At 68.3% G+C, this 168,876-nt stretch carries 144 protein-coding genes, 1 tRNA gene and 5 pseudogenes (1 of these 150 only partly in view); 70 read left to right on the top strand and 80 right to left on the bottom strand.

Going from position 1 to position 168,876, the window contains the following annotated elements; all coding sequences use genetic code 11:
• Nucleotides 1-679, bottom strand: partial view of a tyrosine--tRNA ligase gene (gene tyrS, locus FKV23_RS01010; RefSeq protein ID WP_141622189.1) — the 5' portion only. It extends 545 nt beyond the left edge of the window; only the first 679 of its 1,224 coding nucleotides appear in the window; its start codon is at nt 677-679; the stop codon falls past the left edge of the window.
• Nucleotides 680-867: 188 nt separating this feature from the next.
• Between tyrS and FKV23_RS01005 the strand changes: the two genes are divergently transcribed.
• A complete protein-coding gene (locus tag FKV23_RS01005; RefSeq protein WP_141622188.1) occupies nt 868-2,313 on the top strand; it encodes a M23 family metallopeptidase in 1,446 nt (481 codons plus the stop codon).
• Nucleotides 2,314-2,371: 58 nt separating this feature from the next.
• Nucleotides 2,372-3,523: an anhydro-N-acetylmuramic acid kinase gene (locus FKV23_RS01000; protein ID WP_141622187.1), complete on the top strand. Its 1,152-nt coding sequence runs from the start codon at nt 2,372-2,374 to the stop codon at nt 3,521-3,523.
• A gap of 11 nt (nt 3,524-3,534) precedes the next feature.
• Here the strand turns inward: FKV23_RS01000 and FKV23_RS00995 are convergent, their stop codons facing one another.
• The 3 genes from FKV23_RS00995 to FKV23_RS00985 form a co-directional block, all read right to left on the bottom strand.
• Nucleotides 3,535-3,852 (bottom strand): hypothetical protein, encoded by a 318-nt coding sequence (locus tag FKV23_RS00995; protein WP_208543212.1) that lies wholly within the window; start codon nt 3,850-3,852, stop codon nt 3,535-3,537.
• Between the two features lie 63 nt (nt 3,853-3,915).
• Nucleotides 3,916-5,355, bottom strand: a complete 1,440-nt coding sequence (locus tag FKV23_RS00990; RefSeq protein WP_141622186.1) for an AmpG family muropeptide MFS transporter — start codon at nt 5,353-5,355, stop codon at nt 3,916-3,918.
• Entirely contained in the window at nt 5,352-6,167 is an 816-nt protein-coding gene (locus tag FKV23_RS00985; RefSeq protein ID WP_141622185.1) for an exodeoxyribonuclease III, read from the bottom strand. Before FKV23_RS00985 ends, FKV23_RS00990 begins: the two co-directional genes overlap by 4 nt.
• Nucleotides 6,168-6,290: 123 nt before the next feature.
• Between FKV23_RS00985 and pyrE the strand changes: the two genes are divergently transcribed.
• On the top strand, nt 6,291-6,965 hold the full coding sequence (gene pyrE, locus FKV23_RS00980) for an orotate phosphoribosyltransferase (RefSeq protein ID WP_141622184.1): 675 nt from the start codon (nt 6,291-6,293) through the stop codon (nt 6,963-6,965).
• Between the two features lie 39 nt (nt 6,966-7,004).
• On the top strand, nt 7,005-7,736 hold the full coding sequence (locus tag FKV23_RS00975; protein ID WP_141622183.1) for a hypothetical protein: 732 nt from the start codon (nt 7,005-7,007) through the stop codon (nt 7,734-7,736).
• A gap of 114 nt (nt 7,737-7,850) precedes the next feature.
• Here FKV23_RS00975 and FKV23_RS00970 read toward each other — a convergent pair whose 3' ends face one another.
• The 3 genes and pseudogenes from FKV23_RS00970 to coaBC form a co-directional block, all read right to left on the bottom strand.
• Entirely contained in the window at nt 7,851-10,205 is a 2,355-nt protein-coding gene (locus FKV23_RS00970) for a phosphomannomutase/phosphoglucomutase (protein WP_141622182.1), read from the bottom strand.
• A gap of 16 nt (nt 10,206-10,221) precedes the next feature.
• On the bottom strand, nt 10,222-10,680 hold the full coding sequence (dut, locus tag FKV23_RS00965) for a dUTP diphosphatase (protein ID WP_141622181.1): 459 nt from the start codon (nt 10,678-10,680) through the stop codon (nt 10,222-10,224).
• A gap of 68 nt (nt 10,681-10,748) precedes the next feature.
• Nucleotides 10,749-12,036 (bottom strand): annotated as a pseudogene (coaBC, locus tag FKV23_RS00960) (bifunctional phosphopantothenoylcysteine decarboxylase/phosphopantothenate--cysteine ligase CoaBC).
• 237 nt (nt 12,037-12,273) lie between these two features.
• On the opposite strand from coaBC, the gene radC reads away from it, so the two are divergent.
• The 4 genes from radC (at nt 12,274) to FKV23_RS00940 (ending at nt 16,421) form a co-directional block, all read left to right on the top strand.
• Complete coding sequence (gene radC, locus FKV23_RS00955) at nt 12,274-12,969, top strand: RadC family protein (RefSeq protein ID WP_141622180.1); 696 nt, start codon at nt 12,274-12,276, stop codon at nt 12,967-12,969.
• 207 nt (nt 12,970-13,176) lie between these two features.
• Nucleotides 13,177-14,865 (top strand): arginine--tRNA ligase, encoded by a 1,689-nt coding sequence (gene argS, locus FKV23_RS00950; protein WP_141622179.1) that lies wholly within the window; start codon nt 13,177-13,179, stop codon nt 14,863-14,865.
• 112 nt (nt 14,866-14,977) lie between these two features.
• Nucleotides 14,978-15,790, top strand: coding sequence for an SPOR domain-containing protein (locus FKV23_RS00945; RefSeq protein ID WP_141622178.1), 813 nt, complete (start codon nt 14,978-14,980; stop codon nt 15,788-15,790).
• A gap of 220 nt (nt 15,791-16,010) precedes the next feature.
• Nucleotides 16,011-16,421, top strand: a complete 411-nt coding sequence (locus FKV23_RS00940; RefSeq protein WP_141622177.1) for a hypothetical protein — start codon at nt 16,011-16,013, stop codon at nt 16,419-16,421.
• Nucleotides 16,422-16,519: 98 nt separating this feature from the next.
• Here FKV23_RS00940 and FKV23_RS00935 read toward each other — a convergent pair whose 3' ends face one another.
• Genes FKV23_RS00935 through speA form a run of 3 tightly spaced genes read right to left on the bottom strand, consistent with a single transcriptional unit; the run spans nt 16,520 to nt 19,595 of the window.
• Complete coding sequence (locus FKV23_RS00935; protein ID WP_244244055.1) at nt 16,520-17,407, bottom strand: NAD(P)-dependent oxidoreductase; 888 nt, start codon at nt 17,405-17,407, stop codon at nt 16,520-16,522.
• Complete coding sequence (locus FKV23_RS00930; protein ID WP_141622176.1) at nt 17,408-17,662, bottom strand: YciI family protein; 255 nt, start codon at nt 17,660-17,662, stop codon at nt 17,408-17,410.
• Nucleotides 17,663-17,669: 7 nt separating this feature from the next.
• The gene (gene speA / locus FKV23_RS00925; RefSeq protein ID WP_141622175.1) at nt 17,670-19,595 is read right to left on the bottom strand and encodes an arginine decarboxylase; all 1,926 of its coding nucleotides are present in this window, start codon (nt 19,593-19,595) and stop codon (nt 17,670-17,672) included.
• A 192-nt stretch (nt 19,596-19,787) separates the two neighbouring features.
• Between speA and speE the strand changes: the two genes are divergently transcribed.
• The gene (gene speE, locus FKV23_RS00920; protein WP_141622174.1) at nt 19,788-20,639 is read left to right on the top strand and encodes a polyamine aminopropyltransferase; all 852 of its coding nucleotides are present in this window, start codon (nt 19,788-19,790) and stop codon (nt 20,637-20,639) included.
• 48 nt (nt 20,640-20,687) lie between these two features.
• On the opposite strand, the gene FKV23_RS17625 is transcribed toward speE, so the two are convergent.
• Nucleotides 20,688-21,851, bottom strand: a complete 1,164-nt coding sequence (locus FKV23_RS17625; RefSeq protein ID WP_141622173.1) for an SGNH/GDSL hydrolase family protein — start codon at nt 21,849-21,851, stop codon at nt 20,688-20,690.
• 52 nt (nt 21,852-21,903) lie between these two features.
• Nucleotides 21,904-22,242: a P-II family nitrogen regulator gene (locus FKV23_RS00910; RefSeq protein ID WP_141622172.1), complete on the bottom strand. Its 339-nt coding sequence runs from the start codon at nt 22,240-22,242 to the stop codon at nt 21,904-21,906.
• 217 nt (nt 22,243-22,459) lie between these two features.
• Here FKV23_RS00910 and ubiK point away from each other — a divergent pair, with 217 nt between their 5' ends.
• Nucleotides 22,460-22,750, top strand: a complete 291-nt coding sequence (gene ubiK / locus FKV23_RS00905) for a ubiquinone biosynthesis accessory factor UbiK (RefSeq protein ID WP_141622171.1) — start codon at nt 22,460-22,462, stop codon at nt 22,748-22,750.
• Nucleotides 22,751-22,763: 13 nt separating this feature from the next.
• Complete coding sequence (locus FKV23_RS00900; RefSeq protein ID WP_141622170.1) at nt 22,764-24,275, top strand: YifB family Mg chelatase-like AAA ATPase; 1,512 nt, start codon at nt 22,764-22,766, stop codon at nt 24,273-24,275.
• A gap of 31 nt (nt 24,276-24,306) precedes the next feature.
• Here the strand turns inward: FKV23_RS00900 and yiaA are convergent, their stop codons facing one another.
• The 9 genes from yiaA to oleC form a co-directional block, all read right to left on the bottom strand.
• Complete coding sequence (gene yiaA / locus FKV23_RS00895; RefSeq protein ID WP_141622169.1) at nt 24,307-24,765, bottom strand: inner membrane protein YiaA; 459 nt, start codon at nt 24,763-24,765, stop codon at nt 24,307-24,309.
• 139 nt (nt 24,766-24,904) lie between these two features.
• Complete coding sequence (locus FKV23_RS00890; protein WP_141624967.1) at nt 24,905-25,465, bottom strand: lysophospholipid acyltransferase family protein; 561 nt, start codon at nt 25,463-25,465, stop codon at nt 24,905-24,907.
• Between the two features lie 212 nt (nt 25,466-25,677).
• Nucleotides 25,678-26,097: an alternative ribosome rescue aminoacyl-tRNA hydrolase ArfB gene (gene arfB / locus FKV23_RS00885; RefSeq protein WP_141622168.1), complete on the bottom strand. Its 420-nt coding sequence runs from the start codon at nt 26,095-26,097 to the stop codon at nt 25,678-25,680.
• Between the two features lie 321 nt (nt 26,098-26,418).
• Nucleotides 26,419-27,129 (bottom strand): pseudouridine synthase, encoded by a 711-nt coding sequence (locus FKV23_RS00880; RefSeq protein ID WP_141622167.1) that lies wholly within the window; start codon nt 27,127-27,129, stop codon nt 26,419-26,421.
• The gene (gene ubiB / locus FKV23_RS00875; protein ID WP_141622166.1) at nt 27,114-28,802 is read right to left on the bottom strand and encodes a ubiquinone biosynthesis regulatory protein kinase UbiB; all 1,689 of its coding nucleotides are present in this window, start codon (nt 28,800-28,802) and stop codon (nt 27,114-27,116) included. Before ubiB ends, FKV23_RS00880 begins: the two co-directional genes overlap by 16 nt.
• A complete protein-coding gene (locus FKV23_RS00870) occupies nt 28,799-29,470 on the bottom strand; it encodes a ubiquinone biosynthesis accessory factor UbiJ (RefSeq protein ID WP_141624966.1) in 672 nt (223 codons plus the stop codon). Before FKV23_RS00870 ends, ubiB begins: the two co-directional genes overlap by 4 nt.
• A gap of 78 nt (nt 29,471-29,548) precedes the next feature.
• On the bottom strand, nt 29,549-29,704 hold the full coding sequence (locus tag FKV23_RS00865; protein ID WP_141622165.1) for a DUF1328 domain-containing protein: 156 nt from the start codon (nt 29,702-29,704) through the stop codon (nt 29,549-29,551).
• Between the two features lie 70 nt (nt 29,705-29,774).
• Nucleotides 29,775-30,788 carry a 2-alkyl-3-oxoalkanoate reductase gene (oleD, locus tag FKV23_RS00860; protein ID WP_141622164.1) on the bottom strand — a complete coding sequence of 338 codons (1,014 nt, stop codon included), beginning with the start codon at nt 30,786-30,788 and terminating at the stop codon, nt 29,775-29,777.
• Nucleotides 30,785-32,494 carry an olefin beta-lactone synthetase gene (gene oleC, locus FKV23_RS00855; RefSeq protein ID WP_141622163.1) on the bottom strand — a complete coding sequence of 570 codons (1,710 nt, stop codon included), beginning with the start codon at nt 32,492-32,494 and terminating at the stop codon, nt 30,785-30,787. Before oleC ends, oleD begins: the two co-directional genes overlap by 4 nt.
• 150 nt (nt 32,495-32,644) lie before the next feature.
• On the opposite strand from oleC, the gene FKV23_RS00850 reads away from it, so the two are divergent.
• Entirely contained in the window at nt 32,645-33,052 is a 408-nt protein-coding gene (locus FKV23_RS00850) for a YkgJ family cysteine cluster protein (RefSeq protein WP_141622162.1), read from the top strand.
• 35 nt (nt 33,053-33,087) lie between these two features.
• On the opposite strand, the gene FKV23_RS00845 is transcribed toward FKV23_RS00850, so the two are convergent.
• From FKV23_RS00845 to FKV23_RS00775, 15 genes are all read right to left on the bottom strand, one after another.
• Nucleotides 33,088-33,984 carry an alpha/beta fold hydrolase gene (locus FKV23_RS00845; protein ID WP_141622161.1) on the bottom strand — a complete coding sequence of 299 codons (897 nt, stop codon included), beginning with the start codon at nt 33,982-33,984 and terminating at the stop codon, nt 33,088-33,090.
• 98 nt (nt 33,985-34,082) lie between these two features.
• Nucleotides 34,083-34,802 carry a phospholipase D-like domain-containing protein gene (locus tag FKV23_RS00840; protein ID WP_141622160.1) on the bottom strand — a complete coding sequence of 240 codons (720 nt, stop codon included), beginning with the start codon at nt 34,800-34,802 and terminating at the stop codon, nt 34,083-34,085.
• A 10-nt stretch (nt 34,803-34,812) separates the two neighbouring features.
• On the bottom strand, nt 34,813-40,107 hold the full coding sequence (locus FKV23_RS00835; protein ID WP_208543210.1) for a DNA repair ATPase: 5,295 nt from the start codon (nt 40,105-40,107) through the stop codon (nt 34,813-34,815).
• A gap of 210 nt (nt 40,108-40,317) precedes the next feature.
• Nucleotides 40,318-42,309 carry a flotillin family protein gene (locus FKV23_RS00830; protein ID WP_141622159.1) on the bottom strand — a complete coding sequence of 664 codons (1,992 nt, stop codon included), beginning with the start codon at nt 42,307-42,309 and terminating at the stop codon, nt 40,318-40,320.
• A gap of 63 nt (nt 42,310-42,372) precedes the next feature.
• Nucleotides 42,373-43,017, bottom strand: coding sequence for a hypothetical protein (locus tag FKV23_RS00825; RefSeq protein WP_141622158.1), 645 nt, complete (start codon nt 43,015-43,017; stop codon nt 42,373-42,375).
• 125 nt (nt 43,018-43,142) lie between these two features.
• Complete coding sequence (locus FKV23_RS00820) at nt 43,143-43,835, bottom strand: PspA/IM30 family protein (RefSeq protein WP_141622157.1); 693 nt, start codon at nt 43,833-43,835, stop codon at nt 43,143-43,145.
• A gap of 51 nt (nt 43,836-43,886) precedes the next feature.
• Nucleotides 43,887-44,501 (bottom strand): biofilm formation regulator BacA, encoded by a 615-nt coding sequence (gene bacA / locus FKV23_RS00815; RefSeq protein WP_141622156.1) that lies wholly within the window; start codon nt 44,499-44,501, stop codon nt 43,887-43,889.
• Between the two features lie 173 nt (nt 44,502-44,674).
• Nucleotides 44,675-44,920, bottom strand: coding sequence for a hypothetical protein (locus tag FKV23_RS00810; protein WP_141622155.1), 246 nt, complete (start codon nt 44,918-44,920; stop codon nt 44,675-44,677).
• Nucleotides 44,921-45,014: 94 nt separating this feature from the next.
• On the bottom strand, nt 45,015-45,488 hold the full coding sequence (locus tag FKV23_RS00805) for a phosphotransferase (RefSeq protein WP_141622154.1): 474 nt from the start codon (nt 45,486-45,488) through the stop codon (nt 45,015-45,017).
• Entirely contained in the window at nt 45,485-47,839 is a 2,355-nt protein-coding gene (locus tag FKV23_RS00800) for an MMPL family transporter (RefSeq protein WP_141622153.1), read from the bottom strand. Before FKV23_RS00800 ends, FKV23_RS00805 begins: the two co-directional genes overlap by 4 nt.
• Nucleotides 47,836-48,543 carry a LolA-related protein gene (locus FKV23_RS00795; protein WP_244244053.1) on the bottom strand — a complete coding sequence of 236 codons (708 nt, stop codon included), beginning with the start codon at nt 48,541-48,543 and terminating at the stop codon, nt 47,836-47,838. The genes FKV23_RS00800 and FKV23_RS00795 overlap by 4 nt, the downstream gene beginning before the upstream one ends.
• Nucleotides 48,467-49,465 (bottom strand): LpxL/LpxP family acyltransferase, encoded by a 999-nt coding sequence (locus tag FKV23_RS00790; RefSeq protein ID WP_141622152.1) that lies wholly within the window; start codon nt 49,463-49,465, stop codon nt 48,467-48,469. Before FKV23_RS00790 ends, FKV23_RS00795 begins: the two co-directional genes overlap by 77 nt.
• Nucleotides 49,462-49,749 carry a hypothetical protein gene (locus FKV23_RS00785; protein WP_141622151.1) on the bottom strand — a complete coding sequence of 96 codons (288 nt, stop codon included), beginning with the start codon at nt 49,747-49,749 and terminating at the stop codon, nt 49,462-49,464. Before FKV23_RS00785 ends, FKV23_RS00790 begins: the two co-directional genes overlap by 4 nt.
• Before the next feature lie 72 nt (nt 49,750-49,821).
• On the bottom strand, nt 49,822-50,514 hold the full coding sequence (locus tag FKV23_RS00780; RefSeq protein ID WP_167284869.1) for a COG4648 family protein: 693 nt from the start codon (nt 50,512-50,514) through the stop codon (nt 49,822-49,824).
• A 32-nt stretch (nt 50,515-50,546) separates the two neighbouring features.
• Nucleotides 50,547-50,816 carry a phosphopantetheine-binding protein gene (locus tag FKV23_RS00775; RefSeq protein WP_141622150.1) on the bottom strand — a complete coding sequence of 90 codons (270 nt, stop codon included), beginning with the start codon at nt 50,814-50,816 and terminating at the stop codon, nt 50,547-50,549.
• Nucleotides 50,817-50,923: 107 nt separating this feature from the next.
• Between FKV23_RS00775 and FKV23_RS00770 the strand changes: the two are divergent.
• From FKV23_RS00770 to hemB, 4 genes and pseudogenes are all read left to right on the top strand, one after another.
• Nucleotides 50,924-52,288 (top strand): annotated as a pseudogene (locus FKV23_RS00770) (NAD(P)/FAD-dependent oxidoreductase); the annotation flags it as partial.
• 80 nt (nt 52,289-52,368) lie between these two features.
• Nucleotides 52,369-53,394, top strand: a complete 1,026-nt coding sequence (locus tag FKV23_RS00765; protein ID WP_141622148.1) for a chorismate transformation enzyme, FkbO/Hyg5 family — start codon at nt 52,369-52,371, stop codon at nt 53,392-53,394.
• A 158-nt stretch (nt 53,395-53,552) separates the two neighbouring features.
• Complete coding sequence (locus FKV23_RS00760; RefSeq protein ID WP_141622147.1) at nt 53,553-53,801, top strand: hypothetical protein; 249 nt, start codon at nt 53,553-53,555, stop codon at nt 53,799-53,801.
• Between the two features lie 49 nt (nt 53,802-53,850).
• Complete coding sequence (gene hemB / locus FKV23_RS00755) at nt 53,851-54,840, top strand: porphobilinogen synthase (RefSeq protein ID WP_141622146.1); 990 nt, start codon at nt 53,851-53,853, stop codon at nt 54,838-54,840.
• 3 nt (nt 54,841-54,843) lie between these two features.
• Here hemB and FKV23_RS00750 read toward each other — a convergent pair whose 3' ends face one another.
• Nucleotides 54,844-55,710 carry a TolB family protein gene (locus FKV23_RS00750; RefSeq protein ID WP_141624962.1) on the bottom strand — a complete coding sequence of 289 codons (867 nt, stop codon included), beginning with the start codon at nt 55,708-55,710 and terminating at the stop codon, nt 54,844-54,846.
• A 120-nt stretch (nt 55,711-55,830) separates the two neighbouring features.
• Between FKV23_RS00750 and aroE the strand changes: the two genes are divergently transcribed.
• Both aroE and FKV23_RS17075 read left to right on the top strand, forming a co-directional pair.
• Nucleotides 55,831-56,679, top strand: a complete 849-nt coding sequence (aroE, locus tag FKV23_RS00745) for a shikimate dehydrogenase (protein ID WP_167284866.1) — start codon at nt 55,831-55,833, stop codon at nt 56,677-56,679.
• Between the two features lie 3 nt (nt 56,680-56,682).
• The gene (locus FKV23_RS17075) at nt 56,683-56,937 is read left to right on the top strand and encodes a YkgJ family cysteine cluster protein (protein WP_167284864.1); all 255 of its coding nucleotides are present in this window, start codon (nt 56,683-56,685) and stop codon (nt 56,935-56,937) included.
• Nucleotides 56,938-56,940: 3 nt separating this feature from the next.
• On the opposite strand, the gene FKV23_RS00740 is transcribed toward FKV23_RS17075, so the two are convergent.
• The 5 genes from FKV23_RS00740 to FKV23_RS00720 form a co-directional block, all read right to left on the bottom strand.
• The gene (locus FKV23_RS00740; RefSeq protein WP_141622145.1) at nt 56,941-57,675 is read right to left on the bottom strand and encodes a UPF0149 family protein; all 735 of its coding nucleotides are present in this window, start codon (nt 57,673-57,675) and stop codon (nt 56,941-56,943) included.
• A gap of 606 nt (nt 57,676-58,281) precedes the next feature.
• Nucleotides 58,282-58,776: a hypothetical protein gene (locus FKV23_RS00735; RefSeq protein WP_141622144.1), complete on the bottom strand. Its 495-nt coding sequence runs from the start codon at nt 58,774-58,776 to the stop codon at nt 58,282-58,284.
• Nucleotides 58,777-58,861: 85 nt separating this feature from the next.
• On the bottom strand, nt 58,862-59,182 hold the full coding sequence (locus FKV23_RS00730) for a LysM peptidoglycan-binding domain-containing protein (RefSeq protein WP_141622143.1): 321 nt from the start codon (nt 59,180-59,182) through the stop codon (nt 58,862-58,864).
• Nucleotides 59,183-59,291: 109 nt separating this feature from the next.
• Nucleotides 59,292-60,116: an NADPH-dependent 7-cyano-7-deazaguanine reductase QueF gene (gene queF, locus FKV23_RS00725; protein WP_141622142.1), complete on the bottom strand. Its 825-nt coding sequence runs from the start codon at nt 60,114-60,116 to the stop codon at nt 59,292-59,294.
• 38 nt (nt 60,117-60,154) lie between these two features.
• Nucleotides 60,155-61,489 carry a M20 family metallopeptidase gene (locus FKV23_RS00720; protein WP_141622141.1) on the bottom strand — a complete coding sequence of 445 codons (1,335 nt, stop codon included), beginning with the start codon at nt 61,487-61,489 and terminating at the stop codon, nt 60,155-60,157.
• A gap of 225 nt (nt 61,490-61,714) precedes the next feature.
• Between FKV23_RS00720 and FKV23_RS00715 the strand changes: the two genes are divergently transcribed.
• On the top strand, nt 61,715-63,211 hold the full coding sequence (locus FKV23_RS00715; protein WP_141622140.1) for a S8 family serine peptidase: 1,497 nt from the start codon (nt 61,715-61,717) through the stop codon (nt 63,209-63,211).
• Nucleotides 63,212-63,460: 249 nt separating this feature from the next.
• Here the strand turns inward: FKV23_RS00715 and FKV23_RS00710 are convergent, their stop codons facing one another.
• The 5 genes from FKV23_RS00710 to FKV23_RS00690 form a co-directional block, all read right to left on the bottom strand.
• On the bottom strand, nt 63,461-65,593 hold the full coding sequence (locus tag FKV23_RS00710) for a hypothetical protein (protein ID WP_141622139.1): 2,133 nt from the start codon (nt 65,591-65,593) through the stop codon (nt 63,461-63,463).
• Nucleotides 65,594-65,978: 385 nt separating this feature from the next.
• Nucleotides 65,979-67,175 carry a cell division protein ZapE gene (gene zapE, locus FKV23_RS00705; RefSeq protein ID WP_141622138.1) on the bottom strand — a complete coding sequence of 399 codons (1,197 nt, stop codon included), beginning with the start codon at nt 67,173-67,175 and terminating at the stop codon, nt 65,979-65,981.
• On the bottom strand, nt 67,168-67,869 hold the full coding sequence (locus tag FKV23_RS00700) for an alpha/beta hydrolase (protein WP_141622137.1): 702 nt from the start codon (nt 67,867-67,869) through the stop codon (nt 67,168-67,170). The genes zapE and FKV23_RS00700 overlap by 8 nt, the downstream gene beginning before the upstream one ends.
• Before the next feature lie 22 nt (nt 67,870-67,891).
• Nucleotides 67,892-68,350 (bottom strand): hypothetical protein, encoded by a 459-nt coding sequence (locus FKV23_RS00695; RefSeq protein WP_141622136.1) that lies wholly within the window; start codon nt 68,348-68,350, stop codon nt 67,892-67,894.
• On the bottom strand, nt 68,347-68,919 hold the full coding sequence (locus FKV23_RS00690) for an RNA polymerase sigma factor (protein ID WP_141622135.1): 573 nt from the start codon (nt 68,917-68,919) through the stop codon (nt 68,347-68,349). The genes FKV23_RS00695 and FKV23_RS00690 overlap by 4 nt, the downstream gene beginning before the upstream one ends.
• 176 nt (nt 68,920-69,095) lie before the next feature.
• On the opposite strand from FKV23_RS00690, the gene FKV23_RS00685 reads away from it, so the two are divergent.
• On the top strand, nt 69,096-69,428 hold the full coding sequence (locus FKV23_RS00685) for a DUF6249 domain-containing protein (RefSeq protein ID WP_141622134.1): 333 nt from the start codon (nt 69,096-69,098) through the stop codon (nt 69,426-69,428).
• A 230-nt stretch (nt 69,429-69,658) separates the two neighbouring features.
• Here FKV23_RS00685 and FKV23_RS00680 read toward each other — a convergent pair whose 3' ends face one another.
• From FKV23_RS00680 to FKV23_RS00670, 3 genes are all read right to left on the bottom strand, one after another.
• Nucleotides 69,659-71,515 (bottom strand): ExeM/NucH family extracellular endonuclease, encoded by a 1,857-nt coding sequence (locus FKV23_RS00680; protein WP_244244052.1) that lies wholly within the window; start codon nt 71,513-71,515, stop codon nt 69,659-69,661.
• Nucleotides 71,516-71,621: 106 nt separating this feature from the next.
• Nucleotides 71,622-72,137 carry a c-type cytochrome gene (locus FKV23_RS00675; protein WP_141622133.1) on the bottom strand — a complete coding sequence of 172 codons (516 nt, stop codon included), beginning with the start codon at nt 72,135-72,137 and terminating at the stop codon, nt 71,622-71,624.
• 114 nt (nt 72,138-72,251) lie between these two features.
• Nucleotides 72,252-72,328 (bottom strand) — tRNA-Arg (locus tag FKV23_RS00670).
• Between the two features lie 162 nt (nt 72,329-72,490).
• Here FKV23_RS00670 and ubiA point away from each other — a divergent pair.
• Nucleotides 72,491-73,399 carry a 4-hydroxybenzoate octaprenyltransferase gene (ubiA, locus tag FKV23_RS00665; RefSeq protein WP_141622132.1) on the top strand — a complete coding sequence of 303 codons (909 nt, stop codon included), beginning with the start codon at nt 72,491-72,493 and terminating at the stop codon, nt 73,397-73,399.
• Nucleotides 73,400-73,499: 100 nt separating this feature from the next.
• Here the strand turns inward: ubiA and FKV23_RS00660 are convergent, their stop codons facing one another.
• A complete protein-coding gene (locus tag FKV23_RS00660; RefSeq protein ID WP_407067636.1) occupies nt 73,500-74,144 on the bottom strand; it encodes a DUF938 domain-containing protein in 645 nt (214 codons plus the stop codon).
• 132 nt (nt 74,145-74,276) lie between these two features.
• Here FKV23_RS00660 and FKV23_RS00655 point away from each other — a divergent pair, with 132 nt between their 5' ends.
• From FKV23_RS00655 to FKV23_RS00615, 9 genes and pseudogenes are all read left to right on the top strand, one after another.
• Nucleotides 74,277-74,843 (top strand): RNA polymerase sigma factor, encoded by a 567-nt coding sequence (locus tag FKV23_RS00655; RefSeq protein ID WP_208543209.1) that lies wholly within the window; start codon nt 74,277-74,279, stop codon nt 74,841-74,843.
• On the top strand, nt 74,830-75,204 hold the full coding sequence (locus FKV23_RS00650; protein WP_141622129.1) for a DUF6768 family protein: 375 nt from the start codon (nt 74,830-74,832) through the stop codon (nt 75,202-75,204). The genes FKV23_RS00655 and FKV23_RS00650 overlap by 14 nt, the downstream gene beginning before the upstream one ends.
• A gap of 45 nt (nt 75,205-75,249) precedes the next feature.
• The gene (locus FKV23_RS00645; protein WP_141622128.1) at nt 75,250-75,942 is read left to right on the top strand and encodes an alpha/beta fold hydrolase; all 693 of its coding nucleotides are present in this window, start codon (nt 75,250-75,252) and stop codon (nt 75,940-75,942) included.
• Nucleotides 75,943-76,053: 111 nt separating this feature from the next.
• Nucleotides 76,054-78,543 carry a DEAD/DEAH box helicase gene (locus tag FKV23_RS00640; protein ID WP_141622127.1) on the top strand — a complete coding sequence of 830 codons (2,490 nt, stop codon included), beginning with the start codon at nt 76,054-76,056 and terminating at the stop codon, nt 78,541-78,543.
• Between the two features lie 192 nt (nt 78,544-78,735).
• A pseudogene (locus tag FKV23_RS00635) lies at nt 78,736-79,596 on the top strand (ribonuclease H-like domain-containing protein); the annotation flags it as partial.
• Nucleotides 79,597-79,631: 35 nt separating this feature from the next.
• The gene (locus FKV23_RS00630) at nt 79,632-79,922 is read left to right on the top strand and encodes an I78 family peptidase inhibitor (protein ID WP_141622125.1); all 291 of its coding nucleotides are present in this window, start codon (nt 79,632-79,634) and stop codon (nt 79,920-79,922) included.
• Between the two features lie 65 nt (nt 79,923-79,987).
• Nucleotides 79,988-80,431, top strand: a complete 444-nt coding sequence (locus tag FKV23_RS00625; protein WP_141622124.1) for a ribonuclease domain-containing protein — start codon at nt 79,988-79,990, stop codon at nt 80,429-80,431.
• Nucleotides 80,428-80,868: a barstar family protein gene (locus FKV23_RS00620; RefSeq protein ID WP_141622123.1), complete on the top strand. Its 441-nt coding sequence runs from the start codon at nt 80,428-80,430 to the stop codon at nt 80,866-80,868. Before FKV23_RS00625 ends, FKV23_RS00620 begins: the two co-directional genes overlap by 4 nt.
• 204 nt (nt 80,869-81,072) lie before the next feature.
• Nucleotides 81,073-83,031, top strand: coding sequence for an N-acetylmuramoyl-L-alanine amidase (locus FKV23_RS00615; RefSeq protein ID WP_208543208.1), 1,959 nt, complete (start codon nt 81,073-81,075; stop codon nt 83,029-83,031).
• Nucleotides 83,032-83,214: 183 nt separating this feature from the next.
• Here FKV23_RS00615 and FKV23_RS00610 read toward each other — a convergent pair whose 3' ends face one another.
• Nucleotides 83,215-84,513 carry a TCR/Tet family MFS transporter gene (locus FKV23_RS00610; protein WP_141622122.1) on the bottom strand — a complete coding sequence of 433 codons (1,299 nt, stop codon included), beginning with the start codon at nt 84,511-84,513 and terminating at the stop codon, nt 83,215-83,217.
• Between the two features lie 343 nt (nt 84,514-84,856).
• On the opposite strand from FKV23_RS00610, the gene gltB reads away from it, so the two are divergent.
• Both gltB and FKV23_RS00600 read left to right on the top strand, forming a co-directional pair.
• A complete protein-coding gene (gene gltB / locus FKV23_RS00605) occupies nt 84,857-89,407 on the top strand; it encodes a glutamate synthase large subunit (protein WP_141624959.1) in 4,551 nt (1,516 codons plus the stop codon).
• Complete coding sequence (locus tag FKV23_RS00600; RefSeq protein WP_141622121.1) at nt 89,407-90,903, top strand: FAD-dependent oxidoreductase; 1,497 nt, start codon at nt 89,407-89,409, stop codon at nt 90,901-90,903. Before gltB ends, FKV23_RS00600 begins: the two co-directional genes overlap by 1 nt.
• Before the next feature lie 69 nt (nt 90,904-90,972).
• Here FKV23_RS00600 and FKV23_RS00595 read toward each other — a convergent pair whose 3' ends face one another.
• Genes FKV23_RS00595 through egtB form a run of 3 tightly spaced genes read right to left on the bottom strand, consistent with a single transcriptional unit; the run spans nt 90,973 to nt 93,967 of the window.
• The gene (locus FKV23_RS00595) at nt 90,973-91,695 is read right to left on the bottom strand and encodes a flavodoxin family protein (RefSeq protein ID WP_141622120.1); all 723 of its coding nucleotides are present in this window, start codon (nt 91,693-91,695) and stop codon (nt 90,973-90,975) included.
• A 21-nt stretch (nt 91,696-91,716) separates the two neighbouring features.
• Nucleotides 91,717-92,697, bottom strand: a complete 981-nt coding sequence (egtD, locus tag FKV23_RS00590; RefSeq protein ID WP_141622119.1) for an L-histidine N(alpha)-methyltransferase — start codon at nt 92,695-92,697, stop codon at nt 91,717-91,719.
• A 13-nt stretch (nt 92,698-92,710) separates the two neighbouring features.
• Nucleotides 92,711-93,967, bottom strand: a complete 1,257-nt coding sequence (egtB, locus tag FKV23_RS00585; protein ID WP_244244051.1) for an ergothioneine biosynthesis protein EgtB — start codon at nt 93,965-93,967, stop codon at nt 92,711-92,713.
• Nucleotides 93,968-93,992: 25 nt separating this feature from the next.
• On the opposite strand from egtB, the gene FKV23_RS17620 reads away from it, so the two are divergent.
• Both FKV23_RS17620 and FKV23_RS00580 read left to right on the top strand, forming a co-directional pair.
• Entirely contained in the window at nt 93,993-94,124 is a 132-nt protein-coding gene (locus FKV23_RS17620) for a hypothetical protein (RefSeq protein WP_279633020.1), read from the top strand.
• A gap of 95 nt (nt 94,125-94,219) precedes the next feature.
• Nucleotides 94,220-95,398 carry an aminotransferase class V-fold PLP-dependent enzyme gene (locus FKV23_RS00580; RefSeq protein ID WP_141622117.1) on the top strand — a complete coding sequence of 393 codons (1,179 nt, stop codon included), beginning with the start codon at nt 94,220-94,222 and terminating at the stop codon, nt 95,396-95,398.
• A gap of 384 nt (nt 95,399-95,782) precedes the next feature.
• Here FKV23_RS00580 and folE read toward each other — a convergent pair whose 3' ends face one another.
• The 9 genes from folE to FKV23_RS17070 all read right to left on the bottom strand — a co-directional run bounded on the left by folE (nt 95,783) and on the right by FKV23_RS17070 (nt 107,979).
• Nucleotides 95,783-96,373, bottom strand: a complete 591-nt coding sequence (gene folE / locus FKV23_RS00575; protein WP_141622116.1) for a GTP cyclohydrolase I FolE — start codon at nt 96,371-96,373, stop codon at nt 95,783-95,785.
• Between the two features lie 282 nt (nt 96,374-96,655).
• Nucleotides 96,656-98,368, bottom strand: a complete 1,713-nt coding sequence (locus FKV23_RS00570) for a sensor domain-containing diguanylate cyclase (RefSeq protein ID WP_141622115.1) — start codon at nt 98,366-98,368, stop codon at nt 96,656-96,658.
• Nucleotides 98,369-98,463: 95 nt separating this feature from the next.
• Nucleotides 98,464-99,528, bottom strand: a complete 1,065-nt coding sequence (locus FKV23_RS00565; protein ID WP_141622114.1) for a CPBP family intramembrane glutamic endopeptidase — start codon at nt 99,526-99,528, stop codon at nt 98,464-98,466.
• A gap of 96 nt (nt 99,529-99,624) precedes the next feature.
• On the bottom strand, nt 99,625-100,416 hold the full coding sequence (locus tag FKV23_RS00560) for an AraC family transcriptional regulator (RefSeq protein WP_208543207.1): 792 nt from the start codon (nt 100,414-100,416) through the stop codon (nt 99,625-99,627).
• Nucleotides 100,417-100,652: 236 nt separating this feature from the next.
• Nucleotides 100,653-102,158, bottom strand: coding sequence for an efflux transporter outer membrane subunit (locus tag FKV23_RS00555; RefSeq protein ID WP_141622112.1), 1,506 nt, complete (start codon nt 102,156-102,158; stop codon nt 100,653-100,655).
• The gene (locus FKV23_RS00550) at nt 102,151-105,330 is read right to left on the bottom strand and encodes an efflux RND transporter permease subunit (RefSeq protein WP_141622111.1); all 3,180 of its coding nucleotides are present in this window, start codon (nt 105,328-105,330) and stop codon (nt 102,151-102,153) included. Before FKV23_RS00550 ends, FKV23_RS00555 begins: the two co-directional genes overlap by 8 nt.
• 245 nt (nt 105,331-105,575) lie before the next feature.
• Nucleotides 105,576-106,823 (bottom strand): efflux RND transporter periplasmic adaptor subunit, encoded by a 1,248-nt coding sequence (locus tag FKV23_RS00545; protein WP_208543206.1) that lies wholly within the window; start codon nt 106,821-106,823, stop codon nt 105,576-105,578.
• Nucleotides 106,820-107,725, bottom strand: coding sequence for an SDR family NAD(P)-dependent oxidoreductase (locus FKV23_RS00540; RefSeq protein ID WP_167284861.1), 906 nt, complete (start codon nt 107,723-107,725; stop codon nt 106,820-106,822). Before FKV23_RS00540 ends, FKV23_RS00545 begins: the two co-directional genes overlap by 4 nt.
• Nucleotides 107,722-107,979 (bottom strand): hypothetical protein, encoded by a 258-nt coding sequence (locus FKV23_RS17070; RefSeq protein ID WP_167284858.1) that lies wholly within the window; start codon nt 107,977-107,979, stop codon nt 107,722-107,724. Before FKV23_RS17070 ends, FKV23_RS00540 begins: the two co-directional genes overlap by 4 nt.
• Nucleotides 107,980-108,129: 150 nt before the next feature.
• On the opposite strand from FKV23_RS17070, the gene FKV23_RS00535 reads away from it, so the two are divergent.
• On the top strand, nt 108,130-109,182 hold the full coding sequence (locus FKV23_RS00535) for a LysR family transcriptional regulator (RefSeq protein ID WP_141622109.1): 1,053 nt from the start codon (nt 108,130-108,132) through the stop codon (nt 109,180-109,182).
• Between the two features lie 83 nt (nt 109,183-109,265).
• Here the strand turns inward: FKV23_RS00535 and FKV23_RS00530 are convergent, their stop codons facing one another.
• Nucleotides 109,266-110,153, bottom strand: a complete 888-nt coding sequence (locus FKV23_RS00530; RefSeq protein ID WP_167284856.1) for an oxygen-binding di-iron domain-containing protein — start codon at nt 110,151-110,153, stop codon at nt 109,266-109,268.
• Nucleotides 110,154-110,294: 141 nt separating this feature from the next.
• Between FKV23_RS00530 and FKV23_RS00525 the strand changes: the two genes are divergently transcribed.
• Complete coding sequence (locus FKV23_RS00525; protein ID WP_141622107.1) at nt 110,295-110,894, top strand: TetR/AcrR family transcriptional regulator; 600 nt, start codon at nt 110,295-110,297, stop codon at nt 110,892-110,894.
• 80 nt (nt 110,895-110,974) lie between these two features.
• Here the strand turns inward: FKV23_RS00525 and FKV23_RS00520 are convergent, their stop codons facing one another.
• Genes FKV23_RS00520 through FKV23_RS00510 form a run of 3 tightly spaced genes read right to left on the bottom strand, consistent with a single transcriptional unit; the run spans nt 110,975 to nt 115,931 of the window.
• Nucleotides 110,975-113,329 carry an FdhF/YdeP family oxidoreductase gene (locus tag FKV23_RS00520; RefSeq protein ID WP_141622106.1) on the bottom strand — a complete coding sequence of 785 codons (2,355 nt, stop codon included), beginning with the start codon at nt 113,327-113,329 and terminating at the stop codon, nt 110,975-110,977.
• Nucleotides 113,326-114,204, bottom strand: coding sequence for a formate dehydrogenase accessory sulfurtransferase FdhD (gene fdhD / locus FKV23_RS00515; RefSeq protein ID WP_141622105.1), 879 nt, complete (start codon nt 114,202-114,204; stop codon nt 113,326-113,328). Before fdhD ends, FKV23_RS00520 begins: the two co-directional genes overlap by 4 nt.
• A 38-nt stretch (nt 114,205-114,242) precedes the next feature.
• Nucleotides 114,243-115,931, bottom strand: coding sequence for an OFA family MFS transporter (locus tag FKV23_RS00510; protein ID WP_141622104.1), 1,689 nt, complete (start codon nt 115,929-115,931; stop codon nt 114,243-114,245).
• A gap of 218 nt (nt 115,932-116,149) precedes the next feature.
• Here FKV23_RS00510 and FKV23_RS00505 point away from each other — a divergent pair, with 218 nt between their 5' ends.
• The 6 genes from FKV23_RS00505 (at nt 116,150) to FKV23_RS00480 (ending at nt 127,296) form a co-directional block, all read left to right on the top strand.
• A complete protein-coding gene (locus FKV23_RS00505) occupies nt 116,150-117,250 on the top strand; it encodes a substrate-binding domain-containing protein (RefSeq protein ID WP_141622103.1) in 1,101 nt (366 codons plus the stop codon).
• Nucleotides 117,251-117,297: 47 nt separating this feature from the next.
• On the top strand, nt 117,298-120,687 hold the full coding sequence (recC, locus tag FKV23_RS00500; protein ID WP_141622102.1) for an exodeoxyribonuclease V subunit gamma: 3,390 nt from the start codon (nt 117,298-117,300) through the stop codon (nt 120,685-120,687).
• The gene (gene recB / locus FKV23_RS00495; RefSeq protein ID WP_141622101.1) at nt 120,684-124,412 is read left to right on the top strand and encodes an exodeoxyribonuclease V subunit beta; all 3,729 of its coding nucleotides are present in this window, start codon (nt 120,684-120,686) and stop codon (nt 124,410-124,412) included. The genes recC and recB overlap by 4 nt, the downstream gene beginning before the upstream one ends.
• Nucleotides 124,409-126,412, top strand: a complete 2,004-nt coding sequence (gene recD, locus FKV23_RS00490; protein WP_141622100.1) for an exodeoxyribonuclease V subunit alpha — start codon at nt 124,409-124,411, stop codon at nt 126,410-126,412. Before recB ends, recD begins: the two co-directional genes overlap by 4 nt.
• 131 nt (nt 126,413-126,543) lie before the next feature.
• On the top strand, nt 126,544-126,816 hold the full coding sequence (locus FKV23_RS00485) for a type II toxin-antitoxin system TacA family antitoxin (protein WP_167284853.1): 273 nt from the start codon (nt 126,544-126,546) through the stop codon (nt 126,814-126,816).
• Between the two features lie 3 nt (nt 126,817-126,819).
• Nucleotides 126,820-127,296 (top strand): GNAT family N-acetyltransferase, encoded by a 477-nt coding sequence (locus FKV23_RS00480; protein WP_141622098.1) that lies wholly within the window; start codon nt 126,820-126,822, stop codon nt 127,294-127,296.
• A gap of 167 nt (nt 127,297-127,463) precedes the next feature.
• On the opposite strand, the gene FKV23_RS00475 is transcribed toward FKV23_RS00480, so the two are convergent.
• The 3 genes from FKV23_RS00475 to FKV23_RS00465 form a co-directional block, all read right to left on the bottom strand.
• Nucleotides 127,464-129,179, bottom strand: coding sequence for a cellulase family glycosylhydrolase (locus FKV23_RS00475; protein ID WP_141622097.1), 1,716 nt, complete (start codon nt 129,177-129,179; stop codon nt 127,464-127,466).
• Between the two features lie 342 nt (nt 129,180-129,521).
• Nucleotides 129,522-130,388, bottom strand: a complete 867-nt coding sequence (locus FKV23_RS00470) for an MBL fold metallo-hydrolase (RefSeq protein WP_141622096.1) — start codon at nt 130,386-130,388, stop codon at nt 129,522-129,524.
• A complete protein-coding gene (locus tag FKV23_RS00465; protein WP_167284851.1) occupies nt 130,385-131,209 on the bottom strand; it encodes an MBL fold metallo-hydrolase in 825 nt (274 codons plus the stop codon). The genes FKV23_RS00470 and FKV23_RS00465 overlap by 4 nt, the downstream gene beginning before the upstream one ends.
• A 133-nt stretch (nt 131,210-131,342) precedes the next feature.
• Here FKV23_RS00465 and gcvA point away from each other — a divergent pair, with 133 nt between their 5' ends.
• The 13 genes and pseudogenes from gcvA to FKV23_RS00400 all read left to right on the top strand — a co-directional run bounded on the left by gcvA (nt 131,343) and on the right by FKV23_RS00400 (nt 145,496).
• Complete coding sequence (gcvA, locus tag FKV23_RS00460; RefSeq protein ID WP_141622094.1) at nt 131,343-132,263, top strand: transcriptional regulator GcvA; 921 nt, start codon at nt 131,343-131,345, stop codon at nt 132,261-132,263.
• Nucleotides 132,264-132,272: 9 nt separating this feature from the next.
• A pseudogene (locus FKV23_RS17405) lies at nt 132,273-132,636 on the top strand (exodeoxyribonuclease V subunit alpha); the annotation flags it as partial.
• A gap of 103 nt (nt 132,637-132,739) precedes the next feature.
• Nucleotides 132,740-133,309 (top strand): restriction endonuclease subunit S, encoded by a 570-nt coding sequence (locus FKV23_RS00450; protein ID WP_141624957.1) that lies wholly within the window; start codon nt 132,740-132,742, stop codon nt 133,307-133,309.
• Complete coding sequence (locus FKV23_RS00445) at nt 133,306-134,865, top strand: type I restriction-modification system subunit M (protein WP_141622093.1); 1,560 nt, start codon at nt 133,306-133,308, stop codon at nt 134,863-134,865. Before FKV23_RS00450 ends, FKV23_RS00445 begins: the two co-directional genes overlap by 4 nt.
• Complete coding sequence (locus FKV23_RS00440) at nt 134,862-135,935, top strand: virulence RhuM family protein (RefSeq protein ID WP_141622092.1); 1,074 nt, start codon at nt 134,862-134,864, stop codon at nt 135,933-135,935. The genes FKV23_RS00445 and FKV23_RS00440 overlap by 4 nt, the downstream gene beginning before the upstream one ends.
• Nucleotides 135,932-137,170: a restriction endonuclease subunit S gene (locus tag FKV23_RS00435; RefSeq protein ID WP_141622091.1), complete on the top strand. Its 1,239-nt coding sequence runs from the start codon at nt 135,932-135,934 to the stop codon at nt 137,168-137,170. Before FKV23_RS00440 ends, FKV23_RS00435 begins: the two co-directional genes overlap by 4 nt.
• Nucleotides 137,167-138,012: a haloacid dehalogenase-like hydrolase gene (locus FKV23_RS00430; RefSeq protein WP_141624956.1), complete on the top strand. Its 846-nt coding sequence runs from the start codon at nt 137,167-137,169 to the stop codon at nt 138,010-138,012. The genes FKV23_RS00435 and FKV23_RS00430 overlap by 4 nt, the downstream gene beginning before the upstream one ends.
• A 25-nt stretch (nt 138,013-138,037) precedes the next feature.
• Complete coding sequence (locus FKV23_RS00425) at nt 138,038-141,283, top strand: type I restriction endonuclease subunit R (protein WP_141622090.1); 3,246 nt, start codon at nt 138,038-138,040, stop codon at nt 141,281-141,283.
• Entirely contained in the window at nt 141,280-141,990 is a 711-nt protein-coding gene (locus FKV23_RS00420) for a M48 family metallopeptidase (protein WP_244244050.1), read from the top strand. Before FKV23_RS00425 ends, FKV23_RS00420 begins: the two co-directional genes overlap by 4 nt.
• A 123-nt stretch (nt 141,991-142,113) precedes the next feature.
• Entirely contained in the window at nt 142,114-143,703 is a 1,590-nt protein-coding gene (locus FKV23_RS00415; RefSeq protein ID WP_244244049.1) for an alpha/beta hydrolase, read from the top strand.
• A gap of 269 nt (nt 143,704-143,972) precedes the next feature.
• Entirely contained in the window at nt 143,973-144,344 is a 372-nt protein-coding gene (locus FKV23_RS00410; protein WP_141622089.1) for a YciI family protein, read from the top strand.
• Between the two features lie 177 nt (nt 144,345-144,521).
• On the top strand, nt 144,522-144,749 hold the full coding sequence (locus FKV23_RS00405; RefSeq protein WP_141622088.1) for a hypothetical protein: 228 nt from the start codon (nt 144,522-144,524) through the stop codon (nt 144,747-144,749).
• A 174-nt stretch (nt 144,750-144,923) separates the two neighbouring features.
• A complete protein-coding gene (locus FKV23_RS00400; RefSeq protein ID WP_167284848.1) occupies nt 144,924-145,496 on the top strand; it encodes a TlpA family protein disulfide reductase in 573 nt (190 codons plus the stop codon).
• Nucleotides 145,497-145,591: 95 nt separating this feature from the next.
• On the opposite strand, the gene FKV23_RS00395 is transcribed toward FKV23_RS00400, so the two are convergent.
• Nucleotides 145,592-146,791, bottom strand: a complete 1,200-nt coding sequence (locus tag FKV23_RS00395) for a M23 family metallopeptidase (protein WP_167284846.1) — start codon at nt 146,789-146,791, stop codon at nt 145,592-145,594.
• Nucleotides 146,788-148,683, bottom strand: a complete 1,896-nt coding sequence (locus FKV23_RS00390; protein WP_244244048.1) for a DUF885 domain-containing protein — start codon at nt 148,681-148,683, stop codon at nt 146,788-146,790. The genes FKV23_RS00395 and FKV23_RS00390 overlap by 4 nt, the downstream gene beginning before the upstream one ends.
• 202 nt (nt 148,684-148,885) lie before the next feature.
• Between FKV23_RS00390 and FKV23_RS00385 the strand changes: the two genes are divergently transcribed.
• The 7 genes from FKV23_RS00385 to FKV23_RS00355 all read left to right on the top strand — a co-directional run bounded on the left by FKV23_RS00385 (nt 148,886) and on the right by FKV23_RS00355 (nt 153,913).
• Entirely contained in the window at nt 148,886-149,677 is a 792-nt protein-coding gene (locus FKV23_RS00385) for an ABC transporter ATP-binding protein (protein WP_141622084.1), read from the top strand.
• Nucleotides 149,677-150,426, top strand: coding sequence for an MlaE family lipid ABC transporter permease subunit (locus FKV23_RS00380; protein WP_141622083.1), 750 nt, complete (start codon nt 149,677-149,679; stop codon nt 150,424-150,426). The genes FKV23_RS00385 and FKV23_RS00380 overlap by 1 nt, the downstream gene beginning before the upstream one ends.
• Before the next feature lie 69 nt (nt 150,427-150,495).
• Nucleotides 150,496-151,026, top strand: a complete 531-nt coding sequence (mlaD, locus tag FKV23_RS00375; protein ID WP_141622082.1) for an outer membrane lipid asymmetry maintenance protein MlaD — start codon at nt 150,496-150,498, stop codon at nt 151,024-151,026.
• Between the two features lie 63 nt (nt 151,027-151,089).
• On the top strand, nt 151,090-151,737 hold the full coding sequence (locus FKV23_RS00370; RefSeq protein WP_407067635.1) for an MlaC/ttg2D family ABC transporter substrate-binding protein: 648 nt from the start codon (nt 151,090-151,092) through the stop codon (nt 151,735-151,737).
• Between the two features lie 43 nt (nt 151,738-151,780).
• A complete protein-coding gene (locus tag FKV23_RS00365; RefSeq protein ID WP_244244047.1) occupies nt 151,781-152,089 on the top strand; it encodes an STAS domain-containing protein in 309 nt (102 codons plus the stop codon).
• 239 nt (nt 152,090-152,328) lie between these two features.
• On the top strand, nt 152,329-153,351 hold the full coding sequence (locus tag FKV23_RS00360) for an MlaA family lipoprotein (protein WP_141624952.1): 1,023 nt from the start codon (nt 152,329-152,331) through the stop codon (nt 153,349-153,351).
• A gap of 169 nt (nt 153,352-153,520) precedes the next feature.
• The gene (locus FKV23_RS00355; protein WP_141622080.1) at nt 153,521-153,913 is read left to right on the top strand and encodes a hypothetical protein; all 393 of its coding nucleotides are present in this window, start codon (nt 153,521-153,523) and stop codon (nt 153,911-153,913) included.
• A gap of 62 nt (nt 153,914-153,975) precedes the next feature.
• On the opposite strand, the gene rmuC is transcribed toward FKV23_RS00355, so the two are convergent.
• Complete coding sequence (gene rmuC / locus FKV23_RS00350; protein ID WP_141622079.1) at nt 153,976-155,352, bottom strand: DNA recombination protein RmuC; 1,377 nt, start codon at nt 155,350-155,352, stop codon at nt 153,976-153,978.
• A gap of 117 nt (nt 155,353-155,469) precedes the next feature.
• Between rmuC and FKV23_RS00345 the strand changes: the two genes are divergently transcribed.
• Both FKV23_RS00345 and FKV23_RS00340 read left to right on the top strand, forming a co-directional pair.
• Nucleotides 155,470-155,820 carry a GFA family protein gene (locus FKV23_RS00345; protein ID WP_141622078.1) on the top strand — a complete coding sequence of 117 codons (351 nt, stop codon included), beginning with the start codon at nt 155,470-155,472 and terminating at the stop codon, nt 155,818-155,820.
• 10 nt (nt 155,821-155,830) lie between these two features.
• On the top strand, nt 155,831-156,316 hold the full coding sequence (locus FKV23_RS00340) for a GFA family protein (RefSeq protein WP_141622077.1): 486 nt from the start codon (nt 155,831-155,833) through the stop codon (nt 156,314-156,316).
• Here FKV23_RS00340 and FKV23_RS00335 read toward each other — a convergent pair.
• Nucleotides 156,313-157,254 carry a LysR family transcriptional regulator gene (locus FKV23_RS00335; RefSeq protein ID WP_141622076.1) on the bottom strand — a complete coding sequence of 314 codons (942 nt, stop codon included), beginning with the start codon at nt 157,252-157,254 and terminating at the stop codon, nt 156,313-156,315. The two genes, FKV23_RS00340 and FKV23_RS00335, sit on opposite strands and share 4 nt — an antisense overlap.
• 89 nt (nt 157,255-157,343) lie before the next feature.
• Here FKV23_RS00335 and FKV23_RS00330 point away from each other — a divergent pair, with 89 nt between their 5' ends.
• On the top strand, nt 157,344-158,261 hold the full coding sequence (locus FKV23_RS00330; protein ID WP_167284843.1) for a DMT family transporter: 918 nt from the start codon (nt 157,344-157,346) through the stop codon (nt 158,259-158,261).
• 195 nt (nt 158,262-158,456) lie between these two features.
• A complete protein-coding gene (locus tag FKV23_RS00325) occupies nt 158,457-159,047 on the top strand; it encodes a DUF6506 family protein (RefSeq protein WP_141622074.1) in 591 nt (196 codons plus the stop codon).
• Between the two features lie 239 nt (nt 159,048-159,286).
• Here FKV23_RS00325 and FKV23_RS00320 read toward each other — a convergent pair whose 3' ends face one another.
• The 3 genes from FKV23_RS00320 to FKV23_RS00310 are packed head-to-tail and all read right to left on the bottom strand — an operon-like array spanning nt 159,287 to nt 162,016.
• On the bottom strand, nt 159,287-159,880 hold the full coding sequence (locus FKV23_RS00320; RefSeq protein WP_141622073.1) for an NAD(P)H-dependent oxidoreductase: 594 nt from the start codon (nt 159,878-159,880) through the stop codon (nt 159,287-159,289).
• Between the two features lie 19 nt (nt 159,881-159,899).
• The gene (locus tag FKV23_RS00315) at nt 159,900-160,850 is read right to left on the bottom strand and encodes a WG repeat-containing protein (protein WP_141622072.1); all 951 of its coding nucleotides are present in this window, start codon (nt 160,848-160,850) and stop codon (nt 159,900-159,902) included.
• On the bottom strand, nt 160,847-162,016 hold the full coding sequence (locus tag FKV23_RS00310) for a class I SAM-dependent rRNA methyltransferase (protein WP_141622071.1): 1,170 nt from the start codon (nt 162,014-162,016) through the stop codon (nt 160,847-160,849). The genes FKV23_RS00315 and FKV23_RS00310 overlap by 4 nt, the downstream gene beginning before the upstream one ends.
• Nucleotides 162,017-162,230: 214 nt before the next feature.
• Between FKV23_RS00310 and FKV23_RS00305 the strand changes: the two genes are divergently transcribed.
• From FKV23_RS00305 to FKV23_RS00290, 4 genes and pseudogenes are all read left to right on the top strand, one after another.
• On the top strand, nt 162,231-164,498 hold the full coding sequence (locus FKV23_RS00305) for a glycogen debranching protein (protein WP_208543204.1): 2,268 nt from the start codon (nt 162,231-162,233) through the stop codon (nt 164,496-164,498).
• Between the two features lie 76 nt (nt 164,499-164,574).
• Nucleotides 164,575-165,341, top strand: a pseudogene (locus tag FKV23_RS00300) (rhomboid family intramembrane serine protease).
• A gap of 119 nt (nt 165,342-165,460) precedes the next feature.
• Nucleotides 165,461-166,000: a porin family protein gene (locus tag FKV23_RS00295; RefSeq protein ID WP_167284841.1), complete on the top strand. Its 540-nt coding sequence runs from the start codon at nt 165,461-165,463 to the stop codon at nt 165,998-166,000.
• 146 nt (nt 166,001-166,146) lie between these two features.
• Entirely contained in the window at nt 166,147-166,614 is a 468-nt protein-coding gene (locus FKV23_RS00290; RefSeq protein WP_141622068.1) for a cytochrome c oxidase assembly factor Coa1 family protein, read from the top strand.
• Between the two features lie 5 nt (nt 166,615-166,619).
• Here the strand turns inward: FKV23_RS00290 and FKV23_RS00285 are convergent, their stop codons facing one another.
• The gene (locus FKV23_RS00285) at nt 166,620-168,110 is read right to left on the bottom strand and encodes an ABC transporter permease/substrate-binding protein (protein WP_407067634.1); all 1,491 of its coding nucleotides are present in this window, start codon (nt 168,108-168,110) and stop codon (nt 166,620-166,622) included.
• Nucleotides 168,101-168,838, bottom strand: a complete 738-nt coding sequence (locus FKV23_RS00280; protein ID WP_141622067.1) for an ATP-binding cassette domain-containing protein — start codon at nt 168,836-168,838, stop codon at nt 168,101-168,103. Before FKV23_RS00280 ends, FKV23_RS00285 begins: the two co-directional genes overlap by 10 nt.
• Nucleotides 168,839-168,876: the final 38 nt, after the last annotated feature.

Here is a 168,876-nt window from a genome sequence, read left to right as displayed (position 1 = left end):
CGTCGAGGCCTTCGAGCAGCGGCATGGTCAGCACGATCTGTGGCGGCTGGCCGTGCGCTTCCTGCAGACCCCGACCCATCAGCAGATTGAACTTCTGGTCGGTGCCGCCGAGCTCGACATCGGCCTTGAGCGCGACCGAGTCGTAGCCCTGCACCAGCGGATACAGGAATTCGTGGATCGCGATCGGCTGCTGCGCGGCGTAGCGCTTGGCGAAATCGTCGCGCTCGAGCATGCGGGCCACGGTGTGCTGCGCGGCGAGCCGGATCATGTCGGCGGCGCCCATCTCGCCGAACCACTCGGAATTGAAGCGCACCTCGGTCTTCTCGCGATCGAGCACCTTGAACACCTGGTCGGCATAGGTCCTGGCGTTGGCCAGCACGTCCTCGCGGGTCAGCGGCTTGCGGGTGACGTTCTTGCCGGTCGGATCGCCGATCATTCCGGTGAAGTCGCCGATCAGGAAGATCACCGTATGACCGAGGTCCTGGAACTGCCGCATCTTGTTGAGCAGCACGGTGTGGCCGATGTGCAGGTCGGGTGCGGTCGGGTCGAAACCGGCCTTGATCCGCAGCGGCCGGCCGCCCGCTTTCATCGACGCGCCGAGACGGGCTTCGAGCTCTTCTTGCTTGAGGATTTCGTCGGCGCCGCGGCCGATCAGTTCAAGGGCTTCTTGGATGGACAAGGCAGGGACTCGGACAGGGTGGCGCGCCAGACTGAATGCGACAGCGGCCACATATTGGTGTTAACAGATGGTAAAGCGTCGGCAGAAACGAAAAAACCACGTGGCTCAATGGTTTGACGCGGGTTGCTCACGTGACTATGGTACCTCCGACACAGTAACTTCACATTGCCTACGGGGGGCGATCCAACATGACTGTACCGGGTTCCGGCCAAGGCCGGCGCGAGCGCCTGAAGGCCCTGCGCGAAGCCGCCCTGCACCGCCCGGTGCTGGCCCGCCACCTCTCCGATGGCTTCAATGGCCGCTGGTCGCGCCGCCAGTGGGTGACCGCCAGCCTGTTCGCGTCAATGGGCCTGCTGGTCGCCGCGATCGTCCCCGGTTTCGACACCGACGTCACCGCACCCACTCACGTGCCGCGCCAGTCGATGGCGTTGGCGTTGCCGCCGCTGCCGGTCAGGAGCGAAGAGGAAGCACGCGGCGACAGCTGGCATGTGGTGACCGTGCAGCCGGGCCAGACCCTGGGCCAACTGTTCGAAGAGCAGGGTGTTCCCGCCTCGCTGCTGCAACGCATCCTGGAACAGCCCAGCGCCAAACAGGCCCTCGGCCGGCTGCGCCCGGGCACCGAGCTGGCTTTCGACCTGCCGGTCGATGGCAATGGCCTGCGCACCTTCCGTTTCGACCGCGACGACACCGCCCGCATCGAGCTGGCGATCAACGGCGATGCGATCGTCGAGAACGTGATCGAACGTCCGGTCGAGACCCGTACCGTGGTCGCCACCGGCGAGATCAGCAGTTCGCTGTATGCCGCCGCGCGCAAGGCCGGGCTGTCGCCGGCGGCGATCGCGGTGATGACCGACCAGATCTTCCAGTACGACATCGACTTCAACACCGACATCAAACGCGGCGACCGCTTCAGCGTGGTGATGGAGGAAAACTGGCGCGAGGGTGAGCGTATCGGCCGCGGTCAGATCCTCGCCGCCACCTTCACCACTGGCAACAAGACCCATTCCGGCTTCCGCTTCGAACGCGAGGGCAAGGCCGAGTACTACACCGCTGACGGCCGGCCGCTGAAGAAGAGCTTCATCCGCATGCCGATCCCGTATGCACGGTTGACCTCGGGCTTCGGCGCCCGCCGCCACCCGGTGCTGGGCAAGGTCCGCCAGCACAAGGGCGTGGACTACGCCGCCAAGACCGGCACCCCGATCATGGCCGCCGGCGATGCTCGCGTGCAGTTCGTCGGCTGGCAGGGCGGCTATGGCCGCACCGTAGTGCTCGACCACGGTCGCGGCTACACCACCCTGTACGCGCACATGTCGCGCTTCGGCAACTACAAGGTCGGCCAGCGCGTGCCGCAGGGCTCGGTGATCGGCTATGTCGGCACTTCCGGACTGTCCACCGGGCCACACCTGCATTACGAATTCCGCGTCAACGGCGTGCACCGCAATCCGCTGTCGGTGACGATGCCGCCGCCGGAGCCGCTGCGCGGCCAGGCGCTGGCCGCATTCCGCGCCCAGACCGCGCCGGCGCTGGCACGGATCCAGCAGGTCGAGCGGCTGGTCTACGCCGACGCCGGCGGCGACACCGACGCCGGCAACGTCGCCGCGGCCAAGCCGGCAGGCGACGGCAAGAAGGGCTGAGTTACGCCGCGGCGGGCGCTGGACGTAACCTTCAGGCCCGCCAGCCATCTTCATCCAGATGCCCGACCTTCCTCCCGGCCTGTTCATCGGCCTGATTTCCGGCACCAGCGCCGACGGCATCGACGCCGCCCTGGTGCGTTTCGGGCCCGATGCCCGCTGCGAACTGCTCGCCGGCTCCACCCATGCCTGGCCGGATGCGCTGCGCGCCCGTCTGGTCGAGATCGGCCAGGGGGCGAAGGTCGATTCGCTGGACGAGATCGCCACTCTCGACGTGCAGGTCGGCGAAGCGTTTGCCGGGGCCGCGCTGCGGCTGCTTGCCGAGGCCGGCGTAGCCGCTGGCGATATCACCGCGATCGGCTCGCATGGCCAGACCGTGCGTCACCGCCCCGCTGGCGCAGCCTACGATGGCCAGCATCCGTTTACCTGGCAGATCGGCGACGGCCACGTGATCGCCGAGCGCACCGGTATCGCCACGGTCAGCGATTTTCGCCGCCGCGACGTGGCCGCCGGCGGCCACGGGGCGCCGCTGCTGCCGGCGCTGCACAACGCCCTGCTGCGTTCGCCGGACGAGGACCGTGCGGTGCTCAACCTCGGCGGCATCGCCAACCTGACCCTGCTGCCGGCCGCCAGCGACGGCGACGTGCGCGGCTTCGACACCGGTCCGGCCAACTGCCTGCTCGATGCCTGGTGCCTGCGCCACACCGGGCGCGCGTTCGATGCCGGCGGTGTGTTCGCCGCAAGCGGCCAAATCGACGAAACCCTGCTCGCGCGCCTGCTCGACGAGCCATGGTTCGACGCGCCAGCGCCGAAAAGCACGGGGCGCGAACAGTTTCACCTCGACTGGGTCCAGCCCCGGCTCGGTGGCGACGAGCGCGTCGCGGACGTGCAGGCGACCCTGCTCGAACTCAGTGCGTGCACCATCGCCGATGCATTGCTTGCATCCCAGCCGACGACACAGCGGGTACTGGCCTGCGGCGGCGGCGTGCACAATCCACGCCTGCTCGAACGCATCGGCGCCCGCCTGCCGGGCGTGCAGGTCGAATCGACTGCGGCGCATGGCATTGACCCGGACCGGATGGAGGCGATGGGCTTCGCCTGGCTGGCACGGCAGACCCTGGCCGGCTTGCCGGGCAACCTGCCCAGCGTCAGCGGTGCATGCGGCCCGCGCGTGCTCGGGGTGGTGCATCCGGCGTCCGCCAGACCGGGCTGACGCCACGGGCCTCAGCGGCCGTTGTCCGCCGCACCCTCGCTGGACAACAGGCCTGACGACGGCGCTGCTGCCTCTTCGGACTCACCGACCCGGCCGATCTGGGCGAAGCCCGGATCACTGGGCACCGACTCCAGCGCCGCGATCGCGTCCTGCAGGGCCTTGGCGTCGGCGTCATTGAGCGAGCGCGCCAGCTCGCCTTCGCAGACGTACAGGCCCTGCTCCAGCAGCCGCATCAACGCGGTCTGCAGGTCCCAGCCGTGGGCCTGGGCGACGCGCTGGATGCGTTCCATCAGAACGGAGTCGATCTGTCGAAGGATGATGTCGCTCATGTCGATGACGGATTGATCGGGGGGATCCTGCGAAATGCCCAAGAACGCTTCTCCTTGCGCGCTTCATGCCGCTGCCCCGCCCCCCCCGGCGGCACGCGGCCTGCGCATGGCCAACAGTATGCACAACAACACGCCGGGCACGCCGACCAGTGCGGTACCGGCAAAGAATAGCGAATAGGCTTCCATCAGGCTGCGGCCGACCTCGAGCTGCTCGACCGCGACCCCGGAAAAGCCCTTGAGCACCTTGCCGAGCAGCGCATAGAACGAACTCAGCAAGGCGTACTGCGTCGCGGTGTAGCCGATGTTGGTCAGGCTGGACATGTAGCCGATCAGGGCCACGCCGGCATAGCCGCTGCAGAAGTTGTCGATGACCATGGCGATGGTGAACGCACTGACACTCGGCCCCTGCATGGCCAGCCAGGAAAAGGCCAGGTTCGAGCCGGGGCCAAGCACCGCGCCGGCGATCAGGGTCGGCATGAAGCCGAAACGCACCGCACTCAGGCCGGCGGCTGCGATGCCGACGATGGTGGCGACCAGGCCGATCGTGCCACGCACGCTGCCAACGGCTTCCTTGTCCATGCCCAGATCGGCATAGAACGGGTTGGCCATCGGTCCCATCAGGAAGTCCGGCAGTCGGTACAGGCTGATCACCAGCAGCATCAGCAGCGCCCAGCTGCCGTGCTGGCGGAAGAACGCCACGAACGGGCCGACCAGGGCGTCGAACAGGCCCTGCGGGGTGAACAGCGCCGGATGCGACTGCAGGGTTGCCTGCACGCTGGCGGGCGGCTCGCGGGCCATCAGGGTGGCGAACACGCCGACCGCCATCAGCACTGCCATCAGCTGGTACGACACCACCCAGCCGATGTGCGCGGCCATGATCAGGATCAGCGCATCGGTGACCAGCAGCGCGCCGCGGTAGCCGAGGGTCGCACTGGAGGTCAGCAAGCCCTGCTGCTCGTTGCTGTCGGCGCTCTCGATGCGCCAGGCGTCGATGACGATGTCCTGGGTGGCCGAGGCGAACGCGACCACCAGTGCCAGCGCGCCGAACACCAGCAGCTGGTCGAGGGCGATGCCGGCCAGCACCAGCTCACCCTCGCGCGGCTGTACCAGCGCCATTCCGATCAGCGCCACCGCAACCACGATCTGCGAGAGCAGCATCCAGCCCCGGCGGCGACCGAGCCAGCGCCCGAACAGCGGCGCGTCGAGCTTGTCGATCAGCGGCGCCCACAGGAACTTCAGCGAATAGGCGATGCCGACCCAGGACAGGAACCCGATCGTCGACAGCTCGATCGCGTTCTCGCGCATCCAGAAGCCCAGGGTGTTGCCTACCAGGTACAACGGGATGCCGGACGAAAAGCCCAGCAGCAACATCACCAGCACTTTCGGCTCGCTCAGACGCGCGAGCACGTCGCGCCAGCCCGGGCGCGCGGGCTTCACCGGATCGGCCTTGGCAGGCGGTACCGCGGGCGTATCGCTCGGCGGGCTGCCGGGCAAGTCGCTCATCGGGCCAGGCCCCCGTCGAACTCGACGGTGAACGGCGCATGGTCGGAGAAGCGCGGCTCGCGCGCGATCGAGCAGGCCTTCAGTCGCTTCGCTAGCGCCGGGGTGACCAGCTGGTAGTCGATCCGCCAGCCGACGTTGTTGGCGCGGGCGGCGCCACGGTTGCTCCACCAGGTGTAGTCCTGGCCCTGGGGATGCAGCGCTCGGTAGGCGTCGACCCAGCCGCCCTCACGCGAAGGAGTGCCATCGCTGCCACTGTCGTCGCCGATCTGCGCGTTCAGCCACTCGCGCTCGGGCGGCAGGCAGCCGGAGTTCTTCTGGTTCGACTTCCAGTTCCGGATGTCGAGCGCGCTGCGGACGATGTTCCAGTCGCCGCACAGCACGTAGTCGCGGCCGCTGGCCAGCCACTCGTCGAGGATGGGTTTCAACCAGTCCATGACCTCGAACTTGAAGCCCTGCCGCAGCTCGCCCGAGGATCCGGACGGGATGTAGAACGAGACCACGCTGAGGTTGCCGTAGCGCGCCTCGATGTAGCGCCCTTCGTCGTCGAACGGGGCCCAGCCCAGCGCGGTGCGGACCTCGTCCGGCTCGCGCCGGGAATGGATCGCCACCCCGCTGTAGCCCTTCTTGGTGATCGCGTCGCGGTAGAAGCAGTGGTGGCCGTCCGGGCGGAAGCACGCATCGACCAACTGCGATTCCTGGGCCTTGGTCTCCTGCACGCAAAGCACGTCGGCATCCTGGGCGTGGAACCAGTCGAAGAACCCTTTGTTGGCCGCGGAGCGGATGCCATTGGCGTTGAAGCTGATGATTTTCACGAGGTGGGGGTTGGTGTCTGGGATCGGGGACTGGGCAAAGCGTAGCCGATCCGCTTCCGGGCCGTTCCCGGCGAGGCCGCGGGTTATGCTTTTCCGTCAACCCCAGCCCCCAAGCCCTGTCCCGTGTCCTACAAATCCCGCTTCCTCCAGCTCGCGCTCGACGCCCGGGCGTTGCGCTTCGGCGAGTTCACCCTCAAATCCGGCCGGCTGAGCCCGTATTTCTTCAATGCCGGCCTGTTCAACACCGGCACGGCGCTGGCCGGGCTGGCGACCTGCTACGCGGATGCGATCGATGCGGAGGGGCTTGCCGGCTCGATCAAGGACTTCGATCTGCTGTTCGGGCCGGCCTACAAGGGCATCCCGCTGGCGACCGCGCTGGCCTGCGAGTACGCCCGCCGCGGACGTGACCTGCCGGTGGCGTTCAATCGCAAGGAAGCCAAGGCCCATGGCGAGGGCGGCAGCCTGATCGGCGCGCCGCTGGGCGGCCGCCGCGTGCTGGTCGTCGACGACGTGATCACCGCCGGCACCGCGATCCGCGAAGCGCTCAGCATCATCCGCGGTGCGGGGGGCACTCCGGCCGGCATCGTCATCGCCCTGGATCGGCAGGAAGCGGTCGACCCGACCGTGTCGCGACGCTCCGCGGCAGAAACTGTCGCGGATGAGCAGGGCATCCCGGTGGTCAGTGTGGCATCGCTGGCCGACCTGCTGGCCTTCACCAGCGCCGACGGCACCCTGGCCGACCAGCAGTCCCGACTGCTCGCCTATCGCGACACCTACGGCAGCCGCACGCGGGGCTGACCCACCGGGTGCTCCACTCACCGTGATCCCGCACCGGCCTTGGCCCGACTCTTGCGTAATGCAGTGTTGTTAATGACCATGGACGAACAGGGACCCGCCATGAATCCGCATCGTGAGTCGAAGGCCTGGGCGCTGGCAATCACCGCCGGCGCCCTGTTGCTGGCCAGCACCCCCGCGGCGCTGGCCCAGAAGCGCGGCACTGACGGCGCGGCCAAGAAGCTTTACTGCTGGGATGACAACGGTCGCAGGGTCTGCGGCGATGCCCTGCCCGCGGAGGCGGTGGACAGCGCGCGCACCGAGATCAATGCCAGAAGCGGGATGACCACCGCCGTCGTCGGCCGCGCACTGACAGCGGAAGAACGTATCGCGGCCGAGGAAGCGGAGCGCGCGAACGCCGTGACCACGGCCCGGGAAGCCGCCAGGCTTCGCCGCGAGCGCGCCATGGCCGAATCCTACGCCACCGAAACCGACCTGCGCCGCGCCTACCAGAACCGCATCGTATTGCTCGACGAATCGGTCAAGGCTTCCGAGCTCGGCATCGCCGGCCTGCGCCAGAGCCTTCTGGTACTGCTGCGCCGGGCCGGCGAGACCGAACTGGCCGGCAAGCCGGTCGGCACCGCGTTGGCCGGCAACATCCGCGGCCAGCACCTGCAACTGCTGCGCCAGCAGGCGATGCTGACCCAGCAGCAGCAGGAACGGCTGGATGTCGAGGATGAGCTCGCGGCGGCGCTGGAGCGCTATCGTGAGCTGAAAGCACCGCGGAACGGCTGAAGGCGCCCACGACGCCCAAAGGACGAGAACGCAGAAGCCCGCCGGCCAGGGCGGGCTTCCTGCATTCCGGGCCGGACGGCCCGTCGCGAATTGCGCCCGAAGGCGCTCAAGTGCTCAGAACGTCAGCTTCAGGTCCGCCTTGACCGCCAGCAGCTGCTCACGGAATGCAGCCTGGATGCGATCGAGCGCGGCCTTGTTGTCGGCATCGAATCGCAGCACCAGCACCGGGGTGGTGTTGGAGGCGCGCACCAGGCCCCAACCGTCGGGCCAGTCCACGCGCAGGCCGTCGATGGTCGACAGCCGCGCGCCCTCGAACGTGGCCTGCGCGCGGAACGCATCGACGAAGGCGTGCGGATTGCCATCCGGGGCCTCGAGCTTGATCTCCGGCGTGGACACGCCGTCAGGCAGTCCGGCCAGCACCTGCCCGGGTCCGTCCGGATGCATGGCCAGGATTTCCAGCAGCCGCGCGGCAGCGTAAATGCCGTCGTCGAAGCCGTACCAACGCTCCTTGAAGAAGAAGTGGCCGCTCATCTCGCCGGCCAGCTCGGCGTCGGTCTCGCGCATCTTGGCCTTGATCAGCGAGTGGCCGGTCTTCCACATCAGCGGGCTGCCGCCGTGGCGGAGGATGTAGCCGGGCAGGTGGCCGGTGCACTTGACGTCGAAGATGATCACCGCGCCCGGGTTGCGTTCCAGCACGTCGGCGGCGAACAGCATCAGCAGGCGGTCGGGGAAGATGTTCTGGCCATCGCGGGTGACCACGCCGAGGCGGTCGCCGTCGCCGTCGAAGGCGATGCCGAGGTCGGCGTCGAGGCGGTCGACCATGCGGATCAGGTCGGCGAGGTTGTGCGGCTCGCTCGGGTCCGGATGATGATTGGGGAAGGTGCCGTCGATCTCGCAGTACAGCGGGGTGACCTCGGCGCCGATCGCTTCCAGCACACGCGGGCCGAGTTCGCCGGCGACGCCGTTGCCGGCATCGACCACGACCTTGAGCGGGCGTTCGATCTGCACGTCGGAGGCGACGCGTTCGACGTAGTCGTCGTTGATGTCGCGCTGCTCCAGCCGGCCCGGCGATGGCGCGGTGTGCAGGCGGTCCTCGGCGATACGCGCGTACAGGTCGGTGATCGTGTCGCCTGACAAGGTCTCACCGCCGACCACGATCTTGAAGCCGTTGTAGTCGGGCGGGTTGTGGCTGCCGGTGACCGACACGCAGGAACCGGCGCGCAGGTGGTAGGCGCCGAAGTAGGTCAGCGGGGTCGGCGCCAGGCCGATGTCGATGACGTTGCGGCCGGCCTTGCGCAGGCCTTTGATCAGGCCTCCGGCCAACTCGGGGCCGGACAGGCGGCCATCGCGGCCGACCACGATGTCCTCAAGGCCCTGCTCGTGCATCAGCGAGCCGATCGCATGACCGATCAGCTCGGCGACGCCGGCGTCAAGGGTCTGGCCGACGATGCCGCGAATGTCGTAGGCGCGGAAGATGCCGCCGTCGATGGCGACCGGGGCGGTAGAGGGTGCAGCGGAACTATCGATGACGGGTACCTTCGAGGTTGCTTCAACGGGGGGTTCGGGCGACCGGGCCACGGATTCGGCGAGGGTCTGGTCGGAGCCGGCCTCGGCATCCTCGCCATCCTCGCCCTTGCGCCTGCGCGCGAAGCGGTCGGCGTAATTGGCCAGCAGCGCCAGCAACAACAGTACCCCGGCGAGCATGAAGCAACCCGGACCGTCGAGGCCAAGCGGACCGCCGGCCACGTCCGGCACCGCTGCGGCGACACGCCACTCGCTGTCCGGGATACGTGCGGCCAGCGCTTCGGCGCCGCCATTGAGGCCGGTGTCGCCGCGTTCGACCAGGCTCACCGAACCCTGGCGCAGGGCCAGGTAAGTGCCGTCGCCGATCCGGGCCTGTTCGACCGCGTTGCGGATCGGATCGAACGGCAGTTGCACCGAGGCCACCGCCACCAGGCGCCCGTCCTGGTGCACCGGCGCGGCCAGTTCCAGCTTTCGTGTCGCACCGTCGCCGACGATCCAGGCCACCGGCCTGTTCTGAGCGATTGCGGCCTCGAGCGTGGCCAGGCGGCCATAACCGCCGACACGGGCGCCCTCGGCGGTGAGCGCCGCGTAGGCACTCTGCAGGCTGGGGGCGAACACGCTGGCCGCCTCCACACCCGGCCAGCCGTCGGCCAGGTGCACGCCGGCGTTGGCATGGTCGCCAGCCGCCACCGCCGTCTGCACGTCGGTCCTGGCCAGTTGCGCGGCCATGCGCTTGTACTCGGCATCGAGCACACCCTGGACCGACTTCACCGCGCCATCGCGGGCCTGCTGCACGCTGCTGCGCCGGCTGCTGTCCTGCTGCTGTTGCCAGCCGCTCCAGGCAAACCATCCAGCCAGCAGAATGCAGGCCACGGCCAGCACCCTTCGCAACAATCGCCCCTGTTCGGCCGACAGCTGCGGCCGCTCGAACTTCTGACCCACCATATGTCTGCGTCCCCTGTCAGCGCACACCGGTATGGCCGAAGCCGCCGGTGCCCCTGGCGCTGGTTTCGAATTCGTCCACCACCTGCAGCGTCGCGCGCACGATCGGCAGCACGACCAGCTGGGCGATACGGTCGCCAGGCTCGATCGTAAAAGCCTCGCGGCCGCGATTCCATACGCTGATCATCAGCGGCCCCTGGTAATCGGCGTCGATCAGGCCGGTGCCGTTGCCGAGCACGATACCGTGTTTGTGGCCGAGCCCGGAGCGCGGCAGGATCACCGCGCACAGGGTCGGGTCGCCGATGTGGACCGCGAGCCCGGATGGCACCAGCGCGGCATCGCCGGGCGCCAGTGTCAGCGGGCCTTCAACCGCGGCGCGCAGATCCAGACCGGCGCTGGCCGCGGTGGCATAGGCCGGCAGCGGCCACTCGTCGCCGAATCGCGAGTCCAGCACTTTCAGTTCCAGGGTGTGGTGCATCGGTCCTTCCATGTCGGGTGGCGATGGCCGCTGCGGCCACCGGAATCAAGCGAACGCAATATTCGTGCCTACGGCGCCGGCAATCGCTGCAGGGCAAGCCGTTCCAGCACCAGATCGAGCAGCCGGTCGGCCAGCTCGGTCTTGGCCGCCGGCCCCAGCGCGCGGTTGCCGGGCACATCGCCGTCGCTCCAGAACACCGACAGCGCGTTGTCATCGCATTCGAAGCCACTGCCCGCGACGCCGACGCGATTGGCCGCGATCATGTCGAGTTTCTTGTTGACCAGTTTGCCGCGCGCGTAACCCTCGACGTTGTCGGTCTCGGCGGCGAAGCCGACCACCAGCCGCGGCCGCTGCGGGTGCTGCGCGACTTCGGCCAGGATGTCCGGCGTGCGCACCAGCTCCAGGGTCAGGGTATCGCTGCCAGGACGCTTCTTGATCTTGCTGGCGGACGCCTCGCGCGGGGTGAAGTCGGCGACCGCGGCGGCACCGATGTAGATGTCGGCCGGCAACGCGGACATCACTGCCGCGTGCATGTCGGCGGCCGAGCGCACGTCATGCCGGGTCACGCCCTCAGGCGTCGGCAGCGACACCGGCCCGGCCACCAGCACGGTGTCGGCACCGCGATGGGCGGCGGCGGCGGCGATCGCGAAACCCATCTTGCCGCTGCTGCGGTTGCCGATGAAGCGGACCGGGTCGATGTCCTCGTAGGTCGGGCCGGCGCTGATCAGCAGCCGCAGCCCGGCCATGTCGGCAGCTGCGTTCGGGACAGGCGTGCTCGCCATCGGCTCAGGCCCCGCCCGCCAGTGCGGCGACGATCTCGTGCGGCTCGCTCATCCGCCCCGGGCCGGACTCGCCCTCGGCCAGCGGGCCGTCGTTCGGGCCGACCACCTGCACGCCGCGCGAACGCAGGGTCTGGATGTTGGCCTGGGTCGCCGGGTGCAGCCACATGCAGTGGTTCATCGCCGGCGCCACCGTGAGCGGCGCAGTCGTGGCCAGGCACAGGGTGGTGACCAGGTCGTCGGCCATGCCGTGGGTCAGCTTGGCCAGGGTGTTGGCGGTGGCCGGCGCGACCACGATGCGTTCGGCCCAGCGCGCGAGTTCGATATGTCCCATCGCCGCCTCGGCGGCCGGATCCCACAGCGAACTGCGTACCGGCCGACCCGACAGGGCCTGGAAGGTCGCCTCGCCGACGAAGTGGCCGGCATCGGCGGTCATCGCCACCTGCACTTCGGCCCCGGCATCGCGCAGGCGCCGCACCAGTTCGGCCGCCTTGTAGGCGGCAATGCCGCCACAGACGCAGAGCAGCACGCGCTTTCCGGCGAGGTCGGCATTCACGGCAGACGGGGCGGCGGCCATGGGGTCGGAAAATTCCTACACGCAAACGGGCGTTTAGCTTACCCGATGGCGAGAGCAATCCCGGCTGTCGGGGCCAGCCGCGAAGCGTCAAATGGCCTTGTGGCGGGTGGCCGGACCGACCGGACACGTCCGCGGACTTCCCCACCGCGCCGGACTTCGGAACAGCCCTTGCGGCCATCCGCCACACCCGGATCACGGACAATCTGCCCAAGGACGGGCCCAAGGATGGGCGCTTGCATGTCGATACCGATTCCTTCCCCGCACATCCGCGACTGGCCGGCCGCCGAACGACCTCGCGAGAAACTGCTTGCGCGCGGCCCCGGCGCACTGTCGGATGCCGAACTGCTGGCGATCTTCCTCGGCTCCGGCCTGCGCGGGCAGGACGCCGTCGGCACCGCGCGCGGCCTGCTCAGTGGCCACGGCCCGCTGCGCACCCTGCTCGAACGCAGCGCTTCCGAGTTGGCGAAACTGCCCGGCCTCGGGCCGGCGCGTGCCTGCAAGCTGGTTGCCGCGCTGGAACTGGGCCATCGCCACCTGTCGGCCGAACTCGAGCGCGGCGAGGCGATGAGCGATCCCCACGCCGCCGGCCGCTATTTCGCCCAGCGCCTGCGCGGACGCCCGCACGAGGTGTTCGCGGCGCTGTTCCTCGACACCCGCCACCGTGCCCTCGCCTTCGAGGAGCTGTTCCACGGCACCCTCGACGGCGCCGAGGTGCATCCGCGCGAGGTGGTGCGACGCGCACTGGCCCACAATGCCGCGGCGGTGATCGTCGGCCACAACCACCCCAGCGGCAACCGCGAGCCGTCCGCAGCCGATCGCGCGGTCACTGCCCGGCTCAAGCAGGCGCTGGCACTGGTCGACCTGCGCCTGCTCGACCATTTCGTGATCGCCGACGGGCCGCCGGTGTCGCTGGCGGCGCGTGGCTGGGTCTGACGTCGCGTTTGCGACCGCCCGCGGGGCTGGTCACGCGGCGGCAGACGCGGAACCCGTGACGGGTGAAGCCGGAACCTCCTGGCGAGCACATGGTTGTGCGGGGTTGGTGGCCTCGACCCGCCCGCACGACCAACCAGCGGAGCCGCGACTCCCACCCCGCCTGCCTGACGTACAATGCGCGGTTCCGCAACGCTCCCGGATCCGCCCGTGAAAACCGCCCTCCGCGCCCTGGTCTTGCAGGCCCTCGACGCCCTGCGCGCCGCCGGCACCCTGCCAGCCGATCTCGCCACGCCCGACTTCGTGATCGAGCGGCCGAAGAACCGCGCCCAGGGCGATTTCTCGACCAACGTGGCGATGCTGCTCGCAAAGCCGGCCAAGTCGAACCCGCGCGCGGTCGCGCAGGCGCTGGTCGACGCGCTGCCGGCCAGCGACACCATCGCCGACGTCGAGATCGCCGGCCCGGGCTTCATCAACTTCCGCATCGCCGAGGCCGCCTGGCGTGGCGTGCTGGACGAAGTGTTCGCCCGCGGCGATGCGTTCGGCCGCAACGACTCGGGGCGCGGCCATACCGCAGGTGTGGAGTACGTCTCGGCCAACCCGACCGGCCCGCTGCACGTCGGCCACGGCCGCGCGGCGGTGATCGGCGACTGCATCGCCCGCGTGCTGGCCGCCAACGGCTGGGACGTGCAGCGCGAGTACTACTACAACGACGCCGGCGCGCAGATCGACAACCTCGCGATCTCGGTGCAGGCGCGCGCGCAGGGCCGTGGCCCGGACGATGAAGGCTGGCCGGAAGACGGCTACCGCGGCGACTACATCAAGGATGTCGCGCAGGCCTATCTCGATGGCGCCAGTGTCGAAGTCGAGGGACACACCGTCACTGGTGCGAAGGATGCGGACGATCTCGACGCAATCCGCCAGTTCTCCGTCGCCTACCTGCGCCGCGAGCAGAACCTCGACCTGGAGGCCTACGGCGTCGGCTTCGACGTCTACTTCCTCGAAAGCAGCCTGTACACCGACGGCAAGGTCGAGGAAACGGTGCGCGAGCTGGTCGCCCATGGCCACACCTACGAGGACGGCGGCGCACTGTGGCTGCGCAGCACCGACTTCGGCGACGACAAGGACCGGGTGATGCGCAAGTCCGACGGCAGCTACACCTACTTCGTGCCGGACGTCGCCTACCACCTGTCGAAGTGGCAGCGCGGCTACGAGCGCGCGATCACCGAGCTCGGCGCCGACCACCACGGCAGCCTGGCCCGGGTGAAGGCGGGCCTGCAGGCGCTCGACAAGGGCATCCCGCAGGGCTGGCCGGAATACGTGCTGCACCAGATGGTGACGGTGATGCGCGGCGGCGAGGAAGTGAAACTGTCCAAGCGCGCCGGCAGCTACCTGACCTTGCGCGACCTGGTCGACGAGGCCGGCCGCGACGCCACCCGCTGGTTCCTGATCGCGCGCAAGCCCGACTCGCAGTTGACCTTCGACATCGACCTGGCCCGCAGCCAGTCGCTCGACAACCCGGTCTACTACGTGCAGGTCAGCCATGCGCGCATGTGCGGGCTGCTGCGCCAGCTGGCCGAGCGCGGCCTGACCTTCGACCGCGAGCAGGGCCTGGCACAAGCACTGCCGCTGGACGATGCCGCCACCCACGAGCTGGTCGCCGCGATCGACCGCTACCCGGACGTGGTGGAAAGCGCCGGTCGCGACCTCGAACCGCACCAGATCGCCGCCTATCTGCTGGAGCTGGCGCAGGACTTCCAGAGTTATTACAACGACCATCAATTCCTGGTCGACGACGCCGATACCCGCAATGCGCGGCTGGTGCTGGCGCTGGCGACGAAGCAGGTGCTGGCCAACGGCCTCGAACTGCTCGGCGTGAGTGCGCCCGAAGTGATGTAACGCCGGCCAGTGATTCGCATACACTGGCCACTACCAATTTTTGCGATTCACATCACATTCCGGCCGCCATGCCCACCATGCCGGCCGGGGATGCAGCGAGGAAGACGACGCAGTGGCAGCACGACGCAACAAATCCCAGGCCCGGCGCACCCAGAGCAACGGCCTGCCCGGCTGGGCATGGCTGGTGCTTGGCATCCTGCTGACCCTGATCGTGGTGCTGGTCGCGTCGTCCTGGCTGAAGTCCGATGGCGACGACTTCTTCCGTCCGCAGGCCAACCCCGACGCCCGCCCGCTGCCTGTTTCGACCGCCGACGACGAGTTGCCGGCACCATCCGGTCGCCGCGATGCCGGTGACGATGGCAAGGAGCGCAGCGAGGACTTCGCCTTCTACGACCTGCTTACCGGCAAGGAAGTGCCGATGACCGACGCCGAGCTGGCCGCAACCCAGCGCGCGGAAAGCCAGCGCCAGGCCGAACTGGAGCGCCAGCGGGCCCTGCGTGCACTCAATGGCCAGGCCGACGCGCAGGTGGCGGCCGCCGAACCGGCCTTGCCGGAACCGGTCACCCCCGATGCCGCCACCCCGGCACGGACCGCCCCCGACACACCCGTCCCCGCCCAGGCCCCCACGACGCAGCCGGCCGCAGCCGTGGCGCCGGTCGGCAACGCGAATACCGCTGCGGGAGTTGGCGACGGCAGCCGCTACATCCTGCAGGCCGGCGCCTTCCGCGCCTCCGGCCAGGCCGAGGAACTGAAGGCACGCATCGCCCTGCTCGGACTCGGCGCGCGGGTTGAACCGGCACAGATCGATGGCACCACCGTCTACCGCGTCCGCATGGGCCCGTACGGCACCGCCAGCGACCTCGCCGACGCCAAGCGCAAGCTCGAGAGCGGTGGGCTGCAGGCGTTGGCGATCCGGGCCCGGTAAGCGGATTTCGTATAGCCCGGGACAGGCCGAAGACCGCACCCGGACAGATATCCCTTCCTGCCAGGATCCCGGGTGCGCTCCGCTTGCCCGAGTACGCGTCGCGGATTGTTGCCGAACAGCCCCCGCAACGCCCCGGCCGTCCGGAAGCGTGCCCGGATACCGTGCACACGCACGCACCTCTGCCTAGACTCCCAGCCGACACCAAGGGGAATTCCGGGACATGGACAAACGATTGTTGCTGGCCTGCCTGGCCGCGCTTGCGGTGATGCTCGGCTTCGACCTGGCGACCCTGCTCAGCGGCCGCGCGCTGGATCTGCCGGTGCGGACCGGCTGGGGCACGGTGCCGGTAATCGGCCTGCTCGTCACCGCTTTGGCGATGGCGGCCGGCGGCTGGGTCGCACGCCGCGGCTTCCGCATCGTCGCCCTGCTGCTGGCGGCGCTGGTCTGGCTGTGCGTGGTGACCGTGGTCGAGCTGGGGGCGCTGTCGAGCCGCGAGTCGCTGATCGGTCTGACCGACATCCTGCGCCACAGTGCGCTGGCGATGGTGTTGAGTCTGGTTGCCGCGTGGAGCGGCGCCGCGCTGGGCGAGCGCATCGCCCGGCGTGAAGCCTCTCCCTCAACCGCGACGTAGCAGGAACACCACTAGAGCGCCTTGGGCTCGACTAGGGGCCCGACTGGCCGTTCGCGGACTTCAATCGAAGGCGCGCTCCTGCAGATTCGACGACTCTGCTACGTCGGCTTGCGCTTGAGTACGATCAGCGCGGAGGTGTCGGACTCGCCGTGGCCGCGCTCGACCAGTTCGGCGTAGTCGGCCAGCGCCTGATCGATGGTGGCGGTGCGGATGCCGGCGTCCTGGGCAATGCCCTGGACGATACGCAGGTCCTTGAGCATGTGCGCCGACTTGAAGCCCGGCGCAAACGCGTCGCGCAGCATGGTCGCGCCGCGTTTTTCGAGGAACCAGCTGTTGGCCGCACCGGCCATCAGCGTCGGCAGCAGGGTGTCCGGATCGAGGCCGAGCTTTTCGCCCAGCGCCAGGCCCTCGCAGACCGCCTCGTTGATGCCGGCCACCAGCACCTGGTTGACCGCCTTGGTGGCCTGGCCGGCACCGGTGCCGCCCATCAGGCCGATCCGCGCGGCGTAGGCCGCGATCACCGGGCGTGCCTTCTCCAGCACTTCGGCCTCGCCGCCGGCCATCACCGACAGCTTGCCGTTGCGCGCACCCTCGACGCCGCCCGACACCGGCGCATCGATGAAACCGATGCCCTCGGCCGCCAGCAGCGCGGCGACCTTGCGCGCGGTCTGCACCGACACCGTCGAGTGGTCGACGACCACTGCGCCGGCCTTGAGCACCTTGGCCAGCGCGGCCGCATTTTCGATCACATCGGCGTCCAGCGACACGCACATCGCGACCACGTCGCAGTCGGCGAAGTTGTCGGCCGAGCGCGCGGCGCGCACGCCCAGTTCGGCGGCCAGTGCGTCGGCCTTGGCCTGGGTGCGGTTGCCGACCACGGTCAGCAGGCCGGCGTTGTGCAGGTAGCGCGCCATCGGCGCGCCCATCGCGCCGAGGCCGATGAAGCCGGTCTTCAATGCAGGTGGAGCAGTTTCTTTCGTCATCATTCAAACATTCCACTCAAAAACCGTCAGGCGCGAGGCGCCGCTGCGGTGCAGCGGATCGGCATCAGCCAGGGCCTGCGCCTCGTTCAGGTTCGCGGCCAGCAGCACGTAGGCGCCACCGCTTTTGTCCGAAAAGCCCCCTGCCATCTGCACACGGCCCTGCCGGCGCAAATCGGCCAGATAGTCGAGGTGCGGCTGGATCACCACGGGATCGAAATGCGGCTCGCGGATCGCAAGCACCAGGAAACTTTTGCCCATGTCCGTCTCAGACCGCGCGACCGACCGCGGCGCCATCGTCATCGAGGTAGGTATAGCCGGTCAGGCCGGCCTCGAGCGAGGCGAGCAGCCGTGCGGACTCGTCGGCCGGCAGATGCGCGTCGGCGACGCGGGTGCGATAGGCCGCACGCAGGTCGTCGAGCCGGTAACCGACGTAGTCGAGCATCACGTCGGTGGTGTCGCCGCGGCGTTGCTGGCTGATCCGGTAGCCGCGCGGGTCACCGGTATCGACCCGCACCTCGACCGCGTCGGTGTCGCCGAACAGGTTGTGGATGTCGCCGAGAATCTCCTGGTAGGCGCCGACCAGGAAAAAACCGAGCCGGTAGCTCTCGCCGGAGCGCAGCGCATGCAACGGCAGCGAGGTGCTGAGGGTCTCGTTCTCGACGTAGGTGTCGATGCGGCCGTCCGAGTCGCAGGTCAGGTCGGCGATCACCCCGCGCCGGTCCGGCGCCTCGTCGAGACGCTCGATCGGCACGATCGGGAACACCTGATCGATCGCCCAGATGTCCGGCATCGATTCGAACACGCTGAAATTGACGAAGTACTTGTCGACCAGGCGCTGGTCGAGCTCGTCGAGGATCGGCTGGTGGCTCTTGCGCACCGGGTCGAGCTGCGCACGCACCGCACTGGCGATGGCGTAGAACAGGTCGTCGATACGCGCGCGGTGGATCAGGTCGATCTGGCCCAGCGCATAGAGCGACAGCCCTTCGCTATGGTGGTGCTGGGCCTCATGGAACAGCTCGACCGCGGGCCGCTGACCTAGCTCGGCGTGGATCTCGCGCAGGTGGCGAACCACGGCCGGCTCGTCGTCGTGGGCGTCGGGGATGCGGCCTTCCGGCGCGGTCTCGACCTCGGTCACGTTGGCCACCAGCACCGCATGATGGGCGGTCATCGCACGGCCGCATTCGGTGATGATGCGCGGCGCGGCCAGCCCGTATTCCTCGCAGGCCTCGGCCAGCGGTTGCACGATGGTGCCGGCATACTGGCTGGCACCGTAGTTGATCGAACAGTAGCTGCGCGAACGGGTGCCCTCGTAATCGATGCCGAGGCCACCGCCGACGTCCATGTAGCGCACATTGGCGCCGAGCACGGACAGCTCGACGAAGTAGCGCACCGCCTCGCGCATGCCGCTGGCGATGTCGCGCACGTTGGAGATCTGCGAACCCATGTGGAAGTGCAGCAGGCCGAGGCAATCGGTCATGCCCGAATCGCGCAGCGACTTCCACAGATCCAGCACCTGTCGCGGCGAGAGGCCGAACTTGGCCTTGTCGCCGCCGCTGTTCTGCCACTTGCCGGCGCCGAGGCTGGCCAGGCGCATGCGCACGCCGAGGCCCGGCTGCACGCCCAGCGCTTCCGCCTCGGCCATCACAAGCGGCAGCTCGGACGGCTTCTCGATCACGATCCAGGTGTTCAGGCCGAGCTTGCGGCCGATCAGGGCCAGGCGGATGTACTCGCGGTCCTTGTAACCGTTGCAGACGATCAGCCCGCCCGGCCGGCTCAGCGCCATCACCGCCATCAGCTCGGGCTTGCTGCCGGCCTCCAGGCCGAAGCCGTCGCCATGATGGGAGGCCAGGGTGCCGGCCACGCCATGGTGCTGGTTGACCTTGATCGGATAGACCGCGGTGTAGCCGCCAGCGTAGTTCCAGTCTGCCATCGCCTGCGCGAACGCCGCCTGCAGGCGGCCGAGGCGATCGCCGAGGATGTCCGGGAAACGCAGCAGCAGCGGCAGCTTGGCGCCGTTGGCGCGGGCCTCGTCGACCAGTTGCGCCAGCGCGACCGCCGGGCCGTCGCCGCGGCGCGGGCTGACCGTTACGCAGCCGGCGTCATCGACGTCGAAATACCCCTCGGCCCAGTAGGGAATCGAGTAGGTCTGACGGGCCTGGTCGATGGACCATGGAGACGGCGACGGGGGCATCTGGGGGACACCGGGGTTCGGGGGACGCGCATTCTACCCCCGCAGGGGTGACGGCGCGTGTCCAAGGTGGCCACGCCATCGTCGCGCGGTCATGCCGTGGTCACGGCGCGATCACGGCATTTCGGCCTCGGTTCGCTACAATTCGCGACCTTGCGCGGCCACTGGGCCGCCCTTCCAGCGGGACGCACCGGCATGAACGACAGCAGCACCTGGCACTACGAGAACTTCGACTCGACCGGCTCGGCCATCGGCTACCGCATCACCCGCAAGCTGGACGAGGCGCAGTCGCCGTTCCAGAAGATCGAGATCTTCGAGAGCACCGACTGGGGCAACATCATGCTGATCGACGGGGCGATGATGCTGACCACCAAGGACAACTTCCTCTACCACGAGATGATGTCGCACCCGGCGCTGTTCACCCACGCCGATCCGAAGCGGGTGGTGATCATCGGCGGCGGCGACTGCGGCACCCTGCGCGAAGTGCTGCGCCACCCCGGCGTCGAAAGCGCGACCCAGTGCGACATCGACGAGCAGGTCACCCGCATGGCCGAGAAGTGGTTCCCGGAGCTGTGCGAGTCCAACTCCGACTCGCGCGCCGAACTGCTGTTCGACGACGGCGTCGCCTACATGGCCCACTGCCCGGCCGGCAGCGTCGACATCGTCATCGTCGACTCCACCGACCCGGTCGGCCCGGCCGAGGGGCTGTTCAACAAGGCGTTCTACGAGAGCTGCTTCAAGGCGCTGAAAGACGACGGCATCCTCGTCCAGCAGTCCGAGTCGCCGTTGATGCTGCTCGACCTGATCAAGGAGATGCGCGCCGAGATGGGCAAGGCCGGCTTCGGCACTTTCAAGACCCTGCCGTTCCCGCAGCCGTGCTACCCGACCGGCTGGTGGAGCTGCACCCTGGCGCGCAAGGGCGGGAGCTTTGATTTCCGCACCGACGACGCCCGCAACAAGCCGTTCGTAACCCGGTACTACACCGCCGACATCCACACCGGCGCGCTGGCCACGCCACCGTTTGTGGCCGAGGCATTGGGCGAGTAAACCACCGCGTCCCGGTCGAAGACGAAACCCCGCCTGGCGCGGGGTTTTTCATGGTGCCGCCCCGGCCTGGCGGCGCTTTGGCGCATCCGCCTTCACCAGCCCCGCGACCTCCTCGTCGCTGATCGGGGTCAATCCCGACTCCCAACGCAGGTTGAGCAGGATCACCAGCGACTGCGCCCAGGCCGCGCTCCAGGCCACCCCTGCGTGGCCGTCCTGCAAGACCGCGTGGCGGGGCGCATCGCCGACGCTGTTGCTCACCCGGATCCTGCCCGGCAGCACCACATCACGATAGGCCGGTTGCCCACGGGCGTCGCGCCCGCCCCAGCGGCCGGCAAACCAGCGCCGGTCATCGAAGAAAGTCAGCCTGTCATCGCCGCGGGCCATGTCGATCAGGGCCCGGTCGTAGCCATCCAGTGCGCGGGCGATGTTGGCCAGCCCCGCTGGCGTCCAGTCTTTGGCCAGATCCTGCGCCCAATGCGTGTTGTCGAAGATGCCGACCAGGACGATGCGGGTGTCCGGATGCCGGCGGTGGATCGCCTGCACCGCCACCCGGATCGCGTCCACGCAGTCGGCGATGCGCCCGGCCGCCGGCGAGCCAGCCGGATCGGCGGCCAGCTCCAGCAATGCCGTGCGGGTGCCTACATCGTTGATGCCGATGCGGATCACCACCACGCCCCGCCGCCAGCGCTCGGGCGCTTCGTCCATCAGCTCGATCAGCGCCGGCACCTGCCGGACGCCGCCCATCAGGTCCCCGCAACCGGCTCCGGACACGGCGAAATTGAAGCGGTAGTCCTGCTTGCGCGGCCGGCGCGCCTGCACCCCGACCCCGTCCAGCACCCGCGCCAATCGCCCCGGCACCCCGTACGCGCCCCACTCGCCCGGATCCAGTTCATCACCACGCAGCCGGGCCAGCACCTCGACCCAGTTGAACGTGCTCGTGCGCCAGGCGCCGCCGCGCTCCGGACCGCCTTCCGGAAAACTGATGCGGTCCTGGTAGGCATGGCTGTCGGAGTCGCCGATGACGGCCAGCGGCAACGGCTGTGCCGCTGCCTGCCGCGGCCAGCCGACACCCGCACACAACACCAGCGCAAGCATCCAGTCCCGGACGCGGAAACCCGACATCATGCTGTGCTCGCGGACCTGGCAAGGCAGATCGTCGCCATGAAGCTTCTCCGCATGCCACCTGATCTGCGGTGGCTGCAGAACTGCCAACGTGATGTCCTCAGGAGTGCGGACATCGCCTGTTGCAGCGCCGTTGGTCGAGCTACAGCGCGTCGGCGTCGAGCTCGCCGGTGCGGATGCGCACCACCCGTTCCAGTTCGTGGATGAAGATCTTGCCGTCGCCGACCTTGCCGGTGCCGGCGGCCTTGATGATCGCTTCGACCACCGCGTCGACCAGGTCGTCCGTGATCGCGATCTCGAGCTTGATCTTGGGCAGGAAGTCGACCACGTACTCGGCGCCACGGTAGAGCTCGGTGTGGCCCTTCTGACGACCGAAACCCTTGACCTCGGTGGCGGTGATTCCGGCCACGCCGGCCTCGGCCAGCGCCTCGCGCACGTCATCGAGTTTGAACGGCTTGATCACCGCGGTGACCATCTTCATCGCGTCATCTCCCTTCGCTGCTGGCCGGTCCCGGCTGGAATTCGTTCAGGATAGCAAGCCGGAGGCGATACATTGGGGTAAAGTGCGCGCCCCGCCCGCACGTCGCCGGTAGGAAATTTCCTACCCTGCCCCGCGGCACAGGACGACGGCGCGGACACGCCCGGCAGGCCATGCTGTGCCCATGCCAACGGCCTCTTGCCGGACAGGATCTGAACCGATGATCGACCTGACCCATATCGACGAACTCGCCCGCCGCCTCAGCAACCTGGTTCCGGCGGGGCTGCGCGGGCAATCCGGTGAAGTGCTGCGCGAAGAGCTGCAGGAGAACTTCAAGACCGTGTTGCAGTCCGGACTGACCCGGCTGGACCTGGTGACCCGCGAAGAGTTCGAGGTCCAGCGCGCGGTGCTGCTGCGCACCCGCGAGAAGCTCGAAGCCCTGCAGCAGACCGTCGCCGAACTCGAAGCCCGGCTCGGCAACGCGCCGGGCAACGGCACCCCACGCCACTGAGGGAACCCCCAACATGAACCTGGCCCTCGTGCACGGACGTGCGCGGTCCGGGGTGCGTGCGCCGGAAGTACGGGTGGAGGTGCACCTGGCCGGCGGCCTGCCCGCGATGTCGATCGTCGGCCTGCCGGCTGCGGCGGTACGCGAATCCAAGGACCGTGTGCGTGCCGCCATCCGCTGCGCGCAGTTCGAGTTCCCGGCGCGGCGGATCACCATCAACCTCGCCCCGGCCGACCTGCCCAAGGACGGTGGCCGCTTCGACCTGCCGATCGCGCTCGGCATCCTCGCCGCCAGCGGACAGATTCCGCTGGAACCGCTGACCGAATACGAATTCCTTGGCGAACTCGCCCTCACCGGTGAACTGCGCGCGGTCGACGGCGTGCTGCCGGCCGCATTGGCCGCCGCCGGGGCCGGCCGCAAGCTGGTGGTGCCGGCCTGCAACGGCGCCGAGGCGGCGCTGTCGAGCCGGGTCGAGGCGTATACCGCGCGCACCCTGCTGGAGGTGTGCGCGATGCTGCAGGGGCGCAAGCCGCTGCCTGCCGCGACCGCCCCACCGGCCACGCATGAATCCGGCCCCGACCTGACCGATGTACGCGGTCAGGCGCATGCCCGCCGGGCGCTGGAGATCGCCGCAGCCGGCGGCCACCATCTACTGCTGGTCGGCCCGCCGGGCTGCGGCAAGACCCTGCTCGCCTCGCGCCTGCCCGGGCTGCTGCCCGAGGCCAGCGAAGATGAAGCACTGGAAGCAGCGGCGGTGGCCTCGGTCAGTGGCCGCGGCCTCGACCCGACACGTTGGCGCCAGCGCGGATACCGCTCACCGCACCATACCGCCAGCGCCATCGCCCTGATCGGCGGCGGCAGCGAACCGCGTCCGGGCGAGGTCTCGCTCGCTCATCAGGGCGTGCTGTTCCTGGACGAACTGCCCGAGTGGAGCCGCCACGCCCTCGAAGTACTGCGCGAACCTCTGGAATCGGGCGTGGTCACCGTCTCGCGGGCCGCGCGCAGCGCCGAGTTCCCGGCCCGCTTCCAGCTGGTCGCGGCGATGAACCCCTGCCCCTGCGGCTACGCCGGCGACGCCAGCGGTCGCTGCAACTGCAGCCCGGAAATGATCAACCGCTATCGCGGCCGCGTGTCCGGCCCGCTGATGGACCGGATCGACCTGCACGTGCATGTGCCACGATTGCCGCCCGCGGAACTGCGCCTCGACGGACCGCCCGGAGAATCCACTGCCGCGGTCCGCGAGCGCGTCATCGCCGCCCGCACGACCCAGCTCGATCGCACCGGCGGGCCCAATGCCCGCCTCGGCGAAGCGGAAATGCGCGCGTTCTGCAGACTGACCGACGCCGACCAGGCCCTGCTCGAACGCGCGGTCGAATCGCTGCGCCTCAGCGCCCGCTCGATGCACCGCATCCTGCGCGTGGCCCGGACCATCGCCGATCTTGCCGGCAGCGACGCCATCGCCACCGCCCACCTCACCGAAGCGATCGGTTACCGGCGGATGGATGCGAAGGCGGATGCTGGCGCATGAATCCGGTCGCAGCCCCAGTACCGGTATCGCATCAACCCGCCTCGATATCGTCGGATCGACGCGGCAACGGGTGTACCGATGCCTCCTGCCGGTCTTCCGCAGCAAGCGTGTCGCGCGTGTTCTTCTGCACTGCGATGGCCGCGAACAGGCTCAGCGCATAGGCCATGCCGTAGAAACCCTTCTCGCTCAGGGCCAGCTCCGCGTTCCACAGGCCGATGAAGAGCAGCAGCAACGCCGAGATCACGGCGAACCAGGCCAGGCCGTAGTACAGCGCGGTCACCGGCAGCCCTTCCAGCCGGTCGCGCACGCTCTTCTGCAGCGAAATCGCCGCGAACAGCCCATACAACAGCAACGTGAAGTAGTAGCCCCGCTCGTTGAGCGCCATGTCGGCATTCCACAGGCCGGCCAGGTAGGCGCCCATGCCCAGCAGCAGTGCGGCCCAGGAGGCGCCGATGAAGGCGGCGGAGGGCTTGCGGATGTTGTCATGCATGAAGTTTCACTCCCTGTAAGTGATCTGATTCCGTTCCGGACGGCATTGCGTCAGCCCGACCCTGCCGCTACCGGGACTCGCAGGATACGCTCCTCCAGCCGGGCGTGGCCGATACGGCCGCATGCAGAAGCGATGAGGATCAAACCGTTCCGCGATTCTTGCCGATCCAGGGCCGGTACCAGTTGCGGATGCGTGCCATGTCCGCATCCAGGTCGTCACCGGTGTGGAACACCGGGCCCAGGCCGATGATGCGTTCGGGGTAATGGAAATAGGCAGGCAGCACCGGCACTTCGGCTGCGCGGGCGATCTTGAGGAAGCCGGACTTCCATTTCTCGACCCGCTTGCGGGTGCCTTCGGGCGCAATCACGAACCATATCCTTTCGGCGCTGCGGATCATGCTGGCGGCCTGTTCGACCATGCCACGTGGGGCGCTGCGGTCGATCGGGATGCCGCCGAGGCGGCGCAGGATCGGGCCGAGCGGCCAGAAGAACAACTGGTGCTTGCCGAGCACGCGCACCTCCAGCCCCAGCGCGAGCTTGGCGGCGAAGCCCCAGATGCCGTCCCAGTTGGACGAATGCGGGGCGGCGATCACCACCATCTTCGGGATATCGGGGATGGGGCCAGCCACGCGCCAGCCGCCCATGCGCAGGACACTGCGGCCGAGCCAGCGGGTGAAACGGTTGGGTTTGACCCGCGGCATCGCCGACGGGATCTCGGGCAGAAGGGGTTGTGCGTCGTCGGTCAAGGCTTAGGGTCCGTTGACTGTCACCAGTGAGTCGCGTGACCCCGCCGCTGTCAGGCAAGGCGCACGCCGCCGTGCCGTAGCCATTCTACGGCCAAGGCGCGCAATGCTGCACGGCGGCGGCGGGGCAGTATGCCCCGGCGCGGCCTGCCGGTGGCAGTCAACGGACCCTAATCCCAGTTTTGCGGCGACCGGCCGCGCTTGATGGTGCTGCGCTGTCGCTTCTCGCCCAGCCGCCGTTCGCGCGCGCCGCGGCTGGGGCGGGTGGCGATGCGCGGCTTGGGAGCGTGCAGGCCGGCTTCGATGAAGGCGGCCAGGCGTTCACGGGCGTCCTCGCGGTTGCGCTCCTGGGTGCGGAAGCGCTGGGCGTTGATGACCAGTACGCCTTCACCGGTCACGCGGCGATCGCGCCTGGCGAGCAAGCGCTCGCGCACGGGCTCGGGCAGCGAGGGCGAGCCGGCGACGTCGAAGCGCAACTCGACCGCGGTGGACACCTTGTTGACGTTCTGCCCGCCCGGCCCGGCCGCGCGCACGAAGCGCTCGACCAGCTCGGCCTCGGGGATCTCGATGTGGGCGGCGGTGACGGGCATGGCGAGTGGATTGTAGTGCTTGTGACTTTCGTGTTCGCGTTGGTGCCGTCGGGGAAGCCGGTGGCCATGGCATTGCGGGACACGCCGTGAACCCGTCCCTGGGGGCTCATCCGAAACATCCATGTTTCGGAAGGTCCCGCAATGCCATGGCCACCGACTTCTGGAAAGTCGGGCGGCGCTTGTGGGCAAGGCAGGCAGTAGCCCGCTCAAGCAGAGCGCACCCGGGGGCCTCGGCACCTTGTCGGCGCTCTTGGAAACCCCATTCCCACCCCGGCCCTCCCCTTGAAAGGACGAGAGCAAAGGTTGGGTGGGGATGGGTTCTCAATCCGCCATGGCGAAATCGAACAGCGCCAGCGCCTTCGCGAACTCCGCATCCGGCGGGGCGATGGCCTGGATCCTGATGCCGGTGAGCGGATGAGTGAAGGCGAGGCGGCGGGCATGCAGGAGCATGCGGTGGATGCCCATCATGCGGAAGTTGCGGTTGTGGCGGCCGTCGCCGTGGCTGGTGTCGCCGATCAGGTGGTGCGAGGCGTGCTTGAGGTGACGGCGGATCTGACGGAAGCGGCCGGTCTCGGGACGGGCTTCCAGCAGGGAGTAGCGCGAGGTCGGGAAGCCTGTCGACGGCACGTCCAGTTCGGCGGTGGCGAGGCGGCGGAAGCGGGTGATCGCCGGCTTCTTGACCGGCTTGCCGGGGCCGCCGTCGAGCGGGTGGTCGATCTCGAACACTTCTTCGGTCCAGCCGCGGCAGACGGCCCGGTAGGCCTTCTCGACCTCGCCCGACATCAGTGTCTTGCCGAGTGCGGAGGCGGTGTCGCGGTCGAAGGCGAGCAGCAGACAGCCGCTGGTGGCGCGATCGAGACGGTGGACGAGGAAGATCGGGCGGCCGAACTGCTCGCGCAGGCGGTCGGCGGCGAAATCGGTCTCGCCGCGCGCGAGCGCGCTGTCGTGGACCATCAGGCCGGCCGGTTTGTCGACGATGGCGAGGGTGTCGTCGAGATGGAGGACCGGGAGAGCGGTCACCGCCGCGGCCATGCGGCAAGCAGTGCCCACACGCCACCGGCGGCGGCGATCCAGCTCGATGCGGGAATCGACAGCCAGCTCGGCCCGCCGGCCTCCAGCGCGTACAGCACCGCGGCGACGATCAGCAGGCCGGTGCCGAGCAGGGCGGCAACGGTACGGCGCTGCAGGTCCTTGACCGCTCGGGTCAGCGCGGCGAGGTCGCGCGACTGCATGTTGAGGGTGTGCTCGCCCTCGACCTGCTGGCGCAACCACGCATGCAGCAGGCGCGGCATCTCCGGCGCACGGGTGACCAGCTCGGGCAGGCGCTTGCGGAACTCGCGCGCGAGCCGGCGCGGGCTGTAGCGCTCGACCAGGATCTTCGACAGCACCGGTCGTGCCACTGCCCAGATGTCGAGCTTCGGATCGAGCAGGCGGCCGACGCCCTCGATGTTGAGCAGGGTCTTCTGCAGCAGGATCAGCTGCGGCTGCAGGGTCAGCTCATGGCGCTGGGCAACGCGGAAAAGCTTGATCAGCACCTCGGCCAGCGAGATCTCGCTCAGCGGACGGGTGAAGTACGGTTCGCAGACCGAGCGCGCGGCCGCTTCCAGCTCGTCGATGCGGATATGCGGCGGCATCCAGCCGGCCTGTACGTGCAGTTCGGCGATACGGCGATAGTCGCGGTTGAAGATCGCCATGAAGTTCTCGGCGAGGTAGTACTGATCCTCGTCGGAGAGCTGGCCCATGATGCCGAAGTCGAGCGCGATGAAGCGCGGGTTGGCGCGCCGCGCGGGATCGCTGTCGACCCAGATGTTGCCGGCATGGGCGTCAGCATGGAAGAAGTTGTCGCGGAACACCTGGGTGTAGAACACCCGCACACCCTTGGCCGCGAGCGCCTTGCGGTCGATGCCGGCCGCGTCGAGCGCCTCGATGTCGTCGGACGGGATGCCGTGCACGCGCTCCAGCGTGAGCACGCGCTCGTGGGTGTGGGTCCAGATCACCTCGGGCACGTAGAGGTCGTCGCTGGCCTTGCCGTCGGCACCGGTCCAGAACCGGCGCAGCACGCTGGCGTTGGCGCCCTCGCGCTGCAGGTCGAGCTCGGCGGCAAGGGTGTTCTCGACTTCTTCCACGATCGCCTTCGGACGGATCTTGTCGGCGTTGGGATGGGTGCGGTCGACCAGGGCGGCGAGCGCACCGAGCAGGGCGATGTCGGCGGCGATCTGCTTCTCGATATCGGGCCGCAACACTTTCACCACCACTTCGCGCTCGAGTTCGCCATCACGCGCGGGCAGGGTGGCCGCGTGCACCTGGGCGATCGACGCGGAAGCCAGCGGCTCGGTGTCGAAGCTGGCAAAGGCCTCGGCGACCGGTTGCTCCAGCGCGCCCTCGACAATGGCGCGGGCGCGCTCGCCGTCGAACGGGGCGACGCGGTCCTGCAACAGCGCCAGTTCTTCGGCGACGTCGGGCGGCACCAGGTCGCGGCGGGTCGACAGGATCTGGCCGAACTTGACGAAAATCGGACCGAGATCCTGCAGCGCCAAGCGCAGTCGCGCGCCGCGCGACTGGATGGCGATCTCTTTCGACGCCCTCGGCACGAAGGGACGCGCCAGTTTGAGCCAGCGCTCGGCCGGGGTGCCGTCGAGCAGGTCGTCGAGCCGGTAGCGCAGCAGTACCCGGCCGATGCGCCAGGCGCGGAACAACGACTTCATGATGCCGAGCCCTTCGCCGAAGCCCGGTCGTCCATGACCGGGCTTTCCGGTGCGGTGCGTAGCCGGGCGACCCGGGCAATCAGTCGCTCGACATCATCCCGAAGCGTGTCGACGTCGTCATGAAAGGCGTTGAGTTCGTCGCGACCGACCACGTCGCGCGACTCCTCGGTCACATACTCGGCGGCATTGGCGGCGAGCGTGGCGCCGGCAACCCGGGCATGGCGCAAGCCGGCGGCGATCGCATTGGCGACCTGCACCCCGATGACATCACCGAGGATGGCGACGAAGGGCTGCTGCCAGTCGGGGTCAAAGCGCTCGGCGAGCTTCTGCAGACGGCGAGCCAGATCCGCATCGCCCTCGATCCTCAGCTGCCCCACCGGCGGAGCATCGTCGTTGCGCACGAAAGGCAGCTGGGATATCAGCCCGGCCAGCGAACTGCGCACCGACAGGTCGGCGCCATCATCGGCCGGACCTACCTCGAGACGTTCACCGGCCACCCGCACCTGCAGGGCCAGCGGCGGAGCGGCCAGATGCAACGCGATCCGGCGGCCGTCGAGGGCCGCCAGGCCCTGACGGGTATCGTCGTCCAGTGCCAGCGCGCGGTTGAGTGCCGCTTCGAGCACGCGGCCCGCAATTGGCTTGAGGGTGGCGAACGGGGAATGGGGGATCGAGGCCATGCCGCATTGTAGCCGCCGGCACCCACGTCCCTGAGCCCCGATTTCACTGGAGGATTTCGCCGGAGCGGATCAGACCCTCTTGCGGAAGAACGCGACCGCCGCCAGTACCAGGAAGACGACGAACAGGATCCAGGCGATGTTGGTGGCGGCGCCGGCGATGCCGGAGAACCCGAGCACCGCGGCGATGATCGCGATGACGAAAAAGACGATGGCGTAGTAGAGCATGGCGCACCTCCCGCACGGGTGCCGTCGGTCGTGCCGGATTGGCACGCTTCGAGCATCGTCCGTTGGGGTGTTAGCTGCGGGTGACTGCCATGTGTGTGGAACCGGCAGCCTTCAGTCTTGTGAACCCCTCGTCAATGGACACCCGCGGCACGTAACCGAAATCGCGCGCGGCCGGTTCCATCGAGTACCAGTGGGTGGTCGCCAGTTGCTCGGCCAGGAAGCGGGTCATCGGCGGCTCGCCCTTCAACGGCAACAGGGTCCACAAGCCCTCGCAAACCACCCCGGCCGCATAGGCGACACCGAATGGCAGCGACTTGTCCACCGTCGGTGCACCGGCCGCGGCCAACAGACCGTTGACGATCTCGCGCAGCGGACGCGGCTCGCCGTTGCTGATGAAGTAGGCGCGGCCGGCGCAGGCGCGACCCGGCGCGAGGTGGTCGAAGGCGTCGAAGTGGGCCTGGGCGGCGTTGTCGATATAGGTGGTGTCGATGAGATTGTGGCCCCCGCCGACCAGGCGCAGGCGGCCGGCGTGGGCACGCTCGACCAGTCGCGGCAGCAGTTGGTTGTCGCCGACGCCCCAGATCAGCCGCGGCCGCAGCGCCACCGTCGCCAGGCTGGCGGAGTTTGCACGCAGCACCGCCTTCTCGGCGATCTGCTTGGTCGCGGCATATGGCGCCTTCAGGCCTTCGCCATAGGGCACGGTATCGGCGGTGCCGCCCTCGACCGGATGGGTCGCGCGGTGGGTCACGCTGGGAGTGGAGGTGTAGACGAGCTTGTCGATGCCGTGCACGCGGCAGGCTGCGATGACGTTGTCGGTGCCGATGACGTTGGCATCGAAATAGCTGTCGTAGCTGCCCCAGGCGCCGGCCTTGGCGGCGTTGTGGAACACCGCGCCGCAACCGTTCGCCGCAGCGATGACCGCGTCGCGCTGGGCAAGGTCGCCCTGCACCTGTTCGACGCCGAGTTTCTCCAACGCGTCGTAGTAGCCGCGGTTGTAGCTGACCACGTGATGCCCGCGCTCGCGCAAGCCACGGCACAAGGCCTGGCCGAGGAAACCGCCGCCGCCTGTCACCAGGATCTTCATCGCGTCACCCCTGCTGCCCACACCGCCAGCTTCTCGCGGCCGATCTTGGCATTGTGACGGATGTCGACCGGGAACTTCGGGTGGTGCAGGAAGCGGTCGATGCCGGCGCAGTGCGGGTGTGCGGCGGCGATATCGCGCAGTTCGCGTTCGATTCGCGGCCAGTCGCGCGTCGTCACGCCTTCGGCCAGTTCCACGCACAGCACCGGCCGCTGCGAGCCCCGTGCGCCGATGCCGACCAGCGCGGTGCGGCGCACCTGTGGATGCACGTTGAACACCGGTTCGACCTGCTCGGTGTAAAGCGGGCCGGCGGCGGTCTCGACGCGATGCGACTTGCGGCCGCAGAACCACAGCCGGCCGTGTTCGTCGAACCAACCGACGTCGCCCATGCGGTGGACGACGCGTTCGCTTCCGTCGGGCAAGGTCTCGCGGATCTTCGCGAGCCGGGTTTGCTTGTCGCGATTGAAATAGGCATCGGTCGCGGTCGGGCCGGCGACGGTGATCTCGCCGATCTCTCCAGACGGCAGCAGCTCGGCCTGCGACCAGTCGGCGATGGCCTCGTCAGTGATACGGATGATGCGGACCTCGTTCGGCGGCACCGGGCGGCCGACGCAGGTGCCGGCGCCGCGTTCGGTCGCTTCGCGGGTGGCCTGCAACTCGCGGCCTTCGATCACCGCGACCGGCAGGCATTCGGTGGCGCCATAGGGGGTCCAGAAACTGGCATCGTCGGGCAGCAGCTCGCGCATTTTCGCCACCACTTCCGCCGGGACCGGGGCGCCGGCCGAGGTGACACGCTTCAGTGTCGGCAGCGGCTGGCCGTGGTCGGCCAGCACCTTCATCAGCGCCGGCGAGCCGAACAACTGGTCGATGCCGAAACGCGCGATCGCGTCGTGCAGCTTGCGTGGCTCGGCCTGCGCGGGCCGGGTCGGGTCCATGTCCGGGATCACCGAGGTCAGGCCGAGCGCGGGATCGAAGAGGGCGAACGGCGGGAAGGTCGGCAGGTCGACCCCGCCCGCCTCGATCCCGAACGCCGCGCGCATCAGCCCGATCTGGGCAACGAAGTGGCGGTGGCGGTAGACCACGCCCTTGGGCACCCCGGTCGAGCCGCTGGTGAAGACGATCGCGGCGACTTCGTCCGGCGCGGTGTCCGCCAGCTGCGGGCCGGCGTCCCGCCCGTCCGCCTCGACCTGCGCCAGCGTCGCATCGGCCAGCCAGGCGCGGCGGCCGGTGCTGATCCGCACCCGCGCCGACTTCGCCCAGCCCAGAAGTACGCGCGCGAACTGCGCCAGCGGGATGCCGATGAAGGCCTCGGCCTGCGCCTCGTCCAGGCATTGCTTCAGCGCGCGCTTGTCGATGCCGGGATCGACCAGCACCGGCACCGCGCCGGCCTTGAACAGCGCGAACATCAACAGAAAGAACTCGGGCGAGGGCCGCACCATCACCACGGTGCGGGTGCCGCGGCCGATGCCGTGGCGGGCGAGGCCGGCGGCGATCGCATCGCTGCGCGCATCCAGCTCGCGGTAGCTCAGGGTCTGGTCGTAGCGGGCCAGCCCGTCCGGGCCGCGACGGCCGGGGCAGCGCATGGCGATGCGGTCGGGGGCCTCGACGGCCAGCCGCGGCAGGCTGGCAGCGATGTTGCACGGGGCGCCGGGGGGGGCCGTCGTGGCGACCGGGCCGGCCGCGACCGGAGTGTCTTGGGGAAAACTCATCCGCCTATTGTCGCCGCTCATGGGCCGGCCCGCGTACCCGCCGGCTCATCGGGGGTAATCGGCCTCGGGGGCACTTGCGCGCGGCCGCGGAATTCCCAAAATTCCGCCACCCCCATTCCACCTGCATCAACTACAACCCGGACGGCGGCCATGAGCCACCCCTGCCTGACCTGCGGCGCCTGCTGCGCCACGTTCCGCGTCTCGTTCCACTGGGCCGAGACCACCCCCACCCTCGGCGGGACCGTGCCGGAAGAACTCACCGAACGCTTCGACCACCATCGCGTGGTGATGCGCGGCACGTCCTCCAAAACACCACGCTGCATCGCCCTCGATGCCGAGATCGGCGTGCATTCGCGCTGCTCGATCCACGCGATCAAGCCCAGTGTATGCCGCGAGGTGCCGGCGTCTTGGGAGCATGGGGAGCCGAGCCCGCAATGCGACAAGGCCCGCCTCGGCCACGGCATGCCGGTGCTGACCCCGGCCGACTGGGACTTCCCGACCGAACCGACGGAGCCGCCCACCGAGCCGCCGGCCCCCGTCACGCCGATGGCGGCCTGAGGTTCTTCTCCGCCGTTCCGGGCGCGGTGGCGGCCTTACGTCGAGCGGCGATCCAGGAAGTCACGGATCGCCGGCACCAGCACTTCGGCCTCGTCTTCCAGCACGTAGTGGTTGGCGTCCTCGAACGCGTGTACTTCGGCCTGCGGCAATGCAGCGATGAAGCCGTCGAGAAAATGCTTGTCGAACACGAAATCGCGCAGGCCCCAGCCGATGAACACCGGCCGGTCGGCGTACTCGTGCAGCGCCCGCGCCGACTCGGCCAGTAACGGCCAGGCACGGTCGCCCTCGCCCAGCGGGATGTCCTGCATGAAGCGCAGGGTGCTGATCGCGTTGGTCCAACCGTCGTAGGGCGCGGTGTAGGCGCGGCGCACCGCGCGCGGCATGCGCTTTTCCACGCCAACCCACGCCGCACCCCGCGCGAACAGGTTGAAGGCGCGGATCATGAAGCCGCCAAGCTTCGAATCGCGACCAAGCGACAGCTGCCACGGCATCGGCTTGGCCGCCGGCAGCGGGAACGCGGCGGTGTTGAGGATCACCAGCCGCCGCACCCGTTCACGTCGTGCCAGCGCCCAGCCGAAACCGATCATCCCGCCCCAGTCGTGCACCGCCAGGGTCAGCGGACCGGTCACGCCGAGATGCTGCAGCAGTGCCTCCAGATCGTCGACGCGCGATTGCAGGGTGTAGTCGTAGGCCTCATCACCGGGCCGGTCGGACAGGCCCATGCCGACGTGGTCCGGCACGATGCAGCGGTAGCGACCGGACAACCCCGACACCAGCTTGCGCCAGTAATAGCTCCACGACGGATTGCCGTGGACCATGACGACGACCTCGCCATCGCGCGGGCCCTCGTCGAGAAAGCTCATGCCGATACCCGGCCGCACCTCGAAGCGCCTGGGGGTGAAGGGATAGTCGGGGTAGGTGGCGGCGGACATCAGGGGGCTCGACGGGGCCGGGACAGGTCGGGGGCGGCATTATCCGCTGTTGCAGCTGCAAGGCCCAACTGCCGGCAGCCCGAAGCTTTCAGGCCTGCTCAGGCCACCGCCAGTGCGTCCAGGATTGGGGCGGTATGTCGGAATCGCTCCCACAGAATCTCGAATCGGCCACCGAAGCAGCGCACCAGATGCGCATTATCGGTCACCGCGAGGTTCTCCTCGTTGTACTCGCTCGCGCTGCGGGTCCAGTTGAAGCTGCCGTTGGCCAGCCAGCGGCCGTCGAACAGGGCGAACTTGTGGTGCATGTGGTGCGGGCTGTCGTCGATGCGCACCGGCACGCCACGACGATGCAGCCAGGCGACGTCGCTGCCGGCATCGTGCAGCTTGTCGTTGTCGCTGACCACCCGCACCGCGATGCCGCGCCGGTGCGCTGCGTCGATTTCCTCGCGCAGGCGGTCGTCGGAGATCGTGTACACGCAGATGTCGATCGCGTGGCGCGCGCCCCGGCACAGCTCGCGCAGCTTTCGCAGGCAGGCATCGCCCGGGGTGAAGCAGGCGGTGGACTCCACGGACGCGACCGCGGTCGCCATGTCCAGGGTCCTGACCACCTGCTCCAGCCACTTCAGCACCTCGGGCACAGCGCCAGGATCGGCCTGCATCAACTCGCGGCCCATCGCGAACGCACGATTGCGCAGGTAGCGCACCCGCTCGCGATCGAGCTGTTCGCCCAATGCCCGCAACTCGTGCTTCTCGCCCGGGTCCAGGCGCCGGTCGTCGATGCTGTCGCGGAGCACCCGGTCCAGTTGGCTGAAATCCATGCCGCGCTCCTCAGCGCCGGGTGCGGCCGTGCAGGCGGTCGGCGAACTCGGCCAAGGCCTGCTCCAGCTGCTGCTGGCGCTCGGTCTTGATGGCCGGGGTCGTCTCGTCGCGCTCACGCAGGTGGTTGGCGATCTCGCCGAGCAGCAACGACTGCTGTTCGGCACGGGCCTGCATGCCCTCGGCCAAAGGCGACAGCGCTTCGACCAGGGCGGAGGGGAACCGGTCGACGGACATGGCCCCGGCAGCCACCGACGCCGGCCGTTCGGCCAGGCGCTCGAGCAGGGTGACGATCTCGGCCCACGGTGCCGCGTCGCCGGACGAAGGCGAGGCACCGGCCCGTGACTCCAGCGCCTTCACCCCCTCCACCAGGTCGGCCAGCTGGGCGACCACGCGCGCGCCGACATCGGCGTCCTCACCACCCATCGCCTTGTTGCGCATGAAGTCGCGCTTGATCTGCGCCCAGCGCAGTTGCTGTGCTTCATCCATCGTGCCGCGCAGTTCGGCCAGCTTGAGCAGGTTCTCCTCGGCGCCGGTGGTCAGCAGTTGGGCCTCGCCGAGGTAGTGGTCGGCGATCAGCTGCTGCAGCTCGGCATCGTTCATCACCGGCGAGATCTTCTCGGCCAGCTTGTTCATGTTGCGGTAGCTGCCCTGCAGCCGGAACGGCGGCTCGGTGCGGTACTTGTCGGCCTGCGCGGCACTGGCGATGTATTGCTGGTTGACCCGGTAGACCACGTCGCGGACCTTGAGCAATCGTTCGAGCGTGGCACCGATCTCGTTGATCTCGGCGCCGCTGTAGGTGTGGCTGAGCGCGTTGGCGGAAAACTCCTTGCCCTGCACCTTGTCGACGAAGCGGTACAGGTCGGCCAGGTCGCGGGTCGCCAGCGGCGCCAGCACCGGGTTGGAGGTCAGGCAGTTCTCGATGTAGCTGAGGGTGAACGCGTCCTCCATGCCGCCGAGCACGTCGCCGAGGTTGTAGATGTCGGCGCGGTTGGCGAGCATGTCCGGGATCTTGAACACCTCGCCGGACTCGGTGTACGGGTTGCCGGCCATGACCACGCAGAACTTCTTGCCGCGCATGTCGTAGGTGCGGGTACGGCCCTTCCACACGCCCTCGATGCGGCGGGTGCCGTCGCACAGCGAGATGAACTTCTGCAGGAACTCGGGATGGGTGTGCTGGATGTCGTCGACGTACAGCATCACGTTGTTGCCCATCTCCAGCGCCAGGTTGAGCTTCTCCAGCTCCTGCCGCGAGGTGGCGTCGGGCGCCTGCGCCGGATCCAGCGAACGGACCTCGTGGCCGAGCGCGGGCGCATTGATCTTCATGAAGATCAGGCCGAGCCGGTGCGCCACGTACTCCATCAGCGTGGTCTTGCCGTAGCCCGGGGGCGAGATCATCATCAGCAGGCCCATCAGGTCGCTGCGCTTGGATTCGCCGACCGTGCCCATCTGCTTGGCCAGGTTGTCGCCGATCACCGACAGGTATACGTCGTTGATCAGCTTGTTGCGCACGAACGAGCTCAGCGGACGCGGCTTGAACTCGTCCAGCCGCATCGCCTCGCGCTCGCGCGCGACGATCGCCTGCCGCTGTGCCTGGTAGCGCTGGAAACCGGGCACGAACACCTCGCGATGGGTGCGCAGGCGGGCGGCGAAGTCGTCCACCGCGATGCGCATCTTTCCGTCGACGATGCGTGGATGCTCGCCGAGCAGACCTTCGACATCGGCATGCAGGTCGACCTCGGTGATCTTCAGCCCGAGCGTATCGCCGAGCAGCAGCAGGGCGACCGCCTCGTCGACATGGCGTGACAGCGCGGCATGCACGGGGTCGGCGCACAGTGCCTGCAGCCAGTCGCGAGCCAGCGACCAACGCGCCACCGGACGGGCTTCGAGCCGGGTCAGTGCCTGCTCGAAACCATCCCGGGCCCGGGCCTCGTCGAGCCGGTCGTGCAGGGCATCGATCAGCTGTCGCGCATGGCGGCTGGCGAGGAACGATGGCTTCGGCACCGCAAGCTCGCCGACCAGGTAATCGGCCGCGCGCGGGCACACGTCGGCCTCGAATGGCAATGCGCCGCTTTCCACGCAATCCGCGATCGCGGCCGCGACCTCGCGTTGCAACGCCTCGATGCCATCCCGACGCCCCAGCAGTCGGGCGATGTCGTGGACGGTACGTGCTCGATCCGGCCACTGCCCTGCATCGTCGCCGGACTGCAGCAACGACCAGGCCAGCCACGCCAGCGCACGCGCGTCCGGCGCATGCACCAGGCTGCCGGCGCTGTCCTGCAGCGGCAGCAGGGCTTGCAGGATCAAGGTGGCGTCGTGGTCGTGGATGCCCTTCTCGTATCCCTCGCGATAGCGCGGGGCGGCGAAGTCGCGCACCCGTTTCGACAGGGTTTCCGGTTGCGCCAGCGCCTGCCGGAGCCGGTCGCGGTCGAGCCCGTCGCGGCCCTCGTGCGCGGCGTCGAGCATCAGCCCGGCCAGGTACTCGCCACGGTAGAGTTGCGGTGATTCCGAATCCAGCGACACCTGCCAGAACCCGCGCAGTTCCTCCAGCGTGGGGTCCTGCAGCGGTTCGAAGTAGTCGGTGCCAGTCAGGTGCAGCGACAGACCGTCGCCGCGCGGCATCACGGTCAGGTCGAGTTCCTGGGTGTTGACGCTGAAACGATGGCGCGGGCCGAGCTTGATGACGTCGCCGCCGGCCTCGAACAGTTCGCTGCGGTCGCGCAGGCCGCGCACGGCCTGGTCGCGCGCGCCCTTGAGGCGCGCCTCGACATCGTCCGCGCGCACGTTGTCGCGCAGCGTGCGCAGTCGTTCGACCAGCTCGCGCAGCTTGAGGATCAGCGGGTCGCCGGCGAAGAACGCGTTGAGTTCATCGGCCGAAGCCAGCCGCGCGGTCCGCCGTGACAGGCCGTCGAGGATGCGCGTGGCCGCGTCGGCCACCGATTGCGCCTTGCGCTGGCGATCGTCGAGCAGCGCCTGCTTGTGGCTTTCGAAGGTCTCCAGCAGTTCCTCGCGCTTGGCGAGGATGTCGGCGAGGAACTGGTCGTGCTCGCCGAACTGGCTCTCCAGCTCCTCCAGCTGCACCATCAGCCGCGACAATTGCTCGTCGCAGCGCTCCGGGTCCTGGGCGAGCGCCAGCGCGCTGGCGATGCTCTGGGAGAACAGGCTGAACTGGGCGCCGAACTGCGCCACCGACTCGGCCGAGCCCAGCGACTTGCGACGCTGCTCGGCGCGCGCCTTGGCCTGGTTCAGCCGCGCATAGATTTCCGAGATCGACTCGACGATATGGGTCCGGCGGGTCGCGTCGTCGACCTTCAACGTCGCCATCAGTTCCGACAGCATGTCGAGGTCGGCCGACATTGCCTGCATCGACGCCAATGGCTCGGCCAGCGCGCTGACGCTTTCCGCCGCCTGGGCCTGTTCGTCGAGTCGCTTGAGTTGTTCGGTGAACGGCGCCAGTGCGCGTTCACCGGCCAGGAACTCGCCGGTCGCGACGCCGATGCGGTCCTGCGCCTCCAGCAGCGCCGCCTCCATCGCGTCGATCGCAGCGACATCCATGTAGCGGTAGTCGCGCAGCGTCAGCAGGTGGCCGCGCTGCCGCGACAGGGCGCCCAGCGCTTCCACGTATGGCTGCACAGTGTCCCAGTCGTCCGTCATCAGGCTGCCGAGCAGGGCCTTCTGCGCGACAACGGCTTCGGCCATGGCCTGTGCCGACTGCCGGCGGATGCTCTCGACCTTCTCGTACTCGTCGAGCACCGATTCGCTGGTGGCGACGATGCCGTGCAGCAGCGGCGCCACCTCGCCGGCCTGCGGATCGGCCAGCCAGTGGTGCAGGTCGAACAGGCGGCGCGCGTCCTGGGCCAGCTGGCCGTAGCGCTGCAGCGACACTTCGTCGGCCTCGATCTCGCGCACCAGGTTGTAGAGATCGGAAATGCCGCGCACCAGCTCGGCGTTGCCGATCCGGCCCATGAAGGTGTTGCCGGCCGGCTGGCGGGCGGCGAACTCGTCGCTGGTGAACGGGGTCCGCCAGACCTGCATCGGATGGACGCGGGTCGGATCGTCGCTTTCCGAGCTGAAGATCACCATGCGGCCATCGGCGAGGCGTGCATGGCCATGCCCGAACATCGGCGTCTGCAACCGTCGCTCGATCATGTTGTAGGTGAACAGCGCGATGCGGCCGGCGACCGGCTCGTAGAACACGTACAACACGTCCTCGCCGTTGGGCGAGCGCAGCGCGCGCTTGAAGCGCATGCCCTGCATCGACTGTTCGAACGCCCGGTACTCGCCGTTCTGCAGGTAGTAGCCACCCGGGAACACGATGCCGTGGTCTTCCGGCAACTGGATGCAGGCCTGGCCGATCTCGTCGATACGACGGACCTGGCGGGTCAGCGTGTTGTAAACGAAGTGCCGCCACTGCGTCTCGCGGTACGGCAGCACCTTCAACAGCATCAGGCTGCCGAGCCGTGCGAATGCGACCTTCGCGTCGTCCAGCGACTGGGTCTTGTCCTCGACCGGTTCGCGATGGATGCCCTCGCCGTCGTCGGTGTTGTTCTCGATCTTGATGGTCAGATCGCCGCCGATGGTCTCGACGAATACGGTGTCGAGGATGTTCAGATGCGGGTGGCGGCCGTTGACCGCCATCTCGCGGGTGGCCTCGGTCCACTCGAAGTCGTATGGCGCCGGCAGCGCGATGTCGCGCTCGCCGCGGTTATCGATGTAGCGGACCTCGCGGCCCTCGTCGCTGATCGCCCAGCGGAACACGCGCAGGTCGTCGAGCCTCTCGCCGATCTGGAATGCCGCCAGCAGCTTGCCGTTGCGCACCGCCAGCTGCAGCAGCCGGGTGTCCTTGTAGTAGGCGTAGAGCTCGGCGAAGTCCCGAACGAACCCGGCGTCGCCGAGGAAGCTGTCGGCGAGCCTGATCGGGGTGACGTCGTGACCGTCGCCGGACTCGACCAGCTGGTACATCGAGAACACGTCCTCGACCCGGGTTTCCTTCTTCAGCCCGATGAAGACGTTGTAGCCGAACAGCAGGCGGTCGCCGACCTGGACCAGGTCGCGGGCGACGCAGTTGTTCTCGGTGCGCACGCGCAGGCGCCCGACCAGTTCCATCCGGCTGCTGCCGAATTCCTGCAGGCGCTGCGTGTTGAGCGCCTCGGCCAGGCCACGCAGATTCTGGCCCTGTTCGGCCAGTCGCCGCTGCAGGACTTCATAGGCGCCGCCTTCGGCGACGGCCTTGTCCACTGCGCTATCCGCCCCGGCCATCTTGCCGGGTGCGTCATGATCGGTCGATTGCGCGGTCTGTTCCGCCATGGGTCTCCATCCTGTCCCTGCACGGGGCGATCAGTGCGGCGCGGCGGCCGTTGCATCCAAGAGATGTCTGTTCACGATCTTCGATTTTCTGCTCGTCACTCCCGCGAAAGCGGGAATGACGGCTGTTCCGAGGCATCCCGGGACCACGAACAGGCTCCAACGGGTTGTTGAAGAACGCCGGCCGGACTCAGCGCCCGGCCGGCGATGCCATCAGGAATCCAGCGGCCGCCCTTCCGACTTGGCCACGCCGTCGCCCTTGCCCAGCGCCATCAGCCGCTGCAGCACGTCCTGCACGATCGGGCTCTTGCCGGCGACGCCCTCGATCGCCTTGCCCACCGACAGCGCCTTGGCGAAGGAATTGAAGAACTCGCCCTCGCCACCGACGATGTCGATGTTGGCCTTGCTGAGCGCGGCGGCCAGCACGTCGGCCTGTTCCTTGGCGACGTCCTTGTTGGCCTCGATCGAGGCGATCGCCTGCTCGAAGTTCTTCTCCAGCTGCATGCGGAACTCCTCGTGGGCGCGGGCGTCGTCGGTCAGCGCTTCCAGCGCGCCGAACTTCTCGCCCAGGCCCTCGGCCTCGGCCTTGAGCTTCTGCAGCAGCACGTCGGCTTCGGACAGGCCCACGTCGCGGGTCGCCTTGGCCTTGGCCTCGCCGAGCGACTGCTCGCCGCGCGCCTGTGCCGTCAGCTTCTCCTCCAGCACCTTGGCTTCGGCCAGGCCCTTTTCCTGCCCGCCGCGCGCCTCGGCGATGAGTTTCTCGGCGGCGACGCGCGCCTGCGCCAGGCCCTCTTTCTCCTGTGCCGCAGCCGTGACCTCGAGCACCCGCGCATCGGCCAGGCCAGGTGCCGCGCGCTCGGCTTCGATGCCTTCGGCCAGCTTCTTCTTGGCCTCGGCCTGCTTGGCTGCGGCCTCCAGGTCGGCCTGCGCCATCACCGTGACCTCGACCGCCTTGTGGCGGGACGCGGTCTCGTCGGCCTCGGCCTGCTTGACCTGGCGCACCAGCTCCTGCTCGGCCTTGGCCTGCGCCTCGAGGATGATGACCTGCTTGTGGCGGTCGGCCTCGGACACCTCGCGCACTTCCTTGATACGCTCCTCCTCCTGGGCGACGGTCTTCTCGACCGCGACCCGCTCGCGGATGACGTTGGCGATTTCCTTGCGCTCGACCTCCAGCGCCTTTTCCTTCTCGATCTTCTGCAGCTCGACCTCACGCTCGCGCGAGACGATCTCCAGGTCCTTGGCGCGGGTGACCTTCTCGACCTCGATCACCACCGCGCGCTGGCGGTTCTGCTGGGCGACCTCGACCTCGCGCAGGCGGTTCTCCTCGCGGATGTCGAGCTGCTCCTGCACCGTGATGCGCGCCTGTTCGGCCTTCAGACGCTCCTCTTCCTGCACCTTCAGGGTCTCGGCTTCCTCGCGCGCCTTGATGGTTTCGATCTCGCGCTTCTGCCGCGCCTCGGCGTCGGCCTGCTGCCGCTCCAGCGCCAGCATCGCCTCTTTCGTCTCTACGTTCTTCTTCTTGATCGCCAGCTCTTCGTTGCGCGAGAGCTCGTTGGTGATGACGTTCTGCGCCGCGGTCAGCTCGGTGATCTTGCGGATGCCCTCGGCGTCGAGGATGTTGCTCGGGTCCAGCGACGACTTCGGAGTCTGCTCGAGGTAGTCGATCGCGACGTCCTCGAGGATGTAGCCGTTGAGGTCGTTGCCGATCACATCGACGATGCTGTCGCGGAATTCCTGCCGGTTCTCGAACAGCTTCACGAAGTCGATCTTCTTGCCGACCGTCTTCAGCGCCTCGGAGAACTTGGCGTTGAACAGTTCGTTGACCGCACCCTTCTCCGAAGCGCGATCGACACCGATCGACTTGGCCACCTTGAGCACGTCCTGCTGGGTCTCGTTGACACGCAGGTAGAACGCCACGGTGATGTCGGCGCGCATGTTGTCGCGGCAGATCAGCCCATCCTTGCCGCGTCGGTCGACCTCCAGGGTGATCAAGGAGATCTTCATGAACTCCTTCTTGTAGACCACCGGGTAGACCAGCGCACCGGTGAAATGCACCTTCGGCGTCGACGACAGATCATTGACGATCAACGCGGTGCCCTGTGGCACCTTGATGTAGAAGGCCTTGAACAGGCCGAACAGGCCCAGTATCAACACGAACAGCACGCCCGCGCCGATCAGGAACGGCAGTATTTGCTCAATCATCATTACCCCATCTCCGTATGACTCGTTCTGTAGAAGCCGGTCCCGATATCGCGCAACCAATGCACGTCACAGGCCCTTGAATTCGTCCTCGCCGATCACGCGGTAGGCGTTCTCGGTTTCCAGGTACTCGATCAGCACGATCCGGTCACCTCGCCCGAACGTTCTGCCGCCGTCGCTGTCGTTTCGGACCTGCAGTATCAGACCCGCACCGCCGTCCTCGACATTGGCGGTGCCCTGCCGGGCATCCACCACCGAGCTGCGCACCACCCCGGCCATGCCCAACAAGGAGCGTATCGGCGCCGGACGCAGTTTTTCGAACATCTTTCGCACTGGTCGCAACACCACGCTGGTCACCGGTACTGCCGCGACGAACGCGCCCAGCATGACGCCACTGCCTGTCAGCAGCCGCAGCCAGCCGCCCGGCAGATGGCGCAGCACCAGATAGTCGGCGAAGTAACTGAGCAGCCAGGCAAAGAACACCAGCACGGTGAATACCAGCATCAGTGGCAGGCCACCGAGTCCGAACTTCATCAATGCTCCTGCGAAACCATCGACTTCGACTGTGTCGAAATCCGGCGCAATCCAGCCATCCAGCGCTTCCATCTCGACCAGGCCAAGTGCCGCCAGCAGCCAGTAGCCAACCGCCACGGCCAGCAGGATGCTGAACAGCACGGTCGGATAGGAAAAAACGATCTGCAGGAAAATCTCCATCGCCCACTCCCGATGCCGTCAACTCTCGACGTCGCGCCCTGCCATGGCGGCAGGCTGCCGGGCTTCCCTGCCCGGACCGGTCGATGGGTTCCGTCCCGTCACCTGCACGCTCAGCCGGCCTGGGTTCAAACGGCTTGTTTCTTCTTCAACCGCTCCAGCACCGAATCGGCACTGACCGCGTCGGCGATGATGCCGGCTTCCTTCAATTTCGCGTCGACCGCGTCCTGGCCCTCGTCCTTGGCCAGTTCGGCCGCGGCCTCCATGCGCGCGCCGCGCTCGGCCTGCTTCTGCTTGATCCGTTCCAGTGAGTCCACTGCCGTCTGCAGCTTGCTCTGCGAGCCGCTGTAGCGGTGGGCAACGGTGGACTGTGCGCGCTGCACGCTCTCGGTGGCCTTGACCGTGTCGACCTGCTGCTTGAGCCGGCGGATGTTGGTCTCGGCCTGGGTGATCGACTTGCGCAGGTCGGCCACGCTGGCGAAGAACTGCTCGACCTGCTGCTGCTCGCCGTCGCGCACCGTTTCCAGCGTCGCGATCTTGCCGGCGACTTCGCGGGCCAGGTTCTCGTCGCCGGAATCCAGCGCCTTGATCGTGTAGGCCTCGTACTCGGCGATTTTCTCGTTCGACTTCGCCAACCGGCCTTCGGCCAGCTTGAGCTTGGCCATGATTTCGGCCAGCGCCTCCTTCGACCGGCGCAGTTCGACGTCCGAGTCGCGGATCTCCTGGTCGAGGATGCGCAGCGCGTGGCCGTCGATGATCGACTCGCCCACTTCGGTCGCGCCGCCACGCAGCGCGGTCAACAGCTTGCTCCAGATGTTCATCGTGTTTCTCCGTTCCTGTCTGTCATGTGCTGTGCGTTGATGCAGGCGGGATCAAGCGGCGTCACGCAGGCGCGATTCGAACGCCTCGGTGACCTTGATGACGTTGTCGGCCAGGGTGTCGATCTCGAACACCACGTTGGACAGCGACGAGTGCGCGTCCAGCGCGCCGAACATGATGTAGACCGGATCGCCGTCGATGGTCTCGATGCCGATGGTCGACAGCGGGAACAGTTTGTGGGTGCGCAGCACCTCTTCGTTGAAGGCGGCCGGGTCCTTGACCTGCGACACCGGCCACAGCAGTGCCTCGACGATGATCTGCTCGCCGACCACGGCCACGAACACCGGCAGGTCGCCGTAATCGTGCATGACCAGGTGCAGGCTGGGCTCGGCGCCGTCGAGCAGCTCGACCGACACCGCGCCGCTGCGGAAGGACTCCGTCGCCGCCAGCGCCTCGTTGAGGGCCTGCGCTGTCCAGACCTTGGGCTCGTTCATACCAATCTCCTTCTGGGTGGGCACCGAGCCGCGGGGCTGGCGCATGCGTCGTTCCACTGCCGCGAGCTCGTCACCGAACTCGGGCAGGATCCAAAGCTCCTTCTTCACCAACCCCATCTCCCGCAACTTTTCACGGTGACGGCGCTGGTAGTAGGCGGAGGTCTTGCGTTCCATGGGAATCGACATTAACCCTCACATGTCACATGTGTCAATACCCACATGTAAACCTCTCTGTCATTACATGTAAACATGCGGGCGCGGTGGCGCCCGCTCGGCCCATTGCGCGGACCAGGCCGCATTGCCTGAGGAAGCCAGGGAACGCAGGGGCGGCAAACCGGCGAGGCCGGTCAAGCCGGAATGTCGTGCCTGCGCCGGACCTCGCCGATACGCCGCGCCACTTCGGGCGCCACCGGTCCCTTTTCGGCCTGGACCAGGATGTTGCCCAGCACCCGTCGCTCGTCCGGGTCGATGACATGGTCGCGCAGGGCCAGGTCCAGCAGGCCGTTCAACTCGGCGACATCCAGCTGGCCGTCGTCGGCAAACACACGAATCGACGCCAGTGCGATTTCGAGGTGGCTATGGGGTTGGGTCATGGGTCATGTCCTTATGAGGAAAAATGGGAAAGCACGAGGCTTGCGGAGGTCGCAGCTTACACGCGCGCCTCAGCACTCGCATGGACCTCGCGACTCACAGCCGGGGGCCCTCCTGATCATCTTGCCGCGGCTCGCCCAGGGCGACCGTCGCCCGGCCCTGCGCGATCACGCGGTCGGCGTGCAGGATGCGAAAGGTGTAGAGCTGGCTGGCCGGACTGTCGGCGAGGCGTTCGGCTTCGCCGATGAGCGGGCCATCGAGGTCGTCGATGCGCGCGACCGCCAGTTCGACACCACGCAATGCGACCAGCATGCCGGCGCGCGCCGGCAGGGCGTCGCGGCGGGCGAGCAGGCCTCCATGCACGGCCATTGCCTGGGCGCCGTATTCGCACAGGTGCACCGCGGACAAACTGTCGTGATGACGCAGCGGATGGCCGGGGTCGCGATGATTGCCGGCCAGCAACCGGATCGTGCCGTCGTCCCAGCCCAGCACCTCATCCCACAGGCACATCGCACCCTGGTGCGGAACCAGCGCAAGGATGTCATCGCGTACGGGTATGGGCGCCTTCATACGCGCAACGCCGACCGACGCGTGACCAGCAACGCCAGCACCAGGTTGAACAACACCCCCAGCGCGACGGTGGTGCCGATCGCACGCAGCACCGGGATCGACGACAGTGCAAGCAGGCTGAACACCAGCAGGGTCGATGCCGCGCAGACCATGACCGCGTGCAGGGTGCGGCACTGCTCGGCATGGTCGCCGCCTGCATGGTCGAAGAACAGCGCGTAATCCAGCCCAAGCCCGGCCGCCAGCATCAGCGCAACCAGGTGGAACAGGTTCAACTCGACTCCCAAGCCGCGCAACAGCGCCAGCACCAGCACGGTCGACAGCAGCATCGGCGCGAGCACGCGCAGGGTGCGGCGCAGGTCGCGCAACATCACGTACACGCCACCGGCCATCAGCAGCACCGCCAGCGCCAGCGCCCACAGCACCCGGGTGCGGTATTCGGCGACCAGCGACTCGGACGCCTGCTTGAGGTCGAGCAATTGCACATCGTGGGCCCGGGCAACCTGGGCCACACTGTCCGGATCTGCCAGGCCGGCCAGCGAGACCAGCGCGGTGGCGCGGCCATCGTCGGACAACCGTTCGCCGGTAAGCAGCAGGCCGGCCAGGGTGGCCTCCAGCGGAGTGCCGACGAGGTCGCCGGCCCGCAGCGGTGTGGCCGTACGCGCATGCTCGACGTCTTCGATGAAGCCTTCGAAAGCATCCGCACGGAACGGGCCGCCGGCCAATGCCGCGGCCAGTTCGCGGCGCAGGGTCGCCGGATCCGGCAGGCGCGCCTGGCGCTGGCGCTGGGTGGCCGCACTGGGCAGATAGCGCGCGGCCATGTCGTAGCCGACGATCACGTGGGTGGCGCGCAGGGTTTCCAGCGCCGGACGCAACTGCTCGGAACGGATCAGCACCGACTCGACATCCTCGCCCTGGATCGCAATCAGATAACGCACGTCCGGCGCTCCGAGCGCCTCGCGCAGTTGCAGGTCGCGTGCCAGCGCATCTTCCGGCACCGGGGTCAGCCGGGCCAGGTCGTTCTGCCAGAAGGTGCCGGGCACGAACACGATCACCGCGACCGCCAGCGCCGCCACGCCCAGCACGACCGGCATCGCCGGCCGGGGCAGCCGTTCGATGGTTTCGAGCAGGCGCGCCATGCGTGGACCTTCGGCAATGTCGCTCGACGCCGGCACAAGCAGGGCGGGCAGCAGGAAACGGGTGCCCAGCGCGGCGGTGGCAAGGCCGGTGACGGTGAACACCGCCAGCTGGCGCAGGCCATCGACACCGGAGACGAAGAAGGTCAGGTAGGCCAGGCAGGTCGAGGCGACACCGGTGGCGAGGGTGCGCCAGATCAGGCGGGCGCTGTCGCGTGGCGGCTGCTGCGGACGCAGGTGACTGAAGAGATGGATCGGGTAGTCGGCGGCGACGCCGATCAGGGTGAAGCCGAACGCGAGAGTGATTCCGTGCACCCCGTCGGCGAACAGCAGCGCCACCGCAGCCAGCCCGACCAGACCGGCGCTGGCAACCGGCAGTGCGGCCAACAGCGGCACCTGCCAGCGACGGAAGGCGAGCAGCAGGATCAGCGCGAAGCCACAACCACCGAGGCTGCCGAACAGGGTCGCCTCGCGCCGGGTATTGGCGGCGATCTGCTCGGAGAAGGCACCAGTGCCGCTGACGATGAGCTCGGATGGGCTGTCGCCGCGGACCGTGTCGAAGGCCTCACGCAAGGTAGCCAGCGCCGCCTGCTGGCCTGCGGGATCGAAGCCGGCGGCGCGGGTTTCCAGCAGCAACAGGGCCTGGTTGCCGTTGCGGTCGAACCAGACCCCGTGGCGCTTCTCCGGTGCGACCGGCGGCTGCCAGGCTTCGGCCAGTTTCAGGGCTTCCAGGGTCGGATCGCGGGCCAACAGCGGTTCGATCAGATCCGCCGCCGGCGAGCCGAGATCCTGCACGCGCTGGGCCAGCTCGTCGGCCAGCCAGGCGCGGTCGAGGGATTGCCGGTCGGCCGTAGCCGACAGCAGGTAGCGATACGGACGCAGGCGTTCGGGCACGGCGTCGAGGCCGCCATCGTCACCGTTGGCGACGACGTCGAAATGCGCTTCATCGGGTTCGCTGTCCGCAAGCGCCCCGCGCAAGGCCTGCGACTGCCGCGCCAGTTCGGCCGGCGCATCGCCCGACAGCGCCACCAGCAGCAGGCGCGCGCCCGGGCCTTCGCCCAATTCCTCGATCAACAACTTCTGCGCCGGGGTGCGCGCGCCCGGCATGAACCGGCGCAGGTCGCCGCTGAGCTGCAACTGCTGGCCGATCCAGAACCCGGCCGCGAGCAGCAGGCCCAGCCACAACAGGACCAGCAACAGACGCCTTGGCGCCGTCATCCACCGCCCTCCGTCGCGGCATCGCCGTGGCACAGCGCCTGCAATGCGGCCGGGTCATCGACGCCCTCGGCATCGATGACCGCGCCGGCCAGCAGACTGCGCTGGACCCCACCATCGACCGGCGTGCTCTCGATGCAGCGCAGTTCGGCGCCACGGCCGTACAAGGTCATGCCGGAAACGCGGGCGGCGAGGTCGGGATCGTGCGGCGACAGGTGCAGCGACCAGGCGCGACGGCTGCCCTCGACCTCGAGATCGTAGTGCTGCTCCAGCCGCTCGCGGTCGCCGGCCAGCAACGCGCCGAAACTGGCCTGCAACGCGGCCAGTTCGGGTGCGCGCGACATCGAAAAGCGTCGCGCGGCACGACCGTCGCGTTCGATCCTGACCATGCCGTCGGCGATCGTGGTGGTTTCGGTGTAGGGCGACAGCACCTGCCGGATCAGGGCGTCGTCGGCTTCACGCCGATACTCGCCGACCACCCGCAGCGGCGCCTTGAGCAAGGCCGAGCCGCGCAGTTCGAGAAATGGCGTGCGCGCCGGCGCCGGCCGCGCGATCTTCGCCAGCACCCAATCGGCCCCGGCCGGGCTGTCGACGCTGCCGGGCACGTCGACAGCCGGCTCGATCGCCTGCTCAATCGGCCCCGCGTGCAACGGAAGCGTCGTCGTGAGCAGTAGCGCCAGCAACAGCGGTCGGCGGGATTCGCGCATCGTCGTTCTGCCAGAAATCGTAGAAGTTGAACCAGTTGAAGGGGGCGCTGCGGGCATGCGACTCCAACCGCGCAGCGTAGCGATGGACCCATTGCGACAGCGTTCGTTCCCGCTCGCGTCGCGCGATCGTGCCGCCCGCATTGAACGGTTCGAACACCAACCGGTAGCGGCGCCCGCCCTGATACAGGCCGAACACCAGCACCACCGGCGCACCGAGCACTGCGGCGATTAGCCACGGAGCCAGCGGGAATGGCGCCGGCGCGCCCAGGAACGGCACCGGCTCGACCGTCTCGCCCGGACGCACACGGTCGGCCAGCACCGCGACCATGGCACCGTCATCGATGGCCTGGCGGATCGCGAGGACGATCGAAGGACCGTCCTGGCCGGCATCGATGATATTGCGCGCCAGCTCCGGATTGAGCGCGTCGAGCATCCCGGTCAAGGCAGGGTTGTGCTGCTTGTCGAGCACGATCCGCAACTGGACTTCGGAGTGTTTCGCGGCCAGCGCACGCAGGGCCTCGAAACTGCCCAGGTGGGAGCCGAACAGCAGCATCCCCTCGCCGCGCTGGGCCCGGCCCACGAGCGCCTCCAGCCCCTCGATCGCGATCTCGAAGTCATCGAACCGTCCGCACAGCAGGAACACCCGGTCGAGGATGGTGGCGGCAAAGGTGTGGATGTGGCGGGCGACATCGCGCAGTCGCGCACGACGGCCGAGGATGCGCTCCAGGTAGGCCCGTGAGGCACGCCGCTCCGGCCCGCGCATGGCCAGGTAGTACAGGGTGATCGGATACAGCAGCAGCCGTGCCGGGGTACGCCCGAAACGGCGGGCGAAGGTGCCGATCAGCCAGAACGCGACGCGACCGCCACCCTCCGGGCGCCGGGTCCAGTCGCCATTGCCCGATGCAGGCGTGGTCGTGCTCATGTGCCGCCGGCCTTCAGCTCGCCGCTGGCAAGCGGCGTTCCGTCATGCAGCACACGGAAACGCCAGCGCCTGCCGTCGCGATCAAGCTCGATACGTGCCGTCTGGCCCGGCAGCAATGGTTGCAGGAACTTCACCTGCGGCCACTGCCAGCAGGTGCCGGGCGCCGCACCGGCGGCTTCCGCGGCCTCGACCACGCGCTCGAGGATCACCACCCCGGGCACCAGCGGCCGGCCCGGGAAATGGCCGGGCAGGCATGGATGGTCGTGGGCGATGGTGAATTCCATGCACGCAGGATACCGGGCCGGGACGGAGAAACCTCCAGCCGCGTCCACAAGTGTTCGTGGATGCGGGGGCGCTCAGGGACGGGTGAACAGCCCGCGCCAGAACTCGGGGCCGAGCCGGCCCATCATCCGCATGAACTCGAGGAAGTTGCGGTATGGCCGGGCCGGGAACCAGCGCCGGCGCAACGCGTACTCGCCGACGAAAAACAGCCCGACCAGGCCGTAGTTGAGCAGGTTGGCGAACAGCGACCACTGTTCGCGGCTCACCGTCAGCGGCGCGCGGGTCCCCAGCAGGGCCAGGGCGCCGTCCGGCACCGCGATCAGGGCGAGCAGGCCGTTGACCACGCACAGCAGCGTCATCACCCCGGCCCAGGCGGCGGTCAGGCGCCGGGTATAGCGATGCAGCCGCGGCGGCAGCGCGGCCGGCTCGCAACGGTCCAGCGCAGCGACGATGCGGGTGATCAGGGCGCCGCGCGGGTCCGCCAGGCTGCGGGCGAAGAACCACGCCACCAGCCCGGTGAACAGCATCGGCGGCGCCAGCAGCAGCACTCGCGGCCACACCGTGCCATGCAGGGCGGCCAGCATCGCCAGCGCCGCGGCCAGGGCCAGCCAGGCCCGCAGCCGCCGGCATAACAGCCCTTCGACAAGCACGATCAGGACCAGGTCGGCCAGTGCCAGGGAGGCGGCGAGATCGCTGCCGCCAGCGGCCCAGTGCGCCAGCCATGGATAGGCCAGCGCCAGCAGCAGGCGCGGCAGGAGGCTGTGCATGGTGACTGAGCCCGGGCCGCCGCGAGGCCGGCTCAGGCCGCCTTCTGCTGGTCGATGTGCGCCGCCAGCGCGCGTAGCGAGGCGAAGATGCGGCGGTTCTCGTCGCTGTCCGAGCGCAGCTGGATGCCGTGCTTCTTCGAGATCGCCAGCGCCAGCTCCAGCGCATCGATCGAATCCAGCCCCAGGCCCTCGCCGAACAGCGGGGCCTCGGGGTCGATCCCTTCGGGAGCCACCTCTTCCAGGTTCAGGCTCTCGACCAGCAGTTCGGCCAGTTCGCGTTCGGCGGCGGTTTGTACGGACATCAGGCGTCTTCATGACAGCGGAACAGGGACGCAACGATCCGGCATCGGGCGCGTCGGCGCAAGCCGGAGCCATGTTTCGCGATCGGCCGCCCGGCTATCATGTCGTGATGACCGAGCCCGCCGCCATGGATGCACCGCCCGCCGCAGCCCCCGAAACCTGCGACGTGCTGGTGATCGGCGGCGGCCCGGCGGGCAGCACCGCGGCCACCCTGCTCGCCCGCCGCGGCTGGCGCGTGGTCCAGCTGGAGAAGGACGCCCACCCGCGCTTCCACATCGGCGAATCGCTGCTGCCGATGAACCTGCCGATCCTCGAACGCCTCGGCGTGCTCGAACAGGTGCGCGCGATCGGCGTCCACAAGCCGGGGGCCGACTTTCCGATTATCGACGAGCCCGGACGCGCAGGCGACTGGAACACCTTCCGTTTCGATCGCGCGATCGACGCGAAGTTCGGCTACGCGTTCCAGGTCAGGCGCGAGGATTTCGACAAACTGCTGTTCGACCACGCCCGCAGCAGTGGCGTCGATGCGCGCGAGCGGGTGCGGGTGGAGCAGGTCGAGTTCGGCGATGACGGCCGGCCCGCACGCGTGCATGCGCGCGATACGGACGGCCGCGTACGGGTATTCGCGCCGCGCTACCTGGTCGACGCCAGCGGCCGCGACACCGTGCTCGGGCGTCGGCTCAAGCTCAAGCGCAAGAACGACAGGCACCAGTCGGCGGCGATCTTCAGCCACTTCCGCGGCGTACAGCGGCGCGCCGGCGAGGATGCCGGCAACATCACCGTTCAGCGTTTCGAGCACGGCTGGATGTGGCTGATCCCGCTCCCGGACGGGGTGATGAGCGTCGGCGCGGTGTGTTTCCCCGAGTACCTCAAGCAGCGCCGCGGCGACAGCGAGGGCTTCCTGATGCAGACCCTGCTGTCGGTGCCGCAGGTCGCCGAGCGCATGCAGGGCGCGCAGCGCGTCGGCGACGTCCACGTCACCGGCAACTACTCCTATACCTGCAAACGCATGTCCGGCCCTGGCTGGGTGATGGTGGGCGATGCCTATGCCTTCGTCGACCCGGTGTTCTCCTCCGGCGTCTACCTGGGCATGAACAGTGCCGAGCAGGCTGCGGCCGTGGTCGACGCCAGCCTGCGCGATCCGGGCCGCGAACATGCGCAGCAACAGGCGATGGAGAAGCGGCTCAAGCGCGGCCTGCGCCACTTCCAGTGGTTCATCTATCGCTTCACCACCCCGGTCATGCAGCGACTGTTCAACCAACCACGCAACTACTGGCAGATCGAACAGGCGGTGATCTCGATGCTGGCCGGCGATGTGTTCGACAACCCGGCCGTGCTGCGGCGGCTGCGCGCGTTCCGGCTGGTCTACGCATTGACCGCGCTGCGGCTCGCCCCTGCCGCGCTGCAGGGCTGGCTGCGCCGACGCCGGCAGGTAGGGATCCGCTTCGAGGGCGACACTCTGTACCAGGCCACGCCCCTGACCACGGAAGCCGACGCCGCCAATGCCGCCGCCGGCACGACGCCCGCCAGGCCGGCACTGCAGGAGACCGGCCGATGAACGCGAATGTGGCCCTCGATACCCGGGCCCCGCGGCTGTCGGTCGACTACGTCGCGGCCGACCCGGCTTCGCTGCTGACCGATGACGCTGTGCTGGCGGTACTCGGCTTCGGCCGTGATGCCCCCGTCTGCGACGACCCGCGCTACCTGCGGGTCGGCCTGGAGCCGCACGGCGCTGCATTGCTTGAAGTCTGGCGCAGCACCGGCCCGGTCCGGCATGGCCGCGACGGCGAGCTGGCATGGGCCGAGGACGGCACCCTGCTGTTCGGCGCCCTGGAAACAGACGAGGCTCCGCTGGTCGGCAACGACACCGATATCGAGGCCGCCGCCGAACACACCTACCGGCGGATGGAAGCCTTCATCCACGCCCGCGGCTACCCGCACCTGCTGCGGTCCTGGAACTACCTCGCCGACATCACCCATGGCGAGGACGACAGCGAGCGTTACCGGCGCTTCTGCATCGGCCGCGCCCGCGGGATCGCCCCGTCGGGCGGCGTGATCGCCCCCGGCACCCTGCCCGCGGCGACCGCAATCGGCCGCACCGATGGCGTGCGCCGGCTGCAGGTCTACTGGCTGGCCGCGCGCCGCCCCGGCAGCCCACTGGAGAACCCGCGCCAGGTCAGCGCCTGGCGCTACCCACGCCAGTACGGACCGCAGCCTCCAAGCTTCGCCCGCGCGATGTTGCCGCCGGCCGGCAGCACGATGCCGTTGCTGTTGTCGGGCACCGCGGCGGTGGTCGGCCACCAGACCCGCCACGCCGAATCGGTCGCCGACCAGCTCGCCGAGACCTTCGCCAACTTCGACAGCCTGTTCGCAACCGCGCGCGAGCAACGTCCGTCGCTGCCACCCCGATTCGGTGGCGGCAGCCGGCTCAAGGTCTATGTGCGCGACCGCGACGCGATCCCGACGGTCGAGCGTCTGCTGGCCGAACGGCTCGGTCCGGACGTGCCGCGGATCGTCCTGCACGCCGCAATCTGCCGCCGCGACCTGCTGATGGAGATCGACGGCGTGCATGACGGCTGACGATGTCGCCATTTCGGCCTTGGGTCGGGATGGCGGCTCGGACATGACGGCACCGCCGTAGCGGACGCCGGCGTGACCTCCGGGACAGGCATGACCGCGCCACTTCGGCCACTCTATCCGGCAATGGGCGATGTCGCCCCGGCCGGGAGGAACGCACGATGGGACTGATCAGCCTGCTCTGGGGCATTGTCGCGATGATCTGGATGGTGGTCGCGCTGATCCCGCTGCTCGGTTGGGGCAACTGGTTCCTGATCCCGTTCGCCGCCATTGGCGCGGTGATCGGCGCGATCGGGGTGCTGTTCACCCGCAGCGAGCGCAACGGCCGTGCCAAGGCCGGGCTGCTGCTCAACGGCATCGTGATCGTGGTCGGCATCGTCCGGCTCGGCATGGGCGGCGGCGTGATCTGAATTCCCCTGCCGCCACGCGCGGCACCGGCCATCGGCGTAAAATCCGCGCATGGCCTATCCCGATACCCGCATGCGGCGGATGCGCCGCGACGAGTTCTCGCGCCGGTTGATGCGCGAGCACGTCCTCACCGCCGACGACCTCATCTACCCCGTCTTCGTCCACGAGCGCGACGGCCGCGAGGCGGTCGCCTCGATGCCCGGCGTCGAACGGCTGTCGATCGACGAACTGCTGCGCGTGGCCGAGCAGGCCAGCGAGCTGCGCGTGCCGGCGCTGACCCTGTTCGGCGTGCCGGAGGTGGAGAAGAAGACCGCCGACGGCGCCATCGCCTGGGCCGACGACGGCATCGTCCAGCGCGCGGTGCAGGCGTTGAAGAAGCGTTTTCCCGAGCTCGGCGTGATCACCGACGTCGCCCTCGACCCCTACACCACCCACGGCCAGGACGGTCTGCTCGACGACGACGGCTACATCCTCAACGACGCCACCGTCGAGGCGCTGGCCAGGCAGGCGCAGTCGCATGCCGACGCCGGCGCCGACGTGGTCGCACCGAGCGACATGATGGACGGACGCATCGGTGCGATCCGTGCCGCGCTGGAGGAGGCCGGTCACGTCAACACCCGCATCCTCGCCTACAGCGCCAAGTACGCCAGCGCGTTCTACGGCCCGTTCCGCAGCGCGGTCGGCTCGGCCGCGGCGCTGGGCAAGGGCAACAAGCACACCTACCAGATGGACCCGGCCAACGCCGACGAGGCCCTGCACGAGGTCGCGCTCGACCTCGACGAAGGCGCCGACATGGTCATGGTCAAGCCTGGCCTGCCCTACCTCGACATCGTGCGGCGAGTGAAGGACGAATTCCGCATGCCGACCTACGTCTACCAGGTCAGCGGCGAATACGCGATGCTCAAGGCCGCCGCACAGAACGGCTGGCTCGACGAGCGGGCAACCGTCATGGAAGCCCTCCTCGCCTTCAAGCGCGCCGGCGCCGACGGCATCCTGACCTACTACGCCCTCGACGCCGCGCGCTGGCTGCGGGAGGGGTGAGACTCAATCCAGGCACCCCGCCCGCCCGGCGACCTTCGGCGACACCGCGCGATAGAGGTCGAGGCCGCCGGCGCGCGGGGCACGGGCGCTGCCGGCGACCAGCAGTTCGGTCGGTTTGCTCCAGTCCGGGGTCGGGGCGAAGGTGCGGGCGTCGGCGCTGTTGAAGGACAGCTTCAGCGGTTCCGCTTCGCCGTAGGTGGCGCCGTCGCAATGGGCGACCTGGATCTGCGATACGCCGGCATTGCCACGCGTGAACAGCAGGGTCGCGCCGCCGGCGAGCCAGGCGGGATCGGTTTCATCGGCGGCGGTGTTGACCGTGCCGGGCAGCGGCACCGGTTCGATGAAGGCGTCGCCATCCCAGCGCGCGAGCAGCAGGTCGAGGCCGCCGGCACCGCCATGGCCATCGCTGGCGAACAGCAGCACGCTGCCGTCGGGACCGGGCATCGGCGCGCGCTCGTTTCCTTCGCTGTTGATGGCCGGGCCGAGGTGCTCGACCGCACCGATGCGGCCGTCGTCGAGCACCGTGGCGCGATAAAGGTCGAAGCCGCCGGCGCCGCCGTCGCGGTTGGAGCTGAAATACAGCCAGTGGCCATCCGGGCTGAAGGCCGGGTCGCCCTCATCGGCATCGGTGTTGATGGCGAGCGGGGCGGCGTCCTGCCAGCGTCCATCGACCCGACGGGCCTGCCACAGGTCGCTGCCACCGGCGCCGCTTTCGCGGCCGCGCACGGCCCAGACGATGCGTTGGCCATTGGCGCTGATCGTGGCGCCTTCCTCGTCGGCCGGGGTCGAGACCATGCGGATGCCCTCGATGCCGTATTCGGACAGACCGCTGGCGGCGACCGCAACCGGCATTGACGCGGCCCATGCCATGGCCGGGAGTAAACTGAACACAGCAGTGGCGGCGATGGCGGCGGCGGCGATGGCCCTCATCGGATGTCCTCGGATTTTTGGTTCAAGGTTTCTTCTTCCACCAGTCTAAGCGAGGCCCCCATGACCGAGATCAAGCGTTTTGCCGTGATCGGCCACCCCATCGCCCATTCGTTGTCGCCGCGCATCCATGCTTTCTTCAGCAAGCAGCGCAGGATCCCGCTGGAGTACAGCGCGATCGATGCCACGCCGGAGCAGTTCGAGGCCGCGCTGGAGGCATTCACCGCCGGCGGCGGCGATGGCGTCAACATCACCCTGCCGCACAAGGTGCGCGCGGCCGAGCTGTGCAATGAGCTGACCGAACGCGCGCGCCGCTGCGGGGCCGCCAACACCCTGATCCGCCAGGACCACGGCTGGCTGGGCGACAACACCGATGGCCTCGGCCTGGTCCGCGACCTGACCGATCGCCACGGACAGGACCTGCGCGGGCGAAAGGTGCTGCTGATCGGGGCCGGCGGGGCCGCGCGCGGGGTCGCGCCGGCATTGCTCGATGCCGGCATCAAGTCGCTGTACATCGTCAACCGCACACCGTCGCGGACCGATGCGCTGGCCGATGCACTGGGCGAACCGGCCCGCGTGCATCCGCGCAATTTCGAGGACCTGCGCCGCCTTGGCGGCTTCGACCTGGTCATCAACGCGACCTCGGCCGCGCGCGAGGCGGCACTGCCGTTCCTGCCCAGCTCGCTGATCGCACCGCGCGGCGATGCGGTCGACCTGAGCTATGGCGAAGTCGCGATCCCGTTCCTGGCCTGGGCGCGCGCGGCCGGTGGCGACGTGGTGATCGACGGCCTCGGCATGCTGGTCGAGCAGGCCGCCGAGGCGTTCCTGCGCTGGCACGGCGTGCGCCCGGACACGACCGCGGTCTACGAGGAGCTGCGCGCCTCGCATGCGCTGCTGACGACCGCCGACTGAACGATGGACTGCCGCCCGGGGTGTGGCGCGTGCTGCACCGCGCCGTCGATCAACTCGCCGATTCCGGGCATGCCGCACGGAAAGCCCGCGGGCATGCCTTGCGTGCAACTGGACGATGATTCGCGTTGCCGGCTGTTCGGCCAGCCGGAACGACCGGGGTTCTGCGTCTCGCTGCGACCCTCGATGGAGATGTGCGGCGCATCGCGCAGGGAAGCGATGGTGGCACTGGCGGCGCTGGAACGGCTGACCCGGCCGTGATCCTCAATCGTCGTTGGCGGCGGCGCCGCAGCACTTCTTGTACTTGCGGCCGCTGCCGCAGGGGCAGGGTGCGTTGCGGGCCGGGGTGTCGCCGCGGCGAAGCGGCTCGTGCGGGGTCAGCGCGTCAATGCGGTAGTGGTGCAGGTCGGCGAGCATGCCGGGCAGGCTGGCGATGATTTCCAGCCGTTCGCGATAGCCGATCGGGGTGGCCGGCTGGGTCGGGTCCTCGCCCAGCACCTCGCCGCTGGCGAGCTGGTCGAACAGGCCGAAGATCTGCTCCATCCAGTCGTTCTCGTCCAGCCAGCGGTCCCAGGCCTCCTCGCGCAGCGACACGCCGGTGAAGAACCCCAGTGCCCAGTCGCGGCCGACGTCGAGATCGTGCTCGTCGACCTCTTCGGGCAGGCCTCCCTCAGGGTCCTCCGGCAGCCACAACAGCGGGGCGAGGTGGTCGGGCAGGTCGTCGTCGCCGTGGCGCACGCGGGCGGCGGCCATGTTGTGGTGGCCGAGCAGCAGCGCCTCGACATCGCTGCGCTCGGCCTCGTCGGCCCAGCGCGGCGGCTTGCCCCAGACCGGCGGCATCCACTCGGCCGCCGGCACCTCGTCAGGGCCGACCACCAGCGCGCTCAGGTAGCCGTCCAGTGCCTCCAGGTTGAAGCCGCGGAACGGTACCGCGCGCTGCTCCAGCAGACCGGCAAGGCGTTCGATCTGGTCGTCGTCGAGGTAGGCGGGAATCTTCATCGGTACGGACAGCGGTTCGGGACGCGCATGGTAGCGCGCCCGTCCATCTGTGGCCCGGGCAAGGAAAAAAGGTTCTTCGCCCAACCGAGGGGAAAGCACCGGGCCTGTTGGATGACCGGGGCGCCGGGGGCGAAGGCCCTTGGATGCGAATGTCCCCGGCACCGGCCAGGGCCGGCGCCTCCTCCTTGATTTCGCACCCAAGGACCTTCGCCCCCGGCGTTCCGACATGACCGGTGGTTCCAGAAGCGCACTCCCAGGGAGGGTCTGCTTGGCGTTCCAGCGTGGCCGCGCGATCCCGACGTGGCCTGCCGGCCTTGACGGCGAAATCAAGGAGGAGGCCGCCGCCATCGGCGGCGGCCGGGGGACATTCGCCGTCAAGGCCGGCAGGTCGCGTGGGGACAGCCAGGTAGCGGCGAGAAACGGCATCGAACGCAGAACGCAAGCGGCAGAAGGCGAGCTCTCCCTCACTTGGCAGAAGAGCCAAAAAAAGGGCGCGATTCGCATCGCGCCCGGGCTTGCCCACCCAATCGGGCGGAGAGAGAGGGAATGGAAAGAAGCGGCCGCACGACATTGCGGGAGGTGGCGCCGTGCGACCGCGTCGTCCGGTTATCTGACCTCGAATTCGCGGCTCTGGGCCACGGCGCCATTGAGCAGCACCTCGACCTTGTAGTTGCCGGTCGGCCAGCCATCGGGCTTGCTGATCTCGAAGGTGGTCACGCCCTTGCCGCTGAAGTCGATGTCCTTTGACTCCTCGTGGACCGGGGTGTCGCCTTCGTAGGTCCACCTGACGCCGAGGTTGCCGGTGACGTTCGCGGCCGGATCGCTGGTCGCGGTTGCCACTGCGGCAATGATGGTGTCACCGGTGGCGAAGGTGCTCGCCGGCGATTCGATGTTCATGTCGGCGCCGATGCTGGTGCCGAGCTCGACCCCGCTGACCGAGACGGTGGTCATGACCGGCGCTTCCGGCGCGGCGGGTTCGAATGTGGGCGCGGGTGACGGCGCGGCGGCCTCCGGTGCGGGCTCGGACTTCTTGCAGCCGGCAACGGCCAGGGTGGCTACCAGGGCCGCGGCAACGGCGTGGGTCGAGCGGTAACGCATCATGCGGTTCTCCTCGGGAAGCGATTCGAAGAAGCTGGATTCAAAGATCCGATTCGAAGATCGGGGTTCGAAGATGCAGCGCGCGGGCTCAGGCCTCGCCGCTTTCGGGTTCGATGCTCGGGATCTTCAACACCTGGCCCGGCATGATCCGGTCAGGGTTGTCGAGCTGGTCGCGGTTGGCTTCGAAGATCACCGGCCATTTGTTGGCCTTGCCATAGAACTGCCTGGCGATCGCCGACAGCGTGTCGCCCTTCTCCACCGTGTAGGCCTGTTCGACCGGATCGATGATCTCCTCGGTCGATTGCACCGACGATTGCACGTTGCCGAAGTCGGGTTTCTTGACGATCTCCTCGGTGGTTTTCACCGCGCCCTTCACGTTGGAAAAGTCGGGCTTCTTGTCTGTGCTCATCCAGGACGGTCCTCGCCGATGCGGGTCGTTGGGCGCACAGTCGCACGCGTCCTGTTAAGGAATCATTGCGGCCGGGTGAAGACCTTGCTCGACGCTTGAATGATTTCCCCTATTGACGTGTGTCGCGCGTCGCAGTTGGACGATCATGGCCCGGCGTGGCCCGCCACGGATTGATGTCGAGGCCGCCACGACGGGTGTAGCGCGCTTCCACCGACAGCGACTGCGGTGCGGCATGTGCGAGCAGGTCGGTGAAGATGCGCTCCACGCATTGCTCGTGGAACTCGGCGTGGTCGCGGAACGACACCAGGTAGCGCAACAGCGCGGCGCGGTCGAGCTTAGGCCCGCGGTACGCGATGACGACGGTGGCCCAGTCCGGCTGGCCGGTAACCGGGCAGTTGGACTTGAGCAGGTCGCTGTGCAACACCTCGTCGACAATCCTGCCGACATCGGCGGACAGCAGTTCCGCACGCGGCGGGCCGTAGTGCTCGATGTCGATGTCGAGCGCGTCGAGGCATTCGCCCTCGCCCTCGACCGTCATTGGCGGCAGTCCGAACGCAACCCCGACCGGCGCGCCGGCTGCCGCCGACAGATCGGTGGCGATGCGCGTGCGCACCGTCTCGTCATCGTCGAGGCGGGTCGCATTGAAGGAGTTCAGGTACAGCTTGAGCGACTTGGATTCGATCAGGAACGGCGAATCGGCCGGTACCTCGAAGGTCGCGGTCGCCATCCGCGGCTTGCCGCGTGCATCCAGCCAGCTCAGTTCGTAGGCATGCCAGCGGTCGATGCCGACGAACGGCAGCGCGGCTTCATCGATACCGATCTCGCGGCGGCCGAGCGAACGCGCGATCGGGAACAGCAGGCCGGCATCGTAGAGGCGTGGATAGTCGACATGGCGGCCGAGCGGGAGGCCGGCCGAGGGTGGGGTGTTGGTCATGACCGCATTTTAGGTTCTTCTCCCCGGCATCGCGGCGCTCAGCCCTGCGGCGGATCGTCGAGGTAATCCAGCGCGACCTGCAGCAACGCGCGCACGCCGACGTCGAGCGCGGACTCGTCGAGGAAGAATTCCGGCGAGTGGTTGCTCGGCGCGGTCTTGGGGTCCTTGCCCTTCGGCGTCGAGCCGACGAAGAAGAACAGGCCCGGCACCTCGCGGGCGTAGTACGAGAAGTCCTCCGCACCCATGGTCAGGCCGGGATCGACCACGTTGCCGGCGCCGACCACCTTTTGCAGGCTCGGGATCATGCGCGCGGTCAGATCGGGATCATTGACGGTGACCGGGTTGCCCTTGGTGTCGGGCACCTGGGCGTCGGCAATGGCGCCGTGGGCCTCGGCCACCTTTTCGGCCACCCGGGTCAGGTCGGTGAACACCTGCTGGCGCATGTCCTCGTCGAAGGTGCGGATGGTGCCGACCAGCTCGACCTCGTCGGGAATGATGTTGTAGCGGATGCCGCCCTTGATCGCTCCGAAAGTCACCACCACCGGCTGCTTCGAAATGTCCTGGCGGCGGCTCACGATCGTCTGCGCGCTGCCGATCACGTCGGCCGCGGCAACGATCGGGTCGACCCCGCCCCACGGTCGCGAACCGTGCGTCTGCCGGCCCTTGACCACGATATTGAAGCGGTCCGAGGCCGCCATCAGCGGCCCGCCGCGCACGCCGATCTGACCGGCGTTGAGGGTCGAGAACACGTGCAGGCCGAATACCGCGTCGGGCCTGAAATCGCGGAAGATGCCCTGCGCGAGCATTTCCTCGGCGCCGCCTTCCTCGCCGTCCGGCGGGCCTTCCTCGGCGGGCTGGAAGATGAACATCACCTCGCCCGGCAGTTCGTCCTTCATCGCCACCAGCGCCTCGGCCACGCCCATCAGCACGCTGGTGTGGGCGTCGTGGCCGCAGGCGTGCATGACCCCGGTGGTTTCGCCACGGAAGGTGGTGGTCACCTTGGACGCGAACGGCAGCCCGGTGCGCTCGGTCACCGGCAGCGCATCCATGTCGGCACGGATCGCGATGCGCGGCCCCGGCTTGCCCCCCTTGAGCACCGCGGTCACGCCGGTGGTGGCGATGCCGGTCTTCGGCTCCAACCCCAGCTCGCGCAGGTGCTCGGCGACCAGCGCAGCAGTGCGTACTTCACGATTGCCGAGTTCGGGGTGCTGGTGGATGTCACGGCGCCAGGCGACGACCTTCGCGTTCACCGCCTGCGCCGCGGCGGCGACTTTCGGGTGCTGGGCGTCCTGTGCGAAAGAGGACGGGACGATGCCGAGCGCCGCTGCCAGCGCGACAGAAATGGCAAGCAGATTGAAAGGCGATGCGTGCATGACGGACTCCGGTGAAGGCAGGGCCCGATCCTAGCCGCCAAGCGGCTGCGACCGCACCCCACCATCGGTGTGTTCGGGACGGTTGCCAGCGCAACCCTCGATGTGACTGTAATCGCATTTTTACACGTTCATCACCTGTTAGGTTTCGTCTTCGCCTCGAAGGGGATACAGGGGCGAGTCACCGCCAGGCAAGGCTCTCGCAACTTCACTGCAATGAGAGACTCCATGAAGCACAAGCAACTCGCGCTGGCCCTCGGGGCCGCATTGACCGTAGCCGTGTCCGCCAGCGCATTCGCCGGCCAACCGGACCCCAACCGCGTCATCATCAAGTTCAAGCCCGGTGCGGCCGCGCAGGCCGAAGCCGCGGTGCGCGCGGCCGGCGGCAAGGTCCACCTGAAGATCCACGGCGCCGATGCGTTCGCGGTCAGCGTACCGTCGCAGGCATTGAACGGCCTCGGCCGCAATCCGAACATCGAGTACGTCGAGCAGGACGTGCCGCGCTATGCGAACGCGCAGGTCACGCCGTACGGCATCGACAACGTGCAGGCGCCGCAGACCTGGGCGGTCGGCGCCGAAGGCGATGGCATCAAGGTCTGCGTGATCGACTCCGGCATCAACGTCAACCATGAGGACTTCGCCGGCGTCAGCATGAGCGGCTACGCCTCCCCGGGCCAGACCTGGTACACCGACAGCTGCGGCCACGGCACCCATGTCGCCGGCACGATTGCCGCAGCCAACAACAACGTCGGCGTGGTCGGCGTCAGCCCGGGCAAGGTCTCGCTGCACATCATCAAGGTGTTCGACGGCGGCGAGTGCAAGTGGAGCTACAGCTCCTCGCTGGTCGACGCGGCCAACCGCTGCCACAGCGCCGGCGCCCGCGTCATCAACATGAGCCTGGGCGGCGGAATGAAGAACAGGAGCGAGGAAACCGCCTTCAACAATCTCAACAACAGCGGCGTGCTCAGCATCGCCGCGGCTGGCAACGACGGCAACAACCGCCACAGCTACCCGGCCTCTTACAGCAGCGTGGTGTCGGTGGCCGCGGTGGACGAGAACAACGTCCGCGCGAGCTTCTCGCAGTACACCAACCAGGTCGAGCTTGCGGCCCCGGGCGTGGGCGTGCTGAGCACCTACCCGACCAGGAGCGCCTCGTTCAGCACCGGTGGCAGCGACTACATCGTGTCGGCGATGGACGGCAGCATCCAGGCCACCGCCAGCGGCGCGATGGTCGACGGCGGCCTCTGCACCTCGGCCGGCAACTGGAGCGGCAAGGTGGTGATGTGCGAGCGCGGCGACATCAGCTTCGCCGACAAGGTCGCCAACGTTACCGCTGGCGGCGGTGCGGCCGCGGTGGTCTACAACAACGTGTCCGGCGGCTTCTCAGGAACGCTGGGCGGCAGCTCGATCATCCCGGCGATCAGCATGACCCAGGAAGATGGCCAGGCGCTGGTGGCCGGCAGCATCGGCACGACCGCCAATGTCAGCAGCGTCTTCGAGTCCGACACCAGCGGCTATGCCTACCTGGACGGCACCTCGATGGCGACCCCGCACGTGGCCGGCGTGGCGGCGATCATCTGGAGTGCCAACCCGGCGGCGACCAATCAGGCCGTGCGCAATGCGATGACCAGTACCGCGCTGGACCTGGGTGCGACCGGCCGCGACAACTACTACGGCCATGGCCTGGTACGGGCCTTCGAGGCGGTGCAGGAACTGGTGAAGTAAGACGGCAGCAACCTGGCCCCCTGCGGGGCCAGGTCCTCCGGTTTTCGAGGGCCCGCACTGCGGGCCCTTCCTTTTTGTTTCTTTCCCCAATCAAAGCGCCGGGCCTGTTGAATGACCGGGGCGCCGGGGGACATTCGCCGTCAAAGCCGGCAGGCCACGTCGGGACAGCCAGGTAGCGAAGAGAACCAGAGATCGAACGCGAGCGGCAGAGCCGGCGCACCTTCGCTGGTGCGCCGGCAATGGAGGCGGCTACTTCTCCAGGCAGAAGCCGGCGCTGTGGCTGGCTTTTTGCCCGACCGACTGGCTGTTGACGATCGCCCGGTCGACCGCGACCACGCGAATCACGTAACCGCAGGGCTTCATGCCCGTGGTGTCGAGGCTCCAGTTGTCGCCTGGTGCCAGTGCGGTGTTGGACAGGCCGGACGATGGGCTCGGCACGCCCACCCCGGCCGGGTTGACCGCCGGCTCCACCCCGAGGCTGTAGCTGCGCAGATGATCGTCGCGCGCCACGAACCGGCCAAGCAGCATGTCGCCGATCTTGAACTTGCCGCAATCGCCGGTGCCGGCGGTGATCTCGATCGACGCTTCCGGCCCGGTGTTGTCGAGCTGGACCAGGTGCGTGTCCGGGCTGCCCACCGTGGGCGCAGCCGGGTTGGAGGCTGCGCCGGCATAGCTGGTCAGCCGCACCTGCCACTTGTCGTCGCCGGTGCTGTCCCACTGCGCCAGCACGCTGTTGACGTTCTGGGTGAAGTCGACGTAGTCGAAGCGTCCGGTGGCCGGGTCGGCAAGATGCTCGTGGGTGGTGCCGTTCTGGCGGGTCAGGACCAGCTTGTTGACCACCGCGGTCGGCGCGCCGCCACCGGCCGGGATCACTTCCACCTTGTAGCTGTGGCCGAGCAACGGTGCGCCCTGCGCGGTGACCCGCCTGGCGAACGGGCACGCCCGGCCGAACGGATCGGGCGGCAGGTTGTTGGTCGCGAACACCGCATCCGGCGTGGTCAGGCCGCTGCCGTTGTCGATCATCGACACGGGGATGCCACCGAGGATCGCGATCTTGCCGGCCGGCGCCTGCGCGGCGGGGGCGATGTTGATCTGGGTCTCCTCGCGGTTGCCCCAGGCCGGCACGTAGTTCGGGTTGCTGCACGGTACCGGCGCGTTCCACGACAGGATCGCGCGGACCCGTACCAGCCGCGGGCCGTCCTTGCACGGCCGCCGGTACTTGTTGAGATTCACCGGCAGCCGTACCGCGTAGTACACGTCCTGTTGCGGGCTGGCCGATACGTCGTAGACGCGTACGTCGGCGGTACCGAGGCAGGTCTCGAAGCTGCCATTACCGTCGAAGTCGGCCCAGAAGGTCACGTACTCGCGGCTGCCGTCGGTACACGGACCGCCGGAGTAACCGGAGGCCTTCTTCACCTGGATCACGCCGACCAGGGTGTCGGGCGCGTTCGGGTCCAGACCGATGCACTTGAGTTCCTCGTAGCGGGTGTCGCCGTCGGTCTTCGGGTACAGCAGATCGACGATCTTGGGATCGAACTTGAGGCCCGGCAGCAGCGCGGAGAACGACTCGGCGCCGAGCTCCAGCTTCGACTGGGTGAACGCGGCCAGCTCCTTGAACGCGAAGCGGTGCACCGGCACGTCCTGGCCGCGGTACAGCGTGGCCAGTTGCATCGCGCTGAGCGCCTTGGGCGTGGTCGCGATCGGCTGGTCCGGCGACAGCAGCTCTGCCAGCTGCGGCGGGAACTTGACCTTTGCGACCTCGAACAGGTCCTTCGGGAACCAGAAGCGCTGCGGCTCGACGAGGATGTTGGCGTCGCGGACATTGCCCCACACCGGGGACCAGTGCGGCTGGTTGGCCGGTGGCGGATTGTTCCAGGACAGGATCGCGCGCGCGCGGATCAGCGGTGCGAACACGCACAGCTTGCGCTTCGGGTCGACCTTGAGCTGCGCCGCGTACTCGAGCCGATTGCTGCCGCTGGTGCCCTCGGGGACGTTGTGGGCCTGGAAGCTGGTCAGGCCCTGGTCTTCCCAGCTCGCGCCGTTGTCGTAGGACAGGTAGAAGCGCACGTACTCCGGGCTGCCGGGACCGCAGATACCGGTACCGTAACCGGCCGGCTGATGGATGTAGACGACCGCTTCGAGATGCTTGTGCTGCGGGTGGTAGCCGAGGCAGCCGAGCGATTCATAGTGGGTGTTGCCCTTGATCGGCAGCACCGGCTTGAACGGGCTTTTTTCGAGGTTGCCGAAGTAGTTGGGGTTGGCCAGCAGCAACGACTTGAACGCAGTGCGCTCGTTGAGGAAGGCGCCCCTGGTGGCGGCGACGGTCTTGGTGCTGGTCTTGGTGCTGGTCCTGGTCGTGGACTTGCTTGCTTTGCTTTTCATTGCGGACATTCCTTTTCGGTCATGCAAACCCGACCGGCCGCCGATTCGAGGCAGCCGCCATGTGCGGGTTCTTGGGGAGATGTGCGGGAACCGCAGTCCTTTGTTTTGCTTCCATTGCCTTCGCGCTTGAACCGCTCCATTGCGGCGGTGCCGCACTCCAGTGCGCCTGATGCGATCAGGTCCGGTCGGCACGTAAGCGAACTGCCGGGCCGTACCGTCTGAAAACGGGACGACGGCGGCAGTTGCCGCTTCCGTGCCTTGTTTGCAACGCGGCGCAACGGCGGAAGCGGACACGGCGCAGGCGGCGTCGTGCAGCGGCCGCGTGCGGGCCTGCTGCAGGAACGACCCTTCACGCAACGATCACATTGCAATCGGCGGTAGGCGCTTACGGCCGGTGTTCGAGCGCCAGATATTCCGCGCTCTGCATCTCGATCAGGCGCGAAGCGGTGCGTTCGAAGGCATGGGCGAGTTTCTGTCCGCGGTACAACGACACCGGGTCGGCGGCGGCGGTGCAGACCAGGTTGACGTGGCGGTCGTAGAGTTCGTCGATGAGGTGGACGAAACGGCGCGCCGGGTCGTCGTTGCTGCCGTCGAAGACGGGAATTCCACCCACCAGCACGGTGTGGTGCTCGGTGGCGATCTCGATGTAGTCGCCGGCCGCGCGCGGGCCCTCGCACAGCGCGGCGAAGTCGAACCAGGCATGGCCTTCGGCGAGGCCACGCACCGGGATCTCGCGGCCGTCGATGATCAGGTGCGACTCGTCGTGCGGACAGGCATCGGAGAGGGTGTGCCAACGCTCGCTGAGCCAGGCCTCCGAGCCGGCGTCGAGCGGGGCGCGATAGACCGGCGACTGGGTCAATGCGCGCAGGCGGTAGTCGGTGGCGCTGTCCATGTGCATGACGTGGCAATGCGCCTGCAGTTGCGCGATCGCGGGCAGGAAGCGCTCGCGCTGCAATCCGTCCTTGAACAGCCCGGACGGCTCGATGTTGGAGGTCGTCACCAGCGCCACGCCCTCGGCGAACAGGCGTTCGAGCAGGCGCCCGAGCAGCATCGCGTCGCCGATGTCGTGAACGAAGAACTCGTCCAGCACCAGTACCCGCAGATCGCGGCGCCACTGCCGCGCGATCGTCTTCAGCGGGTCGGACTCGCCCTTGTGCGCGCGCAGTTCGGCGTGGACCTCGCGCATGAAGCGGTGGAAGTGGGTGCGGCGTTTGCCACCTTCGCCACCCTCACTCCACCGTTCGCGCCGCGAACGGTCCCCCTCTCTCCCGCCACCGCTCGGGAGAGAGGCGGCGGCGCGGCCTGCGGCCGCGACATTCCGCATGGGCAGCCCATCGAAGAACAGGTCGATCAGGAAGGTCTTGCCGCGACCGACCCCGCCCCACAGGTACAGGCCTTGCGGTGCGTCGGGCGACTTGCCGCGCAGGCGATCGAACAGCCCCTGCCTGGGCGGATCGAGCAACGCCGCGTGCAGGCGGTCGAGTTCGGCCAGCACCGCGCGCTGGGCCGGGTCGTCCTGCCAGTCGCCACGGGCGACGCCGTCGGCATAGCGGCGCGACGGCAACACTGCCTGCTCAGCCATGCGTGGGGGTGATCTCCGCGGGCAGGTACGGGCGGATACCGTTCTTGATCGCGCCGCGCAGGTCCATCAGCCGGCGATGGAAGAAGTGGCTGGTGTCGGGCATGCGCACCAGTTCGGGCGGGTTGCGGCGGCCATCGAGGCCTTCCAGCCAGGCGTAGACCGCTTCCGGGTCGACGACCTCGTCGGCGTCGCCCTGGATCACCAGCCACGGACAGTCCGGCGGGGTGATCGCGTCGAAGTCCCAGCCGCGCCCGGCCGGTGGCGCGATCGAGACCAGCATCCCCGGTTGCAGTTCGGCCGCCAGCGACAGCGAGACATAGGCACCGAAACTGAAGCCGGCCAGCCACAGCGCATGGCCGGGCCGCTGCTGGCGCACCCAGGCGGCGACCGCGCGCAGGTCGTCGCGCTCACCGCGGCCTTCGTCGAACTCGCCTTCCGACGCGCCGGTGCCGCGGAAGTTGAAGCGCACGATGGCGATGCCGGATTCGCGCAGCGCGCGCGCGGCCATCGTCACCACCTTGTTGTGCATGGTCCCGCCCTCGGTCGGCAGCGGATGGCAAACGATCGCGACGGCGCGGCGCGGGTGGCCCTCGGCCGGCTCGGCGATCAGCTCGATCGCGCCTGCCGGCCCCGGCAGGATCAGGGTGGCGGCTTCATCGGTCGGAAATACCGGGAACTCGGAGGGGGCGTTCATCCGACCATGATACGGCGCGGCGTTAATTCCCTGTTGAAGCCTGCCCACCCGGGCCCGGCCGCGAACCCTGCAGCAGGCGGTCCAGCACCCAGGCGCCGCCCAGCCCGGCAGCCGCGGCCACCAGCATCGGCCACGGGAGTGCGCGCCACTGGGCCAGGCTGGCCTGGAGCCCGTCGAGTACCGCGCCCCCGCCCCAGGCCGCAAGGGCGGCCAGGGCCAGCACGGGCAGCAGGCGCATCAGCCAGGCTTCGATGCCGGCGCGTTCATCATGGTCGCGCGTCAGCCGCTCCATCTGCAGGGCGAAGGTCGGCGGCGGCTCGGGCAGCGGTGCCGAGCGCACGGCATGGTAGACCGCGCGATAGCGGTCGATGGCCGGATCGGTGGGTTCGGTGCCGGTGCGGGCCTGTTCGGCCTCGGCCTGGCGTCGTGCTTCCCGTACCTGGGCCGGGTCCGGGTTCGGATCGGGGTGGCGGATGTTCATGACGGACAGGCCTCCAGGGTTTCCAGGTGCTGGCGCAGGCGCAGGCGGGCGCGGAACAGGTAGTTCTTGACCGTGCCCTCGGGCAGGTCGGTGATGCGCGCCACCTCGGCGATGCCCAGTTCCTCCATGTGGTACAGCGTGATCAGGGTCCGCTGCAAGGGCGGCAGCGCTTCGATCGCGGCATGCAGGTGCCGCATCAGGTCGGCATCGGCGACGCTTGCGGCCAGGTCGAAGCCGTCGTCGACCCACTCGACTGGTGAGACGCCGTCCATGTCCGGCTCGACCATCGGCAACCGCCTGCGCTGCATGTGGCGGCTGGCGACGCTGAAGGCGATCCGTCCGATCCAGGTGCCCAGCGCGCTTTCGAAGCGGAACTGGTCGAGGCGCCGATGTACCTGCAGGAACACCTCCTGGGCGAGATCGCGGGTGTCCTCCGGCTGCTGCACGACCCGGTACACCAGGTGCCAGACCAGCTTCTGGTAGCGCGTGACCAGGGCTTCAAAGGCGCCCGGGCGGCGCGCCATCACGGCGGCCACCATCGTCCTGTCGTCACCCGGGCTGCGTTCCATTGCGCAATGGATACACCCGACGGGCAGGTGGTTGCACGTGGCCGGCGTCATCCCGACGATCGGCGGTGGGCTGGCCGGCGGAGACTCCGGGATGGAAACCAGCAGAGGTGCAACCGCTCGTGCGCCGCCTGTCTCCATTGCATCGACCGGGGCATGGTGCCCCCTGGAGATGCCCCATGGTAGACATCATTGCCCTGTTCATTCCGATTGTCTTCGCGGTCTGTGTGGTGCTGGCGATCCGCGTGGTCGTCGAAGCGCGCCTGCGCCGCCGCCTGGCCGAGACCCACGCCAGCGAGGATCTGATCCGCACGCTGCTGCTGGCCGACCAGGAGAACCGCCGCCAGGCCTCGCTCAAGTGGGGCATGGTGCTGGTGCTCACCGGCATGGCGTTCGGGATCATCGACATCGCCGGCCTGACCCACGAGGACGCCGCCAGCTACGGCGTGATCTTCGCCGCGATCGGCCTGGGCATGATCGGTTATCACCTCCTGCAGCGCGACCGCGGTTGATCCATGCGGCGGCCATGGCGTCCGGAGTGACGCCTGGCCGCCGTCTTCCGCCGTCGTCGCAACGACGTGGCACGTGCCGCGTGCCACGGCCGGCAAAGAGACTTCCACCCGCAGGTGGGCACGCCTCGACAAAGTGCAAGCGAGGGCCCGGCTGGAGGCGTTGACGGTTGACGCAGACGGATTGAGCGGACCCACACGTCGGCAATCCGCGATGGCGGCGACCGTACCGCTCAGTCGGAGGTCGCGCTGGAAGCCGTCACGCCGCGCGCCGAATCCCAATCGAAGCCCAGCAGCAGCGGGTCGTGGTCGGAACTGCGCCAGGGGCCATCGCTGCGCTGGGCGCCGGCATAGCCGGCGCGGCGCGGCTCATCGGCGTTGCTGTGCCAGACGGCGGCGCCACGCAGATGGCGGGTCAGGGCCGGGCTGAGCAGGGCGTGGTCGAGGCGGCCGACTTCACCTGCGTAGACATAGTTGTAAGGGTCCTCGACCCTGGCCATGGCAAAGGCATCTCGCCAACCACGCTCGGTCAGCACGCGCAGCGGCTCTTCGGCGGCGTAGGCATTCATATCGCCGATGATCACTGCAAGATTGCTGCCATTTCGGGTTGGATCCTGCTGCAGCCAGTCTGCCAGCCGGGCCGCCGACTCGACCCGGGTAGCATTCCAGCAGCCGGCGCCATTGTCGCGGTCGCCGCGTTCGGCCTCGGCACAGCCGCCCTTGGACTTGAAGTGGTTGGCAACCACCACCAGCGCCGGACCGCCCGCCTTCGATACGAACGCCTGGGCCAGCGGCACCCGGCTGAGCGGGCCGAACGGGCCTTCTTCGAGGATCGCCGGACGGCCTTCGGTGCGGACGCGGTCGCCGCGGTAGACCAGACCGACCCGGATCGCGTCGTCGCCGGGACCGCGGCCGCTGCGCCGGCAGCGCTCGATGCAGGCATCGACGAAGCGCCAATGCCCCCCTCGGCCGCCATTGAGCGCATCGACCAGGGCGGCGATGCTCGAATCCGGCCCGTAGCCGTCGTTCTCCAGCTCCATCAGCGCAGCGATGTCGGGGTCGAGCGCGCGGATCGTCGCCACCAGTTTGGCCAGCTGGAGCCGGTACTGCTCCGGGCTTTCCGCGCCGCGCTCGGTCGGGAAGCCACCGCCCTGACCGTCGCCGTTGAACAGGTTCTCCAGGTTGAACGCCGCCAGCCGCAGGTTGCCGGGCACCTCGGGCGCCCGTGGTCGCGGCTGCTCGGCCAGGGCCGGCGGCACGTCGAGTTGCAGCCGGTACGCACCGTGGCGGTGGTCGAGAATGCCCTCGGCGCCGGTGATGGTGCTGCCGCTGCGCAGGGTCACCGCCTGCTCTGGCCATACGCTGTCGGCCAATGGGCGGTTGTCGCCGGCGCGACCGTCGTCGAGCAGCAGCCGGCGGCGGGCATTGTCGGCGGCGATCGCGCGGGCGGCGTCGGTACCGGGGGTGGCACGCTCGGCCGGCTGCCACAGCCGGCCGTCGAAACTGACCAGCATCTCGCCATGGCGCTCCAGGCCGTCGAGGCTGGCTACGGTCAAGGGCGCGACGATCTTCACCCGCATGCCCTCGTAGCGCTCCCAGTCCTGGGGCGGATTGCGCAGTTCGGTGACCCGGACCTCGCCGAGGCCGAACTGTTCGACCTTCTCCGGCACCAGGGTGGTCAGGCGCACCTGGCCGCCGGTATCGAGCTCGACCACCCGCCCCCGCACACTGACATGAGCACCACGGCGCAGCTGGTTGCGCCAGGGATCGTCGTCGCCGACCTGGACGAAGATCGCGTCGGAGGTGGCCGGATTGCCGTCGCCGGCATCCTGCAGATAGACCCCGCCCAGACCGGAGTCACCAGTGAAGTCGGCGGTCACCACGCCCTTGACCTGGACTGTCTGGCCGGTCATCGGACTGCGGGCACGGTCGCCCTGCACGGCACCGATCGGCAGGACCGCGACGTTCGTGCCATTGCCTGCCGCTCCGTCGCTCCCGGACCGCGGTCCTTCGCAGCCGGCCAGCAGCGCCAACAGCAGCGCCGGACCGGCGGCGGAGCGGAAGATGGAACGGAGCGGGACGACTGGCATGCAGGAACTCGGAAGCGGATACGGACAGTATCGACAGCCCGGACCGGAAAATGACAACGCCGCCCGCAGGCGGCGTCGGATCATTCAGGCTGGGGTCGCACGGGGCCTACTGGAGGTTGTCGACCATCCAGTCGACGGTGGCGATGACCTGCTCATCGGTCAGGGCCGGGTTGCCGCCCTTGGGCGGCATGATGCCGTCGGCACCGGTGTAGCCCTCGATGGCGTGCCTGTGCAGGGTCTCGGCACCCTGGCCGAGGCGCGCGGTCCACTGGGCGCGGGCCATGGTCGGCGCGCCACCGGCACCGGAGTTGTGGCAACCGGCGCACAGGCTGTTGTAGATCACCTCGCCATCGAGAGTGCCGCCATAGGCGACCTGCGAGGCCGCCTTGGCCACCGCTGCAGCCGCGGCCGCAGCCTGGGCGGCAGCACCGGTGCTGCCGGCATAGACCGCGCCGACCGGGGCGATGCGACGCTCGGTGCGCTGGGCGGCGGCCGGATCGGCTTCGCGCGGCAGCTGCTTGTGGATGACCACGGCGCCGATGATCAGGCCGAGGGTGACCAGCACCAGGAAGCCGATCACCATCGAGAAGTGCTTGAGGAATTCGAGGTCGTAGTTGCGCACGATCCACCTGTGTGGCGCGCCATCGGGCGGCGCGCGAAGCCATCAAAAGGGCCGCCCATGCGGCCCATGCCAGATACGGTCGCCAGTCACTGGAGCCACCCCCGGTGACGGAGATGGCGCGCCCGGAGGGATTCGAACCCCCGACCAATGGCTTCGGAAGCCACTACTCTATCCGGCTGAGCTACGGGCGCCTGGCTGGTGTCCCGGCCGCCGATGCGGACATCGGATGGCGCGGGGCGGATCATTCTAGCGGCAAATGCGTTTTTTGGCGCCTCCCCGACAGTAACGGTAGATAATCCCGTGCCGGCGCCGTGTCCGCCCGTGGCCCACGCCCTTCCCCTGCCCCGCACCACATGCCTTACGAACGCTACGCCTCTCCGTCCGTCCCGCTCTGGAAGCGCAAGCTGCAGCTGTACTGGCAGCTGGTGCGCGGCGACCGCCCGATCGGCTGGCTGCTGCTGCTGTGGCCGACCTGGTGGGGCCTGTGGCTGGCCGCCGGCGGGGTGCCGCCGCTGTGGACCTTGTTCGTGTTCAGCGCCGGGGTCTGGCTGACCCGCTCGGCCGGCTGCGTGATCAACGACTACGCCGACCGCTGGCTGGATCCGCATGTCGAGCGCACCCGCGGCCGACCGCTGGCAACCGGCGCGGTGTCCGGGCGCGAGGCACTGGCCGTGTTCGCAGTGCTGATGCTGGCCGCGTTCGCGCTGGTGCTGACGATGAACCGGCTGACCGTGTACCTGAGCTTGGTAGGTGTGGTGCTGGCGGCGAGCTATCCGTACCTCAAGCGCTACACCTACCTGCCGCAGGTGTACCTGGGCATGGCGTTCGGCTGGGGCATCCCGATGGGCTTCGCCGCGGTGCAGGGCGAGGTGCCGGCGCTGGCGTGGCTGCTGTACGCGGCCAACATCCTGTGGTCGACCGGCTACGACACCTGGTACGCGATGGTCGACCGCGAGGACGACCTGCGCATGGGCAGCAAGTCGACCGCGATCCTGTTCGGCGACATGGATCTGATCGCGCAGGGCGTGCTGTACACGCTGTTCCTGGTTGCAATGGCACTGGTTGGCCAGCGCGCCGGGCTCGGTTCCTGGTACTGGGCTGCGATGCTCGTGGCCGCGCTGCTGGTGGCATGGGAGTTCGCGCTCGCCCGCAAGCGCCAGCCTGCGGCCTGTTTCCGCGCCTTCCTGCACAACCACTGGATCGGCGCGGTGCTGTTCATCGGTATCGCGCTGGCATTGTGGTTGCAGCCTGTCGCGGCCTGATCCCCGTAGCCCGGGTAAGCGAAGCGCACCCGGGAATGCATCAGCCCGATCCCGGGTGCGCTTCGCTTACCCGGGCTACGACGTTGCAGGAGTTATGAAGTCACGGGGTTCCGCAGCGACGGCGCCAGACCAGGCAACGGTTGTTGGCCGGCATCGCCACATCCTCGACGAGTCGCAGACCGATGCCGGCAGCCAGCGCATTCACCGCCTCGAAGTCGCGGATGCCCGAACGCGGGTCGCGCGCCTTCAGCCAGCCGTCGAACTCGCGATTGCTGGCGCTGGTGTAGCCGCCGCCGTAGTTGAACGGGCCGTAGACCACGACCGTCGCGGCCGGAGCCAGCACCGTCGCCAGCCCGGCGAAGAACGCCTCGACCTCGGCCCAGCCCATGATGTGCAGGGTGTTGGCGCTGAACACGGCGTCGTACCCCGCGGCGTCGGGCAGCGGCGGTGACGGGCTGAAACCCGGCAGCGGTGCAGCCACCGCGGCCAGTTCAATGGCGGGCGGAGTGTTCGGCAGGCCGGCCTCGTCCAGCCATTGGCCGATGCCCGGCAGGTATTCGGCCCGGTCGGCGCACTGCCAGGCCAGCCACGGCATCGCCGCGGCGAAGTGCACCGCATGCTGGCCGGTGCCGCTGCCGATTTCCAGCACGTGGCGCGCGTTGGCGAAATGTCGCAGCAGTACTTCGAGGATCGGGCCGCGGTTGCGATCGCAGGCCGGTGAGAAAGGTTTTCCGGTCGTCTCCATGATTCGCGCATGATCGCGCATCCGCCAGAGCGCCGCTCCGGGCCGCGCAAAGCGACCACAACCCGAATTGAACCGTTTCCCACGACCGCGACACCTGTATATGTGCAACGTGGAACAAACGGGGGCCGGCGCGTGCGGCGGGATACGCAGAGAATCTTCGATGAATACCTGGCCACATCGGCGCGCGCGGGCGACCGCGACGCCTGGCAGCGGCTGGTGGAGCGCTGGCAGCCGCGACTGCTGCGCCATGCATGGCGCCTGTGCGGCGATCCCGAGCAGGCCCGCGACCGGACGCAGGAGGCCTGGCTGGAGATCTTCCGCGGCCTGCGCCGGCTCGACGACGTGGCCGCGTTCCCGGCCTGGGCGTTCCGCATCGTCACCCGGCTGTGCCAGCGCGCGTACCGCCGTGCCGGACGCGATCCGCTCGACGGTGCCGAGCCGCCGGACGCGATGGAGATGGCGACCGCGGCACACGAAGGCGGCGAGCACGCAGCCGAGGTCACCAACGTGCTGGCCGCGATGCGCGAGCTGCCGCCAGCACAGCGCGCGGCACTGGCGCTGTTTCATCTCGAACACCTGGGCGTGGCGGAAATTTCCATCGCGCTCGACATCCCGCCGGGCACGGTCAAGACCCGGCTCATGCATGCGCGGCGCAAGATCCGTGCACGACTTGGAGAAACCAGCGATGAGCAAGACTGACGAACTGATCGAACGCGCGTTGTCGGCCGAGGACCGCGAACTGCTGGCCCGCCACACCGAGCCGGGTTACTTCAGCCAGGCCTTCGGCCTGTTCCGCGGATCGCTGGGCTGGGTGGTGTGGCTGGCCTACCTGACCAGCATCGCCGCCTTCGCCGGCTTCATCTGGGCGCTGTGGCAGGCCTGGACCACGCCCGAAACCCTGCTCGCGGTGCGCTGGGGCGTGGTCGCGATAGTGCTGTTCCAGTACACGGCCATGGTCAAGTCGTTCCTCGGCACCCACATGGAAGCCAACCGCACCCTGCGCGAGCTCAAGCGGATCGAGCTGCAGGTGGCGATGCTGCGCGAGAAAGACAACATGTAGATCGGCACGCCCTCACTCGACCTGGACTAGTACCCTGCAACGATCATGACCGCACTTGTCGTCCTTCCCGGCCTGGATGGCACTGCCACCCTGCACTCGGCGTTCTGCGCAGCCGCAAACTTCACCTTCGACACGATCAAGGTCGTTCCATATCCGCCGGACCATCCGCTTGGCTACGCCGAACTCGAAACCCTGGCTCGTGCCGAACTTCCGTCGACACCGTTCGTCCTGCTGGGGGAGTCGTTTTCCGGCCCGATCGCGCTGTCTGTTGCAACCGATCCACCGCCTGGCCTGATCGGGATTGTCCTGTCGACCACCTTTGCGAGGCCGGCGATCCCGGCGCTGTCGCCATTCGCACCATTGGTCCGCTTCATGCCCGCCCGCGCAGCGCCCATCGCGCTGCTGTCCTGGTGGCTGCTGGGCCAGTGGACAACCCCTGCGCTGCGAAGCTCTCTCAAGAATGCTTTGGATTCCGCGGCCTCCTCAGTGCTGGCTTTCCGGGCCGCAGCCGCACTGCGCCCGCCTGCGGTCAATCTGGCCGCCATATCCGCGCCCACCCTTTACCTGCGCGCCACCGGGGATCGTCTGCTCGCTGCGTCGGCCGGCGAACACATCCGTTCGTCCATACCTCAATCGCGTCTGGTCGACATCGCAGGTCCGCATTTGCTGCTCCAGGCCGCGCCCGGGCCGTGCGCCCATGCGATCGGCGACTTCGTCCAAGACATCCACGATGGGTAAGCGTCGCAAGTATTCCGGATGACAGTCCCAGCCATCGTCCACCACCTCCCAGCCCATCGTCTCACCGGCTGAGACACGGTTCTGGCCCACTGCCGCCATTTGGAGGCAGCGATGGAACTGGCACTATTGCGAGCCGACGGCGGCGGCGAAGCCACCGACCGTGGCGCCGGCCGGCCTGTGCGCCGCGACGGCGACGGCGCCGCATTGGCCCGGCGGCTGGCCCTGCGCTACCGCGACCGCATCACCGGCCGGTTCACGATCCTGGGCCGTGAAGGCCGCTATGCCGATCTGCCGGTCGAACTGCCACCGGAGCTGGCGACGGCCATGCGCGCACGCGGCATCGACCGGCTCTACAGCCATCAGGCCGAGGCCTGGGAGGCGACGCGACGCGGCGAGCATGTCGCGGTGGTCACCCCGACCGCCTCGGGCAAGTCGCTGTGCTACACGTTGCCGGTCGCCGCGGCGGCGATGCAGGCGCGCACACGCGGCGGTCCGTCGAAGGCATTGTTCCTGTTCCCGACCAAGGCGCTGGCGCAGGACCAGGTCGCCGAGCTGCTCGAACTCAGCCGTGCCGGCGACCTCGGCCTGAAGGCCTTCACCTTCGACGGCGACACCCCCGGCGACGCGCGCCAGGCGATCCGGCTGCACGGCGACATCGTGGTCAGCAACCCGGACATGCTGCACCAGGCGATCCTGCCGCATCACACCAAGTGGGCGCAGTTCTTCGAGAACCTGCGCTACGTGGTGATCGACGAGGTCCACAGCTACCGCGGCGTGTTCGGCAGCCACGTCGCCAACGTGCTGCGCCGGCTCAAGCGGATCTGCGCGTTCTATGGCGCCTCGCCGCAGTTCATCCTGTGCTCGGCGACGATCGGCAACCCGAAGGCGCATGCGCAGGCGCTGATCGAAGCGCCGGTGACCGCAATCGAGCAGTCCGGCGCCCCGAGCGGCGACAAGCACGTGCTGTTGTGGAATCCGCCGGTGGTGAATCCCGATCTTGGCCTGCGCGCCTCGGCGCGCTCGCAGAGCAACCGCATCGCCCGCATCGCGATCAAGACCGGGCTGAAGACGCTGGTGTTCGCGCAGTCGCGAACGATGGTCGAGGTGCTGACCAAGTACCTCAAGGACGTGTTCGACCACGACCCGCGCAAGCCCGCGCGCATCCGCGCCTACCGCGGCGGCTACCTGCCGACCGAGCGCCGTGCCGCCGAGCGCGACATGCGCGGCGGCCACGTCGACGGCATCGTCAGCACCTCGGCGCTGGAGCTGGGCGTGGACATCGGCGCGCTCGACGTGGTCGTGCTCAACGGCTATCCGGGCAGCGTCGCCGCGACCTGGCAGCGCTTCGGCCGTGCCGGCCGCCGGCAGAAGCCGTCGCTGGGAGTGATGGTCGCCAGCTCCCAACCGCTCGACCAGTACGTGGTCCGGCATCCGGAGTTCTTCGGCGAGGCGCCGCCCGAACACGCCCGCATCGCGCCGGACCAGCCACTGATCCTGTTCGACCACATCCGCTGCGCGGCATTCGAGCTGCCGTTCGAGGCGGGCGAGCCATACGGCCCGATCGAGCCGTCGCTGTACCTGGAAGCACTGGCCGAGTCCGAGGTCGTGCACCGCGAAGGCGACCGCTGGGAATGGATCGCCGACAGCTACCCGGCCAATGCGGTGTCGCTGCGTTCGGTGGCCGACGGCAATTTCGTCGTCGTCGACCGCACCGGCGGCCGCCAGACGATCATCGCCGAGGTCGACTACTCGGCCGCCGCGCTGACCCTGTACGAAGGCGCGATCCACATGGTGCAGAGCACGCCGTACCAGGTCGAACGGCTGGACTGGGACGGTCGCAAGGCCTACGTCACCCGCACCCATGTCGACTACTACACCGACGCGATCGACTATACGAAGCTGAAGGTACTCGAGCGCTTCGATTCCACCGCGGCGGGTCGCGGCGATGCGCAGCACGGCGAGGTCCACGTGGTCCGGCGCGTGTCAGGCTACAAGAAGATCCGCTACTACAGTCACGAGAACATCGGCTACGGCCCGGTCAACCTGCCCGACCAGGAGCTGCATACCACCGCCGCGTGGTGGCAGCTGCCGCAGGCGGTGCTGCTGGCGTGGTTCGGCTCGAAGCAGGAGGCGCTGGACGGTTTCCTCGGTGCCGCATACGCACTGCACGTGGTGGCGACGGTGGCGGTGATGGCCGACGCGCGCGACCTGCAGAAGTCGGTCGGCAACGGCGACGGCAGCTGGTTCGCGAGCGCCGATGCCCATGGCCGCGGCCAGTTGCGCGGCCTCGACGGCGCGGCGCGCGACATCGAATCCGAAGCCCGCTTCACCCCGACCGTGTACCTGTACGACAACTTCCCCGGCGGCGTCGGCCTCAGTGAGCCGTTGTGGACGCGGCAGGCGGAACTCGTGCAGCGTGCGATCGAACTGGTCGAGGGGTGCGACTGCCGGGCCGGCTGCCCGGCCTGCGTCGGGCCCATTCTGGCCGGCGATGAGCTTTCCCGTGATGAGCCGGCGACGGACGAGAACGCGGCGGCCACACCGAAGGCGTTGGCCCGGCGCGTGCTCGGCCTGCTGCGGGACAGCGCCGATGCGCCGTAGCCCGGGTAAGCGGAACGCACCCGGGACCCATTGCCATCCAACCCCGGGTGCGCGTCGCTTACCCGGGCTACGAATTCACATGCGCGCAAGGACAGCGCAAGACCCCGTCCCCGGTTCGGCTCCACCTTGCCCGCGCCGCGAACTCCACGAGTTCATATGAGCGCAGCGATTGACCGCCTGCGGATATTGCAGCGACAGGCGGGCACGTCCGCTCCGACAGCAGCGACGCCGGACACGACCCCGGCGCGTACCGCGGACCCCGCCTCGCTGCATCGCCTGCTCCGCATCCGCGAACGCAAGGCATCGTCGCAGTCCCACTCCGCGGACCGCACACTTCCCGGCAAGGAGATCGTCCCCGGCCTGCACCTGATCAGCAGCCACCTGCCGTTACCGCCACCGTCCACGCCGATACCACTTGGCTTCGCCCGCCGCGACAGCAGCATCGCGCCGCAGCATCTGCTGTTCTTCGACACCGAAACCACCGGTCTGGCCGGCGGCACCGGCACCCGTGCGTTCCAGATCGGCGCGGCCGACTGGCACGACGATCCGCTGCAGGGCCCCGGCCTGCGCGTGCGCCAGCTGTTGATGACGACGATGGCCGCCGAGCCGGCGATGTTGCGCGCGTTCGCCGGCTGGTTGGCGCCCGACACCGTGCTGTGCAGCTACAACGGCCGCTGCTACGACGCCCCGCTGCTCAAGGCACGTTACCGGCTGGCGCGGCTGCCCGACCCGATCTCGCCGCTCGACCACCTTGACCTGCTGTTCCCGACACGGCGCTTTCACAAGGGTCGCTGGGCCGACTGCCGGCTGGCCACGGTCGAACGCGAACTGCTCGGCATCGTGCGCGAGGACGACCTGCCCGGCGCACAGGCACCGGCGGCGTGGCTGTCCTGGCTGCGCGGTGGGCCGGCGACCAACCTGCGCCGCGTCTGTGCGCACAATCATCAGGACGTGGTGACGCTGGCCCGACTGCTGCTCGCGCTGGCGTCCAGCGCCGACGACACCGCGATCGCGTTGCCGGGTCTTCATGCCGCGCGAACGCGCGCGGTGTAGCCTGCCCGGCACACAATTCCAGAAGGAATGCCATCATGCGCCCGACTCTGACCCTGATCGCGGCATCGACCCTGCTGCTCGCCACCGCCTGCACCACCACACCACTGCCGCCGCAGACGATCGGACAATGCAATGCCGAGCCCGCGAGCTGGGCGATCGGCCGCGCGCCCGACCAGAACCTGATCGATGACGTGCTTCGCGATACCGGCAGCCGCGACGTGCGTGTGCTCGAACCCGGGATGGCGGCGACGATGGACTACCGCGCCGACCGGGTGAACATCGACGTCAACGATCGCGGCGCGATCACCGGCATCCGCTGCGGATGAGCCGCAGGCCCGGCTCCAACGGGCCCGGCGCCAACCGACACGGCGCGAGCAGACTCGCTACCGGCATGCGCCGGCCGCTCTGGCTGCTTGCCGCCATCGTCCTGCTCGGCCTGTGGCTGTGGGCGCAGCACGGCAATGACGGCGCGCTGCCGGTTCCGGCCAGCGACGGCGTCGGCGTCGGTGTCGACACTCCACGCACGGCAGATGCGCTTCCGGCGTTCCTGCCCCCGGAAGCGCGGCCGGTGCTTGTGCGCATCGCCAAAGGCGGTCCGCATCCCCACCGCCAGGACGGCGGCGTGTTCCAGAATCGCGAACGGCGGCTGCCACAACAACCGCGTGGCTGGTACCGCGAATACACCGTCGCCACTCCCGGCGCGCGCGATCGCGGCGCGCGCCGGATCGTCACCGGAGGCGACCCGCCGAGCGAGTACTGGTACACCCGCGATCATTACCGCAGCTTCCGGCGCTTCGACTGGGCGCCTGCGGCCGGCACGGAGGCGGCGCGATGATCCCCGACGAAGAACTCACCGGCCTGCTGGCCGACCCCGCACAGGCCGGCGTCTATTTCGTCGACGCACGCGACAGCACGGCTTTGACCCGGGCTGCGACCGCGCTCGACTACGCCCTGCTGCGCATCGACCTGGCCGACTGCCCGGACAAGGCCGGCCTGATGGAGTGCTTCGCCGCAGCCGGTCGGTTCCCGGACTGGTTCGGTGGCAACTGGGACGCGCTGGCCGACACACTCGCCGACCTGTCATGGTGGCCGGCCCCGGGCTATGTGCTGCTGATCGAGCATGGCGGTGACTGGCGCGACAGCCACGCCGACGACTTCGCGGTCCTGCTCGACATCCTCGATGACACCGCCCGGCGCTGGGCCGCGGCCGGCACCGGCTTCTGGGCCCTGCTGCCACTGTCGGCCGAGCAGCTGGCACGGCTGGAAGACTGAGCGGGCCACCGACCCGCCACGATCGATACGCGACAACGATCACGTTTCGCCTCCGGCGGACGCACCATTCGTCGGCGCATGGGCACGCGCCGACAAGGAATATTTTATTTTTCGACCTGGTCCGCGGTTACTGAAACCTGAGGACGGTAGAAGTGGCCGGGCAACATCGACAAGACCACTTTCAACAGTCAAGGACCACGGACGATGAAGACACCACACATGACTCCGGCGCGGCTGGTTTCCACCGTGCTGGCCGGCCTGATCGCGACCACCGCGGCGGCGGCTCCACCCACGGCCCGGCCCGACGTTTCCAGGCCAGCCGCCCCCGACTTCGCCGCACCCGACGCCGACCCCGCGCTGGCCCTTCGCCTGCAGCAGGAGGAAACGCGCCTGCGGCCGCAACGCGCTGCGTTCCCCGGCTATTTCCGCCAGGCCTACGCACGCTATCCGTCGATTCCGGCCGGCACCCTGGAGGCGATCGCCTACGTGCAGAGCCGCTGGATGCACCTGCAGCCCGAACCCGACCACGAGGGCGGCAGCCACCTGCACATGCCGCGCGCCTACGGCGTGATGGGCCTGTACCACGGCGAAGGCTTCGCCGACCAGGTCGGCGAGGCGGCGCGGCTGCTCGGCGTGCCGGCCTCGAAGGTGATCGCCGACCCGCGCACCAACATCCTCGCCGCCGCCGCCCTGCTCGACCGCGAGATCAGCGCCAGTCAGATCAGCGCCAGCGGCACGCGGGCGAAGTCGGAACAGGACGAGATCGCCCCGGCGCTGGCGCGTTATGCCGGGTTCGCGACCGGGGACGGCGAGGTGCAGGACTTCGCCCGCACCAGCTTCGCCTATGACGTGCTGCTGGCCCAGGATCGCGGCGTCAACGACCGCGGCATCGTGGTGCCCGAGCGCACGGTGCGTTGGGAACGCGCGTTCACGCCCGACCAGCTGATCCAGCAGAAGGCGCCGTTCGTCCGTCTCGACGTCGAGAGCGATCGCGTGATCACCGACCAGTACGCGATCGACCCGGTCAGCGAAACCCTGCAGCGCACCGCCCCGGCGGACGGCGACCGGCTGCAGGCCAGCAGCGACGTCGGCATCATGAGCACCGACTACGGCCCGGCGATCTGGAATCCGGCGCACTCGTCCAACTACACCGCCTCGCGCAGCGCCGCGATCAGTGCGGTCACCATCCACACCGCCCAGGGCAGCTACGCCGGCACCATTTCCTGGTTCAAGAACGCGTCGGCCAACGTCAGCGCCCATTACGTGATCCGCAGCTCCGATGGCCAGGTCACCCAGATGGTGCGCAACGCGCACACCGGCTGGCACGTGCGCAACCACAACAGCTATACGCTCGGCATCGAGCACGAGGGCTACGTCAACAACAGCTCCTGGTACACCACCGCGATGTACAACAGCTCGTCGGCACTGGTGCGCTCGTTCTGCTCCAAGTACTCGGGAATCAGCTGCAGCGCCGCCTACAACGGCGCCGCCAGCAGCGGCATCAACGTGTTGCCGACCAGTGTCAAGATCAAGGGCCACCAGCACTTCAGCGGCCAGACCCACACCGACCCGGGCATCAACTGGGACTGGAAGCGCTACTACACCCTGCTCAATCCGGGCAGCGGCGGCACCACCAAGGTGCTCGACAGCTTCGAGAGCAGCGTCGGCCACTTCAACACCAGCCCGGCCTACTCCGGCAGCACCACCGGCATCTCCACCGCCTCGTCGGCGACGCGCAACTGCACCATCCGCCACAACGGCAGCTGCTCGCTGCGGGTGCTGCTGAAGGACAACCCCAACAGTTCGGCCAACTGGGCGGTCCGGCTGCTGTCGGGCTCCGGCAGCCCGTCCAACAACGTCAAGCTCAGCCGCAGCAACGGCCGCATCGGCTTCTGGGTGTACGCAGCCGGCAGCGGCATGAGCGTGGCGGTCGGCATCGACGACAGCGACGGCACCGAGCGCTCGACCACGCGTTCGCTGGCGGCCAACACCTGGACCTATGTCGAGTGGAACCTGACCAACAGCGCGCACTGGAACGCCTGGGTCGGCGGCAATGGTGCAATCACCGCCAGCACCGTCACCCTTGATGCGATCTGGCTGTATCGCGCGCAGACCAGCTACGACGTCAACGTCTACATCGACAACGTGACGATCAAGAACTGAGCCTCGGCCGGGGCCACGGGACCCGGTCCCGGCCATGCGCTGCCAGGGACGGCGGCACGGTGGAACGGACGCGCAACCGCCCGTCCATCACGGAACGACGAGCCGCGCGCGGAAAGGCGCTGCCGTCCTTCACGGAGCGAAGGTGAGGCGCAGGGATGCGCCGAATCGTCCGCCTGTGCCCGGTCAACGGACCTTGGCCGCAGCCGCTTCCGCGCGCTCGGCCGCCGGCGCGGCCACCCCGCGTGGCGCCTTCCACCAGGCAATGCCGACCGCGCTGCCGAGCAGCACCGCCGCGATCAGCCACGGCACACCCGGCAGGTGCGCGGGCGCGGCATCGCTGATGAAGAAGCCGAAACTGCCGGCGAACAGCACCGGCCCGACGATGCCGGCCATCGACACCAGACTCATCAGCGCGCCCTGGATACGGCCCTGTACTTCCGGCCCGACCTCGCGCGTGATCAGTGCCTGGGTGGCCGGTGCCGCCAGCGCCCACAACGCACTGACCGGCAGGCCAAGCAGCCACACCCAGCCATTGCCGGCCAGCCCATAGACCACGAAGCCGGCCACGCCGCAGCTCAAGCCGAGCAGCAGGGTACGGCGCTCGCCGAGCCAGCGCACGACCCGGCCAACCAGCACCGCGTTGACGACGATGCTGCACACGCCGACCGCGGCCAGCACCCAGCCGACCTCGCGCGGGCCCCAGCCGAAGCGGTAGTCGGCGAACAGCACGAATACGCTCGGATAGACGTAGTGCGCGAGGTTGGCGAGGAACACCACCGCCGCCAGCCCGAACACCTGCGGGTAGCGCCGCAGCAGCCCGATCGAACCGACCGGGTTGGCGTGCGACCAGTCGAAGCGAGCACTGCGCTTTTCCTTCGGCAGCGACTCGGGCAGCACGAACCAGCCATACAGGAAGTTGAGCAGGGCCAGCCCGGCGGCGAACCAGAACGGAAGCCGCAGGTCGATGTCGCCGAGCCAGCCGCCGAGCAGCGGTCCGACCACGAAGCCGATGCCGAACGCGGCGCCGAGCATGCCGTAGCTCTTCGCGCGCTGGTCCGGCGGCACCACGTCGGCGACATAGGCATTGGCGGTGGTGAAACTGGCCGAGGTGATGCCGGAGATGATCCGCCCGACCAGCAACCACGCCAGGGTCGGCGCCAGCGCCATGAACACGAAGTCGAGCCCGAGCCCGAGGCACGACAGCAGGATCACCGGCCGCCGCCCGAAACGATCCGACAGCGTGCCCTGGATCGGCGAGCAGACGAACTGGATCGCCGCGAACACGAAACCGAAGGTCGCCACCCAGTACGCCGCATGCGCGGTTTCGCCGCCGGCGAAGTCCTCGATCAGGTGCGGCAGCACCGGGATGATCAGCCCGAACGCCAGGATGTCGATCAGGACGACGACAAAGATGAAGGCCAGCGCGGCGCGGCGGCGTACGCCGGAGATGGAGGCGCCCGAGGTGGGGTCGGTGTCGGTCATGCGGTGCCGGAGGGCGGCGGGGGAGCGCAAAGTCTAGCGGTTCGACGACCAGGAACCGGGACACGCCGTGAGCCCGTCCACGGGGATCATCCGAAGCCGCCATCCCGGCGGCAGGCGAAGAAACAAAACAGTTTCAATTTCAACTATTTACGCTGGAACAATACCATTTGCGGCAGCGCACAATCTGTGCTTTAGTCGGGAGACCCTTGGCTCCAAGGCCGGCCGGATCGCGCAAGCGAACCGCGCTGTTCCGTCCCCGTCTTTCGAGCCATCCGGCAACGCCACCACGGAGTTTCGTCCTGTGCGACAACCCGACCCTGCGCAACAATCCGTCCATTCCACCCTGGCGCCTTCGACGGGCCTGTACGATCCGCGCGACGAGCGCGATGCCTGTGGTTTCGGCCTGATCGCGCAACTCGACGACAAACCGGCACGGGCGGTGGTGGATCGCGCGCTGGAGGCGCTGGACCGGATGACCCATCGCGGTGGAGTCGCCGCCGACGGCCTGTCCGGCGACGGCTGCGGCGTGTTGCTGCGCCAGCCCGATGCGTTCCTGCGCGCGCTCGCCAGCGAGGCCGGCATCGCGCTCGGCCAGCGTTATGCCGCCGGCCTGGTGTTCCTGCCGCACGACGGGGCCGCCGCCGCCCAGGCGCGCGAGGCATTCGCCGGCGCGCTGCGCGAGGTGAAGCTCGCGATCGCCGGCTGGCGCGTGGTGCCGGTCGACGATTCGGTCTGCGGCGAACTGGCCAAGCAGTCGCTGCCGCGGATCGAGCAGCTGTTCGTGGTGCCGGCGGTCGACATCGACGGCGAGCGTCCCGACCCGTCCGCGTTCCAGCACGCGCTCTACCTCGCCCGCCGCCGCGCCGAGCAGCGCCTGCGCGCGCAGGGCGAAGCGTTCGCCGACGTCTACGCGGTGACCCTGTCGGCCACCACCATCGGTTACAAGGGCATGGTGCTGCCCAAGCACCTGTCGACGTTCTACCCGGACCTGCAGCGCGCCGACCTGACCAGCAGTGCGGTCGTGTTCCACCAGCGCTTCTCCACCAATACCAACCCGCGCTGGCCGCTGGCACAGCCGTTCCGGCTGCTCGCCCACAACGGCGAGATCAACACCATCGCCGGCAACCGCGCCTGGGCGCAGGCGCGCGCGCACGTGTGGCGCACGCCGACCCTGGACCCGCGCGAGTTCGATCCGGTGATCGAGATGCGCGGCTCCGATTCGCAGAGCCTGGACGGGATGCTCGAACTGCTGCTGGCCGGCGGCATGGACCTGGTCAAGGCGATGCGGATCCTGGTCCCGCCCGCGACTCAATCCCTTGAATACAAGGACGCCGACCTCGCCGCGTTCTACGAGTACTACGCACTCAACACCGAGCCGTGGGACGGCCCGGCCGGCATTGTGACCTGCGACGCGCGCTACGCCGCCTGCACCTTGGACCGCAACGGCCTGCGCCCGGCGCGCTGGGTGCTCAGCCGCGACCGCCATTTCATGATCGCCTCCGAGGCCGGTGTCTGGGACCTGCCCGCCGCCGACACCGAGGCCAAGGGCAAGCTCGGCCCGGGCGAGATGATCGCGGTCGACCTGCAGGCCGGCGAGCTGCTCGACAGCGATGCGATCGACCGCATCAACCGCGCGCGCGCGCCGTACAAGCGCTGGCTCAAGCAGGGCATGACCTACCTGCAGAACGAACTGATCGACCCGAGCACCACCGCCGAGCCGTTCGACGCGAACACCCTGGCCACGTTCCAGAAACTGTTCCAGCTGACCCGCGAGGAGCGCGAGCAGGTGCTGCGCCCGCTTGCCGAGACCGAGCAGGAAGCAACCGGCTCGATGGGCGACGACGTCCCGATGGCGGCGATCAGCCAGCAGGTGCGGCCGCTGTACGACTGCTTCCGCCAGGCCTTCGCCCAGGTCACCAACCCGCCGATCGATCCGCTGCGCGAAGACTGCGTGATGTCGCTGGCGACCCAGCTCGGGCGCGAGGGCAACATCTTCGTCGACGGCCCGGACAACGTCGCCCACGTGCTGCTGAACTCGCCGATCATGTCGCAGCGCAAGATCCGGCAGCTGGTGGCGATGCCGCCCTACGACACCGCGCACCGCTTCATCGACCTCGGCTTCGATGCCGACGAAGGGCTGGAGGCCGCGCTGCAGCGCATCTGCGCCGAGTCCGAAGCGGCCGCCCGTGCCGGCCGGACCATGTTGATCCTGACCGACCGCCATCCGCAGCCGGACAAGCTGATGGCGCATGCCCTGCTCGCGACCGGCGCGGTGCACCAGCACCTGGTCCGCACCGGCCTGCGCTGCGAGGTCAATCTCATCGTCGAGACCGGCACCGCGCGCGATTCGCACCACTTCGCCTGCCTGATCGGCTTCGGCGCGACCGCGGTGTATCCGTATCTCGCCTACCAGACCCTGCACGACCTGGCCGCACGCGGCATCCTCAAGACCAAGCACGGCGAGGTCGCGCAGATCGGCCGCAGCTATCGACGCGGGATCAAGAAGGGCCTGCTCAAGATCATCTCCAAGATGGGCATCGCCACCGTCGGCAGCTACCGTGGCGCGCAGCTGTTCGAGATCATCGGCCTCGACCGCGAGGTGGTCGCGCTGTGCTTCGACGGCAGCGCCGCGCGCATCGGCGGCGCCGGTTTCGCCACCCTGCAGGCCGACGCGCAATCGCTTGCCAACCACGCCTGGAACGAGAATGCGTTGCCGTCGATCGGCGGCCTGCTCAAGTTCACCCCGGGCGGCGAGTACCACCAGTACAACCCCGACGTGGTGATGGACCTGCAGCGCGCGGTGCTGACCAGCGAACCCGCCGACTGGCAGCGCTACGCCGACACCGTCAACAACCGCCCGACCGCGGCGCTGCGCGACCTGCTTTCGCTGCGCACCGGGGGCATGACGCCGGTACCGCTGGACGAGGTCGAACCGGTGTCGGCGATGGTGCACCGCTTCGACACCGCCGCGATCAGCCTGGGCGCGTTGTCGCCGGAGGCGCACGAGGCGCTGGCGATCGCGATGAACCGGCTCGGCGGCCGCAGCAACTCCGGCGAGGGCGGCGAGGATCCGGTCCGCTACGGCACCGGGAAGACCTCGAAGATCAAGCAGATCGCCTCCGGCCGCTTCGGCGTGACCCCGCACTACTTGGTCAACGCCGAGGTGCTGCAGATCAAGGTCGCCCAGGGCGCGAAACCCGGCGAGGGCGGCCAGCTGCCCGGCCACAAGGTCAACGAACTGATCGCCCGCCTGCGCTACGCGACCCCGGGCATCGGCCTGATCTCGCCACCGCCGCACCACGACATCTATTCGATCGAGGACCTCGCGCAGCTGATCTTCGACCTCAAGCAGGTCAATCCGCAGGCACTGGTGTCGGTGAAGCTGGTCTCGCACGCGGGCGTGGGCACGATCGCGGCGGGCGTGGCCAAGGCCGGCGCCGACCTGATCACCATCTCCGGCCACGACGGCGGCACCGGCGCCAGCCCGCTGTCGTCGATCCGCTACGCCGGCACGCCGTGGGAGATCGGCCTGTCGGAGGCGCGCCAGGCGCTGGTGTCCAACAACCTGCGCGAGCGCGTGATCCTGCAGACCGATGGCGGCCTGAAGACCGGCCTCGACGTGGTCAAGGCGGCGCTGCTCGGCGCGGAGAGCTTCGGCTTCGGCACCGCGCCGATGATCGCGCTGGGCTGCAAGTACCTGCGCATCTGCCACCTCAACAACTGCGCGACCGGCGTCGCCACCCAGGACGAGCGCCTGCGCAGCGCGCACTTCACCGGCCTGCCCGAGCGGGTCGAGAACTTCTTCCGCCTGCTGTCGGAGGAGGTGCGCGAATACCTGTCGAAGCTCGGCGCGCGCACGCTCGGCGAGATCGTCGGCCGCGTCGACCTGCTCGAGCAGGTCGAGCGCGAAGGCGCGCATGGCCGCCGGCTCGACCTGTCGTCCCTGCTCGTCGATGTCCGTAGCCCGGGTAAGACCGAAGGTCGCACCCGGGAACATCGGTCGCATGCCCCGGGTGCGGCTTCGCCTTACCCGGGCTACGGGTCGGGCGGGTGCGGTGCGCCTGCGCTGGTGCAGCCCGCGGATGGCCTGGCGGCGCGCCTCGATGTCGAGCTCGCCGACGTCATCGCGAACAAGCGCGGCGGCACGTTCGAATATCCGATCATCAACACCGACCGCAGCATCGGCACGCGGCTGTCGGGCACGATCGCCCGCCACCACGGCGACCGGGGGATGAGCGATGCACCGATCATCCTGCGCTTTACCGGCACCGCCGGGCAGAGCTTCGGTGCGTTCAATGCCGGCGGCCTGCACCACGAGTTGGTTGGCGAGGCCAACGACTACGTCGGCAAGGGCATGGCCGGCGGTCGCATCGTGCTGCGCCCGCCGGTGGAGGCGCGCTGGGCCGCGCACGAGACGCCGATCCTCGGCAACACCTGCCTGTACGGCGCCACCGGTGGCGAGCTGTACGCGGCCGGCCGCGCCGGCGAGCGCTTCGCGGTACGCAATTCCGGTGCCACCGCGGTGATCGAGGGCGCCGGCGACCATTGCTGCGAATACATGACCGGCGGCGTGGTCGCGGTGCTCGGCCGCACCGGCATCAACTTCGGTGCCGGCTTCACCGGCGGCATGGCCTACGTGCTCGACATCGAGCGCGACTTCGTCGACCGCTACAACCACGAACTGATCGACATCGTGCGCATCGCCGGCGACGGCTTCGAGCACTACCGCTCGCACCTGCGCGAACTGCTGGAGGCGCACGCCACCCACACCGGCAGCCTGCGCGCACGCCGCATCCTCGACGAGATGCGCGACTACGTGGGCAAGTTCTGGCTGGTCAAGCCGAAGGCTGCAAGCCTCGAATCGCTGGCCGAGAATCTCAGGAGGGCCGCGTGATGGCCGGGAAGAACTCATCCTCGAAGAACGTGTTCGAGTTCCTCGAGCTGCCGCGCGAGATGCCCAGGCGCATCCCGCTGGCGCTGCGCCAGGGCGGCGACTGGGGCGAGCTGTACGGCCAGTTCGGCGAGGACGCCGCGCGCCACCAGTCCGCGCGCTGCCTGGACTGCGGCAACCCGTACTGCAGCTGGAAGTGCCCGCTGCACAACTACATCCCGCGCTGGCTGGAACTGGCCCGCGAGGGCCGCATCCACGAGGCCGCCGCGCTCGCCCACGAGACCAACCCGCTGCCGGAAATCTGCGGCCGGGTCTGTCCCCAGGACCGGCTGTGCGAGGGCAGCTGCACCCTCAACGACGGCTTCGGCGCGGTCACCATCGGCGCGGTCGAGAAGTACATCAGCGACCGCGCGATCGCCGAGGGCTGGACGCCCGACATGTCGAAGGTCAAGCCGACCGGCGCGCGCGTGGCGGTGATCGGTGCCGGCCCGGCCGGACTGTCCTGCGCCGACCGCCTCGCCCACGCCGGCATCGAGGCCACCGTGTTCGACCGCTACGAACAGATCGGCGGCCTGCTGCAGTTCGGCATCCCGAGCTTCAAGCTCGACAAGGCGATCGTGCAGACCCGCCGCGAGATCCTCGAAGGCATGGGGGTGAAGTTCCGGCTCGGCGTCGAGGTCGGCCGCGACGTCACCCTCGACACGCTGCTGGCCGAGTACGACGCGGTCTTCCTCGGCCTCGGCAGCTACCGCTATACCGATGGCGGACTGCCCGGCCAGGACCTCAGGGGCGTGCTGCCGGCGCTGCCGTTCCTGGTGCAGAACGGCCGTATCGTCAGCGGCCTGCAACCGGACGGAAAGCCGATCGCGGGCTGGGAAGACCAGATGCAGCTGCCCGACCTCAAGGGTCGGCGCGTGGTCGTGCTCGGCGGCGGCGACACCGGCATGGACTGCGTGCGCAGCGCGGTCCGGCTCGGCGCCACGCAGGTCACCTGCGCCTATCGTCGCGACGAGGCCAACATGCCCGGCTCCGCGCGCGAGGTGTCCAACGCGCGCGAGGAAGGCGTGCAGTTCCTGTTCAACCGCCAGCCGCTGGGCCTGCTCGGCACCGACGCGGTCACCGGCGTGCGCGTGGCGGAAACCCGGCTGGGCGAACCCGACGAAAAGGGCCGCCGCCGCGCCGAGATCATCGAAGGCAGCGAATCGGTGCTCGACGCCGACGTGGTCATCATCGCCTTCGGCTTCCGTCCGGATGCGCCGGAATGGCTGGCCACGCACGGCGTGGAGCTGGAACCCGACGGCCGGATCCGCACGTCCGGCGAGCATGGCAACCATCCGTACCAGACCGCTCATCCGCGGATATTCGCAGGCGGCGATGCGGTGCGCGGCGCCGACCTGGTCGTCACCGCCGCGTTCGAGGGCCGCGAGGCCGCCGCCGGGATCGCGAAGCTGCTTCGCAACGGTGAACGCAGATCGGTGGCGGACGCCGCCGCGGCATGACCCGCTTCCCGGATGCGGCCTTTGGCCGTACCGGGGTTGGCGCACGCGGGCGGTGGCCCGCGAAGGCCCTCAGCGGTATTCCGGGTTCGGATGATCGAAACGGCAGCCGGCGTCCCACTGGTCGCGCTGGTTGCCATGCGCCGGGATACCGCCGGCGTCCTTGAGCATCCGCGCGAAATGCATCAGGTTCCAGGCCATGAACGTGGTGTTGCGCTGGGTGAAGTCGTTGTCGTAACCGACGCCATCGTCGCCGTACGAGGGCCCCGGACCGGCCTCGCCGATCCAGCCGGCGTCGGCCTGCGGCGGGATCGTGTAGCCCAGGTGCTGCAACGCGTACAGCACCGTCATCGCGCAGTGCTTGATCCCATCCTCGTTGCCGGTGACCAGGCATCCGCCGACGCGGCCGTAATAGACGTACTGCCCCTTGTCGTTGAGCTTGCCGGACTCGGCGTACAGCCGCTCGATCACCCGCCGGCACACCGAGCTCTCCTCGCCGAGCCAGATCGGCGTGCACAGCACCAGGATGTCGGCCGCCATCACCTTGCCGCACAGATCGGGCCAATCGTCACGCGCGAAGCCGTGCCCGGTCATGTCGGGCTGCACGCCCGGGGCGAGGTCCAGGTCCACGGGACGGACGATATCGACCTTCACGCGCTGCTTGCGCATGACGCCGGCCGCAACCTCGATCAGTCGCTCGGTGTGCGAATCCAGGCCCGAGGGCTTGAGCGTGCAGTTGAGGAACAATGCGCGCAGGTCGTCGTAACGCGCGGGCGGTTCGGGTTCTTTGGCCATCGTCGCGTCCTCGATACGGGTTCAGGCCGGCTGCAGCAGGCGCAGGCCGAACCAGTCGCGCGGGTCGTTCCAGCGGCGCACGACCTTCAGGCCGGCCTCGGCCACCAGAGCGGCGAATCCGGCTTCGGTGTACTTGTGGCTGTATTCGACGTTCATTGCCTCGCCTTCGGCGAAATGGAACACGCGACCATCGACGGTCACGTCCTGCGCGCGGCGGCTGACCAGGAAGGTCTCGATGCGACCGCGCTCGCGTGCGTAGACCGCGCGATGTTCGAAGCCATCGAGGTCGAAGTCGCTGCCGATCTCGCGGTTCAGTCGAACCAGCAGGTTATGGGTGAACGCGGCGGTGACGCCTGCGGCATCGTTGTAGGCGGCCTCGATGATCGCCGGATCCTTGTCCAGATCGATGCCGACCAGCGCCTGGCCCTGCGCGCCCATCGTCGCGCGCATCGAGCGCAGCAGGTGCACGGCTTCGTTACGGGTGAAGTTGCCGAGGGTCGAGCCGGGGAAGAACACCAGGGTCCGGTGCACGCCATGCCCCGCCTCGGGCTCGGGCAACGGCACCGGCTGGGTGAAGTCGGCGCAGACCGGCAGCATCTCGATCGCGGGGAAGCGTTCCGCCAGCCGCGCGGTGCTGGCCAGCAGCATCGTGCGCGAGATCTCGATCGGGGTGTAGGCGACCGGATCGTGCAGGCTTTCGAGCAGGCGTTCGGTCTTGCGCCCGCTGCCGCTGCCGTACTCGACCACGTGCAGCTCCGGCCCGACCGTATCGGCGATCGCGTCCAGTCGCGCGTCGAGCAACGCCATCTCCACGCGCGTGAGGTAGTACTCGGGCTGGCGGGTGATGTCCTCGAACAGCTTCGAGCCGGTTTCATCGTAGAAGTACTTCGATGACAGCCGCTTCGGTGCCTGCGACAACCCGGCGAGGGCATCGCCGAGGATGTCGTCCGGGCTCGGGTGGAGGTCGGTGAGCCGGGCCTTCGTGGCCGCAAGTGCATTCATCGTGTCGCGTCCATCACATGTCCCGCGCCAGCCGCAGGCCGGAGAACTGCCAACGGTCGGGCGGATAGAAGAAATTGCGGTAGCTCGCGCGGATGTGGTCGCGCGGCGTCACGCAGCTGCCGCCGCGCAACACCCACTGCCCGCACATGAACTTGCCGTTGTATTCGCCGAGCGAACCCGGCAGCGGCCGGAAGCCCGGATACGGACCGTAGGCGGTCGAGGTCCACTCCCAGACATCGCCGAACATCTGCCGCAGGCCGGGGCCGTCGCTGGCGGCGCGCGGTTGCAGCACCGCGTCGTCGGCCAGGCCGCCCTCGACCAGCAGCGCGGCGGCCGCGCTTTCCCATTCGGCCTCGGTCGGCAGCCGTGCGCCGACCCAGCGCGCGTAGGCATCGGCCTCGTAATAGCTCAGGTGGCAGACCGGCGCGTGCGGATCGATCGCACCCATGCCGGCGAGGGTGAAGTGGCGTTCAAGGTCGTCTTCCCAGTACAGCGGCGCGCACCAGCCTTCGGTCTGCACCCGCGCCCAGCCCTCGCTCATCCACAGGGCCGGGTTGCGATAACCGCCATCGTCGATGAAGGCACGGTACTCACCATTGCTGACCGGACGTGAGGCCAGCGCATGCGCCGGCACCAGCGCACGGTGGCGCGGCGACTCGTTGTCGTAGGCGAAGGTTTCGTGTGCGGGCCATGGTTCGGCGCCCAGCACATGGATGGCCTCGTCGAATTCGATCCAGCGTTGCGGCGTGGCTTCACCGGTGGTTCCGGCAAGGTCGTCACGATACGCCGGACGCAACGGATTGCACCACAGCGCATGCTTGATGTCGGTCAACAGCAGTTCCTGGTGCTGTTGTTCGTGATGGGTGCCCAGCAGGATGGCCTGCTGCAGGGGCCCATCGAAATCGCCGGCCTCGAACGCGCGCGCCATCCGCGAGTCGACCTCCTCGCGATAGGCGAGTACCTCGGCCAGCGACGGCCGCGTCAGCAACCCGCGTTGCGGTCGTGCATGCATCGGCCCGACGCTCTGGTAGTAGCTGTTGAACAGATAGTGCCAGTCGGCGTTGACCGGCCGGTAGCCGGCCCGCGCGCCGAGCACGAACTGTTCGAAGAACCAGGTGGTGTGGGCGAGATGCCATTTGGCCGGACTCGCGTCCGCCATGCTCTGCACCATCGCATCCTCGGCCGAGAGCGGTGTGGCCAGCGCGGTGCTGCGCGCGCGCACCTGCCGATAGCGTTCGGCCAGGGCGGCTTCTGTGTCCGCAGCAGGCATGCCGGAGTGCGTCTGGAACGCCTGCATGGACGTGGCAGTGGTTGCCGTCATCGGCACGAAGCTTACTCCATCGACAGTGACGGCCCATGCAACGATCATCACGCTGCTGACGCAACGGTGGCAGGATGTCGCGATCGCCGGAACATGGATTCCCTGATCATCGTGCGGTCATGCCTGCGCCGTCATGCCCTGCCGGCGGACATGACGAAGTTGCGTCTCACCTTTTCATGCCCGTGGAGTACTTCTCCCATCATGCCTTCCGATCTGGACGACATCGCACTGGCCGCGCTGTTCGCGACCCCGCCCGGCACGCTGTACCTGAATGCCGCCTCACATGGTCCGCGCCTGCGCAGCGTGCAGGCCGCGGCCGAGACGGCAGTGGCGGCCGGCATCGCGCCGTGGCGGCTTGGCGAGGAAGAATGGATCGCCTCGATCGAGCATGTACGTACACTCGTTGCAGGTTTCTTCGACGGCGATGCCGACGCGGTCGCGATGGTGCCGTCGGCCGGCTACGGATTGTCGCTGGCCGCGCGCAACCTGCCGCTCTCACGCGACGAGGCGGTGCTGGTGCTGGCCGGCCAATTCCCGTCCAACCTGCTGCCGTGGCAGCAACGCTGCGCGGAAACCGGTGCACGCATGGTCCACGTCCAGCGCGGGTACGAGCATTCCTCGCATGCGCACGACTGGACCAATGCGGTGCTCGCAGCACTCGATGACGACCCCGGCATCCGTATCCTCGCCCTGCCGCACGCGTACTGGCACGACGGCACCCTGCTCGACCTGGATCGCATCGCTGCATGCGCACATGCGCGCGGTGCCGCGCTGGTCCTCGACCTGAGCCAGAGCCTGGGCGCGCTGCCGACCGCGATCGAACGCTGGCGGCCGGCGTTCGTGATCAGCGTCGGCCACAAGTGGATGCTCGGCAGCTACGGGCTGGCCTACCTGTGGGCATCGCCGCACTGGCGCGAACACGGCGAGCCGCTGGAACAGACCTGGTTCGCCCGCGAACACGACGCGGCGATGGCCTCGCCGCTGCGGCCGCCGCGATATCGGCCCGGTGCACGTCGATTCGATGCCGGCGGAATCGCCCATGCGGAAAAGCTTGCGATGGCCGCCGCGGCACTGGAGCAACTGCACGCGTGGGGCATCGAGAACCTGCGCGATGCACTGCAGGCACGCACTGCCGCCTTCGATACGGTACTGCGCGAACACGGCCTGGACGACTGGATCACGCCCAACCACGCCCCGCACCTGCTCGGCCTGCGCCCGCCCGCGGAACGGCTGGATGCGGTAGCCAAGGCGCTGACCGAAGCCGGCGCGGTATTCACCCGCCGCCACGGCCAGCTGCGCATTGCCCCGCACCTGCAGGTGACGGTGGCGCAGATGCGGGAGGTTGGCGGGGTCGTTGTCGGATCGGTGCAGCAATCCTGAACCTTCCGGCCCCGGGTGCGCTTCGCTTACCCGGGCTACAGAACCTGACCCGTCCAGCCCCGGGTGCGCTCCGCTTACCCGGGCTACGCATTGCGCCTTTTCCATGCGCGCCAGCCAACTTTCCAGAAGCCCGTGGCCATGGCTTTGCGGGATCCTACGAAACATGGATGTTTCGGAAGAGCCCCCATGGGTGAGGCAACGCGTTTGCGAAGCACTGCTTCGCGCGCTGCCGAACGCCCGGAGGCTATGCCGGAGGGCCGGACCCGCGAAGCGGGGGTTTACGGCGTGTCCCGCAAAGCCATGGCCACGGGCTTCCCACGCAGATCTGTCCAGGGAAAACCCACCCCCACCCAACCCTCCCCCTGAGGGGGAGGACCATGAAGTTCACCGCCCCGGGCTGGCCTCGATGAAGCGCAGGAATTCGGCGCGGGTGCGGGCGTCCTCGCGGAAGCTGCCGAGCATGGTCGAGGTGATCATGCTGACCCCGCGCTTGTGCACCCCGCGGGTGGTCATGCATTCGTGCGCGCCGATCACCACCACGCCGACCCCGCGCGGCTGCAGCACGTCCTGGATCACCTGCGCGATCTGCGCGGTCATCTTCTCCTGCACCTGCAGCCGTCGCGCGTAGGTCTCGACAACGCGCGCGAGCTTGCTGATCCCGACCACCTTGCCGTCGGGCAGATAGCCGACGTGAGCCTTGCCGATGATCGGCGCCATGTGGTGCTCGCAGTGGCTCTCGAACTCGATGTCGCGCAGCACGATCATCTCGTCGTAGCCCTCGACCTCCTCGAAGGTGCGCTTGAGGTAGTCGGCCGGGTCCTCGCTGTAGCCGCTGAACCAGTCGCGATAGGCCTTGGCCACCCGCGTGGGCGTATCGAGCAGGCCCTCACGATCGGGATCGTCGCCGGCCCAGCGCAGCAGGGTGCGGACGGCGGCTTCGGCCTCCTCTCGGGACGGCTTGCTTGGATCGGCCATGGTGCGCTTCTGGATGCGGGAAACAGGAAGGGCATCCTACTCCACGCATCCCGCTTCGCGCACGGGTACCGCGAAAACAAGAACGGAGCCGCGACCGGCTCCGCCAATGTGCCACTGTTTGTTTTCACCGCACGCGTTCGACGGCGCGCTGGTTCGAACCTTGCCACACACGCAACGCATCGCAATGATCGCGCGCACATTCATGCGCCGGGGTTCAGCTGCCGTTTCGACGCCTTCCCGTGGTGGCCAACGCCATCGGCGGCACGGACACAGACCGGCTGCCTATCCGGCCGCCACACCCGGCCGCCGCCTCGATCCGCCCGATTCCGGCCCGGAGGAAACGCCGATGCTGCCGGGGCCGGCGATCCGTACTCCGGCCAGCGCCTCGCCGGCGCGGCGCAGCAGCGCATCCACGTCCTCGCCGCGGCGCGACATCGCCAGGCCGATGCTGACGCTGACCGCGATGTCCTGGCCGTCGATGGTGAACGGCCGCTGCTGGAAACCGTCGACCACGCGCTGGGCCAGCCGTTCGCCATCGCCGCGACTGCATTCGCTGACCACCGCGAACAGGTCCGACTCCATCCGTGCCACGGTATCGTCCGGTCGCACAAGCCCGTGCAGGCGCGTGTACACGTGCTGCATCACGGTATCGCCGACCACGTAGCCGTGGCGGTTGTTGACCTCCTTGAAGTTGTCGAGGTCGATCAGCAGCACCGCGTACCCACTGCTGCCGAGGTGGCCCATCTGGCTCCACGCCGCCAGCATGCGTTCGAGAGCCTGGCGATTGAGCGCACCGGTGATCGTGTCGCGTTCGTTCGACTGCCGTGCCAGCAGGGTGATGCGATGACGGTTGGCGGCGTGCTGGCCCAGTGCCAGCGCCAACACCCCGGATTGCAGCACCGCACACAACGGCAGCACGCGCTCGACCCACGGCGCGTCGACCAGGCCGAGCTGGTGTCCGGACATCAGCGCGACGACCGCCAGCAGCGGCGTCCATCCGAGCAGGAAATAGCCGGCATGGGCCGCGCCCTTGCGCCAGGCCAGGATCGCCACGACGATGCCTACCGGCATCAACACCAGTAGCAGCATCTGTACCACGCGCGGATACCAGCCGATCACGTGCTCGCGCCCGACCAACAGCACGGCCAACAGGCCGAAGAACAGCCAGACCATGGCGCTGATCGTCCGGGATGCGCGCGGCAGCAGCCGGCCGAGCTCGAGGAAACGCGCGGCGAAAACCAGTTGCAGGGTGATCGCCAGGGTCCCGAAAGCGTGCCGCGCGAGCATGCTGTCCGTCGCCATCCAGGCCAGGGCGCGTATCTCGGCGGCGTCGCCGGACAGCAGCAGCGAGTACGCCGAGGCGCAGGCCAGATAGGCGGCGAAACTGAGGTAGAGCAGGTCGCGCAACGCCAGCCACAGTCCGAACATGAAGATCGCGACCAGCACCAGCACGGTGACCGCGGCGGTGGCGAGACGGGCGTCGGCACGTTCGCGCAGGATCAGCTCATCGGCGTGGGTGAAGCCGATCCGCACAGCCTGGCCGGCATGTCCTTCCACATGCAAGTAGGCCACTGCGGCAGCGGGCCAGCCATTGGGCAGGGGCAACTGCCAGCCGCGCCGCAACAGCGCCGATTCGCCGTGGACGCCCTGCCCGACCGTCACCGGCGGCGCCGACGGCGGGTGAAAGGTCACCACACCGAGGTTCTGCGCGCCGCGCAGCACCAGAACCTGCCGCGAACCGGGCTCGAGCGATCCGGTGCTCGTGAGTCGCAGCCAGTAGCCGGCCTCGCGCCGGGGCAACAGGATCCGTGCCGGCGCATCGCCCTCCGCAAGCGCACGCTGCTGCACCGGCGCACGCGCTGGCGGCATCGCGAGCGCCTGCTCGGTCAGCAGCAGCTCGACCTTCAATACCGGCGCCGGCTGCGCCTGCGCACAAGCCGGCAATACGCTGCCGACGGCGGCGAACGCCAGCAGCAGGGCCAGCACGATCCGCATCCGCGATCTCCTCCGGTCAGAGCCGACAGTCTAGCGGCGGAACGGGCATCGGTGCCCGCGGCCGTGAGGCAGGGGCGGCACACCGACGCCGTGCTTCAGCCTGGACGGGAAGGTTCGATGTCCGAGGGTTCGGTCAGGCTGCTCCCGATCGGGCCCTGTCCGCGTCGACGCCACATCCGGTCGATGAACACCAACGCCAGCAGCAGGGCAATCATGCCGAGCCCGGCATGCTCGGTGAACGGAACCACGCGCACCGTGTTGTTCAATGCCGTGTGCAGGACCACCGCCAGCAGCAGGTTGCCGCCGCTGCGGTTGTAGAGCCAGGTGAACAGGATGCCGAGCAGCACGCACACGCCCACTTTGGCGAACACCATCTGCGGGTCTTCGGGATACTGGCCGTTGACGAACAGCGGGTAGTGCCAGAGCCCCCACACGATCCCGATCAATACGGTACTCGCCAGCGGACTCATGCGTTTCTGCAGCTCCGGCAGCATCCAGCCGCGCCAGCCCGCTTCCTCGCCGACCGCGACGACCAGCAGGGTGAACAGGATCGAGCGCAGCACGAACAGGCCCCACACCGACAGCGGCAATCCCCCGCTGGCGGACTCGATCGGCGAGCCGGTCAGCCATGCGATCAGCACGCCCAGCAACATCCAGGCGGCCGGAAGGAACAGCGCCGCCAGCCACCAGCGCAACGGAACGCGCCAGCGGAACACGGACGACAGCTGCGGCGACCGGCTGCCCGCAAGCGAGGCCACGATGAAACCGGCCACCGCGGCGGCGGCCAGCGCGCTGGCGATGCCCAGCGGCGACAGGCCCGGCGGCTGCGCGACGGCGAACGCGGCCGCGGTGGTGGCGTCGCCGGTCAGCAGGATGGAGACATCGATGGTGGCGACGATCGCGAACACCGGGAAGAAGCGCATCCACCAGGTCCTGTTGCCCAGGGTGGCGCCGGTGCCGCGCCAGCGATCCATGAGGATCACGGCCAGCGCAGGCCCGAAGGCCAGGCCGGTGACGATCTTGCCGAGGGCCCAGTCTGGTCCGGCGATCCACGGCACGCAGAACCACACCGACCAGGTGATGGCGAAGGCGAGGACGATGAACACGAGGACCGGATGCCGCCCGGCGATCGCTGCGGGCGAGAAGGGCTTGTCTGTCATCGTGGGCTCATTGCGCGTCAGCGCGGGTGGAGGACGGCATTCTCGCCCCGGCCCCGACCAGGCGATAGAACGATCGTGCGTGCTGCGCGCCCGTCCTCAGGCAGGACGCGCCCACTTCCCCGGTGTGACCCCGAAGGCGTTGCGGAAGTGGCGGGTGAGATGGCTCTGGTCCGCGAAGCAACAGGCCGCAGCGACCTCGGCCGGCCCGTGGCCGTCGGCCAGCATGTCCCGCGCGCGTTCGAGCCTGCGCATGAGCAGGTAGCGGTAGGGACTGGTGCCGAACAGCGCGCGGAAGTCCCGCGACAGCTTCCAGCGGTCGCGCCCGCTCGCCCTTTCGAGACAGGCCAGGGACACGTCGCTGCTCCAGTGCTCGAGCATGTATCCGCGTGCCCGCTCGGCGGCGCAGTGGTCGATGGGCCTGGTCCGGCGTCGCGGCATCGACAGCGCGTCGAGCGAAGTGGAGAGGTCGTACAGCGCGTCGTCGAGTTCCAGCTCGTCGAGCGGTCGCCGGTAGTCTGCCAGCAGCGCCCGTACCGGGCCGATCAGGCGCGGATCGGTCGAAGTGCCCCCGGCGATGAACGGAAGCCCGCTGCCACCGAGCATCCGCTGGATCCGGGCAGGCTCGATGTGGATGGAGCGATAACGGAAGCCGTCGCTGGTGCCGGGCCGGCCATCGTGGCGCTCGTCCGGGTGGATCACGACCACGCCACCCGGAAGCGAATGGCGCGCGGTGCCGCGGTAGTCGAAGCACTGCACGCCCTCCAGGGTCAGCGCCACGGCATAGGTGTCGTGGCGATGGGGCGCGAACTGGAATCCCGAAAGATGGGCCTCGATGCGCTGCTGCCCACCCGCCGCATGCCGCAACCACGGGGCCGCCCGGCCCGTCACGACGCCGGAGGCGGCCGGGGTTGCGGATGCGGGCGGACTTCCAGGGGTCGGCGGCAACGTTATGAGTCCGGGATGATTCCTGCGGCAATGAGGGCCGCGATGTCGCGAACCTTCCGGGCTGAAAAGCATCAGCCAGAGAGAGCATGCGGTTGGCCCGCACGCTAGCACAGGCCGTCAGTGGACCGCGCTCCGACGAGCACGAAAGCCATCCAATGCCGCTCTTGCCGGTGCGGGCATCAGTCGCGTCCGGCGATGCCCTCACGCAACGGTTGCCGGGACGGCCAGCCGCCGGCCAGCGCTCGGTACACGCCGACCGCGCCATTGACGCTGCGGGTGCGGGCGTCGGCCAGCGCGTCCTGTGCCTGCAGCTGGCTGCGCTCGGCATCGAGGACCTCGAACAGATCGGTGGCACCGGCCTCGTAGCGCACCCGCGCCAGTCCGGCGGCGCGCGCGCTGTCTTCGGCGGCCCGGGCCAGGTGGGCATCCTCTTCGCGGGCACGGGCGTAGCGGACCAGTGCGTTGCTGGTGTCCTCCAGCGCGCGCAGCACGGTCTGCTGGTAGCGCGCGAGCTCGCCTTCGGCCGTGGCATCGGCGGCGGCGATGCGGGCACGCACCCGGCCGATGTCGAGGAACGACCAGTCGATGCCGAGCGCGACCAGACGGGTCTCGCTGGCGCGTTCGAACAGGGCGCTGGTGTCGATCGCCTGGCTGCCGATCAGCCCGGCGAGGGTGAAGCGCGGGAACAGGTCGGCGGTAGCGACGCCGATCCGCGCGGTCGCCGCGTGCAGGCGCTGTTCGGCAGCGAGCACGTCGGGCCGGCGTCGCAACAGCTCGCCGGGCGTGCCCGGGTCGAAGCGCTCCGGCAATGCCGGCAACGGCTGTGCCTTCGACAGTTCCGACAGCAATGTTTCCGGAGTGCGCCCGGTCAGCACGGCCAGCCGGTGCATGCTGACCGCCTCGGCCGCCTCAAGCGCCGGGACCCGGGCCAGCGTGCCTTCCAGCTGCGCGCGGGCGCGGGCGGTGTCGAACTCGGTGCCGCGCCCGGCCTGCAGCCGCGCATCGACCAGTCGCAGGGTGTCGCGCTGGTTGTCGGCATTCTCGCGCGCCACCTGCAGACGCGCCTGCAGACCGCGCAGCTCGACATAACCGCCGACGACCTCGCCGACGATCGCGACCTGCAATGCCTGCAGGTCGGCCGCTGTAGCGGCGGCTTCGGCGCGGCTGGATTCGACGCTGCGCCGGACCCGGCCGAACACGTCCAGCTCCCAGCTGGCATTGACGCCCGCCTCGTACGACTCGACGTCGCGATCGCCGCGCGGCACGCCCGGCATCTGGTCGGCGCTGCTGCGCGATTCGGCGGCCGTGCCGCTGGCGGTGATGGTCGGCCAACGGTCGAACTTCGACCCGCGCAGCAGCGCGTTGGCCCGGTCGTAGTTGGCCAGCGCGATGCGCAGGTCGTGGTTGGCGACCAGCGCCTCGTCGACCAGGCGACTCAGGACCGGATCGTCGAAGTCGTCCCAGAACGGGGCGTTGGCGTCCGGAGTCGGCCGTACGTCGACGGCCGCGTCGGCACCGGCAGTGGCATCAACAGCCGCGCCGAAGCTGTCCGGCACTGGCAGGATCGGCCTCACGTGGTCGGGGCCGACCGCACAGGCGGCCAGGGCGCTGGCCAGCAGGCTCGCGGTGAACAGGTTCGCTACGAGCGGCCGGGCCCGCGTGATTGCTGCATTGAACTCAGGCATGGGAAGTCTCCACGTCGTCGCCATGGGGCAATGCCGCAGGCTCGCGCGTCTTGCCGCGCTCGGCCCACTTGCGCAGGGCGACATAGAACACCGGGGTCAGGAACAGGCCGAACGCGGTCACCCCGAGCATGCCGAAGAACACCGCGATGCCCAGCGCCTGCCTCACCTCGGCACCGGCGCCGCCGGCCAGCACCAGCGGCACCACCGCGGCGGTGAAGGTGATCGAGGTCATGATGATCGGGCGCAGGCGCAGGCGGCAGGCTTCCAGCGCGGCCTCCACGATGCCCATGCCCTGCTGCTCCAGCTCGCGGGCGAACTCGACGATCAGGATCGCGTTCTTGCACGCCAGCGCGATCAGCACCACCAGTCCGACCTGGACGAAGATGTTGTTGTCGCCGCCGGTTGCCCACACGCCGAGCATCGCCGACAGCATGCACATCGGCACGATCAGGATGATCGCCAGCGGCAGCGTCCAGCTCTCGTACAGCGCGGCCAGCACCAGGAACACCAGCATCACCGCGAGCGGGAAGATGATGAGCGCGGCCTTGCTCTGGTTGGCCTGCTGGAAGCTCAGGTCGGTCCATTCGAAGCTCATGCCGTTGGGCAGCACCGCGGCGCCCATCTCGGTCAGCCGGTCCATCGCCTGCGCCGACGACAGCACGCGCGGATCGGATTCGCCGGCCAGGTCGGCGGCCGGGTAGCCGTTGTAGCGCAGCACCGGGTCGGGACCGAAGGTCTCACGGACGCTGACCATCGAACCGATCGGCACCATCTCGCCGCGGTCGTTGCGGGTCCGCAGGTTGGCGATGTCCTCGACGCTGTCGCGGAACGGCGCATCGGCCTGGGCGATCACCTGCCAGGTGCGTCCGAACTGGTTGAAGTCGTTGACGTAGGCCGAACCCAGGTAGGTCTGCAGGGTGTCGAACAGTTCGGTCAGCTGCACGCCCTGGGCCTTGGCCTTGGTGCGGTCGACGATCGCATCGAGCTGCGGCACGTTGGCCTGGTAGCTGGTGATCGGGAAGCCCATCCCCGGGGTCTGCGCCACCGCGCCCTGGAACGCGTTGACCGCCTCCTGCAGCGCGCCGTAGCCGAGTCCGGCACGGTCCTGGACGAACAGCTGGTAACCCGAGCCATTGCCCAGGCCCTGGATCGGCGGCGGCATGAACGAGAACGTGAGGCCTTCCTGCAAACCGGCGATCTTCTGGTTGATATCCGCGTTGATCTGCTCGGCCGTGCGCTTGCGTTCGCCGAACGGCTTGAGGGTCAGGAACGCCACGCCCCAGTTGGGCGTGTTGGTGAACTGCAGCGGGTTCAGGCCGGGGAAGGGCACGGTGTGGATGACGTCTTCGTCTTCCATCGCGATCTCGGCGACCTTGTCCAACAGCTCATTGGTGCGCGACAACGACGCGCCCGCAGGCAGGTTGACGCCGGCCATCAGGTACATCTTGTCCTGCACCGGGATGAAGCCGGCCGGCACCCATTGGAACATCAGCCCGGTCGCCAGCAGCAGCCCGGCGTACACCGCGAACACACCGCCGCGACGGCCCAGCGAGCGCGCGACGCTCTTCTGGTACCTGTCCGAACTGCGCCCGAAGAAGCGGTTGAACGGGCGGAACACGCGGCCGAACAGGCGATCGATCAGGCGGCCGAGGCGGTCCTTGGGTGCATCGTGCGGCTTGAGCAGCATCGCCGCCAGCGCCGGCGACAGGGTCAGCGAGTTGATCGTCGAGATCACCGTCGAGATCGCGATGGTGACCGCGAACTGGCGATAGAAGTCGCCGGTCACACCGGTCAGGAACGCCATCGGTACGAACACCGCACACAGCACCAGGCCGATCGCGATGATCGGTCCGGAGACTTCCTTCATTGCCATGTGCGCGGCTTCCAGCGGGGTCGCGCCGTCCTCGATATGGCGCTCGACGTTCTCCACCACCACGATGGCGTCGTCGACCACGATGCCGATCGCCAGCACCAGGCCGAACAGCGTCAGCGTGTTGATCGAGTAGCCGAGCAGGTACAGCACGGCGAAGGTACCGACCACCGACACCGGCACCGCCAGCAGCGGGATCAGCGAGGCGCGCCAGGTCTGCAGAAACAGGATCACCACCAGCGCGACCAGCAGCACCGCCTCGAACAGGGTCTTGATCACCGACTTGATCGAGTCGCGCACGAACACCGTGGTGTCGTAGATCGACCGGTACTCGATGCCTTCCGGGAAGCGGGTGGCGAGCTCGTCCATGGTCGCGATCACCTCGTCGCGGATCTGCAGCGCATTCGCGCCCGGCGCTTCGAACACGCCGATCGCGACCGCCTCGTTGCCGTCGAGTTGCGAGCGCAGGGTGTAGTCGCTCGCGCCCAGCTCCAGGCGGGCGACGTCGCGCAGGCGCACCAGCTCGCCGTCGCCGCCGCTCTTGACCACGATGTCGCCGAACTCCTCCTCGGTGGCGAGCCGGCCCTGGGCGTTGATCAGGGTCAGGAAGCGACTGTCGGGCATCGGTTCGGCGCCGAGCTGGCCGGCCGATACCTGAACGTTCTGCTCGCGCATCGCCCGCACCACGTCGCCGGCGGTGAGCCCGCGCGAGGCGATCGCGTCGGGGTCGAGCCAGGCGCGCATCGCGTAGTCGCCGCCGCCGAAGATCTGCGCGTCGCCGACGCCGCGGATCCGCGCCAGCGAATCCTTGACGTGCAGGCGGGCGTAGTTGCGCAGGTACAGCAGGTCGTACTTGCCCTCGGGCGAGGTCAGGTGCACCACCATCAGGAAGGTCGGCGACTGCTTCTGCACGGTCACGCCCTGCCGGCGCACGTCTTCGGGCAGTCGCGCCTGCGCCTGGGCGACGCGGTTCTGCACCTTGACCGCGGCGTCGTCCGGATCGGTGCCCGGACGGAAGGTCACGGTGAGTTGCAGCACGCCATCGGAGCCGGCGACCGACTTGACGTACATCATGTCCTCGACGCCGTTGATCGCTTCCTCCAGCGGCGTCGCCACGGTCTCGGCGATCACCTTGGGGTTCGCGCCCGGGTACACGGTGCGCACCATCACCGATGGCGGCGCGACATTCGGGTACTCGCTCATCGGCAGGATCGGGATCGCGATCAGGCCGACCGCGAAGATGATGATCGACAGCACCGCGGCGAAGATCGGCCGGTCGATGAAGAACTTGGAGAAGTCCATGGGGGATTTCCTGGCAATGGGTTCCCCTCTCCCGCATGCGGAAGAAGGTGTTGCACGAATCGCGGGCCTGCCGGCCCTTCCGCACGGTCGGGGGAGGGAGTGTGCGAAAGGACCGGCGCCGCTATACCGCTGGAGGCGGGTCTGTTGAGAGCAGCCCTGTTGAGGGCAGGCCTGCTGGGAGCTGGCCTGCTAGGAGCAGGCCCATCGGCGACGCACCGGACGAGGTCGGCGTCATCGGCTCGACATCACTGACCGCCTCCGGCGGGCCCAGCCGGTCCGGAGCCGGCACTTGCGACCTGCGGTGCGCCGCCCATCTCGATCGTGGTCGGCGACACCGGCATGCCCGGGAAGAACACCTTCTGCACGCCATGCACGATCACCTTGTCGCCCGGCGCCAGGCCGGCGCTGACCTCGCGCAGGTCGCCGGACGCGCGGCCAAGGGTGATGTCGCGGCGCTCGGCGGCGTTGCCCTCGCCCAGCACATAGACGAACTTGCGGTCCTGGTCGGTGAGCACGGCCTGGTCGTCGATCAGCAGCGCCTGGTGCCTGTCGCGCCCCTGCATCCGGACACGTGCGAACAGCCCCGGGGTCAACAGCCGGTCGGGATTGGGCACCACTGCACGGACCCGGATCGTGCCGGTGCCGCTGTCGATCTGGTTGTCGACGAAGTCGACCTTGCCGGCATGCCTGAAACGGTCTTCACCGCCCTCGCCGCCCAGGCCGACCCGGACCGCGTTGTCCTGCACCGCGCGCTGCTCGCCGGCCTGGGCGGCATAGCGCTGCCAGGTCTGCTCGTCGGCCTCGAAATGGACGTGGACCGGATCGAGCGACACCAGGGTGGTCAACACCGTCGCATCGGCCTGGGCGAGGTTGCCGGCGGTGACCAGCGCGCGCCCGGCACGGCCGGAAATCGGCGCCCGCACCTCGGTGAACTGCAGATCCAGGCGCGCATTGGCGACCGCGGCCTCGGCCGCGCGCACCGCCGCTTCGGCCTGCGAACGGCCTGCGCGACGTGATTCGAACTCCTCGGTCGAGATCGCCTTGGCCTCGACCAGCGACTGCGCGCGGGCATGCTGGGTCCGCGCCAGTTCGGACTCGCTGCGCGCCTGCGCCAGTTGCGCCTGGGCGCGATCGAGATCGGCACGGTAGCGGCGCTGGTCGATCACGAACAGCAGGTCGCCCTTGGCCACCTCCTGCCCTTCCTTGAACGCGACGCGCTCGACATAGCCGCTCACGCGCGGACGCAGTTCGACCGACTCGACCGCGCTGACGCGGCCGGTGAACTCGTCCCAGGGCTGTACCTCGCGGCTGACGACCTCGGCGATGCTGACTTCAGGTGGTGGCATGTGCTCGGCGGTGGAAGCCTGGCTGCCGCAACCGGCCAGCACCAGGCTGATGCCCAGGCTCAAGGTCAGCGCGAGCAGGGGCAATCCGGTCCCGGAGCGCGCAAGGCGCCGGGACGATGAAGCGATGGGAGTGAAGTGGGGGTTCATAAGGGGCGTTCCTTGTCGTGCGGCGAACGGGAAAGCGGTGGGCGTGGCGGCAACAACCTGTCCAACAGCGTGCGGACCGGCTGCTGACAACCTTCTGGCAGCAGTTCCGATGGCGCCGTAGCGGCGCCTTCCTGCAGGTTTGACGATCCGGCCGGTGCGGTTTCGACAACCTCTGCCAATGGCATCGGCTGGTCGCCACCGTCGGCATAGCGGACGATGACCGGCGGTACCGGCGGCTGGCCGTCGCGATCGACCAGGGCCAGCGCACGCTGACCCACGGCAAGCGCGCTCGGCCAGCGCGGGCAGCAATGGCGGGCCTGTTCCCCGGTCCGCACCGGGCTGTCGACCGAGAGCAGTTGCACCCGCACGCCCTGCGCGCGGGCTTCATCGTGGAGGACGCGGGCGAGCATGCGCAGCGCGGCCGTGCCGACCGAGCGGTGGCCGTAACCGGCCCATGGCTGTTCACCCCCGGGGCCGCCGATCAGCACATAGGTGCTGTTGCGGCCGACATCGGCCAGCAATGGCAGCAGGTGGCGAGCCGCGGCCAGGTGCGGCAGCAGGTCCTCGTCGAGGCGGCGGCGCAGCAACTCGGCCGGCTGGTCGAGCAGGCGGCCGGCGCGCAATGCGCCGCAGATGCAGGCGACCACACCGCCCAGCGGCCGGTCGAGCTCGCGCAGGCGCGAAGCCAGGACGGCACCGGCCGCATCGTCGTCAACGGCCCCCTGCAACAGGGTCAGCAGCGGCGAGTTTGGCGCCAGCGCACGCAGCGACTCCAGCGCCTCGGGGTTGCGCGCGACCGCGATCACCGGCCGGCCGCGATCGAGCGCGGCCTGCACCACGCCGCGTCCGATACCGCCGGCGGCGCCGAGTACCACGACCGGCAAGGAGGCTGTCCCGCTCATGGGATTTTCACTCCCGCCGATGGGATATTGTCCCGCCCGCGGGCCAACTCGACCAATGCGGCCACGAAAGGCAGGACCAGCATCAGTGCCGGCAGAGCGAACACGAAGGCCAGCACCCAGAGCACCATCCAGGCCTCGCCGGAGCCCGCCGCGACGCCTTCCCGGAGCACGACAAAGGCCGGCCATGCCAGCAACGACATGGCCAACAGCATCAGCGGAAAGAACACGTAGCGGATGGCGCGCGGGGCCAACATGGGGGCGGACTCTTGCAGGAATGGCGGCCAGACTACGCCGACGACCGGCACTTGATTAGTCGGCAAATGAGGGAATAATTGTTCCGCGCATGGTCCAATAAGCCAGTCCAATAGGCTCCACCCCCTCTCCTGACCACGGAAACCCCTCCCATGGCCCGCGATCTCAACGACACCCTGATCTTCGTCAAGGTGGTGGAAGCCGGCAGTTTCATCGCCGCCGCCCGCGCCCTGCGCCTGCCCAAGACCACGGTCAGCCGCAAGGTGCAGGAACTGGAAAGCCGCCTCGGCGCCCAGCTGCTGCACCGGACCACCCGCAAACTCGGCCTGACCGAAGCCGGCAATGTCTACTACGAGCATTGCCAGCGCATCGCGCGCGAGCTCGACGAGGCCGAAAGCGCGGTCGGCCAGCTGCAGGCCGGTCCGCGTGGCTGGCTGCGGGTGACCGCGCCGTATTCGATGGGCATCGAGCGCGTCGCGCCGCTGCTGGGCGAGTTCCATGCCCGCCATCCGGAAGTCCGGGTCGAGATGATCCTCAGCAACGACAGCCTCGACCTGGTCGACAAGGAGATCGACGTCGCCCTGCGCGTCGGCGCCCTGCCCGACTCCAACCTGGTCGCGCGCCGGCTGGCGGTGCTGCGCACCCAGGTCTATGCCAGCCCGCACTACATCGAGCGCCACGGCGAACCGCTGCAGCCGGACGACCTGCGCCACCATCGCACCCTCGCGTTCCCGAAGTTCCGCCGCAACGGCCACTACATCTGGCCGCTCGACGACGGCAACGGGCTGCAGGAGTTCACCGTCGACCCGATCATGGTCGCCAACGATCCGGCCGCGCTGCGCGGCGCGCTGCTGTGCGGCGAGGCGATGATGCTGGCCTCCGACGTGATGGTCCGCACCCACGTCGAACAGGGCTACCTCAAGCGCGTGCTGGCCGGCTGGACCGGCCCCGAGTACGACCTCAACGCGGTGTTCCCGCGCGGCCACGTGCAATCGCCCAAGGTGCGCGCCTTCGTCGACTTCCTGGTCGAGCGGGTCAACCTCGACGTCGACTACATGGAGCACGTGTGCCCCGACGTCCGCGGTCGCTGCCAGCTCGGCGCCGACGCGCAGAGCGATGCACTCAAGGCCGAGCTGGCCCGGGTCGGGGCGACGAAGAAGGACACCGGCCAGGCCGACGAGACGCGCGAGAAGCTGCCCGCCTGAGCCCAGGGCACGAAGAAGCCTGCCCGGATCATTCGTCATGCCTGCGCTGGCAGGCGTGATCCGGCCAGGTACGTGTCCGCGCATCACCTGGCCAGCGAAGCGGGCGTGGCCGTCGCCTGCACGGAGGGTCCGGGGGCAGCGATGTCATGCAACCGGGCATCTCCCCTTGCGCGCGATGATCCGGCCGCGACTGCGGCCAGGGCGCTTTCGAGGCTGAACGGCATCAGCGCCGGGTCCGCCGCGGCCGGCCGGCACCAGGCATCGTGGACATCCTCGAGGAGTGGGCCGAGGTCGCCGGTCACCGGCGGCAGGTGGCCCGTCAGCGTCGCCAGGGGAGTGAGACAGCCCACGGCAGCCAGCGACGCGGCAAAGCGTCGTGGGTCGATCTGCGAAAGCCATGGCGCGTCCAGCGACGACCAGTTGCGCAACCCTTCGGCGAGTGCGTGCCGCGGAATGTCCGCGTAGCGCTCGGCCGCATCGGGCAGCACCGCCCCGAACGCATCGGCGGCGAACAGCACACGGTCGTGGAGATCGAAGAAACCGAGCGTTTCCGGTGCGTCGTAGTAGGGCGGCCGCAGCGGGACCAGCTCGCGGTCGCCCAGGTCGATCCGGGTACCGGGCTCGATCGTCTGGACGCGGGAGGCGTCCATCCCCGCCACCTGCATCTTGCCGGCACCGAGGAAGCTTGTGAGCACCGTTGCGTTTGGCGCCAAGGCGGTCACACGGTCGAGGTTGCCGACATGGTCGGCGTCGAGGTGGCTGATCCAGATCCAGCGCAGATCTGCGGGGTCGATCGCCTCGGTCAATGCCGCGATGTAGGCGTCACTTACGGCGAGCAGACCGGTGTCGACCAGCATCGGCTGGCGGCCGCGCAGCAGGAAGCTGTTGGCCGCAAGGACGCCCATCCCGGGCACTGGAAGCCAGGAGGGCAGTACCGACCAGTCGCCGGCGACCGGTTGGACAGGGGACATGACGGGAACGGCAAGGGGAGCGGGGGCGGAGGCAACCATCGGCTTTCTCTCAAATAAGTAAACACGTGTGTTTATCGAAATCAGAGGCTAGACGCGGCCGGGCCGGTTGTCAACACTTCAGTGAACAGATATGTTCACCAAATGAGCACGACACCCCCCGGAAAGCGTTCGTACGCCAAGCGCAAACGCCAGGAAAGCCAGGACGAGACGCGCCAGCGCATCGTCGAGGCGTCCATGCACCTGCATGAGGAAATCGGCCCCCGCGCCACCACGATCAGTGCCATCGCCCAACGCGCCGGGGTCACCCGGCTCACCGTCTACCGTCATTTCCCGGACGAAACCGCGGTGTTCCAGGCCTGCACGTCGCACTGGCTGTCGTTGAACCCGCCGCCGGCCCCTTCGGCCTGGGCGGGGGTGACCGATCCGTACCAACGGGCCGATGCGGCGATTGCCGCCTTCCATCGCTACTACGCATCGACGACGGCGATGTGGATGGCCGCGCATCGCGATGTCGCCGATGTACCGGCTCTGCAGGGCCCGATGGCCGAGTTCTCCGCTCTTGTCGACGAGATCGCGGACGACCTGTTCCGTCAGTTCAAGGTGCGCCGGCATCGCGTCCAGTTGCAGGCGACGCTACGCCACGTGCTGGCATTCACGACCTGGGCGTCACTGCAGCGACTGGGGCTCGACGACCCCGGAAAGACCAAGCTGGCACGCGCCTGGATCGCCGCGGTGACCTAGTGGGGCGCTCCCAGGACACGCTGGTTCCGTCGTGGCGGGTCGATGTCGGCGAGCGCGAGCAGGCTTCCGCCTGAAGGTTGTCAATTCACGACGGTGGCGGGAATGTCGCGCTGGGCCGGCGCATCGGCCTCCGGATCCGGCCGGTGCGGCAGCACCACGACCGGGATCGACTTGGAGGTCGGCGTGCGCGCCTCGTCGGCGAAGCTCGACAGCGGCACCAGGGCGTTGGTTTCCGGGTAGTACGCGGACAGGCAGCCGCGCGGGATGTCGTAGGCGACCAACATGAAGCGTCTGGCCATGCGCCGCACGCCGTCCTCGGCCAGGCTTTCCAGGTCGACCCGGTCGCCGGCCCGCATGCCCAGCGCGGCAATGTCGTCGGCGTGGATGAACAGCACCCGGCGCTCGCCGAACACGCCGCGATAGCGGTCGTTGAGGCCGTAGATGGTGGTGTTGTACTGGTCGTGCGAGCGCAGCGTGCTCAGGTTGAACACCGGTCGGTCCGGGTTGCGCGCGCGGGCACGGTGGATCGGATTGTCGGTCGGCACCGCATGGGCGCAGAACACGGCCCGCCCAGCCGGATTGACCCAGACCCGATCGCGCGCCGTGTTGGACAGGCGGAAGCCGCCGGGCACGCGTACGCGGGCATTGAAGTCCTGGAAGTCGTCGAACACCTGCGCGACCAGGTCGCGGATGCGGTCGTAGTCGCAGACCAGCCAGCGCCACGGTATCCGGCTGCGTCCGCCCAGCGTCGCCTCGGCCAGGCGGGCGACGATCGCCGGCTCCGACAGCAGCGCGTCCGAGGCCGGCGGATTGATGCCGGCCGACAGGTGCACCATGCTCATCGAATCCTCGACCGTGACCGCCTGCGGTCCGGCCTCCTGCACATCGATCTCGGTGCGGCCCAGGCACGGCAGGATCAGCGCGTCGCGGCCGTGCACCAGGTGACTGCGGTTGAGCTTGGTGGTCACGTGCACGGTGAGATCGCAGTTGCGCAGCGCGCGATGGGTGGCGTCGGTGTCGGGCGTGGCGGTGGCGAAGTTGCCGCCCATGGCGAAGAACGTCCTGGCGCGGCCGTCGCGCATCGCCTCGATCGCGCCGATGGTGTCGTAGCCGTCCTCGCGTGGCGGCTCGAAGCCGAACACCGCCTGCAGGCGGTCGAGGAAGTCCTGCGGCGGCTTCTCGTAGATCATCATCGTGCGGTCGCCCTGCACGTTGCTGTGCCCGCGCACCGGGCAGGCCCCGGCGCCGGGACGGCCGAGGTGACCACGCAGCAGCAGCAGGTTGACGATCATCTGGATGGTGGCGACCGAATGCTTGTGCTGGGTGATGCCCATGCCCCAGCAGCAGATCACCTTGTCCGCGCCCAGATAGATGTCGCCGGCATGGCGCAGCTGCGCCTCGGACAGACCCGACTCGGCGACGATGACGTCCCAGCTTTCGGCCGCCACGCTGGCGGCGAAGGCGTCGAAGCCGGTCGTGTGTTCGGCGATGAAGGCACGGTCGAGCAGGGAGGCGCGCCCCTCCAGCAATGCCTCGGCATCACGTTCGAGCACGTGCTTGATCATGCCCTTCACCGCCGCCAGGTCGCCGCCGATCCGGAGCTGGCAGTAGTCCGACGAGATCGGCGTCGAACCGTAATGCAGCATCTGCAGCGTGTCCTTGGGATCGGCGAAGCGCTCCAGCCCGCGTTCGCGCAGCGGGTTGAACGAGACGATCCGGGCACCGCGCCTGGAGGCCTCGCGCAGCTCCCCGAGCATGCGCGGATGGTTGGTGCCGGGATTCTGGCCGAAGATGAAGATCGCATCGGCGAGTTCGAAATCGTGCAGCGACACCGTGCCCTTGCCGACGCCGATCTGATGCTTGAGCGCCACGCCCGAGGGCTCGTGACACATGTTGGAGCAGTCGGGAAAGTTGTTGGTACCGAACTCGCGCACGAACAGCTGGTACAGGAACGCCGCCTCGTTGCTGGTGCGGCCGGAGGTGTAGAAGATCGCCTCGTCCGGCGACGCCAGCCCGTTGAGGTGGGCGGCGATCAGCGCGAAAGCCTGGTCCCAGCCCACCGGCAGGTAGCGGTCGCTGGCAGCGTCGTAGCGCATCGGCGTGGTCAGGCGGCCCTGGTCCTCCAGCCAGTAGTCGCTGTAGCCGGCCAGTTGCGACACCGTGTATTGCGCGAACAGCTCCGGTCCGGCGCGGTGCCTGGTCGACTCGGCCGCTACCGCCTTGGCGCCGTTCTCGCAGAACTCGAAGGTAGAGGTGTGGTCGCGATCGGGCCAGGCGCAGCCGGGGCAGTCGAAGCCGTCGGGCTGGTTGGCCTTGAGCAGGGTCCTGGCACCCCGTAGCGGGATGTCCTGTTCGAGCAGGTGGGTGGCGACGCTCTTGAGCGCGCCCCAACCGCCGGCGGGGCCGTCGTATTTGCGGATCGTCTTCTTGCTCATGTCGCGGAATCCCCGCGCCTGCGCGCGCCGGTCAACTCTGCCGGCGCTTCGGGCAGCAGCCGTTGCGGGTGGGTATAGACGGCATATCCGTCGTCGCGGGCGAACCCGATCAGGGTCAGGCCGGCACGGTCGGCGAGCGTGATCGCCAGCGCGGTCGGCGCCGAAACCGCCGCCATCAGCGCGATGCCGGCGCTGGCCGCCTTCATCGCCATCTCGTAGCTGGCGCGGCTGGTGACAACGAGAAAGCCGTCATCGGCCGCGAGTCCCGCACGGTGCATGGCGCCGATCAGCTTGTCGAGTGCGTTGTGCCGGCCCACGTCCTCGCGCACCAGCACGATCCGGCCGTCCTGGTCGGCCCAGCCCGCAGCGTGGGTGGCGCCGGTGAGCGCGTTGAGCGTCTGCGCATCGTGCAGCGCGCGCAATGCGCGGCGCAGCGCAGCGGCCTCGATCCGGATCCCGCTCCGGACCGGTGCGGGATGACGCAGCGCGGTTTCCAGCAATTCGCTGCCACACAAGCCGCAGCCGCTGCGGCCGCTCAGGCTGCGTCGCCGCCGTTCCAGCATGCCGGCGCGTTCGACGGGGATCGACAGCCGGATCTCGACGCCCTCGAACAGCTGTTCGATCCGCTCCACCCGCACCTGGCCGATGGCTTCCACAATGCCCTCGCTGAGCGCGAAGCCGAGCGCGAAGTCCTCCAGGTCGGACGGCGTGGCCATCATCACCGCGAACGGCGCGTCGTTGTAGACGAAGGCGACCGGCACCTCCTCGGCGATGTGGTCGCCCAGGTGCCGGTGCAGGCCGCTGCGCCAACGGTCGACCGGGCGCAGCACACTGCCCGGGGAAGGCGGCTCGGAGGCGGCGGGCTTGCGTGGCATCGTGGTTGCGCTCGTGGACGGATTCATTGGAACGGCCTTCAACGGAACAGCACCAGCGCCTTCTCCAGCGTGATCCACACGCCCCACAACAGCGGGACGCCGACCGCGGCCCAGGCGAAGGCGACCAGCAACGGATTGCCGCCGCGCCCGATCCGCTCCATCTCGGCCTGCGGGATCAGCGACTCGCCGCCCTCGCCCACCTTCTCGTGGGCGAGCTTCTTCTCGCGGGCGAGTTCTTCCGGCGTCATGAAGTGCTTCGGTGCCACCGGCCGCACCAGCAGGTTGCAGATCAGGCCCAGGACCAGCATGCCGGCAAGGATATACATGGTGGTGTTGTAGACCTGCGAAGGCGGCATGCCCAACCCCAGCTGGTACTCGCGCATGTAGCCGACCACCACCGGGCCGAGGATGCCGGCGGTGGCCCAGGCGGTGAGCAGGCGACCGTGGATGGCGCCGACCATCTGGGTGCCGAACAGATCGGCCAGATACGCCGGCACGGTGGCGAACCCGCCGCCGTACATCGACAGGATCACGCAGAACGCGGCCACGAACAGCGCGACGCTGCCGGACGCACCGAAGTGTGGCGCACTGGCGTACAACGCGATGCCGAGCAGGAAGAAGATCGTGTAGGTGTTCTTGCGCCCCAGTTTGTCGGACATCGACGCCCAGAAGAACCGCCCGCCGATGTTGAACAGGCTGATCAGGCCGGTGAAGCCGGCCGCGATCGCCGCGATCGCGCCGAGCTGGGTGGCATCCAGGCTGCCGAAACCGGCATCCACGCCGATCAGCCGGCCGCCGAACATCTCCTGCAGCATCGGCGAGGCCATGCCGATCACCCCGATGCCGGCCGACACGTTCAGGCACAGCACGCCCCACACCAGCCAGAACTGCGGGATGCCCCAGACCTTTTTCACGTGCACGTGACCCTGGGTGATCATCGCGTTGCCGTTCTGCGCCGGTGGTGGCGTCCAGCCGGCGGGACGCCAGCCGGTCGGCGGCACGCGATAGCCGAACGCGCCCGCCATCATGAACACGAAGTACAGCGCCGCCATCACCAGGAAGGTCTCCATCACGCCGACCGAGGTCGGGGTGGCGAAATGGCGCATCAGGATGTCGGCCAGCGGGCTGCCGATCATCGCGCCGCCGCCGAAGCCCATGATCGCCATGCCGGTGGCCATGCCGCGGCGATCCGGGAACCACTTGATCAGCGTCGACACCGGCGAGATGTAGCCCAGTCCCAGGCCGACGCCGCCGATCACGCCCGAGCCCAGCCACAGCATCCAGATCTGGTGCCAGTGCACGCCCAGCGCCGAGATCACCAGGCCGCCGCACCAGCACAGCGCCGCCACCACCCCGGCCTTGCGCGGGCCGGCATGCTCCAGCCAGCCGCCCCAGATCGCCGCCGAGCAGCCCAACAGCACGAAGAACAGCGTGTACATCCAACCCAGTTCCGACACTCGCCAGTCGCAGGCGGCCGAGAACATGCGGGCGAAGAAGCCCATGTCGGCCGGACAGGCGACCGGGGCGTCGACCCCGACCGCCATCGACAGCGGCAGCCAGAACACGCTGAAACCGTAGGCCATGCCGATGCACAGGTGGATCGCCAACGCCGCGGGCGGCACCAGCCAGCGATTGAAACCGGGCCGGGCGACGATGCGCTCTTTGGCCAGCAGGCCTGGGGGGCGGACGGATACAGGGTCGAGAACGGTGCTAGCCGGCTGGCTCATGGATTTCCTCCCGGGCATGACCATGGGTCTGCGTGAGGCCGCTTAATATGTTATTGACTACATAATTGATTCGCGGCTTGCCGGGCGAGACTAGTACAAGATCAACAAGTACTGCGCGATGCGATGGTCGAATAATATGTTTTGAAAAACCGATTGAATCGGCGACCGGGCAGTCCTGCAGTGCAGCACGCCCGCACCCGCGCGAACCGGAGGAGACGATGTTCAAGATCGGCATCGAGCCGTACTGGAAGCTGGAAGTGGCCGACCGCGGGCAGATGCCCGCGCGCCTGATCGGACTGTTGCTGGCGGTGCATGAGACCGGCTCGCTGGCCGCCGGCTGCCGCCGTGCCGGCCTGTCCTATCGCTACGCCTGGGGCCTGCTCAAGCAGGCGCAGGCGCTGTTCGGCCGCCCGCTGCTGCGCATGACCCGCGGCCGCGGGGCGCGGCTCACCCCGATCGGCGAGCGCCTGGTCTGGGCCGACAAGCGCATCGCCGCGCGGCTGTCGCCCATGTTCGAGAGCCTGGCCACCGAGCTGGAGGCCGAACTCGAGCGCTACCTCAGCGCGCAGGCCATGCCGCTGCGCATCCACGCCTCGCACGGGTTCGGGGTGGAAACCCTGCGCCGCTTCATGTCCGACGACAACATGCCGCTGGACCTGAAGTACCGCAGTCCCGACGACGCGCTCGCGGCGCTGCGCAGCGGCAGCTGTGACCTGGCCGGCCTGCATCTGCCGATCGGTGCGCTGGAAGAGGAGATTGCCCGGCACTATCTCGACCGCTTCGACCTGCAGGGCGACCGCGTGCTGCACCTGGCGATGCGCCGGCAGGGACTGGTGCTGGCGCCGGGCAATCCGAAAGGTGTGCACGGCCTCGACGATCTGCTGCGCGGCGACCTGCGCTTCATCCATCGTCAGCCCGGTTCCGGCACCCGCCTGCTGCTGGAATGCATGCTGGCGCGGCAGGGGCTGTCGTTCGCCGCAATCAACGCCTGCGACGTGGAGGAACTGACCCATGCCGCGGTCGCCGCCTACGTCGCCAGCGGCCTGGCCGATGCCGGCCTGGCACTGGAGCCGCCCGCGCGCCGCTACGGCCTCGACTTCGTGCCGATGGTCACCGAGCACTACTTCTTCCTGTGCCGCGAGGAGATGCTGGAAAGCGGGCAGCTGGCCGAACTGGTCGACCTGCTGCGCGGCGACGCCTTCCGCCACGCCCTCGGCCAGCTGCCCGGCTACGACCCGAGTTACTGCGGCACCGTGCAGACCCTGCCGGAGGCCTTCCCCTCCATCCGCGCAGCCCAGGCACCGCAAGCCGCGGCCTGACCCCAATGTTCTCGCCGCCTGCGACCCGGCTCCGGCATCATGGCCGGATGCCGGGTCCGTCCGACTTCCGCCTCTACCACTCCAATGCGCTCGACGTGCTCGCCGGCCTGCTGGCCGACGCGCTGCGCGAACCCGCGCCCGGGCAGGCGCTGCTGACGCCGGACACGATCCTGATCCCGCAGGTGGCGATGCGGCGCTGGCTGCAGGCGACCCTGGCCGCGCGCCATGGCGTGGCCGCCAACCTCGAGTTCCTCACCCCCGGCGAGTTCGTCGCCCGCGCGCTGGACGCCAATCTCGGCAGGAGCGATGGCGATCTCGACGCGGCCGCGCTGCAGTGGCGCGTGTACGCCGCGCTGGCCGATCCGGCGGTGCTCGAACGCCCGGCCCTGCGCGCGCTGCGCGAGCACCTGCGCGGCGATGACGCGCTCAAGCCCTGGGCGCTGGCCGGCGAGCTGGCCGCGGTGTTCGAGAAGTACCAGGCCTGGCGCCGCGACTGGCTGCTGCGCTGGGAGGCCGGTGCCGATCCGGACGACCCGCAGGCCATCCTCTGGCGCGAAGTGGCGGCCGGCCGCACGCATCGCGCTCGCCGCATCCAGGACTACCTCGCGCGGTTCGGCAGGCATGATCCCGACGGCGAGGCATTGCCGCAGGGCCTGCCGCCGCGGCTGTTCGCCTTCGCCACCCTCAACGTCTCGCCCGACGTGCTGCGGGTGATGGCCACCCAGGCCCGCGTGGGCACCCTGCACTTCTACCTGCCCACGCCGACGCGCGCGTACTGGGGCGACCTGCAGGCATTGGGCGCACGCCTGCGCAGCGGTTCGCCGGCGCCGTTCGGAGACGAGGCCGACGAGAACCCGCTGCTGCGCAGCTGGGGCATGGCCGGGCGCGACTTCATGGCCCTGCTCGGCAGCTACGAGGTGGTGCATCCCTCGGGCGAGATCGATGCCTGCGTCGACCCCGAGCATGCGGATCAGCACGACAGCCTGCTGCAGCGCCTGCAGGCCGATCTGTTCCACCGCCGCAGCGCCCCCTCCGGCACGCCGCGCGCGGCCGTGGACCGCGACGACCCCAGCCTGCAGCTGCACGCCTGCCACACCCGCCTGCGCGAACTGCAGGTGCTGCACGACCGCCTGCGCGCGCTGCTCGAGGACAAACGGTTCGACCCGCCGCTGCAGCCGCGCGAGATCGCGGTGCTGGCGCCGGACATCGACCCCTACGTGCCGTACCTGGACGCGGTGTTCGGCGGCCACGGCGACAAGGATCATGCTCCGGGCGGACCGATCCCCTACGCGATGGCCGATGCCAGCCCGCTGGCCGGGGAACCGCTGGCCGAGGTGTTCCTGCGCCTGCTGGCGCTGCCGGTGGCGCGCTTCGGCCTGCAGGAAATGCTCGACCTGCTCGCCAGCCCGCCACTGGCCGAGGCCGCCGGGCTCGACGCCGACGCGTTCGAGCGCCTGCACGGCTGGCTGCAGGCCGCCGGCGCGCGTTGGGGCATCGATGCCGCGCACCGCGCGCGCCACGGTGCGCCGGCCGACGACGCCTATACCTGGCAGTTCGCACTGGACCGCCTGCTGCTCGGCCACGCCACCGGCGGCGATGAACCGATTGCCGGCGCCGGACAGGTCGTCGCGCCCTGGCCGGAACTGGAGGGCGGCGCGCTCGAAGCGCTCGACAAGCTGCTGCGGTTGCTGCGCGTGCTCGCCCGCCACCAACGCCTGCTCGGCGAAGCGATGCCGCCCGCGCAGTGGCGCGAACGCCTGCTGGTCCTGCTCGATGACCTGCCGCCGCGCCCGCCCTCCACGCCCGGCGGGCAGCGTGCGCTGGAGCGCCTGCGCCGCCTGGTCGACAGCTTCGCACGCGATGCCGAACGCGCCGGGGCCGAGTTGCCCGTTCCGGCTGAAGTCGTGCGCTCCCATTTCGCCGCCGTGCTGTCCGCAGCCGACACCCGTGCGCCGCTGCTCACCGGCGGCGTCAGCTTCGCGCGGATGGTGCCGATGCGGCTGTTGCCGTTCCGGGTGATCTGCCTGCTGGGCATGAACGACGGCGAGTTCCCGCGCCGCGACCCGGTCGCCGGACTCAACCGCCTCACCGCCGAACTGGACACCGGCAAGCGTCGTCACGGCGACCGCTCCACCCGCGACGACGACCGCTACCTGTTCCTGCAGCTGTTCTCGTCCGCACAGGACGTGTTCTACCTCAGCTGGCTCGGCGCCGACCCGCGCGACGGCAGCGTGCGCGAGCCTTCGGCGCTGGTCGACGAACTGCGGGCCGCCGCCGGTGCCTACCACGCCGACCCGGCCGCCGCGGCGCAGGAACTGGTATTGCGGCATCCGCTGCAGCCGTTCTCGCCGGCCGCGTTCGGCGGCGGCGACGCGCCCGATCCGCGTCATTTCAGCTACCGCCGCCACTGGCACCCTGCTGCCGGCCACCTGGCCGGCGCGCGCACGGCATTGCCGCCCTGGATGGACGCCGCCGCCGCGCTGGCGCCGGCCATCGAGGTCGAAGACACGCTGTCGCTCGACGCACTGCGCCGGTTCCTGATGGCGCCGGCCGAACAGTTCCTGCGCCAGCGGCTGGGCCTGCGCCTGGCCGAGGTCGAGGCCGCCGGTGAGGATGTGGAACCGCTGCAGGCGCCCGGTCGTGGCCTCGAGCGCATGCAACTGCAACGCGCGGCGTTCGATGCGCTGCTCGCCGGCGAGGATGCCGAGGCGATGCAACCTCGGCTGCGTGCGCGCGGCCTGCTGCCGTCCGGGCCGCTGGGCCGGCGCGCACTGGCCGGGGTGCTGGACGAGGTTCAACCCTATGCCGCGCAGTTCGTCGCATGGCGCGGCGATGCGGAACCGCGGTCGTGGCCGCTGGAAGTGGAGATCGACGGCGTGCGCCTGCAAGGCCGCCTCGCCGACGCGTGGCCACAGGGGCTGGCGCGGTTGCGCTTCGGCACGCCGAACGGGCCGTCAGCGATCCGCCACGGCCTGGACTGGTTGCTGGCGGAAGCCGCCGGCCTCGGCCTGCCGCTGCTCGAGTTCCACCAGGGCGAGGACGGCGTCCGCGCCTATCCGCGCGACGCCATCGGTCGCGATCAGGCGACCGCCGCACTGCGCCACCTGCTCGCGCTGCGCGGCGAGGGCCTGCGCCGCCCGCTGGCCTTTGCGCCGTACAGCGGCTGGGAATATTTCAACGCACCCGATCCGGTGCGCGCGGTACGCAACGCCGCGGCGAAATGGCGCGGCGGGACGCGACAGTGGGCCGAAGGCGACAGCGAAGCGCTGCGACTGGCATTGCGCGGGCGCGATCCGTTCACCGACCTCGACACCCTGCGCGAGTTCGCCGCGCTCGCGCGCGCGATCTACGGTGCGGTGACCCGCGGCGTGGTCGAAGGCGATGCCGCGGACGTCCTCGCGCTCCCGCTCGAGGACGATGCGGAGGACGCGGCATGAGCGACACCCCGCGCGGTCCGTGGCCTGACCCCTGGCTCGACCTGCCACTGTCCGGCGTGCGCCTGATCGAGGCCTCGGCCGGTACCGGCAAGACCTTCACCCTCGCCACCCTGGTCGCCCGGCTGGTGGTCGAACGCGACCTGCGCCTGGCGCAGATCCTCGCCGTCACCTTCACCGAAGCCGCGACCCAGGAGCTGCGCAAGCGCATTCGCGAACGCCTGCAACTGGCACTGGAGCTGGTCGATGGCGGGCGTGCCGGTGACGAGTCGATCGATGACGGGCATGCTGATGATGGGCACGTCGATGAAGAGCCGGCCGCGGCCGCGCTCACCCGCGCCCTGCTCGACGGCCACCGTGCCCGCAGCGGCGAAACCGTCGACGCATTGCATCGGCGCCTGCAACGCGCGGTCGACGAGATCGACCTCGCCGCGATCTTCACCATCCACGGCTTCTGCGCCCGCGTGCTGCGCGAGCACGCGCTGGAAAGCGGCCAGGGTTTCGACCCGCCGGAACTGCTGGCCAACGACCGCGGCCTGCGCGAGGACGTGGCCGCCGACCTGTGGCGCGCGCATGCGACCGATGCGGCCGGCGCCGACGACCTGAACACGTTGTGGAAGGAAGGCCCGACCGCGCTGGCGGCCGACCTGCCGGCACTGGTGCGCGAGCCGGTGCTGTTGCCGCCCGCGCCGGACGCCGACAGCGACGCGCTGGATGCAGCGCAGCGCCGACTCGATGCCACCGCGACCCACCTGCAGCAGGCCTGGCAGGCGCACGGCGAGTCCTTTTTCGACGCCCTCGGCGCCGCGATCGATGGCGGCGTGATGAATGGCAACCAGTACAAACCACAGTGGGTCGCAGAGCTGCGCCAGTGGCTGCATGCCTGGGCCGCCGATCCGCACCTGTCCACCGAGCCGCATCCGAAACTTGAAAAACTGCGTACCGAAGCGCTCACCGCGGGCACGAAGAAAGCGCATGTCGGCAAGACGCCCGCCTCGCCTCCCCTCAACGCCGCGGTCGCCGACCATCTCGATGCCCTGCATGCGATGGAAGCGGCCCGTGCCCACCGCCGCGCCGCCCTGCTGCACCGCCTGCGCGACGACGCTCGCACGCGACTGGCCACGCTCAAGCGCCAGCGCCGCGTGCAGACCTACGATGACCTGATCGACGACGTCGCCGATGCGCTCGACGGATCGCAGGGCGATGCGCTCGTCCGCGCGCTGCGCACGCAGTACCGCGTCGCCCTGGTCGACGAGTTCCAGGACACCGACCCGCGCCAGTGGCGCATCTTCAAGCGCGTGTTCGGTCAGGCCGGAAGCGATCCGGCGCTGTTCCTGATCGGCGACCCCAAGCAGGCGATCTACGGTTTCCGCGGCGGCGACGTGCACACCTACCTGGCCGCCCGCGCCGACGCCGAGGCCGCGCCGGCGTTGTCGCACAACTTCCGCTCGCGGCCGTCGCTGCTGCGGGCGATCGACGCGCTGTACGCGCAGGCCGGCAACACCGCCTTCGTCGACGAACGCATCGCCTTCCACACGCTCGAGCCCGGCGGCAAGCGCGGCGATGCCGACTTCCGGCGCGCCGGCTCCGTGGCGCCGGCGCTGACCCTGTGGCGCGCCCCCGATCCGGCGGCGGACGACAAGGGCAGGGTCAAGCCATGGAGCGCGCCCGATTCGCGCGCGCTGGCCACCGCGGCCTGCGTCGCCGCGATCCATGCCGTGCTGCGCGACGAGCGCGACCATCGCGCGAAGATCGACGGTCGCGCCGCGCGACCCGGCGACATCGCGGTGCTGGTGCGCAGCCATGCCGAGGCCACCCGCGTCCAGCGCGCGCTCGCCGACGTCGGCATTCCCGCGGTCGCCGCCGGCAAGCAGAGCCTGTTCGCCACCACCGAGGCACGTGAGCTGCACATCCTGCTGCTGGCGCTGCTGCATGGCGCCGACGACGCCCGCCTGCGCGCGGCGCTGGCCACGGTGCTGGTCGGCGTCGACGCGGCCGGCATCGAACGACTGGACCGTCCCGTCGACGACAGCAGCACCAACACCCATCGCCACTGGCAGCACCAGGCGCTCACCTGGCGCGAACGCCTGCTGCGCGGCGGCCCGCTGGCGCTGGTCGGCGAGCTGTGCGCGGCGCAATCCGGACGCCTGCTCGGCCTGCTCGACGGCGAGCGCCGGGTCAGCAACTACCTGCAGCTGGCCGAACTGCTGCAGGAGGCCGCCCGGCAAGCACTCGGCCTGCAGGGCCTGGTCGACTGGCTTGGCCGTCGCATCGCCAGCGCCGACGAGAACGACGAGGCCCAGCTGCTGCGGCTGGAATCCGACGCACACCGGGTGAAGATCGTCACCCTGCACAAGAGCAAGGGCCTGGAGTATCCGCTGGTGTTCCTGCCCTTCGTCGGCATCGGCCGCGATGCCAGGGCACCGACACGCCAGTGCGTGGTCCACGACGCCACCGACGGCCGTCGCCTGCACTGGAAGCTCGACTTGCCCGAAGCGGAATGGAACAACGCCGAAAGCGAATGGAAGCAGGAACAGCGCGCCGAGGACGCACGCCTGCTGTACGTCGGCCTGACCCGCGCCGAACACGCGCTGTGGGTCGCGCATGGCCCGTTCTTCAACCACGAGCGCAGCCCGCTGTCGCCGATGCTGCGCGACCTGCAGGCGCTGGCCGGAACGCCTGGCATCGTCCTCGACCCCGGCGCACCGCCCACCGACCTGCCGCGCCTGCCGCCCGAATCCGAAGCCGCGGTGCCCCCCGCGCGCGAGGCCAGCCGCCCGCTGTCGCACGACTGGTGGGTGTACAGCTTCACCCAGCTCGCGCACGCCGATGCCGGCAGCGACGCCGGCAACGATCCGTCCAGCGCGTCGACCCTGCCGGTTCCCGGCGGCCAGGACGAACCCGCGCCGGTGGAGGACGACGACGATGGCTTCGACCCGCGTTTCGCCGGCACCCGCTTCGGCGTGGCCCTGCATGCCGCGCTGGAGCATGTCGATTTCGCCGCCTGGCGCGGCTGGCGGCCGGGCGAGACGGCACCGGACGATGAAGCCACCGTCATCGCCGAAGCGTTGCAGCAGGAAGGCTACGCCAGCGACGAACTCGAAGACGGCATCGCCCTGACCACGGCGCTGGTCGGCCACACCCTCACCGTCGCCCTGCCCGAGGGCACGCGCCTGTGCGAGGTGCCGGCAGGCGAACGCCGCCCGGAGATCGAGTTCCAGTTCTCGCTGCAATCGACCCGGGTCGACGCATTGCTGCAGTTGCTGCACGCGCACGGGGTGGTCCGCGAGCGCCACGGCTTCGGTCTGCGCCAGCGGCTGGAAGGCCTGATGACCGGCCTGATCGACCTTACCTACTGCCATGACGGCCGCTGGTACGTGCTCGACTACAAGTCCAACCGCCTGCCGCGCTACGACGCCGCCGCGCTCGACGCCGCCATGGCCCACAGCGAGTACGACCTGCAGGCGCTGATCTACACCCTGGCCCTGCACCGCTGGCTGCGCTTCCGCCTCGGCGACCGCTACGACTACGAACGCGACTTCGGTGGCATCCGTTACCTGTTCTGCCGCGGCCTCGACGCGACTCGCGATGACTCCCCCGGCATTCACGCACACCACTTCGCCCCGGAACTGGTGCACGCCCTCGACGCCCTGTTCGCCGGCAAAGAGCCCCTCTCCCGCCCGCGGGAGAGGGGTTGGGGTGAGGGCATACACGAGGGCACCCCATGAGCGCACCCTCCCTGCTCAACGCCCTGTGGCAAAGCGGCCAACTTCGCACCCTCGACCACGCCCTCGCGCAGAGCCTGCGCCGGCTCGACCCGGACACGCCCGATGAAGTACTGGCCGCCGCCGCGCTGGCCTCGCTGGCGGTATCGCAGGGCCATGCCGGCTTCGATCCCGCGCAGCCGCAGATGCTGGTCGAGGCGCCGCTGCCGTGGCCGGAGCCCGAAGCATGGACGCGCGCGCTGGGCACCTCACGCTGGGTCGCCACGCCCGAAGCCGCCGATATTGAAGCTGCCACCGACGCACCGCTGGTCCTCGAACACACTCTCGAAGGGCGCGGCCTGCTCTACCTGCGCCGTTACCGCGAGTACGAACGCCGGCTCGCGCTGCAACTGCACCGGATCGCCGCGCATCCATTGCCCGGCGACGCCCCCACCCCGCTCGCACCGCTGTTCGCGCAACTGTTCCCCACTTCTTCCCTTCTCCCGCCAGCGGGAGACAAACCGGCAGGGACTGCCGGTTTGGACGACGAAGTCGCCCGGAGGGCGAGCGCCATGGATGGCGCGAGTCAACGTGCCCGAAGGGCGGATGAGGGCGCCTTCCACGAAGACCGACAGGCCCGCGCCGCCGCCGTCGCCCTACGTCACGCCCTGCTGCTGGTCACCGGCGGGCCCGGCACCGGCAAGACCACCACCATCACTCGCCTGCTGACCCTGCTGGTCGCGCAGGCCCGGCACGCCGGCCGCGCCGCGCCGCGCATCGCTCTGGCCGCGCCGACCGGCCGCGCCGCCGAACGCATGGCCGAAAGCGTGCGCGCCGCGGCGCAGACACTCGAAGCCGCCGGCATCGATGCCGGCCTGTGCGCGCAACTGCCGACCACCGGCACCACCCTGCATCGCCTGCTCGGCACGATCCCCGACACCCCGCGCTTCCGTCACCACGCCGACCACCCGCTGCCGCTGGACGTGGTGGTGGTCGACGAAGCCTCGATGATCGACCTGCCGCTGATGACCAAACTGGTCGAAGCCGTGCCCGACGGCGCGCGCCTGGTCCTGCTCGGCGACCCCGACCAGTTGCCCTCGGTCGAAGCCGGCGACGTACTGGCCGGCATCCTGTTAGCGGCCGGCGACGGCGCGCACCTGACCGCCGCCGACGCCGAAGCGCTGCAACCCCTGCTTGGCACCGCGTCGGCCGCAGCCGTCTCCAATGTCCCGCCCGCCTTCCCAGCCCGCCATGTCCACCTCACCCGTGGCTTCCGCCAGCACGACGCTCTGCAACTGGCCCCGCTCGCCATCGCCGTCCGCACCGGCGACGCCACCAGCACGCTCGACCTGCTGCGCGGCGCCACCCTGCCCGGCGTGCACTTCCACGAAGACCTCGCCGATCCGCTGCAAGTCCACCGCGACCGCCTGCTCGCCCACTGGACCTCGCTGGCCCGGACCGACAGTCCCGCCGAAGCGCTGCGCCTTGCCACCCGCCTGCGCCTGCTCACCGCCGTGCGCGATGGCCCGCAGGGCGCACGCAGCGTCAACGCCCGCGTCGAAGCGATACTGTCCGGCAGCCGCCTAGGCGGTTCGCGCGGCCGCGGCGCCGGCCACTTCCACGGCCGCCTGCTGCTGATCACCCAGAACAGCTACCGCCACCGCCTGTTCAACGGCGACATCGGCATCTGCCTGCGCGACGACGACGGTCACCTCGTCGCCTGGTTCCCCGGTGAAGATCCATCGCAACCGCGCCCCTTCCACCCCGCCACCCTGCCCGCCCACGAAAGCGCCTTCGCCATGACCGTGCACAAGGCGCAGGGCTCCGAATTCGACGAAGTCTGGCTGCTGCTGCCCGAGCGCTCCACCCGCGTGCTCTCGCGCGAGCTGGTCTACACCGGCATCACCCGCGCCCGCCGAGAACTGCATCTGGCCGGCAGCGCCGGGATCATCGAAGCCGCGCTGGCGCGGCATGCCAGCCGCTGGTCGGGCCTGGGCTGGCGGCTCGGGTTCACGGACTACTGAATGCTGCGGAAATTGCAGTTGAGCAATTTCCGGTATGTATGTACAGTGTGCATACAAGCGCCCACATATGCGCGCCCATACAGAAGCACCCCACGCCAGCACGACCGGCAACCAGAACAGGAGCACTCGCCATGAGCGCCGCCACCAGCAAGGTCATCAATTTCCGCGCGCCTGCCGCCAAGCAGGCGCTGATCGACCATGCCGTGGAAGTCAGCGGCATGAACCGCACGGAGTTCATCCTGGACGCCGTGTGCGATAAGGCGCGAGAAGTGTTGGCCGACCAAACCCGGTTCGCCCTGAGCCGGCAGGCCCTGCAGCGCTTCAATGCCCAGCTCGATGCGCCCCTGGAGGACAATGCGGCGATCCGCCGCCTGTTGAGCACCCCGGCGCCCTGGGAGCGCTGAGCCTTGCCGCTCAGTGCCCCCAGCCCGCTCAACGATGAGCACCGGCTGGACGACTTCCGCTGCAGCGCACCGGAACTGACAAAGTGGCTGTTGGAGCGGGCGCGCCAGAATCAGGCGTCTGGCGCATCGAGGTGTTTCGTCGTCTGTGACGAGCAGCAGCACGTCGTGGGCTACTACGCGCTGGCGGCCGGCGCGGTGTCACATGGAGATGTGCCCGGCCGCATCCGACGCAACATGCCTAGTCCGATCCCGGTCATCGTGTTGGGGCGCTTGGCTGTGCACGCGGACTGGGTTGGCCAAGGGATCGGACAGGGGTTGCTCAAGGATGCCGTACAACGGACGTTGCAGACCTGCGAACAGATAGGCGCCCGTGCGCTGCTGTGCCACGCCATCGATGAAGAAGCGAAGGCGTTCTACCTCAAACACGGCTTCATCGTGTCACCCATCCACGACATGACGGTGATGCTGCCACTCGGGTAACGTCGGTTGGGGGAACGACTCGATCTCTCGCCAACGGTTGCAGACCGGACGACTGGCCTCGGCGTCGCACTGCGGCGACTGCCTCACGCCTGCAAGCGAATCAGCAAGAAGGCGGTCACGACGCTAGCCGTGACCGCCACTCACATCCCACATCCTCGCCAGGGTGGTCAGGGAGCCTGGATCGCCCACTGCTGATTGTTGCCATTCAACCAGCCCCACTGGTGAACGTTTGCACCATCGGACGAAGAGACGCCCGAGACATCCAGCGCCGAGCCGGTGCTGCTGACCGGTGACAGCCGGTAGAAGCCCCCGCTCGTCGCCGAGACAATCCAGCGCTGATTATTGGCGCCGGTATAGGTCCGAATGTCCACGTTGGTTCCATTCGCTGCCGATGTGCTCGCTACCTGCAACGCCTTTCCGCTTTGAACGCCAGTGATCCGGTAGGTGTTGTTTCCGAGGTGGGTGAACGTCCAGCGTTGGTTGTTGGCGCCGCCATACGTCCACTGAAGTACGTTTGCACCGTCGGCAGTACTGCGGCCGCTCACGTCGAGCGCCTTGCCGCTGTGTCGGGAAATCACCCGATACGTACCGTTTGCAATGATCTGGCCGGAATCGGCACCGCGCTTGATCGCGTTGAGGGCACCGGCATCGACGACCGAGCCATTGGAGCGGTTGAACAACGCAAAATTGGCCGTGCCGTTATCCCAGTAGAAGGTCTTGATGCCATTGAGCCGGGCGGCGCGGTTGATGTATTCCAGGTAGTACTCGCGCGACTGCCGGTTCATGCCCGAACGAAACTCGACGCCGTACTCGCCGATGATCACCGGGATGCCGTTGTCCACCCACCTGGCGCGAACCTGCGAGAAGAGGCTGTCGACATAGCTCTCCTGGGCCCAGGAACAATCGCTTTGTGGAGGATAGGGCGAGCCCCAATACCAACAGCTCCCCTCCGGATCCAGCGTGTACTGGAACGGATCGTAGTAGTGGACCTCGACCATGAGCCGGTTGGCGATCGAGTCCGACGGCATGTTGAAGAAGTTGAGGCCGTGTTGCACGTTCGTGTTGTAGGTCTGCACGATGAGCGTGCGCGACGCATTGTTGCCGCCGGTTGCGCGCACGGCATCGACGAATGTCTGGTTGTACGACTGTTGAACGGTGTTGTGCTCGGTGGTCGGCGTACCGTAGTTCGCGCGAACTTCATTGGTGCCGGCGAACAGCATGCGTTCGTTGTAGTTGCGGAACGTGTTGGCGATCTGGGTCCAGTAGTTCCACTGCTTCTGGTTGTTCGCAGCCTGGTGCGAGTAGAAAGGGTGCTCCTCGAGCCAGCCGCCATCCCAATGGATGTTCAGAACGACGTACATGTCCTGGCTGTACGCGTAGTCCACCACCTGTTTGACGCGCGCCATCCAGGTCGAGTCGATGGTCTGCGTCTGCTGGTTGGCGTGACAGTCCCAGGCCGCCGGAATGCGGATGGCATTGAAGCCGGCAGCTTTCACGGAGTTGACCAGTTGCTGCGTGGCGGCTGGATTGCCCCAGGCTGTCTCGCTGCAGATCGCCTCCATGGTGTTACCCAGGTTCCAGCCGATCCGGATCTGGCCCGCGACTTGCTGGGCGGTTGGAAGCTGGGCGAATGCAGGTCCTGCAAACAGGAGCGCCGTCGCACACAACATCGACAACTGCCCGATCAATCTGGCCCGGAGCAAGCGAACGGAAGCGAAAGGTTTGCGATTCGACATGAACCCCCCAAAAGTCTCGATCAACACAATCTGGCTGATCCGCCACGCCATAAGTTGACGTTGCGGGGCTTGGCGTTGCCGGTTGCTCCCGTCGCACAACGAACCGCTGTGAAGCAACTTCGAGGCGAGCATAGGCAGGCGTGTCATGCCATACCAATGAATTGTTCTTAATGAGCTATATCGTTTTCGAATGCGGCATTGCACCAACAAACCACGCCTTTCAGTCGTCGGTCGTCCAACGTCATTCGCTCATCCGCTCAATTTCGATGTCCTTAGCCACTCCCAGCACTTCGGCACCGCTGATGGTGAAACCCAGCGGCGTGGCTCTGCCGGTCATACGCACCCGCACCGTTACGAAATGAGGTTCAGATGGAGCAACGAGATCGCACAGAGCGCACGTCCGACGACCTGCGCCACCATGCCCTGCTGCATGACGAAACGCCGGTCGAAGAAGACCTGCAACGCGGCCGGACCTATCCCGGCATCACCTCAATCCGACCAGTCGAGCCATTCGCCCGGCGCCAGCACCTGCAGCTGCACTGCACTCCCGCGCACCGCGCGACGCAGTGCGGCAATCGGGTCCGCGACCTCGATGTACTCGTCCATGCCCGACACGCCGTAGTGGATCGGTACCAGGCGGCGCGCGCCGAGGATCGTCGCGGCGGCCACCGCCTGCTCGGGCGTCAGCGTGCCGGGCTCGCCACTGACCGGCTTGCGCCAGCCGAAGCGCGCGCCGTTGACCGGCAGGAATGCGGCATCGAACGGGCCGAACTGGCGGCCGATCCGCCACCAGTGCCCATGCCAGAGGGTGTCCCCGCCGTGGAAGATCCGGCGGCCGCCGGCCGAGACTACCCACGACATCTGCGGGTCGCCGTAGCCATCTGACGCCGGCACGGCGGTCGCGGTGAAGTCGCCCAGCAGTTGCGGTTCCCACGGTGCGCTCGGCCAGGCCCGCGCCTTCGGCGGCAGCGGCAGCGGGTTCGTGCCCGCCGGGTGCACCAGGGCACCACCCGCGGCCAGTGCATCCGCCACCGCCTTGGCATCGAAATGATCGCCGTGTGCGTGGGTGACTAGCACATAGGCGTTGCCCTGCGGATCGTCGACCGGCACCAGCGCGTCGCCGAGCGCGTCGCCCCAGGTCTCGCGGTCAACCAGCGGATCGATGAACAGCGTGGCGGTGGGCAGCTGCAGGCGGATGCCGGCCCAGGCCAGGCGCTGGATGCGCAGTCCGTCGGCGGGCACCGCGGCCAGGCTGCGCCCACCGGGCAGCAGCGCCGATGCCGCCAGGCCCGCCATGCCGGACAGGAAGGCCCGGCGTCCCAGACCGTGGCGATACGGGTGATCGTCGCGGTTCATGCGCGGACCTCCCGTGCGGCCACCGCGGCATCGAGCGCGAACACCGACTGCGACACGATCACCTCCAGGTTGTGTCCATGCCACTTACGCTCGAAGTCGCTCGGCTCGACCCCCGGCGCGACGCAGTCCTCGATGCGGATCGCGGCGACGCGGCCAGCGACGCCGTCCATCGGCACGCAGGCGCGAATGTCGACGACGATCTGCTGCAACCGATCGAGATAGTGCACCGCATTGTCGAGCGTGACCGCGGGAAACCGGCCCATGTGGCCGCCGATCACCGTGCCGCGGCCGAACTGGCGCATGCGTCCGATCGCCGCGCGGAGCATCACCGGATCGGCGCGGGACAGGTAGACGATGTTGCCGACGATGTTGTCGCCCGCGCAGACCAGGTCGGCGCTGGGCACATCGACGCTGACGTGGTCCGCCGTCTTGCCGGGGTTGTGCACGAAGTGCAACTCGTGCGCGCCCCAGCGCAGGCTCATGCCGACGTCGAACACCAGCTTCGGCTCGCGGTAGAACGCGTGCACGCAGCGGTTCTGCGACAGGAACGTCTGCCGATGCTGCCGATGCGCGACCGTGAGCGCCTCCGGGAACAGCGACATCGCCGCGCCGTGGTCGCTCATGTAGTGAGTCGCGGCGATGACACGCACCGTCTTGCCCAGCTCCTCGCACAGCACCCGGCGCAGCGCGAGCGCATCGTCCATGCTGCCGAGCGCATCGACCAGCAGCACGTCGTCACCGTCGAGGAAGGCGGTGGCGACCGACTGGTAATCGTCGCCGACGAACATCAACACGTTGGAACCGATCGTTTCGTATCTCATGGGGGCATGCATCGTTTCGATGCGGGCCATCATTTCCAGCGCGGCCGGCGGCGACAAACGATATGTTTTCAACGTCACCTTAGAAAAACTGTCCTGATACGATGCGGCTCCGGCAACCGCAGGCCCGCGCGACGTGAAGCCCCGCCACCCCGCTCCGCTCAACGCGCTCAGGGCCTTCGAGGCCGCGGCCCGCCACCTGAGTTTCCAGGCCGCCGCCGCCGAGCTGTTCGTCACCCCGGCGGCGATCAGCCACCAGGTGAAGCGGCTGGAAGCCCATCTCGGCGTGACCCTGTTCCACCGCGGCCACCGCGTGGTGGAACTGAGCGAACAAGGCGCGGCCTTGGCCGCATCGCTGGGCGAGGTGTTCGCGCAGCTCGACCTCGCCCTGGACCGCGCCACCGCGCCCGGCGCCGCGCACCTGCGCGTCAGCACCCTGGAATCCTTCGCCGCCAAGTGGCTGGCGCCGCGGCTGCACCGCTTCCACCGCGACTGCCCCGAGCTCAAGCTCCGCATCGAGACCGGCAACGACCCCGCCGACTTCGTCCGCGGCGGCATCGACATCGCCATCCGCTACGGCCCGGGCGGCTACACCGACGTCGTCGCCGAACGCCTGATGGACGCCCCGGTATTCCCCGTCTGCGCCCCCGCGCTGGCGCACGACGGCCCGCATCCCCTGCGCACGCCCGACGACCTGCGCCACCACACCCTGCTCCACGACGACAGCGCCACCGACCGCCCCGGCGTCCCCGACTGGCCCGCCTGGCTGCACGCCGCCGGCGCGAAACGCGTGGACGCCACCCACGGCCCCGTCTTCGACAGCATCTACCTCGCCCAGGAAGCCGCCACCGCCGGCCACGGCATCGCCCTCGGGGTTGCCCCCTTGGTCGAGGAAGACCTGCAACGCGGACGGCTGGTCAGGCCTTTCGGGCTGACACTGCCCAATGCGTATGCACTCTGGGTTGTCAGACCTGATGGCGGCCGGCCCCACCCCGGCGCCGATGCTTTCTGCGAGTGGTTGAAGGCGGAGGCTAGCGTGGGCAACTCGGAAAAATGAGCCCGATCCCTTATTTGCGAGAACAGCTATCGCCACTACCTGCTCAACGGTGACATCGGCATCTGCCTGCGCGACGGCTACAGCCATCTCGTCGCTAGTTCCCCGGCCAGGATCCACATCGCAACCGCGCCCCATCCACCCCGCCACCCTGCCCGCCCGAAAGCGCCTTCGCCATGACCCTGCACAAGGCCCAGGCTCCGAGTTCGACGAAGTCTGGCTGCTGCTGCCCGAACGGTCCAACCGTGTGCTCGCGCGCGCACTGGGCTAGACCGCCCCGCCGCGAACCCCACCTGGCCGGCAGCGCCGCGATCATCGAGACCGCGCTGGCGCGGCATGCCACCCGCATTTCGGGCTGGGCTGGCGGTTGGGGTCGGCCTCTTAGGTTAGTTTTGCAGAAACCGCATTACTACGTATTGACAAGAGTCACCCCGAGGACTAGGGTGCCAGCATTCTGTCGTAATGGCGTTTTTGCAAACATGCATCTCGGCGAGCTTGCAGACATACAGATGGGCTACCCGTTCCGGTCACGCCTCGAACACGACCCGGAGGGAGACGTCGCGGTGATCCAGATGAAGGACATCGACGACGCCAACCTGCTGCAGGCCGAGGACGCGATTCGGGTTTCATTGCCCACGGGCAAGACCCGCCACCTGTTGCGCGAAGGCGATCTGCTGTTTCGCTCGCGCGGCCGCAGCAATAACGCAGCCCAAGTGCTGAAAGGCATTGGCCCGGCCGTGCTAGCGGCGCCAATGCTGCTGATCCGACCCCACAAGGTACTGCCCGCCTACCTGTGCTGGTACATCAACGCGCCCGCCACCCAAGCGCAACTTGGCGCGCTGGCCGAGGGCACCTCGGTGCGGATGATCAGCGCTGAAGCCGTGAAAGCACTGGACGTTCCACTGCCTTCGCTGGCCGTACAGCAACACATTGCACAGACCGCCGCCCTGGTCGACCGAGAACAATCGCTGCTGGCCCGCATCGCAACCCTGCGCCAGCGCGCCACCCAACACCTCCTGATGAAATCCGCCCACGAGACCACCCCATGACCGGCCAGCTCTCCCAGCAAGACGTCAACAACACCGCCTGGGCCGCCTGCGACACCTTCCGCGGCGTCGTCGATCCGGCGCAGTACAAGGACTACATCCTGGTGATGCTATTCCTCAAGTACATCAGCGACTTGTGGACCGACCACTACGCCGAGTACAGGAAGGAATACGGCGACAACGAGGAGCGCATCCGCCGCAAGCTGGAGCGCGAGCGCTTCATCCTCCCCTACGTCGAGTTCAAGGACGAAAAGACCGGCGAGGTCACCGACCGCTTCCTGGCCGACTTCAACGCCCTGCACGAGCGCCGCAAGGCGGCCAATCTCGGCGAGCTGATCAACATCGTCCTCGATCACATCGAAGAAGCCAACAAGGCCAAGCTCGAAGGCGTGTTCCGGAACATCGACTTCAACTCCGAAGCCAATCTGGGCCGCACGCGCGACCGCAACAACCGGCTGGAGAACCTGCTTGGCGACTTCGCCAAACTCGACCTTCGGCCCTCGCGCGTGTCCGAGGACGTGATCGGCAACACCTACATCTACCTGATCGAGCGCTTCGCCTCCGATGCCGGCAAGAAGGCGGGCGAGTTCTACACGCCCAAACAGGTGTCGAAGCTGCTGGCGCAGCTGGCCGCGCCAAAACCCGGCGACCGCATCTGTGATCCGACCTGCGGGGCCGGTGGGCTGCTGATCGAAGCCGCGGCACTGGTTGAGGCGCAGAGCAGCCGCGACTTCGCCCTGTTCGGGCAGGAGTCCAATGGCAGCACCTGGGCGCTGGCGCGCATGAACATGTTCCTGCATGGCAAGGACGCCGCCCGCATCGAATGGGGTGACACCCTCAACAGCCCGGTCCTGATCGAGGCCGACCGCCTGATGCGCTTCAACGTGGTGGTCGCCAACCCACCCTTCAGCCTCGACAAATGGGGCGCTGCCGAGGCCCAGGCCGACCGCTACAACCGTTTCTGGCGTGGCGTGCCGCCCAAATCCAAGGGCGATTACGCCTTCGTCACCCACATGATCGAAACCGCGCTGCCGCAGGAGGGCCGCGTCGCCGTGGTGGTACCGCACGGCGTGCTGTTCCGCGGCGGCGCCGAAGGCCGCATCCGCCGCGCTCTGATCGAGGAGAACCTGCTCGACGCCGTCATCGGCCTGCCGGGCAACCTGTTCCCGACCACCTCCATCCCGGTCGCCATCCTGGTGTTCGACCGCGCCCGCGAAAATGGTGGCGCCCGCGAGGACTGCAAGGACGTGCTGTTCATCGATGCCAGCCGCGACTACCAGAGCGGCAAGAATCAGAACGCCCTGCTCGACCAGCACATGACGCGCATCCTGGAAACTTTCCGTGCACGGACGCCTGTGGACAAGTACGCCCACGTCGCTAGCCTGCAGGAGATTGCCGACAACGACTTCAACCTCAACATCCCGCGCTACGTCGACACCTTCGAGGAAGAAGAGGAGATCGACGTCGCCGCAGTCGAGCAGGAGATCGACCGCCTGGAAGGCGAACTGGCCGAAGTGCGCACGCGCATGAAGCAGTACCTCAAGGAGCTGGGCGTATGAAGAAGGACAAGCGCGGCGCCGGCCTGACCATCCGCAACAGCACCGCCGAGTTCCTGATCTTCACCCGCCAGGCGGGCGAGGAAAGCCTCCAGGTCCGCTTCGAGGACGAGACCATCTGGCTGACCCAGAAGCTGATGGCGGAGCTGTTCGCCGTGGACGTGCGCACGGTCAGCGAGCATCTTAAAAACATCTTCGAATCCAATGAGTTGGATGCGGATTCAGTTGTCCGGAAAATCCGGATAACTGCCGCCGACGGCAAGAGCTACCTGGCACAACACTACAACCTCGACGCCATCATCTCGGTCGGCTACCGCGTCAACTCGGTGCGCGCCACCCAGTTCCGCCAGTGGGCCACGCAGGTGCTGCGCGAGTTCGCCATCAAGGGCTACGTGCTGGACCGCAAGCGCCTGGAGAACGGCGCCTTTCTCGGCGAGGACTACTTCGAGCGGCTGCTGGAAGAAATCCGCGAAATTCGCCTGTCCGAGCGGCGCTTCTACCAGAAGATCACCGACATCTATGCCACCGCCGTGGACTACAACCCCGGCGCCCCGACCACGAAGAAGTTTTTCGCCACGGTGCAAAACAAGCTGCACTACGCCATCCACGGCCACACCGCCCCCGAGCTGATCCGCAAGCGAGCGGACGCCAGCCAGCCGCACATGGGCCTGAAGAGCTGGGAGAACGCACCCGGCGGCCGCATTCTCAAGAGCGATGTCGGCACCGCCAAGAACTACCTCGACGAGGGCGAACTGAAATCCCTGGGCCGCATCGTCAACGCCTGGCTGGACATGGCCGAGGACCGCGCCGAACGTCGCATTCCCATGACCATGGAGGACTGGGCCAACCGGCTGGACGAGTTCCTGAAGTTCAGTGACCGCGAGGTTCTGGACAACGCCGGCCGCATCAGCGCCGACGCCGCAAGAAATCATGCGGAGGGCGAATTCGAGAAATACCGACTGATCCAGGAGCATCAACTCGAATCGGACTTTGATCGCGTGGTGAAGGAGGCCGGGAGGCTGGAGCAGTCCGGGCAACAGATGGAAGGCAACTGGCGGGGGAAGAAGAGATGACACTCGAAACCACCGCCAAGCGCAAAGACAACGCCACTCGGCAAGCTACAACTCACCACTTCGACGAATATCCACTTGGCGAAATCGCAATGGTGCAACAGGGCTACACCTTCAGTCCTACCTACCAAGGTCAAGCGGCAGGAAAATGGCTGTACGTAAAGGTCGGCGACCTCAACGCTCACGGAAATACAAAGTATCTCGACAAGACCCTCAACTACGTTGATGACAGTGTCATAGAAGAGATGGGCGTGAAACCATTTCCTCCTGGAAGCATCGTATTCCCGCGAGTTGGTGCAGCACTGAGAAACAACAACAAGCGCATCCTTCGACACGCAAGCCTCACAGACGATAACGTGATCGTTGTGGCCGTGAGGGATACGCACTCTTGCTCATCCGAATACCTGTACTACTGGTTCGACTTTCAAGACCTACAGCACTTTTGTAATGACGGCACCGTTCCAGTCATTAATGGCAAGAACCTCAAGCGCCAACGTGTCTCGTTACCAAACTTTGAACTCCAACAGGAGATTGCCAGCCTTCTGTCGACTTGGGACACCGCCATCCAGAAAATCGAGCAACTGATCGCGGCGAAGGAGCGACACTACAGCCACGAACTGTCGTGCCTGATCAGCCGGGGCCAGCACCCGCACGCCCATGTCGGCACCTTTGCTGGAGAAGTCTCCACGCGTAATCGAAGCGGCAACGAAGCCCGCGTGCTGAGCATGACCAACTCCCGCGGCTTCGTGCTGCCCGAAGACCAGTTCGAGCGCCGCGTCGCCAGTGCCGACCTGTCCAATTACAAGGTCGTGCGCCGTGGGCAGTACGCCTACAACCCGTCGCGCATCAACGTCGGCTCCATCGCCCGCCTCGACGGCTGGGACGATGGTGTGCTCAGCCCGATGTATGTCGTGTTCCGGCTCGATGAGGAAAAAGTCAACTCGGACTATTTCCTCCACTGGCTGAATTCCCACGAGGCTCGCCAACGCATCAAGAACAGCGCCCAGGGCAGCGTCCGCGAAACCGTGTCCTTCTCCGAGTTCGCGGCTATCACGATTCCGCTGCCGGATACCAACACGCAAGCCGCCATCGCCCGTTACCTCAACGCACTGCGCGAGGAGATCGACCTGCTCGGCCAGTCCGTTGCGGCGCTGAAGACCCAGAAGCGAGGCCTGATGCAGAAGCTGTTGACCGGCCGGTGGCGGATCACCTCAAATCTCGATGGAAACAACCAATGAGCAAGAAGCACGCCCGCATGGCCATCGCCTATGACTTCGACGGTACGCTTGCCCCCGGGAACATGCAGGAGCACCAGTTTCTTCCCGATATCGGAATGACGCCGAAGGAATTTTGGGCAGAGGTCAAAGAACTGGCGAAACAACACCAGGCCGACGAAGTCCTGGTCTACATGAACCTCATGCTGAAGAAGGCGAGCGCCAGTGGCGTTGCAGTCCGGAAGCGCGACTTCAAGGCGCGAGGCCGATCAATCGCCTTGTTCGACGGCGTGGAAGGGTGGTTCGACCGTGTCAATGCGTATGCCAAGGGAAAGTCCGTTGAACTGCAGCATGTGCTGATCTCGTCCGGGAACGAGGAGATCTTTGCCGGCACGCCGATCAGGAAGAAGTTCGCGCAGGTCTACGCATCCAAGTACATGTTCGACCAGAACGGCGTCGCCGACTGGCCAGCATTGGCGATCAACTACACCACAAAGACGCAGTACCTGTTCCGGATCAACAAGGGCGCGCACGACCTGTCCGACAACGCTTCCGTGAACAAGGTCGTTCCCAAGCGCGAGCGCCCGGTCCCGTTCGAGAACATGGTCTTCATCGGCGACGGAGACACCGATATCCCGTGCTTCCGGCTGGTCAAGGATCAGGGCGGGCTTTCCATCGCGGTGTACACGCCGGGCAAAAAGGGCGGAAAGGCCAAGGCGCAGAAGCACATGAGCGATGGCCGCGTCCACTGCGCCGTGCCCGCCAGCTACGGCGAGGGCTCCGATCTGGACCGGATCATCAAAGCGCAGATCGATGCGGTTGCCGCCAGGCACGCATCCAACGGCCTGCTTTCGGACTGGTGGTAACCACTCCTGCGATGAGACGAGACCGATGACTGCCTCCAACGATCACACTACGGAGAAGGCCTTTCGCTTCGACGAAAAGTACCTCTCCCAGCTCCCGGCCCTGCAGGTGCTGGTCAACCTGGGTTACCGGTACCTGACACCTGCCCAGGCGCTGTTCGCGCGCGGCGGCAAGGCCGGCAACGTGTTGCTGGAGGAAGTCCTGCGCGAACAGCTCAAGAAGCTGAATCGCATCCAGCACAAGGGCGGCAGTTATCTGTTCAGCGAGGAGAACCTCCAGAGCGCCATCCAACGGCTGAAGAACGTCAAGTACGACGGCCTGCTCAAGACCAACGAGGCGGTATACGACTTGCTCACTCTGGGCGTGGCGCTGGAACAGTCCATCGAGGGCGACCAGAAGAGCTTCACGCTGAACTACGTGGACTGGCGCAATCCGGCCAACAACGTCTATCACGTGGCGGCCGAGTTCACGGTGGAGCGCACGCGCAGCGTGGAGACCTGCCGGCCGGACCTGGTGCTGTTCGTCAACGGCATCCCATTCGCGGTGATCGAGTGCAAGTCGCCCAAGGTCGAGGTGGGCCAGGCGATCTCGCAGGTGATCCGCAACCAGCGCGACGAGTACATCCCGCGCCTGTTCACCTATGCGCAGATGGTGCTGGCGCTGAACAAGAACGAGGCCCGCTATGCCACCACCGGCACGCCGGCCAAGTTCTGGTCGAAGTGGAAGGAGGACGTGGCCGACGCGGAACTGGCACCGCTGCTGGAACGCCCACTGCCGGAATCGGTGAAAGCCTCGCTGTTCGATCTGGCCTTCGACGGGCTGGGCGTGCGCGAGGAGGCCGCGCCCTACCTGGTCGGCCGGCAGGTGACCGAGCAGGACCGCGCGCTCTACGCGCTGTGCCGCCCCGAACGCCTGCTGGAGATGACCTGGGCCTTCACCGTATTTGACGGCGGCGTGCGCAAGATCGCACGCTACCAGCAGGTGTTCGCCATTCAGGAGGTGCTGCGGCGGGTCAGGCAGACGGACGACAGCGGCAAGCGCCGGGGCGGTATCGTCTGGCATACACAGGGTTCGGGCAAGTCGCTGACCATGGTGATGCTGGCGCGCGCGCTGGCTCTGGAGCCTTCCATCCGCAATCCGCGTATCGTGCTGGTGACCGACCGCGCGGACCTGGACAAGCAGCTCGGCAACACTTTCGCCGCCTGCGGCCTGTCGCCGGACCGGGCCGAGAGCGGCCGCCATCTGGTGGAACTGGTGTCCGATGGCAAGGCGCACATCGTCACCACCCTGGTACACAAGTTCGACAAGGCGCTTGCCTACAGAAAGTTCAGCGATGCCTCGCCCGACATTTTCGTGCTGGTGGACGAGACCCAGCGCACCCAGCTGGGCAGCTATTCAGCGCGGATGCGGCAGATGTTTCCGAACGCCTGCTACATCGGCTTCACCGGCACTCCGCTGCTGACCCGCGAGAAGAGCGACGTGGCCAGGTTCGGCGGGGTGATCCACACCTATGCCATCGACCAGGCGGTGGCCGACGGCGCCATCGTGCCGCTGCTCTACGAGGGGCGCATGGTCGAGCTGGAGCAGAACCAGGCCGCCATCGACATCTGGTTCGAGCGCCACACCCAGGGCCTGACCGATCAGCAGAAGGCCGACCTGAAGAAGAAATACGCCCGCGCCGAAATGCTGAACAAGGCCGAGCAGGTGATCTACATGCGCGCCTTCGACATCAGCGAGCACTACCGCCAGAACTGGCAGGGCACCGGTTTCAAGGCGCAGCTGGTGGCGCCCAGCAAGGCGGCCGCGCTGCGCTATAAGGCCTTCCTGGACGAGCTGAGTGCGGTCACCAGCGAGGTGATCATCTCGCCGCCGGACGAGCGCGAGGGCTTTGACGAGGTCGATGCGGAGGAATCCACCGATGCGGTGGTGGCCTTCTGGCAGCGCATGATGAAGCGCTACGGCTCGGAAGACGACTACAACAAGCAGATCGTCAACGCCTTCAAGTTTGGCGACGAGCCGGAAATCCTGATCGTAGTGGACAAGCTGCTGACCGGCTTCGATGCGCCGCGCAACACGGTGCTCTACCTGGCCCGGCGGCTGAAGGATCATTCGCTGCTGCAGGCCATTGCGCGGGTCAATCGCCTGTACGAGGACGAGACCGGCAGCAAGACCAAGGACTTCGGTTACGTCATCGACTATGTGGGTGTGCTGGGTGAGCTGGACGAAGCGCTGACCACATACAGTGGGTTGGATGGCTTTGATGCGGGCGATCTGGAAGGTGCGCTGGCCTCGATCCATGACGAAGTCAGTCAACTGCCGCAGCGCCATGCCGAGCTGTGGGACCTGTTCAAGACGGTAAAGAACCGCCAAGACGAGGAGGCTTTCGAACTGCTTCTTGCCGACGCGAAGCTGCGCGCCGACTTCTACGGGCGCCTCTCGGCCTATGCCAAGACGCTGGCCATCGCCCTTTCGAGCGAGCGTTTCATCGCCGACACGCCCGAGCAGAAACTGCGCGCGTACAAGAACGACCTGAAACGCTTCGTCAACCTGAAGGCGGCGGTGAAGCTGCGCTACGCCGAAGCGATCGACTACAGGACCGACTACGAGCCGCGCATCCAGAAGCTGCTGGACACGCACATCTCGGCCTCCGAAGTAGTGCAGCTGAACGCGCCGGTGAACATCTTCGACGAGGCCGCGTTCCAGCAGGTGGTCGAGGAGCAGGGCGCAGGCGGCGAAAAGAACCTGGGCGCCAAGGCCGACACGATCGCCCATGCCACCAAGCGCGCTATCCACGAGCGGCTGGAGCAGGACCCCGCGTTCTACGAAAAGTTCTCCCGGCTGATCCAGCAGGCCATCGACGACTACCGAGCCAAGCGCCTGTCCGATCTGGAGTACCTGCAGCGCGTCAGCGAAATCCGGAATGCCGTGGTCTCACGCAAGCGCGACGACCTGCCGCCCGGGCTGGCCGATGATGCCGATGCGGCCGCCGTCTATGGCCTGCTGCAGCCCTTTGTTGCGGGACACCTGGGCGACGCCGACCGGGCGCAGACGGCTGCCGTCGAGGCGGCGGTGGCGGTATGGCACATCTTCCGGCGCAACCGCAAGGTGGGCTACTGGGACGACCTCGACGCGCAGCGGCGCACGATGAACGAGATCGATGACTACCTTTACGACGAGGTCAGGGGTACGCAGGGCATCGCGCTCTCCACCGAGGAGATGGACGAGATCATCGAGAAGACCATGCAGCTGGCCCGCCACCGGATGACGGAGTGAAGACTGTGACGGGGATGCTGAGCTACGGCCGCGACACGATCCGTTACGAAGTGAGGTTTCTGTCGTCACGGCGGACATTGGCCATCGAGGTGCACCCCGACAGCCGCGTGCTCGTGCGCGCGCCGGCAGGTTGCCCCGAGCCCCTGATCGCCGAACGGGTGCAAAGACGTGCCGCCTGGATCAGCCGCCAGTTGGCCGAATTCGAGCGCTATCGTCCGCGCACGCCGACGCGGCAGTACATCAACGGCGAATCGCATCTGTACCTTGGCAAGCAGTATCGGCTGAAGCTGTTGCCCAACAACACGCCCGGGGTGAAGCTTGCCCGCGGACAGCTGCTCGTCGGCGTGGCTGGCGAGCCTGAGCCGCAGCGTGTCAAGGCCATGCTTCATCACTGGTATCTCGACCGCGCCCGCGCCGTGTTCGGCGAAGTGCTGGACGGCAGCTTGCGCCACTTCAAGGACGCACCGGCACCGCGCCTGATCGTACGCACCATGCACTCCCGGTGGGGCAGCCTGTCGCGCGCCGGCAGCATGACGCTGAACGTCAATCTGGTGCGCGCACCGCGCCCCTGCATCGAGTACGTGGTGACCCATGAGCTGTGCCACATCAAGCACCGGGACCATGACGCGCGATTCTTCAAGCTGCTCGGCCAGGTGATGCCGGACTGGGAGCAACGCAAGCAGCGACTGGAGAGGGCGCTGCTATAGGCCTTTCCCTGATAGCCGACAACGACCGCTAGATGAACGAGCGGGTGTAGGCAGCCGCGCGCCGGCTGCCAGGTGAGAAAGTCACCCGCGAATGGGTGGGGCGGCACCTTGATTGGCGCAAACATGGAACAGCCTGCGGTCGAGCTTTCGCCAAACGCAGTTGCGATCGGGGTGGTGCTCGACACGAACACCCCTTTCGGCAATCTAGCTACCCCAAGCGGACATCTGCTGTTCGCATGCCATGCATGCTGTGACTTCTGGCGTGCGCCGCAGCGAAAGCGCCACGGCATACTTGATCGGACGTTACTCCACAGGCTCCCACCGATGCTCCGATCCGCTGTTGCCGCTGCGCTGCTGATGTATGGCCTTCCCATCCAAGCTGCAGCCGTTGAGGCGGATCGCTTTGCACCTTGCGCGGATATCGCCGAGTTCCCGGAGCTCGCTGACAGCCTGTGCCTGACGACATCCGTCCCACTGCGACACGAGTCCCCGGACGGCACGTCCATCGAGCTTTCCGTACGCCGCTTCCCCGCGACCGAGCCAGCGAGTCGACGCGGCGAAATCTGGCTCGTTGCGGGAGGCCCTGGAGAACCGGGTGCGTCGTTCCATCCGCTCCTGCCGACGTTCCGGCAGGCATTTCCCCACTACGACCTGGTGCTGCCGGACCACCGCGGTACGGGTGGGTCGGAACGGCTTTGCCCGAAGCAGGAATCGCTCGATAGCCCAGACGGCGTTGCGCTGGCCGGGGAAGAATGGGGCCCTTGCATCGGCGCACTGTATGCGGATACGGACCGGACCTCTGCGTTTACCATTACCCAGGCTGCGCACGATCTTTCAACGCTGCTCACCCGCCATCGCGGCGATGGTGAAGTCTTGCTATACAGCGTGTCGTACGGAACCCAGCTTGCACTGCGCATGCTGCAGGCCGCTCCGCCGGCACTCGACGGGTTGATCCTTGATGGCCTGGTGCCGCCGGAAAACGAAGCGAAGTGGGACTTGAGCCACCGGACTGCGGTGGTCGACGAGGTCGGCCGGGCCTTTCTCGGTGAGGCCCAGGCGATGGCCTACCAACGCCTGCTTGATACGGCTGCTCCGGAGGCCGCTTGGCGCAGCCATGTGCCCGGCGGCGACCTCCGGCGCTTCTTCGGCGCACTGTTGAACTTCCCTACGCTGCGGGCTCGTATCCCCTCCATCGTCGACGAACTGTCGGGCGAAGATGATGCCGAGCTCCGTGCGACCGTTGCCGATCTGCAAACCATGATGGAGGAGATGACCCGGCATCCTCTGTCGCCGCCGTCGTTGCCGTTGGTCATGCTGATCTCCGCATCCGAGAACAACGAAAGGCGCGATCTGAGCCGCGAGACCGTCGAAGCCGAAGCAGAGGCTGCGCTTTTCACGAGCCCGCTCCCCGGCTTTCTCGTCGACTCGCCGGTGCCTCGTTATGAACGGGACGAATGGTTCGGCAGCACGCCCGCCTCACTACCGCGAACGCTGGTGATCCACGGCACCCTCGATCCGAACACGCCCTATGCCGGAGCACGGGCTCACGCCGAGGGATTGGCCGAAGCGGGGCCGCTGACTTTCAGCACCGTTCACCGCGGTGCCCACTTGTTGGCCTACGTCGCACCGACGTGCTTTATCGAGGTGGCGTCGGCATTCGTGGAAGGCACACTTGTCCCGGAGCGTTGCACCGAGCCCGGACAGGAGCCCTAGGCGATACGAGGGGGCGTTCCGCCGGACAAGGATTCGACGCCGATTCCGGATGGCAAGGCCGCTGCCCGAAAAAGGCAAATCGCACGGCTGTCGATGCTTGGACCGCCGACGTGGTGCCATGGTTGATGTCGGCTTCTGGCCGATAGCCGACGAACACCGACCCAAAGCGGGCATGCTGGCCAAGGCCCGGTACAAAGACTCCCGGAACTCATTGTCGATTTTCGGCCATCGGCTTCGTCGTCCATGCATCCCAACCGGAATGATTGCCCATGAAATACCTAGGCCTGGCCTACTACAACCCCGAAAAGTTCGCTGCGATGACGCCAGACGAGGTCGAGGCATTGGTCAGCCAATGCCCTGCATTGGACGAGACGATGCGCGCTACCGGCAAGGTTCTGGTTTCCGCGTCGCTCGGCGACCTGGACACCTGGAGTACGCTCCGCCCGCGCAGCGGCAGGACGCACGTCAGCGACGGGCCTTACACCGAGTCGAAGGAAGTGGTGGGCGGCCTGTTCATCATCGAGGCCGATAGCCATGACGAGGCGTTGCGCATCGCATCCATGCATCCGGCCGCGACGCTGGGCGAAGAAGGCGGATGGGCCGTCGAGCTTATCCCCCTGGAGTTCTATCTGGCCCGTTGAGCGCTGGACGCCTGCCTGAAGCTGCGTCGCAGCCGTTCCGTCGCCACATCCCCGGTTTCGTCGGAGCATCCGGCGATTCATCGCATGGACGGTTGAACCGCCGTGCCGGGGGCCGCATCGTGTATGTAGATCGCGCGCCGAGTCCGCACGCCGCCCACCCGCACAAGGAGCCCGACCATGAAGACCTTCATCGCCCTGCTGGCCTGGTGCCTGCTGCTGGTGCTGTGCTGGCCGCTGGCGCTGCTTGCGCTGGTGCTGTGGCCCTTCGTCTGGTTGCTGTCGCTGCCGTTCCGGTTGATCGGCATCACCTTCTCGGCGTTGTTCGCATTCCTCTACGCGGTGCTGACCCTGCCGGCACGGCTGCTGGGCTGGCGGCCGACGCCGCGGCACGCCACCGCGGGCTGACCGCAGCCGGATGCGGCCAGTGGCCTTGTCCGGGCTACCCACGGTTGCGCGACGGCGGCCAGCGCGCGACGTCGAGCGTGCGGCGGTCCGCTTCGGGGCTTGACGCACACCCCGGCGTGGCCGATGTTGCTCCCGCCGACAATGCATCGGCAGGGGACTGGACAAGGGGGAACGATGGACGGGAATCGACGCGTCGCCACGTGGATGGCGGCGCTGCTGGCCTGCATGGCGGCGGTAACGGCGCACGCCGCCAGCCCGAAGGCCGGCGAGGTGCCGCCGGACCTGCTGGGCAAGACGCCGAAAGGCGAGGAAATCCGCATCAGCGACCATCGCGGCAAGGTGATGGTGGTGAGTTTCTGGGCGTCGTGGTGCCCGCAATGCCGCAGGAAGTTCCCGGTGCTGGATTACCTGCAAGAGCAGGTCGATCCCGAGCAGTTGCGCGTGGTGGTGGTCAATTTCAAGGAAGACGCGTCGACCTACCGCGCGGTGCGGCGGCAGGCGCGCAAGTCGAAGGTGACCTGGACCCACGACCGCAACGGTGCCGTGTCCGATGCCTACGGTGTGAACGCGGTGCCGCATACCTTCATCATCGACAAGACCGGCAAGGTCGCAAAGGTCCATCTGGGTTATTCCGAGCGCAGCGTGCCGGGGCTCATCGCCACGCTCAACGAGCTGCTGGCCGCGCCCGCTGCCGGGGATGTGGCAGCGCTCGACGCATCGTCCGCTACAGGCAGCGCGGGGCCCTGACATGGGGACCCGCCGGCAGATGCCGGCCGGGCGCCTTCAGGGACGGCGATATCGCAGCCTGATGGGTGCGCGCACGTAAACTCCGCCCCGGCAGGCTATGGCGCCGGGAAGAACCGCACCACCGCGCCACGTCCGGGCATTTCGTTGGTTCGCGGTCCCGGCGCGACACGGGCGGCGCCCCAAGCCTCCTGGCCGGCACGCGCGGGATCGGCATAGGTGCCAGAGAGATCGAAGGCACCGAAGTGGAACGGCAGACCTTCGCTGGCGGGTTCATCGGCGCCATCGGTGATGGCGAAGTGCAGCTGCGGGGCCGAGGCGCCGCCGCTGAAACCGACTTCGGCGATCTTCTCGCCACGGGCGACGCGCTGGCCTTCGGCAACGACGATGCTGCCCGGGCGCAGGTGCGCGTAGTGGGCAAAGCGGCCGTCGCCGAGGTCCAGCACCACGGTGTTGCCGCTTCCTTCGCGACGCGCGCGGTCGCGGTCCAGACGCTCGTCGAGCCGGCGCCGCTCCGCAATGCCGTCCTGCAGCTTCACCACCCTGCCATCCGCGACGGCCAGGACGTCTTCGCCATGACTGTAGGCATCGCTCGCCAGGCCACTGCCGTCCGGGTGTCGCCGGCCATCGGCGTCCAGCTTCACCCAGTCGATGGCATAGCGACCCGGCGTGCGCAGGCGGCCACCCAGGGCATAGCCGACCCGGCGGTGGCCACGCGTCCACCCGGTGTCGCTGATCGCGGCCCAGGGTCCACCGTGCAAGGGGGGAGACAGCGGCGTGCCGATGCCGGGGCGGACTTCGGCAGGTCCGCCCTCGACTCGCTGTTCCTGCAATGCCCCGCTCGCGTCGGCTCTGTCGAAGGCGATCCGATGGACGAGGGTGGATGGCAACGCGGTCCCGTCCAGCGCGATGTCGATGAAGACGATTCCCCACCGGCCGGAGGCGATCGGCGCGCCGGCCACCGAATCCTGCTGCAGGCCGGAGCGGTCGATCCGCGCCTCGAGCGCCTCGCCCTCGTAGGTCGCGAGGACCTCGTCTCCGGCCAGCACCTCGACCCGGACCGGGTCCAGTGCATGCGGCGCGTGGTTGGCCAGGTGCAATTCGTAGCCCAGCACGGTGCGGTCTTCGACCCGGACCGCTGTCGGCGGTTCGGGGACGGACAGGGCGAAGCTGCTCCCGGGCTCGGCAGCGGCAGTGCCGGCCAGCAGCAGCACGCTCGACAGCGCGCTCGATAACAGCGCGCCCGGCAACGATGCTGTTGTCGGGCGCGCTGGTTGCCTTCCGGCGAGGGGGATCAAGCCGCTTCCGCCGCCGGAGCGGCCGCCCCACGCTGCGCTTCGATCCACAGATCGACGCGCTTCTCCAGCAGGTCGAGCGGCAACGCTCCGCCGCCGAGCACGGCGTCGTGGAAACCGCGGATGTCGAACTTGTCGCCCAGCTCGGCTTCAGCGTTCCTGCGCAGTTCCAGGATCTTGATCATGCCGACCTTGTAGGCGGTGGCCTGGCCCGGGATGACCAGGTAGCGCTGCACTTCGGAGCGGATCGCGGCGTCTGGCACCGAGCTGTTGGCGCGGAAGTAATCGACGGCCTCCTGCTCGGTCCAGCCCTGGACGTGCAGGCCGGTATCGACCACCAGGCGGATCGCGCGCCACATCTCCGACATCAGCCGGCCGTACTCGGAGTACGGGTCCACGTAGGTGTCGGGCATCTCCTTGGCCAGCAACTCCGAGTACAGGCCCCAGCCCTCGGTGTAGGCGGTGGTGAACTGCTGGGTACGGAAGGTGGGAATGTCTTCCAGCTCCTGGGCGATGGAGATCTGCATGTGATGGCCGGGCAGGCCCTCATGATAGGCGATGACCTCCAGTTCGGTCTTCGGCATCGAGCTCATGTCCGACAGGTGCGCGTAGTAGATGCCGGGGCGCGAGCCGTCCGGGGTGCCGGGGTAGTAGTGCTGGGCGGCGCCGTCCTGTTCGCGGAAGGCTTCCACGCGCTTGACCTCCAGGCCGGCCTTGGGCAGCAGGCCGAAGTATTCGGGCAGGTGCTGCTTGATGTTGTCGATGGCCTGGGTGGCGTCGTCGATATAGGCCTGGCGACCGGCGTCGGTGTTGGGATACAGGCGGTTGGGGTCGTCCTGCACGTGCTTGAAGAAGGCCTGCAGGTCGCCCTCGAAACCGATCTGCTGCTGCACCGCCTCGAGCTCGCCGCGCAGGCGCGCCACTTCGGACAGGCCGAGCCGATGGACCTCATCGGCGGTCATGTCGGTGGTGGTGTTCTGCCGGAGCTGGTACTCGTAGTAGGCCTTGCCGTTGGGGTGGCTGGTGCCGACGCCGGCCGCATTCTCCGCGGCCTGCGGCAGCTCCTCTTCGGCGAAAGCGATCACGCGGTCGTAGGCCGGCTTGATCGATTCGACCAGCGCCTTGCGCGCCTGTTCCTTGAGTTCGGCGGCGCGCTCTTCGCTGATCTTGTCGTCCTTGGCCAGTGCGTCGGCCTTGGCCTGGGCGTCGGCCCACAGCGCGCTGTCGGCACCGCCATCGAATGGTGCGCCGGCGATGATCTTGCGCGACTGGTCGAGCACGCCCTCATAGGCGAACTTCGGCGGGCGGATGCCCTGCGCCGCGGAGGCGCGGGTACGCTCGAGCAGCTGATCGAACATCACCGGCACCTTCTGCAGGCGCGAGACGTAGGCCAGGTAGTCGCTCTCGTCGTCGACCTTGTGGAAGTTGATCAGGAAGGTCGGCACCATGTTCTGCATGCCGCCCATCTGGTTGAACGGATAGCCGTTGCCGAGGAACGGCAGGCCAGCGCGCGCGTTTTCGTACTGGCGCTTCCAAAGGTCCCACGACAAGCGGGTCTCAGGATCCAGCTTGTCGTAGTCGAAGCTCGATTCCATCTCCTTCACCGACGCCTCCATCCACGCCAGCTGCTTGCGGACGCCGGCTTCGGACACGTCGTCGATCTGGTCGTTGAGTTCCTTGCGGCCGAGGAAGGTCAGCTGGGTCGGGCTGAACTGCAGCAGCTCTTCGTACTGGACGTCGAACCACTCGTTCAGGCGTTGCGACTCCGCCTGGACCTGTTCGGCGGTCGCGACGGGTGCCGCTGTCGAAGCGTCGCCCGCGGGCTGCGGGCTGCAGGCGGCCAGGCCAAGGGCCAGCGCGAGGGCGAGGGCATTGCGGGGAGACAGGATGCGCACGGGCGGAATACTCGGGGCGGATGATCTTCCATTCTGGGCTCGCAGAGAACGGATGGCCCCTGTGGATGGTCATGCTTGGGCGTGTGCATCGAACGCCGGCGCCTGCGACAATCGGCGATAGGGTCCGTTCAGCTTGTCGCCGCCAAGCTCAACGGCTTTCCCCGTCGCCCATCCCGACAACCGCCCCGGAGAACACACTCCGATGAACGCCCCCGCGCCCATCGTTCGCCTGGATCGCGTCCGCCTCGACCGCGGCGGGCGTACCATCCTGCGCGACATCAGCCTGGAGGTGCCCAAGGGCCAGGTCGTTGCGGTGCTCGGCCCGTCGGGCAGCGGCAAGTCGACCCTGCTGGCGGCGTTGACCGGCGAGTTGGAGCCCGCATCCGGCACGGTCGAGGTGTTCGGCCGGCCGATGCCGACCCGCAACCGCGACCTGCTGGAGTTGCGCAAGGGTATCGGGGTGATGCTGCAGGGCAACGGCCTGCTGACCGACCTGACCGCGGCCGAAAACGTGGCCCTGCCGCTGCGCGCGCACACCACGCTGCCCAAACCGGTGATCGAGCGGCTGGTGCGGATGAAGCTGCACGCGGTCGGTCTGCGCGCCGCCGCCGACGCCTTCCCGCGCGAGCTGTCCGGCGGCATGGCGCGCCGGGTCGCGCTGGCCCGCGCGCTGGCGCTGGACCCGCCGCTGATGATCTACGACGAACCGCTGACCGGCCTGGACCCGATCGCCAGCGGCGTGGTGATGTCGCTGGTGCGCCGGCTCAACGATACCCTCGGCCTGACCAGCATCGTGGTCACCCACCACGTCCATGAGACATTGCCTGTGGCCGACCACGCGATCGTGATCGCCAACGGCCAGATCGTGTTCTCCGGCAGCCCGGAGGCACTGTCCGCCACGGAAGATCCGCTGGTGCGGCAGTTCCTCAACGGGGAGCCGGACGGACCGATCGGATTCGATGCGGCGCCGCGTAATGCCCAGGAGGCCGCCTGATGCCCTTCGTTGAAGCCACCCGCTCGCTGGGCCGCGCCGGCCTGTTCTCGCTGGCGGTGCTGCGGGCGTCGAAACCGAACGCCGACTTCTGGCGTGAGCTGGTGCGCGAAATCTACAAGATCGGCGCACGTTCGCTGCCGATCATTGTCGTTGGCGGCGCGTTCGTCGGACTTTCGGTGACCCTGCTCGGCTACCGCGCACTCGACACCTACGGCGCCGCCAACCAGGTCAGCGCGATGCTCGGGCTCGGCCTGTACCGCGAACTCGGCCCGGTACTGACCGCGTTGCTGTTCATTGGCCGCGCCGGCAGCTCGATCGCCGCGGAACTGGGCCTGATGCGCGCCACCGACCAGATCACCGCGCTCGGGCTGATGGGGATCGACCCGGTCGGCAAGGCGGTCGCGCCGCGGTTCTGGGCCGCGGTGCTGTGCGTGCCGCTGCTGACCGGCTTCTTCTGCAGCCTCGCGATCAGCGCCAGCTATTTCGAGGCGGTGCACGTGATCGGCATCGACGGCGGCGTGTTCTGGCAGGTGCTCAAGGACAGCGTCGACTTCGGCAAGGACTTCATGATGGCCTTCGCCAAGGCCGCGGTGTTCGGCGCCACCGCCGCGCTGGTCGCGGCCTACGTCGGCTACCACGCCGAGCCGACCATCGAGGGCACCTCGGTGGCAACCACCCGCGCGGTGGTCAACGCCTCGTTGCTGGTGCTGATGTTCAACTTCGTCATGACCGCTTTGTTATTCAAATGAGCCGAAACCGGGGCCAGAGTCGACTTTCCTAGGAAAGTCGACTCTGGCCCCTCCCCACAGGATCCTTCCATGAGTATTCGCGCCCCCCGCATCGAATTCGCCGTCGGCGCCTTCCTTCTGCTGGCCCTGGCCTCCCTGCTGGTGCTGGCGATCGCCTCCACCAACGGCAACTTCAGTTTTGGCGGCAGCACCTATGAGGTGAGTGCCCGCTTCAGCAACCTCGGCCCGTTGCGGCAGAACGCGCCGGTCAAGGTCGGCGGCGTCACCATCGGCAAGGTGGCGAAGATCGGACTGGACCCGGTCAAGCTGGATTCGGTGGTGACCCTGGCCATCGACAGCCGCTACAGCGACCTGCCGGCCGACACCAGCGCCGCGATCCTGACCAGCGGCCTGCTCGGCGAGAGCTTCGTCGGTCTCAAGCCCGGCGGAGACCCCGACCCGCTCAAGGACGGCGACGAGATCTTCCTGACCCAGTCCTCGGTCGACATCATCGAACTGGTCGGCAAGTACATGTTCAGCGGCGCTGCCGACAATGCGGGCAGTAGCGGCAATACCTCGCCCGACACCGCCGACGAGGCCGTGCCGGATTACCTGCAGTAAGTGCAGCAAGCCCAGCCCTCATTCCCGAGCCCTCCCCCTAGGAGCCGCCCCATGACCTCACGCATGATCCGACTCGCAGCCCTCCCGCTGTCCGTGCTGCTGCTGGCCACCGCCGGCCTGCCCATCGCACCCGCCGCCGCACAGGCGCAGGCGGCGAACCAGGCCGCCAGCCCGAGCCAGCTTGTACTCGACAACAGCACCCGCATCCTCAACACGCTCGAATCCCGCCGCGCCGAGTTCACCGCCGACCGCGGCAAGCTGCAGGCCTTCATGGTCGGCGAGTTCAACTCCATGTTCGACCGCGACTACGCCGCCCGGCTGGTGCTCGGCACCCACGGCCGCGGCGCCGCCGACGCCGACGTGAAGCTGTTCGCCGACGCTCTCGCCGACAGCCTGATGTCGCGTTACGGCAGCTCCCTGCTCGACCTCAATGCGCGCCTGCAGGTGCGGGTGAAGTCGGAAACCCCGATCCGCGGCGGCGCCATCGTCAAGGTCGCCAGCGAGTACCTGCGCCAGGGCGGCGAACCGGTGCCGGTCGACTACCTGATGCGCCAGAGCGGCGGCCAGTGGAAGGTGTTCGACGTGATGGTGGAAGGCGTCAGCTTCGTGCAGACCTTCCGCAACCAGTTCGACGCCCCGCTGCGGCAGAAGTCGATTCCGCAGGTCGCGGCCGACCTCCGCGCCGGTACAATCCAGGCCTCGACCAATTGAGGCGCCGGCGTCCACCGGGATGCCGTCAACGGAGCCTCAACGCATGGACACGACACGCATGACAGCTGCCAGCGTCCGCCGCGACGGCGACACCCTGATGTTCGCCGGGGAGCTTGGCCGCGATGCCTGCGCCTCGGCCTGGACGCAGGCACGTCCGCTGCTGGCCGGCACCCGGCGACTCGACCTGACCGCGGTCACGCGCGTGGACAGCGCCGGGCTGGCGCTGCTGGCCGAGATCGCCGAACAGGCCGGTATCGACCGCGGCGCCGGCGGCGTGGCGGGCGATCCCGCCGGCCTGTCCGAACTGCGTGCCGCCTACCGCATGGACGCGAACCTGACCTACGCAGGCTGAGTCGCATCCCCTTTACACAACACAGTGTTCCGGCTGCCAGCGCCCCATCGGGTGGCCGACACTCCAGCTACGGACAGTACACTCAGCCGATGCGACGCCCCCACTCGCACGCCCACCATGAAGGCCCTGCCCTGCGATTGACCGTCGCAGCCCTGCTTGCGGCGATGTCGCTGGGAGCGCAGGCCCAGATCATGGCCCGCCCGCTCTCGGCCGCAGAACAGGCCGCCTATCTGCGCTGCATGGAGGCCGCCGACAACGCTGCGTCGGCCTTCCAGCGCTGCCTGGCCGAGGCGACCGGAGACATCACGCCCGCAGCCACGCCACCGGAAGCAGAACTGCCGGAACAGGCGGAGCAGGACGCGCGCATCAAGCCAGCGCTGGAGCCGGCCCCCGAAGCCGGACTTGAAACGCCGCCTGATGCGACACCGGAAGTGGTGCCGGAACCCGTAGTGGACCCGGTCGCACCCACCGAAGCCGAATTCGACTATCACGCCATCTACGGCGGCTACGACCCGGTCGCCGACCCGACCCTGCCCGAGCCGGCCCAGATGCAGGCGGCCTACGACCCGTGGGAGCGCTACAACCGCAAGATGCACCGCTTCAACAACGCGGTCGACCGCAACGTCGCCCGGCCGCTGGCGCGCAGCTACGTCAAGGTGGTGCCGCGCCCGGTCCGGCTCGGGGTCAGCAACTTCTTCAACAACCTCGGCCAGCCGGTGTCGGCGGTGAACGCGCTGCTGCAGGGCAAGCCCAAGCAGGCCAGCCAGTCGCTGGGGCGGTTCCTGCTCAATTCCACCCTCGGCATCGGCGGCATCTTCGATCCGGCCAGCGACGCCAGGCTGCCCAACCGCAGCGAGGATTTCGGCCAGACCCTCGGCGTGTGGGGCTGGAAGAACTCGCGCTATGTCGAGCTGCCGCTGTTCGGCCCGCGCACCCTGCGCGACAGCTTCGGCCTGGTCGGCGACGCTCCGCTGAGCCCGCTGCGCCAGATCGACGACAACGCCGCGCGCTATGCGCTGCAGGGCCTGCAACTGGTCGACGTCCGGACCCAGCTGCTGGCCACCGACAGCCTGCGCGAAGGCGCCGCGGACGACTATGCCCTGGTCCGCGATGCCTGGCTGCAGCGCCGCAACTACCAGATCTACGGCGACCGCCTGCTCGAAGAGGACGACTCGCTGCCCGACTACCTGCGCGAGGAAGACAATCCGACCGTGCCGGTCGACGCAATGCCGGCACTGCCATCGGTGCCGGGCGGGAACTGACCGCCCTGCACCAGCCGGGCCGCTGGCGGCGGCCGTCTTCGAGATGTCAGGCCGCTCCTGTTAAGGTTGTCGCCTCCCGGGGTTCCTGCCGCCCGTCATCGCGGCGCATCGCCGCCGCAAGCACCATGCCTGCAACCCGGGATATGTCCATCCGAAAAGGAGTTTGCCGATGTCCAACCGCTTCCGCCCGAGCCGGCTCGCCGTACTGTCGGTCCTCGCCGCCGCCACCGCGGCCTGCGCCACGACCCCGCCGCCCGAACCTCCGTCCACGGTGCGTGGCCTGTACATCCATCTCGACGAGTCGCACATCATTCGTCCGTGCGGCAGCTCCTCGACACTCTGGATGACCGGCAGCGACAGCGTGCTTGAGCCGCTGCGCACCCGCTCGGCAGCCCGCTCGAAGGCGCTCGGCCAACCGCACCAGGGCGTCTACGCCGAAGTCGTGGGGCTCCTGGAGCCGACCGACGTGCCCGGTTACGCCAATGTCGTGCGCGTGCAACAGGCCGAACTGTTGGCCGATCATCTCCCGGCTACCTGCCAGACGGCCTCCGCCGCCGACTGACACCTCCGGCGGACTCCGCGGTCGCAGCCCGGGAAACCCGCAGGCTGCGCCCGGGATCAGGTTCAGTCCTTGTCGTCGGGTTCGTCGTCCAATGCACCGCCGAGCAGGCGCCGGCTGTCGTCCAGCGGCAGCGCCTCGACATCGCGCAGCTTGCGGGTCAGCACGCGGGTGCGGCGACCGGTCTCCTCGATCTTGTTGCTGGCCTCGTCGAGCTTCTTCTTCACCCCCTCGAGCACCACGCCGAACTTGCCGAACTCGGTCTTGACCGCGCCCAGGGTCTGCCAGACCTCGCTGGAGCGCTTCTCGATCGCGAGGGTGCGGAAGCCCATCTGGAAGCTGGTCATCAACGCCAGCAGGGTGGTCGGGCCGGCCACCGCGATGTGCAGGTCGCGCTGCAGGCCATCGACCAGGCCCGGCCGGCGCAGCACCTCGGCGTAGAGCCCTTCGGTCGGCAGGAACAGAATCGCGAATTCGGTGGTATGCGGTGCGGAGACGTACTTGTCGCGGATGCGCGCGGCCTCCAGCTTGACCTGCCGTTCCAGCGCGTCGCCAGCGAGCCGGGCGGCCTCCACGTCCGCGCGCTCCTGCGCGTCGAGCAGGCGCTCGTAGTCCTCGCGCGGGAACTTGGCATCGATCGGCAACCACACCGGCGTCTCGCTGTTGGAGCCGGGGAAGCGCACCGCGAACTCGACCCGGTCGTTGCTGCCCGGCACGGTGGCGACGTTGGCCGCGTACTGGTCGGGCGCGAACACCTGCTCCAGCAACGCCGCCAGCTGCACCTCGCCGAACACGCCGCGCGACTTGACGTTGCCGAGCACGCGCTTGAGGTCGCCGACCCCGGTCGCCAGCTGCTGCATCTCGCCAAGCCCGCGCTGGACCTGCTCCAGCCGTTCGGACACCAGCTTGAACGAGGCGCCGAGACGGGTTTCCAGCGTGCTCTGCAGTTTCTCGTCGACGGTGGCGCGCATCTGTTCGAGCCGGGCCGCGTTGTCGGCCTGCAGCTTCTGCAGCTGCTGCTCCAGCGTCGTCCGCATCTCGCCGATGCGCTGCTCGTTGCGCTGGGTCAGTTCGCGCAGCTGTGCCGACAGGGTGTCGGCGAACTGCTGCTGGCGGGTGGCCAGTTCCAGCCGAGCCTTGTGGGCATCGTCGTTGAGCGCGGTGCGCAGCTCGTCCAGGCGCTGGTCGGTGCGGTCGCGGAAGTCGGTCAGGCTGCGGCCGAAGCCATCGATACGGGCATCCTGCTGCTTGGACAGGCTGTCCAGCTGCTGGCGCAACTCGCCGCGTCCTTCACGCTGCTCCGCACGCAAGGCCTGCTCGAGCTGCTCGCGCAGGGCGCCGAACGCGGCCTCGGGCCGGCGCCGCAGCAGGACGACGAGCAGGACGATGGCGACCAGCACGGCCGCCAGCAGGATCACGACGAGGACTTGGACATCGGGCATGCCGCCAGTGTATCCGGCCCCGTCTCACCATCCGCGATCGGCGGGTGAGATCGTCGCGGCGCAGGCGTATGGTCTGCATTCCGGCGGCATGCCGCCCATCCACGGGAGGACTCCACGATGACGACACACACCGGAAGCTGCCATTGCGGCGCGGTCACCTTCGAGGCCGACGGCGAGATCGACGGCGGCCTGTCCTGCAATTGCTCGATCTGCCAGCGCAAGGGCGCGCTGCTGTGGTTCGTGCCGCGCGACAGCCTGCGGATCACCGCGGGCGAGGATGCGCTGAGCACCTACACCTTCAACAGGCACGTGATCCGCCACCAGTTCTGTTCGACCTGCGGCATGCATCCGTTCGGACTCGGCACCGATCCCAAGGGCAACGAGATGGCCGCAATCAACCTGCGCTGCCTGGAGGACATCGACCTCGCGGCGGTGCCGGTGCAGCATTTCGATGGCCGCTCGATGTAGGGATGCAGCCATGACCCACTCCAGCTTCCCGCTCGAAGGCCGCTGCACCTGCGGCGCGGTGCGCTACCGGGTGGAGGTCGCGCCGATCTTCGTCCATTGCTGCCACTGCCGCTGGTGCCAGCGCGAGACCGGCAGCGCGTTCGCGCTCAACGCGATGGTCGAGCGCGACCGGCTGGCGCTGGTGGACGGCGAGCCGGAGGAAATCCTGACGCCGTCCGAGAGCGGCAAGGGCCAGCGCATCATGCGGTGCCCGCAGTGCAGGGTGGCGCTGTGGAGCCACTACCCGGGTGGCGGCGACGCGATCGCCTTCGTCCGCGTTGGCACCCTGGAAACACCGGACGCACTGCGCCCGGACGTGCACATCTTCACCGCCTCGAAACAGCCGTGGGTGGTGCTCGATGCGGCCACGCCGGCATTTGCGGAGTTCTACGACCCGAAGCAGCTGTGGCCCGAGGACGCACGGCAGCGCTATCGCGACGCCAGGGCGAGCGCCTAACGGCGCATGTCCCAGCCGGGGGACTGCGCCCAGCTCCGGGTCAGGAAGTCGAGGAACACGCGCACCTTGGCCGGCACGTAGCGGCGCTCGGGCATGACCGCATACATGTCGAGGGCGGGAAAGCGCCATTCCGGCAGCACCCCCTCGAGTTCGCCACGGCTCAGCTCGCCGCCGACCACGAACTCGGGCAGCCGCGCGATGCCGCCGCCGCCGAGCACCGCCGCGCGCAGGGCGAGGCTGGAATTGGCCTCCAACCGCGCCGCGACAGCCACCCGAATGGTCTCCCCGGCACGACTCATCTCCCAGACGTAGCCGCCCGGCGTCAACGAGTAGTGCAGGCAGTCGTGGCCGGTCAACTGATCCGGATGCCCCGGCCGGCCATGGCGATCGAGGTAGGCGGGGGCCGCAAACAGCCCCACGCGCACGCGGCCAAGCCGGCGCGCGACCAGGCTGGAGTCGTCCAGCCGGCTACTGAAACGGATGGCCAGATCCAGTCCCGCGGCCACGAGGTCCTGCGGCCGGTCATCGAACTGCAAGTCGAGGTCGACCTGCGGCTGTTCGCGCAGGAACGCGCTGGCCAGCGGCGCGATGTGCAGCAGGCCGAAGCTCATCGGCACCGCCACCCGAAGCCGCCCCCGGGCCACGGTCTGGGTGTCGGCGACCGCGTCCTCGGCCGCCCGCGCCTGTGACAGCGCGGCCTGGGCATGGCGCAGATAGGCCTGCCCGGCCTCGGTCAGGCTCAGCCGGCGGGTGGTCCGGTGCAGCAGGCGTGCACCGAGTCGACGTTCCAGCGCCGAGACCTGCTTGCTGACCGCGGCCTTCGACAGCCCGAGGCTTTCGCTGGCGCGCACGAAGCTGCCGAGCTCCGCCACGCGCACGAATGCGAGCAGCCCGGCGAGGTCCAGGCTCGGTCCCTGTTCGAGCGGAATTGTTGACATGGGGAAACAGTCTAACGACTCGCAGGCCGATTATCCGCCCCCGCTCGATCACTACCTTGGAACCGCACCCACTCCACCGGAGCGATTCCATGAACGCCACCGCGCAACGCATCGCCCTGACCCTCGCCGCCGGCGGCCTGATCGGCAGCGGCTTCGTCGTCGCCAAACTGCTGCTCGACGCCGGCGCCGATCCGGCCACGATCGCACTGGTCCAGGTCGGCGGTGCCGGGCTGTTCCTCGGCACCGCGCTCAAACTCGGCGGCGGCGCGTTGCCGTTCCGCCGCGATACCTGGCGCTACCTGCTGGTCTCGGCACTGATCGGCATCGCCGCCGGCCCGCTGCTCGGGCAATGGGTGCTGGCGCGGATCCCGGCCGGCATCTTCACCGTGGTGGTGACGCTGTCACCAATGTTCACCACGCTCATCAATGCCGGCCTCGATCGTCGCCTGCCGGCCCCCATGACCGCGCTCGGGATCGGGATCGGCCTGGCCGGGGTACTGCTGGTGCTGGTGCCGCGCGCGCAGACGGTCGGCTCGGAGCAGGGCCTGGCCCTGGCGCTCGCACTCGGCGTGCCCGTGCTGCTCGCGGCCGGCAATGTCTATCGCTCGCGCCGCTGGCCGGACCGGCTGCCCGCGCCCGCGGCGGCGGCCGGCACCCTGCTCTCGCAAGGCCTGCTGCTGGTGCCGCTGTTCTTCGCCCGGACCACTGCCGGCGGCGCCGAGTTGCTTCCACTGTGGCCGCTGCTGGCCGCGCTGGTGACGATCACGGTCGCCGGCACCCTCGCCGCCTCGACCCTGCAGCGCACCGCCGGCGCCGCCGCCTTCAGCCAGATCGGCTATGTGATCGCACTGACCGGCGTGGCCGCGAGCGCGTTGATCTTCGGCGATGCGCTTGGCGCGCTGTTCTGGCCGGCCCTGGTGCTGGTGTTCGCCGGCATCGCGATCGGCAACCAACCCTCGGCGTCGGCGACCCCGGCTGCGACCCTCGGCGCAACCCCCGCCCGTTGACGCCTGCGTGCCCCTGCGCGATGCGCCAGGAACATGCTCTTTCATTTCGATCGTCATGATCGAAACCCATCGCGTTTCATTGCCTGCCTGAAACGCCAACATGGTGAATTGGTCGATGTGGCCGAAGTCCGGGCGTATCTGCCCGCATCCCGGACCACAGACCACAGGCCGGGCCCAACACCCAGGAGAACGCCAATGAAAATGTGCACGACGATCATCTATGACGCATCGGGATCGGCCGGGGACCGCATCGTCCGGCAAGACCCGGCGGGAGAGCTCACCATTGCCCTTCTCGGAAAAGGAGAGTCGGCCGAGGCCACTGCCCGCGAGCTTCTGAAGCAAGGGGCGCGTCGCATCGAGTTGTGCGGAGGCATGCCGGCTGCCGAGCGTGCCAAGGTCATCGCACTTGCCGATGGCAGAGCAAGCGTGAGTGGAGTGACCTTCGGAATCGAGTCGATCGTACCGGTTGCGGCATACAACGCCGCGTACCTGGAGGGCCACCCGCCGAAGGAGGCCATGATCATCCTCCAGCCAGGCGCCGACCCGGCAGGCGACCGCATCACCCGAGACCTTCCTCCGCAGCACATCACCATTGTGTTCGTGCCCGACGAAGCGTCCGCGCCCAAGATCGCTGCCACGCTCGTGGAAGGCGGCGTCCGCCTGATTGAGCTCTACGGCGGCTTCACCACCTCGGGGGCGGCTGCAGTCATTGCTGCGGCTGACGGCAAGGCCGCCATCGGCGTCGGCAGCTTCGCCATCGGAGATGAAGCAAACAGCGTCATCTGATGATCGTCTCATCCTCGAACTCATGGCGCCGGGACGGTTCAGTTCCCAGGGTTCCACATTCCGCGTCAACAACCGCCCCGGGGCGTATCAAGCACAGCGGCTCATCCCTGTTCGCGGCATCAACGCATTGGGGAAATCGGGACCCGGCAACGTGGCGCCTGAGGCCAGAGCGTCGACTGCTTGCCAGGCATGGTGACTGTGCAACGTCCCGACAGTCGCGCGTGGCCCACACGTCGCGACTACCGCGGCCAACGCAGCAGCGCGCGTTCGACCCGGCGCGTAAAGGACGCGAGCCGAGCCGGTTCCATCCTCTCGCTGCGGTATAGCGACAACATCCGGAACCGGCACTGCGGCGCGCAGGTGCCGACCAGGGCGGTCTTGAGCACACGGCGCAGCGGTTGCCGCATCAGCAGTCGATCCACCCACCACGGTGATCCGAGCGTGGTCACCGCCAGCATCCGTCGCAGCCCGGCCAGCCGCGGCCGGATCGGCCCATAGTCATCGGCATGATCGTAGGCGCTGCCGGGGGCCCAGACGCGGTCGAACCAGCCCTTGAGCATTGCCGGAAACCCGAACCACCAGGTCGGAAACACCAGCACGATGGCTTCAGCCGCCTGCAGCCGTGCCATCTGCGCCACTACCGCATCGGTCGGATAGTCCGTGTAGTAGCCGGCACGCTCGGACGCCGACAGGCGTGGATCGAAGCCGGATCCATACAGGTCCTCACGCTGCACCGTGTGGCCGGCCGCTTCCAGCGTCCGCACCACATGCGCGGCCAGGGCCTGGCACAGGCTCGACTCCAGCGGATGAGTGGTCACCACCAAGCAACGCATGCGTCCTCCGTTTCGAAGATCAGTCGGCGCGTTCGGACTCGGGCGGATCGGTCTCGACGCCGTCGCGCAGACGGATGTAATGCCAGACGTAATCGCGGTCGCGATGCTTGAGATACCCGTCCGGCTCGAATCCCCAGGCATGGAATGGCCCCATCGGAAGCGCGATGCGCGCAATCGGGCGGCCGTCGCGGTCGAAGATCTCGGCATGCCGGCCAAGAGAGGCCGGGCGACCGAGGTGCACGCTGACGAAACGTTCGGCTGCGGGCGAATAATGGTGGTGGAAGTAGAAAGCCGGGTGCGGTGCGGCCGGCGTGAGCCGGCGGCCGTCCAGTGCGTACACGAGGGTCTCGTAGTCGCCGGTTTCGACGATGGCGTAGCCATGTTCGGCCACCACCTCCTTGAACCGTGCACCTTCCGGCGGCCGCTGCTCGCGGCCGTCGACGTAGAGGACTTCACCCTCGTCGCAGCTGACATGGTTGAGGTCGATGACCTGGCAGAACCGCCGCACGTGTTGCAGCAGCAGCTCGCGGCGATCCGGCAGGCACAACAGGTCGTCTGCATCGGCACCGCGGCAGTAGGCATCGCCGCGCACCGATTCGGGCGGCATCAGCCAGCGTTGCTCATCGACCTGCAGGATGCCGCCATCGACCGTGTACACGCCCGCCGGCCTCGACCCATCACGGGTCCGCGCCTGATGCACATCGCTGTCGCCGGGTGCGATGACCTCGCGGCCGGTGGCGTCGAGCAAACCGGTCAGCCGGCGGCGCCGGTCGTTGTAGAGGTGAACCTTGGCATAGCCGTCCACGAACGGAAACGCAAAGTCGTAGCGGGGCGCCACCCGCTCCGTTCCGCTGGCGTCCCGGTAACCGTAGCGACCGTCTTCGGCCTGGAACGGCTGCAGCCCGGTCGCCGCGGCGGGAGCTGCCAGCAGCGCCGCGGCCAGCATCCAGCCGATACCCGTCCGCCTCAATCCAGCACCCGGCAGAACACCGCCTTCAGGTAGCGCGACTCCTGCACGTTGGCGAGGAACGGATGGTCCGGACCGGCGCCGGCGACCTTGAGCACTTGCACGGTACGGTTGGCGTAGAACGCGGCGCGGCGCAGCATGTCGAGGAACTGTTCCTCGCTGACCAGGCCGGTGCAGGAGAAGGTCGCGAACAGCCCGCCGGGTTTCACCACGCCCAACGCAAGCTTGTTCATGTCGAGGTACTTCTTCAGCGCCGGGATCACCTGGTCGCGGTCGCGGGTCATCTTGGCCGGGTCGAGGATGACCACGTCGAACTGCTCGCCGTTGTTGGCTGCGTCGCGCAGCCACGGGAAGATGTCGGCCTGGACGAAGCGCGGGCGGACATTGTTCAACTTCGCATTGCCCTTGGCGATCTCGATCACGTCGGCGTCGATGTCGATGCCGACCACCTCGCTGGCACCGCGCACCGCCGCATACACCGCGAAGCCGCCGGTGTTGCAGCACAGGTCGAGCACGCGCTGGCCTTGGACCCGGTGCGACAGCCATTCGCGGTTGTCGCGCTGGTCGGCGAAAAAGCCGGTCTTGTGCGCGCCGGCCGGATCGGCGCGGAAGCGGATGCCGTATTCGGTGATGACCGCCGGTTCGGTGCCCTGGGTGTCGCGGTAGTCGAAGCTTTCCTGCTTCTGCACGTGTTCGTCGGCGAAGCTGTGGAAGCGGCAGCCGGGGAACTGCGCGCGCAGGGCGTCGAAAATCTCGCTGCGGTGGCGCCAGGCACCGGCGCTGAAGAAGCCGACCACGATCAGGTCGTCGTAGCGATCGACGATCAGGCCGGAAATGCCATCTCCCTCGCTGTGAAACACGCGCCAGGCATTGCTGGCCTCATCCAACCGCAGCGTCTCGCGACGCAGCGCGACCGCTTCGGCGATCTTGCGCTCGAACCAACCGGCATCGACCGCCACCTCCGGGTCGGTTTCGAGGATGCGGATCGCGATCCGCGAATGGCCGTTGTAGAAGCCGCGGCCGATCCATTCGCCATCGACGCCGACCACGTCGACGATGCTGCCGGGCTTGGGTTTCGGGGTCGGCTTCTCGACCAGGCGCTGGAAGATCCATGGGTGGCTGGATTTCCAGGCGTTCTTGAGGCGGACGGTGGCGATGGTTGCGTTCATCGCGGCATTTTACTGCCTTGTGCCACGCCGGCGGTCGGCGCGTTGAATACGTTTGCAGGGCGCCGCAGGCGGGCATTGTGCACCTGCACCCGGTGCGATAGTCGCCGGCACGCGAACAGCGCGGGCCATCTTCGGGAGGGGAGCCATGCGGGACATGCGGAACCGGATACGAGGGTGGGGCAGGGCGGCTCGTGCACTGTGCCTGGCTGCGGCCTTGTCGCTGACATCGGCGCCGGGGCAGGCTGCGATCGATGCCAACGCGCTCGGCGCACGTTACGACGCCGGCGGCGCCAACATCGACTTTCGCGTGTATTCCTCGCGCGCGACCCGGGTCGAGGTCTGGATCTACAAGACCTCCTCCGGCGCGCAGGAGAAGGTGCGCTATGTGCTGAGCAAGAACAGCACGACCAACGTGTGGTCGAAGACGGTTCCGGTGTCCACCCTGCGCGACAGCTACGGCATCACCGGCACGGTGTACTACGGCTACCGCGCCTGGGGTCCGAACTGGCCCTACGACAGCAGCTGGAAGAAGGGCACCGGGACCGGCTTCATCAGCGACGTCGACAGCAACGGCAACCGCTTCAACCCGAACAAGCTGCTGCTCGACCCGTACGCGCGCGAGACCAGCCACGACCCGATCACCCCGGCCTGCACCGACGGAACGCTCTACGCCAGTGGCGTGGGCCACCGCAACAAGGACAGCGGCGCGTGCGCATCCAAGGGCATCGTGCTGGCCAACGACGCAACCTCGACCGGCAGCAAGCCGACCCGCGCGTTCCGCGACGAGGTGATCTACGAAGTCCACCTGCGCGGGCTGACCATGAACGACACCTCGCTGCCAGCTGCAATCCGCGGCACCTATGCCGGCGCGGCGCAGAAGGCGGCGTACCTGGCCGACCTCGGGATCACCGCGGTCGAGTTCCTGCCTCTGCAGGAGACCCAGAACGACCAGAACGACATCGACCCGAACTCGGCCGACGGCGACAACTACTGGGGCTACATGACCCTGAACTGGTTCGCGCCGGACCGCCGCTACTCCTCCGACAAATCGCCCGGTGGGCCGACCCGCGAGTTCAAGGCGATGGTCAAGGCGTTCCACGACGCCGGCATCAAGGTCTACGTCGACGTGGTCTACAACCACACCGGCGAGGGCGGGCCGTGGAGCGGCAGCGACGGGCACACGGTCTACAACCTGCTGTCCTGGCGCGGGCTCGACAACCCGACCTACTACTCGCTCACCAGCGATTACCAGTATCCGTGGGACAACACCGGCGTCGGCGGCAACTACAACACCCGCAACGCTGTCGCCCAGGACCTGATCGTCGACTCGCTGGCGTACTGGCGCGACGAACTGGGCGTGGACGGCTTCCGCTTCGACCTCGCCTCGGTGCTCGGCAACACCTGCGAGCACGGTTGTTTCAACTTCGACAAGATGGACAGCGGCAACGCGCTCAACCGCATCGCCAATGAGTTGTCGCCACGGCCGGACAACGGCGGCAGCGGGATCGACCTGATCGCCGAGCCGTGGGCGGTCGGCGGCAACTCCTACCAGGTCGGCGGCTTCCCGTGGAAGTGGGCTGAGTGGAACGGCATCTACCGCGACCAGATCCGCAAGAAGCAGAACATGCTCGGCATGGAGACGATCACCACCGGCACGCTGGCCACGCGCTTTGCCGGTTCCTCGGACCTGTACGGCGACGACGGCCGCAAGCCTTGGCATTCGGTCAACTTTCTAGTCGCCCACGACGGCTTCACCCTCAACGACCTGTACGTCTACAACCAGAAGCAGAACAACCAGCCCTGGCCCTATGGCCCGTCCGACGGCGGCGAAGACCACAACCACAGCTGGGACCAGGGCGGAGTCGCGGCCGAACAGCGCAAGGCCGCGCGCACCGGGCTGGCGTTGCTGATGCTCAGTGCCGGCGTGCCGATGTTCACCGGCGGCGACGAGGTGCTGCGCACCCAGTTCGGCAACAACAACCCGTACAACCTCGACTCGCCGGCCAACTGGCTGTACTGGACCCGCGACGGCCACGAGGCCAACCACGAAGAGTTCACCCGCCGCCTGGTCGCGTTCCGCAAGGCGCATCCGGCGCTACGCCCGGCGAATTTCTATTCCAGCGCCGACAACAACGGCAACGTGATGGAGCAGCTGCGCTGGTTCAGGCCCGATGGCCAGCAGGCCGAGAGCGGCTACCTCAACGACGCCAACAACCACGCCATCGCCTGGCGCATCGACGGCAGCGAGTTCGGCGACCCGGCCAGCGCGATCTACATCGCCTACAACGGCTGGTCCGGCAACGTGAACTTCACCCTGCCGTGGCCGGGCAACGGCAAGAGCTGGTACCGGGTCACCGACACCGCGACCTGGAACGAAGGCCCGAACGCGGTCCGCCTGCCCGGTTCCGAGGACTACATCGGCGGCGAATGGACGGTGTACGGGCTGCAGGGGCGCTCGGTGCTGCTGTTGATCGCACGCTGACCGTCCCGGCGGCGGAACACTGCCGCCCGCCCCGGCGCGACTTGCAATCGGCGCCGACGGCTGCCATCTGTTGCCCATGGACCTGCCCACCGACGCCACTCCCGACACCCCCGACCAGCGCAAGGCGGACAAGCGCCGCTGGCTGCGGGCGCTCAACCTGAGCCTGGCCTTCGTCGGCATGCTGACCGCGGTGTTCCTGATCCAGCCGTACTTCGACATCGCCCCTGGACGGTGCGGCCCGGCTCGTGGACTGGCCTGGTCGGCGTGCTGACCGCACCGCTGCTGCACGGCTCATTCGAGCACCTGGCGGCCAACGCCACCGCGTTGCTGCTGCTCGGCACCCTAGCCGGCGGCATGTACCCGAAAGCGACCTTGCGTGCGTTGCCGTTGTTCTGGCTCGGTTCCGGCCTCGGCGCATGGCTGCTCGGCCAGCCCGGCTCGCATCATCTCGGTGCCAGCGGATTGAGCCACGGACTGATGTTCATGGTGTTCCTGCTCGGCGTGCTGCGCCGCGACCGGCCGGCGGCGGCGGCGGCGATGGCGGCATTCCTGTTCTATGGCGGCATGTTGCTGACCGTGCTGCCGCGCGAGCCCGGCGTGTCATGGCAGGCGCACCTCGGCGGCGCGGCCGGCGGTGTCCTTGCCGCCTGGCTGTTCCACCGCCTCGACCCGCGACCACCCCGCAAACGCTACAGCTGGGAGGACGAGGAGGAAATCGACCCCACCGCCGAGGCCGACCGCAACGAGCTCGAACCCCGGGCGCCCCACGACGTGCCGGTGATCTGGCAGCGCCACGAAGACCCGACCGGCACGGTGCTGCCATTCCGGCGCCGGCAGCCCTGAGTCCAGCCGCACCTTTTTCAGCGCCGAACTGTTTCCGTCACGGATTGTTGACATCGATAGGTGGCTTGGGCATGTTGCCGTCGCCCAATGACGGGCAGGAACTCTCAAGGACCAAGCCAATGAAGAAGACCCTCGCCCTTTCACTCGTCCTGGCCCTGGGCGGCCTGACCGGTACGGCTCTGGCCGCCAATGGCTCCGGAACGTTCGTGCGTGGCGAAGTCGGCAACAGCGATATCGAAATCGGCGGTTTCGATGGCAGCGACACTGCACTGAGCCTGCGTGGCGGCTACTACTTCAACAGCAATGTCGCGGTCGAGGCGTTCTACAGCAACCTCGGCAAGGATTCGGACGACAGCGTGCGCGCCAAGATCCACGGCTTCGGGCTTGGGGTGGTGGGCAAGCGCAACTTCATCGACCCTCACCACGGCTTCTTCATCAGCGGCCGCGCCGGCGTGATGCACACAACCACGGATATCTCGGTCAGCGGTCTGGGCAGCGCCGACGATTCGTCGAGCAAGCCCTACGTCGGGATCGGGATCGGCTACGATTTCAGCCCCGCTTTCGGGCTGGGCCTGAATTACGACTTCATCAAGGCCGAGGCGTTCGACACCAACATCGACATCCAGACCGTGACCCTGGGCCTGGAAATGCGCTTCTGATTCCTGTGCAGAATGGGGCGGCGATCGATATGGCGGTCGCCGTTCCTGTCTGCCAGCACCGTCGCTGTCGCCCACGCGCCCCGCTTTTCACCCGAAGACGGCAGCGCCTCGCACGAGTTGCCGCCACACTCTGAAGGAGCATCGACATGACCCGGACGCCTGCAAGCAGGAACTGGTGGCAGCGCAACTGGAAGTGGTTCGTGCCGGTCCTGGGCATCGGCCTGCTGGCGCTGGTTGCCGCGGCGGTGTTCGCCATGCTGTCGCTGATCTCGGGAGTGTTTCGTTCCTCCGAGCCCTACCGGCACGCGGTCGCGATGGCGCAGGCCTCGCCCGAAGTGGTGGCTGCGTTGGGCGAGCCGATCGAGACCGGTTTCATGCCGACCGGCACCTTCAACGTCGACAACGACAGGGGCGAAGCCGACCTCTCGATCGGCCTGCATGGCCCGCGCGGCAAGGCCACCGTGTACGTGGAAGCCACCCGCGAGCGCAAGCGCTGGAGCTACCGGACCTTGCTGGTCGCGCTGGACGATCGTGATGTCGATCTGCTGGCGGCGGATGCGCTCGCGGCGCCCGGCAGCGACACGCGGGAAGAAGCCCCGGACGCGCCCCTGTAGCGCGGCTACTCCCTTGCCACGATCCGCAGACCGCGTGGTGTCAGCGCGCGCTCGATGCCCTCGAACAGGCCCTGCGCGGCCAGCGCCAGCAACGCCGCCGGCACCGCGCCTTCGAGGATCAGGCCGATGTCGTCGAGGCGGATGCCGGTCAGGATCGGCTGGCCGTAGCCGCCGGCACCGATCAGCGCACCGAGGGTGGCGGTGCCGACATTGATCACCGCCGCGGTCTTGATGCCGGCCAGGATCGTGCGCAACGCCAGCGGCAGTTCGATCCGCCACAGCCGTGTGCGTGGCGGCAGGCCGAGCGCGGAGGCGGTCTCGCGCAGGTCGCGCGGGATGCCGGTGATGCCGGCATGGGTGTTGCGCACGATCGGCAGCAGGCTGTAGAGGAACAGCGCGGCGATCGCCGGCCCGGCGCCGATCCCGAACAGCGGGATCATGAACACGAACACCGCCAGCGACGGCAACGTCTGCAGCAAGCCGGTCAGCGACAGCACCACCTGCCCAAGCCGTGGCCGACGCGCGGCCAGCACACCCAGCGGCAGCGCGACCATCAACGCAAGCACCAGCGAAATGCCGACCAGGCCGAGGTGTTCGAGCGTGCGCTGCGCGATCCGTGCCGCGCGCCCGGCCGCGCGCGGAGCTTCGACACCGAGCCAGTCGGCGGCCACCGTCGCCTCGTTCTCGCGGCCCAGCTTCACCCGTGCATTGAGCCGGCGCATGGTCGGCGCGTCGATGCGTCCGGCCATTGCCTCCAGCGCGGCAGTCCATTCCGGCGCGCGCGCATCCAGGTCGGCGCGGTAGATGAACACCGCCTGGTAGTCGGGGAAATAGTGGCGGTCGTCATCGAGCACGGCCAGGTCGTAGTAGTCGATCTCGGCATCGGTGCTGTAGAGGTCGGTGACGTCGATCGCGCCGCTCTGCAATCCGCGGTAGGCGAGGTCGTGATCCAGTCCGTTGGCCTGCTGCGGCAGTCCGTAGGCCTCGCGCAGACCAGGCCAGCCGTCGGCGCGTTGCATGAACTCGTTGCTGAGGCCGACCGTGAGGCCGGGGTGCGCGACGAGGCCGGAAATCGTGCCGACGCCCAGCGCCAGTGCGCGGTCGCTGCGCATGCCCAGCGCATAGGTGTTGTTGAAACCCAGCGGCGCGGTCATGCGCAGGCCGCGCTCGGCCAATGCGGACTCGAGCGCGGCAAGATCGGCGCCCGGCATCCTCAGCAGCTCCTGGGCGAGGGTGCCGGTGTATTCGGGATAGGCATCGATTCCGCCCTCCTCCAGTGCCCGCCAGAGGATGCGGGTGCCGCCAAGCTGGCGACGGTGCTCGACCCTGCGGCCGAGATCGCGTCCGGCCCCGGCCGCGATTTCGGCCAGGATCACCGACTCGGTGAAGTTCTTGCTGCCGATGCGGACTCCGTCGGCGGCGATGGCCGGCATTGCCGCTGCCGCAATCAGCATCAGCATCAGCACGCACAGAAGCGGGCCGCGCGTCACAGGCATTCCTCCAGGCTGCGCTGCGCGTGCAGGAACTCGCGCACGAACGGCTCGGCCGGCATGTCATGCAGCTCACGCGCACTGCCCTGCTGGACGATGCGGCCACTGCGCAGCAACACCAGCGTATCGGCGAGATACGCCGCCTCGGCGACATCATGGGTCACCATCACCACGGTCTTGCGCAGCGCCGCGAACAGTTCGCGCATCTGTGCCTGCAGTTCATGACGGATGACCGGATCGAGCGCGCCCAGCGGCTCGTCCAGCAGCAGCACCGGTGGATCCAGCATCAGCGCGCGCACCAGTCCGACCCGCTGGCGCTGGCCGCCGGACAGCTCGGCCGGATAACGCTTCAGGGCATCGGGGGGCAGCCGGCACAGCACTGCCAGTTCGGCGAGCCGCGCATCGATGCGCTCACGCGGCCAGCCCAGCGTGCGCGCCAGCAGCGCCGCGTTGTCGGCCGCGCTCAGGTGCGGGAACAGGCCGCCTTCCTGGATCACGTAGCCGATCCGGCGCCGGTGTTCGGGCAGGCGTTGGCGTTGCAACGGCTCACCGTCGAAGCGCACCTCGCCGCGGTCGGGCCAGTCCAGCCCGACCAGCATCCGCAGCACGGTCGACTTGCCGGCGCCGCTGGGACCGATCAGCGCGGTGGTGCAGCCACGCGCGACGTGCAGGTCGATTCCGTCCAGGGCGACGGTCGAGCCATGGCGCTTGCTGACATGGGCGAGATCGAACATCGGGGCAGCTTAGCGCACGTCCGTGCACAGGCTCGCGG

The sequence above is a fragment of the Lysobacter alkalisoli genome (assembly GCF_006547045.1).
In the GTDB taxonomy this organism is placed as follows: Bacteria; Pseudomonadota; Gammaproteobacteria; order Xanthomonadales; family Xanthomonadaceae; genus Marilutibacter; species Marilutibacter alkalisoli.
The sequence above is the reverse complement of the archived record's forward strand: the minus strand, read 5'-3'. Positions and strand labels throughout refer to the sequence as shown.

Bases quoted from the DNA above. Each gene is read 5' to 3' on its own strand.
- FKV23_RS01005 (WP_141622188.1), top strand. From the start codon at position 868: ATGACTGTACCGGGTTCCGGCCAAGGCCGGCGCGAGCGCCTGAAGGCC.
- FKV23_RS01000 (WP_141622187.1), top strand. From the start codon at position 2,372: ATGCCCGACCTTCCTCCCGGCCTGTTCATCGGCCTGATTTCCGGCACC.
- FKV23_RS00995 (WP_208543212.1), bottom strand. From the start codon at position 3,852: ATGAGCGACATCATCCTTCGACAGATCGACTCCGTTCTGATGGAACGC.
- FKV23_RS00990 (WP_141622186.1), bottom strand. From the start codon at position 5,355: ATGAGCGACTTGCCCGGCAGCCCGCCGAGCGATACGCCCGCGGTACCG.
- FKV23_RS00970 (WP_141622182.1), bottom strand. From the start codon at position 10,205: ATGGTGGGTCAGAAGTTCGAGCGGCCGCAGCTGTCGGCCGAACAGGGG.
- dut (WP_141622181.1), bottom strand. From the start codon at position 10,680: ATGCACCACACCCTGGAACTGAAAGTGCTGGACTCGCGATTCGGCGAC.
- radC (WP_141622180.1), top strand. From the start codon at position 12,274: ATGTCGATACCGATTCCTTCCCCGCACATCCGCGACTGGCCGGCCGCC.
- FKV23_RS00940 (WP_141622177.1), top strand. From the start codon at position 16,011: ATGGACAAACGATTGTTGCTGGCCTGCCTGGCCGCGCTTGCGGTGATG.
- FKV23_RS00935 (WP_244244055.1), bottom strand. From the start codon at position 17,407: ATGATGACGAAAGAAACTGCTCCACCTGCATTGAAGACCGGCTTCATC.
- FKV23_RS00930 (WP_141622176.1), bottom strand. From the start codon at position 17,662: ATGGGCAAAAGTTTCCTGGTGCTTGCGATCCGCGAGCCGCATTTCGAT.
- speA (WP_141622175.1), bottom strand. From the start codon at position 19,595: ATGCCCCCGTCGCCGTCTCCATGGTCCATCGACCAGGCCCGTCAGACC.
- speE (WP_141622174.1), top strand. From the start codon at position 19,788: ATGAACGACAGCAGCACCTGGCACTACGAGAACTTCGACTCGACCGGC.
- FKV23_RS00910 (WP_141622172.1), bottom strand. From the start codon at position 22,242: ATGAAGATGGTCACCGCGGTGATCAAGCCGTTCAAACTCGATGACGTG.
- ubiK (WP_141622171.1), top strand. From the start codon at position 22,460: ATGATCGACCTGACCCATATCGACGAACTCGCCCGCCGCCTCAGCAAC.
- FKV23_RS00900 (WP_141622170.1), top strand. From the start codon at position 22,764: ATGAACCTGGCCCTCGTGCACGGACGTGCGCGGTCCGGGGTGCGTGCG.
- yiaA (WP_141622169.1), bottom strand. From the start codon at position 24,765: ATGCATGACAACATCCGCAAGCCCTCCGCCGCCTTCATCGGCGCCTCC.
- FKV23_RS00890 (WP_141624967.1), bottom strand. From the start codon at position 25,465: ATGCCGCGGGTCAAACCCAACCGTTTCACCCGCTGGCTCGGCCGCAGT.
- arfB (WP_141622168.1), bottom strand. From the start codon at position 26,097: ATGCCCGTCACCGCCGCCCACATCGAGATCCCCGAGGCCGAGCTGGTC.
- FKV23_RS00880 (WP_141622167.1), bottom strand. From the start codon at position 27,129: ATGGCCGCGGCGGTGACCGCTCTCCCGGTCCTCCATCTCGACGACACC.
- ubiB (WP_141622166.1), bottom strand. From the start codon at position 28,802: ATGAAGTCGTTGTTCCGCGCCTGGCGCATCGGCCGGGTACTGCTGCGC.
- FKV23_RS00865 (WP_141622165.1), bottom strand. From the start codon at position 29,704: ATGCTCTACTACGCCATCGTCTTTTTCGTCATCGCGATCATCGCCGCG.
- oleD (WP_141622164.1), bottom strand. From the start codon at position 30,788: ATGAAGATCCTGGTGACAGGCGGCGGCGGTTTCCTCGGCCAGGCCTTG.
- oleC (WP_141622163.1), bottom strand. From the start codon at position 32,494: ATGAGTTTTCCCCAAGACACTCCGGTCGCGGCCGGCCCGGTCGCCACG.
- FKV23_RS00850 (WP_141622162.1), top strand. From the start codon at position 32,645: ATGAGCCACCCCTGCCTGACCTGCGGCGCCTGCTGCGCCACGTTCCGC.
- FKV23_RS00845 (WP_141622161.1), bottom strand. From the start codon at position 33,984: ATGTCCGCCGCCACCTACCCCGACTATCCCTTCACCCCCAGGCGCTTC.
- FKV23_RS00840 (WP_141622160.1), bottom strand. From the start codon at position 34,802: ATGGATTTCAGCCAACTGGACCGGGTGCTCCGCGACAGCATCGACGAC.
- FKV23_RS00835 (WP_208543210.1), bottom strand. From the start codon at position 40,107: ATGGCGGAACAGACCGCGCAATCGACCGATCATGACGCACCCGGCAAG.
- FKV23_RS00830 (WP_141622159.1), bottom strand. From the start codon at position 42,309: ATGATGATTGAGCAAATACTGCCGTTCCTGATCGGCGCGGGCGTGCTG.
- FKV23_RS00825 (WP_141622158.1), bottom strand. From the start codon at position 43,017: ATGGAGATTTTCCTGCAGATCGTTTTTTCCTATCCGACCGTGCTGTTC.
- FKV23_RS00820 (WP_141622157.1), bottom strand. From the start codon at position 43,835: ATGAACATCTGGAGCAAGCTGTTGACCGCGCTGCGTGGCGGCGCGACC.
- bacA (WP_141622156.1), bottom strand. From the start codon at position 44,501: ATGGAACGCAAGACCTCCGCCTACTACCAGCGCCGTCACCGTGAAAAG.
- FKV23_RS00810 (WP_141622155.1), bottom strand. From the start codon at position 44,920: ATGACCCAACCCCATAGCCACCTCGAAATCGCACTGGCGTCGATTCGT.
- FKV23_RS00805 (WP_141622154.1), bottom strand. From the start codon at position 45,488: ATGAAGGCGCCCATACCCGTACGCGATGACATCCTTGCGCTGGTTCCG.
- FKV23_RS00800 (WP_141622153.1), bottom strand. From the start codon at position 47,839: ATGACGGCGCCAAGGCGTCTGTTGCTGGTCCTGTTGTGGCTGGGCCTG.
- FKV23_RS00795 (WP_244244053.1), bottom strand. From the start codon at position 48,543: ATGCGCGAATCCCGCCGACCGCTGTTGCTGGCGCTACTGCTCACGACG.
- FKV23_RS00790 (WP_141622152.1), bottom strand. From the start codon at position 49,465: ATGAGCACGACCACGCCTGCATCGGGCAATGGCGACTGGACCCGGCGC.
- FKV23_RS00785 (WP_141622151.1), bottom strand. From the start codon at position 49,749: ATGGAATTCACCATCGCCCACGACCATCCATGCCTGCCCGGCCATTTC.
- FKV23_RS00780 (WP_167284869.1), bottom strand. From the start codon at position 50,514: ATGCACAGCCTCCTGCCGCGCCTGCTGCTGGCGCTGGCCTATCCATGG.
- FKV23_RS00775 (WP_141622150.1), bottom strand. From the start codon at position 50,816: ATGTCCGTACAAACCGCCGCCGAACGCGAACTGGCCGAACTGCTGGTC.
- FKV23_RS00765 (WP_141622148.1), top strand. From the start codon at position 52,369: ATGAACGCGAATGTGGCCCTCGATACCCGGGCCCCGCGGCTGTCGGTC.
- FKV23_RS00760 (WP_141622147.1), top strand. From the start codon at position 53,553: ATGGGACTGATCAGCCTGCTCTGGGGCATTGTCGCGATGATCTGGATG.
- hemB (WP_141622146.1), top strand. From the start codon at position 53,851: ATGGCCTATCCCGATACCCGCATGCGGCGGATGCGCCGCGACGAGTTC.
- FKV23_RS00750 (WP_141624962.1), bottom strand. From the start codon at position 55,710: ATGGCATGGGCCGCGTCAATGCCGGTTGCGGTCGCCGCCAGCGGTCTG.
- aroE (WP_167284866.1), top strand. From the start codon at position 55,831: ATGACCGAGATCAAGCGTTTTGCCGTGATCGGCCACCCCATCGCCCAT.
- FKV23_RS17075 (WP_167284864.1), top strand. From the start codon at position 56,683: ATGGACTGCCGCCCGGGGTGTGGCGCGTGCTGCACCGCGCCGTCGATC.
- FKV23_RS00740 (WP_141622145.1), bottom strand. From the start codon at position 57,675: ATGAAGATTCCCGCCTACCTCGACGACGACCAGATCGAACGCCTTGCC.
- FKV23_RS00735 (WP_141622144.1), bottom strand. From the start codon at position 58,776: ATGATGCGTTACCGCTCGACCCACGCCGTTGCCGCGGCCCTGGTAGCC.
- FKV23_RS00730 (WP_141622143.1), bottom strand. From the start codon at position 59,182: ATGAGCACAGACAAGAAGCCCGACTTTTCCAACGTGAAGGGCGCGGTG.
- queF (WP_141622142.1), bottom strand. From the start codon at position 60,116: ATGACCAACACCCCACCCTCGGCCGGCCTCCCGCTCGGCCGCCATGTC.
- FKV23_RS00720 (WP_141622141.1), bottom strand. From the start codon at position 61,489: ATGCACGCATCGCCTTTCAATCTGCTTGCCATTTCTGTCGCGCTGGCA.
- FKV23_RS00715 (WP_141622140.1), top strand. From the start codon at position 61,715: ATGAAGCACAAGCAACTCGCGCTGGCCCTCGGGGCCGCATTGACCGTA.
- FKV23_RS00710 (WP_141622139.1), bottom strand. From the start codon at position 65,593: ATGAAAAGCAAAGCAAGCAAGTCCACGACCAGGACCAGCACCAAGACC.
- zapE (WP_141622138.1), bottom strand. From the start codon at position 67,175: ATGGCTGAGCAGGCAGTGTTGCCGTCGCGCCGCTATGCCGACGGCGTC.
- FKV23_RS00700 (WP_141622137.1), bottom strand. From the start codon at position 67,869: ATGAACGCCCCCTCCGAGTTCCCGGTATTTCCGACCGATGAAGCCGCC.
- FKV23_RS00695 (WP_141622136.1), bottom strand. From the start codon at position 68,350: ATGAACATCCGCCACCCCGATCCGAACCCGGACCCGGCCCAGGTACGG.
- FKV23_RS00690 (WP_141622135.1), bottom strand. From the start codon at position 68,919: ATGGAACGCAGCCCGGGTGACGACAGGACGATGGTGGCCGCCGTGATG.
- FKV23_RS00685 (WP_141622134.1), top strand. From the start codon at position 69,096: ATGGTAGACATCATTGCCCTGTTCATTCCGATTGTCTTCGCGGTCTGT.
- FKV23_RS00680 (WP_244244052.1), bottom strand. From the start codon at position 71,515: ATGCCAGTCGTCCCGCTCCGTTCCATCTTCCGCTCCGCCGCCGGTCCG.
- ubiA (WP_141622132.1), top strand. From the start codon at position 72,491: ATGCCTTACGAACGCTACGCCTCTCCGTCCGTCCCGCTCTGGAAGCGC.
- FKV23_RS00660 (WP_407067636.1), bottom strand. From the start codon at position 74,144: ATGGAGACGACCGGAAAACCTTTCTCACCGGCCTGCGATCGCAACCGC.
- FKV23_RS00650 (WP_141622129.1), top strand. From the start codon at position 74,830: ATGAGCAAGACTGACGAACTGATCGAACGCGCGTTGTCGGCCGAGGAC.
- FKV23_RS00645 (WP_141622128.1), top strand. From the start codon at position 75,250: ATGACCGCACTTGTCGTCCTTCCCGGCCTGGATGGCACTGCCACCCTG.
- FKV23_RS00640 (WP_141622127.1), top strand. From the start codon at position 76,054: ATGGAACTGGCACTATTGCGAGCCGACGGCGGCGGCGAAGCCACCGAC.
- FKV23_RS00630 (WP_141622125.1), top strand. From the start codon at position 79,632: ATGCGCCCGACTCTGACCCTGATCGCGGCATCGACCCTGCTGCTCGCC.
- FKV23_RS00625 (WP_141622124.1), top strand. From the start codon at position 79,988: ATGCGCCGGCCGCTCTGGCTGCTTGCCGCCATCGTCCTGCTCGGCCTG.
- FKV23_RS00620 (WP_141622123.1), top strand. From the start codon at position 80,428: ATGATCCCCGACGAAGAACTCACCGGCCTGCTGGCCGACCCCGCACAG.
- FKV23_RS00615 (WP_208543208.1), top strand. From the start codon at position 81,073: ATGAAGACACCACACATGACTCCGGCGCGGCTGGTTTCCACCGTGCTG.
- FKV23_RS00610 (WP_141622122.1), bottom strand. From the start codon at position 84,513: ATGACCGACACCGACCCCACCTCGGGCGCCTCCATCTCCGGCGTACGC.
- FKV23_RS00600 (WP_141622121.1), top strand. From the start codon at position 89,407: ATGGCCGGGAAGAACTCATCCTCGAAGAACGTGTTCGAGTTCCTCGAG.
- FKV23_RS00595 (WP_141622120.1), bottom strand. From the start codon at position 91,695: ATGGCCAAAGAACCCGAACCGCCCGCGCGTTACGACGACCTGCGCGCA.
- egtD (WP_141622119.1), bottom strand. From the start codon at position 92,697: ATGAATGCACTTGCGGCCACGAAGGCCCGGCTCACCGACCTCCACCCG.
- egtB (WP_244244051.1), bottom strand. From the start codon at position 93,967: ATGCCTGCTGCGGACACAGAAGCCGCCCTGGCCGAACGCTATCGGCAG.
- FKV23_RS17620 (WP_279633020.1), top strand. From the start codon at position 93,993: ATGGACGTGGCAGTGGTTGCCGTCATCGGCACGAAGCTTACTCCATCG.
- FKV23_RS00580 (WP_141622117.1), top strand. From the start codon at position 94,220: ATGCCTTCCGATCTGGACGACATCGCACTGGCCGCGCTGTTCGCGACC.
- folE (WP_141622116.1), bottom strand. From the start codon at position 96,373: ATGGCCGATCCAAGCAAGCCGTCCCGAGAGGAGGCCGAAGCCGCCGTC.
- FKV23_RS00570 (WP_141622115.1), bottom strand. From the start codon at position 98,368: ATGCGGATCGTGCTGGCCCTGCTGCTGGCGTTCGCCGCCGTCGGCAGC.
- FKV23_RS00565 (WP_141622114.1), bottom strand. From the start codon at position 99,528: ATGACAGACAAGCCCTTCTCGCCCGCAGCGATCGCCGGGCGGCATCCG.
- FKV23_RS00555 (WP_141622112.1), bottom strand. From the start codon at position 102,158: ATGCCTGAGTTCAATGCAGCAATCACGCGGGCCCGGCCGCTCGTAGCG.
- FKV23_RS00550 (WP_141622111.1), bottom strand. From the start codon at position 105,330: ATGGACTTCTCCAAGTTCTTCATCGACCGGCCGATCTTCGCCGCGGTG.
- FKV23_RS00545 (WP_208543206.1), bottom strand. From the start codon at position 106,823: ATGAACCCCCACTTCACTCCCATCGCTTCATCGTCCCGGCGCCTTGCG.
- FKV23_RS00540 (WP_167284861.1), bottom strand. From the start codon at position 107,725: ATGAGCGGGACAGCCTCCTTGCCGGTCGTGGTACTCGGCGCCGCCGGC.
- FKV23_RS17070 (WP_167284858.1), bottom strand. From the start codon at position 107,979: ATGTTGGCCCCGCGCGCCATCCGCTACGTGTTCTTTCCGCTGATGCTG.
- FKV23_RS00535 (WP_141622109.1), top strand. From the start codon at position 108,130: ATGGCCCGCGATCTCAACGACACCCTGATCTTCGTCAAGGTGGTGGAA.
- FKV23_RS00530 (WP_167284856.1), bottom strand. From the start codon at position 110,153: ATGTCCCCTGTCCAACCGGTCGCCGGCGACTGGTCGGTACTGCCCTCC.
- FKV23_RS00525 (WP_141622107.1), top strand. From the start codon at position 110,295: ATGAGCACGACACCCCCCGGAAAGCGTTCGTACGCCAAGCGCAAACGC.
- FKV23_RS00520 (WP_141622106.1), bottom strand. From the start codon at position 113,329: ATGAGCAAGAAGACGATCCGCAAATACGACGGCCCCGCCGGCGGTTGG.
- fdhD (WP_141622105.1), bottom strand. From the start codon at position 114,204: ATGCCACGCAAGCCCGCCGCCTCCGAGCCGCCTTCCCCGGGCAGTGTG.
- FKV23_RS00510 (WP_141622104.1), bottom strand. From the start codon at position 115,931: ATGAGCCAGCCGGCTAGCACCGTTCTCGACCCTGTATCCGTCCGCCCC.
- FKV23_RS00505 (WP_141622103.1), top strand. From the start codon at position 116,150: ATGTTCAAGATCGGCATCGAGCCGTACTGGAAGCTGGAAGTGGCCGAC.
- recC (WP_141622102.1), top strand. From the start codon at position 117,298: ATGCCGGGTCCGTCCGACTTCCGCCTCTACCACTCCAATGCGCTCGAC.
- recB (WP_141622101.1), top strand. From the start codon at position 120,684: ATGAGCGACACCCCGCGCGGTCCGTGGCCTGACCCCTGGCTCGACCTG.
- recD (WP_141622100.1), top strand. From the start codon at position 124,409: ATGAGCGCACCCTCCCTGCTCAACGCCCTGTGGCAAAGCGGCCAACTT.
- FKV23_RS00485 (WP_167284853.1), top strand. From the start codon at position 126,544: ATGAGCGCCGCCACCAGCAAGGTCATCAATTTCCGCGCGCCTGCCGCC.
- FKV23_RS00475 (WP_141622097.1), bottom strand. From the start codon at position 129,179: ATGACACGCCTGCCTATGCTCGCCTCGAAGTTGCTTCACAGCGGTTCG.
- FKV23_RS00470 (WP_141622096.1), bottom strand. From the start codon at position 130,388: ATGAACCGCGACGATCACCCGTATCGCCACGGTCTGGGACGCCGGGCC.
- FKV23_RS00465 (WP_167284851.1), bottom strand. From the start codon at position 131,209: ATGAGATACGAAACGATCGGTTCCAACGTGTTGATGTTCGTCGGCGAC.
- FKV23_RS00450 (WP_141624957.1), top strand. From the start codon at position 132,740: ATGCATCTCGGCGAGCTTGCAGACATACAGATGGGCTACCCGTTCCGG.
- FKV23_RS00445 (WP_141622093.1), top strand. From the start codon at position 133,306: ATGACCGGCCAGCTCTCCCAGCAAGACGTCAACAACACCGCCTGGGCC.
- FKV23_RS00440 (WP_141622092.1), top strand. From the start codon at position 134,862: ATGAAGAAGGACAAGCGCGGCGCCGGCCTGACCATCCGCAACAGCACC.
- FKV23_RS00435 (WP_141622091.1), top strand. From the start codon at position 135,932: ATGACACTCGAAACCACCGCCAAGCGCAAAGACAACGCCACTCGGCAA.
- FKV23_RS00430 (WP_141624956.1), top strand. From the start codon at position 137,167: ATGAGCAAGAAGCACGCCCGCATGGCCATCGCCTATGACTTCGACGGT.
- FKV23_RS00425 (WP_141622090.1), top strand. From the start codon at position 138,038: ATGACTGCCTCCAACGATCACACTACGGAGAAGGCCTTTCGCTTCGAC.
- FKV23_RS00415 (WP_244244049.1), top strand. From the start codon at position 142,114: ATGGAACAGCCTGCGGTCGAGCTTTCGCCAAACGCAGTTGCGATCGGG.
- FKV23_RS00410 (WP_141622089.1), top strand. From the start codon at position 143,973: ATGAAATACCTAGGCCTGGCCTACTACAACCCCGAAAAGTTCGCTGCG.
- FKV23_RS00405 (WP_141622088.1), top strand. From the start codon at position 144,522: ATGAAGACCTTCATCGCCCTGCTGGCCTGGTGCCTGCTGCTGGTGCTG.
- FKV23_RS00400 (WP_167284848.1), top strand. From the start codon at position 144,924: ATGGACGGGAATCGACGCGTCGCCACGTGGATGGCGGCGCTGCTGGCC.
- FKV23_RS00385 (WP_141622084.1), top strand. From the start codon at position 148,886: ATGAACGCCCCCGCGCCCATCGTTCGCCTGGATCGCGTCCGCCTCGAC.
- FKV23_RS00380 (WP_141622083.1), top strand. From the start codon at position 149,677: ATGCCCTTCGTTGAAGCCACCCGCTCGCTGGGCCGCGCCGGCCTGTTC.
- mlaD (WP_141622082.1), top strand. From the start codon at position 150,496: ATGAGTATTCGCGCCCCCCGCATCGAATTCGCCGTCGGCGCCTTCCTT.
- FKV23_RS00370 (WP_407067635.1), top strand. From the start codon at position 151,090: ATGATCCGACTCGCAGCCCTCCCGCTGTCCGTGCTGCTGCTGGCCACC.
- FKV23_RS00365 (WP_244244047.1), top strand. From the start codon at position 151,781: ATGGACACGACACGCATGACAGCTGCCAGCGTCCGCCGCGACGGCGAC.
- FKV23_RS00360 (WP_141624952.1), top strand. From the start codon at position 152,329: ATGGAGGCCGCCGACAACGCTGCGTCGGCCTTCCAGCGCTGCCTGGCC.
- FKV23_RS00355 (WP_141622080.1), top strand. From the start codon at position 153,521: ATGTCCAACCGCTTCCGCCCGAGCCGGCTCGCCGTACTGTCGGTCCTC.
- rmuC (WP_141622079.1), bottom strand. From the start codon at position 155,352: ATGCCCGATGTCCAAGTCCTCGTCGTGATCCTGCTGGCGGCCGTGCTG.
- FKV23_RS00345 (WP_141622078.1), top strand. From the start codon at position 155,470: ATGACGACACACACCGGAAGCTGCCATTGCGGCGCGGTCACCTTCGAG.
- FKV23_RS00340 (WP_141622077.1), top strand. From the start codon at position 155,831: ATGACCCACTCCAGCTTCCCGCTCGAAGGCCGCTGCACCTGCGGCGCG.
- FKV23_RS00335 (WP_141622076.1), bottom strand. From the start codon at position 157,254: ATGTCAACAATTCCGCTCGAACAGGGACCGAGCCTGGACCTCGCCGGG.
- FKV23_RS00330 (WP_167284843.1), top strand. From the start codon at position 157,344: ATGAACGCCACCGCGCAACGCATCGCCCTGACCCTCGCCGCCGGCGGC.
- FKV23_RS00325 (WP_141622074.1), top strand. From the start codon at position 158,457: ATGAAAATGTGCACGACGATCATCTATGACGCATCGGGATCGGCCGGG.
- FKV23_RS00320 (WP_141622073.1), bottom strand. From the start codon at position 159,880: ATGCGTTGCTTGGTGGTGACCACTCATCCGCTGGAGTCGAGCCTGTGC.
- FKV23_RS00310 (WP_141622071.1), bottom strand. From the start codon at position 162,016: ATGAACGCAACCATCGCCACCGTCCGCCTCAAGAACGCCTGGAAATCC.
- FKV23_RS00295 (WP_167284841.1), top strand. From the start codon at position 165,461: ATGAAGAAGACCCTCGCCCTTTCACTCGTCCTGGCCCTGGGCGGCCTG.
- FKV23_RS00290 (WP_141622068.1), top strand. From the start codon at position 166,147: ATGACCCGGACGCCTGCAAGCAGGAACTGGTGGCAGCGCAACTGGAAG.
- FKV23_RS00285 (WP_407067634.1), bottom strand. From the start codon at position 168,110: ATGCCTGTGACGCGCGGCCCGCTTCTGTGCGTGCTGATGCTGATGCTG.
- FKV23_RS00280 (WP_141622067.1), bottom strand. From the start codon at position 168,838: ATGTTCGATCTCGCCCATGTCAGCAAGCGCCATGGCTCGACCGTCGCC.